This window comes from Ochrobactrum sp. SSR, from assembly GCF_030067775.1.
Classification (GTDB): Bacteria; Pseudomonadota; Alphaproteobacteria; order Rhizobiales; family Rhizobiaceae; genus Brucella; species Brucella teleogrylli.
In genome coordinates this window covers 5,001-235,686 of sequence record NZ_CP125970.1, presented here as the reverse complement: position 1 = coordinate 235,686, position 230,686 = coordinate 5,001, and the positions used below count along the sequence as shown (strand labels likewise).

Genomic DNA, 230,686 nt, shown 5'->3' with positions numbered 1-230,686 from the left:
AGCGGAAATATCGAAGCCGCCTCGCCGCTTGCCGTCACCTTGCCGCCGGAAAGAAGCACGATCTCATCGGCCAGCCGCGCCACCTCGTCAATGTCGTGGCTGACATAGACAACCGGCACATGGCTTTCGTCACGCAACCGCTCGACAAAGGGCAATATCTCCTGTCGGCGCGCATGATCCAGCGAGGAAAGCGGCTCGTCCAGCAGCAGTAGTGCCGGATCTGACAACAGCGCCCGGCCAATAGCGACACGCTGGCGCTCGCCGCCCGATAACGTCGTTGGGCGACGGTCGAGAAGCTGTTCGATGCCGAGAAGCGCTACCACCTCATCGAAATTGCGCGTGGCCTGCCGGTGTCCCGCCCAGCGCGCATAGGTCAGGTTGCGCTCGACGCTCATATGCGGAAACAGGCGGGCTTCCTGAAAGACATAACCGATGCGCCGCTTCTCCGGTGGCAGATCAATGCCCTTATCGGCGTCGAACAGCGCAAAATCGCCAACCGCAATGCGACCGCTTTCCGGGCGCAACGTTCCGGCAATCATCTTCAAAAGCGTGGTTTTGCCCGCCCCCGAATGGCCGAACAAAGCAGTGACGCCACCACCCGCTGCAAAATCGGCTTCAACGGCGAATTTGCCATTGCGGCCCTTGATGGAAACAAAGAGCCCACTCATTTGGCATCTCCGGCAAGCCTGCGCTGCAACCATTCGGACAGCACGACGGCTATGATGGAAATCGCAGCCGATATGGCAATCAGTCGGAAGGCTTCAGCATCGCCCGATGGCGTTTGCATCAAAGCATAAATCGCAAGCGAGAGGGTTCGCGTCTCGCCGGGAATATTGGAAACAAAGGTGATGGTCGCGCCGAATTCACCCAGCGCCTTGGCAAAACCAAGCACGGCACCTGCCAGAACGCCCGGCAAAAGCGGCGGCAGGATCACGGTGAAAAAGGCCACAAGCCTGCTGGCACCCAATGTCCGCGCCGCTTCTTCAAGCCCGCGATCCAGCCCTTCAATCGACAGGCGGATCGGACGGACGAGCAGCGGAAACGCCATGACACCGGCGGCAAGAGCAGCACCGGTCCACCGAAAGGAAAAGGACAGGCCGAACCATTCCTGCATGGGTGCGCCGAACGCCCCTCTTGCACCGAACAGGATCAACAGCAGATAGCCTGTGACCACCGGCGGCAGAACCAGCGGCATGGTCACAAGCGCCTGCGCCAGAGACTTGCCCGGAAAATCGAACCGGGCAAGAATCCACGCGACAAGGAACGCGACTGGCAAAGCGACAAGGATGGCAATTCCGGCAACCCGGAGTGACAGCAGCACAATCGGCCAGACGCCCACTTCCATCATCACTTGCCCGCCTCCGCAGCGCCGACAAAGCCCTTGTCCTTGATGATCGCCTGACCGGCATCGCTTTCAAGGAAAGCAAGGAAGGCCTTGGCGGCATCGTTTTCATTCTTTTCAATGAGAGCCGCCGGATAGAGGATCGGCGCGTGACTGGTTACCGGGAAACGGTAGGCTTCCACCAGATCGGGCGCGGCAGCACGGTCGGAAGCATAGACAATGGCCGCCTTAACTTCGCCACGGCTGACATACTGCAGTGCCACGCGCACATTCTCCGCGAAGACGCCATTCTTCTCGACATCTTTCCAGATATCGAGCTTTTCCAGCGCGGCCTTGCCGTATTTACCGGCAGGCACGTTGGACGGATCGCCCATGGAGAAACGGCCAGCGCTCAACAGTTCCTTGACATCGGCCTTCGCCGTATCCTTCTGTGTGGCGATAACCAGCGCATTGCCTGCGATCACCTTGCGCGACGCCGTGTCGATGGCATTGGCCTTCTCGACATAGTCCATCCAGTCGAGATCGGCGGAAATGAAAATCTGCGCCGGTGCGCCCTGCTCGATCTGCTTGGCCAGGACCGACGAAGACGCGAAGGAAGCGACCACTTCCGTGCCGTCCTTGGCCTTGATCTGCTTGGCGGCTTCTTCGATCACATCCTTCATGCTCGCGGCGGCAAAGACCGTTACCTTTTCGGCGGCATGCGCGACCGAAGCGGTGCCAGCGGCAATTGTGATAAGAAATGCGGCGATAAGTTTTTTCATGACTACCCTCCATATTGCCCGTTTGAACGGACAAACACCATCATCCGCCGGAATGAACCGGCGCGCTTTTTTGCGATGATGGGTGTGATGGAGGCAAACGCGACCCGGATGCCGTCAGACCCTTGATGCACGGGCGTCCATGCAAAAGCCGCCCAAAATTCCGTAACGAATTCAGTTCGTTCCGAAATCGGCGTCACCATAATGCGGTGCAACTTGTTTGGCTAGTGGCTAAAGAAGGCTCAACTGCCGATATGCTTGTGTTGTCCACGCGCTTTGGCGAGACCGATCTGCTTTTGACGCTCGGCATAACGGGCGCGATCTTCCGGCGTGCGCTCATCATAGCAACCGGCGCAGGAAATACCTTCCTCGAAGAACTTCGACAGCTTGTCCTCTGGCGTGATCGGACGACGGCAGGCGCGGCAAAGCTCCACGTCGCTTTCGGTCAGGCCATGGCCAACGGCTACGCGCTCGTCGAACACGAAGCACTCGCCGTTCCACATGCTCTCTTCCTGCGGGACTTCTTCCAGATATTTGAGAATGCCGCCCTTCAGATGGAAGACATCGTCAAAGCCGAGGCCTTTCACAAAGGCCGTCGCCTTTTCGCAGCGAATACCGCCGGTGCAGAACATGGCAATCTTCTTGCCTTCCAGCTTGTCGCGGTTCTGTTCTACCCAGCTCGGAAATTCACGAAAAGTCTTGGTCTGCGGATCGAGAGCGCCCTCGAACGTACCGATCGCATATTCATAATCGTTGCGCGTATCGACAACGACCGTATTTTCGTCGGCAATCAGGGCGTTCCAGTCTTGCGGGGCAATATAGGTGCCGACGCTTTTCAGCGGATCGATACCATCGACGCCCATCGTGACGATTTCCCGCTTCAGCCGCACCTTCATGCGATTGAACGGCATTTCGCTTGCATGGGAATATTTCAGTTCCGGCTGGCTGAGTCCCGGAATGGCGGTGATGTGCTGGACAAGCTTTTCAATCGCCTCGGCTGTGCCAGCCACAGTTCCGTTGATCCCTTCGGCAGCCAGAAGCAGCGTTCCCTTGATGCCGTTTCCACAGCAAAGCTGCGCCAGCGGCTCGCGCAGGCTTTCATATTGCGGCAGCGGCGCAAAGCAATAAAGGGCGGCGACGGTGAAAGGCAAATTGCTCATCGTTTGTGTCTTCTTTGAAAATCTACCCCGCAACTAATCCCCGGACACCGATAATTCAAGACAACTTTATCCTCACGGCCCCGGATGCGGCGAAAATTGCCACGAACACCACCGTCCAAGAGGAGAAATGCATGTTCGACAAACAGACCATCGATGCGATGACCGTCATGGCAAAACAGGCCGAGATCAATCCGGCGGCCTTGCTGGCGGTTGCGGAAGTGGAAAGCGGCGGTCGCGCGCTTTACGATGTGGATGGACAAAAGGAACCGGCAATCCGTTTCGAAGGGCATTATTTCGACCGCAGGCTTTCCGGGCGTATCCGCGACTATGCCCGCAAGAACGGCCTGTCCGCGCCGGAAGCTGGCAAGATCGCCAATCCGAAATCGCAAGGCGGCCGTTGGCTTTTGCTGGAACGAGCCATGGGTCTCGACAAGAAAGCCGCGTTGGAATCCACCTCCTGGGGTTTGGGTCAGGTCATGGGCGCGCATTGGGAATGGCTCGATTTTGCTTCGGTCGATGCGCTGGTGGCGGAAGCGCGCGGGTCGGTCGCCGGTCAGGTGCGGCTGATGCTGCGCTTCATCGAAAAGGCGGGGCTGGTGGAAGTCATGCGCGCCTGCGACTGGCGCAACTTCGCCAGACGCTATAATGGCCCCGCTTTCGCCCGCAACAATTACGACACGCGCATGGCCGCCGCCTATCAGCGCTGGCAGAAACAGCTTGATACTTTGAAGACTGCGGCCTGAAAACAACCTTGTCCCGGCTGTGGACAAGTGGGCCTCTTATATTTAAATCGATTTATCACATTGCGTGCATGTCCATTTTTGCGGAATCGTTGCACGTTCCGCAGAATATGCCGAAATACTCCAACAGCCGAGCGAGCCGATGCCCCAGAAAACCGATCTTCTCGTCCCCGTCATGAAAGGCCAGCCGGTTATTCCGGTGCTGCTGATCGACAAGGTAGAACACGCCGTGCCGCTGGCGCGCGCACTGGCCAAAGGCGGGCTTCCTGCCATCGAGATCACCTTGCGCACGGCAGCGGCGCTGGAAGCCATTCGCACTGTGGCTGATGAAGTGCCTGAAGCCATCGTCGGCGCCGGTACGATCCTCAACGCAAAGCAATATGAACAGGCGGCAAAGGCCGGTTCGCGCTTCATCGTCAGCCCCGGCGCGACGAGACAGATTGTCGACGCGGCCAATGACAGCGACGTGCCGCTGCTGCCTGCCGCCATCACGCCCAGCGAAATGCTGACGCTGCGCGAAGAAGGCTACACGCATCTGAAATTCTTCCCGGCGGAACAGGCCGGTGGCGCATCTTTCCTGAAGGCGCTTTCGTCTCCTCTGGCCGGAACCTTCTTCTGCCCAACCGGCGGCATCAGCCTCGCCAATGCAAAAACCTATCTCTCGCTGCCAAACGTCATTTGCGTCGGCGGATCGTGGGTTGCCCCGAAGGAACTCGTGGAAGCGGGCGATTGGGACGCCATCACCACGCTTGCACGTGATGCAGCCAGCCTGAAAGGCTGAGGTTCCTAGAGCATTTCCAGCAAAAGTGCGTAGCGCCTACGCAGGGAAATCAGTCCACTGGACTGATTTCTGATCCTGCTTCGATGCGTCGGATAATGCGTCAAAACAAATAGATAGAGCGGTTCCACGATTCCGTTTTAACCGAAACCGCTCTAAAACCGACCATAAAAAAGGGGCCTCCGTGGCCCCTTTTTCTTTGATGCCTTTGCGGCAATCAGTTCGTTGCGGTGAATTTTGCGACCGTCAGGAAGGTCACAGCATTGCCGCTGAACTTGTTTGCGCGTTCGCTGGGCAGATCACCCTGCTGGAAGCCAGCCGTATAGACCATTGCTGGGGCACTGCGCAGCGCATCGTTACGCAGAACCGGATTGGTGACCGGAGCCTTCTGCGCCATGGATTCCGACGACATTGCCATTTCTGCATTATGCACGGCTGCCGGCTGAACCACGGCCCGCGGCTTTGCCGAAGACGCTTTGGCAACACGACGAGCGCCCTTGGCGGTGGTGCGAACACCCGTATCAACCGCCTTGCCAACTGAGGCAGGCTGCTTGGCGCGGGCTGCCGGTTGAACCGGTGCCGCGACAGGCGCCAGAGAAGCCGTCTGAACCGGAGCTGGTTTCATCTCCACTTTGGCAACCGGTTCGGAGTCGTAATCGTCGCTCGGCGGGGCGATCAGCTCACCGATTTCGTCCTTTTTGGACAGCATTGCGAGCTGGGTGTTGGGCTCGGCGCGCGGTGCCTGCTGCGGCAGGGGCAAAGCACCCGCTTCACCCGGATTCGTTGGCGAAGAACCCGCACCGGCCACAGCCACGGCATCATTGTCGTGATTATTGACCAGCGCTGCAATTGCATCCTGACCGGTGGCGACAGGGTGCTCACCCGGACGTTCCGGACGCTGCGACGGGACAACCGCTGCAATAAGCTGCGCCTGCGCATCGTCGCCTTCAAGCTGCGGACGGGCCGACGGGATCGGCACGAAGCCGGTCATGAGCGGCGAAGCATCCGCCACCTGGGCCGCCGCATCAGGATCGGCGGCGGCAAGCGCCACGGCATCCTGCGGCGCCATTTCAGGCTTGCGCGCCGGGATCGGCACATTCATGGCGACGACAGCGGCACCTTGCTCGGCAACAGTGCCGGTCTGCGCCTGCGATTCGAGTGTTTGAGCGTTCAAACCAGTCTCAGGACGCGGAGCCTGCATCGGAACCGGCGCTTCACGCGCTGGCAATGCGGCAATCATCGTTTCGCGCGGCTGAGCCGGAGCTTCTTCCACCGGCGCTGCGGCTGGAGCCTGCTTGGCCGGAGCCGTGGCGCGCGCCGGACGCGCAGTCGCTGGCGCCGCGACATCGCCATTATCTTCTTCTTCATCCGCACCACCGCCGAAGAGCGCGCCAAACAGCGTCTTGCTCTTGCGCGTGGATGACGAATTGCTGGCCACCATGACCTCGCCGCCGCCACCGGCCTTGCGCTTCTCGATCATGGCCAGCGCCTGCTCATAGCCCGGCAATGGCTTGCCATCAGCCGGAAGGTGGGCCGTCTTGCCATCCGGGAACAGTGCCAGAAGCTCGCGACGGCTCATGCGCGGCCAGGAGCGGACATTGCCGACATCCATGTGCACGAAAGGCGAGCCCGAGCGCGGATAATAACCGACGCCGCCGATCTGGTAGCGCATGCCGATGCCGCGCAACTTGGCCAGATTGACGCCCGGAATGTAATAATCCATCGCGCGACCCAGCATATGCTGGCTCTTCTTGGCGACGCCGCGCGTGCTGGAACGCAGCATCGCGTTGGTCGCAGGCGAGCGATAGGCCGACACCACATTGATATATTCGCGCGAGCCGGTGGACTGATAGACCTGCCAGACCAGATCGAACAGGCGCGGGTCCATCTTGGTCGGCTCATTGCGGCGCCAGTCGCGCAGGAAAACGTTGAGGCGCTTCAGCCCTTCGGGCACATAGCGGCCATTCTTCTTGAAGACGATTTCCGCCTTCTCGCCGGTATGGACGTAATAAAGTTTGAGGGCGCGGGTTTCAGCCGAAGCCTGCGTGGGAGAAGCCACAAAGGCGATTGCCGCCGCAACAAGGGAAAACGAGAGAGACAGACGCGTCGTCGCACCGATCCGGGTTTTATTCCAGACATTCGCGAAACGCGCTTTCATGGTCGATATGCTGTTCATCGAATCGTATCGCCTTACCGTTTTGTCCGCCCCCAGAGGCTACAAGTCTGAAACTCGCGGCAACTGTCAGTCACGACAGTTGCAATTGGTCTCGCCCGCAGCTCTCTTTCCAAGTGACCTTTTCTGAGCGCCGCACGAAATCCGCTTCGTTCCGCCATAGATCCAATTGTCGGATTTAATGGTTAATGGACGCTTAGTGAACAACAAATGCGGAAACACCATGGCAAAAAAGACACAGGAGCGCATCTATTTTCGCTATGGTAAAAAAATTATTAACAGTCTTTAATTGGCAACAGGCACTCTTTCCGCCCCAAGGCGAAGATTAGAAGCTATTGAAATTCAAATATTTAGACTGATTTCATTATCCTGCGGAGCGCCGGAAAGTGGTGCTGTCACCCTCCTGACCGTCATCGAATCCCCTGCCGGATATGGAGGTCACATCAATGCCATATTCCTTGAGCTTCCGGTAAAGCGTGGTCCTTCCGATGCCCAAACGACGCGCGACTTCACTGATTTGCCCGTCGTAATGTGCCAGCGCGAAGCGGATCATTTCTTCTTCGGCGGCGGCAAGGGTCCGCACTTCGCCATCGGCATTGGTGCCGCTGATGACACCGGGCGCGACCCTGCCGGATGCGATACTGGCATGCGTCGCCACCCTCGCGCCTGTCTGGGGCGCACCCGTCCAGCCGTCAACATTGCTCATCAGTTCGGCAAAATCCGCCATGGTCAGCTCGGAGGTCTCGCACAGCAAAACGGCGCGGAAAACCGCATTCTTCAACTCGCGCACATTGCCCGGCCAATCATAGACCCGCAACCGTTCCAGCACATGCGGCGCAATGCCGGTGATATGGCCGCGCCGCTCCTCGCTGGCAAAACGCATCGTGAAATGGTGCAGCAGGACCGGAATATCTTCCGAACGGTTGCGCAAGGCGGGAACCGGCAACATGAAAGACCCCAGCAACTGGCCAAGGCCCGGATGGAACCGCCCCGTATGCACCAGATCGCTCAACGGCTGCGTCGTGGAAGCCATAACGCGCGCATTGAACGGGTATTGAACGCCCGCCGCCTCGAACTGCCCCGTTTGCATGGCCGAATAGAGCCGCATCTGGGCATGACGCGGTAGGAACCCGACTTCATCCAGATAGAGCGTGCCGCCATCGGCACTCGCCAGCTTGCCGAAAACCCCCTCCGGCCCCGTGATCGCGGAACCGCCCATGCGTGGCTTTTCCGGCGCGCCGAACAGGATCTGGTCCACATTGTCCGTTGTCAGTGTGCGGCAATCGACGGTGATGAAAGTTTCGCGCCATCTCGCGCCAGCGCTGCAAATGGCGCGGGCCAGCGTTTCCTTGCCGCTGCCTGGTTCCCCATCGAGAAGAAGCGGCGCATCCAATGCGGCAGCGCGTCGTGCGGCGACCATCGCCCGCTCCATATCGGGGCTTCTGGCAATGATGTCGGAAAGCGGAAAATGTGTTCTGAGCGAACGGTTGCGCCGCACCTCGTGGGCGAGCGCATCAAGTTTCAGCGCATTTGAAATCGAAAGCTGGACGCGCTCAGGAACCACCGGCGTGGTCACGAAATCCACTGCACCAAGCTTCACCGCCTGCAAGGCCCTATTCAGGTCTTCGCCCTGAACCAGCACGATCACCGGTATGGTCACGCCCACATCGCGCATTTTGGCGAGAACGCTGAGACCATCCATGTCCGGCATGGCCATGTCGAGCAGGATCAGCGCAATATCCTTGCGCTGCGTCGCGAAACCAAGCGCGCCATTGCCCCCGTCAGCCAGGATCGTGCGATACCCCATGCGCTGGACCATCGCTTCAATATTGCGTCGGTGAATCGGATCATCATCCGCTATGAGAATGCGCGTGCCCATTAAAGCTTTAATCAACCTGTGGAGTTCCCGCGCCCGGACACATTAAACTGTTAAAAAATCAACAAAAGTTTACTGCTCCAGGCGCGCTATTTGGAGCCAAACCGCCAACAATTGCAAGACCTTAAAACAGTATCTGACGCTAGTTTCACAAAATTTTCGTCTAAAAAACACTCAATGCTTGAAGCGCCCAAAAAGTAATCGCGGAAGTTACTGACAATTTATTGGCTGCTTACATAACACCGGTTGTACCGCTGTGTTGCCCCTCTTGGCGATCCCGGCAAGACATGCGAGAAGAAGGCCAATAGGAGAATGCTTATGACCCGTTTTTCAGACTCTGCTTCGTTCAACGCACTTCTTCCCGTACCGGTTCTGGCCCCATCCGGCGATAGCGCCGCTACCGCAAAGGCCGATCTCGGCACACTGCCGGAATGGAACCTTGCCGATCTTTATCCCGCAGCCGACAGCCCGCAGCTGAAGGCCGACATCGAGAAAGCGATGAAGGATTCAGCCTCCTTCGAAGAACGCTGGAAGGGCAAGCTGGGTGCTGAAGCAGCCAAGGCCGATGGCGGCAATTTTGCCGATGCGATCAAGGAATTCGAAGCGCTGGACGAACTGATGGGGCGCATCGCCTCCTATGCCGGGCTCTATTATTACGGCGACACGACCGATCGGAAGCGCATGAAGCTTTTTGGCGATGTGCAGCAGAAGCTGACCGACGCCAGCACGCATCTCATTTTCTTCAGTCTCGAACTGAACCGCATCGATGATGCAATTCTCGACAAGGCCATGGATGCCAATGCGGCAATCGGCCATTATCGCCCGTGGCTGACCGATCTGCGTAAGGACAAGCCCTATCAGCTCGACGACAAGCTGGAACAGCTTTTCCACGAAAAGTCGATCACCGGTTTCGGCGCATGGAACCGCCTGTTTGATGAAACCATGTCGGGCCTGCGCTTCGAGATCGACAGCCAGGAACTCGCCATCGAACCGACGCTGAACATGTTGCAGGACGCTGATGGCGCGGTGCGCAAAAAGGCGTCCGAAGCGCTCGCCAAGACATTCGGCGCCAATCTGCGCACCTTCACGCTGATCACCAACACGCTGGCCAAGGACAAGGAAATTTCCGACCGCTGGCGCGGTTTTCAGGACATTGCCGACAGTCGCCACCTTGCAAACCGCGTGGAACGCGAGGTTGTGGATGCGCTCGCCAAGGCAGTCGAAGACGCCTATCCACGCCTTTCGCACCGCTATTATGCGCTGAAGGCCAAGTGGCTCGGCCTAGACAAGCTGGAAAACTGGGACCGCAACGCACCACTGCCGGAAACCCCGCAGGCCCTGATTTCGTGGGATGAAGCGCGCGATACCGTGCTTTCGGCCTATGGCAATTTTGCGCCGGAAATGGCCGCGATTGCCAAGGATTTCTTCGACAAGAACTGGATCGACGCGCCAGTGCGTCCCGGCAAGGCTCCGGGCGCTTTCGCCCATCCGACCGTGCCATCTGCGCATCCTTATGTTCTGCTCAACTATATGGGCAAGCCGCGCGATGTGATGACGCTTGCCCATGAACTGGGCCATGGCGTGCATCAGGTTTTGGCTGGTGGCCAGGGCGCGCTGATGGCCTCCACCCCGCTGACACTGGCCGAAACCGCTTCGGTCTTCGGCGAAATGCTGACCTTCCGTTCACTGCTGGAGCGGACGAAGGACAAGCGCGAACGCAAGGCCATGCTGGCCCAGAAGGCCGAAGACATGATCAATACGGTCGTGCGCCAGATCGCCTTCTACCAGTTCGAGCGCCGCATCCACACCGAGCGCCGCGAAGGCGAATTGACGTCGGAGCGCATCGGTGAAATCTGGATGGATGTGCAGCGCGAAAGCCTCGGCGAAGCGGTGCGGCTCAATCCGGGCTACGAGACGTTCTGGTCCTATATCCCGCATTTCATCCACTCGCCATTCTATGTCTATGCCTATGCTTTCGGCGATTGTCTGGTGAACTCGCTCTATGCCGTCTACCAGAATTCCGAAAAGGGCTTTCAGCAGAAATATTTCGACATGCTGAAAGCGGGCGGCACCAAGCATCACACGGAACTTCTGGCTCCGTTTGGTCTCGATGCCACCGACCCGAACTTCTGGAGCAAGGGCTTGTCGGTGATCGAAGGCATCATCGACGAACTCGAAGCCATGGAAGACTGAGGCGACAGTGACCCGAACGGGTAACAAACCGCTGATCCTGTTTCGGGACGATAAGGCGGGCCGCGACGTGCTTTTCGCGGCCCCATCGACCATCATCCGCGCCGACGAGCCGGATGAATTCGATGCCGCATGGGATGCCATGCAACACGCCCATGCGGATGGGAAATGGCTTGCGGGCTATCTTTCCTATGAGGCCGGCTATCTTCTTGAACCGAAGCTGAAGCCCCTCCTGCCGACCGGGCGCAAGGCCCCTATGCTGTGCTTCGGCGTCTTCGACGGGCCATCTGACGAAGTTTTGCATCATCGTGGCAATGATAATGCGACCTATCTGCGCGATCCTGTCGCCGAATGGACGCCAGCAGAATATAAAACGCGGTTCGACCGCCTGCACCGACACTTGCACGAAGGTGACTGCTATCAGGGCAACCTGACCTTTCCGGTTCATGCGGAATGGGGCGGTGATCCGCTGGTGCTGTTCAACGCGCTCGCCGCACGTCAGCCGGTTCGCTACGCGACCTATTGCGATCTCGGCGGTCCGACAGTCTTGTCGCGTTCGCCAGAGCTTTTCTTCGAGGTGGATGCCGATGGGTGGATCGAAACCCATCCCATGAAAGGCACCATGCCGCGCGGAGCGACGCCTGAGGAAGACGAGGCTAATCGCACCTTTCTGATGAACGATCCAAAAAACCAGGCGGAAAATCGCATGATCGTTGATCTGCTGCGCAACGACATATCGCTCATCAGCGAAGTCGGCACGCTGGAGGTGCCAGAACTTTTCCGGGTTGAAACTTACCCTACGGTTTACCAAATGATCAGTCGGGTACGAGCAAGGCTGAAAAGCGATATTCCCCTGCGGTCGCTATTTGCAGCCCTTTTCCCCTGCGGTTCGATTACCGGCGCGCCGAAAATCAGCGCCATGGAAATCCTGCGCAAGCTGGAACCCAACCCACGTGACATTTATTGCGGTTCGCTCGGCTGGATTGAGCCAAGCGGACGCATGCGTTTCAATGTCGCCATCCGCACGATCTCGCTTCTCGACGAAAATCGTGCAATCTTCAATGTCGGGGGCGGCGTGGTTTTCGATTCCACGGCGCAAGCGGAGTATGAGGAATGCCTTCTGAAAGCACGGTTCGCGACGGGGCAAAAACCGTCAGTGCGGAACCAGAATATCAGCTGATTGAAACCATGCGATGGGAGCCTCTGTCCGGGGTTCTGCGGCTGCAATTGCATCTGGCGCGACTGGAACAGTCCGCGCGCGAACTTGGTTTCTCCTGCAATATGGACGCCATCCGCCAGCAGATTGAAAATGCAGGCTCCGGTGACCACGCCCTGAAACTGCGCCTCACGCTGGCCCCGGATGGCGTCGCCAATGTTGCTGCCTTTAATTATGAGTCGCTGCCGCAGCAGACGACATGGCGCATAGCGATTGCACGCACCCGCCTCAAACATGACGACCCGCTGCTTCGGTACAAGACCACGTGCCGTCAGGCCTATATCGCCGCGCGTGAGGAATATTCTTCCGCAGAAGTGGACGAGGTCATCCTGCTGAATGACCGCGATGAGGTCTGCGAAGGCACCATCACGTCGATTTTCCTCGATATTGGCGGTACGACCTGTGTGACGCCTGCTCTATCCTGCGGGCTGCTGGATGGCGTTCTGCGCCGCGAGCTTTTGAACAACAGCGTGGTCTCTGAGGGGATAGTTTCCGTAGACGATCTCAAAAACGCGCGTAATATTCTCGTCGGCAATTCACTGCGCGGCATGATCCGCGCCAAGCTGATTGAAGGCTAAAATCCTAAAAAGCGTTAAACACGTCTGCATGTCATAGGGGTGTGACGTTTCTTTCTTTGTATGAAGTTGTGCTATCGTTCCGGTTTCAATCCTGCCGTCGAACGGTTACAGAGCAAAACGCCGCAATTTCTGCGGCTCACACAGAGGAAGAAAATGGCGAAAGCGAAATGGCAAGTCTATAGCGAGATCACCGGCCCCGTAATCATGATCGGCTTTGGGTCGATCGGGCGCGGTACCCTGCCGCTGATAGAACGCCATTTCAAATTCGACAAATCGCGGATGGTCGTGATCGACCCGAGCGAGAAAAACCGCAAGATCCTTGACGACAAGGGCATTCGTTTCGTCAAACAGGCGATCACCAAGGATAATTACGCAGAAGTGCTGGACCCGTTCCTGAAAGGTGCGGAAGGACAGGCTTTCGTCGTCAATCTGTCGGTCGATACCGGATCGGTCGATCTGATGCACTATAGCCGCAAGAACGGCGCGCTTTATATCGACACCGTGGTCGAGCCTTGGCTCGGCTTCTATTTCGATGACAAGATGGACAATGCCGCGCGCACCAATTATGCGCTGCGCGAAACCCTCCTGGCAGAAAAGCGCAAGAACCCCGGCGGCCCGACCGCCGTGTCGTGCTGCGGTGCCAATCCGGGCATGGTGTCGTGGTTCGTCAAGAAGGCGCTGGTCGATCTGGCGACGGAACTCAAGCTCGACTTCACCGAACCGGCGGCCGATGACCGCAATGGCTGGGCCAAGCTGATGAAAAAGGCTGGCGTGAAGGGCGTTCACATCGCGGAACGCGACACGCAGCGCGCAAAGGAACCGAAACCGTTCAACACGTTCTGGAATACGTGGTCCGTCGAAGGCTTCATTTCCGAAGGCTTACAGCCTGCCGAACTCGGCTGGGGCAGCCACGAAAAGTGGAAGCCGAAAAATGCACGCAAGCAGAAGAAGGGCACGAAGGCGGCAATTTTCCTTGAACAGCCCGGCGGCAATACGCGCATTCGCACCTGGTGCCCGACCCTCGGCGCGCAATTCGGCCTGCTGGTCACCCACAACGAGGCGATCTCCATCTCCGATTACTTCACCGTGCGGGATAAGAAGGGCAAACTCGATTACCGTCCGACCTGTCATTATGCCTATCATCCGAGCAATGACGCCATTCTCTCGCTCGACGAAATGTTCGGCGCGGGCGGCAAGGCCCAGCCCGTCCAGCATGTGCTGGAAGAGGCAGAAATTCTCGACGGTTCGGACGAACTGGGGGTCCTGCTTTATGGTCATGACAGGAACGCCTACTGGTATGGCTCGCAACTAACTGTCGAGGAAGCACGGAAGCTTGCGCCCTATCAAAATGCGACGGGCCTGCAGGTTTCGTCCGCCGTGCTGGCTGGAATGGTCTGGGCGCTGGAAAACCCGACAAGCGGTATCGTTGAAACTGACGAAATCGACTATCGCCGCTGCCTCGAAGTCCAGATGCAGTATCTTGGCCCCGTGAAAGGCTATTATACCGACTGGACGCCACTGGAAGGTCGCGGGCATCTGTTCGAGGAAGACCTCGACACCAAGGACCCATGGCAGTTCCGCAACGTGCTGGTGCGTTGATTCAATGAAGCCAAGGCCCGGCACCGACCGGGCCTTTGCGCCTCAGCGCATCCGAACGAAACTGATGTGATTTTCCAGACATGTCCGGTCAATTAAGGCGCATTGTGGCAGACCGCTTTCCCGATCTCGTAGCCCTGCTCAGCGGGCTGCTGATCCTGCCGTGGATTCTGGGCGTGCCGGGGCATCCGAGCCAGCTTGTGCAGACGGGATGGACAATCGGACTGGTCTCGATGGTTGTTTATCTGGCCCTCTACCAAACTGCCAAGTCCCTCGCAGCACGTCGCTCCGTCAAGAACAATTCCTCCCGCATCGCCCTTATCAGTCGCATGATGAAGTGGTCGGCGGGTCTGCTTGTCTTGCTGATGCTTGTATCTTTCGGGCTGATATTCACGGCATAAAGCCGGCATCTGCGCGGCGATTTTGCATCATTACCAATAAATTAACACATCTGGCGGCCAATCCTCACATTGGGGACTTGTTTTCGTGTAAATTTCGATTCATCACACGTCATTATCCCCATTTTGGAGAAAGCATGGACATGAAAAGCTTCCGCATCGTTGCCCCACTTGCCGTCATGTCGCTTGTGCTGGCGGCTTGCGAAACGACCGGACCGGTCGGCGGCAATGTTCCAACTGTCTCCCGCGCACCGAGTGGCATCGAAGGCAGCTGGGTCGATCCAAACGGCATTGTATCGTCGTTCAATGGCGGTATCTTCGAAACCCGCACCACCGACACCAACGAACGGCTCGCCGAAGGCAATTATCGCTATCAGTCGCCGCAGCTCGTTGAAATCGACATGCGCTCGATCGTGCGCGGCACCTCGTCCAAGGTCAATTGTGCTCTGGTTTCGCAAAACCAGCTCAACTGCACCTCGTCGGCAGGCTCGCGCTTCTCACTGTCCCGTCGCGCAACCAGCTAAAGCATTTCCAGCAAAAGTGCGTAGCGGTTTTGCGCAGGATAATGCGTAAAAACAAACAGATATAGCGGTTCCGAGATTCTGTTTTAACCGGAACCGCTTTAAAGCGAAACATAACATCTCTTCCCCTTCAAGCGGCGCGGGCTATGCTCGCGCCGCTTGAATTTTTTGTTGTCTGCAATTGTCAGGATTGTAATTTGTCGCTTTTTCTGGCCTTTGCTTACTGCGCGTTTCCCGCGTAAAACCGTTTCAAACTTTTGCTGGAAATGCTCTATTTTCCAGCGGGATAGGAGTCGGCTCATGAGTAAGATGGACACCGTGCAACAGAACCCAAACCAGCCCGCGCAGGCCAAACTGCCCAAAGTTGGGGTTCTGCTGGTCAATCTGGGGACGCCGGACGGCACGAGTTACGCCCCGATGCGGCGCTATCTTGCAGAGTTTCTGTCCGACCGCCGCGTGATCGAATGGTCGCGCCTGTTCTGGTATCCGATCCTTTACGGCATCGTGCTCAATACGCGTCCCAAGCGTTCCGGCAAGCTCTATGACCGCATCTGGAACCACGAGAAGAACGAGTCGCCGTTGCGCACTTATACGCGCGCGCAAGGTGAAAAGCTGGCAACCGCGCTCACCGACATTCCCAACGTCGTCGTAGACTGGGCGATGCGTTATGGCCAGCCATCCATTGAAAGCGTGACCGATCGCCTGCTGCAACAGGGCTGCGAGCGTATCGTCGTGTTCCCTCTCTATCCGCAATATTCGGCAACCACGACCGCGACGGTGAACGACAAGTTTTTCGAAGCGCTGATGAAAAAGCGCTTCATGCCCGCAATCCGCACCATTCCGTCTTATGAAACGGAACCGGTCTATATCGAAGCGCTGGCGCGCTCCATCGAAAGCCACCTCGCGACACTGTCCTTCAAGCCGGAAGTGATCCTCGCGTCCTATCACGGCATTCCGAAAAGCTATTCCGACAAGGGCGATCCTTATCGCGAACAATGTCTGGAAACCTCGCGCCTGTTGCGCATCCGGCTCGGCATGGATGAAAACCAGTTTCGTTCCACCTTCCAGTCCCGTTTTGGACCGGAGGAATGGCTCCAGCCATACACAGATGAAACCGTGGAAAATCTGGCGAAACAGGGCGTGAAATCCGTGGCTGTTCTCAATCCGGGCTTCGTTGTGGACTGCCTTGAGACGGTTGACGAGATCGGCAATGAAGCCGCACACCTTTTCCATGAAAACGGCGGCGAAAATTTCAGCCACATCCCTTGCCTCAATGACAGCGCAGAGGGCATGAAGGTCATCGAAACGATGGTACGGCGCGAGTTGCAGGGATGGATTTAGGGCAATAGGGCAGTAAGTGAGTAAGGCAGTATGTCTGAACTGTGGTAATTTCTATCCTACTGCCCTACTGCCTTATTGCCCTACTGCCATATAACGAGGGTTAGACAATGACAGGTTTCGACATCACGCTGCTCATTCTGGCTGCGCTGGTTCTGGCGACACTCTTCGCGGGCATCAAGACGGTGCCGCAGGGTTTCAACTATACGGTGGAACGGTTCGGCCGCTATACACGTACGCTCAATCCGGGCCTGAATCTGATTGTCCCGTTCTTCGACCGTATCGGCGCGCGCCTCAATATGATGGAGCAGGTGCTGGACGTGCCCACGCAGGAAGTCATCACTCGTGACAACGCCATTGTCGGCGTCGACGGCGTTGCCTTCTATCAGGTGCTGAACGCCGCGCAGGCCGCCTATCAGGTGGCCAACCTGCAATATGCGATCCTCAATCTCACCATGACCAACATTCGTACCGTTATGGGCTCAATGGATCTAGACGAATTGCTTTCCAACCGCGATGCGATCAATGATCGCCTGCTGCGTGTCGTTGACGAAGCAGCCCATCCATGGGGCATCAAGATGACCCGCGTGGAAATCAAGGATATCAATCCACCCGCAGATATCGTCACCTCGATGGCCCGCCAGATGAAGGCGGAGCGTGACAAGCGCGCACAGGTTCTGGAAGCCGAAGGCGACCGCAATGCCCAGATCCTGCGCGCTGAGGGACAGAAGCAGTCGCAAATTCTCGAAGCCGAGGGCAAGCTGGAAGCAGCCAAGCGCGAAGCGGAAGCCCGCGAGCGTCTCGCCGAAGCCGAAGCCAAGGCCACGACGCTGGTGTCGGACGCTGTCGCCAACGGCAATGTGCAGGCGCTCAATTACTTCGTGGCGCAGAAATACACCGAAGCGCTCAGCAATATCGCCAGCGCCAAGAACCAGAAGGTCGTGCTGATGCCGCTGGAAGCAAGCTCGCTGATTGGTTCGCTCGGCGGGATCGGGGCCATTGCGCGGGAAGTGTTCGGCGACGGCAACAAGCCCGTTGACCCGACACCGCCATCGCCGGGCATTTCGCGCGCGCGCAGCGTTCCGCCGACCGGTCGCGGCTAAATCAGGGGTGGAGCGCCATGATTATCGAATTTCTGTCCGAACTTGGCATCTGGAGCTGGCTGGTCCTCGGGCTGGTCCTGCTCATTCTCGAAATTCTGGCGCCCGGCATTTTCTTCATCTGGTTCGGCCTCGCCGCACTGGTGACAGGGGGGATGGCTTTTCTCCTGTCATCGACCAGCGCTTTTGGCTGGCAGGTCCAACTGGTCGTCTTTCTTGTTTTGGCCGTGGTGTTCGCGCTGGCAGGACGCCGTTTCTTTGGCTCGAAGAGCGAAAATCTGGACGAGCCTCTGCTCAACCGGCGCGGCGAACAGCTGGTTGGTCAGCGCACCACACTGACCGAGCCCATCATCAATGGGCGCGGACGCATTCGCATCAACGATACGACATGGCGTGTGAAAGGGCCGGACCTGCCCGCAGGTACTGAAGTTCGCGTCGTGGCCTTCGATGCAGTGACGCTGGAGATAGAGGTAGCTGTTTAGGGGAATAGGGGAATAGGGGAATAGGGGAATGGGTCAGTATGTTATGCGCTGGTCGTCAACCTACTCCCTTACTCCCCTACTCCCTTAATCAGACAGCCCCAATCCGCAGCAGATCGTGGAAATGCACGAGACCGACCGGGCGGTTGTTCTCGACCACGATCAGTGCGCCGATGTGGTTTTCGTTGATCGTGTTGAGTGCAGCAGTGGCCAGCATGTTCTGATCGACCGTCTTCGGCTTGCGGGTCATGATGTCATCGACCGCCAGTTCCGACAGATTGCGGTGCAGATTGCGCGAAATATCGCCGTCCGTGACGATACCGGCCAGTTCGCCGCTCTCATCGACCACAACCACGCAACCGAAACTCTTTTGCGCCAGCACTTTCATCGCGGCTGGCATGGCCGTTCCAGCGGCTACCAGCGGAATGCGCTCTCCGCGATGCATGATATCGCGGATATGGATGAGGCTCGCACCCAGCGAACCACCCGGATGGAAGGTCTTGAAATCGCTCGGTGTAAACCCGCGTGCTTCCAGAAGCGCAATCGCCAGCGCATCGCCGATGGCGAGCTGCATAATGGTTGAAGTGGTTGGCGCCAGCCCGTGCGGGCAGGCTTCTGCCGTCTTGGGCAACTGGAGCACGACAGTTGCAGCGCGACCGAGTGCGGAATCCTCACGCGAGGTGATTGCAATCAGCGGAATGCGGAAACGCTGCGAATAATTGACGATGCCCTTCAGTTCGGCCGTTTCGCCGGACCACGAGATCGCCAGAATCACATCGTCACGACCTATCATGCCGAGATCGCCGTGATTGGCCTCCGCCGAATGCACGAAGAAAGCAGCCGTGCCCGTCGAGGCAAATGAGGCGGCAAGCTTGACGCCGATATGGCCGCTCTTGCCGACGCCGGTAACGACCAGACGCCCCTTGGCGGTGGCGATCTGTTTTACCGCTTGTGCGAAGGGACCGGACAAACCATTGCGCAGCGCTTCTTCAAGCGCGGCAAGTCCTTCGTTTTCGGTTCGAATGGTCCGGAGCGCCGAAGCGATGGCCGCTTCCGCACCCGTCGAAATCTGGGTTTGATCGAGCTTTTCCATGGCGCAAAGCGTTAGCCTCTTCGCTGCCCGTTGTCCAAGCTTTTATTACCCACAAATGATTGCTTTCGTTGCGCAACATCGCCGATGGCAACCAAGAATTAACCATGTGCCTTTACCGTTCATCCACCACGTTGCAACGGTTTGAAATCACATATGCCATTTGCCATGCCTCTATCCGGCGGTTCGACGCCCATTGCCCGCAGGCTGAGAAGCCTGTTTCTGGCGGGCGCGGCGATGGCTATCATCCCTTCCCTCTCGCATGCTCAGGATGCCTATCTGCGCGGCAGTGTGCCGGAAGACGTGCTTTCCGCCTCGTCGCCGGATACGCTCGCCGCGCGCGGGCTCGCAGCCCCCGGCCGTTCCGATAGCGCCAGCGGTGGTGGGAGCGATGACGGTTCCGACACATTTTTCGCGCCGATGCAGGATAATGCGGTTGCAGCGGACGCCCAGCCACAGCCTGCCCCGGCGGCGCCGCTCGAGGATCAACCGCTTGACGCCATGCGGGTTGGCGCGATCACAAACGAAGCGGATAGCGATAGCGGGCGTGTGCAGCGCGAAAATATGCGCCAGTCACCCGAACAGGGGCGCGGGCCGGCACAGGAGGCAGACCCCTTCGCGCCGGTTGGCCTCCGCGCCGGATCGTTCGTTCTGCGCCCTTCGCTTGAGCAAGGCATTCGCGCGACATCGAACGGCGACAATAGTGCGTCCGGTTCGAGTGCAGTGCTATCGGAAACCACGCTGCGCCTCAATGCGCAATCCGACTGGGCGCGGCATCAGGCGACGCTCGATGCATCGGGCACGCTGAGCAAATCCATTTCCGGTCAGGATGTGAGCGAACCGCAGCTCGACATTCAGGGCAATCTGCGCCTCGATCTGACCGACCAAACCACGGTCAATACGGGCGCGGGTTATAGGCTGCGGCGTGAAAGCGCCTCCAATCCGAATGGCGTGGTTGGCGCCTTGCAGCGCCCGCTGGTTCACACCTTCAATGGCAGCCTCGGCGTCGAGCACGATACGGGGCTGATTTTCGGTCGCGCCACGGGCCGCGTCGAACACGATATGTATGGCGATGCGGAACTGCCTTCCGGCGGCACTGTCAGCCAGAAGGATCGCGACAACACCTATGCCAGCATCACGCTGCGCGGCGGTTTCTCCATGTCGCAGGCCATCAAGCCATTCGCCGAAGTGGAACTCGGCAAGCGCATTTTCGACGAGCGCGTGGATAGCAACGGCTTTGAACGCAGTGGTTCGCAATTCGCCCTGCGCGGCGGCCTGATGGTCGATATGGGCGAAAAGCTGAACGGCGAGTTCGCCGCAGGCTATATGCGCGCCAACAGCGATGATGACCGGCTTGGAGCAGTCAGCGGACCGTCGATCAATGCCGCGCTCAACTGGTCGCCATTGCGTGGCACCGATGTGCGGCTTTATTCACAAACCACCGTGGATATGTCCACCACGCCGGGCATTGCCGGTTCGCTGCTGCAATTTGCGAGCCTCGACGTCACGCATCGCATCCGGTCGGACCTCAGCCTCAATGGCAGGGTCGACACGCTCATCCGCGCGAACAAGGATGGCACCGGCACGGACTATACGCTGGGTGCACAGATCGGCGCGACTTACTGGATCAACCGCTTCGTCGGGCTTGATGCGCGCTTGCGTCATGAATTCCTGACGAGCCAGGTTTCGACACGAGAATATAACTCCAACAGCATTTATCTCGGCGTGAAAGTGCAGCGCTAGTGGTCTGATTCCAACATTTGCATCCCTCGGTTCACGCGCTGAGCAAATGTTGGAATCAAAAAGACCACTAGCAAGTATATGTATCTAAAGCTTGTCGCATTTATTCGGCCTCATACCCAGCAGCCTTAAAGAAGTTCTGGCATTCATTGATGGAGAAGAGACTGATGATATCGCCAAGTGCTTTTGAGATGGCGTCGAAGCTGCGTGCTGCTCGCTTTCTCAGAAGTGCCTTGAGTTTTGAGAAAGCCATTTCGATTGGGTTCAGGTCCGGCGAATAGGGCGGCAGGAAGAGAAACCAAGCGCCCTTTGCCTTGACCAGTTGCTCAGCCTTCCGGCTTTTGTGGAAGCCGACATTGTCGAGGATGACTATATCACCGGCTGACAGTGTCGGCACAAGCTGTGTCTCGATCCAGGTTTCGAAGATGCGGCTGTTCATCGGTGCATCGACGATCCATGGCGCGGTCAGGCCATGGCAGCGCAGTCCGGCAATGAAGGTCTGTGTCTTCCATTTTCCGAAGGGCGCATAGGCGGCAAAGCGCCTGCCTTTGGCAGACCATCCGGTGCGTTTTGTCAGGCGCGTATTCGTGGAAGTCTCATCGATAAAGATGAGACGCGACAAGGCCTTGTTGAAGAACCGCTTTCGGCGATTGATCCAAAGATCACGCGCCTTGGCGATCTCTGGTCTACGCTGCTCGCTTGCCTTGAGGCTTTTTTTTATTACTCAGCCCAAGTCGGTGTAGAAATCGCCCGACCGTGGCGCGGTGGACTTCAATACCGCGCTCCGCGAGCGCAACGCACAGTTCGTCCAAAGTCGTTTCGCCACGGGCGGACATCTGCTCGCGGACCCAATCACCATGAGCCAAAAGCTTCACACTTCCAGGCGGGTGGCCCTGCCTGGCGGCGGCCAGACAGCCGGATGACCGATGCAGGATCATCATGTTGTTGACGAACCGAGGCGAAACACGGAAATGCCGAGCGGCTTCCCGGTGACTATTGCCCTCATTCACAAACGCAACGACACGCTCACGCAACTCAATCGGATGCGGCTTGCCCATGGTGCATCTCCTTCCATGAGACAAGTGAATCACAGATCAAGCCAAACGGGAATCCCGAATCCGGTTAACAGCGACATGCTTTAGTGGATTTTTCGAATTTGACGTTTGAAACAGCATCTATGTCAGCCCGGATTCAAACGTCAAATTCAATCCACTAGAAGCGGGCAACAAAAAAAAACCGCCTTCAAGACTTAAGGCGGTTTTCGATTTTCAGCACCCAACTCAGGCTGGCTTGATCGTTTCCAGCAATTCGCTGATCGACACTTCCACCGAGGGGCGGATGTCCTTGCGCCACAGCGCAAACGCGACATTGGCTTCGATGAAGCCTGCCTTGGAACCGCAATCGAAAGTGCGGCCCTGATAGTCGAAGCCATAGAATTTCTGCGCATCGGCCAGCTTCAGCATGGCATCGGTAAGCTGGATTTCGTTGCCAGCGCCCTTTTCCTGCTTGCTCAGAAGTTCGAAGATTTCCGGCTGCAAAATGTAACGGCCATTGATGTAGAGATTGGACGGCGCGGTGCCCTTGGCGGGCTTTTCGACCATCTGGGTAATCTCGAAACCGGAGCCGATTGCATTGCCCTTGCCGACGATACCGTATTTATGCGCCTCTTCCGGGTCGCATTCCTGCACCGCGATGACATTGCCGCCGGTCTTTTCGTAAAGCTCGACCATTTCGGCGAGGCAGCCCTTCTTCGACTGCATCACCATATCCGGCAGCAGAAGCGCAAACGGCTCATCGCCGACCAGCTCACGCGCACACCAGACCGCGTGACCAAGGCCAAGCGGAACCTGCTGACGGGTAAAGCTCGTCGTGCCCGGCTGCGGCTGCAAATCCTGAAGATGATCGAGTTCGGCCTTTTTGCCGCGTTCGGCAAGCGTAGCATACAACTCGACCTGCGCATCGAAATAATCTTCGATGACCGCCTTGTTGCGCCCGGTGACGAAAATCAGATGTTCGATGCCGGCCTCACGCGCTTCATCGACCACATACTGAATGACGGGCTTGTCCACGACCGTCAGCATTTCCTTGGGGATCGATTTGGTGGCGGGAAGGAACCGGGTGCCGAGACCGGCAACGGGGAAAACGGCTTTGCGGATTTTGCGGATCGAACTCATTCGTCTCCTCGATTTTCACTAATGCAATCTTGCTATCAAAGCATTGAAGCAACTGAATTTCAAATAAGGCTATTTCATTAAAGAACGACGAAATTACATGGATCATACCATCACATTAAATGAACCATTCTTAATGTTGCTTGATTCAAAAATTTTTCCAATTTTCCGGCAAATTTTGCCGCAGCGCCGCCCATGGTAAACCAAATGCTAACCGACAGACTATAATTTGAACATTCAACTGGTCGATGCCAATTTTACACTGCCAAATTGAAACAGTGGATGGTATTAGTTAGCGCATGCAATCTGAACCGAGCGGCATCGACATTCTTAAGAAACACGCCGGAAAACAAGACGTTCCGGCATGAAGATTGCAGAAGGGAAACACAGAATGCTGCGATTTCCATTCACACTGGGACAGACGCTGAAGCTCAAGGCGACCGCTACGGTTGCCGTTGTGGTGCTGGCATCCACCCTTTCGACCGGTTCGGCTTTTGCCGATGCGAAATTTCGCCAGTGGGTGGCGAATTTCCGTCCGGTTGCCATCAACGCCGGCGTTTCGCCTTCCACCTTCGACCGCGCCTTCCGCGGTGTCGATGCTGCCGATCCCGTCGTGCTGGAGAAGGCGCGTTATCAGCCGGAATTCACCGAGCCTGTCTGGAATTACATCGACAATCGCGTGAACGAGGACTCTACAGGCGTCGGCCAGAGCATGGCGCGCAAATGGGGCCCGTGGCTGCAGCGCATCGAACAACGCTTTTCGGTTGATCGGAATATTCTGCTCGCCATCTGGTCAATGGAAAGCAATTACGGCGAGATTCTCAAGCGCGACGACGTGATGCGCGATGCGGTTCGTTCGCTCGCGACGCTGGCCTATGCCGATCCGAAGCGCGCCAAATATGGCCGCACACAGCTGATCGCCGCGATGAAGATCCTCCAGACCGGTGATATTGATCGCGGCCATCTTTCCGGTTCGTGGGCGGGCGCCCTCGGTCATACGCAGTTCATCCCGACCAGCTATCAGGCCTATGCGGTCGATATGGATGGCAATGGCAAGCGCGACATCTGGAATTCCATTCCCGATGCGCTGGGCACTGCCGCCAATCTGCTGCACCGCAATGGCTGGCAGCCGGGCCGGACATGGGGTTACGAAGTGGTGCTACCGGCGGGCGGCAAGTTCCCATCCGGTTCGCTGACTGTCGCCGAATGGCAAAAGCGCGGCGTCGTGCGCGCCAATGGGCGTGCATTCCCCGACCCGAGCGAAAAGGTGACGCTGAAGGTGCCGGATGGCCGCAAGGGCCCGGCATTCCTGATGACCAAGAACTTCTTTGTCATCAAGCGCTATAACAATGCTGACAAATATGCGCTGGCTGTCGGCCTTCTGGCAGACCGCATCAGTGGCTATCAGGGGCTGCGTCAGGACTGGAACCGTCCGTTCACCCCGATCACCATGAACGAGCGTCAGGAATTGCAGACGCATCTCAAGGCGCTCGGCTATTACGACGGTAATATCGACGGCAAGATCGGCTCCACCTCGCGTAAAGCCATCGAGGCCTTCCAGCAGCGCAACGGCTTGCAGCCGGATGGACATCCGAGCAAGGAAGTGTTGTCAGTCCTGCGTCGCCGTTAAGACGAACCGCAGATTTATCGGAGCGCGTTTCCCACGAAGCGCGCTCCGTTTCATTTTTGCGCCATGCCGTATTATGATGGCTTTGCAACGAAAGCGGAACTGATGCGCAAATCTCGGATTGCAGTCGAAATGTTGAAGGCGGCCAGTGTCATGCTGGCAGCGCTGGCGCTGCTGCTTTCCGGTCTTGCCAGTGCATCAGCGCAGGAACGGCCACGGACGCTTTTCGACTTGCTGTTTGGTTCGCGACAACCGCAACGCCAATATGAGCAGCCCCGGCCCCAGCAGAGCCGCCCAAAGCCGAAACGCGCACCCAAGGCGACGTCTCCCGTCACCCGCAAAGCCGCGCCACAGGTGGCAGTGCCCACCGTGCCTGTCATCGAGAAAAACCCGGATGCAAAAAAGGTGCTGGTGGTCGGTGATTTCATCAGCAGCGGCCTTGCCGAAGGGCTCGATGTGGCCTTTGCGTCTGATCCGGATGTGACGGTCACAACCCGCATCAACGGTTCGTCGGGCTTTGTGCGTGAGGACTATTTCAACTGGCCGGAAAATATCGGCAAGATACTGGATGAGGAAAAGCCTGCCGCCGTCGTCGTGATGATCGGCTCCAACGATCGTCAGGCGATCACGGCCAATGGCGCCAGCCTCGCCGCACGTTCGCCGGAATGGACTGCGGAATATCAAAAGCGCGTGGACCAGTTCGTCAAGGCGATCAATGACCGCCATTATCCGCTGGTCTGGGTCGGGCAGCCCGCCTTCCGTCCGAAAGGCATGTCACAGGACATGCTGGCGCTGAATGAAATCTACCGCACCACCACGGAAAAGGCGGGCGGCAAGTTTGCCGATGTCTGGGACGGCTTTATCGATGAAGACGGCAATTTCACCCAGACCGGTTTCGACATCAACGGTCAGACGGCGCGCCTGCGCGGCAATGACGGCATCAACATCACTTCGGCTGGCAAGCGCAAGCTTGCCTTCTATGCGGAAAAGCCGCTGCGCGCCTATCTTGGCGGCGGCAAGGAAGAGGGCCAGCCTCTCCCGGCTGCCGGTGCGCAAGACCCGTCCAAACCCGTGGACCGGGTCGCACCCGTCAGCCTGCGCGACATCAATAAGGACGAGAGCGGCGTTTTGCTCGGCGGCAATCTTGGCGTACGCCCCCAAAATACCCACCCGGCACCTGTCGAGAAAAAACCCGCACCCGGTCGCGCCGATGATTTTTCATGGCCGCGCCCAAGCGCAAATCCCTAATAGATAGCCTACTACTCGTTATATCAATAGTATATTAGCGCTTTGAATAGAGCTTTCCGCGTCAAATCTTAGCCTAATTATTATATTCCGCGCTGTTTCCATCATCGTTCTCATCGTCTATCAGAAAGCACCGTTCGTCCAATTGGGCGCACAATTGCGGATGCGGTCTATCTGGCATCTGCTCGATAAAAAGAGGCGTTTGAATGAACATCGCATCCAAACCTTCTGTCGATTCCGATCGGGAGGAGGATACCCACCTTGCGCGCAATCTATCCAACAGACACCTGCAACTGATCGCCATTGGCGGCGCGATTGGCACCGGCCTTTTCATGGGCTCGGGCAAGACCATTTCGCTGGCTGGCCCTTCGATCCTGCTCGTCTATGCGGTGATCGGCTTCATGCTGTTCTTCGTGATGCGCGCATTGGGTGAAATCCTGCTGTCCAATCTCGAATATCGCTCATTCGCAGATTTCGCGGGCGATTATCTCGGCCCATGGGCGCAGTTCTTCACCGGCTGGACCTACTGGCTTTGCTGGATCGTGACGGGCGTGGCAGACGTGGTGGCCGTATCGGGTTATGTCTCGTTCTGGTTTCCCGAACTGGCGCTCTGGATACCGGCACTTGGGCTGATCTTCACGCTTCTGGCGCTCAATCTGCCCACCGTTCGCAATTTCGGTGAAATCGAATTCTGGTTCGCGCTGATCAAGATCGTCGCCATCGTCGCACTGATCATCGCCGGCGTGTACATGCTCTCGACCGGCTTTACCCTGCCGAACGGCAGCCGGGCCTCGGTCGCGCATTTGTGGAACCATGGCGGCTTCTTCCCCAACGGTTTCCTCGGCTTTGTCGCCGGTTTCCAGATCGCGGTCTTCGCCTTTGTCGGCATCGAACTCGTCGGCACCGCCGCCGCCGAAACCAAGGACCCGGTGCGCAATTTGCCAAAAGCCATCAACTCGATCCCGATCCGCGTGGTGCTGTTCTATCTCGGTGCGCTGTTTGTGATCATCACCGTGATCCCTTGGGATCAGGTCGATCCAAGCTCCAGCCCGTTCGTCGCCATGTTCTCGCTGGCCGGTCTCGGCATCGCCGCCCATGTGGTGAATTTCGTGGTGCTCACCTCGGCAACGTCGAGCGCGAATTCGGGCATCTACTCAACCTCGCGCATGATCTACGGCCTCGCCACCTCGAAGCTGGCGCCGGAGGCGCTCGGCAAGTTGAACAACCGCAAGGTGCCGGTCAACGCGCTGTTCTTCTCGTGCATCTTCCTGCTGGCAGGCGTGGTTCTGCTCTATGCAGGCCAGAGCATCATCGAAGCTTTCACCATCGTTACCACGATCTCGGCGCTGCTCTTCATCTTCATCTGGTCGATCATTCTTGCGTCCTATCTGCAATATCGCCGCAAGAGCCCTGATCTGCATGAGAAGTCCACGTTCAAAATGCCGGGTGGACGCGCCGCCGTGGTCATGGTCTTCGCCTTCTTCGCCTTCATTTTGTGGGCGCTCGCGCAGGAACCAGATACCGCAGCAGCCCTGAAGGTCACGCCGTTCTGGTTCGTGTTTCTCGCCATCGCCTATCTGGTGATGAAGGCACGGCGCAGCCAAAGCTAGTCTCAATCAAAATGTATAAAGGGCCGGAGAATTCCGGCCCCAATATGCTGTCGTTCAGAACCGATAGGTCACACCCAAAACCGGGCCCTTCAGGCGAGAATCGAACACATAGCCATCGCGGTCATAATCGACATGCAGCGCCTTGTAGCCCGCCGAGACCGACAGGTGATCGGTGAGCAGATAATTGACCGTGCCAAGCACCGACCAGGTCAGCTCAGATCCGGCACCGAAGCCGCCAATATCCGCCTGTGCCTGCAAGGAGAGCTTGTCCGTGAGTCGCAGAAGCGCTCGCGTGCCGACCACCGGATCGACCCAGTTGAAGCTTTCGCCATAACTCCGCGTCAGGCCAAGCGCGCTCACCGTCACATCATTGGAAATGTGCCAGAAGCGGATGCCGCCCAGCGCATCAAGCGTGAATTTGGGCGTATCGACCACGCGATAACCGGCTTGCAGCGTGGCCATGAACTGCTTGCTGTCCACATCGCCCTTGACGACCGTGCCCGATGGAATGGCAATCGGCAGCGGCGGCAGGTTGCCGTAGGCGTGGCTTTCAGTCGTATCGACATACATCATGTCGCCCGAGACGACAAAACGGTCGTAGCGGCCCCAGACATTGACGAAGCCGCTGAAATTGAGATCGCTCAACACATCGGAAAAGGACTTTTCGATGCCGATGGTCGGTGCGCGCTGGAAAGGCGAAATATCGCCCTTGAGACCCGCAGCCCAGACATAGGGTGTGATTTGCAGGGCCCAGCGCCGGCTTTCCACGACGGGCGGCGCCTCCGGCGGAACGGTAACCGCATCGGCGGCACTGGCAGCCTGTGCGCCGCAAAGGGACAGGACAATGGCAACGGCGTAGTGACCTGGTCTATTCAAAATGCGCCCCTTCAAGCCGAAAGCGTGTTTTTGTGAATGCGCCCATCCTTCATGATGAGCTTCATCGTGCGGTCTGGATCGGCAATCAATGAAATATCATCGAGCGGATTGCCATCCAGCACGAGAATATCCGCATAGGCTCCCGCTTCGATGCGGCCCAGTTTTGCCGGATAAGGATTGCGCGGCCCCGAAAGCGCGACCAGATCGGCATTGCCGCTGGTCAGCATGCGCAGCACGTCTGCATTGTCATACCAGCGCGCAAATTTCGCCAACTGCCTGCCTTGGGTCGCAGTGCCCTTCGGGTTGAACAAAATGTCGGTCCCGAGCGCCATCTTGACCTTGTACTTCCGCCCAAGCTCGATTGCCCTCACCGTGCCGTCGGAAATCTGCTGCTGTTGCTGGCGCTGCACCGGGTCGGATTTCGGATTGGCATCCTCGTCGGAAAGAAACGGCTGAATGCTCCACCACGCATCGGCATCGGCCATGCGCTTGACGGTTTCCTCATCGGCAAGCTGGCCATGCTCGATGGATTTCACGCCGCAATCGAGAGCCCGCTGAATGCCGGCGGATGTATAGGTGTGGATGCAGACATAGGTGCCCCAGTCGGAGGCGGCAGCAACAGCCGCCTTGGTCTCGGCTTCGGTGAACTGTATACCGTCGATCGGGTCGTAAGATGAGGAAACACCGCCGCCGCCCATGATCTTGATCTGGCTTGCGCCGAGCATCAACTGCTCGCGCACGCGGCGCAGCACTTCGGCCTCGCCGTCGGCAATGGCCGATATGCCCGCCCGTTCCGCCACGCTCAGATCGCTCTGCGCGCTTCGCGGCAGATCGGTGCGCATACGAAAATCGCCGTGACCGGAGGTCTGCGAAATCATGGCGCCGGATGGGTAAATGCGCGGGCCCACCACGCCGCCCTCGTCAATGACGCGCTTGAGCGCGAAAGACGGCCCACCAACATCGCGCACCGTCGTGAAGCCGCGCAGCACCGTGCGCTCGGCTTCCTGCGCGGCCACCAGATGCACATAGGGAATATCGGCTGTCATGGCCGCCATTTGCGATATTCCGGCCAGAATGGAGTGCCAGTGGGCTTCGATCATGCCCGGCATCAGTGTGCGACCACCGCAATCTATAACGTCCGCGTCTGCGACCGTTTCCTGCGCGCCGACCAGCGCCTTGATGAGATTTCCTTCCACCAGAACGTTCTGGCCTTCGATGAGCTTGGCGCTGGTGCCGTCGAAAATCTTCACATTGGTCAGGAGAAACGGCTTTGCCGGGGCTTTGGTCTGCGCCATCGCCGTGCCGGTCAGGCCCAGTGCCGATACGGTAAGCGTTGCGGCGGCAGCCTTGAGCAGATTGCGGCGCGACAGCTTCTTTTCCATTCGTGCCATCAGTTGCAGGGCTTGCGGGCTATGGCAGGCGCAGCTCCATCCGTGAATGAGGTGCCCGTATTTTTGGCCAATCCGTATCGACAAGACGCACCCCTTCTTTTCGTTTGCGAACGACAGCACGCAGGAAAGCTTCAGGAAGCCGAAGCGATGACTTTCATGTTAGAGGATTCTTCAATAAAAACATCTCGAATTTGCCGGTTTCCTTCCTTCGATGTATATATTTTCCATCGCACGCAACGCGAATAAAGCGGCGAATGACCTTTCAAGCCATATTGCCGATTTGATTTTTAAATTTGGAGTAAAAATTGCGCGGTGAACAAACGGTTCTTCAACTCTCGATAGGCGTTACTCTGCTGGTCGCCGGTTTCGGCGTCGTATTCGGTCTTTTGTCCGGTTCATTCTCCATTGTCTTCGACGGTGTCTATATGCTGGCCGACGCAGCCATGAGCGGGCTCGCGCTGATCGTATCGCGCCTCATCGCGCTCTCCGCATCCCCGGAGCAGCCCAACCGCAAATTGCGCGAGCGTTTCACCATGGGGTTCTGGCATCTGGAACCGATGGTGCTTGGCCTGAACGGCATCATGCTGACCGGCGTTGCGATCTACGCACTCATCAATGCGATTGCCATTATCATGCAGGGCGGTCGCCATCTCGAATTCACCTATGCCATCTTCTATGCGGTGGTTGCGCTGGTTGCATGCCTCGGCATGGCGTGGTTCGAAATGCGCGCCAACCGCGTCATAAAATCGGAGTTCGTGGCGCTGGATGCCAAGGCGTGGATCATGTCGGGCGGCATTACCGCCGCGCTGTTGATCGCCTTCCTGATCGGCTATCTCGTGGAGGGCACCGAGCTTGGTTGGATAGCGCCCTATATCGACCCGACCGCGCTGGCCGTGGTCTGTCTCGCCATCATCCCTATGCCTATCGGCACGATAAAACAGGCGCTGGCCGACATATTTCTGGTTACGCCCGCCGATCTCAAGCAACATGTCGACAGCGTGGCGCAAGACATTGTGAAGCGTCATGGCTTCATGTCCTATCGCGCTTATGTCGCCAAAGTCGGTCGCGGCAAACAGATCGAACTTTACTTTATCGTTCCGCCCAACCTACCACCCCGGCGGCTGGAAGAATGGGACGCTTTGCGCGATGAAATCGGCAATGCGCTGGGTGAAGAAAGCCCCGACCGCTGGCTCACCATCGCCTTCACCACCGATGTCGAATGGGCGGTGTAACAAATGCCTTATCCCGACAGCTTCTTCGCCTGAATTTTCTGCGAGAATGCCTCGACCGTCACATCGTAGTGGTCGCCCTGCACAACATCGAGAATACGGCTCGGACGAAAAGCGGCGATGTTGACGCCGCCCTCATGGCGGAGGCTATCGAACAGGATGCCGTTTTCTCCGGCAGCGCGCATTTCCTCGCCGAAAAGCTGCGACGCGCGATAGTCGTCGGATGCATAGATTTCAGGTCTTGCCACCTGTTCGCCGCTGATATCGATGAAATCGCCTTCAAGGCGCGCGCTATAAACGCGGAATGTCCGGGAAAGCGTTTCCTGCCCCGTGGCCACCGCCTCACGGCGCATATGATGCGCGACTTCCACTACGGAGGTGGTGATGCTGGCGGCGGCATACCATGCGCCGAGCTCCGGCCCGTTGAACCGCATGCCGCCCGGCGCGACATGCAGAAATGTCGCCATGACGATGCTGGAATTCGGCCTGCCGAACACCCATTCCTCATGCGGTAGCCTTTGCAGACGTTCGACCAGTAGCCGGTCATTGGTCCAGCCGGCCAGTTCCATCACCGCTTCCAGATCGGCAGCGGTCGCCACCGTGTCGAAAAGTCCGACCGGAGGAAAACGCGACGGAATAAGCCGGTAACTCGGATGCGGCGCGGGATTGCGCCTCACGAGAACACCACGTCGGCATCGCTATAAGGCGTGAAGGCGCTGTCGATCTCGTTTGGTTCCATGAAGTGGCCGCCACGGGCCGCATCGAGAAACCGCCGCACAGTCAGCAATCCGTCCTGCGTGCCACCGGTCACCAGCCTCAGCGGCGGATGCCCGCCAAACACCGTTGCGCGATTGGGCGTCGTCAGCCAGCGCACGCCCGCCGTCTCATCCGGATAAAGAACACCCAGCGCCTGATGAATGCCGAGCACGGCAGACAGGCGCGTCAGCACATCGACATCCAGCGTGATATCGCGATGTTCGCGCACGGCTTTCACCCAGTTGTAATAGGTCGAGCGCGACGGAAGACCCAGAACCAGCAGACGCTGCTGCTCGTCCAGCCCCCAGAGATCGGCAATGGCCAGAAAGGTACGCAGCCCGGGCGCACTCAATCGCTTGCGCGATAATGGGCCGAAACGGCGCGGATCGAGAATGTCCGGTCCTTTTTCAATCCCTGTCTTTAACACCGCCGCGTTCCGAGCCATGATCGTCTCCATTCGTCCAGAATGGAATATAGTCCAAATTTGGACTTTTACAACCCTGCGTTATAGACAGCGATTATTCAGCCGCGATGAGCGGGACGTTGGCAGCACCCGGAAGATCGAAGTGGACTGGACGCAACGATACATAGCCATTGCGGATATCCAGCACATGGGAATAGACCTGCGCGCCGTTTTCCAGCACCGGAAGCTTTTCCTCATGCATGATGCTGATGACGATGGCATCAGGGCAGCGGCTCTTCAGGGCGGCATGGAAGCGCGCCTTTGAAGTCGGGTCGAGCGCGCCTGTGGCTTCATCAAGGAAGATGATCGAAGGCTTGTGCAGGAGAATGCGCGCCAGCACGATCTTCTGCTTTTGCCCGCCAGATAGAACCATATCCCACGGTGCACCACCGGCATCGCTATCGTTCATCTTTTCGATGAATTCGCCGAGACCCGCTTCATGCAGGACCGCAGCGACGGCAAGATCGCTGAAGCTTCCGGCATCGCCCGGCAGGCTGACAAGCTGCTTCAGCGAGACGGACGGGAACTTCGCATCCTGCGTGGCATAGAGCGTGGTCGCGTTCTGCGGATAGATGATATCGCCGGTGCCATAGGGCCAAAGGCCGTTTAGCGCCTTGACGAAAGAGGTTTTGCCCGAGCCGGATTCACCGCGCATATAGACCCAGTCGCCTGCGCGGATATTGATGACGCCGGAACGCAGGAACGGCGCTTCGCTGCCCGGCCCCTGCATCAGCGTGAGGTTGCGGACGGACAGGCCGAAGCGCGGGTGCTGACGGCCAAAGGCAAAGCGGTTGACGCCCGAGCGCGCATAGAAATCCGTCGGGTCCTGCACATTTTCCATGGCGCGCGCCAGCCCGGTCACGCGACCGGCATTGGCGCGCAGATTGGCGATGGCAGGCATGACCTGAATGAACCACGAGCAATCATTGATCATGGCGGTGACGAGTTCCGCGCCCGTGACATAATTCCGGAAGCTCACCGATCCGCCCATATAGGGCAGAAGGCCCGGAATATAGGCGACGATGCGGTTGGACAGGAAGCCATAGGCTTGCTGGAAGGCGAGATAGGCCGCGTCAAAACGATTGAGCTTATTCCACGTTCCGTCCACATCCTTGTAGAGACGTTCGTTCACCGAACGCTGCACGGCCTCGCCATTAGAGGCGGAAATCTGGAAACTGCGGCGCAGAAGGGTCGTCCACTCGCCACGATAGGAACCTTCCGCCTGCTGAATGCCGAGATTGAGGCGTTCCAGACGACGACCGATTTTGACGGCGACGAATGTGCCAAGCGGCACGTAAATCAAGATGGCGGCAAAGGCGAGAACCGCGCTGCCATAGGAGCCGAAGACTTCAAGCCCTTCCACATCCGTGGACATTTCAATCAGCTTCTGCCCGATGAAGAAGGCCGACAGCACGACGCCGACAATACCCATTACGAGGCCAATGGCCCCGCCTGTCATGCCCTTGATCGACTCCTGCAAGCGCTGATCGACATTGTCGATCTGGTCCTTCCCGCGGCCCTGCTGCAAATGGAAATGCGTGTGCCTGCTATTAAGAAGCGCTGCGGAAAACTGGTCGTTCAGCCATTTGCGCCACTTGCGGTGCAAGGTGGTTGAAAGGAAATGCCGTGACCCTACCAGCATTACATCCTTCGCCAGCATCAGCAGAATGAGAATGCCTGCATTGATGGAGATCGTCGCCAGCGGGTTTTGAACCGGTGCGGTATTGGCGTTGACAATGGAGTTCATCAGATGACCGGAGGCTTCCGCCACCCACACCGTCGTCTTGCTGACGAAAGCCGTCAGAAGAAAGATCGCGGCGGTGAGCGCCCAGGCTTCTCTCCAGCGGTCCGACACCCAATAGGCGCGCATCAGGCCCCAGAATGAGGTCATGCTGGCCACGGCAGACTTATCCCCTTGTGGCAGGCTTGCCTGCCGGGATTGTCGTTTTATCTGCCGTACACCTTTCAATCCGCACCTCGCTTCCAGTTCACCAATTGTAACACTGCGTAACACATTGCAACAAACTGTGGTTAACGCGATGTTAACAGTCAATACAAAACGAGAGCACGGATTCTTGAAAAGCCGAACACGCCGTCTCAAGGACCTGAAATTATTGAGCTATTAGGTGTGCTAAATTTTATCGGAAAGCGCCGTTTTGTGCGGAAAACCGGCATTTAGAAGCAAATATGCAACATGATTCGGCATGATTCCACTTCACTTGGCGAGAAACGCCTGCAAACGCGGCACCACGAAATCGAGGAAAACCTTCACACGCTGGGGCAGGCGCGCGCCACCCAGATAGACAGCGTTCACCTCTTCCTCGTCGCTCTCGATCACATCGGCCAGCACCTCGACGAGCCGACCGGCAGCTATATCGTCGCGGGCGTGATAGTCACCAAGGCGGGCAAGCCCCAGACCGGCGACGGCCATGCGACGGACCGTTTCACCATTATTGGCGAGCAACGAGCCATAGACGGCGCGGTCGACAATGCGACCACTTTCCTTGAGCGGCCAGACGGGCGCCATACGGCGGAAATTGAACCCGATGCAATTATGGTCCGCAAGGTCGTCTACCGTCAGCGGCGTGCCGCACCGCTCCAGATAGGCCGGAGCCGCCACAATCTTGCGCCGGGCCAGTCCGATCCGGCGCGCCATCATGCTGGAGTTCGGCAACCGACCGGTGCGAAGCGCCACATCGGTTCGATCACGATAGAGATCGATAATCTCGTCGCCGAGTGACAGGTCCACCACAATATTGGGATAGGCGGCAAGAAATTCCGGCAATATCGGTTCCAGTCCCAGCGTGCCCAGCGCGACCGATGTGTTGACGCGCACCGTGCCGCCCGTGCTGGCCGAGCCTTGCGACAGTTCGCGCTCGATCTCATCGAAGTCGTGCAGCAGCCCCTGGCTGCGCTCATAATAGATGCGCCCCTCGGCGGTCAGCGACAAGCGGCGCGACGACCGTTCCAGAAGCCGCACGCCCAGCCGCGTCTCGATGCGGGAAATCAGCTTGCTGATCGTGGACGGGTTCATGCGCAGCAATCGTGCCGCCTCAGAGAAGCTGCCCGCCTCCACGACCCGCAGAAAAACCTGCATCTCACCGGCGCGATTATCCATTCATGACCTCATCTGTGAAATCGTTTCATAGATAATGTGGAACGCCAGCGCATTTTCAAGTGAGAATGTTGGGCCTATTTCTTGGGACATCACAGGTTTCTAATAGATTCCTGACTGGAAGCGTCTGCCTCCCAAGCTTCGTGCGCCTCCGCGCGAAACGCGTCCAGCCAGTCAACAGGAGTTACCATGAAGTTCATCAACGCACATGGCGCGGCCATTCCCGCGCTTGGTTTCGGCGTTTTCCGCATGTCGGATGCCGAAGTGGAAGCCATCACTCCAGCCGCACTGGAAGCAGGTTTCCGCCATTTCGACACCGCCCAGATTTATCAGAACGAAGCAGCCCTTGGCCAAGCCTTGCAAAAGGCAGGCGCGCGTCGTGACGATCTGTTCCTGACCACCAAGGTCTGGGTCGATAATTATAGCGAAGAGAAATTCGCCTCTTCCGTAACCGAAAGCCTGGACAAGCTGCAAGTCGATCAGGTCGATCTGCTGCTTCTGCACTGGCCAGCCCATAAAGTATCGATTGCCGAACAGGTTGACCTGCTGAGCGCAGTTCAGGCTTCCGGCAAGACGCGCTTTATCGGCGTCAGCAACCAGAATATCGCGCAGATGAAAGAATCGATTGAACGCAGCCCCGCGCCGATCGTGACCAACCAGATCGAGGTTCATCCTTATCTCGACCAGAACGCGATTGCCGCAGCCGCTAAGGAAGCAGGCGTTGCCATCACCGCCTATTTCGGCATGGCCGATGGGGCGGTTCCGCGTGATCCGGCGTTGCAGGCCATTGGCGCGAAATACGGCAAGACCGCCGCACAGGTTGCGCTGCGCTGGCTCATCGAACGCGGCTTCATCACGCTTTCGAAGACCGCCAAGCCGGAACGTGTCGCGGAAAACTTCGACCTGTTCGACTTTGAACTCAATTCTGAAGACATGGCAGCGATTGCAAAGCTCGCCCGCCCCGATGGACGTCTGGTCAGCCCTCCCGAGCTGGCGCCTGTCTGGGACAAGTAATACGGAGATTTCGCTATGAGTGCTTCAACCGCTCAGACAAGCGCAACCAGCGCGGCCGGTTTCAACTGGCCGCTGCTTGCGCTTGCAATCGGTGCCTTCGGCATCGGTACCACCGAATTCGCGCCGATGGGCCTGCTGCCTGTCATCGCCGATGGTGTGAACGTATCGATCCCGACCGCTGGTCTTCTGGTCAGCGCCTATGCCATTGGCGTGATGATCGGTGCGCCGATCATGACTTTGGCCTTTGGTCGCTTCGGCAAGCGCACCGCGCTGATGCTGCTGATGGCGATCTTCACCATCGGCAACATTCTCTCGGCAATGGCGCCCGATTACTGGACGCTTCTTGCCGCACGTCTGGTGACAAGCCTCAACCACGGCGCGTTCTTCGGTCTCGGCGCAGTTGTTGCGGCCAGCGTCGTGCCGCCGGAAAAACGGGCCAGCGCGGTTGCGACCATGTTCATGGGTCTCACCATTGCCAATATCGGCGGCGTCCCGGCAGCCACCTGGATCGGACAGCAGATCGGCTGGCGCATGTCGTTTGCGGGAACTGCGGTTCTCGGCCTCGTCGCCATTGTCGCGCTCTGGCTTTCGCTGCCGCGCGGTGAAGCGGGCAAGATGCCCAATATCCGTCAGGAACTGGGCGTTCTGATGCGGCCAACCGTGTTGAAGTCGCTGGCGACAACCGTGATGGGCGCAGGCGCGATGTTCACGCTCTACACCTATGTTGCCGCCGTTCTGGCTGATCGCACCGGCGCTTCGGACGGTTTCGTGACGCTGGCGCTCGTCATCATCGGCGTGGGCTTTACCATCGGCAATGCGCTGGGTGGCCGTCTGGCCGACTGGTCGCTCAATGGCGCAACGCGGATCTTCCTCGCCATGCTCGCAGCCGTCAGCTTCGTGCTGCCGTTCGCGCTCAACAGCCATGTCGGCGCGCTCATCAGTCTGCTGGCCTGGGGTGCTGCGGCATTCGCCATCGTGCCGCCGGTTCAGATGCGCGTTATGCAGGCCGCAGCCGAAGCACCGGGGCTCGCTTCGTCGATCAATATCGGCGCATTCAACCTTGGCAATGCAGTGGGCGCTGCTCTGGGTGGCGCGGTGCTGAGCGCTGGCTACGGCTATGCCGCTATCCCGGTGGCCGGAGGCCTTCTGGCTGCAGCGGGTCTGCTCTTCACGTTGTCACGCCGCCCGAAAGTGGAGCTTGCCGCTTCGGCTTGCTGATAAAACCTGGCTCCGGCGCGCGTTTCGTTAATCGAGCGTGCGCCGGAAGCGCAACAGCGCCATCGTGGCAAAGAGAACAACGAACAGGATCAGCGCATTCACCTCGCCGGCGATGTCGGCAAGGGTTGCGCCTTTCAGCATGACGGCGCGCACGATGCGCAGGAAATGCGTGAGCGGGAAAATCTCGCCCAGAGTCTGCGCCCAGTCCGGCATACCTCGGAACGGGAACATGAAGCCCGACAGCATCAGCGATGGCAGGAAAAAGAAGAAGGTCAGCTGCATGGCCTGCATTTGCGTGCGCGAAGCGGTCGAAATCGTATAGCCGAGCAATACCAGCGACAAAACGAAGATCAGCACGCAAGCCAGAAGCAGCGCCAGCGATCCGACGAACGGCACGCCGAACAGAAGCTTTGCCGCAACCAGCACGACCACCACCTGCACCGCGCCGACAGCCAGAAACGGCAGCACCTTGCCCAGCATGATCTCGGCAGGCGTGGCGGGCATGGCAAGCAGGTTTTCCATGGTGCCGCGCTCGGTTTCACGGGTCAGCGCCATGGCCGTCATCATCACCATCGTCATTTGCAGGATGACCCCGAGCAGACCGGGCACGATATTATATTGCGACACGCCTTCCGGGTTGTAACGGCGATGCACGATCACCTGCAGCTGACTGCTGGCGGCATCCGTCGCTTCGGCCTGTTTGCCCTGCTCGCGCAGCAGCGCCTGACTGGCCACGGTGCCGAGCGTCGAAATCGCCCCGCTTGCCACCGATGGATCGGTAGCATCGGCTTCGATCAGGATTTGCGGCGCATCGCCAGCATCCACCCGCCGCGCGAAGTCGGAAGGAATGGTGACCACGAAAGAGACTGTGCCGTTGGCGAGCAGCGCTTCGGCTTCGGCAGCGTTTTGAACCACATGATCAAAGCGGTAATAACCGGTCGTTTCCAGCGCCGAAATCATCGCCCGGGTGTAATGATCCTGACTTGTCACGACGACCGCGCTTGGCAAGCTTTTCGGGTCGTTGTTGATGGCAAAGCCGAACAGCAGAAGCTGCATCAGCGGCACCACCAGCATCATGGCGAAGGTGATGCGGTCGCGCCGCATCTGGATGAATTCCTTCATCAACATCGCGCCAAGACGCTCGAATGAAAACCAGCTGCCGGTCATCCTTTGCTGCTCCCGGCCTTGCTACTCCCGTCGCTTCCCGCTTTCGACATATTGTCCTGCGCATTGGCCATGAACTGGATGAAAACATCCTCAAGGCTGGTTTCGCCCGCCTCGACCGCGATGTCCTTCCGGTGTCTGATCTTGTCGAGCGCCGTTTCAAGTTTGGCCCGGTCGGAGCCTACAACATGCAGCGTCGCGCCGAATGGCGCCACCTGCTCGACACCCGGCTCGTTCTCCAGTTCGCGCGCGACATCGCTGAGCCGTTGGCCGCTGACGATGAAAGTCGTCAGCCCCGCCTCGGCGATCACATCCTTGACCGTTCCCGTCGCCAGAAGCTTGCCATAGGAAATATAGCTGATGCGGTGGCAGCGTTCGGCCTCATCCATATAGTGGGTCGAAACCAGCACCGTCAGGCCGCCATCGGCAAGGCGGTGGATCTCGTCCCAGAAATCGCGCCGCGCCTTGGGATCGACACCGGCGGTCGGCTCGTCCAGCAGCAAGAGCTTCGGCTTGTGCATGATACAGGCGGCAAGCGCCAGCCGCTGTTTCCAGCCGCCGGAAAGCGTTCCGGCCAGCTGGCTGCCACGCGATGTCAGGCCAAGTTCTTCCAGCGTGCGCGCGACGTGCTCCCGCACCGGCTTCAGCCGATAAAGCCGCGCCACGAATTCCAGATTTTCGGCGATGGTCAGGTCTTCATAGAAGGAAAAGCGCTGCGTCATGTAACCGACCTCGCGCTTGATCTTCAGCCCTTCCGTGCGCAGGTCAAAACCGAGCACCTGCCCCTCACCTTCGTCGGGGGTCAGCAGGCCGCACATCATGCGGATGGTCGTGGTCTTGCCGGAACCGTTCGGCCCCAGAAAGCCGACAATCTCGCCCTCCGCCACCGACATGCTCACATGATCGACGACGGTTGCATCGCCGAACCGCTTCACCAGGCCTTTGACATCGATGGCGTTCGGCATGATCGCCTCCGTTTACCGGTTCGCCAGATCGACATCGACGATCTGGCCCGGCTGGAGCGGCGAAGCCTGATCGACCGGATGCGCCTCGACGAGATAGACAAGTTTCTGGCGCGTTTCGAGCGAATAGATCACCGGCGGCGTAAATTCAGGGTCCGGCGACACATAGCTCACCTTCGCCTTGAGGTCTGCCGCGCAGCCATCGCAACGGACCGACAGCAAGTCGCCCACCCGAACGGAGGAGAATTTTGCTTCCGGGATATAGACTTTCAGCTTCACAGCGCCGTCCGGCAACATGGTCAGCACCGGCGCGGTTGGCCCGGCAATATCGCCCGGATTGCGGATGACATCGGTGATCCGCCCGGCAGCAGGTGCAACGATGGTGCGCTTGGTCAGGTGCCAGCGCGCGGAATCGAGTTGCGCGGCAGCGCTCTTGACCGCGTTTTCAGCCGCCTTGATTTCTTCCGGACGGGCGGGCAAGCGCCCTACGGCCAGATTGGCCATGCTCTGATTGATGGCCGCTTCGGCGACCTCCACACTGGTTTTGGCATCGTCCAGCTGGGCCTGCGTCATCACCCCGCGCTTGGCGAGGTCCTGCGTGCGCAACAATGTGCGCCGCGCATCATCGGCCTGCGCATTGGCAGTGCGCACCGACGCTTCCAGAACCGCAATTTCATCCGGGCGTTTGCCAACCTGCAAATCCGCAAGCTTCGCCTCGGCCTGCGCCAGTGCGGCTGCGGCCTGCGCAACCGCAATCTTCGCATCCGTATTTTCGGTGAGCGCAATCGGCTTGTCTGGTTCCACACGGTCGCCGCGCTTCACCATGACGGATTGCACCTGCGCAACTTCGAGCGGTGCGAGCTGCACGAACTCGCCTTCCACATAGCCCACGGCCAACGGCTGGCTGCTGCATGCCGCGAACAGATAGGACGCGAAAGGAACGATACAGAGAAGGCTCATTGCACTTCGTCCTTATTGTGCTGCGCATCGCGGGCGGCAAGAATGGCGAACAGATTTTGCCGCGCAACGGCTGCAACCGCCCTGGCCTCATCGGGGCCGAAAGCCGCCCAGCCCATGCGCCGCTTCACCGCCTCTTGCCCGATCCGGAAATAGACGACCTGCCCTAACAGCGTAAAAATAGTGAGGCGCGTCTGCTCGCTTTCCGCCGCTTCGCCGGTCGCCGCCTCCCAGACGGCGCAAAGCCGTTTGTGGGTCGGCTCGAAAACGCCGGAATAGATGCGGTCGAGCGCTGCGGTCGGATGCGCCAGTTCCCGCAACAGAAACTGAACGATTTCGCCGGACGCCGGTTGCGCCACGATGAACTGCACCATCCGTTCCAGCGCGACGCCCAGCTGCTGACGCGCGGCCTCCTTCGTCACCGCGGGCTCGCCGATTGCCCCGTAATGACCGAGCGCCTGACCGGCAACGCCCTGTATCGTCTCGACGATATAGTCAGCGGCGGCAAGCCGCAGACCTTCCTTGCCGCCGAAATGATAGGCGATGGACCCGATATTCGCCTTGGCAAAACCCGCAATTTCGCGCGTCGACGTGGCGTCGTAGCCTTTCGACCCGAACAGCCGCAATGCCGCATGGATCAACGCCATGCGCGTCTGATCACTGGGGAGCGATGTTTCGCCTTGGCCAGTGGAGCTGGCCGGACTAGTCCGACGGGGCGGTTTCATAGGATGATTTAATCAATCGATTGATTAAATGTCAAGTTGCCGAAAACTGCGTGCATGCATCGCGCAGTTTTCGGTCGGATTGAGTGCGGTTTTACGAAGGCCCTTGCCCGTCACTGCGCGCTGGCGATGACTTTCTCCAGACGCGTCTGCACGATCTTCGGTTTTTTGGCGGCGACGATCTGATCGAGATTGGCCGGATTGTCGCCAACAGCGATCAGGGCCACCATGCCCATCGCAAAATGCGGCGTGCATTTGACGAGATAGGCGCCGGTCTCCGTGACGGTCAGCACATAGGTCTCGTTCATCTTGCTCTTGAATGGCGCGGCACCGGCGGGAAGCATGTCCTTGACCGACTCGACATAGTGCCCCTTGTCCACCGAAATGAAGGTCACCGTGTCGCCCGGCTTTGCCTTGATATAGGCCGGTTCGAACACCATGACGCCTTCAGCGCCCTTGTTCAGCATGTGAACTTCAATATTTTCAGCAAAAGCGGGCGCAGAAAGAAGGCCCAAGACACCGGCGGCAAGTCCCAACGCGGTCATACGCATTTTCATGTCGATCTCCATCACGAGCACCGCCGCTGCCCGGGCAGACAGGCCGAAAGCGCCCAAACATGCGGGCAAAGCAGCCCGCAAACGGAAATCTAGTCCCGCTGTATCAGGTTTTCCTTGATTGCAATCAAGGAAACTTAAAACTACGCGCCGACGGGCATGACCATTTCATTGAGTATCTGGACAGGATGCCGGATGGCGCGGCTGTCAATCGCCTTCACCTGCGAGCGGCAGGAATAGCCGGTCGCCATGATGATATCCCCCTCGCCGGACGATGCGAGGATGCCGTTCCAGCTTGCAGCGTACAGCTTTTCCGAAATCGGGCGATTGCGGACCTCATGGCCGAACGTGCCCGCCATGCCGCAACAGCCTGTTTCCGGCACATCCAGCTCCACGCCGATCTGCTGGAACACGGATTTCCACTGCTTCATCGAGGATGGAACATTGCTGCGCTCGGTGCAGTGCCCGAGGAGACGCAGCCGCTTTTCACGCGCCATAGTGTCAGCGCTACGCAGACGGTCGCGATGGGCGTCCAGCCATTCCTGCATCAGATTGACCTCCGCCTTGATCCGCGCCGCCTCGACCCCCTTATATTCGCTGCGATAGGTCAGCGTCATGGAAGGGTCGAGACCGACCAGCGCAATGCCCATCTCGGCCAGTTCGTTGAGATAGCGGATGGATTTCGACGCGGTTTTCTCGAAAGCGCCGAGATAGCCGTGAACGTGCAGGGCCTTGCCGTTCTGGTTGGGTGCGGCGAGATAGGGCGTGAAGCCCATCTTGCGCGCCAATTGCAGCGCGGCCAGCCCGACAGCCGGGTCGAAATGGGCCGTGAAGGCATCCAGCACGAACACCACCGCCTGTTGCCGCTGCGCCTCCGTTAGTTTGCGCATCCGCTCCGGTGTTGCCACCGCCACGCCCATGCGTCGCGCTTCACGCGCCAGTGACAAAGCAGGCATTTCCGGCAGCGCCGTCAGCCCGGCCCGACGCATCAGCGCCTGCCCCAGAGATGACCCAACCCATACATTATAGGCGGGCTTGAGCCGCGCAAACAAAGGCAAGGTGTTCTCGATACTCGCCACCATCATATCCTTGATCGGGCGGGCATAGCGTCCATAGTAGATTTCGAGAAATTTAGCCCGGAAGGCCGGAACGCTGACCTTGACCGGACATTGCCCCGCACAGGCCTTGCAGGCTAGGCAGCTATCCATCGCCTCGCGCACTTCATGCGAGAAATCGTTGCGATTGGCGGGGTTGATCGAGTTCCACAGCCTTGCGGGCAGCGTGCGGATTGCACTGGCACTGCGAGCTTTTCCTGCTTCCTTGCGCGGGTCTTTCCCGCTCTCCGCCATCAGGCGCAGCCATTCGCGCATCAAAGAGGCGCGACCCTTCGGCGAATAGCGGCGGTCGCGCGTCGCCTTGTAGGAGGGGCACATCAGGCTCGCATCGTCGAAATCGAAACAGGCGCCATTGCCGTTGCAATAAGCGGCGTTGTCGAAAGCTTCACGGATTTCCAGACCGATGATCCGGTCGAACTGGCCGCGCAGCGGCACCTCATCGATCTTCAGCAGTGCCTGCGAGGCGGGCGCTGCGATCTTGCCGGGATTGAGCCGGTTGCGCGGGTCGAACAGGCCCTTGATTTCCTGCAGGCTCGGATAAAGCGCGCCGAAGAATTCCGGTACATATTCCGACCGCACGCCCTTGCCGTGTTCGCCCCACAGCACGCCGCCATATTTGCGCGTCAGCGCAACCACGCCATCGCTGATCTTGCGCACCAGCGGTTCATGATCGGTCCGCGTCAGATCGAGCGCCGGGCGCACATGCAGCACGCCCGCATCGACATGGCCGAACATGCCATAGCTTAAGCCCTCGCCGTCGAGCAGCGCCCGAAACTCGCGAATATAGGCGGCAAGGTTCTCCGGCGGCACTGCCGTATCCTCAACAAACGGCACCGGACGCAACGGCCCATCGACATTGCCGAGCAGACCGACCGAGCGCTTGCGCATGGTCCAGATCGCCTCGATATCCTTTGGATCACGCGCAATGGTGTAAGGCTTGCCGCCATCGGACTGATCGGCATCAAGCGCAGCAATCACTTCGCGGAACTTGCTCTCCAGCTCTACCGCGCTGTCGGCCACCAGTTCCACAATGTTGATGCCATTGGTTGGGCTGCCGCCATCATCCGGGAAAAAGCGCGCAATGCCCGGCCAGACAATGTCCTTCTTGGCAAGACCCAGCACCTTTTCGTCGATGGTTTCGACGGAAGCGACCTTCAGCGCCACTAGCGCGCGGGCATGTTCCAGCGCGGTGTTGAAACTGTCATAGCGAATATTGATCAGCAGCGCATGGGCCGGGATCGGCAGAAGATTGACCTCGACCTCCGCGATCATCGCCAGCGTGCCTTCCGATCCGCACAGAATGGCGTTGAGATCGAAACGCCCATCCTCGCGCCACAGATGCTTCAGATCATAACCCGTCATATAACGGTTGAGGTTCGGGAAAATCTCGTCGATCAGCGCCCGTTTTTCGGTCGCGATGCGCGCAACAGCGCGATAAATTTCACCGATACGACCGGGCTTCTGCTGCGCTTGCGCCAGCGCCGGGCCGTCGAGCGGGCGTGACCACAGTTCCTCGCCATTGGTCAGGACGACATTGAGCCCCAGAATGTGATTGCTGGTCTTGCCATAAAGACACGACCCCTGCCCGCAGGCATCCGTGCTGACCATGCCGCCGATGGTGGCACGGTTGGAGGTGGAAAGCTCCGGCGCGAAGAACAGGCCATGCGGTTTCAGCGCCTTGTTGAGCTGGTCTTTCACCACGCCCGACTGGACGCGGGCCACGCGCCGTTCCGTGTCGATGTCCAGAATGCGGTTCATGTGGCGCGAGCAATCGACCACAATACCGGAGGTGAGCGACTGGCCATTGGTGCCGGTGCCGCCGCCGCGTGGCGAAATCACCACGTCGCGAAATGCCGGTTGTTCCAGAACCGATGTAAGGATTTTCAGATCGTCCGTGCCCTTGGGAAACACGATGCCGGTCGGCTCTACCTGATAGATCGAATTATCGGTGGAATAGACGGTACGCGAGCTGTCGCCGACTTCCACGTCACCTTGAAAGCCCGCCCGGGCCAAGTGCTGCGAGAGTTCGAGTGTGAGGCCGTTGAGGGGCTGTTTCCTGATCAGAGACGGTATCATGCGGGACTCAAAAAATCTGCATCGCCATGGGCGGCACGCCGCATGCCGGAGTGGTCCCACTACGCTATATGAAAAGCAATGTCGAGGCTCTCCGATGCCGCGATTGCCGCAGGCTTCGTCTAACACTATAGTTGCAAATTCGTCAGGCCGTGGCGAAAGGAGTGATTTTCGAGTACCGGAGCGGAGCGTACTTTTGGGTACGTGAGCACCGGCGCACAGGAAATTGCTCGTTGCAGACCGGCATGGCGAAGAATGCAGCTGTAGTGTTAAACGCGCTCAAGCTTTACGTGAGGCAGCGGCGGCAACTCGACTTCAATCGGATCGTCAGCGCGCACATGCCCACCAGCGAGAACGATGGTCATGACACCAGTTTTGCGGATCACTTCGCCATCCGGCATCTTGTCGAGCACTGCCGAGAGAAGGCCTTTCTGGAAGTTTTCAATCTGCGGGCATGGATTGCGCAAGCCTGTCACCTGCAACACCACATCCTTGCCGATTTTAAGCAAAGCGTCTCTCGGCAAACCCAGCAAATCGACACCCCGCGTGGTGACGTTCTCGCCAAGATCAGCAGGCGCGATCTGAAAACCTTTTTCCGACAGTTCGTCGAAAAGTTCGGCCTGAATGAGATGCACCTGTCGCAGATTGGGCTGGGTCGGATCCACCTTCACGCGTGAACGGTGTTTCACCGTTGTGCCCTGATGCGCATCGCCCTCGACACCAAGCCCGGTCAGGATATTGATTTCCGGTACGGGCTGCTTGGAAAAACGATGTTCCCCATCGCGTGCAACGGCCACGACAAATCCACCACGCATGATCCTCATCCCATCTGTTGCTCTGGCCATTTGTGTAGCGACCAAATTACTGTTGCAGAGCAGGTTTCTCGCAAAGGAAAAAACACTCCCGGCCTGCTATCATAGGTTATAAGACATTTATGTGAATGCAGGCAGGACGAGGCGCAGATTGCAACAGAAAAACGCGCATAGCGAGTTTCGCTGGGGGATATGGGGAACTGGCGCCATTGCCAGCGCCTTCGCAGCCGATATCGCTGCCGTTGAAGGCATGCGCGTTTCCGCCGTCTGTTCGCGTACGCTGGAAGCGGCGGAAGCTTTCGGCAACCGTATCGGCGCCGCCAAGACCTTCAACACGGTCGGCACATTCCTTGCAGACCCGGATATCGATGCGGTCTATATCGCAACGCCCAGCGCCATGCATGTCGCGCAGACCTTGCAGGTCATTGCCGCAGGCAAGCCCTGCCTGACCGAGAAACCGCTGGCGCTTGATGCCGCTGGCGCGGGGCGTCTTTCGGCAGCCAGCGAAATCAGCGGGACTTTCGTGATGGAGGCGATGTGGTCAAGGTTTCTTCCCGCCATACAGGCAGCGAAACGCCACATCGAGACGGGCACCATCGGCAAGGTCACGCGCATCGACGCGGACCTCTCCTATCTGCGCGCCTATGACCGGCAGAGCCGCTTCTTCGATCCGGAACTGGGCGGCGGGGCAGCCTTCGACCTCGGCGTCTATCCGGTCTCGCTGGCGCTGTTCTTCATAGGACCGCCGGAGCGCTCGCAGGGCCGCTGCAAACGCGCCGATAACGGCGTCGATCTGCGCACGGAGATCGAACTGTTCTGGCCCGGCGCGGAAGCCCGGCTCTCCTGCGGCTTCGACCGGGATGGCGACAATCGTATGCTGATCACGGGAACCAAGGGCGCGCTGTTGTTGCACGGACCTTTCCTGAAGGCCCAGCGCCTGACTGTCTATTCCGCTGGTGCATCGAAATCACCCTTTGGACCAGGCAAAGGCTCCGGCCTGTTTGGCAAGATCATCAACCGCCTGCCCCTGCCGGGTCGCAAAATCGAAAACCACACCTTTTCCGGCAACGGGCTTCAGTTTCAGGCGCTGGCCGTGCGCGATGCCGTGCGCAATGGCGCGATTTCAAGTCCGGTCATGCCTCTGACGGACAGCACAGCCGTGGCGGACATCCTGCATCGGATCGTATCGAGCGATTAGAAACTGCTCTTCATCTGATACGGCACCGCGCTGTCGCCAGCATTGTTGAGCGCCAGCGCGATTTCGGTAATGTGCAGCGCCACATCACCGGAAAAGAACGCCGTCGCGCCCGTTTCGATGGCGCGCGCCTGATCGGCGATACCGCGTGCAAAATCGATCTGCGACGGGTAAGCAGGCAAAGCGGATTTACCGTCCTTTGGATAGGATAGCTTCTTTCCGGCAACCGGCTTCCACGACAGGAACTTGCCGATCCGCACTTCAAGGATGATGAAAAGCCGCGCCCAGAACCGCGTCTTTTCATCCGCCTTTTCAAGCCGCACGGCAGAGCGGTTGTCCCACAGATCGTCCACGCTGATCGAGCCCTTGTCACCCACCACCGTCAGGCTGCGGTCGCGCGGCATGGCGAGACCCGATGTCAGCCGCGCCACAAGGCCCGACTTGAAACGCAGGCAACCGACCGAAAAATCGGGAGCCATGTGGAGATGTTCCGTGCCCGGCCCCTTGTCGGGAAAGGTGATCGCAGAAAACGCCGTGACGCTTTCCACCGGGCCGAACAGCGAAACCAGCCATGACAGCGCATAGCCTGCATGTTCGAGCGTGCAGCCGATTTCAAATTCGTGCAGGCCGGGCCAGGCCGCGCCGGAGGCCGAGCGCCATGTGGACCATCTGTCGCGAAAAACCGGGCCGTCTTCCATCTGCGCATAGACGAGACGCGGCGTGCCGATAGTGCCGATAGCCGAGGAAACCAGCCGCTGCGCATCGCTGAGACCATTGGCGGGTGCAGCGGCCAGCGTCAGGCCGCGGCTCGCGGCAAAATCGACCAGCGCGCGCGCCTCATCGAAACTCATGGCGAGCGGCTTTTCGGAATAGACATGCTTGCCTGCGGCGAGTGCCGCCCGCGAAATCTCATAATGGCTTTCCGGCGTCGTCAGATTGACCACGATCTGCACGTCCGGGTCTGCCAGCACGGCATCGAAACTGTCATAGACCTGCACGCCATAATGCGCCGCAAATGCCTTGAGCCGCTCCGGCGACCGATCATAGACGCCGCGCAGCACCAGTTCGGGATAATTGCGTAGGGTGGTCATGTAGTAATCGGCGACGAAACCCGTGCCGACAATTGCAATATTCATGAATGATCTCCGGTAGAAGCGGCCAGCCTTTTCGGTATGCTGATTCTGGATGTCAGTCGCAGCCCGAAAATCCCCAACAAAGTGGTGAGCCAGACCGGGTCCACGCGTCGGAAGAAGAAGCTTTCCATCATCGCGTTCAACGTGCAGAAGAACACGATCATCAGGAAGTAATCGGCCAGAAGCAGGTTTTCGCGCTGCGGCCTGCACCGCATATAATTGACCAGCGGCATCACGATGATCACCGCCACGCCGCAGATCAACCCCGGAATGCCCATGGCGATGACCAGATCGAGATAGCCATTATGGGCATGGACCATGTTGCGCACATCCCAGCCGAGATAATAAGGATTGGCCGCCTCCAGCGCGATGGGCGATTTCCAGAAGCTTTCATAGCCATAGCCGGTCCACAATCGGCCCGGCAGATTTTCGATTGCAAATTGCCAGATCGACACGCGCCCGGTGAAAGTCGCGTCAATGCCGAGGCTCTCGACAAATTGGCGGACCGGATCGAACAGCACCGTCCCGAAAGTAAGGAACGCGAACAGGAACTGAATGGAAAAAATCGCCGCAACGGTCAGAAATCGCAGGCCGAATGCACCCGGCACCATTACCAGCAACATGGCCATCGGCACCAGCGCCATGGTGGTTTTCGAGCCGGTCTGCGCGACGAAGAACAAGGCCGACAGGCCAATCAGCACGCCGCTGACGCGCCAGCCCCGCCGCCAGAGATAAAGCCCTGAAAAGGCGAAAGCCGCCATGACGGGACCGGCCACATTCTTGTGGCTGAAGACACCGCGCCAGAGATAGGAGTTCTGCGGTTCGATCGGGTCTGCACCATGGGTTGCCCCCGCAGGCAACAGCACCACGCCAGCATAGGAAATAACCAGCACGACAGATGCTACCGTCATCAAAAGTCGTGCATAGCCATCGCCGTCCTGCGGCAACGCGAGAACCGCGACGACACAGCAAACGCCGATCATCGTGAAAATAGCGCCGCGCATGACTACAGCCGGATAGATGCTCTGCATGAGCGACGCGAATAGCAGGAGAAACATCAGCGACCAGCCGAAGCCGACAATCCGCGCCACCTTTCGCGGGTCGGCCAGCGTGGCAAGCGCCAGCATGGCCATGACACCCAGAAGGCTGAAACCGAGCTGGTTGATGATATCGCCGCCGCCACCGCCATCGGTTTCCGGCTCGGGCATGAATGGGCGAAACGAAATCATCAAAATGCACATGATGATCATGGCGGCAGCGAGCGCCACCTTCCGCATTTGCGCACGGTGCGCCCCCGCAACCCCGGCTGCGACAGCACTGGGTGCGCCGCTGTCAGTTTTTGTCCGGGTTGCGATACTGCTCATGCTCATATCCAAAATGCGCCATGACCCGGCCCAATCCGACATGGATATAATAGGCGCCGACGGAAACCCAACGCGCCTGAACCGCCTTGTAGACCGCCTTGAACGGCGAAAAGCCCAGCAGAAACGCGCTCTTGAGAAAGACCCGCGCCGCGCTGAACGGTTCGTCCTTGCGCTTGCGCCGCTCCATCATGGTGGAAATCATGCCATTGCGCAAACCGCGCGCCCGAATCCAGTCGGCTTCCAGCCGCCGCGCCGGGACGGTTTCACGCACCGGGGCTTCCGCGCACCAGCCTGTCTTGAAACCCTTGGCGACGGAACGGCTGATGAAATCCGGAATCGCCGCCGCCGGTGAAGTTGAACATCGGATCGAGAAACGGAAAACCCGCCGCTTCCAGCACAGGCCGCGCCACAGCCAGATTGCCGGATGAATAGAGCGTCGGCACCGGTCCGCTCTGCTGATAGGTCGGCAGGAAAACCGGATGCCGCGCCCACGCCTCCGAGCCCGGGCGGTCGAAAACCGGCACCTGCGGGCCACCGACCAGATCGACGCAATAGCGTTCCGCCGCAGCGATCATATTTTCCAGCCATGACGGGTCGGCCAGTTCGTCGTCATCGATCACCAGCACATGCTTCATGGCGGGGAAATAGCCAAGCGCTGTCAGCCAGGCCGCATTATAGGCGTTGCAATTGCCGCGCTGCATTTCCACGATCACCAGACCGCGATAAGTGCCCGCCGCAAAAAGCGGTGCCGCGACCGCCGCGCCCGCGCGTTCCTCCGCCTCGTTTTCCACCACGATGATCGCGAATTGCCGTCCGGTCACCTGCCCCTTCACGCTTTCCAGCGTGCGCAGGAGATGTTCGGGGCGGCGAAATGTCGGCAGCGTCACGACCACCTCGACATTTGCAAAATCCAAATGGGGTGTTTCAGCAATGACTTGAATATGATCGGGAAGCTTCGGCGTTCTGTTGTCCATTATATTTTCAACCGCCGCCCTATTTCCCAATGCAAAACCAATTGGCACTCTTGCCGGAAATGCCCTATTTTTGACACGTAAACTTCTCTATGCCACATCAATTCTTCAATCGGTGCGGTTGTACTGAAAAACAGCGCTCCATCCGATTCAACAAATTGTTTTCAAGCCCTTATTACCAGCCGAGCGTTTAAGGATCATTTACACCGCGCGGCTATGAATCGGGGAATAAGAAATACGGCATATCCGCAGGAGTCGAATTGCAACCGTTGCGTCTTGTCTTCGTGACATCCCTCGTACCCCACGAAGATGCTTCGACTGGATATGAAGTCGCCAATGCCGCTGTCATCAACGGGCTGCGCCGGGCGGGTGCACAGGTCACGGTCATCGGCTTCACATGGCCCGGGCGCAAGGCTGCAACCGACCGTGATGTCGTCGTGCTGGGCGAAGTGGAAGTGCGCACCGAAGGCGCAAGTGCGGCGCAGAAAATCGGCTGGGTGGTCAAATCCTTCCTGACCGGGCTGACGGTTTCCTCCGCCAAGCTGCGCGTCATTTCCCCGATGAAATTTCATGACGCCATCGTAGCTTGCGGCGATTTCGACGCCTATGTGCTGAATGGTGTTGCCCTGCCGGGCGCGTTCGAAACGGTATTTCGCGACAAGCCATCGCTTTTTGTCGCCCATAATGTGGAACACCGCTCAGCGCGCGAAAACGCCGAAGACGCCAAGGGCATCATCCAGAAACTTCTGTTCGCCCGCGAAGCCCGCATTCTCAAGCGGCTGGAAAAGCGGCTCTGCGACAATGCAGATTTCGTCTTCACCTTTGCCGAGGATGATGCGCCAGCGTTGGGCCTGTCGCAGACAAAAGCCGCGACCTTCCCGCTGGTCATGCCAGCCGGGCGCGTATCGGCCAAACGCGATATCGCCTATGACCTCGCCTTGATCGGCACCTGGACATGGCACCCGAACCGGATTGGCCTTGAATGGTTCCTCAAAGAAGTGAGGCCTTTGCTGCCCGCAAATATATCCATCGCGATCGCCGGCAGCACGCCAGCTGATCTGATTGCCGCATGGCCGGGCGTGAATTTCGTCGGCAAAGTACCGGACGCTACCGCCTTCGTTGAAAGCTGCGCCGTCGTGCCACTGATCAGCCGCGCAGGCACGGGCGTTCAGCTCAAGACCATCGAAACCTTCGAGCTTGGCATGCCAAGCGTCGCCACCGCGCATTCTGTGCGCGGCATCGCCCGCATTCCTGAAAACTGCACCCTTGCCGACACGCCAGCGGCATTTGCAGCGGCGATCCAGACGCGCATTGCCAAAGCCCGCGCAGGTGACCGTCAGATGCTCGACGGCAAGGCGTTTACCCGCTCGCAGATCGACGGCATGGATCAGGCGCTTTCACGCGGGCTGGATGCGCTCCGTCTCGCGTCAAAGCGTGCGGACGGAGCGCAATGATGCCGGAACCAAGCCCCGTTCACGCCCGCAATATTCTCGGCATCAAGGTCACCGGTTTCAACTGGGACCAAGCGCTCGACTTTTTCGACAAGGCGCTCGAAGACGGACAATTCCTGCGCGTGGCATGGCTCAATGCCCATTGCGCCAATGTTGCCCATGCGGATGCGACCTATAGGCAGGCCTTGCAGAGTTTTCTCGTGCTGCCGGATGGGGTCGGCGTCGATATTGCAAGCAAGATCGCCTATGGGCAGAAATTTCCCGCCAATCTCAACGGAACGGATTTCGTGCCGCGCCTTCTCGGCCATATCAAGCGGCCCCTGCGCATCGGGCTGATCGGCGGGCGGCCCGGCATCCCCGAACAGGCTGCCGAAGCTTTTCGCGCCCGCGCGCCGCAGCACGACTATCGGGTCTTTGCGGACGGGTTTTTCGGAAGCCACCAGATGACCGCCATCCTCGACCGGCTGGCGGAATATCGCCCGGACATCGTGCTGGTCGCTATGGGGGTGCCCTTGCAGGAATTGTTCATCCGAACCCATATCACGGCAGCGCATTGCACCATGGCCTGCGCGGTTGGCGCCTTGTTCGATTTTCAGGCAGGCGCCACCGAACGCGCGCCGCAATGGGTGCGCGACATGCGCCTCGAATGGGCCTACCGGCTGATGCGTGAGCCGGGCCGGCTGGCCGGGCGCTATCTCGTCGGCAATCCGCTTTTCCTGTGGCGGGTCGTGCAGCATGCAGTTTCGGGATATTTCAGACAGGACAAGCGATGAAAACGGCACTGGTAACGGCAAGCTACCACAAGGATTTCGAGCGTTGCAAATTGCTGTGCGAGACCGTGGACCGTCATGTCAGCGGCTTCACCAATCACTATATCCTTGTCGAACCGCGCGATGTCCCGCTTTTCCGGCAGCTGGCCGGGCCGCGCCGCATCATTATCGACGAGCGCGAGTTACTGCCGTCCTGGCTGCGCGTGTTTCCCGATCCGACATCGTTCGGCAAGCGCCGTATCTGGCTGTCGCCCAAAACAAAACCGCTGCGCGGCTGGCATGTGCAGCAATTGCGCCGCATCGCGGTGGCGCAATTGCTGGAGGAAGACAGCTTTCTCTACATGGATTCCGATACGGTTTTCCTGCATCCATTCGATTGCAACAGCCTGTGGCATGGCGAGCGGCTGCGCCTCTTCGTGCGCCCCAATGCGCTGGCCGATCCGAAATGGACGGAGCATCCGTTCTGGTCGGCCAATGCGGCAAAAATTCTCGGCATTCCCGAGACGAAAACCTCGCTCAATGATTATGTCGGCCAGCTGATCGCATGGCGGCGCGACACGATGCTTTCCATGTGCGAGCGCATCGAACAGCAGACCGGACGCCACTGGGTGGCGGGCATCGGGATGAACCGCCGTTTCTCGGAATGTTTCATCTATGGCCGCTATGTGGAAGATGTGCTGAACGGTTCCGGTCACTTTACCGACACGCATGATCTGTGCCGGGTGATGTGGTTCGAGCCGCCGCCGACCGAAGCGGAATTCCGCGCCTTCATCACCGAAATGGAACCCTATCAGGTTGCCATTTGCATGCAGTCGTTTCTGGGGCTTTCAGCCGACGATATTCGCCGCATCACCAGCGGCTGACCTTAAATTCGTTTGGCTGGGAGCTTCAGGCTCGTATAGGTGAAGACCAGCGACAGGATATAAAGCGCGCCGAAGACAAGATTGAGGCCCGCAATCCAGTCATTGCCGCCAGCGGCATGCCTGAGCAGAAGCCAGACAAACAAAGCCTTGGCAGCCGTCATGATAACGAGGCTGAGCGTCCGCAGGCCCGACTGGCCGCGCGCATAGAGAAGCTCGGTCTGGTATTCGATCAGATTGCGGAACCCCGGCACCAGCAGAACCAGCGGCAGCAGGCTGACAATGGCCGCGACATTGGCGCCGAGCGCATTGGGAAACACCCAGAGGAAGATCGCAAGTACCGCAAGCCCGCCCGTTGAGACGGCAAACACCGACGCTTCCAGCCCGGCGCGCAGACGCAGGCTCGACAGCATGTCGGGCTTGCGCATCAGCTTTTGCACCAGCATCATGTTGAAGGAGCGTACCGGCAGCGCCGTCAGATCGACCAGCCGCATGACAATGGCATAAAGCCCGGCTATTTGCGGCCCGCCAACACTCAGCACCAGCAACTTGTCCAGCTCGCTTTGCACATAGAAAAGCAGTTCCGCCCCGGCGACCGCAACCGAATCCGCGATGCGGCGCATATAGAGTTTTGGCCGGAAACGAATTTTCCGTCGCGGATAGAAGCAGATCGACACGGCAAGCGCCGCGGCATTGGCCGCAAGATACCACCATGCCCAGTGGGCGACGTCATGCACCGTCGCCATCCAGGTGAACAGCACCGCCGCAACCGCGCGCGTGACCGTGCCGAAAATGACGAGGCTTGCCGAAATGCCGAAACGGTTGAGGCCGTTATTGACGATGATGATGACTTCCGCCGACCGCCAGAACAGGGCTTCCGCCGCGATGATAATGGCGAAAGGCAAAAACGTGATATCCCGGCTGAAGAAGACCAGATAGACGAGCCAGGAGCAGAGCGCGAAAAGCGGCAGCGATCCCACCACCGCCATGAGATAACCCGCGCTATAGGTACCGAGAAGATGCGGCTTGACGGTGGCGATGCGATAAAGCGGCGAGGTAAAGCCTAACGACACAATGCGGGACAGCATGACGCCCGTGCCCGATGCGGTTGCGAAAATGCCGAAATCGCCGGTTGGCAGGGTATTGGCAAGCGCGATGAAATAGACCAGCGAAACCACGAGCCGCCCGACCGAACCAGAGACGAGCGACAGATAATCCCTGAACAGGCCGGACTTGAGACCAGATTTCAGGCGATCCATTTTTTGAAATGCTTTCGCTATCACCAACGAACCTTTGTCTTCGTCGCATCGCTCATGATCTCGCATGTTTCACGGGCCGAAGCGAAAAGCCAGCGCAAAACCCGGCATACGATATTGAATGGTTAACCGGTTGCATTTTCCATCGGGAGAATTGCAATAACATTAACCAATTTTTTCCCGTAGGCACTTACAGTCTCAACCCAAACGGGTTTTCAGAGTTCGGATATTTCAGGCAATGAGCAGCGATGATAAGCGTCATAAAGAGGGGAGCGGGAAACCCCTTCTCTCATTCTCCGACGCGCCAGCTGCCGTAAGCCGGACATCGAACGCTCCGACGCCACCCCAGGCACCTCCCCAAACACCCCCGTGGACTCCCCCGCTTCGAAAGAGGAGCGCGAGGATTTCACTCGTACGCACGATCTCAACCCGGAGCGGCTGACCGAGGAAGAACTCGAAGCCTTGCAGGAACGGCTTGCGGCCATCGAGACCGAGCTTGACCGCAAGCTGGTCGAGCGCCAGCGGCGCAAGCGGGTCGCGCGCGAAAGCGAGCCGCCGCTTGCTGATGAAACAAACCATCACGAACCGGGGGCCGCGACCCCACCCGCCACCACGCAACCCGCCCCACAGGCCGGAAACGGTGATTCCGGCGATGGCTGGCGTCCGCTGATCGACCCTTATGCGGCAATCGACGTCATCAAGGGATCGCGCAAGCTACTGCTTGTCACCACCGTTCTCGGCGGCATTGCCGGTGTGCTGATCGCACTTTCCATGCCGACCATGTATGTGGCGACGACCGATGTTCTGGTCGATCCACGCAACATCAAAACGGTGGGCACCGAACTGACCCCCGGCCAGCTGCCCACCGACGCCTCGCTGGCGGTGGCGGAAAGCCAGGCGCGTATCATCGGTTCCAGCAGCGTGCTTTTGAAGGTGATCGACCAGACCAAGCTTACTGAAGACCCGGAATTTAACGGGACGCTGGTGCCAACCGGTGTGGCCGGTTTCTTCGCGCAGATCCGCGACATGCTGTCCACTAAGAAGACAAGCGACGGTCAGGCGCTGGAAACGCGGGTTCTCTACAATCTCTACAAGGCGATGACCATCGCTCGCGATGCCAAGACCTTCATCTATTCGATTTCGGTCAAAACCCGCGATGCGCAAAAATCGGCCTCACTGGCCAATACGATCAGCACGGTGTTTCAGAACGAGCTTGCCTCGATGCAATCCGACGCAACGCGCCGCACATCGGAAGAATTATCCACCCGGCTGGCCAGCCTGCGCGCAAGCGTCGAGCAGGCGGAAACGGCAGCAGCCGATTTCCGCGCCGCGCATGATCTCGTGGATGTTGACGGCAAACTGATCAGCGATAGCGATTTGAGCTACCTCAACCAGCAGCTTTCCAACCAGCGCGCCGAAACGATGCGGTTGCAGGCCCGCACGCAGGTGATGAACAGCGCCACATCGGACAATGTGGTGGCCGGTACATTGCCGGAAGAGTTGCGTTCCAACACACTGACCACTTTGCGCGCGCAATATGCGCAGGCAAGACAGGCGGCCAACGGCATGTCCTCGCAATTGGGGCCCCGCCATCCGCAATTGATACAGGCGCAATCGCAGGCAGGCGCAATCCTCGGCGATATCGACGCCGAACTGCGCCGCGTGCGTTCCTCGCTTCAGGTCGAGGTGCAACGTTCGGTTCAGCAGGAGAAGGAATTGTCGGCTCGTCTGGCGCAATTGAAAGCCCAACAGGCCAACAATAATGGCGATCTGGTCAAGCTGCGCGAACTGGAGCGGGAAGCGGCAGCGCGCCGCTCCGTCTATGAAGCCTTCCTCCTGCGCTCGCGCGAAACCGGCGAACAGGAAGGCCTCAACACGGTCAATATCCGTGTGCTTTCGGAAGCGCGTCCGCCGCTCGATCCTTCGGGAAAATCGCGCAAGCTGGTGGTGATTGCAGGATTGATCGCCGGTCTTCTGGCGGGGTTTGCCATCACAGCCGTCCGCAATTTCGGACGGCTGCTGCGGCTTTCAAGATAGTCTCAGGCGGCGCGCGGCACCTTGCGGCCACTTGCCCGCAGAACGCCGTGGGCACCGTCGAGGTGGCCGGGCTTCAGTTCAAGCGCCAGAAAACGACGCTTTTCATAAGGGCCGGGCATGGCCAGTTCGCCGGTCTTTTCTGCCGTGAAGCCGAAACGCTCGTAATATTCCGGATCCCCCACCAGCAGGATCGCGCCATGGCCAAGCGTGCTTGCTTCGGCAATCGCATGACGCATCAGGGCCGAACCCAGGCCGCAACCGGCAGCCAACGGATCCACAGCCAGCGGCCCAAGCAGCAGCGCGGCAACCGGAAAGCCGAAGGCGTCGATGCCAGCCTGCACATTCCACAGGCGAACGGTGCCAGCGAGAGCGCCATCGGCGCTCTCGGCAGCAAAGGCCAGCCCTGCGGCGGGAAGACGACCGCGACGCAGCTTTTCCGAAGACTTTCTGCGGCGACCTTCGCCCATGGCACGGTCGAGCAGCGCCTCGCGCGCCAGCACATGCTCTACCGTCTCGCCCGCTATCGCAAAAGCAGGCGCAGCAACGGGGGCAAAGCCCGGCACGAAGCCAGCGGCATCATTGTCCTGAAAATCGTGAATTGCATTCATCACATCTATCCCCGCAAAGCGGCAGCAGCACACCCTGTCTAGTGCCTTGCGGCACCAGACAGATTGAGAGGATCCTCAGGGTTAAACCTGAAAGATCAGATGACGTAGGATCGGAGCGGTTCGAAGCCGTTGAACGCCACCGCCGAATAGGTGGTGGTGTAAGCACCCGTGCCTTCGATGAGGATTTCGTCACCGATGGTCAGCGAGACCGGCAGCGGATACGGCGTCTTTTCGTAAAGAACATCCGCACTGTCGCAGGTCGGGCCAGCCAGTACGCAAGGCTCGGTTTCGCTACCGTCATGCGGGGTCACGATCTGATAGCGGATCGCCTCGTCCATGGTTTCGGCGAGACCGCCAAACTTGCCAATGTCGAGATAGACCCAGCGCACATTGTCGTTGTCCGCCTTGCGGGAGACCAGAACCACTTCGGTCTTGATCACGCCTGCATTGCCGACCATGCCGCGGCCCGGTTCGATGATGGTTTCCGGGATGCGGTTGCCGAAATGCTTGGACAGCGCGTCGAAGATCGCCATGCCGTAAGCCTGAGCGGTCGGCACGTCCTTGAGGTAACGGGTCGGGAAACCGCCGCCCATATTGACCATGCGCAACACGATGCCTTCATCGGCAAGGGTGCGGAACACCGATGCCGCATCGCCAAGCGCGCGGTCCCAGGCGGAAAGGTCCGTCTGCTGCGAGCCGACATGGAACGACACGCCATAAGCGTCGAGACCGAACACCTTGGCATGACGCAGCACGTCCACGGCCATTGCAGGCACGCAGCCGAACTTCCGCGACAGCGGCCATTCGGCGCCTTCACCGTCGGTCAGAACGCGGCAGAACACGCGGCTGCCGGGAGCGGCGCGCGCAACCTTCTCGACTTCCTCCACGCAATCGACCGCGTAGAGACGGATGCCCAGCTCGAAAGCGCGCGCAATATCGCGCTCCTTCTTGATGGTGTTGCCGTAGGAAATACGGTTCGGTGTTGCGCCGGCTTCCAGCGCCATTTCAATCTCGGCAACCGAAGCGGTATCGAAGCAGGAACCGAGCGAAGCGAGCAGGCGCAGGATTTCCGGCGCAGGATTGGCCTTCACCGCATAGAAAATGCGGGAATAGGGCAATGCCTTCTCAAAGCTCTGATAGTTCTCGCGGACAACATCGGTGTCGACGACGAGGCAGGGACCGTCCGGGCGACGGGTGTTGAGGAAATCAATAATGCGCTGTGTAGCCATGGTCGTTCTCCTGCGGCGACCCTAACCGGGCCGTTTTTGGTGCGCAATCGCGAAAAGTTGCTGCCTTTTCTGACAAATGCGCATAAAAACAAATACTTAGAGCATCGCCCCACCCCCAAGGGGCAGGAAATTCTCTAAGAGACAAAGGTGCATGAGACCCTCGCCGCGAAGTCAGCCTTTGGAGGCGCTGATATCACACGAAAGAGCATGCGGCGTTGGAACAACGCTAGATCCGCGTTATTCCGCTTTGTCTGCCTTGGATTGGAATTGGAGAACCGCATCCGCACTACCGGCAATGAAGGTGTGCCTCTTCAGTAATTTCGGCTTTTGGACAGCCGAAAGACACCAGAAAGGCCCGCACCGTCGTTGCTTCAAGATGTCCTCGATCTGGCGGTTGGCCAACAGATCGACTGGAGCGGTTAGGTCCAGGTACCGTACCGAATTCCTCACCATTCGAGGATCGGCGGACACCCACAGGCACGTGCGACTTTGGGCAAGGGCGATATAAGCGCAAAGCCGTGACCATTCAATGACAAATCTTTGTCGAAATGAATTTATTTTTCGACCGTTTTGGAGGCAAAGCGCGCTTGCCATTGTTCAGCAAGAGTGAAACATTCCATCGGAAATCTTCACTTTCTATTCAAAATACAGGCAGATTCCTGCCCCTAATGGTGAACAATGACCACCTTCGATCCTTTCAATGCGATCATCGCGAAGCCCGAAAATCCCCTTCCCCACGCGGAAAATGGACCGCTTTTCGGCGAGCGGCTGGCGGTCAAGGACATATATGATCTGGCTGGAATGGTCACCGGATGCGGCAATCCGCAGATTCTGGTCGAATCACCCCCCGCTCAAAAATCCGCTCCCGTGGTCGAAAAGCTGCTTGGCGCTGGTGCCGAAGTCATCGGCAAGGCCCAGACGGACGAGCTTGCCTTTTCGCTGATGGGGCAGAATTCGCATTATCCCCATCCCATCAATCCTGCCGCGCCGGACCGCGTGACGGGCGGGTCGTCGTCGGGCTCCGCGGCGGCAGTCGCAGGCGGGATCGCCGATATTGCGCTCGGCTCCGATACGGGCGGGTCGATCCGCGCGCCTGCCAGTTTCTGTGGCCTTGTTGGCCTGCGCACCACCCACGGCCGCATCCCGCTTGAAGGCATCATGCCGCTCGCACCGTCACTCGATACGATCGGCTGGTTTGCACGCGACGTCTCGCTTTATGAAAAGGTGGGCGCGGTCCTGCTGGGTGGAGACGAACAGTCGTTTCAGCTGACCCAGCTTCTCTATATGCCGGTTCTGGAGCAGCTTCTGCTCGGACAGGCGGAAACCGACGCCTATCGCGCCATGTTCGGGGCAATTCGCCCGCATTTTTCGGGCCTGAAGGCGGCGAGTCAGCCAACCCTGTCCATCGACGAACTTTATCTCGCCTTCCGGCAGATACAGGGCGCCGAAGCTTGGGCAAGCCACGGCGCATGGATATCCTCCGGCGAACGCCAGCTCGGCCCGGGTGTCGTTGATCGCTTTACCTATGGATCGCAGATGACGCCCGAGATCGTGGCCCAACAGCGGACGAGGCGCGCGCGTTTCACGCAGGAGCTTGAGGCGATCATCGGCGATCATGCCGTGCTTGCTTTGCCCACGGTCCCCGGAGCGGCACCGCTCGCAAACGAACCTTTCGAGGCCTTGCAGGCCTATCGTGAACAGGCATTGCGCTTGCTTTGTCTTTCGGTGCTTTCGGGTCTGCCGCAAATCACATTACCACTTGGGCCGCTGGGCGAAGTGCACGGCGCGCCCTTCGGCATATCTCTCATCGGGCCACGTGGCAGCGACCGGGCGCTGATCGCGCTTGGCAAAACCATTCTTGAAACGCGGGGCTAAAACAGATGGACACGCTGACACGTATGCGCGCCTTTATCGACGTGGTGGAGGCGGAAGGGTTTTCTGCCGCAGCGCGAAAAATCGGGCGCTCCAAAGCCCTTTTGTCCAAATATGTGCGCGAGCTGGAAGACGAGCTGGGTGCGCGCCTTCTCAACCGCACCACGCGCCAGTTTTCGCTGACCGAGGCGGGGCACACCTATTACCACCGGGCCGTGGAAATCATCCGCGAAATCGACGCGCTTCAGGATGCCGTCAGTGAAACCAGTTCCGATGCGCGCGGGCGCATAAAACTGTCCGCGCCACGCACCTTTGCCGATGCGGTGATCGGCCAGTCGCTGATCGATTTCTGCCTTGCGCATCCTGAAATCGTGCTCGACGTGCGGCTGGACGACCGCTTTGTCGATCTGGTCGAGGAAGGTTTCGACCTCGCGATCCGCATCACGCGCTTGCAGGATTCTTCCCTCATCGCGAAGAGGCTTTCGCCCTTCCATTCCATCCTGTGCGGTGCACCGGCGCTGATCGCCCGCGTCGGCAAGCCCGAACGACCGGAAGACCTGACCGACAGGCCCTGCATCATCGACACCAATGCCCGCTCACGCAACAACTGGCACTTTCGCAACACGGATGGCTCGATGATGACCGTGCCGGTCAATGGCCCCATCGAGGTCAACAGCCCGGTCGCCACCAAAAACGCCGCTCTGGCGGGTCTCGGCTTCTGTTCGCTGCCCGCCTTCATCGCCGAAGAAGAAATCGAGCGCGGCAGGCTGGTCGCCTGTCTCGACGAATTTATCGTGCGGGACGGCGGCATCTATGCGGTCTATCCGCATCGGCGCTATCTGCCGGCGAAAATCCGCGCGCTTGTGGATTTTCTCACACAATGGTTCAAGGAACGGGAGCAAGGCGGAGCCGCGAAAAGCCCGACTTCATAAAACTATCGGCGTTTTGGGCTATGTGTCCCACTTTCGCCGTCTTCGGCTTCGAGCATTAGGTAGTACTTACGGAAAGACTATATGCAGGTTTCGTCATCGCGGTTCAAAGCCCGGTTCGCCCGGACCACCACAGCGGCCCTTCTGGCTGCTGGCCTCGTGCCGACGGCGGCGCTTGCCCACCCGCATGTCTTTGCCGAAGCGCGTCTGGAACTCACCATTGCGCCGGACGGCACGGTTCAGCAGCTCGCCCATGTCTGGCGCTTCGACGATGTGTTTTCGTCAACCGTGCTGATGGAATTCGACAAGAATGGCGATCTCAAGCTCGACCATAAAGAGCTGATCGATCTCGGCCATGTCATCAATGAATCCATTGCAGAGTTCAAATATTTCCAGACCGTTCAGGAGGATGCCAAGGATGTCGCGATGGTGAGACCCAACGATCTTGCCGCGACCTTTACCGACAACCGCCTGCTGATCGTCTTCACCAGCAAGCCCGCCAAGCCGCTCAAGCTGCAGCCCGGCCACAAGGTGAGTTTCGGCGTCTATGACCCGACATTCTATACCGCGATTGACTATGTGGACGACAAGGAACTTGTGGTGAAGGGTTTGCCGCAGGGCTGCAAATCGACCGTCGTGCGCCCCGATCCCGATCAGGCCATCGCGCAAAATCAGGCAACGCTGACCGAGGCCTTCTTCAACGATCCGGCGGGCACCGACATGTCGAAGATTTTCGCCACCCGCCTTGAAATCGACTGCGCCGCGAAAGGATAGACGAGCCGATGAAGAAAACGGCAACGCTCATACTCACCTTTGGTCTGACGATCCTCGCCGCGCAGGCGCTTGCGCAGTCGTCGCTTGGCATCGGTGCGAATGAAGTGGCCATGACGCCGACCGGACCGTTCGCGCATATCATTCTCTGGATGAACGAGCAGCAGCGCGCATTCTATCTGGCCATGACCACCGCGCTGAAAGCCATGCGCGAAGACCCGTGGCAGGCGTCCATCCTCATCGCTCTTTCCTTCATCTATGGCATATTTCATGCCGCCGGTCCCGGCCACGGCAAGGCGGTGATCTCCTCCTATATGATCGCCAATGAAACAGCGCTGCGGCGCGGCATTTTCCTGTCTTTCATCTCGTCGCTGTTGCAGGCCATTATGGCGATTGTCGTTGTTGGCCTCGCATGGCTCGTGCTGCGCGGCACCGGCATTTCTATGAACCAGACGGCGCGCTATATGGAGATTGCCAGCTTCGCGCTGGTCCTGTTCTTCGGCCTGTGGCTTCTGGCCCGCAAGCTGCCGCTTCTGTTCCGCAAACCCAAAAACGCAGCACCGCTTTTTGCGAGTGCACCGCAACCGGCCATGGCAAGCGGCCCGGCATGGCAGGGCAGCATTTCGCAGGCCACGCGCGCGGCAGCAGGCGGCAGCACGGTCAAGCTCAACTACAAGCCAGCCGCAGCGGCGGCGACTGCGACGGACCACGCCTTCATCGGGGATAGCGATGTCTGCGCCGCCTGTGGCAATGCCCATATCGCCGATCCCTCGACACTTGGCGACAACTTCAACTGGACAACGGCCTGGTCGGCGATTTTTTCGGTCGGTCTTCGCCCCTGTTCCGGGGCCCTGATCGTGCTGACCTTCGCGCTGCTCAACGGCCTGATGCTGGGCGGATTACTCTCCGTTTTCGCCATGGCCTTCGGCACGTTTCTCACCGTGGCTTTTCTCGCCACACTGGCGGTCACAGCCAAGAATGTCGCCCTGCGTTTTGCGGGCAGCAACGCCATGTCCGGGCGATTGAAGGCAGCAATCGAGGTCTGCGCCGCCCTTTTCATCGCGCTTACCGGCGCGTTGCTGCTGAGCGCCGCATTGGCCGGCTAAATGCGGTTCGCTTGCTGCGGCTGAATCGACCTGTCGCGTCGGCGAAATTAAATCCGATAAGGGTGGTTTTGCACGTATTCCCCCAGAAAAGGCGGCTATAAATATCGGAAAATTATACCGTATTGCCGATTTTTATAAAATAATATTCTAATATTAATATCGGATCGGCTCTCCCGGAAACCATTCAAATGAACCGTTTCGATGGCTAGTCATTTCAAGAGGATGTTCCTCAACATTAATTCATTTCAACGTGTATGCCCTCATTTTTCATAATCCCCCTGTCAATCAAAACAGAAGGGATTCTTGGTTATGAAAACGAACGGGCAGCGCATTTTCTCTGCAGTCATCGCTCTGGGAATGCTCGGCGCAACAACGGGCGTTTCCTTCGCCCAATCGGCGGCAAGCGAGGCAACGGCACCGGCTGGGACCTACAAGCTTGATCCGACACATGCAGCCTTGCTGTGGTCCCTGAAGCATAACCAGATTTCCAACTATACCGCCCGCTTCAACAAGTTTGAGGCTACGCTGAAGCTCGACCCGGCCAAAATCGAAAATTCCTCGATCGAAGTGACCATCGATCCCACTTCCGTCGCCACTGCCTATCCGGCGGACTACAAGGCCACGCATGCCTCTTCCGGTTATGCAACCTGGGACGAAGATGTCAGCCGCTCGCCCAACTTCCTGAACAGTGACGCCCACCCGACAATCACCTTCAAGTCCACCAAGGTCACGTCGACCGGCGCAACAACGGCTGATGTCACAGGCGACCTGACGTTTCTGGGTGTGACCAAACCCGTCACACTGAAGGCGACGCTCCAAGGCGCAATCGACAGCCATCCCTATGAAGGCGTGCCTGCGGTCGGATTTGCCGCTGAAGGCACTTTCAACCGCACCGAATTCGGTCAGCCGCTTGGCCCGGTCGGCCCGGAAATCACCATTCGTTTCGATGGGGAGTTCATTCAGGAAGCGAGCTGACGCGCGCTTGACTGAAACCCACCGGCTGCGCCTCCTCCCAAGCCGGGCCGGTGGGCTTGCGACATTTCAATCACGAAGTTTTTTTGCCCGGTGTCGCAATGGCGACATCTGGGCACCGACCCGTCAGGATGACCATGAACACTCATCCCCGCTCAACGTCCTCCCGCTACAGCGCGATTGCCATTCTGTTGCATTGGGCGATTGCCATTCTCGTCATATCCATGATCCCGATGGGCTGGTGGATGGTGAGGGCCATCAACAAACCGGACACGCAGCAGCTCGCCTATCAGCTGTTCCAGCTGCATAAATCCATCGGCTTCGCCATTCTGGCCCTGACCCTGCTTCGCGTGATCTGGCGCCTGACCCACCCGGTTCCGGCACTGCCATCGGACATGAAGGACTGGGAACGCGTGCTGGCGCGCGCAACCCACATTGCCTTTTATGCCCTGCTGCTGGCCATTCCACTGACCGGCTGGGCCTATGTCTCGACCGGCTGGGCGATCAGCACGGATCGCCCGCTGATGGTATCGACCTCGTGGTTCGGTCTGTTCGACGTTCCACCAATTCCAGCCATGGACGGCATGCGCAATGTTGCCTTCGGTGCCATGGGCGCCCATGCTTATATGGCCTATGGGGGTGCCGCTCTCATTGTCCTGCATGTTGCCGCCGCGCTGAAACACCAGCTGATTGACCGCGACGGCGTGCTGGCCCAGATGCTGCCTTTCCTGCGCGCGAAAGATCATGGGGACACGGCGCTTCCCGGAAGGGCGATGTTGCCACGCGGCCTCGGGATCGCCTTCATCGTCATGATCGGGCTTGCGGGTTTTACCATGCATCTGCCCACCACCCCTCCGCCAGCACAGCTGACCGTCGCAGAAGCGACGCCGGTGGCGGCCTCCCCAGCCGCAGAAGCCACAACGGCAGACGCCAATGCCACCAGCTGGGCTATTGATCCGGCTGTATCGGCCATCCGCTTCACCGGCACCCATGCAGGCAAGGACTTCGCCGGGCATTTCAGCGAGTGGACCGGCAATATTCGCTTCGATCCCGACAATCTTGCCGGATCGAAAGCCGTGATCACAGTCAATACCGGCTCGGCCACAACCGGCGATGCCACGCAGGAAAGTTCGCTCAAGAATGGGGAATGGTTCAATCCCCGGCGCTTTCCAGAAGCGCATTTCGAAACCAAGAGCTTCCGCTCGCTCGGCGGCGAGCGCTATGAAGCCGACGCTATCCTGACGATCAAGAACAAGGCCGTGCCGGTCGTTCTGCCCTTTACCTACAAACCGGAAGGTAACATCGCCACCGTGGACGGCAATATCGAGCTTGATCGCGCAGCGCTTAATCTCGGGATGTTTTCCGATCCGGCTGCGGAATGGGTGTCCAAGACGATTGCCGTCACGATCAATGTCACGGCAGCAAAAAGCTGATGCCGAAAACAAAAAATCCCGGCACTTGTGCCGGGATTTTCTGTCTGTCTATGCAAATTGCCTATTCTGGCCGAAACTGGTCCGGAGCCGCATCCTCAAACGCCGGTAGCGCCGCGCAAGCCTTTGCCACTGCCGCAATTCGCGGAAGGTTCTCCCATTCGACGCCCCAACGGCTTGCATTGTAAAGCTGGGGAACCAGCACACAATCGGCCATGCCCGGCGTGTCGCCATAGCAGAAGCGACCTTCAAAACCCCGATGGTCGAGCAGCTTTTCGAAAGCAGCCAGACCACGAGCAATATTATCCTTGTTCCACGCTGCGCGGGCTTCCTTGCCCGCGAGCGCTTCGACCTGCGCCAAGACCCGAAGGTTGGAAACCGGATGGATTTCGCAGGCGATTGCGTCAGCCAATGCGCGGACATGCGCCCTGCCCGCTGCATCGCGCGGCAGCAGGGCCGGGTCTGGCCGCGTCTCGTCCAGATATTCGATGATCGCCAGCGACTGCACCAGCACCAACCCGTCAATTTTCAAAACGGGCACAAGACCCTGCGGATGCAGCGCCAGATGCTCGGGCGAAAACTGCGCACCCGCAGTGAGGTCTACCGGCACCCGATCATAGGCAATCCCCTTCAAGGCCAGCGCGAGACGAACGCGATAGGCCGAAGACGAGCGCCAGTAATCATATAAAGTCACCGTCATGGCTGTGCCGGAAGAATCTGGCCGACGCAGGGTCCAAAACCGATGCGATAACCATCGCCTCTCGCTTCCGCAAACAAGGCAATCTCGTCGCCGTCCTCGATGAAGGTGCGGCTTTCGCCATTCACCGTAACCGGTTTCTTGCCGTTCTGCGTCATTTCCAGAAGCGCGCCGGTCTGTTCAAGGCTCGGCCCGGAAATCGTGCCGGAACCAAGCAGATCGCCAACCCGCATCGGGCAGCCGGTTTCGGTATGGTGCGCCAGTTGCTGCGCGCTCGAATAATACATGACATTGTAATTTGTCTCTGCCATGCGTTGGCCGTTCATGGTCCAGCCGATGGCGAGATCGTACAATCCCGGCCGGTCTTCCTGCAGATAAGGCAGAAGCGGATTGACGCGCTCCGGGCCTGCGCTGCGGAACGGCTCAAGTGCGGCCTGCGTCACAACCCATGCACCAATGGTCGTCCCCAGAGCCTTTGACTGGAAAGGCCCCAGCGGCTGATATTCCCAAGCCTGGATATCGCGGGCGGACCAGTCATTGAGCAGCACATAGCCGAAGATCATGTCCTCCGCCTGCTCGACGCTAACGCGTTCGCCCATCGTGCTGTCGATGCCGACGATAGCGCCCAACTCCAGTTCCAGATCGAGCTTTTTACAGCGGTCCCATACCGGCCCCTGTTCGCCTTTGGTCTGTCCCATGGGGCGGCGGATCGGCGTGCCCGTCACCACCACAGAGGAGGCGCGGCCATTATACCCGATCGGCATATGGGTCCATTGCGGCGGCAAAGCGTTTTCCGGCCCGCGAAACAGCACGCCCACGTTGAAGGCATGATTTTTCGATGCGTAGAAATCGGTAAATTCCGTCACGCGGATCGGCAGATGTAACCGCGCATCGGCCATTGGCATCAAGGGCAGGCTGGTGTCGCCGCCTTCACGCAAAAGCTCCGTCAGCGCTACCCGCACCTCGTCCCATCTGGCGCGGCCCAACGCCATGAAGCCATTGAGCTGCGGCTGGGCGAAAGTGCCATCGGCATCGATGAGGCCCGCCGCTTCGCATTTATCGAGATCGAGTATCATATCGCCAATGGCAACGCCGCAACGCGGTGCATCACCGTCGACCGAAAACACACCATAGGGCAGATTGTTCAGGGGAAAGGGGCAATCTGCATGATTGGCGCTCTCCACCCAGGACCGGATCAAAGCCAATGTCCATCTCCTCATTTCAAAATCATCGTCTTCGAGTGCCCGGAATTGGAAACCGAAGCACCCGATGCATCGCGCATCACTTCACGCCGGGCGTGCCGTCGAACTTCTTTTCGAGATGGTCCCAGACCTCGATATATTCTTCCTGCATGGGGGCCTCGTGCGCGGCGAATTCCGTCAGATGCTGCGGGAAGCGGGTCTCGAACATGAAGCTCATCGTATTGTCGAGCTTTTCCGGGCGCAGTTCCGCATTCGACGCGCCTTCAAATGCGTCGCGGTCCGGCCCGTGCGGCAACATGCAATTGTGCAGGCTGATGCCGCCCGGCGCGAAGCCCTGCGGCTTGGCATCGTAGACGCCATAAATATTGCCCATAAGCTCGGACATGATGTTCTTGTGATACCATGGCGGGCGGAATGAATGTTCCGCCACCAGCCAGCGTTCGCGAAACAGCACGAAGTCGATATTGGCCGTGCCTTCCTGACCCGACGGTGCTGTCAGTACTGTGAAGATCGACGGATCGGGATGGTCGAACAGAATCGCCCCGACCGGAGAATAGGTGCGCAGGTCATATTTATAGGCGCAGTAATTGCCATGCCACGCCACGATATCGAGCGGCGAATGGTCGATCCATGTCTCGTGGAACTGGCCGCACCATTTGATGACAACACGCGAGCGCGCCTGTTTGTCCTCATAGGCTGCAACCGGCGATTTGAAATCGCGCGGGTTGGCAAGGCAGTTGGCGCCGATAGGACCACGACCCGGCATATCGAATTTCTGACCGTAATTCTCGCAGACGAAACCGCGGCATGGTCCCTCAAGCACCTCGACGCGATAGACAAGACCGCGCGGGATAATGGCGATTTCCTTGGGCTCAAGATCGATGATGCCAAGCTCCGTGCAGAAACGCAGACGTCCTTCCTGCGGTACGATCAGCAATTCACTGTCGGCGGAGTAAAAATATTCGTCCTCCATCGAGCGGGTGATCAGATAGACATGGCTTGCCATGCCGATCTGGATGTTCACATCGCCCGCCGTGGTCATGGTGCGCATACCGGTGATCCACGTCAGGTCTTCGTCCGGCCCCGGCAACGGGATGGGGTCCCAGCGATACTGGCCAAGACTGGTGATATTGCGCCGCTGCGGATCGCCGACCGGCAGATTGGGCGCAGTTTTCCAGTACGGCACGTCGATCAGCTTGAAACGGCCCGTATGATGAACGGACGGGCGAATGCGATAGCACCAGGTCCGCTCGTTCTGACCGCGGGGCGCGGTGAAAGCGGTGCCGGACAGCTGCTCGGCATAAAGCCCGTAATTGCATTTCTGCGGTGAATTCTGGCCTTGCGGCAATGCGCCCGGCAGCGCTTCGGTTTCAAAGTCGTTGCCGAAACCGGGCATATAGCCCTCTACGGTTCCGGTCGTTACCGATGCGCGGACCATGCCCTGCGGGATCGCTTGAATGGTCATGATTATTCCTCCCGGCAAATTCGTTGCACTAACAACGATAATAACGTTGCGAATGCAACGAAGTCAACGCTTCTTGTGCAGAGCTTGTTTTTCCGTTGTATTTGCAATGAAACTCTGCTCCTTTCCTGCAAAAAGGAGACGTGCATGGCGTTCGAACTCGACAGTTTCCTGCCCTATCAGCTGAGTGTCGTGGCCCAGCGGATCAGCGAGCGGTTTTCAAGACGCTACGCCGCCGAGGCAGGGCTGACCATTCCCGAATGGCGCGTGCTGGCGCATCTCTATCGTAGCGGCGAAGTCAGCATTCGCGACATCAACACCCGCGTCAATCTCGACAAGTCGATTGTCAGCCGGGCTGCAACGCGTTTGGAAAGTGCTGGCCTGCTGCACAAGTCGGATAACAATATCGACCGCAGATTGATTGTACTCGCCCTCACCCCCAAGGGGGAAGCGCTGATGCATCGCCTTGGCAAGATCGCCGACGAATTTCAGGCGGAGATCCTGAAAGAGCTGGGCCCGGACGCCGGGCATTTTCTCGACGGGCTTGCGCGCCTCTCCGGCGCGCACCCCGCGCGATAGGGTTCGTCTTATTCTGCCGCAGTCACCTGCCTTACGGCGTTGTGCAGCGCGGCAATGCCGGTTTCCAGCGCCTGCCTGTCCGGCTCGGACATGGCGCCCAATATGGCATTGGCCCTGGCATCGACCTCGCCAAAGACTTGTTGAAACAGGGCCTGTCCCGCATTCGTGATGGCATAGTGCCGCAAACGCCGGTCTTCTTCGGATACGGCGCGGACAATCAGACCTTTTGCCTCAAGCCGACTGGCGGCGCGGCTGACCTGCACCTTGTCGAGCGATGTGCGCTGGGCTAGCTGCACCGAATCGATGGACCCTGCCTCCGCAAGCAGAAACAAGAAACGCCATTCTTCTCGCATCAGCCCATATTTATGGCCATAGACTGCAACGAGTTGCCGGGAAAATGCTTCCGCGACAATCGCAAGCCGATAGGGAAAGAACGTTTCCATACGCATTACATACCCCCTCACAAAGTCTTTGCATTTCAAACAGTTTCACGGAATGGACGAACAATTTCAAAGGCTTTTTCACAAACACGGCCCATCCGAAGATCGTAAAGATTGCGGTTCACGGAAGACCTCAAACATCGTCTGCTCCCCGGGCGGTTCACACCACTATTAAGCGTTGCCCGTCGCTCCTGCGGTCTGCATACCTCCTAAAAATGCCACTCCAGTTCATTGCATATGTAACGTTGCTATTGCAATGAACTTGACATCGTTGCAAATGATACGATTATAGGGAGCCGGTATCGAGGAACCGGCTTTTAAAATTCTGTGCAGCGGAGGAGCACCCATGAGCACATCAGCACCGGCGGGGACAGTGGACGCCGCGCAGACGCAAAAATCGTCGATACGACTTCTTTTCGCGGCCAGCACCGGCACGATCATCGAGTGGTATGATTTCGCGGTTTTCGCCTTTTGCGCCGCGCTTGTTTTCAACACCGCATTTTTTCCGGCTGTCGATCCGATCACCGGATTGATCGCAGCCCTGTCCACCCAGGCCGTGGGCTTCATTGCCCGCCCGGCGGGTGGCTGGTTCTTCGGCGTTCTGGGTGACAGGATCGGCCGCAAACAGGCGCTCGTCATCAGCCTATTCCTGATGGGCGGCGCGACGGTCGCAATGGGCCTGCTCCCAACCTACCAGCAGATCGGTGTGTTCGCACCGCTCCTGCTTCTTCTCATGCGCCTGCTGCAAGGCTTTGCCATTGGTGGTGAATCCACTGGCGCACTGGTGCTGATTGCGGAAAGTCTTCCAGCCAAACAACGTGGGCTTTGGACCGGCTTTCCGATGATCGGCGGACCGGCGGGCAATGTGATCGCCACAGCCGTTATCGGTGCCGTCATCGGCCATTTCGGATCGGAGGCCTTTGTCGAATGGGCATGGCGTATCCCGTTCATTGCTTCCATCCTGCTGATCGGTCTTGGCCTTTGGGTCCGTCGCAAGGTCGAAGAATCGCCCGCCTTCGTCCAACTTCGAGAACAGAAGACCGAACCGGTCAAAGCCCCGCTGCGCGAAGCAATTTCGACCCAGGGCGGAAACATGCTGCGCGTCCTGTTCGTCAAGGCTGGCGAAAGCGCGCTGTTCTACCTCTTCTCCACATTCTTCATCGTATTGGCCACCGTGTTTCTCAAGGTGCCACGTGAGGCAGCACTTGGCGCACTATTCATCGGCTCGATTGCCGAAGTCGCGGTCATCCTCGCCGCTGGCGCGACCGCTGACCGGATCGGACGCCGGGCAGTCACGCTGGTGGGGCTCGTCGGCGGTATCGGCGCTGGCTTCTGGCTTTTCAGCCTGCCTCCCGGCGCAGACACTGCGACGCTTACATGGGCAACGGTACTGACGCTCTCTTTCCACGGAATTATCGTGGGCGGCATGTCGGCCTATTTTACCGAACTCTTCCCTGCACGTGTTCGCTATACAGCTATGTCGACATCCTATTCGGTCGCCACAGTCCTCGGCGGAGCGCTCGCCCCCATCATCGGCACATGGCTGCTCGAAATATTCGGGACGCCCTTCGCGGTTGCGGTCTATGCAACACTGATGGCCATTCCCGCGATCTATGTGATGATCACCACACCTGAAACCAAGGGCCGGGATCTTGTGAACTGAAACTGTTCCCGTTTCTAACGAAAAGCCGCATCTTGATGCGGCTTTTTGTTTTCGGTGCACTTTATAGGTCGAAATATCGTAGCTTTAGCGAGGTAAAACCGAGCTCCCCATCAGATCAGCATCGATGGCGTGTGCGGCCTGACGGCCTTCGCGGATTGCCCAGACGACCAGCGACTGACCCCGGCGCACATCGCCTGCGGCATAGAGCTTGTCGACATTGGTGCGATAGTCCTGCTCATTGGCCTTGACCGACTTCGAGCCACGGCGATCGGTAACGATGTCGAGCTTGTCGCCCAATTCCTTGACCACGCTGTCTTCGCCCGGACCGGCAAAGCCGATGGCAATGAATGCAAGATCGGCCTTGATGAAGAATTCCGAACCGGCAATCGGTTTGCGCTTTTCGTCCACCTGGCAGCACTTCACATGGGTCAGGCGGCCTTCTTCGCCGATGAATTCCAGCGTTGCGACCTGAAATTCGCGTGAAGCACCTTCAGCCTGGCTTGAAGAGGTGCGCATCTTGGTCGCCCAATAAGGCCAGACACTGAGCTTGTCTTCCTTTTCCGGCGGCTGCGGACGAATATCGAGCTGCGTAACGTTCACTGCACCCTGACGGAAGGCCGTGCCCACGCAGTCCGATGCGGTATCGCCACCGCCGACCACGACGACATGCTTGCCACCAGCGAGGATCGGAGCCGAAGCCCATGCAACGGATTCGATGTTCTCGCGACCGACGCGGCGGTTCTGCTGCACCAGATAAGGCATGGCGTCGAAAACGCCTTCCAGATCGGCACCGGGAATGCCTGCGGGGCGCGGGGTTTCGGAGCCGCCGCTGTAAAGCACGGCATCATAGGTATCAAGAAGACCGCGCAGCGGCTTGTCGACGCCGATATTCACGCCGCACAGGAAGCGGACGCCCTCACCTTCCATCTGCGCCACGCGGCGATCGATGTGGTGCTTTTCCATCTTGAAATCCGGAATGCCGTAACGCAGCAGACCGCCGGGGCGGCTTTCGCGCTCATAGACATCCACCATGTGACCGGCACGGGCAAGCTGCTGTGCGGCAGCAAGCCCAGCCGGGCCGGAACCGATGATGGCAACCGACTTGCCGGTCTTGTTGGCGGCAGGCTGCGGCACGATATAGCCAAGCTCATAGGCCTTGTCGCCCAGCGCCTGCTCGACCGTCTTGATCGCAACCGGCGTGTCTTCGAGGTTCAGCGTGCAGGCTTCCTCGCAAGGTGCGGGGCAGACGCGACCGGTGAATTCCGGGAAATTATTGGTCAGATGCAGGTTGCGGATCGCCTGATCCCAATTGTTGTTATAGACCAGATCATTCCAGTCCGGGATCTGGTTGTGCACCGGGCAGCCCGTTGGCCCATGGCAGAACGGAATGCCGCAATCCATGCAGCGCGCAGCTTGCTTCTGCACTTCACCATCCGTCATCGGAATGGTGAACTCGCGGAAGTGGCGGATACGATCCGACGCTGGCTGGTACTTTGCCACCTGACGGTCGATCTCTAGAAAACCAGTTACCTTACCCATTCTTCTACTCCCCTCGGCCTGAGACCAGCGCATGGTCTGCTTTGCCGGAAGTTGCCCTGTCCGCCGCGTTATCTTTAACGCGCAGGCATGTCAGGACGTTGTTATCTCTTCATATGGCGAAGGGCGCCCGACCCAAAGGTCGGGCTCCGCTTGTCAGGATCACTCAGCCGCGACACCGATCTGCGCACGCTCCATCTCTTCCAGAGCGCGACGGTATTCGACCGGCATGACCTTCACGAATTTGGGACGATAGCTCTCCCAATTGTCGAGAATGTCCTTCGCCCGCGTCGAGCCTGTGTAATGCAGATGGTTGGCGATCAGCTGCACCAGACGTTCCTCATCATGATGGGTCATATTGGCCGAAACGTCCACACGGCCCTTATGCATGAGGTCACCGCCATGGTGATGCAGCTTTTCGAGGATGTCGTCTTCTTCCGGCACCGGTTCCAGCTCGACCATCGCCATATTGCAGCGCTGGGCGAAATCACCTTCCTCGTCGAGCACATAGGCGACACCGCCCGACATGCCCGCCGCGAAATTGCGACCCGTCTGACCGATAACCACGACGACGCCGCCGGTCATGTATTCGCAGCCGTGGTCGCCCACGCCTTCGACAACCGTGACCGCGCCGGAGTTGCGGACGGCGAAACGCTCGCCTGCAACGCCGCGGAAATAGCACTCGCCTTCAAGCGCACCGTAAAGCACCGTATTGCCGACGATGATGGAATCTTCGGCGACGATACGCGTATCTTCCGGCGGACGGATGACGATGCGGCCACCCGAAAGGCCCTTGCCGACATAATCGTTGCCATCGCCGATCAGCTCGAACGAGATGCCGCGCGCCAGGAACGCACCAAAGGACTGGCCAGCCGTACCGCGAAGCGTGACGGCGATGGTGTCGTCCGGCAGACCCTTGTGGCGGAACCGCTTGGCAACTTCGCCCGACAGCATGGCACCGGCAGAACGGTCAACGTTCTTGATGCCAATGTCGATCTTGACGGGCTTGCGTTCTTCGAGCGCAGGCAGGGCCTGCTCGATCAGCTTACGGTCGAGAACGTCTTCAATCGGATGATGCTGACGCTCGGTCCAGTAGATCTCGTGCTTTTCAGCCTCAGGCTTGTAGAAGATACGGCTGAAATCGAGACCCTTGGCCTTCCAATGGTCGATCATCACCTGCTTTTCCAGAAGCTCGGTCTCGCCGATGATCTGTTCCAGCTTGGTGAAGCCCATCGAGGCCAGCAGCGCACGCACTTCTTCCGCCAGATAGAAGAAGAAGTTGATGACATGTTCCGGCGTGCCCTTGAAGCGCTTGCGCAGAACCGGGTCCTGCGTCGCCACGCCGACGGGACAAGTGTTCAGATGGCACTTACGCATCATGATGCAGCCAGCAGCAATCAGCGGAGCTGTCGAGAAACCGAACTCGTCGGCACCGAGCAGCGCGCCAATGACCACGTCGCGACCGGTCCGCAAACCACCATCGACCTGCAAGGCCACGCGGGAGCGAAGCCCGTTCAGCACCAGCGTCTGGTGGGTTTCGGCAAGGCCGATTTCCCACGGGCTACCGGCATGCTTCAGCGAGGTGAGAGGCGAAGCGCCCGTGCCACCATCATAACCCGATACGGTGATGTGGTCGGCGCGCGCCTTGGCAACACCGGCGGCAACCGTGCCGACGCCCACTTCCGACACCAGCTTGACCGAAATATCGGCAGCCGGATTGACGTTCTTCAGGTCGTAGATCAGCTGCGCCAGATCTTCGATCGAGTAGATGTCATGGTGGGGCGGCGGCGAAATGAGGCCAACGCCAGGCGTCGAGTGACGGGTCTTGGCGATGGTCGCATCGACCTTGTGACCCGGCAGCTGACCGCCTTCGCCCGGCTTTGCACCCTGCGCAACCTTGATCTGGATCAGATCGGAGTTGACCAGATATTCCGTCGTCACACCGAAACGGCCCGACGCCACCTGCTTGATCGCAGAGCGTTCCGGGTTCGGCTTGCCGTCCGGCAGCGGATAGAAACGATCTGGCTCTTCGCCACCTTCACCCGTGTTCGACTTGCCGCCAATGGCGTTCATCGCGCGCGCCAGCGTGGTATGCGCCTCTCTGGAGATCGAGCCGAAGGACATGGCGCCCGTCGAGAAGCGCTTGACGATATCGACCGCCGGTTCAACTTCATCAATGGAAACCGGCTTGAGGCCGCGTTCCTCGGCGAAGCGAATATCGAACAGGCCGCGAATGGTCTTGGCCTGCGCCGACTTGGAGTCGAGCATGCTGGTATATTCGGTGAAGGTGTCCGGGTTCGAAGTGCGCACTGCATGTTGCAGCTTGGCAACCGCATCCGGCGACCACAAATGCGCCTCGCCGCGCATACGGTAGGCATATTCGCCGCCGACTTCGAGCGAGGTCAACAGAACCGGGTCGTTACCGAAGGCATCGGTGTGACGGCGCACGGTCTCTTCCGCGATTTCGTCCAGACCAACACCTTCGATGCTGGTGGCCGTGCCGAAAAAGAACTTGTCGACGAAGCTCGACTGCAAGCCGACCGCATCGAAAATCTGCGCGCCACAATAGGACTGGTAAGTCGAGATGCCCATCTTGGACATGACCTTGAGAATGCCCTTGCCGATCGACTTGATGTAGCGCTTGACCACTTCATATTCATCGACTTCCGGCGGGAATTCGCGACGGCGATGCATGTCGAGCAGCGTGTCGAAAGCGAGATACGGGTTGATCGCTTCCGCACCATAACCGGCAAGGCAGGCGAAGTGATGCACTTCGCGCGGTTCGCCCGATTCAACCACGAGGCCGACCGAGGTACGCAGACCCTTGCGGATCAGATGATGATGCACGGCAGCCGTCGCCAGCAGAGCCGGGATCGGAATGCGGTCCGGACCGACCTGACGGTCGGACAGGATGACGATGTTGTAGCCGCCATGAACAGCCGCTTCGGCGCGGTCGCACAGACGCTCGATGGCGCCATGCATACCGGCTGCACCCTCACCCGTATTATAGGTGATGTCGAGCGTCTTGGTGTCGAAACGATCTTCCGTATGACCGATGGAGCGGATCTTTTCCAGATCGCCATTGGTCAGGATCGGCTGGCGCACTTCCAGACGCTTGCGACGCGAATTGCCGATCAGGTCGAAAATGTTCGGGCGCGGACCGATGAAGGAGACGAGGCTCATCACCAGTTCTTCACGGATAGGATCAATCGGCGGGTTGGTGACCTGCGCGAAGTTCTGCTTGAAATAGGTGAACAGCAACTTCGACTTGTCGGACATGGCCGAAATCGGCGTATCCGTGCCCATCGAGCCGATAGCTTCCTGACCGGTGGTCGCCATCGGCGACATCAGGATTTTGGTGTCTTCCTGGCTGTAGCCGAAGGCCTGCTGGCGGTCGAGCAGGCTCACATCCTTGCGCAACGCACGCGGTTCGACCGGGTTGAGGTCTTCCAGAATGAGCTGGGTGTTGCCAAGCCACTGCTTGTAGGGATGCTTCTGCGCGATCTGCGACTTGATTTCATCGTCGGAAACGATGCGGCCCTCTTCCATATCGATGAGCAGCATACGACCCGGCTGAAGACGCCACTTCTTGACGACCTTCTTTTCGTCCACCGGCAGAACGCCAGCTTCCGAAGCCAGAATGACGAAATCGTCGTCGGTCACGATGTAACGGGCCGGACGCAGGCCGTTACGGTCCAGCGTCGCGCCGATCTGGCGACCGTCGGTGAAGGCCACGGCGGCAGGACCGTCCCATGGCTCCATCAGGGCAGCGTGATATTCGTAGAAGGCGCGGCGGTCATCCGACATCAGCTTGTTGCCGGACCATGCTTCCGGGATCAGCATCATCATCGCATGGGCGAGGCTGTAGCCGCCCTGATGCAGAAATTCGAGCGCATTGTCGAAGCAGGCCGTATCCGACTGGCCTTCGTAGGAAATCGGCCAGAGCTTGGAAATGTCGTTGCCGAACAGTTCGCTATCGACCGAAGCCTGACGCGCCGCCATCCAGTTCACATTGCCGCGCAGCGTGTTGATTTCACCGTTATGCGCAACCATGCGGTAAGGGTGAGCCAGACGCCAGGAGGGGAAGGTGTTGGTCGAGAAACGCTGATGAACCAGCGCCACCGCGCTTTCGAAGCGGGGATCGCGCAGATCGTTATAATAGGCGCCGACCTGATAAGCCAGGAACATGCCCTTATAGACGACCGTGCGCGCCGACATGGACACGACATAAAAGCCGTTATCGTCGCCGTCATTTTCCTGATAGATGCGGTTGGAAATGACCTTGCGCAGCACGAACAGGCGACGTTCGAACTCGTCGTCGGTTTCGAGCATCGGGTTGCGCCCGATGAAAACCTGAACATGGAATGGTTCGGTCGCGGCAATATCCGGCGCCTTCGACAGCGACGAATTATCGACCGGCACTTCACGGAATCCGATGAACTGCTGGCCTTCGGCAGCGATCACTTCCTTGACGATTTCTTCCGCATGGGCGCGCAGCTGGGCGTCGCGCGGCATGAATAGGTAACCCACGCCATAATGGCCCGGCTGCGGCAGGTCGATGCCCTGCCGCGCCATTTCCTCGCGGAAAAAGCGATCTGGAATCTGTACGAGAATGCCAGCGCCGTCGCCCATCAGCGGATCAGCGCCCACGGCGCCGCGATGAGTGAGGTTTTCCAGCATCTTGAGGCCGTTTTCCACGACCTCATGCGACTTCTTGCCCTTCATATGGGCAATGAAGCCAACGCCGCACGCATCATGTTCGTTGCGCGGATCGTAGAGACCTTGAGCTGGCGGGACACCCGCCGCCTTAGTTTTTCGCGTCGTTCGGGTGGAAGCCGTCGTCGCAGCTTTGACGTTTTCGTTCTGCACGTTGTGAGAAACCACATTCGTTACAGATGGCGTCAAATGCGTCATCGTCATTCCCTCCGTTTGGCCCTCTTCATGAGGCGCGCGATCAGTATATACCGAGATGGTGACAACCATCTCGCTGGTGTATTCATTCTATGGAAAGCCTTATCGACAAGGCGTTGGACGAGGTTCCGGGCAAATGGCAGAGCCAAGCGGGCAAAGCCGATGCGAGGAACGATGTTTAGCGCCTTATTCTCATCAGGCTCGGACAGACGACACCCAGCCCGCCAGATAAAGGCGCACTCGAATCTCCCCTGTCACAGTCGGAGCGCCGGTGACCGTCAGGCCATTGGCCTGCCAGCACAGCGCTTTTATTTCTGAAACCGGCGGCGCGGGGTTCAACCCATGTTTTCCGTCTGCCTCAGCTTCTAATTGGACAGCATTGCTGTCCTAATTACGTATGACAGAATTCAAATTGCCTCACAAGATGGAAACGCAATTTTTCTCAGCAACTTCCGTAATAAAATGTCGCATGCCCATATCTTTGAGACTTTTAATTGCGCATACGGCTTATTGCGTCAGTTTGGCGCGGCTTAAGGTGAACGCACAAAGCATGGAAAAGTGACAGGCCGCGTCCGTTTTTTCATCATTTTCAGTATTATCGCCTTTCTCAAGTCCCGTTATAGACAGTCGGCAGCAGCTGTCGCTGACACACTGGAATCGTTGCGAGTGGAGACAACCGTGCATTTTGCTTCAGACAACTGGGCGGGCGCCCATCCGAAAATCGCCGAAAGCCTTTCGCTGCATGCAGCCGGTTTTGCCGCCGCCTATGGCGCGAGCGAACTCGACAAGCGCGTTGAACAACGTTTCAACGAGGTGTTCGAGCGCGAAGTGGCCGTCTTTTTCGTCGGAACCGGAACGGCCGCCAACTCGCTGGCGCTGGCCAGCGTCAACCGTCCGGGCGGCGTTTCGCTGGTGCACCGCGAAGCGCATGTCATCGAGGATGAATGCGGCGCGCCTGAATATTTCACCGGCGGCGCGCGGCTGCATCCGATCGATGGCGCATTGGGCCGTATCGACCCCGAGCTTCTCAAGCGCGAACTGAAGCGCTTCAACCCGGCTTTCGTCCATGCCGGACAGCCGATGGCCGTCAGCATCACGCAGGCTACGGAAGTCGGCACGCTCTATCAACCGCAACAAATCGCCACCATTTCCAAAATCTGCCGCGATGCCGGTCTGCCGCTGCATATGGATGGCGCCCGCTTCGCCAATGCGCTGGTTACACTGGGCCTGACCCCGGCTGAAATGACCTGGAAACAGGGCGTCGATATCGTCTCCTTCGGCGGCACCAAGAATGGCTGCTGGTGCGCGGAAGCGCTGGTCTTTATGGACCCGGCACGCGCCAAGGACCTACCGTTCATTCGCAAGCGCGCGGCGCAGCTCTTCTCCAAAACGCGTTTCGTCGCGGCCCAGTTCGACGCCTATCTGCAGGACGACCTCTGGCTGGAACTGGCGCGTCATTCGAACGCGCTGGCGGCCCGACTCGCCGGACACATCAACGCCTCAAGCCAGATGCGCCTTGCCTGGAAGCCCGAAGCCAATGAAGTCTTCGCCATCATGAAACAGTCGGTTTACGACCGCCTGCGTAATGCCGGAGCGATCTTCTACGACTGGAACCCGCCGCATTCGGAAGAAAACCGCATCAGCGAGGGCGAGATTTTCGCCCGCTTCGTGACCAGCTTCGCCAATACGGAAGAAGATGTGGATCGGTTCGGCGACATGATCGCTTAAACAAAAAAGGCGGCGCTTTGCAGCGCCGCCTTTCTCATATCTATAGGCTTATCCGCGATTAGTGCGCGGTTTTCGCTTCGATCTGCTGAGCGCTGTCGGAACCAGCCTTGGCGACTTCGATCTTGCGCGGTTTCATCTGTTCAGGAATCTCGCGCTTGAGGTCGATGTGCAGAAGGCCATTCTTGAGGCTTGCACCAGCGACTTCGACAAAATCGGCAAGCTGGAAGCGGCGCTCGAAAGCACGCGAAGCAATACCGCGATAAAGCACTTCACCGATATCGGACGCCTTTTCGTCAGCCTTCTGGCCCTTCACGGTCAGCTGGTTGCGATGGGCTTCGATTTCGAGTTCGCTTTCGGAAAAGCCCGCGACGGCCATGGTGATACGATAGGTGTTCTCACCGGTGCGCTCGATATTATACGGCGGATAGGACTGGCTACCTTCCGGCGAAGCGAGCGAATCAAGCATGGTGAAAAGCCGGTCGAAACCAACCGTGGAACGATAAAGCGGGGAAAAATCTACGTGACGCATGTGTTAGCCCTCCTTTAGAGCGACATGATGCATGGTTCGGTATGATCCTTGTCTAAAAACCGCTTTGCGGTGTCCGGGATCATACATGGCGGCGAAACTCCCTTATTGGCGAATTCCTTGATGCCGGCGGCCCTTTGTGGCGACCGCAAAACTCATTTGGGAATGGCTGTTTTGCTTTTCAAGGCCGTTTTCAAACAAGAACCGTTCCGGCATTGCCTACACGGCATGTCACTTCGCGTAACAACTCCTGATCCGTAGCGGGCTACTTTTTTGGGGGCAACGCACGACGTGAACCCAAAATGAACATCATCTTCCACGAGCGTTCATTTGCTTGGGGCTAATGTCCCGTCATGCCTGTCACTCGACAGGTTCTATTAAGGATCACGGTTATGAAAAAAGCTGTTCTCGCTTTTGCCGCACTTGCCACCGTCGCTACTGGCTTTGCGACCCCTTCCCTTGCAGACAGCTCGGGCTTGCGCGTCCAGGTTCAGTATTACGACAATGATGGTTATCGCCCCCGCCCGCCGCGCCCGGATGCACCGCCTCCCGGCTACGGACGCCCGGACCGCCGCCCCGACTGGGGTGATCGCGACACGATGCGCCCGCGTGAAGTGACCCGTATGCTGGAACGCCGCGGCTATGCGGTCGGTGACATGCGCAGGGATCGCGACACCTATTTTGTCCGCGCCACACGCCCGAACGGTCGTCGTGTGATCGTCATGGTCGACGCCTTCTCTGGACGTATCGTCGGCGAACGCCGTCCCGACCGTTACTAACCATCTCAAAATACGGAACGTCTGGCGGCAACGTCCCTTGCCGCTGACGATCCTTTGGCCGGAAGTTCGCAAGCGAACTTCCGGTTACTTTTTGTCATCATTTCGCGCATAATAACGGAAACGATCAGGGCATTATCATTCGGGAAAGGCTGCGCAACGGATGTCGGAACTGCTGTTCGAAACCGATGCGAATCCAATTCCGCATGGAATACGGTCGGGCTTTTTCACAAGCCATTCCGACTATCCCGACAGGACATTGCGTTATAGCATCCTGAAGCCGGAAACTGGCCCTGTGCGCGGCACGGTGATTGTGCTCCAAGGCCGAAACGAATTCATCGAAAAATATTTCGAGACTATGACCGAGCTTGCGGCGCGCGGCTTTGTCGCCGCCACCTTCGACTGGCGCGGACAGGGCGGCTCGCATCGGCTGCTGCCGGACAGGCTTCGCGGTTATGTTCGCAGTTTCGACGATTATCAGGAAGATCTCGATCATTTTCTGATCGACATCGTTTTGCCCGACTGCCCGCCGCCCTTCTATATTCTCGGCCATTCTTCCGGCGCCATGGTGGCCCTGGCCTCGATGGGCAGCCTGTCGTCCCGCATTACGCGCATGGTGCTGTGCGCGCCCTTCATGGGCCTTGCTGCGCAGAAACTGAGCGATGATGTTGTGCGCCGCATGGCCGCCACGCTGCGGCGCATCGGGCTCGGCACGCTCTATGCGTCCGGCAAAAAAAGGCTGACAGCACGGCCATTTGCGGGAAACCCGCTGACCAGCGACCCCGCGCGCTTTATGCGCAACACGGAAATCACGCGCCTCTTTCCCGATCTGGCGCTGGGCGGCCCGACAGTGCGCTGGGTTTGGGGGGCGCTCGAAACGGCACGCCGCATCAATCAGCCGGACTTCTATGAGGAAAGCCCCAGCGTGCCGGTGCTGATCATTGCCGCAGGCGATGACCGCGTCGTCTCGACGCCGGTGCTGGAGCGCTTTGCTGCGCGCACGCGCAATGTCTCACTGATCACCATCGATGGCGGGCGTCACGAACTGTTGCAGGAAGCCGATTTCTATCGCGAACAGCTCTGGGCCGCGTTCGACGCCTTCATTCCCGGTTCGTCGGATGTAGAAACCATGCCGGAAACCATCGAGCCTGAATTTTCCGGCATCTGACAAGACGGTTTGGGGAATTAGCCCAACGCGCCGATTCCCCGCACCAGAATTTAGCCGTTCAGCAGTTCAAGCGCGGCCCTGTGCAGTTCCGGCGTGGCGGCTGCGACGATATCGCCAGCCTCTTCCGCCGGGCCGCCATCGCGGCGCGTAACCACGCCGCCCGCCTGTTCGATTATCGGGATCAGCGCCACGATATCGTAAGGCTGCAAGCCGGACTCGACAACGATATCGACATAGCCGCCCGCAAGCATGGCAAAGGCGTAGCAATCGACACCATAGCGCGACAGGCGCACAGCGCTTTCAAGGCGGTCGAACCCCTTGCGGTTTTCGCCTTTGAACAGGGCAGGCGTTGTGGTGAACAGCGTCGCATCCGCCAGTGTCGCGCCCTTGCGCACGGAAAGACGGCGCGGCGCGTCGCCATCGCCTTCACGCAGCAGATAGGCGCCCTCGCCGTCGCTATAAAAAAGCTCGCCCGTGAAAGGCTGCGACATCATCCCGGCGCGCGCATCGCCATCCACCGTCAGCCCGACCAGCGTACCCCAGACCGGCAAACCCGATATGAAGGCGCGCGTGCCATCGATAGGGTCGATGACCCAGACGTGGCTGCGGTCAGTATTTTCGGGGCCATATTCCTCGCCCAGAATGCCGTGCTCCGGATAACGGTGGCCGATGACGGCACGAATCGCCCTCTCCGCAGCACGGTCCGCTTCGGTAACAGGGTCGAAACCGACGCTGTATTTGTTGTCCACCGCGTTCAACTGACGAAAGCGCGGTAAAGTTTCAGCCGCCGCTGCCGCTGCCACTTCGGAAAAAAATGCCTTGTCGATGAGCAACCCCATCCTCCTGTTTCCATGACATGGCTGCAACTTGTGCATCCATGCTAATTTTGCTCAATTATTGAGCAAGAAAAAATTCGCCCAAAAAAGATGCGCATTTTCTTGACGCAACCAGCTTTAGCGCGTAGCTTAAAGACTAGACAGGTCTTCCTGTCGATGCCTTTCGGGGCATTTCCTCCCTAGTCTTTGGCCGCGTTCGTATTGCTCGAGCGCGGCTCTTTTTTATCGGCATGAGACCCGGACTGGTTGCGGCCTTACCTATTCGGCAGCCAGCGGCGGCGCGATGAACAAATCATCCGGAAGCGATGTAAGATAGCTCAGAAACTGATGCAGATCGCCACATAACGTTTCGAAGCCCGCAAGTTTGTGCAGCGACTGCTCGTTCACATAGAGACTGCGATTGATCTCAATCTGCAAGGCATGGCACGCAACGGCTGGCCGACCATAATGCTCGGTGATGAAACCGCCCGCATAGGGTTTGTTATGCGCAACCGAATAGCCCAGTTCACGCAGCAGCTCGATGGCCGCCTGCGTGAGGCGCTCGCTGCAGGAGCGTCCGAATCGGTCGCCAATGATGAAATCCGGGCGGGAGCCCACCTCCCCCGGACGCACACCCCCCGGCATGGAATGACAATCGATCAGAACCGCATAGCCGAACCGCTCGCGGGTCGACTGCAACAGACCTTCCAACGTGCGGTGATAGGGCTTGTAGAGGCTTTCGATGCGGTAAAAGGCTTCGGCAAGGGGGATTCTCCCCGGATAGATCAATTGCCCCTCGCCCACCAGACGCGGCACCGTGCCCAGACCACCGGCGACACGCGCCGACTGGCTGTTGATGAAGGGCGGCAAGGTTTCGGTGAACATGCGCGGATCAAGCTCATAGGCTTCGCGATTCACATCGAGAAATGCGCGCGGGAAATGGGCTTTCAGCAGCGGTGCGCCGAGCCGCACGGCAGACGCGAACAGCTCATCCACATAACAATCTTCCGAATGGCGGATGCTGAGACTGTCGAGGCGGGATAATTCCAGAAAGGATTGCGGATAATAACGACCGCTATGCGGCGAGTTGAATACGAACGGAATTCGCTGCTCTGCCGGAGCATTCACCTCGAAAGGCGGTATCAGGCTGAAATCACGCTCCAAACTCATATTTTGATCCGTCTATGCATGTCTTGTTTGCGGCGGCTGGACACAGCGCACCGGCAGGCTCGACAAATTACGTCAACCGCTTCGCCGGTGCAAATACCAACAGGGAACGCCGAATTCGATCACGAACTGAAAACTGCGGCAATCCCGTCACAAATGACAGGTTGTTGCCAAATGCATGCCATAACAATTAACATTCGCGCGAGCATTCATTTCATATTTACCAAAGAAGCGTTTTCTAGAGTGGAAAATTGAATCGTTCACGCTGTCCAAGCACTGGAGCGAACGATGGGAAATTCGGACGGACCAATGAAAAGAATTCTTCTTGCTGAAGACGACAACGATATGCGGCGCTTTCTCGTGAAGGCACTGGAAAAGGCCGGCTATCACGTGACTCACTTCGATAATGGCGCCAGCGCCTATGAACGACTGCAGGAAGAGCCGTTCTCACTGCTGCTGACCGACATCGTGATGCCGGAAATGGATGGGATTGAACTGGCGCGCCGTGCGACGGAAATCGATCCAGACCTGAAAATAATGTTCATTACGGGATTCGCAGCCGTCGCCCTGAATCCTGATTCTGACGCCCCGCGCGACGCGAAAGTGCTTTCCAAGCCGTTCCATCTGCGTGACCTGGTGAACGAAATCGAAAAAATGTTGATCGCCGCCTGAGGCGATCACTGGCCAAGGCGCGGTTTTCCGGGCTTTTGAAAAGTCTTCAACAAAAAGACGAAAAAACTTCATAAAAAGGGCATTGACGGGCGCAACGCGATATGGTGTATGCGCCACATCGAATGGGCGTATAGCTCAGCGGGAGAGCACTACATTGACATTGTAGGGGTCACAGGTTCAATCCCTGTTACGCCCACCATTCGATCCAGAAAGCCTTGTGTTTTCAATCACTTTCTTCCCCATTACAAATAGTATGTCTGCCGCGCTTGTGTGAATCTTGAATGCAAGTGACCGGCTTCGAATATGTGTTTATCCTGCCCGCACCCTTCGAGCGCGAGCAGGACTTGCCGTTAAAGATTATATTGTTGGCGCGCGATATCCCCGAGACCGGCTTGATCAAGGTTCGTCAAAGGCGCTAAAAAAGTCACCTGAATTACGCCCGGATCGCGTCCGATTTCGATAGCGCCGTTGATCGTAGCCCGGTTGCGCACTTCCGAAACGGTCATATCCAGCAGCTTTGCCGCTCTTTCCAGGCCATTGACAATAGCCGCGTTCATATTGGCCGCCGTGCCAATGACGGAAATCGGCGCCACTTCCTCAACGACTTTGACGCCCCACTGTTGAGCCAATTTTGCACCGCGTTTCTTTTCTTCCTCCGTGAAGGGCCTTGCCAATGGCGGCAGATCCTCAAGCAGCGGAAACAGCACGGGACCGTCATTATTGTAGCTCTTCAGCACCTCGACCTGCAGGGTGACGCTTCCGGCCACATCCATTGTGTGCCCTGCGATTTCGCCATCCCCCTGGGCAGCGTGCATGTCACCCATATAGACGCCAGCGCCTGGAACCTTGACGGGGCAAACCAGAACGGCACCGGCGCGCACCGCATCGATGTCCATGTGCCCATCGGTCTTGTGCTTCTGCAATTCCTCCTGGCTCAAGGCATAAGGGTGCGGCGCACCGACAAGGAACGCGCCGAAGTCGCCAGCGTTATGGGAATCCGGCATAGCCTTCGAAGGGGTTGTGCCCAGCTGCCCAAGAAATGGGCGCATGCGCACAATGGCGCCGACGAGATCAGCCGGAGCGTAGTTCAACACGGAGTGCTGCACCGATTGATCAGGTAGCGACGCATAGTGATTGGCATTCTTGGCGATGCGTTCCGCAGCGTCCTTGTTGACCGTCAGGCCAACATCCTGCGCTTCGTCGAACACCACCGTGTAACCATGCACAATCTCGAATGGCTTGATCGCCGTTCCGCATTTGTTGCAGCGCACGGAATCCTGTCCCACGCCTTCAATATGCGTTTCGGGCCAAACTTCTTCACAGACAGGGCAGCGCGCCGCAACAAACGGATCGCCGAGACAATATTTGTTCGAAACGGCGTCGTGACCGGACGCTGTTGCCAATGAGGTTACGGAAATATCGCGAATGCGGATGACAACACCGTCGCCAACCTCTGCGCCCTCAATATAGACTGGCTTGGTCACTTCGTGTCCACCGCGGAGACGCGGCGTAATCATCGGCCCCCAGCAACCTGGCGCGGTATTGGCGATGATCGTGCCGCCATTCTGCAATGGACCCAACATCGGTTCGGACGGGTCCAGAACACTATTGGTAAAACCGTCTACGACGACGCTCCGCTTCGCAATATTGGATGGTGAATCTGCCATGGTCGCTCTCCCGCTGGTTTGTATCGAAGCCAGATCATAGCTCCGATAGCCTTGACCACAAGGAAAGAACGCCGAGACCTTGCCGGACCGTGCATGAAATGCCCCCTCTCCGGCTGCTCGCGACCGTAACGGGCGTGGCGCAATTAGCGCTCACCTCCCGTTTCAGCCATCAGCGTCTTCTCTGGACAAGCGGCCTGCTGAAGCCGCTATTTGGGCGAGGTAATGACCTTTGCGAATCCTCCAAGGGCACGATCATTCAACTCCAAAATTTCGATCGCTAACCACCGATAAATTATCCGCAGCATGGCCGTTCATGAAGTAGGTTGTAGCAGCTTTGATTCTGCTATTAACATTCAACTTTACAAGAATAGATTCTATATGTGACTTTACCGTTCCGGGACTAATATTCAAAATCTTGGCAATTTGCTTATTCGTGCAACCGTCCAATACGAGCCTAAGTATCTCTTCTTTCCGATTGCTCAACAAGCCGGAGTTCCTACGCCGGTTCCCCATGGAATTTATCTCATTCGAGTAACACGTGAACCCGGAATTAATAACGGATATTACATCATGCAAACCGTCGATTGAGGTACTCCTCTTGATAACTGATTTTATATTGTAACTATCAAATCCACCGCGGCGAAAGCTACTGTCATCGCCAACCATCAATATTATTGGAACGAGTGGCAGTTTTTCTTTAATCTTTTCAAGTGACCCCGTCAGGATTGATGGGGAACAGTCACCGGCAATTAACACCGCTGACAATATCAAGTTTTCGATGTCTTCAGACCAATCTGAAATCGAATTACACCCGTAAATACAATAATTTTTGTCGATGTTCTTTAAGCCATGCATTGTCCCTCGTAAATATATATCATGGCTGTCTATAATTAGTAAATTCATTTTATTATCCACTTAAAATAGACGAATCAATTAATAAAGTATATATATGCAGTAATTTATATTAAATATCATTAAGTCCAAATTATTTCTAAAAATTACGCCCCGTAGATTAAACATTGTTTATTCCCCATAGTTTAAATTATATAAAAATATCTCGATTAATTTCTTCCCTATTTTTAAGAGCCTGAATCAAGAAGCGGCATGTGTGTGCGAAAATGGTGATTTTCGAGTACCGGAGCGGAGCGTATTCAAGGTACGTGAGCACCGGAACGCAGAAAATTGCCATTTGCAGCCACACAGGGCGACTTTTGGAACAGGCTCTAAGGTGCTCTCAAGAACAGATCGCGCTCAGCGGCCCGTCTGCGCGTTAAACCGGGCAACGCCATTCCACCCGCCTTGTTCCATCGCAAAAATTGTTCTGCAGCTTCTGTATATTGACCGTGGTTCAGGAGGCGAAGCAGCGTCGAGCCTTTCAGATTGGCCAGCCCTAGATTGAATGCGAATGATACGAGAGCATCGAATTGATTCTGGTTCATACTGACGGCGACATACTGGATGACGCCCCCTTCGAATTTCCTCAAATCACTTTGAAGTAAATCCTCTGCCTCCAATTCCGTTAAAGGCCGGTCAAATCGCTCTGAAGGCAGTATTAAATGGCCATAGCCGATAGTCCATTTTCCTACAGCATCTTTGTATTTCTCGAGCCTCAAACCTTCAAACTCTTTAATCAAATTTAGACCAGATTGACCTATTCTTCGTTGTTGCTCCATAACAATAACCTCACGATTGACGAACGGGCTGTATGTGACGTGTGTACTCGTCGATCAAACGCATCACGCTTTCCGGCGGCTCAAACGATGCAAACTCCATCTCGATATCTACATGGCTGGGGCAGCGCCCATTTTTGTCATGCGCAGTTGGAGAGAGGCTTACAATAAAGCGGTTCGTCGTTTCTTCCCCGGAAAGAGCAGAGGCGTCCATTGGCTCGATGGCTTCTGTACAGACGGTCAAGAATACTTTCATCTTTTCCAGAAGAAGCCCGCGAGGCGTAGACATCGCCACTAGAGGGATTTTGATTTGATGGTCGTCATCCAGCTCGATATCAACGACTTTAGGCTTAAGGCGCCCATCGCCAATGTCGTCAAAGAAAGGCTCCATAGCCTGTAAGTATTGACGCGCGACCAATCGGTTTGCTGCCATGGCTGCGTGCTGCATACCGAGTGCAATTTCATCTATTGATAATACCGGTCGATTACTTTGAAAAAAAATTAGATCCATGATCTTTTGAAGAAGTATCAGATTCTTCAATTCCGGTCTTTTTTATATAACCAATCTTTTATAGACATAATACTACCTTTTGGGTGAGAAGATCGCCCAGCGATCTTCTCACCTCGATTCAATTTTATTAATTAATAATATTTAATATTAATATTTGTAATTAATTAATTTATTATTGGCTTAATTTGTGTCGCCTCCATTATTATTTTCGCTAGGAGTGAGCATCAGGTTCTTTGGATCCGTCTTAGGGAAATCCACGGCTTTGACATCCTTGTGCATCACAGGCTTGGTGGCAGCGTCTGTCAGGAAGTCAATGACTCGCAGCAGCGCTTCCGGCGCAGGCTGACGCTTTACCTGGGTATGAATGCTATACTTCGCCCGGGTGTCCGTTGATCGCGTTTGTTCGGACTTATGCGATACGCGACCTGCTAGTTTAACGCTGAAAGGCCCCCAGCCGATGCTGCCTTCGGCCGTTGCATCAGCCTTAGTCGTGCTCTGGGATTTTTCTGCCTGCGTAACTTCCAGCTCAAAATCAATAGTACCCTCTTCAATGCAAATATTGGGGTGAGCAATAGTTGCAAGCAAAGGAATACGCATAGTCTTCTTGAGCGTAGATGGAGTTCCATCTTGCTCGTTGATTACGGTCTCGTCGTAATCGAACTGAACGGCAATAGCGACGCCGTCCTTAATACATACCTTTAACAGAAATTCTGCATAGCTGTGGCTCGCCTGTAGCTGAGCCTTAATCATGGCCTGCAGCGGCCCGCCGATCATATCTTCGACGGGCAGAGCGTGAATGACAGAACCAATAAAATTCGTATCCATTTTTCAAATCCTTAATTAAATATATTGATGTGGACCACATGAGACACAGTAATGGAATTGATGAAGCGCCGAAATCCGCTGCATAGCCGTGAGCGGCGTGGCCTAGTTTCACTGCCATCAGACATATGTGGAACAGCATAGTATGTAGTTGTGGGGGTCGCGTCAGATCGGTGACTGCGCCCCATGTCTGAACCAGACCGTGTGTCGAGACCGCACTATTCCTTTGGCGCGCGTTGCTTGTCGCTTGATGTATCCGACAAGCGAAGCTTCGGCGGTTCTCCATCCGCGAGACAGTTGATCACAACGTCAACGATCCCGGAGGCAACAAAATCCGCCCGAATTCTATTTTGGAGTTCTGCGCCTTCCTTGCGGTCTCTCGTCTGCCCAAGGGACCATATGGCAACACCGATCAACGCATCTGGATTAAGACGCTTCAGACGGCGGATAGAGAACCTTCCGCGTGTCGCGTACTCCACATTGAGATAGCAGACCACGATAGCGGACGCCTCGGCGACAGCCTCTTTTTTCAACTGGCTTGGCAACAAGCCCGCATGGCCGATAACAGTGGCGCGCGCACCCTGTACGGACAGCACCTGAGCCACCATTTCGGCGGTAATGTCATCCAGCGCATCATGGCCGCCGATACAGACGACAGTTCTCCCCTCACCGGGCGGAAGTTCGACCTTGGCCTTTTCCTTGGTGGCCGCATCGACCGTCACATCTTCATCGTTGTCCAGTTCTTCATTTGCAATCATGCGAAGATTGGCAACAAGCATATCTGCGCTGCTGGTGACGTCCTTCAGCTGCTTTTCATTCAGCGCCCCGCGCGCCCTGTCCTGTTCCGCAAGGAGGAGCGCCGGGATGGCAACAGCGCCATAATATTCAACCAGAAACTTCTCTTCGAGGATTTCTTCCGCATTATCCGTTGCTTCGATCGGGTCTCCCGCAAGCAGGCGTTGATAGAGCCTCTCTTCCGGGTCTAGGACCGGCTCGTCGCCGAACAATATCTCGAAGAACTCAAACTGCGGCACATGCCGCCCCAGCACTACGAGACAAACCGTCAGCGGGGTTGAGAGTACCAGCCCAACAGGTCCCCAGAGCCATGCCCAGAAGATCGCGGATACAATGATTGCAAGGGGGGACAGTCCTGTTCGCGAGCCGTATAGCCACGGCTCGATGACGTTATTGCTGATGAGTTCCACAATGATGAAGAGCGCGATGGTGCAGATGAGCAATGTCCAGCCGGGCGAAACCGCAAATGCCAGAAATATCGGCATGACCGCAGCAATCACCGGCCCGATATAGGGCACAAATCTCAGCACTATAGCGAGCATGCCCCACAACAGCGCATTGGGTATGCCAAGCAGCCACAGGCCGATGCCCAATGGCACGCCATAGGCAATATTGACCATGAGTTGGGTCAGCAGATATTGACCGACGCGACTACCAGCTTCCTGAAGGGCTTCGGTGGTTCGATGCAAATCGCCATAACCGACAAGCCGGATAAACCTGTCGCGCAGTTCTTCCCTTTCAAGCAGCATGAAAACCACGACCACGATGACAAGGCCGGTTGTCGCCAGCGGGCTGATCAGCGGCCCCAGAACGTTTTCCAGCGTTTCGATGGGGCTGCGGCGCGAGAAGACTTCAACCAGCACCGGTTTTCTCTCCGGCTCCGGATTGATCCCGGGAACATCCGGCTTTTCTTCCGGACTGTTGATCTCGGCCCCTACCCGTTCGGCGAAGCGGTTCAAGCGGTCGATGATCCCGCCTTCCGTGCCTGCCTTCTTCAAATTCCGTATTTTCTCAATGATGTTGTACTGGTAGGTCGCGATGTTCTGCCCAACCTCCGTCACCTGAAAGGCCAGGATCGCGCTGAAAATCGCGATGATCAGGAAACCCCCGACAACACTGGTGATGATCGCCACCAGCCTCGGCAGCCGCAGCCGGCGGAGGAAGGCCACAATCGGCGCCAGCATGAAGGTGAGCAAAATCGCTATGGCCAGCGGCAGGAAAACATCTTTGGCGAAATAGAATATGGCAATGACCCCGGCCATCGCGGCCAAAGTCGGCAACCTGGTGTTGGCTGAGTTCAACGGCAGATTTCGATTAGGAACCCCACCATAACGGTCCATAGTGCATCCGGCTAATAATTGGTCACCTTATTAATGGAGATGACCAGTTTTTGTTCCGTGAATTGAACCCACAAGACGCGAGATAAGATAAAAGCGGCCCTGCAGCCGCCTTTTGTCAGAACTTCGCACCGACCCGCAGTGCGAATGCGTGGTCTCGCGCGCCAGAGCCGCCGAAGCCGGTCTGATATTCTACGCCGGTGGTCCATGCATTTTCGAAACTGAAATCAAGCGACAGACCGACATTTCCGCTATCGCTGCTCTCGCCTTCGATGTCGAGCGCATAAGGAAGCCCACCGAGTGCGCTGTAGCCCATTGCGGTCCGGCTCGCCCCTTGAAAATCATGCGCGTATTCTGCCCGCACACCCGGCGTCAAACGGCCCCATGTGTAGTCGATGGCGTAATTGGCGCGCAGACCAACCACACCCGTGACGGTGTCCACGGTTTGATCGCCATAGGTCAGCCGATAGATGCTGTCTCCGCTTTCGGCATAGCCATCGAGCCAGGAACGCGACATTTCCAACCGGCCATAGGGTGAAACCAGCCACGTTTCCTGACGAAATTCGTAGGCCGCCGTCAGAGACCCGAACATCTGGCTGCCGTCGCGTTTGCCGTCGGTCAAACTTCCGTCTGTCGTGATGAAACGGATGGAATCAAAATCCAGAATGCTGCCGCCCACCAGCGCATCGATAAAGAAATTGTCGAGCGGCTTGAAACTGCCATAGAAGGCAGCGCTGTAAGCATTGGCACGGCTTTCCGTGCCGTTGTCACCAATGTCGGTCCGATCCCGCCCATAGCCTACGCCAAAACCGGCCACGAACCGTTCCGAAAACCGATAGTCGATACCGCCACTCACGCCCACAAGCGTATAGTCCAGATCGAGCTTGCCACTATCGCGCTCACCAAAATTGACGAAGCCGCTGCTCCAGAATGCGAATGGTCCAAGGTCAGGGTCCAAAGCTGGTGCGGGCTGTTCCGGGTCCTTCAGGCCGATCACCTTGCCCGGAAAAGCATTGCGCTTTTCCGGCGCATAGCCAAGGGCCGCATTGGGCGTTGCAGACGCTGAAGAAGACCGGTCGGACGGGTCCACCGATGCCGCGTTGGACGCCTGCCCGCCGAGCCGTACACCGAGACTGGACTTTCTGCGGTCGCCTTCATCATGCAATTGCTCAAGCCGGTTTTGAAAATTCCGGGTTTGAACTTGCGCAAAACGTCGTGCCGCACTTGTCTGCGCGTTCAACAGGCCGATCACTTCGGGATCAAGCGTCGGGTCCGGGAAGACCGGCACCGCACGGCTGACAACCACCGTGTAGCTGCGATTGGCGCCGCTTGGCGCAGTTACAACAATCGAAACCGTATTCGCACCAACCCCCAACCCCACCGGAGCGCTTGAACTTCCCGACGCAACATTGCTTCCTGCAACACTTACCCGGGCGGAAGGCTCGGAAACGGTTGGCACGAATGAAATGCTCTCGACACCATTCTCGACATTGACAGAATAGCTGAGCGTCTCCTTGTCAAATGCCGGGTCCAGCGATCCGACGCTCGGAACAAGGCTCGCAAGCGTTGCATCCGCCGACACGGCGCGCGTGACATTCACCATATAGCTGCGTGTCGTTCCATTTTGCGCAATGACGACAACCGTTAGGGTCGTATTGCCGATGCCCAACGGGAACGCACTGCTCGCGCTACCGGACGCAACGGCTGCTCCGTTGACCGTGATGGTTGCCGTCGGATCAGCGGCAGTGGGCGTCAGTTGTAACGACGATGTTTCGGTTGGAACCGCCAGCGCGTAAGTCGTCGCGCTCGGCGAAAATGCCGGGTCAAGAGATCCAGCGCTCGGAACAAGGCCCACCAGTTCGGCATTGCCGGACTGCGCGCGAATGACATTGACCGTATAGCTCTTCGTGGTGGTTCCATCCTGCGCGGTAACAGTCGTGGTAACCGTGTTGCTCCCCACCACCAATGGGATTGAAGCGCTGGACGTTCCATTGGGCGTTGATGCCCCATTGACGACAGCCGTTGCGTTGATATCTGCAAGCGATGGTGTGAACGAAATGCTCTCCACATCGTTTGCGACATTCAACGTGTACGAGCTCGTGTTGGGAGCAAAGGTCGGCGTTAAAGTACCTGTGCTGGGAATAAGATTCTGCAAATTCGCATCGGATGATTTAACAACTGAAATATCCAATATGTTGGACGCAAGATTTTTATTTCCAAAAAAACTCACGGCAGCGTTTTCTGGTAATTGTATCTGAACCGATTCACTACTTTGAACCCGCATTCGAAGCGTATAAACTATATTGTTAACGGATGAATCCAAACGATAAGTAATATCATGGAGTCCTGTAGTGGATATCTCGAAATCGTTCTGGTCCAGCCCCGATACCGCTTCCGAGAAAGTGATGGTAATGATCTTCTCCTCGCTGGAGGCGGGCGACGACGTTGAAAGCACCACTGTTGGATTGGCTGTATTAACAAGAACCCCGTTCGTAGCACCAACATTGTTGAGTGTAAGATCGGCTGGCTGACCCGCGTTGGTCTCAATTGTCCCGCCGTTCAAAACTATCGCAGGCCCAATGCTAATCCCGTTTGCATCAATGTCGCCAGGCTGGATAGTATAGGAGAAAGTTAAGCTGTTGCTGCTTACATTCCCTGGTGTTGGTGTATAAATCGCATTTCTTAGGGTTGTACCTATAACGATTGGTATAACCGGATTCCCAATTACGGAAAACAAATCATCAAAATTCACGACGAAGTTCAACTTATCACCGGCTTTGTAGTAGCCGGATCTTGGAACGGTCACTGACATGACGGTCGGATTTTGTCCCAATACAGTAATTGTTACTGTATTTGAAGCACTGCCAGTGTCGTCCGTTACTTGATATGTGAATGTATCGACGCCGCTGAAATTCGGTGCAGGTGTATACGTGAAGATTCCTGTTTCAGGAAAGAAATTGGTAATGATGCCATGCATCGGGTTTGATGCCAGTGAATAAGTTAGCGTTCCGCCAACAGTCGCCCCAATCCAACCAACGATAGACCCATTGCTAAATATAACATGTTCTATCGGGGCCGCCGTCGGCGCGGATTGAGCCGCCAACGAACCGGATATCAAGGCAAAAAAGCCCGACTATCATCGCACAAAGATAGCGCCATCCCGGCGCGCCACGCATCCCCGCTAGTGTCCCCGACCGCACGATGTCCCCCTTGCCCCGAACAGCTTATTTTCTGTCACTAAAATGCATTGGCGACAAGAGAACATTGAATAGACATACAGAAACATTTAAAATACGGCATATGTCGTATTTTACATTGTCTTTAGAAAACAACTTTCAACACTGCATGGAATGCCTGAATATCACTGCGCGCATGAGTAGAAGATGGTTTGTGGTCGCGTCCTGTCACAAACGCTGATCAATCAATCATTATTTTTGACATGACATTGCCTTGCGGCAGCGGTAACTGCTCGTTTTAAAATAACGGTTTGGCGGGTTATTATGTCGACGGGCATGCAGGAAACAAAGCCGCTGGTCGGAATTGCGCTGGCATCGGCTGGCTATGCATGCTTCGCCTTGCAGGATGCACTGGTGAAATGGCTCGTCGCCAGTTATGCCGTGCCCCAAATCCTCTTCATGCGCAGTCTGGTCATTGTCGTGATTACCGGCGCTTTGGTGCGCTATTACCGCCACCCGTCGATCATGCACAGCCCCTATCGCGGCACGCTTGTCCTGCGTGCCGGGCTGATGCTGTTTGCATGGCTTTTGTTCTATAATGCCGCCAAGTTTCTTGGCCTTGCCGAATTGACCACGCTTTATTTCTCCGCACCGATCATGGTCATGTTTCTGTCCATTCTCGTTTTGAAGGAGCGGATTGGAACCGGACGCTGGATTGCCTGTTTCGGCGGCTTTGTGGGCGTTGTCATCGCGGCCAATCCGGGCCATTCGCCAAACCTGATACCCGCCATCATGTGCGTAGTGGCTGGCTTTTGCTGGGCATGGAGCACGATCCTGATCCGGCTCGTCAGCCGCAGTGAAACAACGCTGACGCAGATGTTCGCAACCAGCCTGATCTTCGGCATTGCCTGCGCAGTTTCCTTTCCATGGCTCTGGCAATGGCCGGATGGTATGGGCTGGGCGCTCATGTTCGGCCTCGGCTTGATCGCAACGCTTGGCCAGTATCTTCTCTACGAAGGGTTTCGTCACGCGCCCGCATCGGCACTTGCTCCGGTCGAATATACTGGCCTCATCTGGGCCTTTGTCTATGGCTATGCGATCTGGGCGGAAATTCCGGCAACAAACGTCTTCGTTGGCGCCTTGCTGATCGTCGCTTCCAGCTTTGTTCTGGTCGGGTGGGAACGCTACGAAATCTCCGCGAAGCGCAGGCGCGCCGTCTGAGACGGGCGTGTTCGCTAGACGGCGAGAATATATAGCCAGAACGACATGGTGACCGCTGAAAGCAGCGTGCCGATGAGAATGGCATTGGCCGCCACACCAGAGGCGCGGTTATAATAAGTTGCGAATATATAGACATTCACACCGGCGGGCATGGCTGCAAGCAGCACGCCATAACGCGCAGTTTCCATGGGAACTTTCAGCACGCCGATCATCAGCGCATAGGCAAGTGCTGGATGCACCATCAGCTTGATGATCGATGCGATCAGAGCCTGTTTCCAGTTTTCCGACAGCTTGAATTGAGTCAGCGCGCCGCCGATACCAAACAGCGAAACCGGCACGACCGCCTGCGCCATCATCGAGAAAAACGCATCCGCAGGCTCGATGAGTTTGATCCCGAGGCTGGAGCCGATGATGCCGGTGGCAATACCCCAGATCAGCGGATTGGAACCGATGCGGCGCAAGGCGACGATAATCGTCTTGCTCAAGACCTGACCATCACGGCGCACAAGCTCCATCGTCATCATGCCGACCGTCAGCAGGATCGCACCATGCAAACCGATGATCGACAAGGTAACCGGCAGCGCCTGATCGCCATAGGCGCGGGTCATGATCGGCAGGCCGATCAGCACCGTGTTGGTGAATGTGCCGGAGAACCCGACGGACACGCTCTCGCCTGGGCGGTTTCCATAGACTTTGCGGGCGATGGTAATGCCAAGCACAAAGCAGATGATCGCCGCGACATAAAACGGGCCGATGATCTTGAGATCGAAGGCGGAACGAAAGTCGCTCGTCGTAATTGAGTAAAACAGCAGGCAGGGCGTCGCAAAATTGTTCACGAAGGAAATGAGACTGCCGACACCAGAAGCGGGAAAGAACCCCGTTTTCACAGCAATAAAACCAAATGCCATGAGCGCGAATATCGGCGTTATAACGTAAATGATATCGATCATTTCAAGACTTCATGGAGATTCAACTTTCGCAATTCTCTTTTTATTATCAAATAATATTATTCGATCAATAAGAGAATACGAATATCCACGTCATAAATATCGATAAATTTAAATCCAGCTTCCACATAAGCTCAATTAATGCTTCGAAGCCACCTTTATGTTCCGACATTAACCGCGAAGATCATTAATATTTAACTATATGCGACGCTTTGCATATTTGACCGGGAACCACCCTGTCCTGTCAACATAATATAAAGGCTTGCTGGTGCTAATATCGCCTCAAGCAGGGGTTGCAGACCCTCAAGAGCTTTTAGGCAAAGGTGCGCCGGATAAAAACGCTTGCGTCGACGCGCACCAAGAGCGGGGAAATGAATCATGAATGAATCCATTCGGGAAATTCTGGCAAAGGTCGGCGGATTGCCCATAGCCGTGACCGACATTGCAGACGATGCCGATCTTTATACGGCGGGCCTGTCGTCCTTCGCCTCGGTGCAGCTGATGCTGGGCCTTGAAGACAAATTCGACATCGAATTTCCGGATCAGTTTCTGAACCGCAAATCCTTTGCGAGCATCAGCGCGATTGAACAGACCATCACCAGCATCCTCAAGGATAACGAGGCCGCATAATGAATGCAGGCGGGGGGAACAGCCTTTCCGAGCGTGCCGGTCGCGTAGCAGCCATCGCCGGAAAATTCGCTGATCAAGTCGATAAGGAAGGGCGCTTTCCGCGCGAAGCCATCGATGCGATGAAGGCCGAACGATTGCTGGGCATTCAGGTGCCGCGCGATCTGGGCGGCGAAAGCGCCGAAATCGACCAGATTGCAGAACTCTGCTGCATTTTGGGGCAATCCTGTGCCGCAAGCGCGATGATCTTCGCCATGCACCACATCAAGCTTTCGAGCCTTGTGGAACATGGGCAATCGGTTGAATGGCATCGCGGCTTCATGCGCGACGTTGCGGACCAGCAGTTGCTGCTTGCGTCCGCCACCACGGAAGGCGGCATTGGCGGCGACCTGCGCAATTCCATCTGCGCAATCGAAATCGACGGCGACACCTGCCGTCTGGAAAAGAACGCCACGGTTATTTCCTATGGCGTCTATGCCGATGCAATCCTGATCACGTCGCGCTCGCACGAAGGTGCAGCTTCGTCCGATCAGGTCATGACAGTTTTCCGCAAAGACCAGTACACGCTGGAAAAGACCAATGAATGGGACACGCTGGGCATGCGCGGCACCTGTTCGGAAGGCTTTGTATTTCGCGGCGAAGCGGACAAGGTGCAGATCCTGCCGCATCCATTTGCCGAGATTGCCGCGCAATCGATGCTGGCCCAGTCACATACATTGTGGAGTTCGCTCTGGTACGGCATCGCCGTGGACGCAGTGAACCGCGCGCAGGCTTTTGTGCGCGCCGCAGCGCGCCGCAATCCGGGCGCACCGCAGCCGGGCGCTTTGCGTGTCGCGGAAGCCTCCAACATGCTGCAAATGCTGAAATCGGAAATCGTCGCCTGCCTCAAGACTTATAAGGACGCGAAGCACGACGCCGACAAGCTCGCTTCCATGGGCTTTGCCATAGCGATGAACAATCTGAAGATTGCCGCATCGCAGACCATTCTGCAGGTCATCAACCACGCCATGCTGGTGTGCGGCATCATGGGCTACAAGAACGGCACGCCCTACAGCCTTGGCCGCCATTTGCGCGATGCGCATTCGGCGCAATTGATGATTTCCAACGAGCGCATCCTCGGCAATACGGCGACCATGCTGCTCATTCACAAACAGAACACAAGCCTCTTGGGATAACGCCATGGACGCGCAAAGATCTTTTCTCAACCGGCTTTTCGATGCCGGACTGCTGATTGAAACCGGCGTGGACGGCCTCTATGGACGCTCCGGCCAGTTTGAAGATGTCATCGTGGCCTTCGAGCGCCTTATTGACCGCACCGGCGGCGGCGATGGTGCCGAAGCGATCCGCTTTCCGCCCGGCCTCAATCGCGCTTACTTCGAAAAAAGCGGCTATATGAAGAGCTTCCCGCAGCTGGCCGGCACGGTGCACAGCTTCTGCGGTTGCGAGCTGGATCATATCAACCTCATCAAATGCATGGATGAGGGGCAAGACTGGACGCTGGAGCAGAAGGCAACGGACATCGTCCTGACGCCCGCCGCCTGCTACCCGCTTTACCCGACCATTGCCAAGCGCGGTCCGCTGCCGCAGGGCGGCGGCCTCTATGACCTGCAATCCTATTGCTTCCGCCATGAACCTTCGGTGGACCCTGCCCGCCAGCAGTTGTTCCGCATGCGCGAATATGTGCGCATGGGCACGGAAGCGGATGTGATGGAGTTCCGCCAGCTCTGGATAGAGCGCGGCACGGACATGATGAAGAAAGTCGGCCTGCCGGTGGAAATCGACGTGGCGAACGATCCTTTCTTTGGACGCGCGGGTCGTTTGCTGGTCAACAACCAGCGCGACCAGAACCTGAAATTCGAATTGCTGATCCCGATCACCAGCGTCGAAAAGCCAACCGCCTGCATGAGCTTCAACTATCATCAGGACCAGTTCGGCGTGAAATGGGGCCTGTCGCAACATGACGGTGAAGTCGCGCACACGGCTTGCGTCGGTTTCGGACTGGAGCGCATCGCATTGGCGCTGTTCCATCATCACGGCCTCGACGTCAAAGCCTGGCCAGAAAGCGTACGCAACGAATTGTGGGGTTAAAGCATAATCCGACCGGAGTGAAACGAGGATCGATCAAGGTTATGCAGGCAGTCTTTCCGCATATCTCGCCAGAAACCTACGCGCCGCATGCGCTGCATGCGCAGACACGCATCTGGCCCGAAACCAATTGCTATGTCGATCTCTGGATCGAAGTGCTGGCATCGCTTCGGGTCGTGCCCGAAGCGATGCTGGGCTTTACCCTGACGCAGGATTTCGAGGGCGACCAGTTCACCTTCTTCAAGGTGCCGCTGGAAGACCTCGAAGCGCTCTATGGTGTGCGGGCAACGGAACTTGCGATCTTCGACAGTGTGGAAGGCCATATCGCGGAACAGATCGGGCGCGGACGGCTGTGCATGGTGGAGATGGACAGCTATTTCATGCCTGACACGCAGGGCGTGAGCTATCGCACCGAACATGGCAAGACCACCATCGCGATCAATCGCATGGATGTTGCGAACCGCTCGCTCGATTATTTCCACAATGGCGGCTTCTACCATCTGGAGGGCGAGGATTTTAACGGTGTCTTTCAGCGCCATCTGACAGAAGCAGACCTGCCCTTCCTGCCCTATACGGAATTTGCGAAGTTCCCGAAGGAAATGCCCGGTGAAGCGCATCAGCGGCGCGTGGCAGAAATTCTGCTGCCACGCCATTTTGCGCGCAGGCCCAAGGCCAATCCGATCCGCGCTTTCGCCGCTGTGTTTCCGGCGCAGGTAGAAGCCATCGCCGAACGCCCCTTCGGCTTCTTTCACAAATATGCGTTCAACACGCTGCGCCAACTTGGTGCAAATTTCGAACTGGCTGCAAGCCATCTGCAATGGCTGGGCGAAGGCAAGCGTTTCACCGCTGCTGCCGCCGATGCGATCCAGATCGCCGAAACGGCCAAGGCCGTGCAATTCCAGCTTGCGCGTGCCGTGATGCGCAAGAAATTCGACGCACTGGCAAGCGCGCTGACACCTGCCGCCGAAGCATGGGATCGCATGACGGGGGCGCTTGCAACAGAACTTGGCCGCGATGCTGCCTGAACAAGCTGCATCAAGCCGCCCGCTTGCCGAAGGCTGGCGGCTTTTCCTGACCGCAGACAATGAGGCCGCGTCGCCCGCTGATGTGCCGCGCAACGGCGCGTATCTCGATGCGCCGGTTCCGGGCACGGTGGCGGAAGCGCTGGAAAAAGCAGGGCGTTTCAGCCGCACTGCTCCGACACCGCTGCACAATCAGGATGCGTGGTATTTTCTCGACCTTACCGAAACAGCCGGTGAGGCGGTGTTGCATTTTGCGGGCCTTGCCACGATCTGCGAAGTCTATCTGAACGGCGCTTTGGTTCACAACAGCGACAGCATGTTCCTCTACCACGACCTGCCCGTCACGCTGACCGGCGCGGATGAGCTTGCGCTTTGTTTCCGCGCTCTTGGCCCCCGCCTGGAGCAGAAAGGCCCGCGCGCACGCTGGCGCACGCAATTGATGAATATGCAAGGCTTGCGCCTGATCCGCACTACCGCGCTCGGCCATATGCCGGGCTGGTGCCCGGACGTTCATGCCGTCGGCCCTTGGCGGCCAGTGACGATCAGCCGACCCGACGCGGAAACGGTCAGCAGTATTTCCATCCAATCCACGCTTCATGAAAATGGCGACGGAGGGCTTGCAGTCAGCTTCACCTATCACGGCAAGGCTGAAAATCTGACCCTGCATTGCGCGGGTTCGCAGATCGCCTGTGACAGACAAGCGGATAGCCGCTGGCAGGCACAGCTGACCGTCCCGGGCGTAGAACCGTGGTGGCCGCATACTCATGGCGCGCCGACGCTCCATGAACTGGAATTGTCGCTCGGCAACGAAAAGCAGAAGCTTGGCCGAACCGGCTTTCGCCGCATCGGCGTTGATCGCGGCGCAGACGGAAAATCATTCGCGCTGGTGATCAATGGCGAGACAATCTTTTGTCGCGGTGCTGTCTGGAGTTCCGCCGATATAGTCCGGCTGCCGGGCGCACGCGCCGACTATCAACCATGGCTGCAGCTTGCGCAGGACGCTGGCATGAACATGCTGCGCGTCAGCGGCATTACGGCTTATGAAACGCCTGACTTTTATGCCGTTTGCGACGAGCTCGGCATCATGGTCTGGCAGGACTTCATGTTCGCCAATTTCGACTATCCGGTGAAAGACGAAGGCTTCGTCGCCAAGGTACAGGCGGAGACGCAACAACTTCTTTCCGCCATTCGCCATGCTCCTTCGCTCACCGTGTTGTGCGGCGGCAGTGAGATTTATCAGCAAGGCGCCATGATGGGCCTGCCCGAGACAATCTGGAAAGGCGCGCTGACCGAAGAGATTTTGCCCGCCGTTGCGCGCAAACTCTGTCCCGGCATTCCCTATGTGCCGAACTCGCCCTGTGATGGCGCTCTGCCCTTCATCAGCAACGAAGGCGTCAGCCATTATTATGGCGTCAGCGCCTATTGCAGGCCGCTGGACGATGCGCGCCGCGCCGAAGTGCGCTTTGCGACCGAAAGCCTTGCTTTTTCCAATGTCCCGGAGGCACGCACGCTCAAGGCGCATCTCGACGTGCCCGCCGTCCATGATCCGCGCTGGAAAGCGCGTGTTCCGCGTGATCGCGGCGTGTCATGGGATTTCGAGGACGTGCGCGACACCTATCTGGAAATGCTCTATGGCTACGATCCGGCCCGCTTGCGGCGGGAGGATATGGAGCAATATCTACACCTTTCCCGCGCCGTCACGGCGGAAGTGATGGAGGCGACTTTCGCCGAATGGCGACGACCGGCAAGCACCTGCTTCGGTGCCTTGGTCTGGACGTTTCAGGATGTGTTGCCCAGTGCCGGCTGGGGCGTGGTCGATGCGACCTGTGAACCCAAACCCTCGTGGTATGGGCTGAAACGCGCTTTTCGCCCGGTGCAGGTTGGCCTGACCGACGAAGGCGTCAACGGGCTTGCCATTCACGTGCTGAACGAACAGCCCCATGACGCCGATTTGACACTGGAACTCACCTGCCTGCGCGCCGGTGCCCAGTCGGTTGTAAGCGGTCGCCGCGATCTTTCGCTGACAGCGCGTTCCGGTGTCACAATACCGGCAACCGAATTGTTCGGCGCATTTTTCGATACGACTTATGCCTATCGCTTCGGGCCTCCGGCCCATGACGTGACGGTCGCCCGGTTGAAACGCAGCGAAGCCACTATCGCCGAGGCCTTTCATTTTCCGCAGGGGCGCACCAAAGCCTTTCACGATGCGACAATTGAATGCAGTGTCGTGGAAGAGAGCGGCAACTGGTTTCTTGATCTCAGCACAGCCGTGCTGGCGCAATCGGTCAGCATTGACGCCGAAGGCTGGCGGGCAATGGAAAACTGGTTCCATCTCGCTCCCGGGGAGACGAAGCGCGTCGCGCTTCTTCCCCGCCATGATGGCGAAGGCAAACCGTCCGGCGAAATTCGCATTGCCGGATCGTCGCGAAGCGTCTGGTTTTAACGCGTTTTGAAAGCCAGCGCGCGGATGGCGTCGATATAGACGTTGCGCGCATGTTCGGGCGTCAGATTGTGATCGGCGTCCGGAATGACCGCGACCTTTACATTGTCGAAGCCCTGCACCTTGTCGCCTGCCTGATCGAAATAGTAATTGAAATGCTCGCGGCCGCTGTCCTTCTCGGCATAGACCAGCGTCAGCGGCACCTGCCGCAGCTTCAGTTCATCGAAAGCCGAATAGATCGCCCGGCCTTCAACGGTGCGGCTGCGCAAAAGCTTGCGCGCCAATCCGCGAATACGTCCGCTGACGCCGCGTGCAAGGTTGCGCAGGATAGCGCGAATATCGAGTTCTCCGCGAAACAGGCGCTTGAACGTATCGAGTCGCATGGCGCGGCTGCCATAATCTTCCAGCGTCCGATTGCCTTCCCGTACCACATCTTCGACCGAAAGCTCCGGCGCCCAATAGAATGTCACCGGATTGACCAGCACGGCACCCGAAATCCGCTCGTCCAGCACCGCGCAATGCAGCCCGAGGAAAGCGCCGCTGCACCGCCCCGCCACAACCGGACGCCCCAGCCCGATGACATCCAGATAATCCAGCGCGTCAGCGACATCCATTTCCGGCGCATGGGTATAAAGCACCTGTTCCGGCATGCCCGGAATGGGCGGGCTGTCACCGGCATTAGCGATATCAAAGCGCAGCGACGAAACACCGTCCCGCGCCAATCTGCGCGCCATATCGACCGTGGTGCGGCCCCATCCAACGCGCCGATCATAAGAGGACGAGAGGAAGAGGACCGTATGCCCCTTGCTGTCGCCCAAGGGTTTGCACAGCACACCCGACAGACGATTGTTCGGGCCGAAGGCCACCGGCGTTTCGACGAAGCCGTCGCCCCTGATCTGTCCGCCGAGGTTGGTTTCATCGGCACTTTTTTGGGCCGGTCTACCATCCGCAAGCGCCACTGACCAATCGACCAGTCTGTCGGCAACATTCAACGGCAGATGCGAAATAACCGGGTTGGAAATCAGCTTGTCGTAATCGGTGAAGGCTTCCACCGTGACTGCCACGCCGAGCTTTTCCAGATGCCCGGCCAGTTCCGCATCGTTCGGGCGGTCGGCCCTTGCTAGCAGAAGGCACGTGTCCGCAGGCTTTTCAGAGAGCGACAGGAGATTGATCTTCTTCACATCTGCGGCAATTTCGGGCGTCATTGTCAGGGATGCAATGGAAACCGCCCCCTTGATCCGCTGCGCATCAGGAAGGCCAAGATCGGCATCGACCATGCTCGACCACACCGCCAGCTCGCGGGTGTAAAACCGACCGGAAATCACCGGTGCCAGCAGCGCCAGCGCCGCCAGACCTTCAATATGTGGAGCCGTTTCAGCAGCAACCGCCGCGCCAAGGCTCTGCCCGATGATGACAACACGGCTCGCGCCCGACAAAAGCCGCGCCTTGTCCGCCGCTTCGATCAGCGCCTTTCGCCAGCGTTCCAGACCGGAAGAAAAATCAATGTCATCGCGCCCGTCGCCGGTGCCCGGCCAGTCGAAGCGCAAGGATGCAATCCCATGCTGAGACAGCCTGTCGGCAATGATACGCCAGAATTTCCGGGTCGTGCAAAGTTCTTCCAGCCCCCATGGGCTGGCGAAGACGACGACCGTATCGAGCCCCGTACCATAAGCACGCTGAAACAGGCCCAGAGTGTCGGAAAAGACAATCGGACTGGCCGCCGCCGTGCCCTCCAGAGGCTTGGAAGATGGTAAAGTTTCCACGCCGTCGCCCATGCCCGGTATCCCCACCATATTAACAACGCCTGCAATAACGGAATTTAACCACAGAACCAAGAGGCCCTATTCAACATCTGAAGATGCGATCATTTAAAGATGTAGACCATATACTCTTATTACCGGGCAGTATGACACTTCATCCACCAGGCAATGCCGGTTCATTTTCGAAAACGCTGTAACAGCAGATGCTTTCTTATAACATTCTTGTGAAAATGATCTCCCAATCACAATCTTGATATTCGCGTTAACCGCTAATCAGGAATTACTATGCAACCAAGGCCCATCGAAATTGAGCCGGATTTGGCTGGGGGGCCAGGATGGGTAACGCGATCATGACATGCCGCCGTGCGGTGACAAGGCCTGCGCCTGTCGGCTGCGCGATCCCGGTCCAGTTTCTGCATTTGTAAAGACCGACCTTGCACAGCCAGGTTTATCTGTCGGATCACCACTGACCGCCATTGAGACCAAGCCAATCACTTTGGGCATTCCAGTGCCCTGACCTCGCTTCTAAAGGCTATCGGGGCTATTTCATTCCATGATGACCGTTCTCAATTGCATTGCCACGCAGCATGACGCGTGGCTGACAACGTTGGCAGCGCTGATCTGCCTCGTGGGTTCCGCGATCACGCTCAATCTCGTCCGCAAGGCCGCCAGATGTCATGGCTTCGTGCGCTATGGCTGGCATTTTCTGGTGGCGATCGCATCTGGCTCAGCCGCCTGGTGCACGCATTTCGTCGCCATGCTGGCCTATGAGCCGAGCGCGCCCGTGGTGCTTCTGCCAGACCTTACCATCCTGTCGCTGGCGATTGCCGTTGTCGGCACGGGAATCGGCTTCGTGGTCATGACCGGCGGCTTTCCCCGCTTTGCCCCCGTCATCGGCGGCGCCATGGTGGGCGCATCGATTGCCACCATGCACTATATCGGCATGCTCGCCTATCGCGTGGACGGGCTGATCGAATGGAACATGGATTATTTCTATGCATCCATCGTGTTTGCCGTGTTGTTTGGCTCGCTCTCCGGCCAGTTTTTGATGCGGCGTCGCTACCCGACCTCCTACCGTCTGGCGGTTCTGGCCTTTACCGCAGCCGTCGTCAGCCTGCATTTCACCGGCATGGCGGCGCTGACCGTGACGCCGATGAACTATCTGCAAGAAGCGGAGCTTGCCGACAAGTTCACCCTTGCCACTTCTGTCGGCGGAGTCGGCCTGATTGTGCTTGGCACTGCCCTTGCCAGTTACCTGATCGACAGCCACGTCCAGTCTTCCAACCTGCGGCAGTTGCAACACATTGCCCGTCACGACTCGCTGACCGGATTGCCCAACCGCACCCAGTTCGTTGAACGCCTCAGCCGCGAAAAGGTCAGTGCCGATAATGGCGACCACCGCATTGCGCTGATCGGCATCGATCTGGATCGCTTCAAGGAGGTCAATGACCTCTATGGCCACGCCGCGGGTGACAGGCTGCTTTGCGAGATTTCGGCCCGCATGACCGAACATCTGGAAAGCGGCGAGCTGATCGGTCGCTTCGGCGGCGATGAATTTGCAGCCCTGAAGACATTTCAGGATGAGGACGATCTGCGCAGCTTCGTCTCCCGACTTAACATAGCGCTTAGCGATCTTGTGGACCTTGGCAATGCCGTTGTGCGCCCCGGCGCAAGCCTCGGCATCGCAATCTATCCAACCGACGCCGAGGATGTGGAAAAGCTTCTGTCCAATGCGGATATGGCCATGTATCGCGCCAAACAGAACATTGAGAACAAGATTTGCTACTATGAAAGCAGCATGGATGAAGCGGCGCGCAAGCGTGCGGCGCTGGCACGCGACATCTGGACGGCGATTGACGAAAACCAGTTCTTCCTGAATTTTCAGGTCCAGCGCAGCATCAAGGATGGCGGCATATCGGGCTATGAAGTTCTGCTGCGCTGGCGTCACCCCGTGCAGGGTCTGGTGCCGCCAACCCTGTTCATTCCGATAGCCGAAGAATCGGGCGTCATCACGCAGCTCGGCGAATGGGTATTGCGTGCAGCCTGCAAAGAAGCGGCAAGCTGGCCCGTTTCCCGCAGGATAGCGGTCAATATTTCCCCGCTACAGCTCAGCCATACCGGCCTCGTGGACACGGTTCAAAATATATTGAACGAAACCGGCCTACCGGCAAAACTGCTGGAGCTTGAAGTGACCGAAGGCGCGATCATCCGCGACAAGGCGCGCGCGCTGCATATCCTGCGTGAACTCAAGGCGCTTGGCGTCAGCATCGCCATTGATGATTTCGGCACCGGCTATTCGTCGCTGGCGACATTGCGTTCCTTCCCCTTCGACAAGATCAAGCTCGACCGCAGCTTCGTCACCGATCTGGACCAGAACGTGCAGTCGAAGGCTTTCGTGCGGGCGATTCTGGCGCTGGGCCATAGCCTCGATATTCCGGTGCTGGCCGAAGGTGTGGAAACGCAGACGCAGATGGATATTTTGCAGGAAGAAGGCTGCAATCAGGTGCAGGGCTTCCTGCTTGGGCGGCCCGCGCCCGCCATTCACCTCGGCCTCGACAAGAAGGGCGAGGCGCAAGCCGCCTGAAGCCAGTCCACAGTGGGCCGGGACGCGGCGCGCGGCGCTATTACCGCCGCGTGCAGATCTGCCTATAATCGCTTCATGCCCATTCGACATTTAAGCGAAACCATCATCAATCAGATCGCAGCAGGCGAGGTCATCGAGCGCCCCGCCAGCGTGATCAAGGAATTGGTCGAGAATGCCATCGACGCTGGCGCGACCCGCATCGAGGTTGTGACCGGCGGCGGCGGCAAGACGCTGCTGCGCGTCACCGACAACGGCTCCGGCATTCCCGTCGACGAGTTGCCGCTCGCGGTTTCGCGCCATTGCACGTCCAAGCTCTCGGATGACGTGCACGATATTCGTGCACTGGGTTTTCGTGGCGAAGCCCTGCCCTCCATCGGCTCGGTCGCCAAACTGACTTTGAAATCACGTCCGCAGGATGCGGATGCCGGATTTGAGGTTTCCGTTTCCGGCGGTCATCTCGAAGGCCCGCGCCCCACGGCGCTCAATCGCGGCACGATAGCCGAAGTGCGCGATCTCTTTTACGCCACGCCCGCCCGTCTCAAATTCATGAAGACGGACCGTGCCGAAGCCTCCGCCATCACCGATGTGCTGAAGCGCATTGCCATTGCCTTCCCGCATGTGCGCTTTTCGCTGTCCGGCACCGACCGCACGCCGTTGGAAATGCCCGCGACTGGCACGGGCGCCGATGCCACGCTGGAGCGGATCGGGCAGGTTCTCGGTCAGGATTTCTGCGAAAACGCGCTTTCCATCGATGCCGAGCGTGACGGTGTGCGGCTTGCCGGTTTTGTCGGCATACCATCCCATAATCGCGGCAATGCACAGCACCAGTTTGCTTATGTGAATGGCCGTCCGGTGCGCGACAAGCAGATTTTCGGCGCGCTGCGCGGCGCTTATGCCGATGTCATTGCGCGTGACCGCCATCCGGTCGCCGTGCTGTTTCTGACGCTCGATCCGGCACTGGTCGATGTGAATGTGCACCCGGCCAAGGCCGATGTCCGTTTTCGCGATCCCGGCCTTGTGCGCGGCCTGATCGTGGGCGCGATCAAGCAGGCGCTGTCCCAATCCGGCATCCGTCCGGCAACCGGCGGCGCAGAAGCCATGTTGCAGGCTTTCCGCGCCGAAGGGTTTCAACCAAAGCAGTCTTCGAACAATTATGCCTCGACAAGCTGGCGGCCTGAGCGCCCAAGCCCGCGCAGCGAGTGGTCGCCGCAGACTGCACATCCGGCGCATAGACCGCTTGATTTCGGCAACGCGCCTGCCTTCCACGAAAGCGAGCAGGCGACAATCGATGTCGTGAATATTCCGACAGCCGATGCGCGCGCGACCATGAGCGAAGCCCCGGTCGAATTGCAGCAAAAGCCGCTCGGTGCGGCCCGCGCGCAGATTCACGCCAATTATATCGTCTCGCAAACCGAAGACAGCCTCGTCATTGTGGACCAGCATGCGGCCCATGAACGGCTGGTCTATGAAGCGCTCAAAAACGCGCTGCACTCGCGCCCGATACCGGGGCAGATGCTGCTGATCCCGGAAGTGGTCGATCTGGCGGAGGAAGACGCCGAGCGGCTGGCAAGTCATGCGGAAACGCTGGCCCGGTTCGGGCTGGGCGTGGAGCAGTTTGGTCCCGGCGCTATCGCTGTGCGCGAGACACCCGCCATGCTTGGCGAAATGAACGTGCAACAGTTGATCCGCGATCTGGCCGACGAGATTGCCGAGCATGAAACCGCCGACGGATTGCAGGCCATGCTCAACCATGTTGCGGCCACCATGGCCTGCCATGGATCGGTACGTTCAGGACGCCGTCTGAAGCCCGAGGAAATGAACGCATTGTTGCGCGAAATGGAGGCAACGCCCGGTTCCGGCACGTGCAATCACGGACGCCCGACCTATATCGAGCTGAAGCTGAGTGATATCGAGCGGCTTTTCGGCAGACGTTGACAGGATTTGGTATAAGGACCTTCAGCGCCGCTGGACGCCAAGGTTCGCACTTGCTAGAGTTCAGTGCAAAGGTTTTACACACATGAACAGATTTGAATCGCCCCGCTCATCCTCCGAAGCTGTCCTGCGTTATCTCGACGGCGACTATGAAATCGTCAAGCACGGTTCCTATGTGCTCTGTGCCGTTACCGGCGCGCAGATTCCGCTGGACGAATTGAAATATTGGAGCGTTGCGCGGCAGGAAGCCTATGCGACCGGCCTCATTTCCTTCGAGCGTGAGCTTGAGTTCAACCCGGAAATGCGCAGCCGCACGAAGGCTTAGTTTCCTTATAAAGACCGGCTTTTAAAGCGCTCGATCGCCGTATCAAGGATATGATGGAGCGCATCCGTGCGCTCGAATTTCAGATCGATATCGAGAACCGCCAGTTTCGACAAAAATTCAGCCGGCACACCGACCATTGTGGCGAGACGCACATGGTCCTTTGCCGTGGTGATCAGCCCCAGCCCCTGCCTGCGGGCCGTATCGATCAGGTCGCGGATTTCATCGGGTTCAAAGCTGTGATGATCGGGAAACGAGCGCGTTTCCGCGATGACGCCGCCAGCCTGTGCAAGACTTGCATAAAACTTGTCGGGATTGCCGATACCGGCAAAGGCCAGCCAGCGCTGCCCCGCAACAGTAGCCGACGATGAAGGCAAAAGCGCGGCCTCATAGATCGGCCGTCCGGCGCGGGCCGCCTGACGGATCACGAAATCCGCAGCATCGCCTTTGCCGATCCGCAACAGCGCGTCGGTCTTGCGCATCTGGTCGGTCAGCGGCGCACGCAATGGACCCGCCGGGATAACACGGCCATTGCCGATGCCCCGCCCCGCATCCACCACCAAAAGCGCAAAATCGGCATGGAGCCGCGCGCTCTGGAACCCGTCATCCATGATGATGAAATCGCAGCCAAGCGATTGCAGATGCTGCGCGGCCTTCACCCGGTCGGGCGAAAGTGCCACCGGCGCATGGCGCGCCAGCAAAAGCGGTTCATCACCGACATAGCGGGCGCTGTCATGGCCGGGGTCAACGACATGCAACCCTTTATAGCTCCCGCCATAGCCGCGCGAGACGATGCCGGGCTTCAGCCCGCGCGCCTTCGCGCCCTTGGCAAAGGCAATCGCCGTGGGCGTCTTGCCTGCCCCACCGACGGTGAAATTGCCGATACAGAGAACGGGCAAAGCGATTTTGGGTGGTTCGGACCGGATCAGGCGTCGCCCGGCGATAGACCCGTAAATCCAGGCGGCAGGGGCCAGTGATCTTGCGCGCCAGTCGAGCTTTTCCCACCAGAATGGCGGCGCTTCGCTCGCCATATCAGATGCCGCCGTGGACGTAGGCAACCTCGTTGCGATTGCCGGGGAACTGCGCCTGCAGCACAAGCGGCTGGATGAACGGCTCCAGCGCGACAAGCGTGCGATCAAGCGCGCCGCGCATATCCTTCACGGTGTTGACGCCCGCATTGATCATGCCGCGCAGATGCTGCGGATTGTTGAACAGGAAATTGATAGCCCCGGCGAGCATGTTCCTGTCCTTCACGATGCGCGCGCCGCCATTCTTGATAAGGCGCTGGAAGGACTCGCGGAAGTTCTGCACATTCTTGCCAGTCAGCACAGCTGTACCCATCATCGCCGGTTCCAGCGGATTGTGCCCGCCTTCTTTGGTCAGCGAATTGCCGATGAAGGCAATCTCGGTCAATTGCAGATAAAGCCCCATTTCGCCAATTGTATCGCCGAGCAGAATATCGGTATCCGCTTCAACGGCCAAGCCACTGCTGCGTCTGGTGACTTTCAGCCCCTTTTCCGCCAGCATCGCTTCGATGGCAGGCGTGCGATCCGGATGACGCGGCACGATGATCGTCACGAGATGCGGATAGCGCACCTTCAGCATCTGATGCACTTCTGCGGCGATTGCCTCTTCTCCATCATGGGTAGAGATCGCAGCCCAGCTGCGCCGTCCGGCGATCTGCCGCTGCAACATGGAGAGCGCTTGTGGATCAGCAGGCGGTGGCGTGGTATCGACTTTCAGATTGCCCGACACGCTGACCGGGCGGGCGCCAAGCGTGCGGAAACGGTCGCCGTCGAGTTCCGACTGGGCCACGACATGAGCGAAATTTTCGAACAGGGCTTCTGCCAGCGCGGGCCGCTTTTGCCATCTGGCAAAGGAACGATCCGACATGCGGGCATTGACCAGCACTTGCGGAATATGACGACCGCCGAGCGACAGCACCGTCGCGGGCCAGATTTCGGATCCGCAGCCGATGGCGAGGTCCGGCTTCCAGTGATTGAGGAATTTGTTGACCGCCGGTTGCAGGTCGAGCGGCGCATATTGATGAATGACCTTGGAGCCCAGCTGATCGGCCACAAGCTTTGCAGATGTCACCGTGCCAGTGGTCATCACGACATGAATGCCGGTGGAGGCAATGCTTTCGATCAGCGGCGTGATGGCAACACTTTCGCCGACACTTGCCGCATGGGCCCAGATGACCGGACCTTGTGGGCGGGCGACGGCTGACTTGCCATAACGCTCACCACGGCGCTGCCGCTCTTCCTTGCCGCGCGACGCGCGATAGGCAATGTAAGGCCCCATGAAGGGATAGGCGGCGGAGCCGAACATGCGATAGGCTGACAATATATTGCGCGCCCAGCGTTCGCTCATTTCGCTTTCTCCAATGCCGCATAGGCGCGCACCGTGGCGTCATTCAGCAGGCGCGTCAGTTCCATGCGTTTTTCTTCCAGTTGCGTTTCATCGGCGTCGGCATCTACCCAGACATTGTCGGCGCGCACAACAACGGACCGTCCAAAAGGCAGTGGAATCGTCGTCTTGTCCCATGACTTCTCCAAAACATGATTTCTCGAGAAGGCATAAGCAACCGGAATGATCGGTCGCCCGGACAATTTCGCCAACAAAATGATCCCCTCGCCGGCCTCACGCGGCGTGCCGTGGGGAATGTCGGCGATGATCGATGCCGACTGTCCTTTTTTTAGCGCATTCTTCAAGGTGAGAAGCGCACGCGCACCGCCTTTTTCTGGCTGTGCCCGCGAGCTGCGCCCGCCGGACCCGCGCACGGTCATGAGACCGAGCTTTTCCGCGACGCGGGCGTTCAGCTCCGCATCGGCGCTGCGCGAAAACATGGCGACCAGTTCGATCCCCTTGGGGCAGATGAACGGCCCCATCAGATGCTGGCCATGCCAGAAGGTCACGATGAAAGGATCGTCCTTGCCGACCAGCGCTTGCGGATCAGCCGAGCCCTTCAGCCGCGTGTTGGTATAATAGACAAGCTTGAAATAGCTCGTGATGAGCCAGACCAATATCGACTTGACGACAGCTGACTGCGCCAGCGGCCCGCGCACGCGCTTCCAAAGACGCTTGGCAAGGCCGTCTTTTTTCTTGCGCCTGTCGGGCTGGGCCGCGGGCTGAACGGACCGCTCTTCGCCTTCCGTCATATGTTGGTCTGGACCGGGCAAACTGCTCAGTCCGCCTGCAGGGTCACACCTTCGGGATCGAGCAACCGATGCAGGTGCACGATGAAATAACGCATATGAGCGTTGTCGACAGTCGCTTGAGCCTTGGCCTTCCAGGCGGCTTTTGCGGATTCGTAGTTGGGATAGATGCCGACGATATCGAGGTTTTCGAGATCGCGGAATTGTACGGTTCCAAGCTTGGACAGCTCGCCGCCGAATACCAGATGAAGAAGCTGCTTTTTGTCGCCTTCGACACTCATGACAATAATCCCTGAACAATTTTGGTTCGCGGCATGATTAACCCAACGGTCACTCCGCGACAACACTCAACATTTCACGCAGCAAATTCCCGCTGGCCGCGACAAGAGCGCCGTGGCTCCGCGTCGGACCGCCATAAATGAGCGGAAGAGCATCGTTTGTCAGAATAGCCCCGCCCGACTCACTCAAGATGAGATCGGCTGCAGCCAGATCCCAATCATGCGAATTTGGCCGAATGAAGGTGCCCGCAATATCGCCCCGTGCCACCATCGCAATACGATAGGCAAGCGACGGCACATAGGCATGCAGCTTGACCCTGTCGCGCCATGTTTCCGGAAATATGGTCGTTGCGCTACGCGCCGAAGCGATGGTGAGCGTCCCGCCCTCCGGCGGCAGTTTGACATGGATCGGCGCATCGTTTTGCACCGCGCCAAGTCCCTGCCCGGCCTCGATCAGTTCTTTGCGAACCGGACATTCCAAAACCCCGGCAATCGGCCTGCCGTCCTCCACAATCGCGATGCTCACGCACCACTGGTCCTGACCGGCAATATAGGCACGGGTGCCGTCGATGGGATCGACGACGAAAGCGCGCCGCCGCTTTGCCTTGGCGCGGTCATCGGTGGTTTCTTCGGAAATCCAGCCATAATCGGGGCGCGCCGTCAAAAGCACGTCTTTCAGATAGCGGTCCACCGCAAGGTCGGCCTCGCTCACCGGCGAGTGACCGTCCTTCAACCAGACTTCCGGCGAGCGCCCGAAATAACGCATGGCGATGCGTCCGGCCTCGCGGGCGGCATCGCGCAACAGCGCCAGTTCTGCACGGGCTTCGCTCTGTTTGTCAGTTTCCGGCAAGGGTCATGCCTTCGATCACGAGGGTAGGCGCGGTCATCCCGAAATTGCGGTCGATATCCGATGCAGGTGTCAGATTGAGGAACATGTCCTTGAGGTTCGACGCGATGGTGACTTCGCTGACCGGATAGGCCAGCTCGCCATTTTCGATCCAGAAACCGGAAGCGCCACGACTATATTGGCCGGTGATCATATCGACGCCCTGCCCGAACACTTCCGTCACATAAAAGCCCGTGCCGACAGCGCGGATAAGGTCTTCCGGCGACTGCGCGCCCGGCTCGATGGCAAAATTGGTCGAGGCAGGTGAAACACCGGACCCCGAGCGCACGCCGCGTCCGTTGCCCGTCTGGCCCAGTTCGCGGGCGCTGGAACCGGACAGCAGCCAGTGTTGCAGCACGCCATCCTCAATCATGGTCAGCGGCTGGCCCTCAATGCCTTCACCGTCGAACGGACGGGACGACGAGCCGCGCATGCGCAGCGGATTATCGGTGACGTTGATGCCCTGCTTCAATATCTGCTTACCCAGGCTGTCGCGCAGAAAGCTCGTCTTGCGCGCAACCGACGCGCCATTAATGGCGCTGGCCAAATGCCCGGCAATACCGCGTGCGAGGCGCGGATCAAAGACCACCGTGACCGGGCCGGTCTTCGCCTGTCGCGCGCCAAGCCTGCGCACAGCGCGTTCACCGGCGCTGCGCCCGATGGCGTCCGGCGTATCGAGATCGGCGAAATGCAGCCGCGAACTGAAATCATAATCGCGCTCCATCCTGGTGCCTTCGCCCGCAATGGCCGAAACCGAGCGACCGAAGCGCGTGGCGGCATAGTGGCCAGCAAAGCCGGTGGAGGTGACAAGCACCAGCCCGCCGAGGCTGCGCGATGCGCCCGCGCCGCCGGAATTGGTCACGCCTTTGACTTCAAGCGCTGCTGCTTCCGTCGCCAGCGCATCCTGCGTCAGACGGTCGGTGTCGATTTCGGTCGTGTCGTAAAGATCGAGATCGCGCGGCGACTTTACCAGCAGCGCCGGATCGACAAGCGCTTCATAGGGATCTTCCGGCGCAACGCGCGCCATGGCGACGGCGCGCTCCGCCAGACGGTCCGGATCAGCGCCCGCATTGGCCGAAACGCTGGCGATCCGCCGACCGACAAAGACGCGCAGCGCAAAATCGTCGCTCTCCGACGATTCGGTTCCCTCAACCTTGCCAAGCCTCACCGAGACGCTGACGGAGCGGGCACGCATCACCACGGCATCGGCATGATCGGCGCCAGCACGTTGGGCAGCCTTCACCAACTGGGCCGCGCGCTCGACCAGCTTTTCCGCTGAATTATCTGAAATCATTGCATAATCCCGCTTTGGCAAGCTCGCCTCCGCCTGACCGGACATTGCATTGTGCAACGGGTCGTGACCGGGACTTGCTAAAAAAATATCGTCAATTTGGTCGACATTGGGCTGATTGCAGCCATATCTTGTTTCTATATTGCCGAAATCGGGGGGCATCAAGGCAAGCCCGTCCACATTTCTCCAAATCCTCACGTCGCGAGACCCGTCCGTCTCCGAACCACAAGAGCGCACAGCATGATTCCGACCGGTGGAAATCTCTACCTACAGGCCCTGATGATCCTTGGCGGCGCCATCATCGCCGCACCGCTGTTCAAGCGTCTGGGGCTTGGCACAGTGCTGGGCTATCTGGCCGCTGGCATCACGATTGGCCCCGTCGCGCGCCTCATCGCCGATGGCGAGGAATTCCTGCACTTTTCCGAGCTTGGCGTGGTTTTCCTGCTGTTCATCATCGGCCTCGAACTGAAGCCGTCGCGGCTCTGGGCGCTGCGCCACGCCATCTTCGGGCTTGGCGCGGCACAGGTTCTGCTATGTGGCGCGGTTCTCACCGCGCTCGGGATTTATCTGGCTGGCCTCAACCCGGAGGCCGCGATCATCATCGGCTTCGGTCTTGCACTTTCCTCGACGGCCTTCGCCATGCAGGTGCTGGAGGATCGCGCCGAGACCAACCAGAAGCATGGGCAGCGCGCTTTCGCGATCCTGTTGTTTCAGGACCTCGCCATCGTTCCAATTCTGGCGATCATTCCGGCCCTCTCGCCGAATGAACCCTCGCAGGCAAGCGCGGGCTTTCATCTGGCAACGGCGGTTGCGGCCATCGCCGCGCTCGTCATTGCCGGGCGCTATCTGATCAACCCGATGTTCCGGATCATCGCCAATACCGGCGCGCGCGAGGTTATGATTGCCGCCGCCCTCTTCGTCGTGCTGGGATCGGCAGGATTGTTGCAGGCCGCCGGTCTGTCGATGGCGATGGGCGCATTCATCGCTGGCGTATTGCTGGCGGAATCCTCCTATCGTCACGAACTGGAAGCCGACATCGAACCGTTCCGCGGTATTTTCCTCGGCCTGTTCTTCGTTGCGGTGGGCCTGTCGCTCAATCTCAGCGTAATTCTGGAATATTGGAAGACGATCCTTCTGGCCGTGCCGGTGTTCATGGTCGCGAAGATCGCCGTCATCTATGTTCTGTGCCGCATCTTCCGCTCCAGCCATAACGACGCCGTGCGCATCGCTTTCCTGCTGCCGCAGGGCGGCGAGTTTGCCTTCGTTTTGTTCTCCGCTGCTTCGGCTGCGGCGATCATCTCCAGCGCGCTTGGCTCTGAACTGGTGGCGGCTGTCACCGTATCCATGGCGCTGACCCCGCTTTCGGTGGCCATCGGTTCGAAGCTTCTCATCAAGGACAAGCCCGTCGATGAAATCGAAGAGGATTTCGAAGGCGCCGGTTCCGACGTGTTGATGATCGGCTTCTCGCGTTATGGCCAGATCGCATCGCAGATCCTGCTGGCTGGCGGTATCGACGTGACGGTGATCGACAAATCGCCCAACCGCGTACGCGCAGCAGGCAAGTTCGGTTTCCGCATCTATTTCGGCGATGGCACCCGCAAGGATGTGCTGGAAGCTTCCGGTATCCGCAAGGCCAAGATCGTCGCGGTGTGCACACACAATAAGGAAACGACCAACCATATCGTCAGCCTGATCCAGTCGGATTATCCGGATGTGCGCCTGTTCGTACGCTCCTATGACCGCGAGCATACGTTGCAGTTGCGGGCGCAGGGCGTGGAATACGAGTTGCGCGAAACTTTCGAATCCGGTCTGCTTTTCGGGCAGCGCACGCTGGAAGGTCTCGGCATGGCCGAGAACAACGCCTATGCCATCCGCGAGGATGTACGCCAGCGCGACGAGGACCGGCTGCATGTTCAGGCGTCGGAAGGCATCATGGCCGGGCGGCATTTGCTGTTCAACAAGCCCGTTACGCCTGAACCTCTGGTCAAGCCGACGCGTGAAGGCCAGCGCATCGACAAGACGGTGGATGCGCCTTCGCCTGCCGCCAATGACGATACGATGGAAGATGCAATTCCCGCCGAATAAAGCGGGAGCTAGGACAGCGTCGGAAGATTATCGCCCTCGATAATGCGGTCGAGGGCCTGTTTCAGTTCTTCGCGAACCCCGGCGCTCTGGTCGAGAATCTGATCGAATTTCAGGAAATCGAGCAGCCCGATGCGGCCGACATCCGGTCGCAGAAAAATATGCGGGGGGCGAATGCGGAATTTGTTCTCGATGATCGAACACATGGTCAGCTGATTACCGCCGATGACCGCTTCGAATGTCGTGGGCATATAGTCGTCATCACCGGGCGGTGCCCCAACGACATCGATGCCGATGACGATATCGGCCTTGTCGAACAGAAGATCGAACGGCACCGGATTGAAGAGACCGCCATCGACAAGAATGCGGCCATTGCGGCGCACCGGCGCGAAAACCGGAGGAATGGCGCAGGAAGCCGCAATAGCGGAACGCAAATCCCCATCGACAATCTGAACTTCCTTGGCGGCGTGGAAGTCCGCCGCCGTGATGCTCATGGGAATCTTGAGATCTTCCACATTGGCGGGCAGCGATGCCGGAAGAAAGGCATCGATAATTTTCTCGATGTTGAACTGGCTGACGCGAAAGCCGCCTTTCAGCAGTTCAACCCAGCGGGATGGACGCGTCTGCCACATGCGGCGCGCAACTTCCGAACGGCGATTGAAGATCGCCGCCATATAGTCGTGTATTTCTGTGCCGCGCATGCCGTTCGCCATGCCCGCGCCGACAATCGATCCGATGGATGAGCCAGCGATGGCCACGGGCCTGATGCCCAGTTCGTCCAGCGTTTCGATGATATGCAGATGCGCAATGCCGCGCGCGCCGCCGCCGCCGAAAGCGACGGCAATGCGGGGCGATGACGGCATGGCGTTATCCAACACTCTATCCCCTTGAGAGGAATCTTCGGTTTTTAGGCGCCCAAGGCTCTGATGAGATTCGGGCTATGGGGAGCCGAAAATGGTGGGGTTTGAGAACCGGAGCGAAGTGTACTTAAAGTACATGAGCACCGGAAGTCGTATGATCCCGAAAAGTTGCAGACTTTTCGGATGAGATCATGCGCATAAACTCAAACCACGCCATTTGCAGGCCGCCATTGCCCGAATATCGCAGAGCCTCAACTCTTAGCGGGTCCGTAAATCAATATCGCCGGTTCGGCATCGAGCAGCTTCTTGGCAATAGCCTTGATCTGATCGAGCGTCACCGCCTCGATAAGCGCCGAGCGCTTGTCGATATAATCGCGCGGCAGTCCCGCATCCTGCAAGCTGACCAGTGTTTCGGCAATCGCGCCCGAAGAATCAAGATTGTTCACCGCGTAAGACCCCTTGAGGAAGCTTTTCGCGGCGGCAAGTTCGGCTTCCGTCGGACCGTCGCTCGCCATGGCTGCCACCTGCTCGCGAATGATCTTGAGCGAGATCCTGTGCCTTTTCCGGGCGTGTCGCGGTGGAGATCACCAAGGCCGTGACATGGTCATGCAACACCAGCTGCGACGAAACCGAATAGGCGAGACCGCGCTTTTCTCGCACTTCGGCATAAAGCCGCGAGGTGAAGCCGCCGCCCAGAATGTGGTTCATCAGATAGGCCGCGAAGAAGTCCGGGTCTTTGCGCGGGATTGCCGGATAGACAAACCGGATCGACGTCTGCGGCACATCGAAGGAGAGGCTGGTAGTGGTGCCGAGCGCCAGCTTGACGTCAGGCACCGGCACAAGCTCAGCCGCTGCGGGCAGATCGCCGAACACCTTGTCGAGCATCACGCCAAGGTCCTTGGCATTGATCGCGCCGACCACACCGATGGTCAGCCGGTCGCGGGCGAAATTCTTGCGATGGAACGTCACCAGATCGTCGCGGGTGATCGTCTGGAGCGATTTCGCCGTACCTTCGTCGGGACGCGCATAGGGATGGTTGCCATAAAGCACTTCCGCGAAACGGCGAGCGGCAATGGTGCCGGGGCTGCGCTGTGAAGCCTCGATGCTGGCCACGACCTGACTGCGAATGCGATCAATGGCGGGCTGGTCGAAGCGCGGCTTGTTGACCGCCAGCGCCACGAGGTCCATCACCGCATCGCGATTTTCCGCCAGCATGCGAACGCCGCCGGAAACGGCGTCCTGCGTGGCGGTGAAGCTCATTTCGGCGCCCAGATTATCGATCCGTTCCTGAAACGCATCGGAATCGAGATCGCCAGCGCCTTCATCGAACAGGCCAGTCATCAGATTGGCGAGGCCTTCCTTGCCTGCGGGGTCCTGCGACGTGCCGCCCTTGAACGAGAAGCGCATGGATACCAGTGGCACCGAACTGTCCTCCACCAGCCAGGCATGAATGCCCTTCGGCGAGACAACTTCCTGAATTTCGATGGCGCGCGCAGGCAATGCGCAAATCACGAGAAGCGTCATGGATGCGACCAGAACGCTTGCGAACGAGCGAGCGCGAGAAGCAAAGACGCGTTTGAAGTTCAGCATGATTATGGTCTTCACTGGATCGCTCCCTCTGCACCATTGCCGCTGGCACCGCTTGCGGGCGCGTTGGGGTTCTCACGGGCATTTTCCGGTTCGGCATCGGGTGGCAGGAGGTAGCTGGTCACCGACTGGTCCTTGACGAGATACCGCTCGGCCACATCACGAATCTGATCCACCGTCACGGATTTGATAAGGTCTGGCCATTTCTGGATATCTTCCACGGACTGGCCAACAGAAAGCGTCGAACCATAAATCCGCGCCATACCGGCCTGACTGTCACGCGCGAAAATAACCGCCTTCAGGAAGCGATTGCGTGCCTGATCCAGTTCGGTCTGGGTCACGCCGTCCTTGACGATGCGCGCAAGCTCGGCTTCCACCGCCTTCTCGACATCGCCCAGCGTTGCGCCGTCGCGCGGTGAGCCATAGACCGAGAACGTGCCGTCATCCAGCGCATCACCGCCATAGGCTGCGCCCGTGTTGGCCGCGATGCCGTTTTTGACGATCAGCGTCTGATAAAGGCGCGAACGGGTCGAGCCGCCGAGAATTTCGCTCAAGAGATCGAGCGCCGGCGCATCACCTGGCTTCACACCGGGAAAGCGCTTTTCGTTGGCATAGGACGGAACCAGCCATGACATGCGGAAGGAAGGCGTGCTAATGCGCGCATCATGCAGCGTCACCACGCGTGCGGCATGTTTTTCAGGCTCCTGCGGGCGGTCGCGCGGCAGAACTTCAGCGCGCTTCGGTACGCGGGCCCAGGTCTTGAGCGTCAATTCACGCACGCGTTCCGGCGTCACGTCACCGGCGATGACCAGCGTGGCATTGTTCGGCGTGTAATATTGCTGATAGAAATCGATGGCGTTCTTGAGGCTCAGCTTTTCCATTTCCTGCCGCCAGCCGATCACCGGCTTGCGGTAGGGGTGGTTATAGAACAGCACCGCATCGGTGTTTTCATTGAGCATGGCCGCCGGGGTGGAATCGACGCGCATGCGGCGTTCTTCCAGAATGACTTCGCGCTCGGTCGTCACGGCTTCATCGTTCAGCACCAGATTTTCCATCCGGTCCGACTCGAAATCCATGATCATTTCCAGCGCTTCCGGCGAAACCCGCTGATAATAGGCTGTGTAATCATAGGAGGTGAACGCGTTTTCTTCGCCGCCGATCGACGCGACCTTGGCCGAAAATTCCCCTGCCGGATGGGTTTTCGTACCCTTGAACATCAGATGTTCGAGAAAATGCGCAATGCCGGAAACGCCCGGCACTTCGTCTGCCGAGCCCACATGATACCAGATCATCTGCGTCACCACCGGCGCGCGATGATCGGGAATGACCACGACTTTCAGGCCATTGGGCAAGGTGAAATTGCTGACGCCATCCGACTGGGTGATTTCCGGCAGAGCCGCCTGATCAGCCTGATCGCCTTGCGCCTGTGGCGCGGGCGCTGGCTCGGCGGCATCGGTTTGGGCAGGGGTTGATTTTGAGCTTCAACGGAGCCGGTTGCGAGCGGCAAAGCCAGCGCGAAACCAAGAGCGGTCGATAAAAACAGGCGTCGGAGGGAGGTGTTATTCACCAAGCGACATCTCCAATCGGTTTCATTTCCGCCCGGCCTTTCCGGGCGGCATGCTTCAAATCAATATCGGCGACACCGTCGCCGCACAAAAAGAACGCGACGGCAAACACCGCTGCAAATCATCTCAATCGGCTTTGATTTGGATGAGCCGAATGATTGTGCCGCCATAGTTCCGCTCGTCAAGCACAACAAATTGTTCGTCAAGCTCGAGCGAAGCTTCGGCAGCCTCTTCAAGCACCAAAAGTGCGTCAGGATTAAGCCAGCCGCCCTGAAGTGCCGATAAAAATGCTTTTTCGCCCATGCGCCGCCCATAGGGTGGATCTGCGAAGATCAGATCGAACGGTTCCATCGTGCCGACAATGCCAAGCTGGCAGGCGTCACGGCGGAGAATCTTCGTGTGGCCCTGCAAGCCGAGCGCCTCGACATTTTGGCGCAACAGCCCCCGGCCCTCCGCGGATTCCTCCACGAAGGTCGCGTATCGCGCGCCGCGCGAAAGGGCTTCAAGACCAAGCGCGCCGGTGCCTGCGAAGAGATCAAGCACACGCGCGCCTTCCACCTTGTCGGGAAAGCTGTGCGCGAGAACATTGAACAGGCTCTCGCGCGTGCGGTCCGTAGTGGGGCGAATGGCGTTGGTGGACGGTGTTACCAGCGGGCGACCGCGAAACTTACCGCCGACGATCCGCACCGCCGCCTCCCGATCTGCCACCGCCGCCTGGTTTTCCGCCGGTGGGCTTGCCACCGGTCGGCTTTCCACCCGGGCGTCCACCAGGCTTGCCGCCCGATTTGCCAGCTGGCTTTCCACCTTCAGGACCGCGACGCGGGCCGTCGCTGAAACCGCGTGGAGCGCCACCGCTGCGCGCGCCTGAACGCGTGTCGCGATCGGAACCGCCGAAACGGCCCTCGCCGCGCGCACCGCCCGGCTTGTCGGACTTATATGGCTTGTCAGACTTGAACGTCTTGCGACCCTCAAAACCGCCCTGCGAGCGCTCGCCGGAAGCTGCATCGCGCAGTTCGGCGCGCTCACGCTTGCCGGGGCGACGCTCCTTGTGCCCATCCTCGCGCTTTTCGCGCGTTTCCGAACGACCACCTTCAAAACGAGAGCCTTCGGCGCGAGGGCCGTAAGAGCGACCTTCCGCTCCCGGCTTGCCGCCAGCGCGCGGACCGCTTGAACGCTGGCCTTCCGGACGCTTGTTGTAACGGCGTTCGCCGCCCTCTTCGCGACCTTGCTCCGCATCGTCCGAACGGCGCGGACGCACCTGCATGTCGCCGCTGAACTTCGCGCCGCGATGCGGCATCTGATGTTCGACGCGAGCAGGCTTGGTAGCGGCCTTCTCGCCCTTTGGACGTGCGCCGGGCGCCATCCACACATTGGCATTGCCGCGACGGCGCGGCTCGACCTTTTCTGTCTTGTCTTCGCGTCCACGACGGCGTTCCGGGCGGCTGGAAATCCATTCGCGCTCACGCGGCGCGCGACGGGTTTCGCCTTCCTGTTCCGGTTGAGCTTCTTCCATCTCGCGACGGGTGCGGCCCTGCACAGCGGCATTGGAGAACTCGTTGAAGATGGGCGCGTCGAAATCGGCACCGGAATCTTCAACCAGCTTGTCGCCCAGCTGGTCGCGCAGCGTGCGGCCCTTGATTTCGCGCACAGCGCCTTCTTCAAGATCGCCAAGCTGGAACGGGCCGAAGGACACGCGGATCAGGCGACCGACCGTCAGACCAAGCGCGCCCAGAATGTTCTTCACTTCCCGGTTCTTGCCTTCGCGCAGACCAATATTGATCCAGACATTCGCGCCCTGAACACGCTCAAGCTCGGCTTCGATGCTGCCATAGAACACGCCATCGACAGCGATACCGTTCTTCAATTCATCGAGCTGCGGCTGCGTGACCTTGCCATGGGCGCGCACGCGATAGCGGCGCAGCCAGCCGGTAGACGGCAATTCCAGAACCCGCGACAACCCGCCATCATTGGTGAGCAGCAGAAGCCCTTCAGTGTTGATGTCGAGACGGCCAACCGACAGCACGCGCGGCATTTCAGCTGGCAGTGCGTCGAACACGGTCGGGCGACCTTCCGGATCGCGATTGGTGGTCACGAGACCCGCAGGCTTGTGGTAGAGCCACAGGCGGGTGCGCTCGGCCTGTTTCAGCGGCTTGCCGTCAACCGTGATCACGTCGGTGCGCTTCACATTGACCGCAGGACTGTCCAGCACCTTGCCGTTGACCGCGATCCGCCCGGCGGCGATCATCGTTTCGGCTTCGCGGCGCGAAGCGATGCCAACACGCGCCAGACGCTTGGCGATGCGTTCGCTGGTATCTTCTTCGGTTTCCACATCGCGCGGGGCACCCCGGCGCGGACCGGCGCGGCGCGCGTCATCCCGGTCGCCTTCATCGCGGCGCGGTCGGCTGTCACGACCGGGGCGGTCGCCGCCGCGTCCAGCCGGGCGTCCGCCCGAACGACCCTCGGGGCGTCCACTACGGCCATGAGGCGGCTTGCCGCCCTTGTTATCGTCGTCTTTAGTCATCTGGTATTGGCCTCTCAGCAGCGTTTCCGTATCACCTTGCACCGTCGAAAGCAGGCAAAGGAATGTCTGGAACGAAAACGCCGTATAAATCTGTTCGCAAATCGGTTTCGATTTCGAGAATTATGCAGTAACAAATCGCTCCAGTGCTTGCGAGCGAAATTTCCCGATCAATGCACGAAATGGAGTGCGCATGAAAGAGCGGGCACCCGCAACCGTTACCGACATGGCAACACCGATGGGCGCCGCGCTGGATGAAGCACGTGCTGCAGGCGCGCGCGGCGAAGTGCCGATTGGCGCTGTTGTTGTTCATGAAGGGCAGATCATCGCCCGCGCGGGAAACCGCACGCGGGAGCTGAACGACGTGACCGCCCATGCCGAAGTGCTGGTCATTCGTCAGGCCGGTAGGGCCCTGCAATCGGAGCGGCTTGTCGATTGCGACCTCTACGTGACGCTGGAACCCTGCGCCATGTGCGCGGCTGCGATTTCCTTTGCGCGCATCCGCCGCCTCTATTACGGCGCATCCGACCCCAAAGGCGGCGGCGTCGAACACGGCCCACGCTTCTACACCCAGCCCACCTGTCATCATGTACCGGAAATCTATGCAGGGTTTTCGGAAGGCGAAGCGCAGAAAATCCTCAAGGATTTTTTTCGCGAGAAACGCTGACCGGCATGTCCGACCCCACTATCAGCCGCCGACAGAATATTCTGGTATTTGCGCTTCTCATGCCGCTGATCGCTGTCCTGCTTCTCAGCTGGCTGGGCGCGGTCATTGTTATCAATCGATATTTTCCCGCACTGGCAATCTCGGCGGAAGATGTGCTGAATTATATTCTGGTCGGCGTCATTGCGATTTTTTACATGCCCTGGATTCAGGCGCGAAGCTTTCGCCGCCAGTTGGCAGAGTTTGAAAGCCAGCCACCAGCGCCCGTCAGCATTAGGTGCAAACGCTTTGGTCTCTATTGTATCGCCGCTTTCTCCCTGCTGCTGGCGTTCGGGCCATTATCTTTTCAGAGGCAAATATACAGCTGGGCCTATGGAACAGGGCTGGTGACCCGGTCCATATATCTTATTGAACTGCTATTTCTGGCGGGGGCTTTGCTGGTCATTGGCGTCGCAGCAGGTCTTGCAAAGATCATCACACGCATTCGCGCAAAAACGGCGGCGTCCGAACCGGACCATAAGGATCAAGCCGAAGTGGCCAGAATCTGGCGCGATTGCTTTGGCTATACCTATTGCCTCTGCGCCGCCTTATGTCTTCTTCCGGGGTTCTTTATCCTCAAATTCCCGTAAGGCACGGGGGCTTATCAGCCGCGAGCCTTATGCCCCGTCATATGGCGCAGTGTGTCGTCACGCAGCGCGAAATGGTGGAAAAGCGCCATGAAGACATGGCAGCCGATGACCGCCAGCAGAACCCAGCCGAGCAAGCCGTGCAAAGCATTGCCCGGAGATGTCAACGCGTCATTTTTTACGCCTGTCTCCGCGAAAATTTGCAGACCGAGAAACGAAAAGCCATGCCCATTGCCATAAGAACGCAACAAGCCGAGCGCCGGGACGGCAAACATCAGCCCATAAATCGCCAGATGCCCAAGCGATGCCATCTTGCCCACAAGACCGTCTGTCTGCGGACGGCGACCGAGATTCAAAATACCCCAGACGCCACGCAACAAAACCAGCACCAGCAATGCGAAACCAAGCTGGTGATGCATCGACCAGAAGAAACTATATATCGCGCTGTCCTTGGCGAAGACGCGCAGAATGGCCGACATGAACTGCCAGAGAAACAAGAGGGCCATCAACCAGTGAAAGCTTCGGGAGACAACGCCATAACCATTGCGGCTGTCCCAGATCGTGTTTGCGTTGGCCATTGAACTGTATCCTATAACTGAAAGTGGCACGGTGCCTTATGCCAGCGATGATGTCTTTGATTGAAATCAAATAGATGTCATCTCGAACAATATTAAAAAAATAAATTTATTACGAAACAATACCTTTATTCATCTTGAAAGAGTATGTCTCTATTATGTCCTAAACAAAACAGCCACGGCGGATATTCGCGCCATGGCTGCTCAAACTGTTACAGAATAATTCCGGAATTAGTTCCAGGGAAGATAATCGCGCCAGCCCTTGGATTTGCCAGCGGCCTTCTTGCGCTCGCGTTCCTTTTGCGCCTCATCCTGACCCAGTTCGCCGGTAGCGGCGGTGGACGCCGGTTGGCGATAGGCAAGCGGCGGCTCGCTCAGATATTTGCGGTTGGTAGCCGACCCCTGCGTCTGCGCCGCACGCTCTGCCTTCAGCGCGGCGATCTTCTTGGGATCGGCGTTCGGTAAACGGGAATCATATTCTTCGCGGCGGCTGTTGCCGCCCGGCAGCGCCGTCTGCAAATTGCTTGCAACCGGGCCGTCAGCTTCGATCGGAGAGACGAAGTTCGGATTGTCACGGTTGGCCGTGATTTCATCGCGCAGGCGCTTACGGCGCTGTTCCGGCGATTCTGGCCAGTTTGCACCACCCGCACTTGCAACATTGTCCTGCGGCGCAGGAAGCTGACCCTTGTCGCCCGGAGCCGGACGTACAAGATCGGGACGCGGCTTGTAGTCGATGCGTTCTTTCTTGTTCTTGCCCTGACCGAAGCTCGCCATATTGGAAACGTCGTCAAGGAGCTGTGCGCCCGACGTCTTGTCCGTTCCGTAGGTTGGCGATGACATGCAGCCTGACAGCGAAAGACCCGCTACAGCCGTCATAAGTATCAGAACTCGTCCGTCAATCTTCATTAGCGCCACTTCTTTTACGCCTGTCGATTCTTTGTTCGCGAGGCTTGCTCCAGCGTGCCTTGCCTCAAAAAACCGGCAACTCCAAGGCAGATCGTAAATTTTCCGAGGACTGCCTTGTACATGAGAGCAACCCATGCGGCAATCCGGCATTAACCGCTATTTCACCATGTTCACGCGCAAGGCTGCAACCCCTGTCACGCAAACAAACAATCCGCCCCGGATGAAACCGGAGCGGATTGCGATCTCTGCAATCAGGCGTCGAGCTTGCCGAGCGCCTTCAATTCGCGCAGTGCCTCGGCATCGCGCGCCGACACTTCCGGGAATTCCGGGTCGGAACCCACATCGGTGGTGTAGCGCCACGACCGCGCGCATTTTTCGCCTTCGGCACGCGCTGGCACAACGGCCACGCCCTTCACATCGCCAAGCATGAAAGCGCCTTCCGGTGCCGCTGCATCGCTGAACGAGATGCCGCTGGTGATGCAGATCTCCGCAAAATCGAGACCATCGAGCGAATCGCTCAGGCTCTTGTCGGAGATATGGACCACCGGCGAAGCTTCCAGCGACGAACCGATGCGCTTGTCGGCGCGTTCCAGTTCGAGAGCGCCGGTCACGACGCGGCGAACCGCGCGCACCTTGCGCCACTTTTCAGCCAGCACGTCGTCGCGCCATTCGGCCAGCGTCGGGCGGAACTGCTCGGCATGAACCGAAACCGACTGCGGATAACGGTCGAGCCATGCTTCTTCCATGGTGAAAGGCAGCATGGGCGCCAGCCAGGTCGTCAGGCGGTCGAAGATTTCGCGCACGGTCTGCAATGCGGCCTTGCGGCGCACGCTAGACGGCGCATCGCAGTAAAGCGCGTCCTTGCGGATATCGAAATAGAAGGCCGAAAGCTCGACATTCATGAAATCGATCAGCGAGCGCGCAATGCGTTTGAAATCGAACGCATCATAGCCGGAGCGGACGACTTCATCCAGTTCGGTCAGACGATGCAGCATCAGGCGTTCAAGTTCCGGCAGATCGGCATAAGCGACGTTTTCGCCTTTATCATGCGCCAGCGTGCCCAGCATCCACCGGATGGTGTTGCGCAGCTTGCGATAGGCGTCGATATTGGTCTGGATGATGCTCTTGCCGAGACGCTGATCTTCCCAATAATCGGTCGTCATGACCCAGAGACGCAGGATATCCGCACCGGATTCCTTGATGACGTCCTGCGGCGTAACCGTATTGCCGAGCGACTTCGACATCTTCTTGCCGTGCTCGTCCATGGTGAAGCCATGGGTCACGACGGCATTATATGGCGCGCGACCGCGCGTGCCGCAGCTTTCGAGAAGCGACGAATGGAACCAGCCGCGATGCTGGTCCGAGCCTTCGAGATAGACGTCTGCGGGCCACTTCATGTCCGGGCGGTCTTCCAGCGTGAAGGTGTGGGTCGAACCGGAATCGAACCAAACGTCCAGAATGTCGCGCACCTGCACCCAAGGCTCATCGGCGCGGTTGCCGAGGAAACGCTCGCGTGCGCCTTCGGCAAACCATGCATCGGCACCTTCCGCTTCAAATGCATCGAGAACACGCTTGTTGACCGCATCATCCTGAAGGATGTTGCCTTCCTCATCCACGAAAACGCAGATCGGCACGCCCCAAGCGCGCTGACGCGAAAGCACCCAGTCCGGGCGACCTTCGATCATCGAACGCAGGCGCGTCTGACCGGCAGCCGGGACGAAACGCGTATCGTCGATGGCCTTCAGCGCGCGCGAACGCAGTGTGGTGCCGTCGCCAAGGTTCTTGTCCATATAGACGAACCATTGCGGCGTGTTGCGGAAGATGACCTGCTTCTTAGAACGCCAGGAATGCGGATAGGAGTGCTTCAGGCGACCACGGGCGAAGAGCTTGTCACGAGCAATGAGCTGATCCATCACCGACTTGTTGGCGTCGCCCTTCTTGCCGTTGTCGTCGATGACGCGCGCGGGGCCGCCTTCACGGTCCGGGCCAAAGCCCGGTGCGTCCTTGGTATAGTAGCCGCCATCATCGACCGGGAACGGGATGCTCGGATCGATACCGCGCGCTTCCAGCTCGCGAACATTGTTCATCCAGGCTTCAAAGTCTTCGCGGCCATGGCTTGGCGCGGTGTGGACGAAGCCCGTGCCCGCATCGTCGGTCACATGGTCACCGTCGAGCATCGGAACTGCGAACTCATAGCCGCCGCCAAAGCCCTTCAGCGGATGATCGAGCACGACCTTGCCAAGCTCATCGGACGAAACACTGCGCAGGCGCTTGAACTGAAGCTTTGCCTTGGCGAAGCTTTCTTCGGCCAGCTTGTCGGCGAAGATGAGCTTTTCGCCAGGACGCGGGCCAAAATCATTCTCGGCTTCCGTGACTTCATAAAGCCCGTATGCGATACGCGACGAATAGGACACGGCGCGGTTGCCGGGGATGGTCCATGGGGTGGTCGTCCAGATCACCACATCGCTGCCAGAAAGTTCGTTCTGACCAGCGACCGGGAACTTGACCCAGATCATATCCGACTCGACATCATGATATTCGACTTCGGCCTCGGCGAGCGCGGTGCGTTCGACAACCGACCACATCACCGGCTTGGAACCGCGATAAAGCTGACCGGAAGCCGCGAACTTGAGAAGCTCGCCAGCGATACGCGATTCAGCATGGAAGTTCATCGTGGTATAGGGGTTTTCGAAATCTCCGAGGATAGCAAGGCGCTTGAACTCATCCGTCTGGACCTTGATCCAGTTGGCGGCGAATTCCCGGCATTCCCTGCGGAATTCGTTGATCGGTACTTCGTCCTTGTTCTTGCCTTCGGCGCGATATTTTTCCTCGATCTTCCACTCGATCGGCAAGCCGTGGCAATCCCAGCCCGGAACATAGTTCGAGTTGAAGCCGCGCATCTGGAACGAGCGGGTGATGACGTCCTTAAGGATCTTGTTCAGCGCATGGCCGATATGGATATTGCCGTTGGCATAGGGCGGGCCATCGTGCAGCACATAGAGCGGGCGGTCTTTCGCCTGCTCGCGCAGCTTCTTGTAAAGGTTCATCCCCTCCCAGCGCTCGACGAACAGCGGTTCGCGCTGCGGCAGGCCCGCGCGCATCGGAAATTCTGTCTGCGGCAGATTGAGGGTTTTTGAGTAATCGATCTTGGTCGTCTCGGTCATGATGGGTATTCGCCTGTGGAGCCTCGGCCAGAAATGGCGGGCATGTGGATCAACGATAACAGGGGGACTGTAAGAGCACAGCCGGTCGTTCCCGGACCTCCGCACCAGTTATTGCCTGGCAAAACAGCCATTCAGGCAAAGCGGGAGGCCGGGCCAATAATTCGTATGGCCGTCATGATAAGCCGAAAATCCGTCATCATGGGCACGCTTTTAGCAATGAGCTTTGCAGGAATAAAGAGGCCAGGGGAACAAAGACGCAATAAAACTGCATCTCTGCCCCTGAATATCTTCACAGTAGCATCGGCATTGGCTGCCGAATGGTCTTAGTCAAGCGAGAAGTCGAAGCGATAGGTCGCCGACACGCCAACCATGAACTGGTCGCGCGAGCCGCGCTCCTTGACGATGCTCGAATCCTTCGCCGGGCCCTGCAGGCGGGTATACTCACCGAACAGGCTGGTATCGATCTTGTCGGTCGCCTTCCAGTTGATGGCGCCGCCGAAACCGGCCGATTTGAAACCCCCGCCGGGATTATATTCCGACAGGCCGGAAGCAGCAGATTCCTCGGCATCGACGCCGTAATAGGTCTTGAAATAGTCCTTCGACGCGAAGGTCGCGCGCGGACCCGCAGAAACGCGGATGACTGGCGTGACATCATAAAAGGCGTCAGCGGAAATGTCGGCAACCACGCCCTTATGGGCGCGAATGCCCTGGCGCACCTCGCCGCGCACGCGCATCCAGTCGGTCGGATAGACTTCGGCAAAGCCGCCCACTTCACCGCCGAACTTGGTGTCTTTCAGTCCGTGAATGTCGTCGTCGCGTTCGAACAGCAGCTTGCCTGCCAGACCGGCGCGGATGCGGTTGTTGTCGATCAGTGCGAAAGAGACATTGTCGTTGCGCGAGGAAAACCGCGTCGACTCGCCCTGACGGCCGAACGAAATCAGCGGCTGCGCGGAAAAGCGATATTTGTTCGAGCCTTCAAACTTGGGCGCAACCAGCCCGGCGGCGCCGACCTTGAGATACCAGTCACCAGACCAGAAATGCTTGCGGGTCGGCTGAACCGTCTCCGCGGCATAGATATCGGTCTGCTGCACATCGGCGGCATAAGCGATGGAACCGAAGGGAATGAGAGTGCCTGCAACGAGGGCCAGTGAGAGAATACGCAAAACAAATCTCCGACAAACAGCACCTCGAAAGTGCGCAAGGTGTTTAACACTCTCTGACCGAAATACGTAAAATTTAACTTAAATCTTAGGTGGAAAAATAGCTCTTTACAATTCACCTGAAAGAAAGAGCGCGATCCAGCTCTGAAAGCGGGCGCGCGCCGGCCAGCAAGGCGCGGGCCTCTTCTTCATCGCGCTTCATCTGCACGATCAGCGCGTCCAGCCCGTCGAACTTCACTTCACCCCGCAAAAAGCCGAAGAACGAAACGCAGGCGTCTTCGCCGTAGAGATCGCCGGAGAAGTCGAACAGGAATGTTTCAAGAAGCGGTTTACCGTCGCTATCCACCGTCGGGCGGCGACCAAAACTGGCGACGCCGTCATGCAGACTGCCATCCTGCCTGCGGAAGCGGACGGCATAGATGCCATGTTTCAAGCTGGTCTGGGCGCTGACCTGCATATTGGCCGTGGGGAAGCCCAGCGTGCGTCCAAGCTTCTTGCCGTGGATGACTTCGCCACAAACGGCATAGCGATAGCCGAGCAAACCTGCCGCTCCGGCAACATCGCCGTCGCAAAGCAGATTGCGAACCCGCGTGGACGAAACGAGATTGTCGCCCTCATCGGTAAATGCATCGACCAGCGTGACGTGGAAACCAGCGCCCTCGCCTGCCTGCAGGAGAAATTCCGGCGTGCCGCGCCGACCTTTTCCGAAATGGAAATCATAGCCAGTCACGACACGGCTGGCATGAAGCTTTTCGACCAGTATATGCTGCACGAAATCCTCCGCCGACTGGCTGGAGAATTCAGCGGTAAAAGGCTGTTCCACCACCGCATGGAAGCCCATATGCCGCAGGATTGATGCCTTTTCACGCGCATCGGTGAGGCGGTCGATCGGCTCGTCCGGCTTGAAGAAGCTGCGCGGATGCGGCTCGAATGTCAGCACGACCGCAGGCAGATTTTCCTTGGCCGCGATTTCCAGCGCCCGCTCGAGCACGGCCTGATGTCCGCGATGAACGCCATCGAAATTGCCGATGGCCACCACGCAATTGCGCAGGCGCTCCGGCAGGGTGTCGGTTCCCGAAAGGCGTTGGAAATCAGAGTTCGTCATGGTGTGCCTGAGTCTTGACTGGCTTATATCGGGGCTTGCTGATCAGACGAGTGCATAAAGCGAGGCGACCGGGCGATGGCCGTGTTTCTCCAGAAACGCTTCCATCTTCTCAAGATCGACAGCCCCGTTATCCGCATAATCGGCGGCGTGTACGCCGCCCGAAATATAGAGCACATCGAGACCGAAACCGGCAGCGCCCTTCACATCGGTCAGCACACCGTCGCCAATGCCGAGAATACGGCTTTTGTCGACGACGCCGCCGCGAATTTCTTCCGCCGCATGGAGCGCCGCCTCGTAGATCGGGCGATGCGGCTTGCCGGCGATCAACGTGCGCCCGCCCAGCTGGCCGTAATCGCGCGCAAGAGCGCCCGCACACCAGACAAGACGCGGACCGCGCTCAACCATGATGTCGGGATTGGCGCAGATGAAAGGCAGATTGCGCGAACGCAGACGCTGCAGCAGATCGGCGTAATCGGCAGGCGTTTCCACATCGTCATCGGCAAGACCGGTGCAAACGACACCATCGGCCTCGAATTCTTCCACCAGCTCCACATCCAGCCCGTCATAGATCGACAATTCGTTCTCACGACCGATATGCAGAACTTTGCGCGGACCTTCGGCGATCAGATCGCGGGTCACGTCGCCGGAGGTGACGACACGGTCATAGGTATCCGCAGGCACGCCCAGCATTTCCAGCTGCGCTTCGACACCCGGATGCGGGCGCGGAGAATTGGTGACGAGAATGACCGTGACGCCTCTGGCGCGGGCGCGCTTCAGCGCATCGACAGCAGCCGGATGTGCAGCAACGCCATTATGCACCACGCCCCAGACGTCGCAGAAGAACACGTCATACTGGCCGGCCAGGTCATCGAGGCTTTCAAGCTGCTTCATAGTCTTCCTCTTGATATTCCATTTCTGAGGCGAGCAATGCCCGCTTATCTGCGCTGCATGGGCTCCATCTAACGCAGCCGATCAAAACTGTCACGAGCTTTACCGCCAATAAGCCGAGAAAGCGCCGCGTCTAAACACCCCATCAGGAAAGACTTAATAAGCTTACTGGCAGATTCACCGATCATTTACCGCGCTTCGTGACCGACTGTTAGAAAGATGCTGCTAGGAACAGCGCACAACCTTTCGGTTCAACCAAAAGCAACACAACCTTTCGGGCGGGCGTGGATTTGAATAACTGGAGCGGACCAGCAAGGCGGCTATGCGCTGCCTGTGTGACCGGCTTTGCACGCAAGGCCAATTTCGGACGCCTTGCCGAAAGAGCAAACCGGTTTCGCGGGGATGAACGTGGCAATTTCGCGATGATCACCGCCATATTGCTGGTGCCGCTGCTCCTTGTCGGTATGGTCGCGATCGATGCGACCAATCTCATGCGCACCCGCAACAACGTGCAGGCCGCGCTTGACGCTGCGGCGCTGGCGGTCGGCAAGCGCTTTTCGACCGGCGCGAGCGAGGCCGACATGCAGGCCTATGGCGGCAAGGTCTTCAATGTGAACCTGACCGCCCTTGCCGCAGACCGCGTCGCCTTTGCCATCAACTTTCCTCGAACATCGAACGATGACCAGCAGATCGAGGCCACCGCAAGCTTCCGATATCCATCGCTGTTTGGTTCCATCGCAGCCCAGCTGACCAATTCGGCTGACGATTGGGACAACAAGCAATATGCGATGAGTTCCTTCGTCCGGTTGAAGAACACCGTCGAAGTGGCGCTTGTGCTCGATAATTCAGGCTCGATGAATGACACCGGCGCAGGTTCGAACAAGCAACGTCTGCAGTTGCTTAAAGATGCCGCAACGCAGCTTGTCGACACCATGGCTGCACAATCGGCGCTGATTACGCGTGTTGAAAAGCCGATACAGTTTTCGCTCGTACCTTTTGCCGGATCGGTCAATGTCGGGCCGAACTATCTTAAAGAAACATGGATGGACCCAAGCGGGACCTCCCCGGTCAACCTCGAAAACTTCACCCTGCCTGTTGAGATCGATAATACGCGCAGCATCATCGAAAACCCGAAAGGCAGCGGCCTTTACTTCAAATCGGGCAGCGGCTGGGGCACGGACAACAACAAGGCATTTTCCCGCGCCGCGCTCTATGCCGATCTTGCAAAGCGTTCGTCCGCCTCCTGGATTCCATGGGCGGGATGTGTCGAGGCGCGTCCCGGAGCATTGGCGCTGGACGTGACGCCCCCAACCGAGAGCAAACCGGAAACTCTGTTTGTGCCGATGTTTGGTCCGGCGGAGTATTACGATGTCGATTCGAAAAACAACCCGACGAGATCTTACGCTGAACAGCTGGTGGACGGACGATTTGAAATTGAGCGGCGCGGCCCGCCAGAAGGACCTCAAGAAATATTATCTGAACAACGTGCTGTCGAAGCGTTCTGATGGCGGTGGCCCGAATTACAGCTGTACTACTACAGCCATCACGCGCCTGACTGATATCACCAACGATGCGGGTAAGGCCACGATCAAGACGGCCATCAAGGCCATGCAACCGAATGGCGGTACGAATGTGCCCGAAGGCATGGCTTGGGGCTGGCGCACGCTCGTCCAGGGTGCACCCTTTACGGAGGGTCGCCCGTCGACCGACCGCGGCAACGACAAGGTCGTCATCGTGCTCACCGACGGCGCTAATACCTACTACACCTATAATTCGCTAGCAGGATCGAACAGGGATAAGGCCAGCAATCTGTCCTACTATTCGGCGCATGGCTATACGAGCCGCACCACGAAGGGCTACAGCCAGACCCGGCTGTTTCAGGAAAGCGGCGTCTCCGTTTCGCAAGATAACGGCGTCTACACCAAAGCGATGAATGCCCGCTTTGCTACGCTTTGCAACAACGCGAAAAATGCCAACATCATCATTATGACCGTCGCGGTGGACCTGAACAGCAGCAAAACGGACGAAAAAGCCCAGATGGAGCTTCTAAAAACCTGCTCGTCCGATTCCCGTGTTCGCCTCGACGGCGGCAAGCCAGCGAAACTGTTCTGGAACACCACGGGCGGCGAACTGGCCGAAACCTTCCGTCAGATCGGCGATGAGCTGTCAAACCTGCGCATCGCGGGTTGATCCTGCAAACCGAACCACCATATGCGGAGCGGGCCACCCGGCCCTCCGCATGTTGGGCCGCCCGATCCCTTCGCGAACGGTGCAAATTAACCATCATTCGCCTGTCAAATTTTTCAGGCAATCTTGACAAGAAAAGATACGGCCTCTATCTCAAAGGCACGTTAGCACTCTGGAAGAGAGAGTGCTAACAGCGCGGATCGGCTTGATCCGCATAACAGGGTTCAACGTCTATAACACCAAGGGTTATACCATGGCTGATATCAAGTTCCGCCCGCTTCATGACCGCGTCGTCGTTCGTCGCGTTGAATCGGAAGCAAAGACCGCTGGCGGGATCATTATCCCTGATTCCGCTAAGGAAAAGCCGCAGGAAGGCGAAGTCGTCGCTGCTGGCGCCGGCGCTCGTGACGAAGCTGGCAAGCTCGTTCCGCTGGACGTCAAGGCTGGCGACCGCGTTCTGTTCGGCAAGTGGTCGGGCACGGAAGTCAAGATTGGGGGCGAAGACCTGCTGATCATGAAGGAATCCGACATTTTGGGTATCGTCGGCTAATTCATTTAGCCCGGAGCATTTCCAGCAAAAGTGCTAAGCGGTTTTGCGTAGGATAATGCTTAAAAACAAAGAGACAGAGCGGTTTCGCTCCTGCCTCAAAACCAATTCACCATACCTGACCGGGATATTCCCAGGAGAGTAAAATGGCTGCAAAAGACGTAAAATTCGGTCGCACTGCGCGCGAAAAGATGCTGCGCGGCGTCGATATCCTCGCTGACGCTGTTAAGGTCACGCTCGGCCCGAAAGGCCGCAACGTCGTGATCGACAAGTCCTTCGGCGCTCCGCGCATCACCAAGGACGGCGTTTCGGTCGCCAAGGAAGTCGAACTGGAAGACAAGTTCGAAAACATGGGCGCACAGATGCTGCGCGAAGTGGCTTCCAAGACCAACGACACTGCCGGTGACGGCACCACCACCGCGACCGTTCTCGGTCAGGCCATCGTTCAGGAAGGCGCCAAGGCTGTTGCCGCTGGCATGAACCCGATGGACCTGAAGCGCGGTATCGACCTCGCAGTTTCGGAAGTTGTTGCAAACCTTCTCGGCAAGGCCAAGAAGATCAACACCTCGGAAGAAGTTGCACAGGTTGGCACGATCTCCGCTAACGGCGAAGCCGAAATCGGCAAGATGATCGCTGAAGCGATGCAGAAAGTCGGCAACGAAGGCGTCATCACGGTTGAAGAAGCCAAGACTGCCGAAACCGAACTCGAAGTCGTTGAAGGCATGCAGTTCGACCGCGGCTACCTGTCGCCGTACTTCGTCACCAACCCTGAAAAGATGGTTGCTGACCTCGAAGACGCCTACATCCTTCTGCACGAAAAGAAGCTCTCGAACCTCCAGGCTCTTCTGCCGGTTCTCGAAGCTGTCGTTCAGACCTCCAAGCCGCTCCTCATCATCGCTGAAGACGTTGAAGGCGAAGCTCTTGCTACCCTCGTCGTCAACAAGCTGCGTGGCGGCCTGAAGATTGCTGCCGTCAAGGCTCCTGGCTTCGGCGATCGCCGCAAGGCCATGCTCGAAGACATCGCGATCCTCACCGGTGGTCAGGTTATCTCCGAAGATCTCGGCATCAAGCTCGAAAGCGTTACGCTCGACATGCTCGGCCGCGCCAAGAAGGTGTCGATCTCCAAGGAAAACACCACGATCGTTGACGGTGCAGGCCAGAAGGCCGAAATCGACGCGCGCGTTGGCCAGATCAAGCAGCAGATCGACGAAACCTCTTCGGACTACGACCGTGAAAAGCTTCAGGAACGCCTTGCCAAGCTCGCTGGCGGCGTTGCCGTGATCCGCGTCGGCGGTGCAACGGAAGTTGAAGTGAAGGAAAAGAAGGACCGCGTTGACGACGCCCTGAACGCAACCCGCGCTGCGGTTGAAGAAGGTATCGTTGCTGGCGGCGGCACCGCTCTGCTCCGCGCTTCGGTTCAGATCAAGGCCAAGGGCATCAATGCTGACCAGGAAGCTGGCATCAACATCGTTCGTCGTGCGATCCAGGCTCCGGCCCGTCAGATCACGACCAACGCTGGTGAAGAAGCTTCGGTCATCGTCGGCAAGATCCTCGAAAACGGCTCCGACACCTTTGGCTACAACACGGCCAACGGCGAATATGGCGATCTGATCGCTCTCGGCATCGTTGACCCGGTCAAGGTTGTCCGTACGGCCCTGCAGAATGCAGCTTCGGTTGCTGGCCTGCTGATCACCACGGAAGCCATGATCGCTGAACTGCCGAAGAAGGATGCAGCTCCGGCTGGCATGCCTGGCGGCATGGGCGGCATGGGCGGCATGGATTTCTAAGAAATCCATAAAGCACGCCCATGAGTGGATAAGCCTGCGCCGCAAAGCGGCGCGGGTGGCGGCATGGACTTCAAGCAAGTCCATAAAGCACTACTTTAAAGAGAACCTCCGGTTTCGACCGGAGGTTTTTTTTATGCCTAAAGGACTGATGCAACGCCCAATTATGCACCCGCTCCGATGCGGGATCGCGACCACTGGGCGCCTTTCTGTTACGCAGCGTAACCATCTGTGATTTATAAAAAATTTACCCTTCGCCCCCTTTGCCCAAGATAAAATTCTATTTTAGCAAGTTCTCATTGACTTGAGGCAACCATTCGTGGTCAATCCGGTTGAAATGAGATGGACTTCCAGTTTGCCCCCGCACCCCGGAAGTCCTGTCTCAGGCGACAGGAAAGGCAGGCTTCGGCCTGCCTTTCCACTTTCAGACGCTTCTTTCACAGATTTCCGGCGACCACATTTTTGTGCGTATTTGCGAATGCAGGCCCGTTCGTGCTTTTGCCCGACGCGCTTCAACTTGCCTCCCGCCGATTTTGCCCTATCGTTATCGCAACGGAAAGAGGACGGAAAATCTCATGCGCAAAGAATTGCCTATCGACACTGCCCCCAAGGATGGTCGCAAGATTACGGTCGTCTGGACCGACGAAGACGACCAGCGGAATGAATCCATCGCGCAATATCGTTCGCTGGCGCAATTGAACGCTGGCGGGGGGCAGTGGGACGAGACCGACACCGGCTGGTGGACCTTCACCGACAGCAAGACCCAGCGCAAGATCGAACCGACCGCGTGGATCTCCGAAACCGAGGGCGGCGACGACGATAATGAAGACAACTGAAGAACGCGGAAATTTTCCGCTCAAATAAAGTTGAATTTTATAATCATATTTTGTCAAATAGCGACGTAAGGAAAATACGGAGCTACCAATCCCTCGGTAGTGCTATATTCATTGCCATGACGCCCGGTTGCGGGCTGAAAGCTAGCCGGAGACATGAAATGACCGCCACGCGTACCGAAACAGATACTTTCGGACCGATCGATGTTCCCGCCGACCGCTATTGGGGCGCGCAGACGCAGCGCTCCTTGCAGAATTTCAAGATCGGCGGCGAGCGCATGCCCCTGCCGCTCGTCCATGCTCTGGGCGTTGTGAAACGCGCCGCAGCGGAAACCAATATTGCGCTCGGCAAGCTTGATCCGGTTCTCGGTCAGGTCATCGCGGTTGCAGCTTCCGAAGTGATTGAAGGCAAGCTTGACGATCATTTTCCGCTCGTCGTCTGGCAGACCGGTTCCGGCACGCAGTCGAACATGAACGCCAATGAAGTGATCTCCAATCGCGCCATCGAACTGCTTGGCGGCGAAAAAGGTTCCAAGAAGCCGGTTCATCCGAACGACCACGTCAATATGAGCCAGTCGTCCAATGACAGCTTCCCGACAGCGATCCACATCGCCACGGCGGTTGAAGCCGTCAATCGCCTTTACCCGGCGCTGGAGCATCTGACCAAGGCGCTCAAGGTCAAGGAAGACGCCTTCCGGGACATCATCAAAATCGGACGCACCCATACGCAGGATGCAACGCCCGTCACGCTTGGGCAGGAATTTTCCGGCTATCGCGCAGCGCCTGAATATGCGCGTCATCGTATCGAGCAATCGCTGGCCGATGTTTTCCTGCTTGCGCAGGGCGGTACGGCGGTGGGCACCGGTCTCAATGCGCCGATTGGCTTCGACACCGGTTTTGCCGATGCGGTCAGCGAAATCACCGGCCTCTCCTTCAAGACCGCGCCGAACAAGTTTGAAGCGCTGGCGAGCCATGGCGCGGTTCTCAACTTCCATGGCAGCCTGAACGCGCTGGCGGCTGATCTGTTCAAGATCGCCAATGATATCCGCTTCCTGGGTTCCGGCCCGCGCTCCGGCCTTGGCGAATTGTCCTTGCCGGAAAACGAGCCGGGCTCGTCCATCATGCCCGGCAAGGTGAACCCGACACAGGCGGAGGCCATGACCATGGTGGCAACGCAGGTCTTTGGCAACCAGACCGCCGTGACTGTCGCCGCGAGCCAGGGCCATTTCGAACTGAACGTCTTCAAGCCGGTCATCGCCTATAACGTCCTGCAATCGATCCGCCTGCTCAGCGATGCGATGGTCTCTTTCGCCGATCATTGCGTGGACGGCATCGAAGCCAATGAAACCCGCATCAAGGAATTGCTGGACCGGTCGCTGATGCTGGTGACCGCGCTGGCGCCCGCCATCGGCTATGACGGTGCAGCGAAGATCGCCAAAACCGCACACAAGAACGGCACGACCCTGCGCGAGGAAGCGCTGGCGAGTGGGCTTGTGAGCGCCGAAGACTACGACCGGCTCGTCCGGGCGGAGCGCATGATTGCGCCTGAATAATCAGGGGCAAATGATCGTCTACATGCAGTGAACGAACTGTCGAGAATTATACGTCTTTTCTTGACAGTAGTTAGTCGATAATTGGTGGCTTAGTTCAACAGGAGATAGCTCCCCCATGTCCTCGATTACCCCACAGTCCAACGGCGCTGTAACACTCATCGCCCGCGTGTTTCTTTCGATCCTCTTCATCATTGCCGGTTTCGGCAAGCTGACGGCTATTTCCGGCACGGCTGGTTATTTCTCCAGCATCGGCCTCCCGCTTCCAACGGTTACGGCTGTGGTCGTCGGCCTCGTTGAGTTCGTGGGCGGCATCGCCATTCTCGTTGGCTTCCAGACCCGTATCGCAGCCGCCATCGTCGGCCTGTTCACCATTGGTGCAACGCTCGTTGCGCACATGGACTTTTCTCAAGGCATGAACGCCCTGATGGCGCAGAAGAACCTTGCCATCGCTGGCGGTCTCTTCCTGCTCGCTCTGCATGGCGCAGGCTCGCTGTCGATCGACGCCAAGCGCGGCTGATCAAAGCCTGAATCACAACGCACCGCCTTCGATACTATTGGGCGGTGCGCATGAAATGAATAAAGCCGCGTCCGCATGAAACATCGGGCGCGGCTTTTTTGTTCTGCTCTCGACCGCTTTCGCACCGCCAGCGCGAACACGCAATTTTTATCGAAACAACCTTTTCAGAATCTTCTTCCGATATAGTTTGTGCGGGCAGAGCACCCCGATAATTAAGCCTCCCATTTCAGCATTTAATGACCACCGCTCCGCAAACGATCCATTGCATGCCCAAATTCCTCCCCAAGCATAGATTGTAGAGAAAAATGTCTGTTTCCACCGCAACCCGCAGTCAGTCTCCCACTGGCTCAACCCCTGTTGGAAATTTCGGTTTCGCGCTGACCAGCCTGACCGTTCTGTTCTTCATGTGGGGCTTCATCACCAGCCTCAACGACATTCTGATCCCGCATCTGAAGAACGTCTTCCAGCTCAACTATACCCAGTCGATGCTGATCCAGTTCTGCTTCTTCGGCGCATACTTCATCGTATCCCTGCCCGCCGGAGCATTGGTCAAACGCATCTCCTATAAACGCGCCATCGTCGTCGGCCTTGTGGTCGCTGCGATTGGCTGCGCGCTGTTCATCCCGGCGGCGTCATACCGGGTCTATGGGCTGTTTCTCGGTGCGCTTTTCGTGCTGGCTTCCGGCGTGACGATCCTGCAAGTATCGGCAAACCCCTATGTGACGATCCTCGGCAAGCCGGAAACAGCCGCCAGCCGCCTGACGCTGACACAGGCGTTCAACTCGCTCGGCACTACGATTGCACCGCTTTTCGGCGCATTGCTGATCCTGTCTGCTGCAACCACCGACGCTACCGTCGCGTCCGAAGCGGATGCAGTCAAATTTCCCTATCTCCTGCTGGCACTGGCCTTCGTCGTCCTCGCCATCGTCTTCGCCATCCTGAAACTGCCGGATGTGGAAGCGGAAGAAAGCGCGGTCGCGGACGAAGGTTCTGCCTGGCAGTACCGGCATCTGGTGCTGGGCGCCATCGGCATTTTCGTCTATGTGGGCGCGGAAGTCAGCGTCGGCAGCTTCCTCGTCAATTTCCTGAGTGACCCGAGCGTGGTCGGACTGTCCGAAACCGAAGCTGCGCATCACGTCGCCTATTTCTGGGGTGGCGCCATGGTTGGCCGCTTCATCGGTTCGGCAGCCATGCGCTATATCGATGACGGCAAGGCGCTGGCCTTTAATGCCGTCGTGGCCATTCTGTTGCTGCTCCTCACGGTCGCGACAATCGGCAATGTCTCCATGTGGGCGGTTCTGGCCATTGGCCTGTTCAACTCGATCATGTTCCCGACCATCTTCAGCCTGGCGCTGCATGGACTTGGCAAACATACCAGCCAGGGTTCAGCAATTCTCAATCTCGCCATTGTCGGCGGCGCGATCATTCCGCTGATCCAGGGCGCGCTGGCGGATACGGTCGGCCTTCATTACGCCTTCCTGATGCCGATCATCTGCTATGTCTATATCGCCTTTTATGGCCTCGTTGGCAGCAGACCGAAACGCTAATCCAAAACACAAAAGCCGGTCTGAACTCAGACCGGCTTTTCATTGAACGTCATAGCATAACGAAAGCGTCAGGCCACGAGACCCTTGCGGATACGCTCGGCAATTTCCGCGACACGGGCATTGCCATGGCTGCGGCGCGCCGAGACGAGGCAGGCCTGCGAGCGCAGGATGATGCCATCTTCCAACACCTTGAGACGATTGGCGCGCAAGGTGGAGCCGGTGGACGTAATATCGACAATCATGTCGGCGGACCCTGCCGCCGGAGCGCCTTCGGTCGCGCCGAGGCTTTCCACGATGCGATAGACCTGAATGCCATGCTTTTGCGAGAAGAACTGCTGCGTCAGACGCCAATATTTAGTGGCGATGCGCAAACGGCGACCATGACGCTGGCGAAAATCGGCAGCCACGTCATCAAGGTCGGCCATGCTGGTCACATCGCGCCAGACTTCGGGCACGGCGACAACAACATCGGCGTGACCGAAACCCAGTTCCGCCTCGATGGCCACGCGCTCATCGGCATGGGCCAGTGTTTCGCGCACGAGGTCTTCGCCTGTCACGCCCATATCAACGCTGCCATAACCCAGCTCGCGGGCAATCTCGGAAGCCGACAGGAACAGGATATCGAGATCGTCTTCGCCTTCGACGCGCGCACGATAATTACGGTCGTCATCCGGCAGGATCACCTTGTAACCGGCCTTTTCGAGAACGGCGAGCGTCTGTTCCTTCAGCCGCCCCTTGGACGGCAATGCCAATGTGACGCTCATTTCGTTGCTCCCGCCAGCACTTGCAGCCGGTCCAGCCAGATCGAGAAGCCGACGCCGGGAATGTTTTCGGAAGCGCCGAGCATGGTCAAAAGCCGGTCGTAACGACCGCCGCCCGCCAGAACCGCATCCTTTTCTACGGCCGCGGCGCGGATTTCGTAAACGAGGCCGGTATAATAATCGAGCGGACGCCCGAACGACGCGTCATAGACGATATCGCTGGTCTTGATGCCAGCCGCGGCAATCGCTTCGGCACGGGCTTCGAATTTCTGAAGCACAGCGCCAAGATCGAGCGCATTTTCGGATGCGAAGGCCCGCAATGTCACCGCCGCGGAATCGAGCGTGACATGGGTTTCCAGAAACTGCTTGAGCAGATCGAGCGCCGAAGCGGGGAACCGCGTGGCGGCCAGATCTTCCTTTTCGATCAGGCGGCGGGCGATTTCCGCAGGCGAACGGCCAGCGCCCGGCGAAATGCCAGCTTCCAGCATTTCTGCTTCCAGCGTGCGCGCAAGGCCGGTTTCGTCACCTTCTGCAACGAGAACGGCCAGCGTTTCCGGCAGCGAATCGCGCAGCTTGTCGCCCGTCAGTTCGGCCAGAGCCAGTTGCATGGAATGCGCATCACCGAAGGAACGCAGCAGCTTCTTGCGCCAGCCCTGCGGCAAACCAAGCGCTTTCAGCATGCCTGCGAAAACCGACTGGTCACCCAGCACGATTTCGAGCTTGGCTTGAGGGACAACGGAACGCACACAGGACAGCGCATCGGCAATCGAGCGCGCATCCGAAGCCGCTTCATCGGCAGCACCCAGATCCTCGATGCCTGCCTGAAGAAACTCAGCCGCGCCGTCACGGCGCTGGCGAAACACTTCGCCGAGATAAGCGTAACGCTTCGGCGTTGCGGCATTGAGCGCAATATGGTTGCGGCAGACCGGAATGGTGAATTCCGGCCGCAGGCACAGGCTGTCGCCATTCTCGTTTTCGGTGAGGAAAATGCGACGGCGCAGATCCTCGCCCGCCATATCCAGAAATGGATCGGCAGGCTGGATCAGCGGTATTTCCACCAGATCGGCATCGCGCGCATCAAGCTCAGTGCGAAGCGCGTTGAAAACCGGCGATGTGCGCGTTGCAACCATGATTCCGATCACTTTGCGGCTTGAGCGCGGTCCTGCGCCTGACTGCTGAGAATTTCCCGAACCGCTTCGACCAGTCCGTCTTCCTTGACGGTGATCTGCGCCGGACGGCTCTCGCGCCAGGTCACATTGTCCTCAATCTCGGCGGAAAGGCGCTTGCCCTCGACCAGATCCTTGATCTGCACTTCACCGGCTTCGCGCTCCTGCGAGCCCTGAATGATCACGCATGGCGCATCGCGACGGTCGGCATATTTCATCTGCGCCTTCATGCCGGAACCGCCGACATACATTTCAGCGCGGATGCCCTGCTGCCGCAGATCGGAGACCATCTTCTGATAACGACCGAGGCTTTCCGTGTCCTTGTCCATCACCAGCACGACGACCGGGCCGACGACATCCGACACATCCAGCTTGCCGAGGTTTTTCAGCGCCGTCATCAGGCGCGAAACGCCGATGGAGAAGCCCGTCGCCGGAACCGGCTCGCCACGGAAACGCGACACGAGGCCGTCATAACGACCACCGCCGCCAACCGAACCGAACACGACCTTCTGGCCGTCTTCATTGGTCACGTCGAACAGAAGTTCGGCTTCGAAAACCGGGCCGGTGTAATATTCAAGACCGCGCACCACGGACGGGTCGATCTTCACGCGGCCATCATAGCCGCCTGCCGAGAACAGCGCCTGCATGTCGGAGAGTTCGGTGACACCTTCTTCGCCCTTGGCATTGCCTGCAACGACGGCGCGCAGATTGGCAATCGTATCGGCTCCGGTCGTACCACCGGCGGCGGTAAAGGCCAGCACCTTTTCAATTGCAGCAGGGCTAAGTTCAGCACCCTTGGTAAAATCGCCGCTTTCGTCGAGGCGACCCTTGCCGAGCAGAAGGCGCACGCCCTCCGGGCCGAACTTGTCGAGCTTGTCTATGGCGCGCAGCACGTTCAGGCGCTTGGCAGCATTGCCCTCGCCTTCAAGGCCGATGGCATCCAGCACACCGTCCAGAACCTTGCGGTTGTTGACGCGGATCGCATAGTCGCCACGACGAATGCCAAGGCGCTCCAGTGTGTCGGCCATCATCATGCACATTTCGGCATCGGCAGAGACGTTCGGCGCGCCAACCGTGTCGGCGTCGAACTGCATGAACTGACGGAAGCGGCCCGGGCCCGGCTTCTCATTGCGGAACACCCAGCCATTGCGATAGCTGCGATAAGGCTTCGGCAGCTGCTCGAAATTTTCGGCGACATAGCGCGCCAGCGGCGCGGTCAGATCGTAGCGCAGCGACAGCCACTGCTCATCGTCATCCTGAAAGGAAAACACACCTTCATTCGGACGGTCCTGATCCGGTAGGAACTTTCCGAGCGCGTCGGTATATTCCACCAGCGGCGTTTCCACCGGCTCAAAGCCATAGAGGTCATAGACTTCGCGGATCGTCGCCATCATCTTTTCGGCGGCGCGCAAGTCGTCCGGAACCCGATCGACAAACCCGCGCGGCAGCCGCGCCTTCATCTTGTCCGCTTTATCGGCCATTTTTCCTGCCTGATCGCTAAATATATACAATACATGCCGGAAAAACCGGCAGCAAACCCGTTGCCGGTTTCCTAACCGATCAAGTCCGTTGCGGCAAGTGCGGGAAGCGTGTTCAGCGTGCGGCAATGGCGACGGCAGCGCCCGCCATCACGCCAGCGCTGGTTCTATTGGCAATGCGCATCATGCGCGGGCTGCGCAAAACGCGCCGGGCCTGCGCGGCCAGCACCACCCATGCGGTGTCTACTGCCGCCAGCACGACAAACATGACAGCCAGCAGTTCTGCCCAGCCGACAAGCGAAACGTGGTTGATATTCACGACCGTCGGCAGAATGGCGATGTAAAAGACCATGATCTTCGGATTGCCGAGCGTGACGGCAAGTGCACTGAGAAAAAGCTTGCGCCCTTCACCCTCGCGCGGAATGGCGTTTTCATCCGCTTCTTCATTGACCGGGGCGGTCCACATTTTCCACGACAGATAGATCAGATAGGCCACGCCCGCATATTTCAGCACCAGAAACGCGGTGTGGAAGCTGTTGGCGAGAGCGGACAGGCCCCAGACGGCAAGCGACAGCCACACGGCATCGCCGAGCCAGAGGCCAAACATGAATGGAAAGACGCCCTTATGCCCACGGCTGATGACACGCGCAACCAATGCGCCGACATTCGGCCCCGGCGTGCCCGCAGCAACGACCAGAATACCCGCGAAAGCAATGAGCGATGTCAAATCCATAGCCAATCTCCGAACAAGCGCGTTTTTCTGGCAGAAAGACTGCTCCTTAGCAATCCCTGTTTCTTGGCGCGTAGCTTATTGGGGCCGCTTGAATGCCTGCCGCAGTTTTTCTATTTGGGCACGGCAGTGGCAGCCTTCGATGTGGTCGTTGACCAGACCCATGGCCTGCATGAAGGCATAAACCGTTGTCGGCCCGACGAAGGACCAGCCGCGCTTTTTCAAATCCTTGGAGATGCGGATGGATGTATCGGTTTTCGGATTGGCCACCAGCGTCGGATAATCGACCACGGCGGGGCGGTCCGCCGCACCCGGCTCGAACGACCAGAAATAGGCCGCTAGCGAGCCCTTTTCCGCGACCAGTTCAATGGCGCGGTTTGCATTGTTGATGGTCGATTCGATCTTGCCGCGATGGCGCACGATACCCTTGTCGGCGAGCAGGCGTTCCACGTCTTTTTCGTCATATTGTGCAACGCGGTGGAAATCGAAGCCGTCGAATGCCGTGCGGAAATTTTCGCGCTTGCGCAAAATCGTCAGCCACGACAGCCCCGACTGGAAACCTTCAAGGCATATCTTCTCGAACAACCGGAAATCGTCGGAGACCGGCACGCCCCATTCATTATCATGATAGGCGAGATAATCCGGCAAGACGCCCGGCCAGAAGCAGCGGGTCTTGCCATCCTCGCTGACGATCAAACCTGTCTTGACCTCGGCAACATCACTCATTTTCCCGCCTCCATTTTCTTAGCTCACGACACTATCCGAAAACTGTTTCCCACTTTTCGGGGACATGCGCAAAGCTTCATCGATCATTAAACATGTGACGCAACCCGACGCTAACCACAACTCTACTTAGAGCTTCAGGCAGGCAGAACACGCGACCGAAATTTACCTTTACGATTCCATTGGGGCGCACAATCCCGTCATGAAATTGAACGTTGTTCTCCTGACAGGGCATGTCAGGAGGTGCAGCCAGGCAACCGCGCCAATGAACCCAGACAGGTGAAGAAACCCGGATGATGGCGCAAAGAGGGACGGATCTGGACCATGAAACCACGTCATCTTCTTTTGATCGGATCGCTCGCGGCGATTGCCGTTTCCGTCGTCAGCACCGGCATGGCCTTCGCCAGTGAACGTTATGCAACCCTGCCGCCGGTCGCAGTCAGTCCCGATCTGTCCGCGCCTTGGGTAGCGCAGCTGCACGGCCAGCCTGCTCGCGTGCGCCAGATGCCAGACGGCACCGTCCAGCAGCCCGTGCGCCGCACAACGGTCAAGCAACGCCAGAAGCAGAAATCGAGCTATCGTCAGGTTTCGTACCAGCGCCCGGCGCAAAACCCGGCCACGGCACCGGCCAAGCGCCAGATCGACCCGGCCTATCTGCCGCAGAGCGTTTCCTATTCCGGCAAGGAAAAGCCCGGCACCATCGTCATCGATACAGGCAAGCGCTTTCTCTATCTGGTCGAATCCGGCGGCACGGCGATGCGTTATGGCGTCGGCGTCGGCAAGCAGGGCTTTAGCTGGAAAGGTTCGCAGCGCATCAGCCGCAAGGCCGAATGGCCAAGCTGGACGCCGCCGAAGGAAATGATCGCCCGCGAGCGCAAGAAGGGCCGCATCCTGCCTGCGCGCATGGATGGCGGTGTCAACAATCCGCTTGGCGCACGCGCCCTTTATCTCGGTTCCACGCTTTACCGTATTCACGGCACCAACCAGCCATGGACCATCGGCAAGGCCATGTCTTCCGGCTGCATCCGCATGCGCAACGAGGATGTGACCGATCTCTACGAACGGGTTCCCATCGGCGCCCGCGTCGTGGTTCGCTGACCCGTTGCGGAACAGTTTTACAGTTGAACAAAGCCGCCCTGTCCGCAGGGCGGCTTTTTCCATTCATAATTCTGAAACGTTGGATTATTTGAGGAAAAGAGCCTGCAACAAGTCGCAAAACGACCTGAAAAGGCTTTTGCTTTTCCCGCGAACACCCATATGCTGCCAGTGATGATTTGAGAAAATATGGACGGAGCCGCCAGAGGGCGGCCAGAAATGCGGTTGTACCGGATATGAGCCGGTGCCGTATTTTGATGGAGGGAAAGGATAGTTCATGACCGTACCGACCGTAAAACTGAATGACGGCAACCATATTCCGCAGCTCGGTTACGGTGTCTGGCAGGTGGGCAATGATGAAGCGGTTACAGCGGTCAGCGAAGCACTGAAAGCGGGCTACCGGCACATCGACACTGCCGCGATCTATGGCAATGAAGAAGGCGTTGGCAAAGCCATCAACACTTCGGGCATTGCACGCGGCGACATCTTCCTGACGACCAAACTCTGGAACAGCGAGCAGGGCTATGAGTCGACGCTGAAAGCGTTTGCGACCAGCCTGAAAAAGCTCGGCACCGATTATGTGGATCTCTATCTGATCCATTGGCCGATGCCTTCCAAAGACCTGTTCATGGAAACATGGCGCGCCTTCATCAAGCTGAAGGAAGAGGGCCTCGTGAAGTCCATTGGCGTGTCGAACTTCCGCACCGCCGATCTTGAACGCATTCTCAAGGAAAGCGGCGTCACGCCGGTTCTCAACCAGATCGAGCTGCATCCGCAGTTCCAGCAGGACGAGCTGCGCCTGTTCCATGGCAAGCACAACATCGCCACGGAAGCCTGGAGCCCGCTTGGGCAGGGCAAGATTCTGGAGGACGAAAAGCTGAAGGCGATTGCCGCGAAACACGGCAAGTCTGTCGCGCAGGTTATCCTGCGCTGGCATATCGAGACCGGCAATATCGTCATTCCGAAGTCGGTCACGCCCGCGCGCATCAAGGAAAATTTCGAGGTCTTCGATTTCAGCCTCAATGGCACCGATCACGATGCCATCACCAAGCTGGACAAGACCGATGGCCGTATCGGCCCGAACCCGGCCACGTTCTCTGCGGGCTGATCCAAAGCATTCGAACAAAAAGCCGGGCACCTGCCCGGCTTTTTCTATCGCAATAATTTCAGACTACCGGTCAGTGAGCGGACCCATTTGGCGGGACCGGCGATCCCCACCCCATCAATGACCTCGGCGGCAAGATCGCGGTTCGGAAACGTGGTTTCATATTCCGCATAGACATGCATTGCCCGCGCGAAGGCTGGAAAGGCCACAACCGCTTCCCTGTCTTCATGTGCAGCCGCTTTCAACAGGATCGACCGGATCGTTTCCGCGTCCGCTTGCAGGATCGGCACAGGACGGTCGGAGCTGATGTCGATGGCGACGCCTGAGCGATCAACCAGTTGCCGCGCCGCAACTTGCGGCAGCTGCGCACCAAGTCCGATTGAGATGGCCGCGACCGTATTTGCTAAAAGGCCCTGCGCCAGATCAGGGTTGACGATAACGGCGAGACGCAGATCTTCCTGCATGATGGCTCCAGAATTTTGGTGTTTCTGTCTGAGAAATACACCGCATCTCCGGGGCGATCCTGCCTTTCTTACCTGATTATGATCATGATAAGGTAGCTTCTACCCAAACTTACTATAATTCAGGTAGATTTTATGAGCATGCTGGAACCGTCCGATATTCGCATTCTCGAAGCTTTGCAGGAAGACGGTCGCCTGACCAATCAGGCGCTGGCCGATCAGGTCGGCATGTCCACCTCCCCCAGTTGGCGCAAGATGCGCAAGCTGGAAGACGATGGCGTGATCGACGGCTATCGCGCCAATCTCAATCGCAAGGCAATCGGTCTTGGCGTCATGGCCTTCGTGCGGATCAAGATCGACAGTCACAGCGAGTTGGAGGCGGAACAGTTCGCCGCCGAGCTGATGGACCTCGACGACGTGATCACCTGCTACAGCATCGCTGGCGATGCCGACTTTCTGCTGCAGGTGGTCTCACGCGATCTCGACACCTATGCCGATTTCGCCATGTCCACACTCCGCCGCCTGCCGCGTATCAAGGAAATGCAGACGACCTTCGTTCTGAAAGAAACGAAAAGCTTCAAGGGCTTTCCGTTGCACTATGCCGCGTCAGTGAAGACGGGAGCCTGAGAGAGCGACCGGCTTCGGCCCGCCATAGGCCCAGTCGATCAGCTCCACCGTGTGGACAATCGGCAACTTGCTGCCGGTGGCGATCTGGGTCATGCAGCCGATATTGCCGGTTGCGATCAGAGCCGCACCCGTTGCCTCGATATTCTTCACCTTGCGGTCGCGCAGCTTGGCGGCAATCTCCGGCTGCATGATGTTGTAGGTGCCAGCCGATCCGCAGCACAGATGCCCTTCCAGCGGTTCCTTCACCGTAAAGCCCGCTTTTGAGAGCAGGTCTTTAGGCTGCCGCACAATTTTCTGCCCATGCTGCATCGAGCAGGCCGAGTGATAGGCGACCGTCAGTGGCTGCGGCGCATCGGGTTCCGGCAGGTCGATGACGGTCAGATATTCGGTGATATCCTTTGCCAGCGCCGAAACCCGCGCAGCCTTGTCCTGATAGGCCGGATCGAGCCGCAACATGTACCCATAATCCTTGATCGTCGTGCCGCAGCCGGACGCCGTGACGATGATCGCGTCGAGACCGCCCGCCTCGATCTCGCGCATCCAGACATCGACATTGTGCCGCGCCTGTTCCAGCGCCTGCTCCTCGCGGCCCATATGGTGAACCAGCGAACCGCAGCACCCTTCGCCCTTCGGTGTCACCACTTCGATGCCGAAGCGGTTGAGAAGTCGCAAGGTGGCGGCATTGATACCCGGATTGAGCACAGGCTGCGCACAGCCGTTGAGAATTGCCACCCGACCGCGCTTTTCGCCCTTGGCGGCGCTGATGGTTTCGACGGGAACCGCCGCTGGCAGGCTTTGCGGCGCGAGATCAAGCATCGCCGCCATGGGTTTCAGGGCGTCGCTCTTGCGCAAAAGCGGCGCAAACGGCTTGCCGAGCTTTGCCAGTTTCAGCGCTGCGCGGAACCGGCCCGGATAAGGCAGAACCTGCGCCAGAACACCACGCAGAAAGCGGTTCATGAACGGGCGCTTGAAGGTTTTCTCGATATGCGCGCGGGCATGATCGACCAGATGCATATAATTGACGCCTGAAGGACAGGTCGTCATGCAGGAAAGGCACGACAGGCAGCGGTCGACATGGCGCACGACTTCCTCATCCGCAGGACGCCCGTTTTCCAGCATGTCCTTGATCAGATAAATGCGCCCTCGTGGGCTGTCGAGTTCATTGCCCAGCGTCACATAGGTCGGGCATGTGGCCGTGCAGAAGCCGCAATGCACGCATTTGCGCAGGATTTTTTCCGATTCCTGAACGCTCGCGTCGAGCAGCTGGTCGGGGCTGAAATGGGTTTGCATCGTGTCACGCTCCAACCTGATGAGAATGCATGCGGCCCGGATTGAGAATATTTTCCGGATCGAATTGCTGCTTCAACCGCTGCGACAAGGCCGCAAGTGCTGTTGGCTGCGGTTCGAAAACGTCAACACCGGCGCGGATCGCCTCCGGCGCGCGCACCAGCGTCGCATGCCCGCCGCCATGTCTGGCGATCAGCTTGCGCAAGATCTGCGCTTCCGGGTCGGCCTCCATCCGCATCCAGATCAAGCCGCCTTGCCAGTCATAATAGGCATCGACGCCTGCATGACGACGGAACTCGTCCACCATCTGCCAGCCCTGCATCGGCGTCATCGAAACACGCCATACAGCACGATTGTCGCCCGCATTGGCATAAGGCAGGACATCGCGCACTTCGCGCCAGAGCTGCTGCGATTGCGCCCCGTCGAGCGCTTCCACCATGCCGGACTGGCGGAGCAATGCCTGCAATTGGCGGCTGCGATGCTCGACCGAAGGCGCAAAGCCCTCAAGCCGCAACACGGTCGCCGCTTCCCAGCCGAGCTTTCCATCAAGGAAGCGATTGGCAACCGTCGGCGGCAAATGTGCTGCCGAAGCGACCTCCTCGCGCGATCCCATAGCCATGGCCATGACACGCGCCGCCTGTTCGTCGGTCAGCCCGCGCACGACAAGCGTGGCCGCCGTTTCCGGCTTCGGCAGAACCTTGAACGTCACCTCGGTGGCGACGCCCAGCGTGCCCCAGGAATTGGCCATGCCCTTGGACAGATCATAACCCGTCACATTCTTGACCACGCGACCGCCGGACTTGAACAATTCGCCCCGTCCCGACACAACGCGCACGCCAAGCACATGATCGCGCGCAGCACCCGCCTTGAGACGGCGCGGACCAGACAGATTGGCAGCCAGCGCGCCGCCGATCGTGCCGCGACCGCGCTCGCCCGACAGCAAAGGACCGTAATCCATCGGTTCAAAATGGAAGCACTGATTGTTGTCGGCCAGAAGCTTTTCAATCTCGACCATCGGCGTTCCGGCCTTTGCCGAGAGCACCAGTTCGTCCGGCTCGTACAGGGTCACGCCCGTAAGCTGCGACACGTCGAGCACGCGGCCCGCATCGACCCTGTGTCCAATGCCGCGCTTGGAGCCATGGCCGATAATTTCCAGCGGGGTGGAGCTGGCCAGCGCGTCCTGCACCGCATCCAGAACGCCCGCCTCATCCTGCGGCTTTAGAATATTTGCATCGCTCATGATCAAAACCACAACTCAGAATCGGGGAACATCCGGGAAGGCCAGCTCGCCGCGATGCACATGCATGCGACCAAGCTCGGCGCAGCGGCGCAATTGCGGAAACACCTTGCCCGGATTGAGCAGATGCTTGGCGTCGAAAGCACATTTGACGCGCATCTGCTGGTCGAGATCGATGTCATTGAACATTTCCGGCATCAGATCGCGTTTTTCAATGCCGACGCCATGTTCGCCGGTGAGAACACCGCCAACTTTCACGCAGAGCCGCAAAATATCTGCGCCGAAATTTTCGGCTGCTTCCAGTTCACCGGGGATATTCGCATCATAGAGGATCAGCGGATGCAGATTGCCGTCGCCTGCGTGGAACACATTGGCCACCCGCAATCCGTATTTCTCGGACAAGTCGCGCATGCCCGACAGGACACGCGGCAGTTCCTTGCGCGGAATGGTTCCATCCATGCATAGATAGTCGGGCGAAATGCGCCCCACCGCCGGGAAAGCTGCCTTGCGCCCGGCCCAGAAAGCCAGACGCTGCTCTTCCGACTGCGACAGAATGCAGGTCGTGGAACCATTGCGCAGTGCGAGCGCCTCAACCCGTCCGATCAGGTGATCGACCTCGACCGGCGGGCCGTCGAGTTCGACGATCAACAGCGCTTCCACGTCGAGCGGATAGCCAACGCGCACAAAATCCTCCGCCGCCTTGATGGCGGGTCGGTCCATCATTTCCATGCCGCCGGGAATTATGCCTGCGCCGATAATATCGGCCACACACTGGCCGGCCTGCTCGCTGGATGGAAAGCCGACCATGACGGCGCGCGCCGTTTCCGGCTTTTGCAGGATACGCACGGTGATTTCCGTCACCACGCCCAGCAGTCCTTCCGAGCCGGTCATCAGACCCAAAAGATCATAGCCCTCGCTGTCGAGATGCTTGCCGCCGAGGCGCAACACCTCGCCGGTGATCAGCACCATCTCGATGCCCAGAACATTATTCGCTGTCAGGCCATATTTCAGGCAATGCACGCCACCGGCGTTTTCCGCCACGTTGCCGCCAATCGAGCAGGCAATCTGCGACGACGGATCGGGCGCATAATAAAAGCCCTCATGCTCAACGGCTTTGGTAATGCCGAGATTGGTCACGCCCGGCTGCACCACGGCGACACGGTTGGGATAATCGATTTCGAGAATGCGGTTGAAGCGCGACATGCCGAGCAGCACCGCATCCTGCAAGGGCATGGAACCGCCCGACAGCGATGTGCCCGCACCGCGCGGCACGACGCGAATGCCATTCTCGTGGCAATAACGCAGAACTTGTGAGACCTGATCGACCGTTTCCGGCAGCACAACCACCAGCGGCAGCGAACGATGCGCCGTCAGGCCGTCGCTCTCGAACACACGCATCGCATTGACCGTATCGACCACGCCCTCGCCCGGTACGATATCGCGCAGATCATCCACGATCTGCCCGCGCCGCTGCATGACGGACGCATCCGGCTCCGGCATAATCAATCCGCTCATTTGCTCCTCCGCCGCTGGGCAGACCCTCTTCGTCAAGGTGCCGCCAGCCTTCAAATGCCGCCCCGGTTTTCATCCTCGCTTGAGAACCGGAACGGTCGTAACGCGCTGTTTTAACGCCACGCCAACCGAGATGGACAGACCCGATCTTTTCTGGAATAGCTCTAACATGCAAAGTGCACCCTGCGCCGCATTCGTCAAGTGGTAAATCATTTTTACCACTTGCACCTTTCGCATAACAGTTTTCACGCTGTGGCATAATTGCTTGCGGAGCCTTGCAACGCTGGGCTAGATGCAATTGAAGCGCAGGGCAATTCGGGGGATCAGACGATCATGATGAGCAGCAGTCTGGCCGATATGGAAATCTTTGCCCGCGTGGTCGCAACCGGCAGCATGTCGGCGGCGGCTCGCGATCTCGGCCTGTCGCCTGCCGTGGTTTCCAAGCGTCTCGGTCGTCTGGAAGAGCGCCTCGGCACCCGGCTCCTGCAACGCACCACGCGGCAAATCGCGCTGACCGAGGCTGGTCTGGGCTATCATGAGCGCGTGCTGGCCATTCTTTCCAATATCGAGGAAGCGGAAGCTTTCGTCGCGCGCCGCTCGGCGGATGCGCGCGGCACGCTGAAAATCTCGGCTCCCACGACCTTCGGGCGCATGCATATCGCCCCCTATCTGGTGCCTTTCATGCGCGCCAATGCCGACCTGACCGTCAATATGCAATTGACCGACGAAATGGTCGATATTGTCGGCGACGGTTATGATCTCGCCATCCGCATCGGTGAATTGTCGGATTCGACCCTTGTGGCCCGCAGGCTGGCGCCGGTCCGCCGATTGCTTGTCGCATCGCCCGGTTATATCGCGGAACGCGGCACGCCTGAGACCATCGAAGATTTGCAGGCCCATATCTGCCTTGCGCCGCACAACAATGATCCTTGGCGGCTGGAAGGGCCGAAAGGCCCGATTGTCATTCGCCCGGTCGGACCACTCCAGACCAATTCCAGCGAAATGGTGCGCGAGGCCGTGCTGGCCGGTCTCGGCATTGCCCAGCGCTCCACCTGGGATATCGGCCCTGAACTGGCCGCGGGCAAGCTTGTGCAGGTGCTGCCCGACTATACCGCATCGCGCAACGTGGCCATTCACGCGGTCTATCCGTCGAAACAGTTCCTGCCTGCCAAGGTGCGCCTGTTCATCGACTATCTTGCCGACCTTTACGGGCCCGTTCCCTATTGGGAGAGCGGCAGTTCTCCACAGGGCGCATCTCAAAAATAGACATCAAGTCTTTTGCCGACTATGAAACGCTGCGCATTAGAAAGCGTGCATATAAATACGGTGCGGCATGAACTCCCATCATGCTGGCCGTATCGTTCCGACTTTTGAGGAAAGATAATGAACACTCCGATCCGCTTCATTCTCGCTATCATCGTTGCCGTTGTCGTCGGCTGCGGCTTCATGTTCTACGACAAGTCCCGCGGTGCGGAATGGGTCGTGTCCCCGCAACAGATCGAACAGGCCAAGGCCGAAGGTAAATCCGGCGTCGAAAGCCGCCCCGGCACTGTGACCGTGCTGCCGATCCGCAGCGAAACGGCTGATGCGTTGCCGTTCAAATGGGCGATGTATGGCGTTGTCGCCGGTCTGTTTGTGCTGGTTGCGACGCGCAAGCGCAAAAAGGCTTAAAACCCCTTTTTTCCAGCATCATAAAGCCCGGCTGGATCACCAGTCGGGCTTTATTTTCAATAGAGCGGTTCCTGTTTTGACGGAATCGTCGGAACCGCTCTAAGTATTTATTTTTACGCATTTCCAGACGCAAACCGCTTCGCACTTTTGCTGGAAAAGCTCTATATTCCGTTGCCGGGTCCGTCCCTTGCGGCTACCTTGCCGCCGATACGCAGAGGGCTTGAACGGCATGGCCGAAACGATTTTTTCCCGCATACAGGCGAGCCGCACAGCGGACGACGTCGTATACCAGATCGAGACGCTCATTCTGGAGGGCGTTCTGCGCGGCGGCGACCGTCTGCCAGGCGAACGCGAACTGGCACGCCAGTTCGACATTTCCCGGCCCATCCTGCGCGATGCCTTGAAGCGCCTTGAAACGGCTGGCCTTTTGACCTCCCGCCATGGTGGCGGAACATTTGTCGCCGATGTGATCGGGCAGGTCTTCAGCGCGCCCGTAGTCAAGCTTTTTGCCGACCACCGCAAGGCGACCGCAGACTATCTCGAATATCGCCGCGAGATCGAAAGCATCGCCGCCGAATATGCGGCGTTGCGTGCCACACCCGCCGACAAGGCGCTTTTGACGGAAATCATGCATGCGATGGAGACGGCCCATGGCGCGAGCGATTTCGACACCGAAGCGCGGCTTGATGTCGAGCTGCACAATGCGGTCGGCGAAGCCGCGCACAACATCGTGCTGTTGCACACTTTGCGCTCCTGCTACCAGCTGTTGAAGGATGGCGTGTTTTACAACCGCAGCCTCATCTACAGCTATCCGGGCGTCGCCGACATGTTCCTTTCGCAGCATCGCGCTATCTATGACGCGGTGATGGCTGGCAACCCGCAGGCCGCCCGTGAAGCGGTGCAGAAGCATATCCGCTTCGTCGAGCAGGCCACCCATGACCGCGAACTGAACGAAGAACGCGAGCGCGTGTCGCAGCTGCGCTTCCGCCAGCGGGCGGGCACCAATGCGGTGAAGGAAGTGAAGGACGACGGCGAATGACTGGTGTGGTTTTCAAGGATGCATGCGGCCCGCAGAACATTCGCCTTTATGCCATTGGCGACGTGCATGGGCGCTTCGATCTGTTGCAGGATATGCACGGATTAATCCGCGCCGATCTCGACCATCGCCCCGTCCATGACTGGCGCATCATCCATCTCGGCGATTACATCGACCGGGGACCGCAATCCAAGGAAGTGCTCGATTTTCTCATCGAGGCGGCTGCGCACGATCCGCGCATCCTGTCTCTTCTCGGCAATCACGACGAAGGCTTTCTCAATTATCTCGCCACCGGCGACACGGCAGGCATCTTCGCTCTGCATGGCGGCGTGGAGACCGGGCGCTCCTATGGCGTGGAACTCGATTTTTCCGATCCGGACAAAGCCCGGCGCGGACACGAGGCTCTGGTGAAAGCCGTACCGCAAGCGCATGTCGATTTCATACGCTCGATGCCGCGCTGGCTGTCGTTCGGGGACTTCTTTTTCTGCCACGCAGGCGTCAACCCCGTTGTCCCGCTTGAAGAGCAGGACCCGGACGACCTCATCTGGATACGCACTTTGTTTTTGAAATGGACCGGTCCCCTCGCAAAGGTGATCATCCATGGGCATACGCCGCAAGGCGCGGTCGATGTTCAGCCCAACCGCGTCAATCTCGACACCTATGCCTGGAAGAGCGGCCTGCTCTCGGCAATCGCAATCGATGGCGCGGAAAAGCGCTTCATCGAAGCGAATTAATGAGCGCTGGAAATTCCGTAACCATCGCTCGAAACCATGGTGTTACCGGCATCGACGGTGAAGATGCCGACAGCCATGAACACGATCGCGGAGACCATCAGGACGGTAAGAAGGGCGGCATGCTTGGCGGTCATATTCGGGAACTCTTTCGACGGTTGCCGGATGAAATTCGATAAAACGAGCCGCCGTTGCGAGCATGGCGTGAAGCCCTGCCCGACCGATCATTGCCCGGGAGACGGCGTTCAGTTACACCCGATAAAAGTTACCTGCAACTGAACGGCGGCGTCGTTCACCGCGCTTTTTTCACAAAACAACGCATTGCTCACAGCATGTGGCAAAGCAGCAACGCGAAGTCTATCCGCAAGGTTAATGTTGGGTTTAAATCTGGTCGATCCAGGCTTTGGCGAGTGCCGCGCCCGCTCTGTCTGAGGAGCGGCCAACGCTCTCGGCAAGTTGCGCAAACGCCTTGTCCCAGCCCGGCGCAAAATCTTCGATTTCGTGGGCGAGTTGGGCATTCCACTGTTTGACGAGCGCGGTATCGGCTTCGAAATGGAACTGGGTTCCATAGACCGCCCGTCCGATCCGGTAGGCCTGATTCTGCGTCATGTCGCTTTGCGCCATATGCACGGCACCTTTTGGCAGCGTGAACGTATCGCGGTGCCAATGGAAGATCGGAAACGCTCTGCCTGCCGTCGATAAGACCGGATCGTTCAGGCCCTCTTCGGTCAGGCGCACTTCCAGCCAGCCGAACTCCATCGGACGGTCGAGGATATTGTCGCCGCCATAGGCGCGCGCCACAAGCTGGCTGCCGAGGCAGATGCCAAGCACCGCCTTGTCCCTGTCACCAAAGCCACGAATGAGATCGAGCAGATGCGGGAAATAGGCAAATTCGGCATCGGCCAGCGCATTCTGCTCGCCGCCCAGCACAATAAGCGCCTTGTGGTCGGTATCATCAGCGGGCAGCGCATCGCCATTGTAGGGAAGGCGCAAATCAATCGCATAACCGGCTTCTTTCAGGACGGGCTCAATCTGTCCGAGCCCCGCACCATCATAATTCTGGACGACCAATACCCGCATAACCAAGCCTCGAAAATTCTTTGCCATTGGCTAACACGAAAAAGGCCCGGACAACAGCCGGGCCTTTGATCGATTGGACGTCGATTATTCGACGACCGACACGCTGACGGTCCGGCCCGCCACGAGGTGCACGCCATCCGGCACGTCCTCAAGCTTGACGCGCACCGGCACACGCTGCGCAAGACGCACCCAGTTGAAAGTCGGCGTGACATTGGCAAGCAGGCTTGTCGTTGCGGTGCGCTCGCGATCCTCGATGCCACCGGCAATGCCTTCGACCTTGCCCTTGAGCTGCACGTGGCTGCCCATGATATCGACCACCACCGGATCGCCGAGCTTGATACGCTCAAGCTTGTTTTCTTCGAAATAGCCCGAGACATAATAGGAATCCGTATCCACCAGCGCCGTTACGGCAGAACCTGCGGTGACATAGTCGCCCGGCTGCAGCGAAAAGTTGGTGATGACGCCATTGACCGTCGCCTTGACCGAAGACCGATCCAGATTGAGCGCGGCCAGATCACGGTCCAGACCGGCCTGACGGTAAGCCGCCTCGGCCTGCATGGCTGTCGTTTCAACCTGTTCCAGCTTCTGGCGGGTCACAGTCGTGTCGTTGAGCTGGCGATAACGGACGAGATCGCGATTGGCCATGTCGAGCGCAGCCTTGCTGCTGTCGACCTTGGCCTCCGCCGTTTGCAGCGCCAGCTTGTAACGCGCCTGATCGATGCGGAAAATCACATCGCCTTTTTTGACGGTCTGGTTGTCGCGAACGAGAACTTCGCTCACCAGACCCGACACGTCCGGTGCAACGCGCACCACATCGGCAAGGATCTTGCCATCGCGTGTCCACGGCGCATTCATGTAATAATCCCAGAGATGCCAGCCCAGCAGCCCCGCCATTGTGACCATGACGAGGGTGAGAAAAACCCGGCCAGTATGTGCGAAGAGCTTTTTCATCAGTCTATTCCGTTCAAGATAATGGCGGCAGCGCCAAGAATGCAGAAATACATGGCGGCATCGAACAAGGGCCGGTGCCACACAAAACGGTAGAAACGCACGCGCGCCAAAAGGCGTTGCATGATCGTATTGAGGACATAGGCGCCAAGCGCCAGCACGCCCAGGGTCGGGATATAAATCCCGTATATATCGAGTTCAGGTCTCATGATCGTTCACATTCAGTCTTCAAGCTGCTGTTGGTCAGGCGGCTTGCGGCAGCTCCAATTGCGGGCGCGGTGGCAAAGCAAAAGGCGGCGCCTTGGGAAACAGGTTGAAACGCAGCGCCACCAGTGCGAGCCGCGGACGGCGGGCAACGGCTGGCGAGCCGCTTTCGATGATCACCGCTATCGCCTTGTCGATGGCGGTGAGCAATTGTTCGTCGATGCCCTGACGCGACAGGCCGTTCGGCCCGCCTTTGGACAAAGCCCGATAATGCGCGCCGACACCGTCCAGCACCGCATCCACCGCCTCGCGGCAGGGCTCGGGCAACTTGGCGCGATATTGTTGCAGGTCGATGGTATTCATCCCGTTGCGCAGGTCGCGCAGCAGATCGACCTTGGCGACATCCGCCGATGGGATCAGCGCCAGACGCGGCGTCATCATGCCGATGCGGTCAATCATGCGCAGCAACAGGCGGTTCATATGCTGGCGGCGATGACGGCTTGGTCCGCGTTCGGTTGCCGCCACAATATCGCGCCAGCCAGCCTCGACCAGACGCCGCACGCTCCATTCGGCACCGACCGAGCGCACGATAGACGTGATCACCGCAGCAATGACGATACCGACAACCGTTGCCAGATTGGCATTGGCAAAAGTGACGAAATCCGACGTGGCGTGGCTTTGCAGCATGAGCATGTTGGGCAGGTTCACACAGAGCACCATGCCCAGCAGAAACTGCGACGGAATTGCCAGAAGCACACCGGCAGGCACCAGAAACAGACCCAGCACCAAAGCCAGCGGGAAGAAACCGTCCACCAGCGGCAGCAGCGCGAATTCGAAGATGAAAGCGGCTGCGATCACGATCATCAACAGCCAGTTGAACTTTCGCATCACCGGCACGGGGTCGTCCATCGTCGCAAAGATACAGCAGAAGATGCCTGCCATCATTGCGGCTGCACTGCCCTGTGACCAGCCGGTGGCGATCCAGAAGGCCGTTGCAACACTGGTTGCGAGAAAGGCCGAGAAGCCCGACAGAAACGCCATGCCATAATCGCGGTGCGCGGGACGCCCTTTTAGATGGGCGTCGTAACGGCGCCAGCGCAGCGCATGGCCGCGCTTCGCACCGGATACGATATCCTGACGCAGCGTTATGCAATCGCTCCAGATCTGGACCAGATCGCGGACACGCGCAGCCACGTTGAACGGCAGAAGCTCACCCCAGCTGGAGGCGTCCTTGCCGTGACGCTCGATCTCGTCGATCAGCTTCAACAGAACGGCGCGGCGCTCTTCGCTGAGATTTTCGCCGCTTTCGAGCCAGTTGCAAGCTTCATCAAGAAGCTGCTGGACAGCCGGATGCCAAGGCTTTTCGCCTTCACCCGGCTTCAGCACGATGACATCGTGCAGGCTGGATATGATCGGCAGCACGGCCACCATGCGCTGTTGCAGCACATGCAGCATGGTTCCAACGCCACGAATGGACGAGGTGTCATAGGCCACATGGGTGGTCAGGTTGCGCAGTTCCAGCGCGTCGGATGCCAGACGCTGACGGTCGCGCAGAAATTGCGGGCTGGCGCCCTCGCCGCGCATGGTGGCGACGGCAAGCCGTGACCCCTCACGCAGCCAGTTGTCGATGCGACCGACCAGAACCGGCCCGCTGTGGCGCGGAAAGACGAGGCGATTGACCAGCGCCGCGCAGACAATGCCAATGGCAATTTCCTCGACGCGGCCAAGCGCATAATCAAAGGTGGTTTCAGGAACGGTAACCACGGCAAAACTTGCAATCGCCACCGTATAACCGGCGAGCATGAAGAGATAGCTGCGCGGCGTGCCGTCAAGCAGGCTGATCGCCAGACAGACGCCCATCCACACGCCGATGGCGACGGTCAGGATTTCCGGCGAATTGATCAGATGTGGCACGAAAAGAATCGTCACCGCACCGCCGATGATCGTGCCGATCAGACGATAGATGCCCTTGGATGTGGTGGCCCCCGAAAGCGGATGCGCGACGATATAAACGGCGGCAATCGACCAGTATGGATTTGGCAGATTGGCCATCAGCGCAATCCACAAGGCAAGCATACCGGCGGCGAACGTCTTTAGGGAAAAGACGACGTCCCAGAATTTCGGGGTTGTTTCGGCAAGCTTGGTCATTGTTTTTCGAAGGCAGTGTGGTTGGTTCAGATGTTCAGGAATTTCTCGTTCAGCCTGCGCAACACTTCCATGGCGACATCGACCTGTTCGGCGTCGAAATCGCTTAAGAACTGCGTCCGAAGACGGGCCGCAGACTTTTCCACTTTGGTGGCAAGGGCGCGGCCGTCTTCGGTCAACTGGATGAGTTTGACGCGACGGTCGGCATCGTCGGCGACGCGCAGGATCAGGCCATCCTTCTCCAGCTCATCGACGACACGAACGATCGTCGCCCCCTCGATGCCGACCCGTTCGGCCAGCACCCCCTGGGGGATCAGATCGCCATGCCGCAAGAGGGTCATCAGAGGAACAGCTTTCGCATCGGAAAGTCCATGCTCCGCCATGGCCGCATCAAAGGCTTTCCGCCATCCTCTGGCGGTGCTTGCAAGAAGCGGCGCGAATTCGACCCAAGCTTGTTTCATCACTTCAATTCCATTCAAATAGATAGCTTCATACCTATATGGATACAATCTAATTAGATTCAACCGCCAGCCATTTCCCATCAATTGTTTGTGTAAGCCATTTGTTATGTGAGAGCGGTTTTCAATCGGCAGGCTGGCAGAACTGCCACACAAAGCGCTTGACCGGCAGGCTTGCCCTCTGCCATCGATGCGATCATGCGCGCAAATTACAGAATGCAACGACTTTACATCGAGGACGACCTCGCCCCGGAAACGCCGGTGGAGGCTGCGCCGCAGGCTGCCCATTATCTCATTCACGTGCTGCGCCTGAAAGAAGGCGATGAAGTTCTCGTCTTCAACGGGCGCGACGGTGAATGGAAGGCCTGGCTAAAGCCGGAAGGCAAGAAGCGTGTTCTGCTCGTACCTGTTGAGGAGACCCGCCCGCAGCCAGCGCCAAGCGATCTCGTCTATTGTTTCGCGCCGCTGAAACAGGGCCGCCTTGATTATATGGTGCAGAAGGCCGTTGAAATGGGCGCTGGCGTCTTGCAGCCGGTCGTCACCCAGCACACGCAAGTGCCGAAACTCAGCACCGACAAGATAAAGGCCAATGCCATTGAGGCTGCCGAGCAATGCGGTGTGCTTGCCATACCCGAATGCCGCGACGCGGTGCGCTTCGACCGCTTTATCGACCAGTGGGCCCCGTCGCGCCGTCTGATCTTTTGTGATGAGGGTCACGAATCGGACGATCCGTTGAGCATTCTGCAAGGTTTGAAGACCGGACCAACGGGGCTTCTGATCGGCCCGGAAGGCGGATTTTCGGAAGAAGAGCGGCAAGTGCTGCACCGTCTGCCCTTCGTGACGGCCATTCCGCTCGGCCCTCGCATTTTGCGGGCGGATACCGCAGCCGTTGCCGCCATGGCTCTGGTACAGGCCGTTCTCGGCGACTGGAGAAATGCGGCATGATGTTCTCTAAATCGATCGTTCAATGAAATTGACTTGCGTGATTTGACAAATTTGTCCAATCACGCTGACAAGCTGAAATACGACCAGGGATAGACTGTATGGCGCGCGATACGACTGACGAAACGGCACTGACGGGCGTTGAAGAACTCGCGATCTATCTTGCCGGGGGCAACAAACCCAAGGATGCCTGGCGCATCGGCACCGAGCACGAAAAATTCCCTTTCTATACCGCTGACAACAGCCCTGTTCCCTATGCGGGACCGCGCGGCATCAAGGCCATTCTGGAAGGCATGCAGGCCATGCTCGGCTGGGAGCCGATCATGGACGAAGGCAACATTATCGGCCTTGTCGAGCCGACCGGACAGGGCGCAATTTCGCTGGAGCCGGGCGGCCAGTTCGAGCTTTCCGGCGCACCGCTTACGACCATTCACCAGACCTGCCGCGAAATGAACGCGCATCTGAGCCAGGTGCGTGAAATCGCCGAGCCTCTGGGCATTCGTTTTCTCGGCGTCGGCGGCAGCCCGAAATGGACGCTGGCCGAAACGCCGGTCATGCCGAAGTCGCGCTACAAGATCATGACCAACTACATGCCGAAGGTTGGCAAGGAAGGTCTGGACATGATGTACCGGACCTCAACCATTCAGGTTAATCTCGATTTCAGCTCCGAACGCGACATGCGCCGCAAGATGCAGGTTTCGATGAAACTGCAATCGGTCGCCACGGCGCTGTTTTCCAGTTCGCCCTTCACCGAGGGCAAACCGAACGGTCTCCTGTCATGGCGCTCGAACATCTGGCGTGATACCGACAACCAGCGCGCCGGTGTGCTACCCTTTGTCTTCTCGGAAAATTTCGGCTTTGCCGATTATGTCGACTGGGCGCTCGATATTCCGATGTATTTCATCCTGCGCGATGGCCGTTATCACGATTGCACCCATGTCACGTTCCGCCAGTTCATGAACGGCGCGTTGAAGGGTGAAGTCAGCGATCCGGTGCCGAATATGGGCGACTGGACCAACCATCTCTCGACGCTGTTCCCGGAAGTTCGCCTCAAGCGCTTCCTCGAAATGCGCGGTGCGGACGGCGGCCCATGGCGACGTATCTGCGCCCTGCCCGCCTATTGGGTCGGCCTGCTCTATGACGAAGAAGCGCTGACGGCAGCGGAAATGCTGACCAAGGACTGGACCTATGAAGAGGTTCTGGCGCTGCGCAACGAAGTGCCCACCAAGGCGCTCACCGCAACATTCCGTGGCAAGCCGCTGGAAGGCATCGCCCGCGAAACGCTGAAGATTTCGCGTCTTGGCCTGAAGAACCGCAACAAGCTCAACTCGGACGGTTTTGACGAAACCCACTTCCTGGCGCCACTGGAAGAAATCGTCGCCGCTGGCATTACCGATGCCGAGCGTATGCTGAAAGCCTATAACAGCATCTGGGCCGGTTCCGTCGAGCCGATCTTCCTGGAATATGCTTATTGAGCTTCAGTCCGGCAGAAAACCACACATGAAAAAGAGCGCGTTTTTCGCGCCCTTTTCATTTTCGGGATGTGCTCCGAGGTTAGCTCGTGACCTGCTGACCCTTTGTCGGATCGGGGATCACGACAATCGTGCTGCCATCGCGCACATTGTTATAAAGGTCGATTACATCCTGATTGAGCATACGGATACAGCCGGAAGAGACGGCCTTGCCGATGCTCCATGCTTCGGGCGACCCGTGGATACGATATAGTGTATCGCGGCCATCCTTATGGATATACATGGCGCGCGCGCCCAGCGGGTTCTTGAGGCCGGGGGGCATACCGCCATTGGCAATGCTGTAGGGCTGGAGTGCTGGCTGGCGGGCAACCATCTCATCCGGCGGCGTCCAGCGCGGCCACTGGCGCTTGTAAGCGATGACGGCACGGCCCGCCCAGGCAAAGCCGTCACGACCGACGCCGATGCCATAGCGCATCGCCCGCCCATTGCCGAGCACGTGATAGAGATATTTGTTCGGCGTATCGACGATGACGGTGCCCTTAGTCTCGCTCGTCGGATAATCAACTTCCTGCCGCCAGAATTTCTGATCGACCTTACTGATATCGACGGCAGGCAGTGGAAACTGCTCTTCCGGCATGGCCTGATACATGAGCGGCACGGGCTGCGACGGCGCAACGGGCTTATTGACCGGCTTTGCCGGCAGCGGCGGCTGGGCAGTCGAAACACAGCCTGACAGCGCAACAGCGCTTGCACCAATCAGAAAGCTTCGGCGGTTGAACACCGCCGCCTTCAAGCCGGAAAATGCGGCGTCCTGGGAGTTTTTACGCGACATCCTTGAACTCTTCGTTTGACACGCATCACGGCAGAAACGCGGTTCGCCCTGCCCGAATTGTGCTCATCATTTCGGATGTGCGAGAAAGAAAAGGCCAAGCTTAAGCCAGCCTTAAGAGAACAGCGGAGCTTGCACTCGGCTTCCCAATTCGGCGTTCAAGACATTGCGAGTGTTGCTAAAATAGCGATCCCTGCCCGCCGGAGCGAGCCGATGCAGGCTTTTTCGGTGCGCCCGGTTTGGCTGCCGATTCGTCCTCTGCACCGCCATCAGCAACCACCGCCACTTCACCGTCACGGAAACGAACCGACAGCGCATCGCCCGCCGCCACGCCTGCCGCCTGCTTGACCGGATGACCGTCCGCATCGAACACGATGGCAAAGCCACGGTCCAGCACACTTTCGTAAGACAGGGTGCGCATCAGGCGTTCCAGTTCCTGTCCGCGCCGTTTGGCGCGCTCGATCAAAAGGCGCACCGCCTGATCGCGCCTGCGATCCAGTTGCTCGACGGTCGATGTGGCAAGGCGGGTGCGCCGCAAGATCGGTTCCGGGACCAGCCGGTCGCCACGATGCGAGAGCGCCGTGCGGCGTTCCCGCAAAAAGGCTTCCAGCGCACGCGGCAGTCGCTGACCGAGCAGCGACATGGTGCGTTGCTGTTCCACGAAACGGCGCTGCAACAGGCGCGGCGACAATTGACGGGCGCGCCCTTCGAAATGCACCCTCTTCTTCTGCGTGTTGACGAACAGCGCCCGCGTCAGGCGCGAGGCGGATTCGTCAAAACGCCGGCGGGGCAAGGCCAGCAACTGATCGGCGGAAGGCAGAGCGCGCGCAGCCGCGCGATGCGCCTGCCGCTTGAGGTCGATGAAGCGCGACATGGCCGAGGCCAACCGCGCCGATTGTCCGGCAAGCGTTGCCTGCAAATCGGCCCTGACCGGCACGGCCATTTCGGCAGCGCCTGTCGGGGTCGGTGCGCGCACATCAGCGGCAAGATCGATCAGCGTCCAGTCGGTTTCGTGGCCGACCGCAGAAATCACCGGAATATGCGACGCCGCCACGGCGCGCACGACAACTTCGTCATTGAAGCCCCAGAGATCTTCCAGACTACCGCCGCCACGCGCCACGATCAGCACATCGGGACGCGGAATCGCGCCATCTTCCGGCAAGGCATTGAAGCCGTCCACGGCAGTGGCCACTTCCAGACCGCTCGTCTCGCCCTGCACGCGCACCGGCCAGACGATGACATGCAGCGGGTAGCGATCTGAAATGCGGTGAATAATATCGCGGATGACGGCGCCTGTCGGCGATGTCACCACGCCGATCACACGCGGCATGAAGGGCAGGAGCTGCTTGACCGCCGGATCGAACAGGCCTTCCGCCGCAAGGCGGCGCTTGCGTTCTTCCAGAAGCGCCATCAGCGCACCGGCGCCCGCCGGTTCCATCTGCTCGATGACGATCTGATATTTTGACGATCCCGGATAGGTGGTCAGCTTGCCGGTGGCGATAACCTCCATGCCTTCTTCGGGACGAAAACGCAGGCGGCCCATGGAACCGCGCCAGATCACGGCTTCCAGCCGCGAGCGGTCGTCCTTCAAGGCGAAATAGGCATGACCGGACGAATGCGGTCCGCGATAACCGGAGATTTCTCCCCGCACGCGCACATGGCCGAACACATCCTCGACCGTGCGCTTCAAAGCGCCGGAAATCTCGGAAACGCTATACTCGGCGACATTCGACGATGCGCCGGTAAAACTCGAGATCGGAACCCATGCTCATCCCATCATAGGCCATCAGCCGATACGGCTGGTCAAGAAGTCGCGTAGAAAATCATCTCATGCTTATCAACGGGCCTCACCAGCCCGGCAACAACTCATTGGCCCGCACCCTGCGCGTGCGGACCGCCGGAAAAGGCGAGATTTCCGGCGAACTCATCGCGCCAACAATGCCTCCCGGCTGGGGCGATGAAATATTGTCAAGACTTTCGATGATGTGCTGCGCCAGCGCATCCACCACCGCATTCTGCTTGTTGTGGCCGCGCATGATGCCAATGCCAAATTCCGGCAACCGCCCGAAACCATCGGCCTCACCCAGCACCCGCATGCCAGGGCGCAACGCACATTCCGGCAGCACCGAAACGGCAAGCCCGGAGAGAACCGCAGCGGCAGAAACCGTCGCCGACCAGCTCGTGATGATGATGCGATAATCGCGTTTCGCCGCTTCCAGCACTTCGATTGCCGCATGACGCCAGATGCAAGTCGGTCGCCCCACCGCAAGCGGCAGCACGGCTTCCTCATGCACAGCATGATTGGCCGACGTGACCCAGAGAAGCGGCTCGGTGCGCACCACTTCCGAGCGGCGCTTGTCGTCGCACTGGGTGACCAGCGCAATATCCAGCGTGCCGCGACGAGATCATTTCGTCCAGATTGACGGTCGGCTCGCAGACGACGGAAAGCTCAACACGCGGATTGGAGCGCGCAAAACGCGCCATGATTTCCGGCAGGAAGCGGTCGGCATAATCATCAGGCGTCCCGATACGCACATGGCCCTCCAGTTGCGTATCGTCAAAGGCCGCAATGGTCTCCCCATTCAGCTGCATCATCCGCCGCGCATAGAGAAGCAGCCGGTCGCCATCCTCGGTCAGGCGATTGGAGCGCCCGTCCCGCTCGAAGAGCGGCTTTCCGATCCGTTCCTCAAGCCGCCGCATCTGCATGGAAACCGCCGATTGCGTCTTGAAAATCGCATCGGCAGCGCGTGTGAAACTGCCCGTATCGGCTATCGCGATGAAGGTTTGTAACTGATCGAGATCCAGAGGCGTGCTCATGGGCGCTATCCATCACTATTTTTGAAGAATGACATTAGAAACATTCGTTGGAACAATCAATTTGATTGTTGGATAAAGCAGCCGTCGTAAAGGAAAGGAGCTGCGAAAGCGCATGACCCTGACGATGAGAACCCCTTAGCACCGCTGATTTAAAGGAGAGCGGACATGACAGCGATAAGCAAGACAACGACGACCTATTTACCGGCAACGCGCGCAGAGACCTCCACGTTCGCGCAAACGGTGAAAGCTGTGTTTATGTCGGCTCTGCGTCGCTGGATGATGTCCCGCAATCGACGGCAGCTGATGCGAATTTCCGAGCTTGACGATTATCTCCTGCGTGACATCGGCCTGCATCGTGGTGACGTCTATACGGCGACCCACTATCGCGGCCGCGAAAATCCGACACGTGTTCTGCGCTCGCTGGCTGATGCGCAGCGCCGTATCGAGGCGACACGCCACATCTGCTGAGGCCACGGCCTCAGCAGCCTTTTGAATCTCAAGCAGTTCGCACGAAACCCCTTCGCCGAACTGCCCACGGAACATCTGGCAGGCGCCACCTTCACAAGCCGGGTCCCCTCTCGGCCAGCCTGCCCTTTGCCCGGCCCGCTCCTCCGCTGGCCGGGCCTTTTTTATTCCGGCGTCGCGCAAACAACCCGCCTTCTGGCAAAAGACCATGCTTGGCGGTTGTTTGCGGCGATTGCGGCGCGACAAATTGGGGATGGCGAAATTTGCTATTCTTTTTTCAAAGAAAGGGGTTGCGTTCGGGGTTTGAGTTCGCTAGATGGAAGCCGTCGCGAACGAGCTTCACGCTTCTGTCGCAATTGCAAACGCTCGATAAGAGCATGATTTGCAATCCTTGCTGGGGAATAGTTTAAGGGTAGAACAACGGACTCTGACTCCGTTAGTCTTGGTTCGAATCCAGGTTCCCCAGCCATTTGATTTTCCTACATAATTTACGAAACAAAGCTGGAACAGCGTGGACCATTTTGCAATTCATTTTGCAGATTTTGTTCTGGCTTCGAGCTTTCGAATAGCTGATTCCCCGAGCTTTGGATCGCGGTGCAGATAATGCGCATCCAAGATCGAACGCACATCACGGAGGCTGTGCCCCGTAATTGTTGCAATTTCCGCCTCCGTACATTCGGCCAATGCGAGTCGTGTCACGGCAGTGCCGCGAAGGTCGTTAAACGTAACGCCTGTTACTTTTGCGGCAGCGCACGCTTTGCGCCATGAAGAGCGGAAACCATCTGCCGTCCAAGCTTTGTCTTCGCTGTTTTTCAGAATTGCGCCTTCCTTGACATTTATTGCATCGAGCGCGGATTTCAGCGGTGCACCGACCGGAATAATAACGCGAGCACCCGTCTTTGATTGTCGCAGCCGAATTCGCTGGCCGTCGTATGCGTGCCACGTAAGCTTCAATAGGTCACCCTGCCGCTGTCCAGTCCAAAGTGCCAAGATCAGCGGAAGATGAAGATGTTTTGGGGCGATCTCCAAAAACTGCTTTTCGTCCTGATCGGACCAAACGTTTTCAGCGCGATTCCCCCTATAAACTCGTCCGCCTTTTTCGCACGGGTTTGCCATCACTAAGCCTTGGCCGTGTGCCCATGACAATATTCGCGCCAGCACCTGCCAGGAATAGTCTGCCTGCCGCCGGGATTGTTTCGCTCGTTGATCGCGCCACTGCATGAACACGGATTTCGTTCTCGCGTCGGCAAGTGCAGACAGGGGAAAGTTGCTGAATTTCGCCTCAATAACCTTGATCTGTTTGACGTAGTCGCTCTTTGTCCGTTTCGACAGATCATCCCAGATCGTGGTCTCTTGAAAGCCGTTCAGGATAGATTGTAGCGTACCTGCTTTCGGCTTCGCCTTTTTTGCTATGGCCTCGTTGTAGGAGACGATGAACTCATCATCGCCCGGCTGTCCTTTTAGTCGGGGTCCACCGCGCCATGCGTACCAATAGGTTACTGTGTCGCCGTTGGCGAGCTTCACCTTCGCCTTATTAATACCCTTGAGATTAACGCGCATTTTCAGCCAACCATTTATCCAAATCGTTTGCCGGTTTCGCCGTGTTTTCCGATGGAGAGACAACAACTATTCTCCCCGACAGGTCTATTTCTGCTCGCGCAACTTTCATCCCTGCCGCAATAGCGCCTTTGATAGCTCTGGTCACATCGGCTTGCTTAAAGGCGACCTGTCTTTTCATCCGATTACTCCCTTAGCTCGTAAACGGGCAATGGATTCGGCGCGACTCTCTGACGTGAGAGTGTGATCAGCAGCCCAGAAGGTATCTGTTTTCCCGCTCCTGCGCATGTAAACAACCTTCGTTCCCGCTGCGTTTGGTCTTGCAGACAGATAATCATTGTCCAGCTCAAAGAGCGCAACTTCGATAAGCACGTCCGTATTGTTGCTCGGTGCTCTTAGCTTCGATATGCGGTCAATGAGCTTCATCGAATGATCTCCCGTATTGGGACAAGAATCTCAAATGACACGATGAAGGCGACAAGCACTGCCAGCGATGCGCCCATAATCTTTGCTGGCTGACCGATGCTCACCATTTCGTCACCTCGTAATGGAGGTAGAGTTCACGTGCGTTGACTAGCACGGGTTTGGCGCCTGTCGGGCGAACCATAACCCAACCCTCTGATATCGTCATAACGCGAGCATTTTCGCCGGTTTCCCGATGGGATAGTCGACTACCCGGTCGGATTCTTTGCCTTTTCTCAGACATTACTCCGCCCCCTAAACCCGCATGGGCATAATTACGAACAAGGGCGGCTCACCCCCGTCGACAGTGTCGGTGGGATAGACCTTTGCTGGGGAGCCTGGATCGGACAGTTCAAAACGAATTTGCTTGCTCGCCATGGCCGCAAAAACGTCCAGGCAATAGCGATGATTGAAGCCGATGGAGATGTCTTCCCCGCTGCCCTCGTCGACAACAACGCTATCTTCCGATTGACCGCTATCAGGATTAGTTACCTCCAGCGTGAGTTCGCTTGCTGTGAATGTGCATTTCACGGCCCGCCCGCGTTCGGTCGAAATGGTGGCCACGCGATCAATGGCGTTCGAAACTGCCGTTCGATCGAGAACGAAAGATTTGTCGCCATCGCTTGGGATTACGCGCTGATAATCAGGAAACGTGCCATCTATCAGGCGTGACGTGATGGTCGTGCCCTCGGCAAGCGTTAGCCGGATTTTACCGGTAGAAAGCTGGATTTTGATATCATCGTCGCATTTAGCGAAATGCTGGAGCAAACCAACCGTGCGGCGGGGCACGATGATGCCCGGCATATCCTTGGAGCCCTCGGGCGCGTCCAGCTTCACAAGCGCGAGCCGGTGTCCGTCCGTTGCGACGGCGGCCAAATTTGTGCCGTCGTGGTGCAGGTGAATTCCGTTCAGGTAATAACGTGTTTCTTCCGTTGAAATCGCAAACCCAACTGTCGCCACGACATGCGCCAGCGTCTTGCCGGGCAACTTGAATTCATGCGTGAAGCCATCGGCGGGCATTTCGGGAAAGTCAGATGCTGGCAATACCTGAAGGCGAAAGCGCGAGCGTCCGGCCTTCACATTAACATGCGCACCATCGCCTTCGAACTCAACCGTGCTGCCATCGGGCAGTTTGTGCACGGCATCATGCAATAGTCCGGATGGAACGGTAAATGGCGCGAACTCGGGTAGAAAAAGAGTGGCGCGTCGGTGATGACGCGCCACTCTCTCAAGCCGATCTCGGCCCTCTGTTCAATACGGAGATAGTCGGGTGATATTTAATCTATCAAGCAGCCTCCAGCCCAATAACCAGTCTTTGTCCCATGACGGCCAGCGCGGCAGTCATGAGCGGCAGCTTGGTTGCCGTGTCGGGATCAAGCAGGCGGCGAGCCTCCTTTTCATCCTTTCCAAGCCGTCTGGCGAGTTCGGTTCTCGATATGCCCGAAGCGCGGAAAGTCTCGATCACGGCGATCTTGGTTGCCACTTCGGCATCCGGCCAGATCAAATCTCCCCCGGTTCTCGCTTCGGGCAATTCTCGTCCCATCTCCAGGTAGGTCAGCAGGGCAACGCCGAGCGCGTCCGAAGCCTGCTCGCGTGCGTCTGCCATGTCGTCACCCTCGGTGATGGCCTCCGGTACATCCGGAAATGTAACAACGAAACCGCCTTCTCGCTCGGTAGGTTCGAAGACGGCTGCGTAAGCGTATGTCCTCATTCAATTAATCTCCATTCATTCGGCCCCGTTGGCTGGTGGCGGATTGGGGCTCATACAAGCCCCAATCCTTTCTTGATCTTCGCGGCGGTCTTGGGATCGATTTCCCGGCTCGGTAGTGTGGTGAAGCGATCCCCCACCCATACTGTTGCGTGCCCGCCTTTGCCTTTGCTTTTGCTGACCCTGAAGGCCAGCCCCAGCGCTTTTGCTTCATTCCTTAACTCGGCGATGAAGCGGTCTCGCTTGTCCATCGGGTTCTCCGTATTCACAAAAACAATATCGGATATTTTTGTCCGAACGTCAAGGCGTTTCGGATATTTTTGTCCGATTTTTTTAATGCGGCGGGTGCAATCATGACCGGCGCCAGTTCTACCGATTTCACGATTTTGGGCATGTATGTGGACCGCAAGCGCATCCTTGCGCGGCTGTCCGTGGGCGAAGTTGCCCGCATATGCAGCATCCCGCCCGACGATGTGAACCGCGCCATTCGTGGCAGGTCCATCGGTACGGATTCCTTGCATGCGCTCTGCGATTGGCTGGAGCGCGCTCCCTCATTTTTCGACACGCATTCGCTCGCAACCCGACGTGAGGTTTTCCCATGAAGACATTCGGCCAGCCCGGCAGCATAACGCCTGCAAGCTTCCCTCCTGAACTGCCGACCGTCATGGTCATCGAAGGGCTTTCGCTCCTGCGCGAGATGGGGATGACACGCCGACAGATGGCAAAAGCCTCCGGCATGTCGGAACAACAAATCCAGTGTTACCTCAAGACGACTTGCATTCGCTGGTGTCTCGATGACTGCTGGGGCGTGATGGGCCGTGAACAGGTGGGGGCAGCAGCACAATGAGCTTCCCCCTGATCATTGATTCCTTCGCAGGCGGTGGCGGTGCTTCAACCGGTATCGAAATGGCGCTTGGTCGTTCGCCCGATATCGCCATCTATCACAATGCAGCGGCATTGGCCTTGCATGAGGCCAATCATCCGCAGACGCTTCATTTGTCCGAGAATGTCTACAAGATTGAGCCGCTTGATTATTTGCGTGACGCGCATGTGGGGCTGGACTGGTTCTCGCCCGTTATCAATGGCGAGGTTTTCTCGAAATCGGTACAGGTATCCTGCTGCAACAGCGTTTCGCCGCCCGTCGCTGCCGCGCTCGTCGGGGCGAACTGCGGGCATCTGGCTTTGCAGAGGGAGGCAGCAGAATGATTTATGGGTATCTGATCGTGTTAAGCTTCAGGTGGCCTACTTCGCAAGCCGTCTTTCAGCTGGGGCAGTATCCGCTCTATCGGCGGTCTGTCATCGAAATAGTAACAATCCGTCATCATTCTTGGTGTGACGCGAGTTGCCACCTTGCAATCGCTGAAATCACAATCGTGGAACTCAGCGTCATCATCGACAATAACCGCGATTATATTGCATTCATAGAACCTGTTCGTGCCGTGAAAAACGGAATGCAGGTTAACCGTGCAGCCTCGGATAAGGCAATTTTCATAGTACGCGAAGGTTTTGAGGGCAACATTAGTAATGTCGCATTCTTTATAAGTTACGCCCGCAATAGCATTAGGAAGCGTATCCAGTTGAAGATTCGAGAGTGTCACGTTGCATCTCGTAACCATTCCTATGGATTGAGCTATCTCATCAGCATATTTGAGAGCAATTGCGGCAGTTACATCCGATTCTCTTTCCCCCGCCTCTTCGGACAGATAATCTGTAAGAAGGTCTACTACTTCTCGGCCAAGCCCGGCGGTGCGGGACAAACCCACATTTCTCAACAGCGCAATGGCCGCCCGCTGTTTGGACTTGCTCGCATCCGACAAGAGAGAAGCTGCCTTCTCGAAAAGAACCGCCACGTTGTTAATTTCGGTCGCCTGCAGCTGTCGTTCAAACCTTTTTCCCTGTTCGATGGCTTCTTGCATTTGCTGGTTGGCCGTATCGGCTTGTCGTGTCGTTATCAGACCACGCCAAGCGACCGTACAGAAAGTCGTTATCGCGCCCCCAAAAGCTACAATCGTGCCTGCGACGGACGCGCGATCTCTGAACTCGTCAGGGAAATCCCCATAGAAAACCCACCACAGCAAGAAACCCGCGGTTACCGTGGTGATCACACCGAAGGACATCGCGAGCGCATACCATTCTTTCTCGCTGTAGACTGGATAATCAGAAACATGTGGCGCTTGCGGCAATTCTTCGCTGTTCATGGCTCCCCCTATTCATCAGCCCACAACGCACATTTAGCAAAAACCACAGTACTAACCAGCAGGAGCACCTCATTTTTTGGAGGTGACTCATGAAAATTGATACCGCAGAGTTTATCGAAGCCGCCCGCGCCTTATCGATCACCGAGGGCGCGAAGCGCCTGAACCTGAAATTCCGCGCCACTGGCAATGAGCACCCGCAACCCTGCCCCGCCTGCGGCGGCACCGACACATTCGCCTTCAACACGGTCAAGAACAAATGGAACTGCCGGCAGGGTGGGCATGGTGGCAATGACGCCATAGGCATGGCAGCCCATGTTCACGGGCTCAATGTGCGCACGCGTGACGGGCTGCTCGAAGCCTGTTCAATTCTGCTTGGCGAGCCTATTCCGGAAGGGGGCGAGCGCGGATCCGAGGAAGAACGCGAAGCGCGCCTTACGCGCCTTGATGAGCAGCGCCGCAAGAATGAGCAAGCGCAGGCGCAACAGCAGGCCCAGCAAAACGATTTTCGTGAGAAGGAACGCAACAAGGCGCGCGGTATTTATGGGCGCGCCGCCGTGTTGTGCGACGCAAGCCAGCCGCATGGCAGATTCTATCTTGAGGGGCGCGGGGCTGGCGTGCCGGATGCGAGGTGGCTTCGCGTTTCGCCTTCCGTGCCCTATTGGCACGGCGATGCCATTATTCATGATGGACCGGCCATGGTCGCGCCGTTTGTCGGACCTGATATGGCGATCGTTGGTTGCCATATTACGTGGATTGATCTCGATCGCCACCCCAAATTCCGTCCTGAACTGATCGATCCCGCCACAGGTGAACTGCTCAAATCCAAAAAGATGCGCGGTTCCAAAAAAGGCGGGCTTATCCCGATCAGCGGCACGCCGGACGCATTGCGATGGGTGGGCGGCGAAGGCATTGAGAATGTGGCCGCTGTCGGTCGGGCGGAAGGCTTTCGGCCCGACACCTTCTATTTCGCCGCAGGCGATCTCGGCAATCTGGCCGGGCCTGCCGATCCGTCTTCCCGCTTTGCGCATCCGACCGCCACACAGACGGACAAGCGCGGGCGGAACCGCGCGGTCATGGTGAACGGGCCTATACCCCGCGCCGACCAAGCACCGGACGATGCTTTCTGGATGCCCGACCATGTGAACGACGTTGTTCTGCTGGGTGACGGGGATTCGGAGCGCATCTCCACCGCTGCTGCAATGGCGCGCGCCAAGGCGCGTATTCTGCGGCCCGGACGCCGCATAGCAATTGCCTGGCCCCCGGCAGGCACAGACTTTTCCGAAATGATGGCAGGTGCCGCGTGACCAAGAATACCAAAGACATTCCATCCGCGGTTCGTGCGATTCTCAATGAGGCGTCCAGACAGGCGGAAGCGGCGACACTCGATCCCCGCAACCCCGCTACCGATGGTCCGCATGATGCTGACTCCACATCCGACGGGGAACCGCACGCCACGCTCCGGGACAAGAGCAAGGTTGACCGGGCCGTCGTCAAGATTTGCGCGAAACTCGACCATTCCGACACGGATAATGCGGAGCGCCTGCAACGCCATTTCGGCGAGGATACCGTCCAGCGGGAGAGTGAGCTTGGCCCAGCCTATAACGCAAATGACGTTGGGCGATCTAATCGACGCTCAAAAGAACTGGTCGAGCAAGGCTTGGGTAAAGGCCAATTGGGGATTTGCGACGGCCTCTTCTGCCGCCGGGGCAGCGCAGTTCATGCGCGCCACTCTTCAAGATCTGGCAAAGGAGCTTGGCCTAAAAGGAACGCAGATTTTCGATCCGAATTTTCAGGATCGGCTCGCCTTCCATCTCCTGAAGCGTCGGGGTTATGAAGACTTCATGGCTGGGAAGATCAGCCGCACCGAATTCGGCAAACGGCTTGCTCAAGAATGGGCATCTTTCCCGGTCCTTATCGCCGCACAGGGTGCGCATCGTAAGGTGCAGCGGGGCGAAACTTATTATGCTGGTGATGAACTGAATAAGGCATTGATCAAGCCAGAGGCTGTCGAAGCGCTGCTCGACAAGGTGAAAGCACTAGGCGTAGCCATGTCGCCACCTCCTACGGCTCCGGAACAAGAGGAGCAGCCTCCCATCTCTCCAGATACATCCACGAGCCCATCAGCTTCCATCGGATTCTGGGCGGATTTGTTGAAAGCCATTCTCTCGTTCTTTGGGAAGGACAAGTAATGGATATCGCTCTTCTTATACCAATTATTCGACAAATCCTTCAGGTGGTCGGCGGTATGCTTATTGCTCGCGGTTGGCTGGATAGCGGTTCTGCCGATGCGCTTACCGGCGTCATTGTAAATGGCATCGTGTTTGTCTGGTGGCTGTATGACCGCCACCGGATCAATAAGAAGGCCCGCGCGCTTCGCTATAAAGTAGGCGAGGCCGATCATGCTTGAAGCAATCATCACGCTAATTTCCTCATCCAATGGATGGGTGGCTTATATCGGCCTTGCCATCGCCGGGGACTCGGCTTGTACCTGAAGGGCCGGGCAGACGGCAAGGACGCTGAAAAGACGCGGCAGAACGATGAAAGCTCTGCCGCACGATCCGTTGCCGACGAAATTGACGCAGCGGTTGCAGGCCGAGACGCAGAGACAAACCGGGAAAGGCTGTCAAAATGGTCAAGGTGATTGCACTGGCCGCTCTCTGCACGCTCTCGGCATGCGCCAGCCCGCAAGGCTCATTTTGTTTGGTCGCAAGTCCTTTGCGGCCATCCTATGCCGCTCTGGCTGCTATGACTGATCGGGAGGTATCAGCAATGCTCGCTCATAATGAACGGGGCGCGAGAATGTGTGGGTGGAAGCCATGACAGAAGCTGGGCAGGAGCGAGCGATAGGACGGATCGAGGGGAAACTTGACCTGATCATCTCGGATCAGGAAAAGGCGCGGCAAGATCGAAAGCAGCAGTATGAAAAGCAGGAGAAAACTGACAGGGCGCTTGATGACGTTAAGCGGATGATCGAAAGCATCGACACACGGCTGGAAAAGGTCGAGGAGCCGGTTGCAGATTTCAACCGCTGGAGAGAAAGGGGCGTGGGCGCCATTATGCTTGTCAGTTTTTTTGCGGCAACATTTGGCGCGGTATTGGCCTCATTCTGGAAGAAGCTCGTAGCCCTGATACTTGGTTAGCCCAGCCCGTTCCTTTGCATTTAAAGGCTGATCATTCGTCGATCTCGGCACCGGTCGCTCCGCGGTGCAAGCCTTCTGATACAACGCGGATGGCTGTTGCCGCTTCTTCTTCTGACCAGCCGCACTCTGCAACCCTGACGAGTTACTACCCCCCATCTAGTTCATAGGAAACAATCCGAATTTCCGTAATCGAAAAATTCGGTGGGCCGGACGACGTAGCAGGCCGTTTTAAGTGGGGCAAGCCAAACGGCCATTCTGATTACCCCCCGATAGCTTGTCAATTCACGGGCAGGATGACGTTCTAAAGCCGAAGGGCCTTCGCATTGCTGCGAAGGCCCTTCTTGTATTTTCAATTATTTAGCACATTTCCATCTACTTTGTTCGAGTTCCACTTTCTCGAATTACCTAACCGCAATTAGGTTCGTAGGTGCGTGAAGTCGGTCACGCGATTTCGCCGCCATAAACCTATCTTTATCGCAAGTCAAGGCGACTGTGTTAACAACTACAGAAAAGCCCAAAAAGTTCACTCTGGCAAGAGATTTATTTAGCGCATACGGCATCGAGTACAAAATTCAGCACTACCTTTCGTTCCGTTGGACGAACCTCGACCACTTCGACCTTAACGGTATCTCCAACTTTAAAATCTGAGATAGAAATTCCCCTAGGCAATTGATTAATGTGCACCATGCCGGATACGCTTTTATTGAAATCCACAAAAAAAACCAAATGGTTTGATACGAGCAATCTTACACTCTATGACAGTACCTGTTGGATAATCAGTTTTTGCGGTTGACCATTCGTGCATGCCTATCTGCTCGGCCGTTACGGCTATACCTGTTCTTGCTGCCGAAAGATTTACTAGATCTGCGAAGTCATTTGTATGAACAAAAGCTGCAGACTGCACCGCTTGAAGAAGTTTTGCCTCTAAGTACTCGTGAGCCTCCGCGGCGTTCTGCCATCCCGTGACAGCATTGTAATGCGTCGCCGCATTGGCCATCCGGCCCGCGATCCTTTCTGCAAGAGCATAGTCATCGAAATATATATCCTCCGCAACTGCTGCCCAATAGTCTACACCCGACAACAACTCCAAATGAACAATCCCAGCAGGAGATATTTTAACCAAGGTTGCTTCTTTAAGATGGTCAACCTTAAAATCTTCGGTCAAAACACAATGCCATCGAGCTAATGACGTTATAGCATCAGTAACGACGTCTCGTCTAAAACCGTAAACAGCAAGAAAGTCAACTATTTCTCGTATAGGAAAGTACCCTACGATCCGACTTATAGAGCGTTGGTTGCTCCTCTGCCGTAGCCATTCCAATATTGATAGATACAGAAAGTAATCTCTAGGGGACGCAGCTTCCTTCGTGCTGAATAGATTACGAAGATAGGTTTTAGATCCATCGTAGTAACGTCGATTCTGCCTCAGCAATACTCGCAACATAATATATAATGGTATTTGATATGTGCCCGTAGCTCGTTGAATCTTTAAAATCTCACTTTCAGGAATGTGGCCGCTATTGCAAAATTCCAGAAAAATCTCAAAAGCCCGGCGTAGATTTCCTCCCGCCAGCCCCAAGACCAACCGGCTGACGGTGCGATCTTCAGCGAAAATCGAAGCCACAATTGCCGACAAGTATTTAGCTTGATCGCCAGCATCGTAGTTAACATGCATACCGTTCTTTAGTTCGTATCGATATGTCTTTTCTGAGGAATGCAATTGATTTAGCGCCATCTCCACGCGTTTGGAAAGAACGTTATGAAACGGTGGCGCCTCGATTCTAAATACCATGTCTTTAAGAGCCGTGTCGAGCGGAGGTGCGTCGCTATGATTGTCGTAGGTTTCCTCACGTAGAGGCAAGATTATTAAAGCTCTAAACTCCCGTTGCAGCCATTGCGCTGCCTCGAACATTAAAAGCTGTTCTTCAAGGAGCCGCTTATCACAATTGTCCAGTACTATGATCACTAATTTGCCACGTTCACCACCGCAGTGACGGCAATAAGCTTGAGCGCTCCGGTGTCGATCAGCCTTCAATCCCTTTAGCTCGTTGTATAATTCTGTATTGTATTGACTCGAACCTTCACCCAATAGTCTAGATGCCTGCTTATTCCATGCATTAATCTCAACACTGTAGAGCGCTTTCGCTGTTTCCAGTTCATCAAAGTCAATATCATCGAAAGAGGAGCGAATAGAATCAATAATCTCTTCGCGTAACCAGTTGTAAATTTCTTCGCGATTCACCAATGCATAATTCATATTTAGATGAACCCAGAGAGTACTCTCTCGAAGGTCAGCGGGCAAAGCAACTTCTTGGAGATAGTCGACAAAGGTAGTTTTACCAGCTCCAGCACCGCCAACTAGCAGCATCACCTTATGCTCTAACGAGGTGCGTGATCCCCTTATCTTCTCCACTACCGGGCTAGGTCTTCCCGTGTCCTCAATCAGTTGTGCAACGCCATGATTAAATGGCGACGCTGCTCTAATGATTGCATCGATGGGTTGAACGTATCGTGTCCTCCGCGACGAGGTAATATAGGCCTCACGAACGATTTTCGCCCTTTCCTCGCGTGTTGAGGGAGTGAACATCTGCTTCAGATCAGATGAGATTGTGGCGCCAAAAGTATTCAATCCCATCGGCTCGTCTTGAACGGACTGCCCGCCAACCAAAGAGCGAGGTTTCCAGCTTTTTTGTGGAGCGAGAGCACTCTGAACTTTAGAGGCTGAGGCAGCTAGCGCTTTTGCTCCCACATGGTCAGATAGCCATTCGAGGTTTGGACTATAAGGCTTGAGTGACTCTACAGTGGTTACGAGCTCAGGATCCTGATAGTCAGCCGGACCTGCCCATAGCTCGACACCGTTCGATGCTATTACGAAACTCACCGGCGCTACTCCCGGCGCATACATCGCATTCAATTCAGCAGCATAAAGCCGCGCTTCCCTGAATGCTTCGGAAAGATCTCGATCGCTAGCAGGCTTGGCCTCGACGATTGCCAAAGGTATGCCCTCAGCCAAAAGGATATAATCTGGATAATAAATCTTCTTTTGCGCTCGCTTCTCAATCGCGAATTTTCTAATATTTACTTTAGTTTGAATATCAACTGACGGAATTCCCAAACCATCAGGCGCAGGGTTAGTCAAAAGCTGAAACACGAATTTCTGCTCAACATCACTTTCTGATTCGAAAATCTTCTGAGAGCTTTTCTTCTTCAAACCCAATCCCCCGTAATGGTTCCATGATGGATCATAAGCACCCATCTTTCAAATTCAAGCATCGTTATTCTTCGACTTACCTCTGTCAATTAGGGGAAGAACAGTGGACTAGGTCAGCCGGTCGCAGAAGCACCGATACAACTAGCGCAAGGTCCGCACACGCTTTGCAGGGACGTAGGCTTCATAGGCCTCGAACAGCTTCGGACATTCCTTGCGATCCCGGTGGCCAACTATGTGATTCTGCAATGGCTGATCGACAATGTTTCACCACAAAATCCAGAGCCGTTTGCGCTAGTCTATAGACATTCTTGCCCATGATTTTCGAGTAAACCGATCAGCGATAACCAAACGAGAATCGAATTTTTCAAAGCAAATGGCGTCTCTTCCTGAGATTGTGAATTTAGTGATGCCTTTGGATTGAGAAACCCTCTGCTTGATTCTATGTCTAAAATAAATTGGTAACGGCGGAAGACAATATGACCGAGACACATACACCTAAGCTTTTCGTTTCCTATTGCTGGTCTAACCCAGAGCACGAGAATTGGGTTGTAAAGCTGGCGACGAGCTTAAGAGAATCCGGGGTCGACGTAATTCTAGATAAGTGGGATCTTAAAGAGGGCCATGATGCAAATGCGTTCATGGAGAAAATGGTAACGGATCCAACCATAACAAAAGTTGCAATAATTTCAGATGAAACATACGCAAAACGAGCCGATGAGCGCACAGGCGGCGTTGGGACTGAAACTCAAATTATATCGCAGAGAATATATTCAAGTGTAAATCAAGATAAATTCGTAGTGGTTATTCCGCACAAAGACCACGAAGGAAAGCCGTTTCTTCCTGCATATTATAGTGGCAGAATTTTCATCGACCTCAGTCAATTATCCGATTACCAGGAAAACTTCGAAAAGCTTTTACGCTGGATTTTTAATAAGCCGCTTCATGTAAAACCCCCTTTGGGCTCGACCCCCACGTTTCTGAATGAAAAGGATGCTATTTCGACTGGAACAGGGACGCTTCAAAGAAGAACGGTTGATGCGATTCAAACAGGAAAAGTTTACGTGAATGGCGCGATATCAGAGTATTTTGACGCCCTCGCTAGGAGCTTTGAAAGTTTTAGAATATCTCTGGCAAACCCGGAAACTGTCCCCTATGCAGTTGTAATCGAAAGCATTGAGAGCTTCGATCAGACGAAAAAGGAATATCTACAGGTCATAAAGAGCATCGCATTATATCATCCAACAAGCTCTGCGGTTAGCAACATTCACCGTTTCTTTGAAAATATCTTTTCCTATATGTATGCACCTTCTAATGCATCTGTTGTGAGAGAGTGGGAACAAGATAATTTTAGATTTATTATACATGAGATTTTCGTTACTACGATTGCTTATTTAATAAAATATGAGCATTTTGATCTTGCCGACTACCTAATCAGTACACCATATTACATACAGTATTATGGAAGAACAAGACGCTCACAAACGGTACCTTTTACTGCTTTCCGCTGTCCTACCGGCTCTCTAACCGAATATTCTAGGCAAAAACAACGCTTATCTTATCGCTCTGACTTCCTTATTAAGCGTACCGATGGACAGGAAATCAACGAGATCCGATTTTATGCAGGCGGAGTTCCTGCTCTACATTCGCAGCCTCGTGTTAGACGGTCAAATTACCTGGTGGCCAGAGTCTTTGTTATTCGCCACTAACAAATTCGACGCGTTTGAGATATTTGCCCGCTCTCAGTCCTTGGCCTATTTCAATCGTGTCAAAAAACTGCTTGGGGTGAACGACGTCGATGATCTTCGTCAGTTGTTAAGTAATCGTAGAAATATCCCTGAATGGCAACATGAAGCCCTCGATCCCGAAACACTTATTGGCAGTTCAGATCTCGTGACCAAGTCATAAGATTACGGTCGACGATGGGCTAGGGGCGAAAATGATTTTGCATTTTCCCCCTAACCTATTGATTCATAGTGGGCCAATTTTGAGGATTTTTGAAGAAAATGCCAGAAACAGCAATAGGCTAGCTCGGACTCTGACTCCGTTAGTCTTGGTTCGAATCCAGGTTCCCCAGCCATTTGATTTCATTGAGTTTTTTCTGATTTTAGAGTGCTTTGTAGAATTTTTCATTTTGCAAAAATTTCAAAATGTAGGTTTTCTTCTCTTGCAACCCATTGTTACTATTGGCTTTTCTATTAAGAACAGCGGTACGAATATTTATGGGAAATTAGCCATTTTTTGCTACGACACCCCAAGTCAGCCATCGTGAAATTGGTCACCATTGTGTGAAATGGGGTGGAAAACAGAATGTCCGCTTCTGAGCAGCAAGTTCGGCAAAGGGGCCAGGAGAACTTTTAGCGTGGTTCCGCCGGGATGTGCAGCAACCGGTGTACTTTGATATTTGCACCTCCAAAGTCGGCATAGTCTGTGTACCAGTGAATGAAGCTCGGGTCGGCGATCGATACCTATTGCAGCCTAATGTATGTCGTCTTACATTCTTGATATTGTGGGGGGGATTGCCATGGACGAAAAGGAAATCGAGCGCGAAGTATTCGTTGATGCTGCTGTTGCGACCACGCCGACCGTAACGGTAGAGCTACCAATATTGGATGCTACCGCAAACGAGGTGCACGAGCCCAAACAGGCGAGCGACATGACCAGCCCGGTAGCATTCGTAAGCGATATACCCGAACTAGAATATGAGGCGGCGCTAGCTGAGAGCCAGCCGTCGCTTACAGTGGTGGATACCCGATCTCGCCGCGCGCGCGCCTGGACGCTTCTGGAGTCGATCACCGTCCGCAACTTCAAGGCCACGCTGGAGGCTGTCATTCCTCTTGGGCAGGTGACTATTCTCGTCGGGCCCAACGGATCGGGAAAGTCATCGGTTCTCCAAGCAGTACATTGGGCAGCCCGAGCTGCCAGCTACGTAGCACCTAAGAACACGAAAGAGATGATTTCTTTCGAGCGACTTGACTACGTACCGTCTAGCGAGCCACTCCGTACTGCGCACAAGAGCGAGTTAAAGACAGATACGGCCTCGACTCCTGTTGAGGTCGTTTTCACTCATGTGTCGGTAGGAGAAGAAAAGGCGCAGGCCAGCATCAAAATCAGGGCTGCACGAAACCGTGGTGGCATCACGGCTTACATCGAAGGCGGCAACACCGTCACTCCGTACAAGCAGCGTTTCCAATTCATCACCACTTACATTCCCGGACTAGCGGGGCTCTCCGAGCGTGAGAGCATCCTTGCGCAGCCATCGCTTCGTCGGCAGGCGGCGAGCGGTGACGCAGGGGGAGTGATGAGGAACATTCTCCTCAATCTGCGTAGCCACCGGTTGAACGATCCCAATGAATCGGCTGGCATCGATCGCCTTAAACGGCTGAACCAATATATCACGACGGTGCATCCAGGGATCAGTGTCAACGTCTCCTTCGACGAACGTGAGGACTATCATATATCGGCGACCTATTCGTCACCGGGCCTCGACAGCCAAGACCGACCACTTGAGACTGCGGCTACCGGGCTGCTTCAAGTCATCCAAATCTTTGCTTACCTAATTTTGTTCGAGCCGAAGATTATGCTCATTGATGAGCCCGATGCCCACCTTCATCCGGATAAGCAGGAACGCTTAATAGAGACATTGGAGTTGGCCGCTGCGGAAACCGAAACCCAGATCATTTTGACGACGCATAGCCCACACATAGCGCGCGCGGCGAGTCCGGCAGCGAAGCTCGTATGGATGAATGAGGGCAAGGTCGAGACCGATGATGGTGAAGCCATCCGTCGCCTACTTGGCTGGGGTGGGCTAGACAAGGCGGCGCTGTTCTTCGTCGAGGATGAGGACGACACGCCGCTGAGGGCGATCCTGCGGCAGTGGCCCGCGCTGGCTAGGCAACTCGCCGTTTGTCGATGCTTTGGCATCGACAATCTTCCCAAGGACAAGCTGTTGAGCGGACTGCTCGTAGATGGTCAGCTTAAGACCAAGGCTATCATTCACCGCGACGGCGACTTTATGTCGGACGACGAGGCCGGAATGTGGGCTGACCGGTTCAAGACCGACGGTACGTTCCCATGGGTGACCGCTGGGAGCGACGTCGAGGCTTATTTTTGTGCAGCCGACTATCTCGCTGCCTTATATGACGTTCCAATCGAGACTGCAGAGGAATGGCGAAGCGCGGCCGCAGCGAAAGTCTCGAAGGCGAAGGAAACGTTTTTTGACAAGCGTAAGCTAGTCAACCGAGAGCTTTATCCAGACGGCGGTTCGCCTAACTCAGACACTCTTTGGAATGCTGCCGGCGGTGCGACGCCTACGACGGTTAAGGGCAAGAAGTTGCTGGGTCAACTGAAGGTTGCAGTGAAAGAGTCTGGCCAAGACGACAAGTTGCTAAATAACTATCGAATCCCCAACGGGTTCGAGGTCGCAACCGATCTAAAGATTCTTTTAGAGGCAAGCGTCGGGTCATCGGCGGCGCAGGGAAGCTGAGCGCAGCTCCGATTATGAACCGTCCGGTAGGCCAATCCATCCGAAAATTGTCGGTGGGCTAATGGCTTTGATTCTTTCCTCCGCGGAAACTAGCGAATGGCAAGTTTCGGGTAACGGCAGGGGCTTCCTGAACGACCAAACTGGAGTCGAAAGCTGACGTTTAGAGACGCTAAATGAGGCGGCAATCATATGAGATCAAATGGTGCGAAATTGCTGCACATTGTTTTGCATTTCGCAGCTAACTCATTGATTCATAAAGGGCGCCAAATGCATCATTTTGCAAAATAATGACTATATATCAATAGATTGGCTGGGACTCTGACTCCGTTAGTCTTGGTTCGAATCCAGGTTCCCCAGCCATTATTTTCTTCAAAGAAATCAAACTGATAAATATCAAGACGGTACTTCCACAGGCTGGTCTTTTTGCATTCTTCCTAAGCGGATTCCCGATAGATTCAGTCGTTTAACCAGACTAGCGGAAAATCCACACCGCATGAAACGCAACATGCTTGACTCTTAAATAAGCAGCGAACAAAATAGGAACATCGACGGCGAAAAGCCGATGGAATCCGAAATGGCTGGAAATGTGATGTCTGCTTATGAGGAGCACGGCAAATGAATGCGCTTGTGCAAAAAGAAGGTTATGAGGACGAGATTGATCTGGTTCTCGCTTACCACGATGGCGATGTGCGAGCTGCTATCGAAGCCTTGCTGAAAGATCGCGATTTTCTGGTGAAGGAAATCGAATATGCGAGCCTCGCAATGTCCATGGGCTTTGCCCGCGGATGGAAGCCAACCGTCTTTACAAAATGATCCATCACCGGTGCACAGCGCACACGTGACCGATCACACCATGGGGAACCATCCAACATCCCGTATTGTTAAGCAGGTGCTTGGATTTGATCGCGATCAATGCTGGGTCCGGCGGGCTCTGCGAAGCTCAGCCAAAGCAAAGGAAGGAAACGTCATGTCGAACACACCGCACACGCTTGGAGAAGAATTCCCCGGCCAGATCGAAGCTATTCACGCCCTCAAGGCGAAAGATGCCCGCTTTGCGCGTATTCTGGAAGAATATGACGCAATCAATGATCGCATTCATCTGGCGGAAACAAAGATCACGCCCTTAAGTCAGGAAGAAGAGACGCTTTTGCGCAAGCAGCGTCTGGCGATAAAAGATACAATCGCTGAGGCGCTTGCCTCGGCATAATAGCGCGCAACCAAGGCGCCGCAATAAAACCGGCGAGTGAAAGAGACAGCACGTTCCCTCACCCGCCGGACGCCCCCGCGTCAACTGGCAAACCGCGCAAAGGTGGGTCTGCTTATCCACCGAAAGTGTTGCGCCCGCCCAACAAGACGCGCCCATTGGTGCGCTTGCCTCCGACTGCGATGATAGTCGAGTTTGTATGGGGCTTTGAGGCCGACGTCTCGACAGGTTCCTTGATCGTCACCGGCACCGATGCTGCGGCACCGGTTACGAAAGCAGCCGATGCTGCCGCTGCAATGAGAATGAGCTTCATTTTATCCTCCAATTGGCTGGCATCCCAGCATACCAACCCAATATTATGTCATCAGGATAGTTATCCTTTGCGTCCGACCGGAAACAATACGGCAGATGTCGTATATCGTAACGTAAGAACACCTGCCTGAAACCGTCGGATATCTCCTGTCGAAGCACAGCTGAACCAGCCAAGGGTCCGGATTATTGCCGTCTTCTAAGCGGGTTCGACACCTCGCAACGGGCCAAGCGTATCGATACTATAAGCTTCCATATTGTTGGCCAGCCAAGACTGCACACCGTGTGCGGCCTCGACAATCATAAGTTGTTTTATTCTGCGATCTACCCAACGATCCGCAGTTCGCATTATTCATTACTTAACAATGCCGTTTTTCCGCCGCACAGGTGGTATAAGAAAGCTGAAAAACTGGAAATAATGAAAATATTATACGCGACATGGTGCTCGGCACTTGACGAATTCCATGGGCAAGCGTCTACTATGCTATTGTTTTCATTTGTTATAAGCGCAGACGAAAGATCACAGGCGTGAATCCGATTAAATCCGCATATGTTCCTTGTATTCACGCCGATTTAGGTAATTTGCTTTATTGACCGGCTATATCAGGGAGAAATGCAATGAACCTCGGTCGTCTTTTTGTCTGTCTGGCCGTTTGTGTGACAGCGATTTCCGGCGCATTTGCCGCTTCGCTGCCCAAACCGCAGGACAAGCCCATTCTCACAATATCGGGCAATATCCAGAATAAGAACAACGGGGACACCGCGCAGTTCGACCGCGCGGGTCTGGAAGCCCTTGGCCTCAAAACCGTGGAAACCGCCAATCCATGGTATGACGGCAAGGTCCGCTTCGAAGGCGTGTCCATCGACCAGCTGATGAAACTGGTCGGCGCCGAAGGCAAAACCGTCACGGCGGTGGCGCTGAACGACTATGTAACCACCATTCCGCTTGAGGATTTCAAGAAGTTCAACGTAATTCTTGCTTTAAAGCGGGACGGAAAGTACATGGCGGTGCGGGACAAAGGACCGTTGTTTATTATCTACCCGTATGACAGCGACCCTCAACTCCAGAATCAAACATATTACACGCGCTCCGCCTGGCAGGTTGCCAAGCTGATCGTTGAATAGAGGCGCGCTTGAGACGCATACTGGGTGTCATTATCTGCTGCTTTGTGGTGGCAACGGGCTATATCGCCTATGTCATCGCAGAGCGTCAGACGGCTTTGCAAAAATTTTCCCGGTATAATGACTCCTGGTCCATCGGGCAGACTGTTTCTGAATATTTGCGGCTTGAACATCGGCTGAGCGCGCTGGCGCTTGGCCTGCCTGATGTTGATCGCGATGAAGTGCGGCTGCGGCTGGACTTCATGGTCGGACGCCTTGAAATGTTCCAGCAGGGCAATCTGCGCGCCTTCATTCAGGACGATCCGGGACGCCGCCAGCTCTATATGAAGTTGAGCAACATCATCCACGAGATGGATATGAAGCTCGACACGATGAGCACGGACGACATGAAAGCCATGCTCGTCGCGATGAGCGAGCTGGATGCACCGCTGACCTCACTCGCATCCACATCAGTCGAACACGATGTCGATCTGATTGACGCCGCCCAGAGTGACGTCAAGCAGCTCCATTTCATCTATACGGCGCTTGCCGCAGGCCTTATTCTCTGCGGCGTCGTTCTGGTTATCCTGCTTATTCGCCATAACAATCTTCTGGATCGCGCCCATGGTCGCATGCAGCGCCTTACCGCGGATCTGCGCGAGGCCACGGCAGAACTGCAATCGCAAAACTTTCGTCTCGAACATGACGCGCATCACGATGCGCTGACCGGCCTCCCGAACCGGGTCCTGTTCCGGCAGGATCTGGAAACGCGGCTAACGGCGGCGCTGTCCGGCGGGCCGTCTGCCGTCATTCTTCTGCTCGACCTCGACGGCTTCAAGGATGTGAACGATACGCTCGGACACGATGTCGGCGATATATTGCTGCAGGGCGTTTCGCGGCGGCTGACGCGGCTGAGTCGGAAGGGTGATATTGTCTGCCGCCTTGGCGGCGACGAATTTGCCGTGCTGTCAACCGGCATGACCGAGGAAGAGTCGCTCGAATTCGCCGCGCGTTTGATGGATGAGATCAGCCGCCCCTACCGGGTGGGCGAATTGGAAATCAAGATCGGAACCTGCGTCGGCGTTGCCATTTCGGAAGGCGAGCCCGACACGGAAGAAATGTTCAAACATGCCGATCTGGCGCTTTATGAAGCCAAGGCTGTTGGCCATGGCCATGTCAGCGTCTTCAAATCGGACATGCTGACGCGGCTGCGCGAGAAGAAATCCTTCGAAGCGGATTTGCAAACCGCGCTTCAGAACAACGAAATGGAAGTCTATTACCAGCCGCAGGCAACGACTGAAACGCGGGAAATCTGCGGTTACGAAGCGCTGCTGCGCTGGACCCATCCGGTGCGTGGACCAGTCTCGCCGATGGAATTCATTCCGGTGGCCGAGAAGATCGGCACGATCATGCCGCTTGGCGAATGGGTGCTGAAGACGGCCTGTCAGGAAGCCGTGCGCTGGAACAAGCCGCTGCGAATTGCAGTCAATCTTTCACCGGTGCAGTTCCGCGACAAAGACCTCGTCCAGTCAGTGATGGCGGCGCTGGAAGAATCCGGACTTGACCCTCGCAGGCTGGAGCTTGAAATCACCGAATCCGTGCTGCTCGACAAGAACGAGCAGACGCTGGAAACACTGCGCGGCCTGAAAGCGCTCGGCATCCAGATCGCCATGGATGATTTCGGCACGGGCTATTCGTCGCTCGGCAGCCTGAGCGGCTTTCCGTTCGACAAGATCAAGATCGACCGTTCCTTTGTCAGTGATGTCACGACGCGCAGCGATGCGCTTGCCATTGTCGAGCTGGTCACCGGCGTTGGCCGCAGCCTGCGCATGACCACCATCGCCGAAGGCATCGAGACGGAAGAGCAATATGAATGCCTTAAGGGGCTGGGCTGCGATCAGGTGCAGGGCTATCTGATCGGCAGGCCGATGCCTGCAACAGAGCTCGCTTATCTGCATACCAAAAAAGGGCGGGGAAGGACTGTTTCCGGTCGGAGCTAACTGATACGAATACACCCGTGGTAGCAATCAATTGGGTGTGGAAGTGTTGAATGTGCATGGGGTCGTCGTACCCATCGAGCCGGGAGAGGTTTCGCCCGTCATCTGGCAGGCGCTGAGCAGCGGCAGCTATGAAGCCAAGGAAGCGCGTACGATCAAAAAGGCCGTAAAGGCCAGCGACCGGGTTCTGGAACTGGGGTCCGGCATCGGCATTATTACCTCGCTGATCGCTCGAATCAGCGACGTGGCCGTCTGGGCCTTCGAAGCCAATCCGGCAACCGCCTCGCTGGCGCGGCGTGTGCTTGACGCCAACGGCCATGACAATGTGGTTCTGTCACAGGGCATTTTGAGCGCCGGTGAAACCGGCACCTTCCGTTTTTATGTGCGCAAGGATCTCTGGATGTCGTCCATGGACGAAAATCAGGGGCCTTATGAAAGCACCATTTCGATCACCTCGACCAATATCGACCAGTTCATCGCCGACCACGGCATCAATGTGCTGGTGATGGATATCGAAGGCGCGGAGCGCGATCTGCTCAAGCAGGCCGAGCTGCCGGGTGTGGAACGTATTTTCCTCGAGCTGCACGACCATCTTTATGGTCTGGCCGGCATTCGTGACATTACCCATGCGCTGGCCGAAAAGGGCTTTGCCTACGACCCGCGCGGCTCGCACGGTCCGTGTGTGCTGTTCGCCAAGGACGACGGCGCCCGCGAATATGAACCGGAACCCGATGCGCCGGTGATGTAAGACCATCGCTAGAGCGGTCCCTGTTTTGACGGAATCGTCGGAACCGCTCTATCTATTTGTTTTTACGCATTATCCCACGCAAAACCGCTTCGCACTTTTGCTGGAAATGCTCTATCGATAAAAAACAGCCCCGGTTCGGTGACGAGTCGGGGCTGTTTTTTATTTTCATCGCTGCTGATCGCGATCAGAAATCGCGCAGCTTGCGCGCCGTGTCCTGCAACAGCGTGAATGCCTCAAAACGGCGATCATGCCATTTTGCCCGGTCGGGATCAGGCTGATTGACCTCGCCAAGCTCCGACATGGCAGCCATCGCCATTGCGAGGTCCGGATAAGCTCCGCCCGCAACCGCGCCGAGCATAGCCGAGCCGAGCAGAACCGGTTCCGGCGATGTGGAGGCCGCAATAACGAGACCCGTCGTATCGGCCAGCACCTGACGCACGAGATGCGAACGGGCCGCACCGCCGCTGACGACGATGGTATCCGTCGTTATACCCTTTGCTTTCTGCGCTTCGACGATCTGGCGCGCGCCATAGCCAAGCCCGCAAAGACCGGCCAGATAAAGCGCTGTCAGGCTGTCGATACCTGCATCGAGATCAAGCCCGGCAATGATCGCCCGGGCGTCGGGGTCTGCGAAAGGTGCGCGATTGCCGAGAAACTCCGGCACGACGTGAATGTCGCCGATGATCTCAGCTGTCTTTGCAGCGCCGCCGCGTGCGTCCACTTCCAATGCAAGACGGTCCGCGAGGCCCTTGCCCTCAGCCGCCGCCTGCTTTTCCGCCTCGGCGGCAAAGGGGTGCATGTGGATGAGATGATCGATGGCGGCACCTGCCGCCGACTGACCGCCCTCATTCAACCACAGCCCCGGCACCATGGCCGAATAATACGGGCCCCAGACGCCATCCACGAAAACCGGCTGTTCCGTGGTGGTCATTGTGCAGGCGGATGTGCCGAACACATAGGCCATGCGCGACAAAACCTTGCCCGCCTCGCCACGCGCGCCCACCGTGCCAATACCGCCTGCGTGCGCGTCGATCAGACCGGCGGCAATCGCGATGCCCGGCTTGAGGCCAAGTTCCGCTGCGGCTTCCTCGCTCAGAACACCGAGCTTCTCGCCACCCGCACGAACCTCCGTGCCGATGCGCACAAAACCCTCATCGGCTAGTTCGCCGAGGCCAACTTCGCGGAAATAGGCATCGTCCCAGCGATTTTCATGGCTGAGATAGGTCCATTTGCAGGTGACCGTGCAGGCCGAGCGCGCAAGGCTACCGCAAGATTTCCAGGTGAGAAAATCGGTAAGGTCGAAAAACTGCCACGCAGACGCAAAACTTTCCGGCTTGTTTTCTTTCAGCCAGAGGAGCTTCGGCGTTTCCATTTCCGGCGAAATGGTGCCACCGACATAATCCAGCACCTTGGCCTTGGTGGCATTGATACGCTCAGCCTGTTCGACCGCGCGATGATCCATCCAGACGATGATGTCACGCGCCGGATCATTCGACGGGCCAACGGCGAGCGGCTTGCCCCCCTCGCCCAGCACCACCAGCGAACAGGTGGCGTCATATCCGATACCGGCAACGCTGGCTGGATCGATCCCGGCGATCTTCACCGCCTCGCGCACGCTTTCGCAGACGGCCTGCCAGATATTGGCGCTCGACTGTTCAACAATGCTGCCAGCCTCGCGCCAAATGGTAATGTCGCGCTTGGCGGAAGCAAGCATTGAACCTCTGGTGTCGAACACACCGGCGCGTGCGCTTCCGGTGCCGACATCGACGCCCAAATAATAGTGAATCATGGTCTCCGACCCGTTCTTGAAGGGATTACAGATCGAGGCTCTGCGGCACGATCACCAGATCCCGAATGGTGATGTTGCGCGGACGTGTCAGCATGAACATCACCGATTCCGCCACTTCCTTCGGCTCCATCAAGCTGCCATTGGCCAGCGCTTCCTCTAGCTTGGCCTTTGGCCAGTCGCTGATGAGCGCAGTCACGACCGGGCCGGGCAGAACACCGCCGACGCGAATGCCATGCGGCGCAACCTGACGGCGAACCGTATGCACGAAAGCCTGCACGGCATGTTTGGACGCCGTATAGATCGGCTCCCAGATCACCGGCACAACGCCCGCCACCGAGCTGGTCATGATGATGTCGCCTGTCTTGCGTTCCATCATATGCGGCAGCACGGCATGAACCGTGCGGAACGCTGCATTGATGTTGAGGTTCAACATGCGATCCCAGGCATCCGGATTACCTTCCCAGAGCGGACCGCCGATATAAGCGCCCGCATTGGCATGAAACACGTCGAGCTGACCGGCCTGTTCGAGAATCTGCGGCACCATGGTGGCAACCGATTCCGGGCTGAGCAGGTCGATGACCAGCGGCTTTGCCTTGTCGCCAAGTTCGGCGCATTTTTCGGCCAGCGCGTTCTCGTCGCGATCAACGAGAAACACCGTCATACCTGCTTCGACCATGTGCTTTGCACATTCGAAGCCGATGCCGGAGGCAGCACCAGTGACCGCTGCAACTTGTCCTTTGAGATCCTGAGCCATTTGGAGAATCCTTTTATGTTAAGCGCGACCGTGCGACTGGCGCGAGCGGCGTGCAAGAGAATCGACAATCACGGCAATTGCCAGCACGGCACCGGTGATCATGTAGCGAAGCGACGACGACAGATCGAGCAAGGTCAGACCGCTGGCAATCGACTGGATGACGATAATGCCAAGCAAGGCGGACCAGGCGCTGCCGCGACCGCCGAACAGACTTGTGCCACCGATGACCGCTGCCGCAATGGCGTTGAGGTTGACGTCGCCCGTACCGGCTTGCTGGCTGGACGATGCCAGACGCGAAGCGGCCAGAATACCGCCCGCCGCAGCCAATACCGAACAGGTGACGAAGGCGGAAATATAGATGAAGGTGACGTTGATACCGGCACGGCGCGCAGCTTCACGATTGCCGCCGACAGCCTGCATGGCGCGGCCCCAGCGGGTGCGGGTCAGCGCATAGTTCATGGCAACCACCAGCGCCACAAACAAGCCGAACATCCACGGCACGCCACGCGACTGGTTGAGATAGAACACGGCACCGCCGACGATCAGCGTGATGACAATGGCCTTCAGCGCGATACCAGCGACGGAAGGTGCCGAAAGCCCAGCCTCGCGACGACGCTGCGCCGAGCGGAAACCCGTGAAGAAGATCGCAAGACCGGCAATCAGCGCCAGCGCATAAGAAAGCGGACGCGGCATCACCAGAAGCTGGCCGAAGCTGACAAGCCACGAGCCATAGGGCAGGTTGATCGAGCCGGTATTGCCGAGGAGATAAAGCTGGAGACCAAGTGCCGCGAGCAGGCCCGCCAGCGTCGAAACGAAGCTTGGCATGCTGAAGCGGTTATAAAGGAAGGCGTAGAGCAGGCCGATCAGCGCTCCCGCGCAAAGGGCTGCGACAATCGCCAACGCCACCGGCCAGCCATTGTTGACCCACAGCACGCCGACGATGGCGGAGGCCAGACCGCTGACGGAGCCGACTGAAAGATCGATTTCGCCAAGCATCAAAATGCAGACGATGCCAAGCGAAATGACGCCGATGGTCGAGCAATCGAACAACAGGTTCACGAGGTTGTTGCTCGACAGGAAAACCGGGTTCAGCGTCTGGAACACGGTCCAGATGATGACGAGGCCGACAATAACCGGCAGCGAGCCAAGATCGCCCGAGCGAACGCGGTCGAAGAAACCACGCAGCGCGCCCGAAACGCCTTCATCATGGCGCACGCGGGCATCCTGCCGGTCGAGCGGGGTATTTCCGGTTGTCTGGTTCATCGTGCTTCTCCCCGGTCATGAGCGTCATCGTGCTGTGCCTGACGTCGTTCGGCACGGCGGGAAACGGAATTGCTGGTTGCGCCAGTGATGGCGGCGACCAGTTCCTCATTCGATGAATCCGGATAGAAAACACCGTTATTGCGACCAAGACGCAGCACAACGATGCGGTCTGCGACAGCGCGCACATCTTCCATATTATGGCTGATCATCAGCACGCCCAGACCGCGATCACGCACGCGCTCGATCAGATCGAGCACTTCCGCCGTTTGCGCGACACCAAGCGCTGCGGTCGGTTCATCGAGCATGATGAGCTTTGGATCGAGCAGCAGCGAGCGCGAAATCGCAACAGTCTGCCGCTGGCCGCCGGACAGCGAGGCGACCGGCTCGCGGACGCTGGGGATACGGGCGGAAAGCTCGTTCAAAAGCTTCCATGCCTTGATTTCCATCGACACTTCATCGAGGCGATAGGGGCTAAGCTCCCGACCAAGGAAAATATTGGCGACGACATCGAGATTTTCGCACAGCGCCAGATCCTGAAAGACCGTCGCTATGCCAAGGTCGAGCGCATCGCCCGGCGAGGACAGCACAACCTTCTCGCCATTGAATTCCATCGTACCCGAACTCGGCTGATGCACACCGGCGAGTGTCTTGATGAGCGTCGATTTTCCGGCGCCATTGTCGCCAACCAGCGCCACGACTTCACCCGGATAGACTTCCAGATCGATATCGGTCAGCGCGGACACCGCGCCGAAATTCTTGGAAATGCCGCTGAGACGCAGCACGGGCTGCGACGATGACGTCGCCGCTTTGTTTTCCTGGGACATTTTTCACTTTCCCCGGCACATCTCACGATATGCCTTTGCGCACGAAACACAGCACATCCCGAAAAATGTGAAATGGCTTTCGGATTGGATGTGCGTAAACAGGACGCCCGACCGGAAAAACCGGCCGGGCGCATCGTTGATTTACTGCGTGATGCCAAGCTTCTTGCAGCCATCGGCATAGCGATCGACGCACAGCGTTGCTGCGGGCACGATGTTCTTGTCGATGATTTCAGCCTTGAGGTTTTCGGCCGTCACAACCGCCGGGACGAAGAGCTTCGATGGCGTGTTGTAAAGCGTGGTTTCAGCCTTCGGCGTTTCGCCGTTCAGCAGCTGGGCGGCAACGCGCGCAGCTTCCGAAGCAACGATTTCCGATGGCTTGTTGATGGTGTTGTACTGATCGCCGGAAATGATGAGCTGAAGCGCCGCAATGGTCGCGTCATTGCCGGTAATCGGCGGCAGCGGATCGATACCGGCAGCCTTCATGGCAGCAATCGCACCGCCTGCGGTGCCGTCATTGGCAGCCACGATGCCGACGATCTGGTCGTTGAAGCGGGTAATCTGACCGCTCGCCCATTGCTGCGCCTTGCTTGGCGCCCATTCCGGCGTGTCATATTCGGCCAGCGTCTTGTAGCCGCTGTCCTTCAGACCGGCATGAATACCGTTCTTGATGAGACCAGCAGCCGCATCGGTCGGCGAACCGTTGATCTGGAGAACGCCGCCCTTGTCGGCCGGAACGTTCTTGGCCTTCAGCTGCTTGACGAGCGATTCGGCAATCGACTTGCCGATGGCTTCATTGTCGAACGAGACATAGAAATCCGACGTCGCATCCGGGATCGGGCGGTCATAGGCGATGACTTTGATGTCCTGCGACTGGGCGAGCTTCACCAGCGAGGCTGCGGCTGCAGTATCCACGGCATCGAGAACGATCACCTTGGCGCCCTGCGAAATGACCGAATTGAACTGCTGCTGCTGCTTGGTCGCATCGCCATCGGCGTTGAGATAGAGCACCTTGCAGCTTTCGCAGAGCTTCTTCATTTCTGCTGCAAAACCTGGGAAATCGCGCTCTTCATAGCGCGTGGATGCCTGATCCGGCATCAAAAATCCGACCACCGCGTCCTTGACTTCCGCATGCGCCGTCGTAGCGGCCATCATCAGCACGCCAGCCAGCGCGCCTGTCATCTTCGATACCTTCATGACACTCTCCTCCTGATTGTCTGTTCTTCTGGCATTCGACCGGGAATTTGCCCGCAAGAGACGGCTTTACATGCGCTGAAGCCAAGGGCTCACCTCCAAGGTTACATGCCGAAAGCGTGAAACGCCTTTCGGACGAAGTATCCTCGCATGACCAACTAGAGCGCCGATCCGATTCAAACAGATCGGAACACACGCCAACCAGCCATTTTCAGAAACGCGCTTCGTATTGCCTCCACCTGCCAGCCCCGCCATCTCCCATCAGGCGGCGGCATCTCGTCCCGGGCCTCTTCCCGGTTGGAGATGCTGTAACTCTGCACAACAATTTGCACAATCGATTGTGCAAAGTGATAATGCGCCAGCCCCTGAAATCTGTCAACACGATTCAGCGAGGGATGGGTTGCTGGCGTCTGTAAGACTTCGACAAATCGGGAACAAAGTCCCCGGACATCGCTCCGGTTAGTGCAGAGCCGAGATCGCTCAATTATTTGATATCTTTAAGACTATCCACCGGCAGCGGGATCGCTGAACGCGGCGCGATTAATCTGGGCATAACGAGGTGTAGTTCCGGCGCCGTGACGTGCTTTTCCATCAGTTCGAAGGCTTTGGCGATCATGCCTTCCACATCCTGCTGGATTGAAATCACCGGAAACGACAGGAAAGAGGCAAAGGGGTCATAGTCGTAACAGCCGACCACAAGATCATCGAGCTGCTCGTGCGGGTGCTCGACCATATAGCGCAGCAGGCCCTCAAGATTGATCGACGAATTGACGAACAGACCGCGCGGCAACCGACCGTGACGCTCGCGATATTCATCCAGCGCCCGCACAGTATTTGACGGCGAATAGCCGGTGCGGAAGACGCAATCTTCCGGATCAGACCCGAGAACCGCCTGCTTGGCGTCATGAAAGCCGCGAATACGCTGGCGCGTGGATTCGTCATTGCGACCACCAAACAGACAAAGCTCCATCGGCTGCAACGGTTCACGATCGGCAAAATGCGCGATGATTGCTTCCGTCAACATGCGGCCACCGGCGAAATTATCGGTAGTCACCGATGGAGCCTTCGCTCCCGGCAGATCGATATTCACATGCGGGAGTGCTGCCTGTTCGCAGAGTTCATGCAGGCTGTCCGGGTCTGTCGCACCGCAGATGAACAACTCATCGATGGAATAGGAAATCAGCGTTTCCGCCGTTTCGCGTTCCTCAGCCGGATCGCGCCCCGCACTGACCACGACCGGGCAAAGACCACGTGCGCGCACATGCGCTTCGAATGTCTGCGCCATGGACGAGAAAAAGCGGTTGTCATGCAAAGGCAAAAGCAACCCGACAAGGCCGGAGCGGGAATGGCGCAGCCCCTGCGCCTGACGGTTGGCAGTATATTGGTGCTGTTCTGCCAGACCCAGAATGGATTCCGCAGTCGCCTGACTGATCCTGCGCTTGCGCCACGTGCCATTCAGCACTGCGCTGACCGTGGAAGGCGAGCTGCCCGACAGAACGGAAAGGTCGTATATCGTCGCCTTCTTCTTGTCGCGGCGCATTCTGGCTCCTTCTTTTGACTGTATAGAAATAGCGCTCAGAAGCAGAAACTGGAACACGTTTCTCCGATTGCTGGCGCAACACCCACAGAGTTGACGCTTTGCTGTTTATCCCAGCCCACCGGAGACAACAGCAATCAAGTTTCGCAATAAAGCGGTCAAGCGCACCGATAAACTTCACGCAGGGCGCAGTTTTTAGCATCGCATTCCTTAAGCGGGCGATCTGCTCAGGTACAATATTCCCCGAACACGCTCCGCTGCTGCAAGCGCCCGATGGCATCAATCGGGCAATGCGCGGGCATACGGAACACAGGAAGAAAGGTCTCTCATGTCCGCCAATGGAAAGCCGCTCGATTTTCTCTGGTTCATCCCGTCTTCGGGTGACGGCACCTATCTGGGAACCGAAGCGCTGAGCCGCCCTTCCGATCCCGCCTATTTCCGGGAAATCGCGCAGGCGGCAGACCGCCTCGGCTATTCCGGCGTTCTGATCCCGACAGGGGTCGCTTGCGAGGAATCCTTCGTTCTGGCCGCCAATCTTGCCGCTTACACGGAAAAGCTGAAATTCCTTGTCGCAATCCGGCCCGGCGTGGCTTCGCCCGCCTATTATGCCCGCCTTGCCTCGACGCTCGACCGCGTGTCTCAGGGCAGGCTGCTTCTCAATATCGTCGTTGGCGGCAGTCAGCAGGAACTGGCTGGCGATGGCATTTTCCTGCCGCATGACGAACGCTACGACCATGCCGACGAATTCTTCCAGGTGTTCAACGATCTGATCGAAACGGGCCATGGCAATCTCGACGGCAAATACATCAAAGCCCATGACGCTGCCCTTGGCCTGCCGCCCGTGCAGGCCCGCCCGCCGATCTATTTCGGCGGTTCGTCGCAGGCAGGCATCGATTTTTCTGTCGGTCTCGTCGATAAATACCTGACCTGGGGCGAACCCCCGGCACAAGTCGGCGAAAAGATCGCCGCCGTTCGCAAGGCCGCAAGAGCCAAGGGCCGCGACGACCAGATTTCGTTCGGCATCCGCCTGCACTTCATCGTGCGCGAAACCGACGAGGAAGCGTGGGAAGCCGCCGACCGCCTCATTGCGCATCTCGACGACGAAACCATCGCCGCCGCCCAGCAGGTTTTCCTGAAGAATTCCGATTCTGTCGGTCAGGCTCGTATGGTCGCCTTGCACAATGGTCGCCGCGACAAGCTGGAAGTCTCGCCCAATCTCTGGGCGGGCATCGGCCTTGTGCGCTCCGGCGCCGGGACCGCGCTGGTCGGTTCGCCCAAGACCGTTGCCGCCCGCCTGCGCGAATATCAGGAACTGGGCATCGATACGGTGATCGCCTCCGGCTATCCGCACCTGGAAGAAGCCTATCGCGTTTCCGAGCTGCTGTTCCCCGAATTGGGGCTGGAAGGACCGCGCAACCAGATCCGCTCGTCCTTCGGCAAAAAACAGGTCTTTGGCGGCGGCGGACATGGGGGTAATGTAAAGGTCGCTTCCGGCTCGTGAGATTTGAAATGCCGATGAACGCCCACAGCAGCACCGTCGCCATTATCGGCGGCGGTTTTACAGGCGCGGCTGTTGCGCTGCATCTGATGCGCCAGCTGTCCCAACAAGGGCATGACGCCAACTGGCGGATCGTGGTGATTGAACCGCGCGAAAAGCTTGGGCGCGGTCTGGCCTATGATACGCTCGAACCCGTGCACCGCATCAACGTGCCTGCCGACCGGATGTCCATCCTGCCCGACGAACCACAAGATTTCAGCAACTGGCTTGCGGAAACCGGAATATTGGAAGGCGACCCGGATGCGTTCAGCATAGACGGTGCGCCCTTCCCCGCCCGCACGGTTTTCGGGCTTTATGCCTCATCGAGACTGGCGCCGCTGATTGAAGCCGGACGTGTGGAACACCGCCGCACCCGCGCCGTGAAGGCAACGAAAAACAGTGGCCTCTGGACCATCGACACCGAAGATGGTGAGCCGGTCATTGCCGATATCGCCGTCCTGGCGGTCAGCCATCCCGCCCCTTCGCTGCCCGGCGTACTCGCGCCGATCAGGGACCATGCCGGTCTGATTGCCGACGCAACCAGCCCCGGCGCGTTGGATAATGTCCAGCCGGACGACCGCGTGCTGGTGGTCGGCAACGGACTGACCGCCGCCGACGTCATCGCCACGCTGAAAGCGCATGGCCACAGGGGGCAGATTGTTTCGATTTCGCGCCGTGGTCTCCGCTCGCGCGGGCATCCCCATGTCACCCACGAGCCTTATGGCGATTTTCTCAACCCGCCCTCGCTCAGCGCTTCACAATTGCTGCAACGGGTCCGTGAAACCGTCAAAGCCGCAGTCGCAGAGGGGTTGAGCTGGCATCCGGTTCTTGATGCGGTCCGCCTTCAGGGGCAGAACATCTGGCGGGCTTTGCCTGTTTCGGAGCGCAGACGCATGGCGCGGCATGTGCGTCCATTCTGGGACGTGCATCGTTTCCGCATCGCGCCTCAGGTGGAAAATGCGCTGGACCGCGCCATCGCCGAGGGCACCCTTTCGGTGCGCGCTGCCTCCGTCCGTAGCGCGGAATCCTCCGGCGACACTTTGCGCATCAGCCTCAAGGATCGCCGGACAGGCCAACTCGATATCCTCGACGTGGACAAGGTGGTTGTCACCACCGGTCCCGGCCATGGCGGCATTCTCGGATCGCAACCCTTGCTGGCGGCGCTTGCCGAAGCAGGCCATCTGGCGCTTTGCCCGACGGGGCTTGGCCTTCTCTGCGACTGGCAAAGTCATGCAATCTCCACGTCGGGCTTCGCCGACGAGACATTGCTGATTGCCGGACCGCTGGCGCGTGGGACGTTCGGCGAACTGATGGGATTGCCGCAGGTCAGCGACCACGCCGTTCTCGTGGCTGGCATCATTACCGTGCTGATCGCGGAACAAGATCGTGCCCACCAAAAGGCTGTGGTCTGATCCTTCACGGTTTGGCGGGCTGTATGCGCGTCAGGTGATCCTCAATATGCTGGTGCAGATTGGAAGCCGACATCGGATCGTGCCCCGGCAATCGCTTCAATTCGCGTAAATCCTGCGGTGAAACATCGTACCGTTCCTTGAACAACCGGGTAAACTGCGCGCGATCTGAAAAGCCGCATTTATAGGCGACCTCTTTCAGCGTTTCCGCCTTACCTTTGCTATGGATCAGATAGCGATAGGCCAAATCCAGACGCTTTTGCCGAATCAATTTGGTGATGCCGTCATCCTGCTCGAACTGCCGGTACAGATGCGAGTGGGAGAGTTTGAAATGCGCCATGATCGTCTTGGGGCTCAAACGCCGGTCGCGAATATTCAGATCGATATAGTCGATCACCCTTTGCCGCATCGTCTGGTCAATGGCGCTCGATTGTGCCGGCGAGAGCGCAACGCCATTCACCGCCGCCACCAGCAACAGCACAAGCGCCTCCTTGATCGCCGGTATTTCACTCTCCTGAATGAAATCCAGCGCGCCATCCAGACTCAAGATGAAATCGAACAACACCTGATTGATGTTCACATTCCGCGGCAGAACCAACCCATGCAGGTCATTCGCAGGAAACCACTTATTGATCTCGAACCGCGGGATCGCCAGGGTCACTCGCGCACCGGCTTCCTTGTGGCTGTCCAGAACTTTCGTCAGGTCCACGAAAAACATATCACCCGGCTGCACCTGAACATAGGTGCCATCGAAGTCACCGGTATATTCCCCCGACAGGACAAGCTGCAGCAGGCAGATATCCAAATTCGAGCGCGCAATGATCTCCGGCGTTCGCCGGCAAATCTGCTCGTTGAATGTTGTGTCGCCCAGCACCATGCTGTCAAAAATCCGTGAGCGAATGGTGCCGATCAGTTCAGCATGACCATCCTCGTCCACCGGAGAGACTTCGTATATAAGCTTCGATACTTCCTGCCAGAAGGCAGTGCGATATTTTTCATCCACCATGTCGGTTGAGAGAAAAAATTCCGACACTATTTACCAGCCTTTCGTCTAGCCACGCAGAATATTGTGGGCAAAAATTATTTCCTGAGACTATCTGGAGATCGACCCGTATTCTTCCTGAACCTCGCCAACCCAGCAGGCTTTAAGGTTTTTATGCAAAACAACTGCCACAATTTAAGTAGTGACCCGCTCACAAGCAGACCATCTTTTTATATTTCTTTTTAAATATAGACAGACATTTTTATATTTCCAAATAAAATCTAATATCTATCGATATTTATTAGCTTGAGATAATATTGCACTGAATATGGGATAAAAGCGTATTGCTCGACTTTGATTTTTACATATAGCTCATTCCGAGGAGAATAAAACACTCTGTTTCATTATGAAACAGGTCCGCCCCCATAGTTATGCATAAGATCAAGTTCTTCTAAGGCCAGTTATCGCAACAACGGGAAAGTTCGTTCTTTCCGAGACGGCAGATATTTGCCTCTTGAGAACTGGTCACTCAATCCTTTCAAACACAGGATCTCGCGAATGGACCACGAACTGACAAGCCGGCTTAGCTTCTCACGACGTTCGTTTCTTAAGGTGGCGGCAGCTTCGGCGGCAACTGCCCTTGCGCCAGAAATTGCCTTCGCTGAAGACAAGACTTTTCCAGCCGGTTTCAAGTGGGGCGTCGCTTCCGCCGCCGCGCAGGCAGAGAGCCGCGCCGGGCGCGGGCGCAGCAACTGGGACGTTTTTGCCGATATTTCAGGTCGAATTCGCGACGGCTCAACCAATGTGAAAAACACGCAATTCGAGACGCGTTACGGCGAAGAGTTTGCCCTGTTGTCTCAAGCCGGTTTGAACACTTTTCGCTTTTCTTTCTACTGGTCACGCATCCAGCCCGAAGGACCGGGTGCGCCAAGCGCCGCTGCGTTGGACTTATATGACCGTATGATCGACGAGATGCTTCGGCTCGGTCTTGATCCCATGGCCACCATCCTGCATTTCGAAAACCCCATTTGGGCCGGTGATTTCCGCAATCGTGAAATCATCCAATATGCAACCGACTATACCGAAATTATAACGCGCAGGTTTGGCGACCGTATCAAGCTTTGGATTGCCATGAACGAGCCTGGCACCGTTTCCACCTTCGGCTATGGTTCGGGACGCTTCGCGCCAGGTTACATATCCTTGAGGGCAATGGGGGATGCGATCCATCATCAAAATGTCGCGCAGGGCCTTATCATCGCGGCCGCCCGGGCGAATCTGCCGAAAGACGCGAAGGTCGGCACCACGCTCAATCTCCAGACTGTCCGATCCAAATCCAACTACCCGGAAGATGAAAAAATCGTCCGAACCATGGATGCTTACTGGAACACGGCCTATCTCGATCCGCTGTTCGGGCAGGAATATCCAGCAGAGGTGCACGCACTGGTCGCTCCAGTCGTCCAGCCCGGCGACATGGAAATCATCGCCGCGAAACCTGATTTTCTCGGCGTGAATTATTACTCACGCTTTTACGTCAAGGCCGAGCCGCACACGCCACTCGGCTTCGTGCAGGACACGCCTCCAGATAATCTCGAGCTCACCAAATATCTGCCCTACGAACCGGATGGGTTTTCTGAAACCCTGCTGCGGGTCCACAATGGTTATGGCGCACCCGACATTTACGTTACTGAATTTGGCTTCCCGGTTGACGAACCCAATACAGTCGTCAATGGCGTCGTCGAGGACACAACGCGAATTCATTTTATCAAGGGCTATGTTGAGGAAGCCTATAAGGCGATGCAGAAGGGCGTCAACCTGAAGGGGCTGGTCTACTGGTCTTCCACGGACAATTGGGAATGGAACGAAGGATTTGCAAAGAACTTCGGCCTGATAAAGGTTGACCCCACAACAGAGAAGAGATGGCCGAAGCGTAGCCTCGAATATTTCGGAAAATGCTGCAAAACCAATAGCATTGTTTAAGCGCCCTCCCTTTGAGAGCGGTCCCGACACTCGCCCACAACAATGTTGTTGAACAGCGAATGCCGGGATCAAACTACCGGCTTTCTTCGAAAGAATAGTGTTGCGTTTTCATCCAGCATAACGCTGTCGGCCAGCCTAAAATCAAACAACGAATTCAATCTGCGGGCACAAGCGTTAGCGTTCCGACCTTTATACATTGGAGGGCAAATGGCTCGCGTGGGGTATTTTCTGGTTGCCGTAGCAATCCTTGCTTCGTCTTTGACTTTCGAAGCGTGCGCCGAAGCTACCAGCGGCAAAATCGAGCTGCAGCATGGATGGCGTCTCATCCGGGACGACGACGCGAAAGCAGCACAGATCGACGTGCCGAATGCGCCGCTTGGCGACGCAGGCTATGCTATCCAGACGATGCCCTCCACCGTTTTGAACGCGCTCAGCAAGGCAGGGGTCTATAAAGACATCTACTATGGGGACAATCTTACCAAGGTAGACAACACCCTGTGGAAACACCAATGGTGGTATCAGACCAAGCTCGATGTTCCAGAAGGGCACGACCGTTACACGCTCATCTTCAACGGGCTAAACTATCGTGGTGAAATCTGGCTGAACGGCCAAAAGATCGCAGGACCCGACACCGTTGTCGGCATGAGCCGCAAGTACGAGTTTGACGTCACGAAGCTGGTCCATCCCGGCGCAAATAATTTGCTGGCGGTTAAAATCACCCCGGAGCAGCGCACCCCAAGCCTGACATTGGGTGACAGCCTTAATCCGGGGAAAGGCGAAGGTGTCGATCTGACCGACACATGGATGGACTGGATCAACTTGAAATATCTGGGCGACTACGCGACAAAAACCTCCTTTATCCCCGATAAGGGCGCAGGTATCTGGCGCAAGGTCTATCTCACCTATGGCGGCGATGTTGCCTTGCGCAATCCTTATGTCAAAGCCGACCTGTCGGTGCCAGATCTGAAGACGGCGAAGCTCGATGTCTATGCCGATCTGATCAACCGCTCTTCAGAGCCCGTTACGGGGGTGCCGCGCGGCGAGATCACCCGGGAGGATAAGCCCAGCATTCACCTTGAAAAGCCCGTTACGCTCAAAGCCAACGAAACTCGCGAAGAAAGCTTTACCCCGGAACAGGTCAAGACGCTGACGGTGAATAAGCCTGATGTCTGGTGGCCCTATATCTGGGGCAAGCCAAACCTCTACAATCTGAAACTCACCTTTAGCATCGGCGACAAGGTTTCCGATACAGCAACGACGGATTTCGGGATACGCAAGATCACGCAGCACATCGACAACTCCAAGCTGTTTCCGAAGTTCAAGAACCCCGGCAGCTTCTATATCAAGGTCAATGGCCGTGATTATCTGATCCGTGGCGCGGCCTATACGCCCGACCTGTTGTTCGACAACAATCCGCAGCGCGATCGCGACATCATTCGTTATGCGAAAGACCTTGGCGTCAACATGCTGCGCTGGGAGGGCAAGTTCGCCGATGATGACATGCTGGAGCTGGCCGACAAGGAAGGCATCCCGGTCATGCGCGGCCTCATGTGTTGCGGATCGTGGGAACTGTGGAGCCATTGGGACAAGGAAGACTACGCCGTCGCTTATGCCACAGTTCAGGACATGATCGCGGATTTTCGCTCGCATGCCTCGGCCTTCATCTGGGCGAATGGCAGCGATGGACTGCCCCCGGCTCCCGTCCTTCAGGAATACCACGCCATTCTGAAAAAGATGCATTGGCAAAATGCGGTGGTCGATACGGTGTCCGCCCGCAACAGCGACTGGAGCGGTATCCATATGGCGGCGCCCTATTCATGGCGCGCGCCCGCCTTCTGGTTCAAGGGCGACATCATCGGCGCGATGGGCTCCATCGCTGAATCGGGCAATGACGAGACTATTCTGCCGCTGGAGAGCTTGAAAAAATTCCTGCCAGCGGACAAGCTCTGGCCCATCAATGATTTCTGGTATATGCGCGCCGGTTCCGCACCCGGCAACAGCACGCTTGAAAGCGCCAAGGCGGCCATTGCCAATCGATATGGGCCTGCAGACAGCGTTGAAGATCTTGCGCGCAAGGCTCAGCTCACGACCTATGAAAATGTCCGCGCGCAGAACGAAGCCTATGGCGCGCTGGGTGGGGACGCCCACAAGATGACGATTTTCTGGATGCTTAACAGCCATTGGCCATCCTTCTTCGGTCATCTCTTCGATTACTATATGAAACAGGGCGGCGGCTATTTCGGAGCCAAGAAAGCCCTGCAGCCTTTAAGCGTTGTTTTTGACGGCTATGCGACCGGCAACCATTCCAAAGCCAAAATTTATCTCGTCAACCAGACTCTGGGGGGCTTGAAAAACCTAACAGTCAACGCCCGGCTCTACGACATAAACGGCAAGCTCAAGCACGAGAAGAATGTGACCGTCAAAACCACCAGTCCTACCACCTCGACAGTCGCCATGACGCTTCCGCGTTATGGCGACATGGGCAAGGTTTATTTCGTCCGCCTGCAACTCCGCGATGCCAAGAACGAAGTGCTTGCGGAGAACACATATTGGCAATCGGCAAAGGACGACATTCCTGAAAACATGAGTCCAGACTCCATGATGGACGCCATGATACTCAAACAAAAGCAATGGGCTGACTTCACCCCGCTCAACACGATGCCGAAGGTGGAACTCAAAACCACACTTGAAGAAATCGCCTCCCAAGACGACTTCCGCCGCTTCAAGATTTCGCTGAACAACCCGACCGACCACATCGCTTTCTTTGTCCGGGCGGAGCTTCGGCAAGACGATAGTTCCGGTGAAATTCTGCCCATCACCTATGACGACAATTACGTCACGGTCTATCCCCGCGAGACGCGCGAAATCACCGCGGCAGTCTCAAAGGCACAGATCAACGGGCAGAAGCCGGTTGTCGCTATCGAAGGTTACAACACCCACTGATTGCCACTGTAAAACCAACATCACTGAACCTCTGGATCAGAGCAGGCTCATGAAACCACTAGTCCAAACCCTAAAGCCTATCCTCTGGTCCGTTCCGGCGACGCTCCTCTGCTTTGGCGCACAGGCCGCAGAAAACGGTCTCGGCTTCTACCTGCTGGGGTCCAAGGGGCCGATGGCTGCGATCCTACCCGCGCCCGGGCTCTATCTGCAGAACGACACCTATTTCTATCGCGCAAGTGCCGGTGCGTCCGCGCCGCTGCCGCTGGGCGGCGTGGTTGGTTTCGGTGTCGATGCCAAGGCCGTTGTCGACCTCCCAACCTTCATATGGTCCACGCCCTATGAACTTCTGGGAGGGCGGCTGGCCTTTGGCTTGACCACACCCTTCGGCCATCAGAGTGTCGATGCTGATCTGGTCTATGGACCCTATTCGGGCGATATCGACAACAGCGTTACCAGGATCGGTGATCCGGTTGTCACCACCACAATCGGCTGGAACAGCGGCGACTTCCATTGGAGCCTCAATGGTATGGTCAATGTTCCCATTGGGGACTACCAGAAGGACTCGCTCGCCAATATTGCCTTCCACCGTTGGGGTGGCGATCTTTCCGCTGCGGGAACCTGGTTCGACCCGGCGCGCGGCCTCGACATATCCGGCGTGATCGGTTTCACCTTCAACGGAAAAAACCACGAAACCGATTACCGCACCGGAACCGAATTCCATGTGGAAGGCGCGGTTTCGCAATATTTCTCGAAACAGTTCTCGCTCGGTGCCATCGGCTATTATTACCAGCAGATCAGCGACGACAGCGGCAGCGGAGCCGTGCTCGGTGGCTATCGCGGGCGCGTGGCGGCACTCGGTGTAACCGCGAGCTACAATTTCGAATTCGATAAAACACCGGTTCAGGCGCGGGTGAAATTGCTGCGCGAGTTTCACACCGAAAACCGGGTCGAGGGCACCGCAGCGTTTCTTACGCTTTCGGTTCCGCTTTACGTGAGCAAATGACCCGGCAATTTGGTCACGTCGAAAGCCCAGCGTGAATGGATCAGGATGTTAAAATGTTGTTAATATTTACTATCCGATTATATTAGAAATATATAATTTGATTACGACTTAATTAAAGAAAACACTCTCGGAAACTTCTTTTACTGTTTCAAATATAATTTATATAATTTATCCTAATAAGCGATTCTATACCTACCGAAAGAACCGCTATGCCTTTATCCGCCTCAGCGCAACTTACGATTGCGCGGCCATGACACACTTAAACATGCAGTCTTGCGCAAGGCACTTCACCCCATAGCACCCTGCGTCGCAGGATCAGCGTTGAAGCCCCAGCACGACGCAAGCTCCCAAACAATCTGAACAGACACAGCCGACCGTGCCCCCACGAAAGTCGGCGGGCCAAGACAACCGACGTTGGTTGTCCCTTGAACTATGCAGGATAATTTGATGCGGACCTACCCATTGCACAAACTGGCAGCCGTCCTTTCTGCGAGCACGGCGCTGCTTGCATTTCCTCTTACCGCAAATGCAGCGGACGTCGAATACATAGGCCCATCAGCTGGCGGCCTTTGGAGCACAGCAGGCAACTGGAGCAACAATGCTGTGCCAACAGCGGCTGACACTGTGATCATCAACCCGGGCACCCAAAGCATATCAATCAGCCCTGGACAAACCTACTCAGTCGGCAGGATCGACGTTCTTGACGGCTCCACTCTAAATGGCAACGGTATTGGAGGCTCGAACTCTGGCGGTACGTTAGTTATTTACGGCGTCGACGGGATTGGCTTCCATTCCTCCGCCAGCGGGTCGGGTGGTCAAGGCCCCAGAAGATTTCAACTTGCCAATGATGTAGCGTTCGTTGTCGACAATCCGAATGGCAGCACTGTCACACTTGCATATTTCGGCGCTATTGGCTTGACCGACAAGACACTCACTATCAACGCGACCCATGCAAATAATACGGTCGTCATCAGCGGGACCGTATCCGGAACGGGCGGCATAGTCAAAACGGGCGACGGTCTGCTATGGACGGGCGCAGGAACCCACAGCTATACCGGCATAACGGATATTCAATCGGGCACGATTGAGCTCCGTGCCGCGGGAAGCCTGAAAACATCCAGCCTCATCAACGTAGATGGATTGTTTGACGTTACGGCCATCAACGCCGCTTCTACATCGATCCAGACCTTGACTGGCACGGGCGAGGTTCGGCTTGGAACCAAGACGCTAGAGATCACAAACGCAAGCACAACATATGCGGGCGATATCAGCGGCACGGGCGGCTTCACGATCAGCAGCGGTATTCTCACTCTGGCTGGCGCGACCAGCTATAGCGGCGCAACATCGATTGCAGCTGGTGCGCGCCTTCAGCTCGGTGCGGGCGGCGCGACGGGCAGTCTGGCCAGCCAGCAAATCTCCAATGAGGGCGAACTGGCGTTCAACCGCGACAATGCGTTTGATTTCAGCGCCAACATTTCTGGAAACGGCACCGTATTCCAGAGCGGAACAGGCACGACCACCCTGTCGGGCAACAACACCTATAGCGGCGACACCAATATCGAAGCCGGAACCCTGAAAGCGGGTGCGACCAACGCCTTCAGCACGTCATCGGCTTTTACAGTTTCGTCCGGCGCGACGCTCGATCTCAACGACATGGATCAGACACTGGTGACGCTCGCCAATGCGGGTAATGTCAATTTCGGCACATCGACCAGCAACAATCTTCATATTACCGGCGATTATGTCGGCAAGAACGGCATGCTGACGATCAATGCCGTTCTTGGCGACGACACGTCGAACACGAACAAGATCGTGATCGATGGCAATACGTCGGGCACCAGCTTCCTCCATGTCAATAATCGCGGTGGAACGGGCGACAGCACGACGCTGGGCATCGAAGTCATCAAGGTCAACGGCAGTTCTGACGGTGATTTCATACTGGACGCGCAATATCGTGCAGGCGGCAGCCCCGCTGTGGTGATCGGCGCGTATGAGTACGGCCTTTATAAAGGCAATGCTGAAGGTCAGAACACCAATGACTGGTATCTGATTTCCAAGAAGACGCCAGTGATCCCCACGCCAGATCCAGACCCAAATCCGGAAAACCCCAACACCGAAAACCCAGTTCCAGAGAAGCCGGAACCACAACCGGAAGGCAAGCTGCAAGCCGGTGCGCCGGTCTATGAGGCCTATTCGCAGCATCTGCTTGGGATGAACGGCGTCTCTTCGCTGCGCCAGCGCACGGGCAACCGCGTATGGGTGGGGCAAACCACGTCTTCCGACAAGGAAACCGCAACCTCCATGGGCAATGGCGTCTGGGGCCGCATTGAAGGCGCGCATAATCGTCTTGAAGCCGACTACAGCACCACCGGAACCCAAATCCGTCAGAACATCTTGAAGATGCAGGCGGGTATTGACGGCGCGTTTCTGGAAAATGAGCAGGGTCGCCTCGTTGGCGGCATCTTCGGCCAATATATGCATGGCAAAACCAGAACATCGTCCAGCGACTTCGTGTCCGGCGATATTTCCACGGATGGTTATGGCCTCGGTGGAACCCTGACCTGGTATGGGGAGAACGGCTTTTATGCAGACGGGCTGGCGCAGGCGACATGGTATGACAGCGACCTGACCACATCGGCAGAAGGTGCATCGGCGCTCGCCACCGGAAGCCATGCATTCGGCTATGCGCTGTCGCTGGAAAGCGGACAGAAACTCGCCATCGACGACCATTGGTCAATCACGCCACAAGGCCAGCTCGTCTATTCGTCGGTGGACGCCGACAACTTCATCGACGGTTTCGGCAGCGCCGTCCGGTTTGATCGTGGCGAGAGCCTGCAAGGCCGTCTCGGCCTCAATCTCGATTACGCATCTTCCTGGCAGAACGCCAAGGGCACAACCGACCGCGCCAGCCTCTACGGCATCGCCAACCTTTATTACGAATTCCGCGACGGCACCCGTGCCGATCTCGCAGGCGTCAGCCTGGCAAGCCGTCAGGATCGTCTGTGGGGCGGTCTCGGCGTCGGCGGCAGCTATGATTTCGACAATCAGCGCTATTCCGTGTTCGGCGAAGGACTGGTCAACACAAGCCTGAATAATTTCGGCGACAGCTACACGCTGAAGGGCAATGTCGGCCTGCGCGTCAACTGGTAAAGGCACGGCAGAGCGGCTTCGCATCACGAAGCCGCTCTCAATTATGTTACAGGGCCGATTGAACCAAATCGCCAGAGCCGCGTTTATTAAGCATTCGTTAACCATAACGGAGGCTGTCATGCTCTGGTACTACCGACTGGAAAGCAGTTTTGCCGCCGCATTCGTGATCGCTGCGGCAGTCACACTCTGGTTGATGTGAGGCGGAGGCCAACACCGCCCACTTTCTCCAACACCACAACAACGGAGGACCACACTATGCAGTGGCTCCATTGGATCGCGTTTGGAATGATTGCCGCCATGCCACTTGTCGTGTTCGGCATTACTTATCTTGAACTGGGTCGCAAATGATCTGAAATGATCGGGCTCGGCATCATCCGTCAGGGGACGATGATGCCTTGCCTGCATAATGTCGTTCTCTTTCATGAGAGGCAAAACCACAATTTCGGATGACTTCTGTGTATGCAGCCCTTATGCACAGCAGAACGATTTTCCCGGTTTTGCTGCATGAAAGGACATCACGATGAGCGACGCCATCCTGATTACGGTCGATGAACTGTTCGAACTCGTGAAGGACACACTCCGCAACGCCACATTCAGCGATGACCATGCAGCCGCAATCGCGCGCACCATTGTCGCCGCAGAACGCGACGGCTGCAAATCGCATGGCATTTACCGCATCGAAGGCTGCCTGCGCACCGTGAAGAGCGGCAAGGTGGCGACCGATGCCGTGCCCGTGCTGACCGTGGATGACAGCGCCGTGGTGCGCGTCGAAGCCCATGGCGGCTTTGCCAATCTCGCATTCGAAACCGGCAAACCGGCGCTGATCGAACGGGCGCGCAAGCTCGGTCTGGCTGCCCTCGTCATCAATGATTGCACCCATTTCGCAGCCCTCTGGCCGGAAGTGGAAGCGCTGGCCGACGAAGGCCTCGCAGCCATGGCCATGTGCCCGAGCTATGCGACCGTTGCGCCTGCGGGCGGCAGCAAGCCGCTTCTTGGCACCAATCCATTTGCGTTTGGTTGGCCGCGCACTGGCGAAAACCCCTATGTGTTCGATTTTGCAACCAGTGTCGCGGCACGCGGCGAACTGGAACTTTACCGCCGCGCCGGCAAGCAATTGCCGGAAGGCTGGGCGGTTGACGCCGAAGGCAATCCGACCACCGATCCGGAAGCAGCCCTCGCAGGCGCCATGCTGCCCTTCGGCCAGCACAAGGGTTCGGCCATTTCGACCATGATCGAGCTTCTGGCCGGTTCCATGATCGGCGATTTCAGCAGCCCGGAAGCGCTTGCGTATCTTGGCACCACGACGATTGCCCCGCGCCACGGCGAACTGATCCTCGCTTTCGACCCGACACGCATGGCCGGTGGGCGTCTCAATCCGATCCAGCACGGCGAAATCCTGCTGGAAGCCATTGCCGGTCAGGGTGCGCGCCTGCCTTCGCAACGCCGTTTCGCGGCCCGCCGTGAATCGCTCTCCAAGGGCATTTCGCTGACGCAGGCGGAAATGGAACAGCTCGAAATGCTGCGCCAGAAGGGCCTCGACGCCGTCGCGTAGTTCGGACCGCAACCTAACAAAAACCCCGCCAATTGGCGGGGTTTTTTATTTGCGAATTTTATAACGTTCAGGCTGCGTATTTCGCGACCGCGCCGCCCTGCTTGTTCCACTCTGCATACCAGGTCTGGAACAGCTTCAGCTGTGCTTCGCAATAACCGCGCTGGGCATCGGACAGCTTGTCAGTCTCGTTGAAATGCAGTTCATATTCCGGGTTTCCGGTCACGACCATCATGTGCTTGTAGAACAGGACGAGGTCCGGGCCTTCATCGAAGGAGGACAGCACGCCAAGTGCGGCTTCCAATTCAAGCGCGGCAACGCGGGCCTCAACATCGCCCGCGGCAGCAGCCTTGGAAAGCGATACCAGATGCTGCACTTCCTTCGGCAACACATTGCCGATGCCGGTGATGGCACCCTTTGCGCCGCAATTGACGAAGCCGTGGAACACGCCCGTATCGACACCGACCATCAGGGTCACATCGTCATCGGCGCTGGTGATGTTTTCTGCCGCATAACGCATGGCTTCCGCCCCGCCGAATTCCTTGAAGCCGATCAGGTTCGGATGCTCAGCGCGCAGCGCGAAGAAAAGATCGGCGCGGGTGGCAAAGCCATAATATGGGCTGTTGTAGATAACCGCCGGAAGATCGGGCGCAGCCGCCAAAATGGCCTTGAAGTGCGCCTTCTGGGCGGAAATCGACGAACCACGCGACAGAACGCGCGGGATGACCATCAGGCCCTTTGCGCCAACTTTCTGGGCATGAGCAGCGTGAGCGACAGCGGAAGCCGTGTTGACCGCGCCGGTGCCGACGACGACAGGCACGCCAGCCTTGGCCAGCGCTTCAACGCCCGCCATGCGCTGTTCGTCGGTGAGAAGCGGCCAGTCGCCCATCGAACCGCAATAGACGACGGCAGACATGCCAGCGGCGATCAGTTCCTTGCCCTTACGCACCAGCGCATCGAAGTCCGGCGTACGGTCTGGCTTGCATGGCGTCATGAGTGCGGGAATGCAGCCGGAAAAAATATCAGAAGTCATGGTCCTGTCCTTGAATCTCTTCAACGCGTTTTTCAATCAACCAGAGTCTACAACCGGCTTCAGCAAGCCTTGTATGAAATCAAATATACACAATGTATTTTTCTTGTCGACTAAAATTTCAATTGCAACTACGATCTAATCACCATCACAAAGGTTATCGCGGATAACGGCGTGAAAGCATGCCTCCCGGCTCTTCCCGCCCGCCCCTTTCAATAAAGGACACGCCATGAGCAAAGCACCATCCAGCCAATCGGCAAACCGGTCTGAGGGCCAATCTGCCGACCGCAAGAAGGGCTCGGGCGTCAAGATGGTCTATGATGTGCTGCGCGACGAGATCATCGATCTTTCGCTCGCGCCCGGTAGCCCCATTGATGAAAACCAGCTTGCGGAGCGCTTTGCCATGTCGCGCACGCCGATCCGCGAGGCGCTTGTGAGGCTTGCCAGCGACGGGCTGGTGACGACGCTCCCCAACCGCTCGACAGTGGTTTCGAATATCGACTTTCTGAGCCTGCCTGCCTTTTTCGACGCGATCACCCTGATGTACCGCGTCACGACGCGGCTTGCCGCACGCCACCGCACCAAAGCGGACCTCAAGATCATCCGCGCCCATCAGGAAGATTTTGCCAGGGCCGTGCGCGCACAAAACGCGCTGGACATGATTTCGACCAATCGCGATTTTCATGCGGCGATTGCCGAGGCCGGGCGCAACCCGTTCTATACGAGTTTTTTCGCACGCCTTCTTGACGAAGGCCGTCGTTTGCTGCGCCTTTATTATTCGTCCTTCTCGGACCAGCTGCCGGAACAATATGTGACGGAGCATGAAGACATGATCCGCGCCATTGAAGAGCAGGGTGTCGAAACAGCAGACCGGCTTGGCAAGGCGCATGGCGACCAGATCGTACAGCAGATCCGGAAGCTGATTGCCGACGACCGGCGTGACGTGATGGAACTCTGATCAGCCGCCGTTGACCAGCGCGAGCACAAGCTGCTGCACATTGCCGCCATTGCCCATTTCGACCCGGTCGAAATCGCGGCCTTGCGCGCGTTGCACGGCAACCAGATCGGTGATTTCCTTGATCAGCACCTTGCGCATTTTCTGGCATTTCGGATCGTTGGGCACGGAAAGTCCAACCGTACGGCGCATGATTTCCCGCGTCATGTCCTTGGCGCTGTCGCCATGCACCAGCTCGTGCTTGCGGATGCCTTCGATGAAGACGTCCCAGTTTTCGCGCACCGGCGACGGCAGCTTTTGTGACGGCTTCGGCAGCGTATAGGTGATCTTCAGCTTCGGTTTTGCCGACAGAATCGTGCAGCCATTGTTGCTGTTATCGAATTTGCGGTCCCAGGTCAGCACATAGCTCGTATGGGCGATCACCCGTCCAATCCCGATCTTCGGCCCACGCTGGCCAATGGATCGATAGAGATCAATGCCGGTCTGCCCGGTAATGGCGTAAGGCTTGACCTCTTCGACGGCCTTCCAGTCGTCTTCAGCATAAGCGGGCACCGCCGCGAGCAGTGCAAGAATTGCCAGTCCAACGATTTTCTTCACGACCACCCCATCAACAACAAGATGCCGGGCAACTTACAGGAGCGGATTGCATTGCAGAAGCCATGCTTTTCGTTTGCCGAAAACTATTGTCCACAGTGACGGGAATCGAAGGAGATTGACTCCCGCCACCCATCATCGTTTGATCGCATCATGCATGGGGGTTCTGCGGGGTGGCATTTTTGCCGGAGCAAGGAAAAACCATCTCATTCAAACAAGAAAATGGAGTTGCGTTGTGCTCAAATCCACCAGACGGGGAATAATTCATCTTGCCTTAGCTCTTGCCGCCACCACGGCGATCGGCACTTTCGCTACCGCAGCGGAAGCCAAGGACAAGATCCTCCTGATCATCAACGGCGCCCTCGGCGACAAATCATTCTTTGATTCCGCCGCCAAGGGCATGAAGATGATCAAGGACAAATATGGCGACGAGGTAGAGACCAAGATTCTCGAAATCGGCGACGATCCGACCAAGTGGGAGCCGGTCTTCCTCGACGCGTCCGAACAGGACTGGGACCTGATCATCGGCGGCACCTATCAAATGTCGGAAACCGTCGGTTCGGTCGCCAAGCAGTATCCGGACAAGAAATACGTTCTTTACGATGCGAGCGTGCCTTATGAGGAAGGCGGCTATGACAACGTCTATTCCATCCAGTACAAGCAGAACGAGGGTTCCTATCTCGGCGGCATGCTGGCGGCTTCGCTGCTGAAAGACGGCAAGCTTGGCGATACGGGCAAGAATCTCGGCTTCCTCGGCGGCATGGATATTCCGGTCATCAACGATTTCCTCGCTGGCTATATTGCAGGCGCACAGTCGGTCACGCCGGATGTGAAGATCGCCATTTCCTATGCCGGTTCATTCATGGATGCCGCCAAGGGCAAGGAACTCGGCCTCGCGCAATATCGCTCCGATGTGGCGCTTGGCTTTGTGGTCGCGTCGCAGACCGGCCTCGGCCAGCTTTCGGCTGCCAAGGAAACCGGCAAATATGTACTCGGCGTCGATTCCGATCAGGAAGCGATCTTCAAGGACAGCGACCCGGCCATTGCCAAGCAGGTTGTCAGCTCCGTGCTGAAAAACGTCGATGTCAGCCTCTTGCAGGCCTATGATCGCTTCAAGGCAGGCGACCTGCCTTTCGGCAAGGCGGAAGCGCTTGGCCTGAAGGAAGGCGCAGTTGGCATCGTGATGGATGGCAACATGGCGACCATGGCCAGCCAGGAAACCAAGGATGCCATCAAGAAGGCCTCCGACGAGATTTCCGAAGGAAAGATCACGGTTCCGACCGGCTTTGGGCTCAGCACTGAAGACCTCAATGCCATGCGCAACAAGGTTCGTCCCTGATCGTGGCAAATCAAGCTGAAACACATGAAGGCGGCGATGCTATCGTCGCCTTCCGCGATGTGAGCAAGGTCTATCCGAACGGCACGGTTGCGCTGCGCGACGTGTCGTTTTCGATCCGCGCCGGATCGATCCACGCCATTTGCGGCGAGAACGGCGCTGGCAAATCCACGCTCATGAAAATCCTGTTCGGCATTGAAAATGCCACGGCGGGAGAAATCGTCGTGGATGGCCAGCATATCGCATCATGGTCGCCGGAAGATGCCGCCGCGAAGGGCATCGGCATGGTGCATCAGCATTTCTCACTGGTGCCGACATTGACCGTTACGGAAAACATCATTCTCGGCCATGAACCGGTAAAGGCCGGACTGATCGACCGCGTTGCCGCGCGCAAAATGGTCGATGAACTGATGCAGCAATATGACCTGCATGCCGACCCGGATGCGATCACGGGCACACTATCCGTCGCAGCCCAGCAGAAGGTCGAAATCCTGAAGGCGCTGGCGCGCCGCACACGCCTGCTGATCCTCGACGAACCGACTGCCGTTCTCTCTCCGCCGGAGATCGAGGAACTGATGCGACGGCTGAAAAGCCTGCGCGACGACGGCATCACCATTCTTTTCATTTCGCACAAGCTGAACGAAGTGCGCGAACTGGCGGAAAGCGTCACCGTGCTGCGCGCCGGTGCTGTAACCGGCACGGAAAAGCTTGCCGATGTGCCCGACGATGCCATCATGCAGATGGTGATGGGCCATGCCGTCGACATTCCAAAACGCGCCCACAAGACCGGCCCGACCAGAACCGTTCTCGCCATGAATGGCGTGACGACCAAGGCGCCCGATCCTGCCGACCGCATCAACGATATCAACCTCACAATTGGTGCAGGCGAAATCGTCGGCGTTGCGGGTGTGGATGGCAGCGGCCAGCGCGGCCTCGTCTCCGTCCTGTCCGGTCTGGCGGAAGCATCCAGCGGCACGATCAGTCTCAACGACGCAAACATGCTTCGCGCCGACACGGCCAGCTGGCGCAAAAAGGGCCTTGCCTATCTTCCTGCCGACCGTTTTTCGCAAGGCGGCGCGCCCGGCCTGTCGCTGGCGGAAAATGCCATCGCCGGAACCGACCGCAACTCCGATACGGATCGCGGACCCTTCCTGCGCTGGAATGCGATCAAGACGCGCGTACAGGATATGATCAAGCGCTATTCGGTGCGCGCGGGCGCGATTACGGAGCGGCTCGATTCCCTTTCCGGCGGCAATGCGCAAAAGCTGATTGCAGCGCGCGAGCTGGCAACCAATCCGAAATTTCTCATCGCCGATCAGCCGACGCGCGGCATCGACGTTTCGGCGGCAGCCTTCCTGCATCGCCGCATCGATGAAGTGGCGCAGGGCGGCTGCGCGGTGCTGCTGGTCAGCGCCGATCTCGATGAATTGCTGCGTCTCAGCGACCGTGTCGTTGTGCTTTTCAACGGGCGCATCGTTGCCCATCTTGAAAACGGGCCCGACATCACGCCCGCGACGCTCGGCCCCTATATGCTCGGAACCAAGGTGGCTGCCTGATGCGCAAAATTCTGGCTTCCCTCGTTCCGTTCTTCCTGACCGTGCTGGTCATTGCCGTCATTATGGCCGTGCTGCTGGTGCCGCTGGCGCTGATGCAGGATGACCCGGCGGCGATTCTGAAGACGTTTTTCCTCGGGCCCTTCGGCAGCATTCGCCATATGGGCAATATGGTGGAAGCGGCAACGCCGATCATGCTGACCGGCCTTGCCATCACGATCATGTTTCGCTCCGGCCTGTTCAATCTCGGTGCCGAAAGCGGCTTCTTTCTGGGCGCGCTCGGCGCGGTGACCGGTGCCGTGCTGATCCCGTCGCTCGGCTGGTTCTCGCTGCCTGTCGCCATTCTGTGCGGCGCGGTTGCGGGCAGCTTTGCCTGCACCATTCCGGCGGCTTTGCGCCTGCGCTACGGCGCATCGGAAATGGTGACCTCGCTGGTGTTGAACTATGCCTTCCTGTTCCTCGGCCTCTATGTGCTCAATTATGTCATCCGCGATCCGGCTGCGGGCGGTATGATGTCCTACAGAATTCCGCCCGAGGCCAAGCTCGACCGGCTGCTGGCGGGCACGCGCCTCAACAGCGGCTCGATCATCGCCATTCTGGCCTGTATCGCGGGCGGCATCTGGCTTTACTGGACGCGCTCCGGCCTTAATATCCGCATTGCGGGCTCCAGCCCCGGCTTCGCCAATCATCTCGGCCTACCGCTGAAACGTATCATCATGCGGGCGCAGATTGTCGGCGGTCTGGTGGCGGGCATGGCAGGGGCGCTCGAAGTGCTGGGCCTCCATGCGCGCTTTTCCTGGCTGGACCTGCCCGGCTATGGCTGGACCGGCCTTGTCGTCGCCATTCTGGCGCGGGAAAACCCGTTCATGCTCATCCCGGCTGCCCTGTTCCTCGGTTTCGTTCAGGTGGGCGGCGATCTTCTCGCCCGCAACATGAATATTCCGACCGAGGTGGTGGGACTGGTAACAGCGGCCATCATGGTGGGTGCCACGGCCAGCGTCATCCATAACCATCCGACCGTGCTGCGGCTGATCCGAAGCCTGCGCAATCGTGAAGGCGAACAAGCCGGAGTGCAGCCATGAGCACCGTTCTCGCACAAATTCTCGATCCGTCCTTCATCGGCACGATCCTGCGTGTGGCGACGCCGCTTCTGCTGGCAGCGCTTGGCGTGATGATTTCCGACCGCGCCGGTGTTCTGAACATCGGCATGGAAGGCATGATGCTTGCGGCGGCGCTCATCGCCGTTCTGGCCAGTGCCGCAACGGGAAGCCCGGCCATCGGCCTTTTGGCCGCGCTGATTGCAGGCGCGCTTCTCGGCTGGATCATGTCGGTTTCGGTCAACCGTCTCGGCACCGACCTCATCATGACCGGCATTGCGCTCAACATTGCGGCGGCGGCGGCAACCACGCTCGGCCTTTATCTGGCGACCGGCGACAAGGGCATGTCGGGCGCGCTGAAAAGCGGCGCATTGCCAAGCCTGCCGGTGCCTTTCATCGGCAATATTCATGTGCTGACCTTCGCCGCCCTTCTGGCCGTCCCCGCGGTCAGCCTGCTGATGATGCGCACCCGTTTCGGCCTGCATCTGCGCGCCACCGGCGTCGATCCCAAATCGGCGCGCGCCGCAGGCATTCAGGTCCGGCGCGTGCAGATGCAGGCGCTTGTCCTGTCCGGCCTCTTCGGCGGTGCGGCGGGCGCCTATCTTTCACTGGGCTATGTGACCTGGTTTGCCCAGAACATGACTGCCGGTCGCGGCTTTATCGCGATTGCAGCCGAAGTGATGGGACAGGGAACGGCATGGGGCACGCTTGTCGCGAGCCTTGTACTGGCGGCTGCGGAATCGCTTGCCATCACGCTGCAAAGTCTCGGACTGCCGTTCGAACTGATGCAGATGATCCCCTATCTCGTTCCGGTGGTCGTGCTGACGATCCATGCCGCCCGCAAGCAGCGGCGCGCACGGCAATTGAAGAACTCCTGACATGCATGAAAATGAGAAGAACATGAAGGCTTGGGAACTGACCCGCGATCTGCTGCGCGACACCAAACCCGTGGTGCGGACGGCGGAAGAACAGACATGGGATGCGAGCGCCGTCATGAAGGCGCAGGACGATCTCATGGCCATGTTCTGGAAAAGCAATGTGCCCGGATCGGCAGCACCCGAATGCCTGATGGCAGGCGCGCTGCAATCGCTCGAAAACAAGGGCTATGTGCTGGAACCCTATGCAGAGCTTCTCAGCGATGGGCTGGCAGCGCTTGAGCGCGGCGATTTCGAAACGCTCTACCGGATCGACATGCGCCTGCGCGTGCTGATGCGGGCAGCAACGCCCGACCCGAACCACATTTCGCAGAAGACAGTGCGATATGGGTCGTGGGAGGAGTTCGACGCCGCCGTCCAATGGCCGGATGATGTGCTCTACGCTGTGCATTCAGACGATTTCCGCGACCGCACCGCAGCCGCATGGATGGCGCAACTGGTGGGCGCAGCAGCTGGAACCGCACTGGAAGGCTATACGGCTGAAAACATCATGGAGGTTTTCGGCCCGATCCGCGATTATGTGCGTGAGCCCAACACCTATAATGACGATATCACCTTCGAAATCGCCTTTCTGGAAGCCTTTGGCGACAAGGGTTCCGCTGTCACCAGCCGCGACATTGCCGAGCGCTGGACTGCGCTGATCCCGCTTGGCTGGTCGGCGGAAGCCATCGCGCTTTCCAATATGCGCCGTGGCCTGACGCCGCCGGAAACCGGCACATCAGACAATCCATTCGATGAATGGATCGGCGCGCAGATGCGTGGCACCATTTGCGGCATGGTTGTGCCCGGTCGCGCCCGCGAAGCGGCACGGCTTGCATGGATGGACGCCGAAATCTCCCATGCCGGTAACGGCATTCTGGGCGAGGTGTTCAACGCCGTCATGGCCGCCCGCGCTTTTGCGGAGAGAGACACGCGCGAACTGCTTGTCTCAACGATTGGGCTGTTTTCAACCGAAACGGAATATGGCGCTGTTCTGGCCTTCGCGCTTGATGCCTGCCATTCCGCACGCAACTGGCAGGATGCATGGGCGAAATGCGATGCGGAATATGCCGAATATAACTGGATCCACGTCTATCCGAATGCGGCGGCTCAGGTTATCGCCTTGTGGTTCGGCGAAGGCGATTTCGACCGCACGCTCGAAATCGTGTGCGGCATTGGTCATGACGTCGACTGCAACGCCGCGCAGATCCTGAGCATGATCGCCATCCAGCACGGCTCCGGTATCATCGCGGAACGTTGGTCGAAGCCGCTTTTGGCCGACGACATCGTCACCTATATGCGCCGCCCGGCGAAAATCTCTTTCGAAGCACTTGTCGACCAGACGGTCGATGCAGCGCGCAACGCTCTTTAATTCCCCTATTAGGAACCCTAACATGGCCCGTAAAATCATTATCGATACCGATCCCGGTCAGGACGACGCCGTTGCCATTCTGCTGGCGCTCGCAAGCCCGGAGCTGGACATTCTCGGCATTACCGCTGTTGCGGGCAACGGCCCGCTGGCACGCACGGAAATCAATGCGCGCACCATCTGCGAAGTGGCGAAGAAGCCGGACACCAAGGTGTTTGCAGGTTCCATCCGCCCGCTGGTACGCCCGCTTGTGACGGCTGAAAACGTCCATGGCAAGACCGGTCTCGACGGCTATGATCTGCCCAAGCCGACCATGCCACTTCAGGCGCAGCACGGCGTCGATTTCATCATCGAAACGCTGATGAAAGAGGAACCGGGCACTGTCACGCTTTGCCCGCTTGGACCGCTGACCAACATCGCCTCCGCGCTGATCCGCGAACCGAAGATCGCCGAACGCGTCAAGGAAATCGTGCTGATGGGCGGCGGCTATTTCGAAGGCGGCAACATCACCCCTTCGGCGGAATTTAACATCTATGTCGATCCGCATGCCGCTGCAGTCGTGTTCAAATCCGGCATCCAGATCACCATGCTGCCGCTCGATGTGACGCACAAAGTGCTGACCACCGAAAAGCGTATCGCCGCCATTCGCGGCATCGGCACAAAAGTCGGCGAGGTGGTCGCAGCATGGCTCGAATTCTTCGAGCGCTATGACGAAGCCAAATACGGCACCGACGGCGGCCCGCTGCATGATCCGAACGTGATCGCCTATCTGTTGAAGCCTGAGCTTTATTCCGGTCGCCATTGCAATGTGGAAATCGAGATCAATTCGGAGCTGACCATCGGCGAAACCGTCGTCGACTGGTGGGAAGTGACCGACCGCCCGAAGAACGCGCTCTTCATCAAGGATGTCGACGCGGACGGTTTCTTCACGCTGCTGACGGAACGTCTGGCGACGCTCTGATCCTCGTCAAAACGAAAAAAGCCGCGCTGGTCCAGCCAGCGCGGCTTTCTGTATGACGACTGAAACTCAGGCGCTGGCGATCAGCGCTTCCACTTCGCGCGCGGTCGGTGCTGCCGCACCAGCACCTGCCCGCGTGACCGCAATCGCACCCGAGGCGGACGCGAAACGCACGCAATCATGCAGCGATTTTCCGTCCGCATAGGCGACCGCAAAGCCACCATTGAAACTGTCCCCGGCAGCGACCGTATCCACGACCTTGACCTTGAACGGCTCGAAATGCCGGACCTCATCCGCCGTGACCAGCAGCGCCCCACGGCTGCCGAGCTTGAGAATAACGGTCCTGGGGCCGCGTTCCAGAAGGTTGCGGCCCGCCGCTTCTGCCGAGGCCAGATCGGTTGGCTCAATGCCAGTGATTTCGGCGGCTTCCGTCTCGTTTGGTGAGATGATATCGCAAAGTGCGATCAGGTCCGCCATGCGGCTGGCATCGCCAACCGGCGCCGGATCGAACAGCACCTGACCGCCGGAAGCCCTTACCGCCCGTGCAACAGCCAGATTAACCTCATGCGGCACTTCGCGCTGCAAAAGGGTGATCTTCGCCTTGGCAATATCGGCAGCATAAGCGTCGATATCGGCTGCCGACCAATGCGCATTGGCACCCGCACAAACCGCAATCGTGTTCTGCCCGGCCTCGTCAACCTGAATGATCGCCATGCCCGTATCGACACCATCGGTCACACGCACGCCATCCGTATTGAGCCCGAATTCCTGCATCTGCTTGACGGCCAGATCACCGAAGGCATCATTGCCCACCGCGCCGACAAAACGCACATCGCCGCCAAGCTTGGCGACAGCCACAGCCTGATTGGCGCCCTTGCCGCCGAGACCGATGCCATAGCCCGATGCATTCACCGTCTGCCCCGGACGAGGCAGCGCCGCCATGCGGGCGCTGACATCCACATTCACACTGCCGAAAATAAAAATCTTCAACGGCTTCCTCCATAGAACTTTAGGGCACCATAGAGCATTTCCAGCAAAAGTGCGAAGCGGTTTTGCGTAGGATAATGCGCAAAAACAAATAGATAGAGCGAAGAAAACTTCCATGTCGGCAGTTCTGTCGTGCACAGACAGAAAAGCCGCGAGACGATCCCGCGGCTTTTCTTCAATCATGGCACAAGCGGCTTATTCGGCTTTCAGGAAATCGCCGACTTCCAGCAGCACGAATTCATTGTCGTCCACCTTGTCGAGCGAACGGCCAGCCGAGAACGGCAGATTGTTGTCGTTGCCGACGATGATATGGGTATCGTCTACGCGATCGACATTTTCGATGGTCAGGAAGGGCATGTCGTAAATGGCGTCATGACCGCCCTGACGGCGCTTGTTGTCCGGGTCGGCAATGGCCAGCAGGTCGATATAGCCGATCTTGCGCACTTCCTTGCCGACATTGCTGTCGTCGAAGGAAATCTTGTAAATGCGCTTCACCTTGGACGGCGCGTCGAAGCAATCGGCTTGCGGGTTCTTCGGATCAGCACAGGCCTTTTCCGCAACACCAACGCCGTTGTCACGTTCGATCACCAGACCCGTGCTGGCGTCCAGCATGTTGAAATCGCCAATTGCTTCGCCGCCATCGGCCAGAGGATAGAGCCACGAACGACCCGTCCATTTCTTGTCGGCCACGCTGAACTCGATGATACGCAGGCCGGTCTTGCCGCTTTCGGTCTTTTCCGGCGCGCCATCGACGAAAAGCGGGCCTTCGAGAAGACCATAAAGCTTCGAACCATCCTTCGACATGGCAAGGCCTTCGAAGCCACCCGAACGCTTCAGATTGTAGGTCGGAAGTTTGAGGCTCGGATTGGCAGGCAAAGCGAGCTTCGGATTGTCCGGCGAAACGACCGGCGTTTCACCCACCTGCGTCGCGAATACGTCGGTCAGTTTGCCTTCAGTATCGAATTTCAAAAGGAAGGGACCAAATTCCTCGCCCACCCAGAAACCATCCGCCACCGGCTGGATCGATTCCACGTCGAAATCGGCCCCGGTCAGATAGCGCTTTTCCGCGCCTTCCATGACAATCGGAAACGGCGCCTTCTTGTTCGGATCGGAGAGGAACAGGGTTTTTACCCGCTCGACCTTGCCATTGTCCCAGTCGAATTTCACATTGTGCAGCATCAGCATGGCATCGGGCGAGTTGAGCTTCGACCCAAAACCATTGTCCGACAGCGTCCAGAAGCTGCCGTCTTCCATGGTCTTGATGCCGGAAAAGCCCTGCACCGGCTGGCCGTCGAAAGGAAGCGAAAGGCCGGTTTTGCGCACGCCATCCTTGCCCTCGATCGTGCCGATGCCCTCGGCGCGTTTGCGGTCGGCGGTGGTGAATTTGCCGGAGGTCTTCAAATGGTCTGCCGCATCATCCGGTGCCGCGATAACCGTGTTGGCTGGCAGGATCGCGTGAGCCTTGAGCGTTGCCGGAAAGGCTTTTTCATCAGCCGAGGCCGGTGCGATGGTGAAAGCCAGCAGGCTAGCGAGAAGGGTCGAAGTGCCTAAAGAGCGATGCATGGAATGTCCCCGTTCCGATTGAGCAATGCGCATGGGTAAGCAAGCTTCGTGACACGTGCTTGACTGTCCAATGAAGCTTTGAAGACTTCCGTGCCGACGAGAGGAAAAACCAACTTCGTCAGTATGGAATATTTTTCCTCTATTCGGCGGGCAACTATGACGTTAATTTCCTGCGTCGCTGCATGAGGGAAAATATGACCGAAAATTCGTCCGTTCGCCGCAATATTCTTATCCTGACGATGGCACAGGCGCTCGGCGCGTCGAGCCCGCCCATCGTCATCTCGCTTGGCGGTCTTGTCGGGCAGAAATTGTCGTCTGATCCAGCCCTTGTCACCCTGCCCGTCAGCCTGTTCAATCTGGGGCTCGCGCTTGGCACATTGCCTGCCGCATTTTTCATGCGCCAACTCGGACGGCGCAATGCCTATATGCTCGGCGCACTTGTCGGCGTGGCGGCGGGGTTGATCGCAGCCGCAGGCATTTTCTCGGCATCGTTCCTGATCTTCTGCCTTGGCACGCTGACGGCGGGTCTCTACGCCGCCTATGTGCAAAGCTATCGCTTTGCCGCCGCAGACGCCGCCAGCGGCGACATGAAGGCCAAAGCAATTTCCTATGTGATGGTCGGCGGTCTTATCGCCGCAATCGTCGGCCCGCAATTGGTGATCTGGACGCGCGATACCATCCCCGACGCCATGTTCGCGGGCAGTTTTCTGAGCCAGGCGGTGCTTGGCCTCCTGGCATTGCCGGTGCTGTTCATGCTGCGCGCGCCCAAGGCCGTCAAAGCAGCCAATGCCAACAACGATACCGGCAGACCCCTGATTGAGATTCTGAAAATGCCACGCTTCATCCTGTCGGTGGCGGCTGGCGTCTGCTCCTATGCCCTGATGACCTTCGTGATGACGGCAGCACCTATCGCCATGGTCGGCCATGGCCATTCGGTGGACCACGCGGCGCTTGGCATTCAGTGGCACGTGCTGGCTATGTTTGGACCGAGCTTCTTCACCGGCAAACTGATCGCCCGCTATGGCAAGGAGAAGATCACCGCGCTCGGGCTTATCCTGATCGCCGGGGCCGCAGCCGTCGCGCTCGGCGGCTTCGATGTCGGCCATTTCTGGTTTGCACTGATCTTGCTTGGCATCGGCTGGAATTTCGGCTTCATCGGTGCCACCGCGATGGTCACCGACTGCCACACGCCCGCCGAACGCGGCAAGGCACAAGGCGCCAACGATTTCATCATGTTCGGAACGGTTGCCTGCGCGTCGTTCTTCGCGGGATCGCTGCTGCACGCTTCCGGTTGGGAAACCATCAACTGGCTGGTTTTCCCCGCTGTCGCGCTGGTGCTTGTGCCGCTGATCCTGCGCCTGAAACCCAAGGTCGTGACACAATAATCAGCTTGGCAAACAAGCACACTATCGTGACTTGGACTTAGTTTCGCCAGAAGCTATCTCTACTGAAATGCACCGATCCGATTCCGTCGGAACGGTGTTCTATTTTAATTTCCTAATCATTGATGGACGCCGCATACTCAAGTTTTTGAACGCCAGGCGAACCGCTGGAATGAGACTATGATCAACGATCTTACCGACGAAATGTTCTGGCTGTTCACCATCGGTGTCTGCATCCTGTTCTTCATCCGCCTGCTGTCGCCGCCCCCGGCAATGCGCAGCAAGACATCCGCGCAGACGCTTCCGCGCCCGCGTTGGCGTTCACGGCGCAGGGCTTTCCGCGAGCGCTGGATGGCGCGCAGCAAGGACGCGCAGCGTCCTAACGCATAAAGATCAGCGCCATGCCGACCACGGCAAAGGCGGCCCCGAGCCATGCGCCCGCTGCCGGGCGCTCGCCTGTTCGAAGCCAAAGCAGCGGCAATATGATGACGGGTGTTGTAGCCGAAATGGTCGAGACAATGCCCGCTTTCCCGCCCGACAAGGCAAAAAGCAGCAAGGTCATGCCGACGCCAAGCGACAGGAAGCCGGTCAGGGCCGTCATCGCTCCAACCCGCCAGTTGAGCGGATTGCGGGGCTTGACGGCTGCGAAGGGCAGCTGCATCAAAACCGACAGACAGGTGGCGGCAATACCGACGCGCAACATGGAGCCGACAAACGGGTCGATGCCCGTTTCCATCACCGGACGTGCGATGATCGAGCCGATGGCCTGACCAAGCGCCGACAAAAGCCCGAGGCCGACACCGGCCCACAGCGACCCTTTGATCGTTTCCCATGGATGCTGCTGATTGGCGCGCTTGCCAAAGAAGATCGCCAGCGAAACACCGAAAACCGTGATGACAATACCGAGCACGGCGGTCAGGGAAAGCGTTTCACCCAGCACCAGCCAGCCCAGCAATGCGGTCATTGGCGCATTCATGGCGAACAAAATGCCGGAGCGGCGGGGCCCAAGCCTGTTGAGCGTGATGAAAAGCAGGGTATCGCCCAGAAAAATGCCGATGAAACCTGAAAGCAGCAACGGCAGAACGACATCGCCGGTCAATTGCTGCCATTTTCCGGTGGCAATCACGTAGATGGCGAGCAGGCTCGTCACGAACACCTGGCGCACGCGATTGAAGGCAAGCGCGCCCAAATGACCGGCTGGCCAGGCGGAAATGAGACCCGTCAGTGCCCAGCACGTTGCTGCCCCCGCCGCAGCCAGCTCATAGATCGGCATGTTATTCCTGCAATTTTTAAGAACCCGGCGTTCGGTGCGTCAATCGCCTTCCGCTTTCTATCGGGGCAGGAAAATGCCGTCTATTTCATTCTCGTGAACTGGCTATCACCGAAATCGAACAATAAACGAAACAGCTCTATCGGTAACCCATGTTGCTCATAAGAGGCGCCTTGCTTTTAGATCGTTTCAGACCAGAAGTCGCAAATTGGCTGCTTTGGAACCAAGCGCCGGGTCATATACCCATGAAATAGTTTTCGGTTTGAGTGGTTTGTGATTCACTGTCTCCATTCATTTGAAGGCAATGATGGCTCGTTTTGATTTAACTGATTTCGAATGGTCCGCAATTGAACCGCTTCATCCGACCAAAGTGCATGGTAAGGCCCACGTTGACGCTCGACGTGTTTTGAACCGTATATTCTGGCGGCTGAGAACAGGTGCGCCATGGGCAGATATTCCAGCCCGCTCCGGTCTGTACGACTGTAAATCGCTTCAACAGATGGCGCCATTCAGGGCACCGGGCACGCATTCTCAACGCGATATTAGATGCTTACGACGGCGATATACAGTTGATCGACTGCTCGTCAATCCGCATCCTGAAGAGGTGAGACCTCAAAAAATAGATCCCGTGAATCGATTGCAGGTCGAACGGGTTGCTCCATGAAGCGTGCACAAGCCCTACCGCACGACCGGGATGGTGCATGGATCGAAGCTTTTGGTATTTTCATGGGAGTTTGGTTGCGGGGGCAGGATTTGAACCTGCGGCCTTCAGGTTATGAGCCTGACGAGCTACCGGGCTGCTCCACCCCGCGTTATTAAGTGCAGACCTCAATGGCCCGGGAGCGCAGTCAGGCGTAGCCTGATGAGGTGAGGCCGTTAAAAAATCGATTGAGTATCGATTTTAGGCCGAACGGGCTGCTCCGAGCCTGTCTCACTTATTTGTTGTAGTCGGTATTTTTGGCGATTATCGCATGTTTGGAGTGTTTTGTATGATTTGAGAAGATGTTTTGATTTGTGTGCTTGGCAGACCTGGCAGCGACCTACTCTCCCGCATCTTAAGATGAAGTACCATTGGCGCTGGAGCGTTTCACGGCCGAGTTCGGAATGGGATCGGGTGCAGCCGCTCCGCCATAACCACCAGGTCGGCGAAGAACACAAATTGAGAAGCTGGATTAGGGGAGTAGGGGAATAGGGCAGTAAGGGAGTATGTTAGCTCACTGTTTCATCTGCTCTTATTTTCTTTCTGCACTGATAAACAATAAGCACGCGACTGCGTGCCGCCGGTTTTCCGGCGCCCTGTCCGGAGCGAAGCGGCTTTAGCCGCGACAGCGTGAGGACAGAAGTTAAAGCTGGTATTCGTCAAGCGAAGCTTGATGGATACAGATAATGGGAGTGATCAAGTCGATCGAGCTATTAGTACCGGTAAGCTGCATGCGTTGCCGCACTTCCACACCCGGCCTATCAACGTGGTGGTCTTCCACGGCTCTGATAGGGAATACTCGTTTTTAGGTGGGTTTCCCGCTTAGATGCCTTCAGCGGTTATCCCGTCCGTATATAGCTACCCTGCTATGCCGTTGGCACGACAACAGGTCCACCAGAGATACGTCCATCCCGGTCCTCTCGTACTAGGGACAGATCCTATCAATATTCCTACACCCACGGCAGATAGGGACCGAACTGTCTCACGACGTTCTGAACCCAACTCACGTACCGCTTTAAATGGCGAACAGCCATACCCTTGGGACCTGCTCCAGCCCCAGGATGCGATGAGTCGACATCGAGGTGCCAAACAACCCCGTCGATATGGACTCTTGGGGGTCATCAGCCTGTTATCCCCGGCGTACCTTTTATCCGTTGAGCGATGGCCCTTCCACGCGGGACCACCGGATCACTATGACCGACTTTCGTCTCTGCTCGACTTGTCAGTCTTGCAGTCAGGCAGGCTTATGCCATTGCACTCGACGAACGATTTCCGACCGTTCTGAGCCTACCATCGCGCGCCTCCGTTACTCTTTAGGAGGCGACCGCCC

General features: G+C 57.6%; 193 protein-coding genes, 3 tRNA genes, 2 rRNA genes and 7 pseudogenes (2 of these 205 only partly in view). 97 read left to right on the top strand and 108 right to left on the bottom strand.

The annotated features are described in order from the left end of the window. The 4 genes from modC to QLQ11_RS12605 form a co-directional block, all read right to left on the bottom strand. Nucleotides 1-668, bottom strand: the 5' portion of a protein-coding gene (gene modC, locus QLQ11_RS12620; protein WP_109367707.1) for a molybdenum ABC transporter ATP-binding protein. The gene continues 403 nt to the left of window position 1, outside the view; 668 of the gene's 1,071 nt are visible here — the first part of the coding sequence; the start codon lies at nucleotides 666-668; its stop codon lies off the left edge, out of view. Then, nucleotides 665-1,348, bottom strand: a complete 684-nt coding sequence (modB, locus tag QLQ11_RS12615; protein WP_109367708.1) for a molybdate ABC transporter permease subunit — start codon at nucleotides 1,346-1,348, stop codon at nucleotides 665-667. Before modB ends, modC begins: the two co-directional genes overlap by 4 nt. After that, a complete protein-coding gene (gene modA, locus QLQ11_RS12610) occupies nucleotides 1,348-2,103 on the bottom strand; it encodes a molybdate ABC transporter substrate-binding protein (RefSeq protein WP_109367709.1) in 756 nt (251 codons plus the stop codon). Before modA ends, modB begins: the two co-directional genes overlap by 1 nt. A 239-nt stretch (nucleotides 2,104-2,342) precedes the next feature. Then, a complete protein-coding gene (locus tag QLQ11_RS12605; protein WP_283736272.1) occupies nucleotides 2,343-3,260 on the bottom strand; it encodes a rhodanese-related sulfurtransferase in 918 nt (305 codons plus the stop codon). A gap of 131 nt (nucleotides 3,261-3,391) precedes the next feature. Here QLQ11_RS12605 and QLQ11_RS12600 point away from each other — a divergent pair, with 131 nt between their 5' ends. Both QLQ11_RS12600 and QLQ11_RS12595 read left to right on the top strand, forming a co-directional pair. Continuing rightward, a complete protein-coding gene (locus QLQ11_RS12600) occupies nucleotides 3,392-4,003 on the top strand; it encodes an N-acetylmuramidase family protein (RefSeq protein ID WP_109367711.1) in 612 nt (203 codons plus the stop codon). Between the two features lie 139 nt (nucleotides 4,004-4,142). Next, nucleotides 4,143-4,781 (top strand): 2-dehydro-3-deoxy-phosphogluconate aldolase, encoded by a 639-nt coding sequence (locus QLQ11_RS12595; RefSeq protein ID WP_109367712.1) that lies wholly within the window; start codon nucleotides 4,143-4,145, stop codon nucleotides 4,779-4,781. A 214-nt stretch (nucleotides 4,782-4,995) separates the two neighbouring features. Here the strand turns inward: QLQ11_RS12595 and QLQ11_RS12590 are convergent, their stop codons facing one another. Then, nucleotides 4,996-6,936: a DUF882 domain-containing protein gene (locus QLQ11_RS12590; protein ID WP_371830833.1), complete on the bottom strand. Its 1,941-nt coding sequence runs from the start codon at nucleotides 6,934-6,936 to the stop codon at nucleotides 4,996-4,998. A 379-nt stretch (nucleotides 6,937-7,315) separates the two neighbouring features. Next, nucleotides 7,316-8,830 (bottom strand): sigma-54 dependent transcriptional regulator, encoded by a 1,515-nt coding sequence (locus QLQ11_RS12585; RefSeq protein WP_109367714.1) that lies wholly within the window; start codon nucleotides 8,828-8,830, stop codon nucleotides 7,316-7,318. 315 nt (nucleotides 8,831-9,145) lie between these two features. Here QLQ11_RS12585 and QLQ11_RS12580 point away from each other — a divergent pair, with 315 nt between their 5' ends. The 9 genes from QLQ11_RS12580 (at nucleotide 9,146) to QLQ11_RS12540 (ending at nucleotide 18,246) form a co-directional block, all read left to right on the top strand. Further along, nucleotides 9,146-11,020, top strand: a complete 1,875-nt coding sequence (locus QLQ11_RS12580; RefSeq protein ID WP_181376052.1) for a M3 family oligoendopeptidase — start codon at nucleotides 9,146-9,148, stop codon at nucleotides 11,018-11,020. A gap of 7 nt (nucleotides 11,021-11,027) precedes the next feature. Next, complete coding sequence (locus tag QLQ11_RS12575) at nucleotides 11,028-12,197, top strand: aminodeoxychorismate synthase component I (protein ID WP_109367715.1); 1,170 nt, start codon at nucleotides 11,028-11,030, stop codon at nucleotides 12,195-12,197. After that, the gene (locus QLQ11_RS12570) at nucleotides 12,131-12,811 is read left to right on the top strand and encodes an aminotransferase class IV family protein (RefSeq protein ID WP_124916262.1); all 681 of its coding nucleotides are present in this window, start codon (nucleotides 12,131-12,133) and stop codon (nucleotides 12,809-12,811) included. The genes QLQ11_RS12575 and QLQ11_RS12570 overlap by 67 nt, the downstream gene beginning before the upstream one ends. Before the next feature lie 153 nt (nucleotides 12,812-12,964). Further along, nucleotides 12,965-14,410: a homospermidine synthase gene (locus QLQ11_RS12565; RefSeq protein ID WP_109367716.1), complete on the top strand. Its 1,446-nt coding sequence runs from the start codon at nucleotides 12,965-12,967 to the stop codon at nucleotides 14,408-14,410. A gap of 80 nt (nucleotides 14,411-14,490) precedes the next feature. Continuing rightward, nucleotides 14,491-14,808, top strand: a complete 318-nt coding sequence (locus tag QLQ11_RS12560; RefSeq protein ID WP_109367717.1) for a hypothetical protein — start codon at nucleotides 14,491-14,493, stop codon at nucleotides 14,806-14,808. A gap of 140 nt (nucleotides 14,809-14,948) precedes the next feature. After that, entirely contained in the window at nucleotides 14,949-15,329 is a 381-nt protein-coding gene (gene omp10 / locus QLQ11_RS12555) for an outer membrane lipoprotein Omp10 (protein ID WP_109368022.1), read from the top strand. A gap of 297 nt (nucleotides 15,330-15,626) precedes the next feature. Beyond that, nucleotides 15,627-16,667: a ferrochelatase gene (gene hemH, locus QLQ11_RS12550; protein ID WP_124916260.1), complete on the top strand. Its 1,041-nt coding sequence runs from the start codon at nucleotides 15,627-15,629 to the stop codon at nucleotides 16,665-16,667. Nucleotides 16,668-16,774: 107 nt separating this feature from the next. Next, nucleotides 16,775-17,767: an SPFH domain-containing protein gene (locus QLQ11_RS12545; protein WP_109367719.1), complete on the top strand. Its 993-nt coding sequence runs from the start codon at nucleotides 16,775-16,777 to the stop codon at nucleotides 17,765-17,767. Between the two features lie 17 nt (nucleotides 17,768-17,784). After that, nucleotides 17,785-18,246, top strand: coding sequence for an NfeD family protein (locus QLQ11_RS12540; RefSeq protein WP_109367720.1), 462 nt, complete (start codon nucleotides 17,785-17,787; stop codon nucleotides 18,244-18,246). A gap of 88 nt (nucleotides 18,247-18,334) precedes the next feature. Here the strand turns inward: QLQ11_RS12540 and QLQ11_RS12535 are convergent, their stop codons facing one another. Next, on the bottom strand, nucleotides 18,335-19,336 hold the full coding sequence (locus QLQ11_RS12535) for an SIS domain-containing protein (protein ID WP_109367721.1): 1,002 nt from the start codon (nucleotides 19,334-19,336) through the stop codon (nucleotides 18,335-18,337). Between the two features lie 153 nt (nucleotides 19,337-19,489). On the opposite strand from QLQ11_RS12535, the gene QLQ11_RS12530 reads away from it, so the two are divergent. Further along, nucleotides 19,490-21,076 carry an outer membrane beta-barrel protein gene (locus tag QLQ11_RS12530; RefSeq protein ID WP_121538726.1) on the top strand — a complete coding sequence of 529 codons (1,587 nt, stop codon included), beginning with the start codon at nucleotides 19,490-19,492 and terminating at the stop codon, nucleotides 21,074-21,076. Between the two features lie 100 nt (nucleotides 21,077-21,176). Here QLQ11_RS12530 and QLQ11_RS12525 read toward each other — a convergent pair whose 3' ends face one another. The 3 genes from QLQ11_RS12525 to galU form a co-directional block, all read right to left on the bottom strand. Next, entirely contained in the window at nucleotides 21,177-21,728 is a 552-nt protein-coding gene (locus tag QLQ11_RS12525) for an IS630 family transposase (RefSeq protein ID WP_342210480.1), read from the bottom strand. Nucleotides 21,729-21,759: 31 nt separating this feature from the next. Continuing rightward, nucleotides 21,760-22,131: a winged helix-turn-helix domain-containing protein gene (locus tag QLQ11_RS12520; protein WP_011982874.1), complete on the bottom strand. Its 372-nt coding sequence runs from the start codon at nucleotides 22,129-22,131 to the stop codon at nucleotides 21,760-21,762. Nucleotides 22,132-22,353: 222 nt separating this feature from the next. After that, on the bottom strand, nucleotides 22,354-23,247 hold the full coding sequence (galU, locus tag QLQ11_RS12515; protein ID WP_078339237.1) for a UTP--glucose-1-phosphate uridylyltransferase GalU: 894 nt from the start codon (nucleotides 23,245-23,247) through the stop codon (nucleotides 22,354-22,356). Between the two features lie 388 nt (nucleotides 23,248-23,635). Here galU and QLQ11_RS12510 point away from each other — a divergent pair, with 388 nt between their 5' ends. From QLQ11_RS12510 to QLQ11_RS12500, 3 genes are all read left to right on the top strand, one after another. Next, complete coding sequence (locus QLQ11_RS12510) at nucleotides 23,636-24,874, top strand: lytic murein transglycosylase (RefSeq protein ID WP_109367724.1); 1,239 nt, start codon at nucleotides 23,636-23,638, stop codon at nucleotides 24,872-24,874. A gap of 102 nt (nucleotides 24,875-24,976) precedes the next feature. After that, nucleotides 24,977-26,119, top strand: coding sequence for a DUF459 domain-containing protein (locus QLQ11_RS12505; RefSeq protein WP_121539254.1), 1,143 nt, complete (start codon nucleotides 24,977-24,979; stop codon nucleotides 26,117-26,119). A gap of 203 nt (nucleotides 26,120-26,322) precedes the next feature. Further along, the gene (locus QLQ11_RS12500) at nucleotides 26,323-27,726 is read left to right on the top strand and encodes an amino acid permease (protein WP_109367725.1); all 1,404 of its coding nucleotides are present in this window, start codon (nucleotides 26,323-26,325) and stop codon (nucleotides 27,724-27,726) included. Between the two features lie 54 nt (nucleotides 27,727-27,780). On the opposite strand, the gene QLQ11_RS12495 is transcribed toward QLQ11_RS12500, so the two are convergent. Continuing rightward, complete coding sequence (locus tag QLQ11_RS12495; protein ID WP_371830843.1) at nucleotides 27,781-28,566, bottom strand: hypothetical protein; 786 nt, start codon at nucleotides 28,564-28,566, stop codon at nucleotides 27,781-27,783. 47 nt (nucleotides 28,567-28,613) lie between these two features. Continuing rightward, a complete protein-coding gene (locus QLQ11_RS12490) occupies nucleotides 28,614-29,984 on the bottom strand; it encodes an amidohydrolase family protein (RefSeq protein ID WP_109367726.1) in 1,371 nt (456 codons plus the stop codon). Between the two features lie 314 nt (nucleotides 29,985-30,298). Between QLQ11_RS12490 and QLQ11_RS12485 the strand changes: the two genes are divergently transcribed. After that, on the top strand, nucleotides 30,299-31,225 hold the full coding sequence (locus QLQ11_RS12485) for a cation diffusion facilitator family transporter (RefSeq protein ID WP_109367727.1): 927 nt from the start codon (nucleotides 30,299-30,301) through the stop codon (nucleotides 31,223-31,225). An 8-nt stretch (nucleotides 31,226-31,233) separates the two neighbouring features. On the opposite strand, the gene QLQ11_RS12480 is transcribed toward QLQ11_RS12485, so the two are convergent. From QLQ11_RS12480 to QLQ11_RS12465, 4 genes are all read right to left on the bottom strand, one after another. Beyond that, nucleotides 31,234-31,899 carry an RES family NAD+ phosphorylase gene (locus QLQ11_RS12480; protein WP_109367728.1) on the bottom strand — a complete coding sequence of 222 codons (666 nt, stop codon included), beginning with the start codon at nucleotides 31,897-31,899 and terminating at the stop codon, nucleotides 31,234-31,236. Then, nucleotides 31,896-32,423, bottom strand: coding sequence for an MbcA/ParS/Xre antitoxin family protein (locus tag QLQ11_RS12475; RefSeq protein ID WP_109367729.1), 528 nt, complete (start codon nucleotides 32,421-32,423; stop codon nucleotides 31,896-31,898). Before QLQ11_RS12475 ends, QLQ11_RS12480 begins: the two co-directional genes overlap by 4 nt. A gap of 73 nt (nucleotides 32,424-32,496) precedes the next feature. Then, nucleotides 32,497-34,341, bottom strand: coding sequence for an ABC transporter ATP-binding protein/permease (locus tag QLQ11_RS12470; protein WP_109367730.1), 1,845 nt, complete (start codon nucleotides 34,339-34,341; stop codon nucleotides 32,497-32,499). 315 nt (nucleotides 34,342-34,656) lie between these two features. Beyond that, nucleotides 34,657-35,559 (bottom strand): LysR family transcriptional regulator, encoded by a 903-nt coding sequence (locus tag QLQ11_RS12465; protein ID WP_109367731.1) that lies wholly within the window; start codon nucleotides 35,557-35,559, stop codon nucleotides 34,657-34,659. Between the two features lie 186 nt (nucleotides 35,560-35,745). On the opposite strand from QLQ11_RS12465, the gene QLQ11_RS12460 reads away from it, so the two are divergent. Next, nucleotides 35,746-36,570, top strand: coding sequence for an aldo/keto reductase (locus QLQ11_RS12460; protein WP_109367732.1), 825 nt, complete (start codon nucleotides 35,746-35,748; stop codon nucleotides 36,568-36,570). A 15-nt stretch (nucleotides 36,571-36,585) separates the two neighbouring features. After that, nucleotides 36,586-37,788, top strand: a complete 1,203-nt coding sequence (locus QLQ11_RS12455; protein WP_124916258.1) for an MFS transporter — start codon at nucleotides 36,586-36,588, stop codon at nucleotides 37,786-37,788. A 27-nt stretch (nucleotides 37,789-37,815) separates the two neighbouring features. Here the strand turns inward: QLQ11_RS12455 and QLQ11_RS12450 are convergent, their stop codons facing one another. From QLQ11_RS12450 to QLQ11_RS12420, 7 genes are all read right to left on the bottom strand, one after another. Next, nucleotides 37,816-38,955: an ABC transporter permease gene (locus QLQ11_RS12450; protein WP_109367734.1), complete on the bottom strand. Its 1,140-nt coding sequence runs from the start codon at nucleotides 38,953-38,955 to the stop codon at nucleotides 37,816-37,818. Then, nucleotides 38,952-39,917, bottom strand: coding sequence for an ABC transporter ATP-binding protein (locus QLQ11_RS12445; protein WP_121539243.1), 966 nt, complete (start codon nucleotides 39,915-39,917; stop codon nucleotides 38,952-38,954). Before QLQ11_RS12445 ends, QLQ11_RS12450 begins: the two co-directional genes overlap by 4 nt. Nucleotides 39,918-39,929: 12 nt before the next feature. Continuing rightward, the gene (locus QLQ11_RS12440; RefSeq protein WP_109367736.1) at nucleotides 39,930-40,874 is read right to left on the bottom strand and encodes an HlyD family secretion protein; all 945 of its coding nucleotides are present in this window, start codon (nucleotides 40,872-40,874) and stop codon (nucleotides 39,930-39,932) included. After that, nucleotides 40,871-41,596 (bottom strand): DUF1956 domain-containing protein, encoded by a 726-nt coding sequence (locus QLQ11_RS12435; RefSeq protein ID WP_109367737.1) that lies wholly within the window; start codon nucleotides 41,594-41,596, stop codon nucleotides 40,871-40,873. Before QLQ11_RS12435 ends, QLQ11_RS12440 begins: the two co-directional genes overlap by 4 nt. A 110-nt stretch (nucleotides 41,597-41,706) precedes the next feature. After that, entirely contained in the window at nucleotides 41,707-42,144 is a 438-nt protein-coding gene (locus QLQ11_RS12430; protein WP_109368025.1) for a pseudoazurin, read from the bottom strand. A 146-nt stretch (nucleotides 42,145-42,290) separates the two neighbouring features. Continuing rightward, nucleotides 42,291-45,338 carry an FAD-binding and (Fe-S)-binding domain-containing protein gene (locus tag QLQ11_RS12425; protein ID WP_109367738.1) on the bottom strand — a complete coding sequence of 1,016 codons (3,048 nt, stop codon included), beginning with the start codon at nucleotides 45,336-45,338 and terminating at the stop codon, nucleotides 42,291-42,293. Nucleotides 45,339-45,604: 266 nt separating this feature from the next. Beyond that, on the bottom strand, nucleotides 45,605-46,150 hold the full coding sequence (locus QLQ11_RS12420) for an MOSC domain-containing protein (RefSeq protein WP_109367739.1): 546 nt from the start codon (nucleotides 46,148-46,150) through the stop codon (nucleotides 45,605-45,607). Nucleotides 46,151-46,298: 148 nt separating this feature from the next. On the opposite strand from QLQ11_RS12420, the gene QLQ11_RS12415 reads away from it, so the two are divergent. Further along, nucleotides 46,299-47,345, top strand: a complete 1,047-nt coding sequence (locus QLQ11_RS12415; protein ID WP_121539239.1) for a Gfo/Idh/MocA family protein — start codon at nucleotides 46,299-46,301, stop codon at nucleotides 47,343-47,345. Here the strand turns inward: QLQ11_RS12415 and QLQ11_RS12410 are convergent. The 3 genes and pseudogenes from QLQ11_RS12410 to QLQ11_RS12400 form a co-directional block, all read right to left on the bottom strand. Then, on the bottom strand, nucleotides 47,342-48,478 hold the full coding sequence (locus tag QLQ11_RS12410) for a Gfo/Idh/MocA family protein (RefSeq protein WP_109367741.1): 1,137 nt from the start codon (nucleotides 48,476-48,478) through the stop codon (nucleotides 47,342-47,344). The genes QLQ11_RS12415 and QLQ11_RS12410 overlap by 4 nt on opposite strands. Beyond that, nucleotides 48,475-49,839, bottom strand: coding sequence for an O-antigen ligase (locus tag QLQ11_RS12405; protein ID WP_109367742.1), 1,365 nt, complete (start codon nucleotides 49,837-49,839; stop codon nucleotides 48,475-48,477). The genes QLQ11_RS12410 and QLQ11_RS12405 overlap by 4 nt, the downstream gene beginning before the upstream one ends. Further along, nucleotides 49,808-50,813, bottom strand: a pseudogene (locus QLQ11_RS12400) (glycosyltransferase family 2 protein). Before QLQ11_RS12400 ends, QLQ11_RS12405 begins: the two are co-directional and overlap by 32 nt. 257 nt (nucleotides 50,814-51,070) lie before the next feature. Here QLQ11_RS12400 and QLQ11_RS12395 point away from each other — a divergent pair. The 3 genes from QLQ11_RS12395 to QLQ11_RS12385 are packed head-to-tail and all read left to right on the top strand — an operon-like array spanning nucleotide 51,071 to nucleotide 53,894. Beyond that, nucleotides 51,071-52,264 carry a glycosyltransferase family 4 protein gene (locus QLQ11_RS12395; protein WP_109367744.1) on the top strand — a complete coding sequence of 398 codons (1,194 nt, stop codon included), beginning with the start codon at nucleotides 51,071-51,073 and terminating at the stop codon, nucleotides 52,262-52,264. Beyond that, nucleotides 52,264-53,034 (top strand): WecB/TagA/CpsF family glycosyltransferase, encoded by a 771-nt coding sequence (locus QLQ11_RS12390; protein ID WP_109367745.1) that lies wholly within the window; start codon nucleotides 52,264-52,266, stop codon nucleotides 53,032-53,034. The genes QLQ11_RS12395 and QLQ11_RS12390 overlap by 1 nt, the downstream gene beginning before the upstream one ends. Continuing rightward, entirely contained in the window at nucleotides 53,031-53,894 is an 864-nt protein-coding gene (locus QLQ11_RS12385) for a DUF6492 family protein (RefSeq protein WP_109367746.1), read from the top strand. The genes QLQ11_RS12390 and QLQ11_RS12385 overlap by 4 nt, the downstream gene beginning before the upstream one ends. A gap of 2 nt (nucleotides 53,895-53,896) precedes the next feature. Here the strand turns inward: QLQ11_RS12385 and QLQ11_RS12380 are convergent, their stop codons facing one another. Next, complete coding sequence (locus tag QLQ11_RS12380) at nucleotides 53,897-55,174, bottom strand: lipopolysaccharide biosynthesis protein (protein ID WP_109368026.1); 1,278 nt, start codon at nucleotides 55,172-55,174, stop codon at nucleotides 53,897-53,899. 342 nt (nucleotides 55,175-55,516) lie between these two features. Here QLQ11_RS12380 and QLQ11_RS12375 point away from each other — a divergent pair, with 342 nt between their 5' ends. Next, nucleotides 55,517-57,184: a GumC family protein gene (locus tag QLQ11_RS12375; protein ID WP_371835985.1), complete on the top strand. Its 1,668-nt coding sequence runs from the start codon at nucleotides 55,517-55,519 to the stop codon at nucleotides 57,182-57,184. 2 nt (nucleotides 57,185-57,186) lie between these two features. Here the strand turns inward: QLQ11_RS12375 and QLQ11_RS12370 are convergent, their stop codons facing one another. Both QLQ11_RS12370 and odc2 read right to left on the bottom strand, forming a co-directional pair. Next, complete coding sequence (locus QLQ11_RS12370) at nucleotides 57,187-57,792, bottom strand: GNAT family N-acetyltransferase (RefSeq protein WP_109367748.1); 606 nt, start codon at nucleotides 57,790-57,792, stop codon at nucleotides 57,187-57,189. A gap of 95 nt (nucleotides 57,793-57,887) precedes the next feature. Further along, nucleotides 57,888-59,021 carry an ornithine/lysine decarboxylase gene (gene odc2, locus QLQ11_RS12365; protein ID WP_109367749.1) on the bottom strand — a complete coding sequence of 378 codons (1,134 nt, stop codon included), beginning with the start codon at nucleotides 59,019-59,021 and terminating at the stop codon, nucleotides 57,888-57,890. Between the two features lie 678 nt (nucleotides 59,022-59,699). Here odc2 and QLQ11_RS12360 point away from each other — a divergent pair. From QLQ11_RS12360 to QLQ11_RS12335, 6 genes are all read left to right on the top strand, one after another. Continuing rightward, nucleotides 59,700-60,896, top strand: coding sequence for an amidase (locus QLQ11_RS12360; RefSeq protein WP_121539236.1), 1,197 nt, complete (start codon nucleotides 59,700-59,702; stop codon nucleotides 60,894-60,896). 5 nt (nucleotides 60,897-60,901) lie between these two features. Then, entirely contained in the window at nucleotides 60,902-61,825 is a 924-nt protein-coding gene (locus tag QLQ11_RS12355) for a LysR family transcriptional regulator (protein ID WP_109367752.1), read from the top strand. An 81-nt stretch (nucleotides 61,826-61,906) separates the two neighbouring features. After that, nucleotides 61,907-62,596, top strand: a complete 690-nt coding sequence (locus tag QLQ11_RS12350; protein ID WP_121539235.1) for a DUF1007 family protein — start codon at nucleotides 61,907-61,909, stop codon at nucleotides 62,594-62,596. 8 nt (nucleotides 62,597-62,604) lie between these two features. After that, entirely contained in the window at nucleotides 62,605-63,699 is a 1,095-nt protein-coding gene (locus tag QLQ11_RS12345) for a nickel/cobalt transporter (protein WP_109367754.1), read from the top strand. Nucleotides 63,700-64,008: 309 nt separating this feature from the next. Beyond that, complete coding sequence (locus QLQ11_RS12340) at nucleotides 64,009-64,674, top strand: YceI family protein (protein ID WP_109367755.1); 666 nt, start codon at nucleotides 64,009-64,011, stop codon at nucleotides 64,672-64,674. Between the two features lie 134 nt (nucleotides 64,675-64,808). Continuing rightward, nucleotides 64,809-66,104 carry a cytochrome b/b6 domain-containing protein gene (locus QLQ11_RS12335; protein ID WP_235859031.1) on the top strand — a complete coding sequence of 432 codons (1,296 nt, stop codon included), beginning with the start codon at nucleotides 64,809-64,811 and terminating at the stop codon, nucleotides 66,102-66,104. A gap of 61 nt (nucleotides 66,105-66,165) precedes the next feature. Here QLQ11_RS12335 and maiA read toward each other — a convergent pair whose 3' ends face one another. The 3 genes from maiA to hmgA form a co-directional block, all read right to left on the bottom strand. Next, the gene (gene maiA / locus QLQ11_RS12330; protein WP_109367757.1) at nucleotides 66,166-66,801 is read right to left on the bottom strand and encodes a maleylacetoacetate isomerase; all 636 of its coding nucleotides are present in this window, start codon (nucleotides 66,799-66,801) and stop codon (nucleotides 66,166-66,168) included. Further along, nucleotides 66,798-68,018 (bottom strand): fumarylacetoacetase, encoded by a 1,221-nt coding sequence (gene fahA, locus QLQ11_RS12325; protein WP_109367758.1) that lies wholly within the window; start codon nucleotides 68,016-68,018, stop codon nucleotides 66,798-66,800. The genes maiA and fahA overlap by 4 nt, the downstream gene beginning before the upstream one ends. 61 nt (nucleotides 68,019-68,079) lie before the next feature. Next, entirely contained in the window at nucleotides 68,080-69,465 is a 1,386-nt protein-coding gene (hmgA, locus tag QLQ11_RS12320; RefSeq protein WP_109367759.1) for a homogentisate 1,2-dioxygenase, read from the bottom strand. A 144-nt stretch (nucleotides 69,466-69,609) separates the two neighbouring features. Here hmgA and QLQ11_RS12315 point away from each other — a divergent pair, with 144 nt between their 5' ends. Further along, nucleotides 69,610-70,041 (top strand): MarR family winged helix-turn-helix transcriptional regulator, encoded by a 432-nt coding sequence (locus tag QLQ11_RS12315; protein ID WP_109367760.1) that lies wholly within the window; start codon nucleotides 69,610-69,612, stop codon nucleotides 70,039-70,041. A gap of 8 nt (nucleotides 70,042-70,049) precedes the next feature. Here QLQ11_RS12315 and QLQ11_RS12310 read toward each other — a convergent pair whose 3' ends face one another. Further along, on the bottom strand, nucleotides 70,050-70,490 hold the full coding sequence (locus QLQ11_RS12310) for a MarR family winged helix-turn-helix transcriptional regulator (protein WP_109367761.1): 441 nt from the start codon (nucleotides 70,488-70,490) through the stop codon (nucleotides 70,050-70,052). Between the two features lie 337 nt (nucleotides 70,491-70,827). Between QLQ11_RS12310 and QLQ11_RS12305 the strand changes: the two genes are divergently transcribed. Beyond that, a complete protein-coding gene (locus QLQ11_RS12305) occupies nucleotides 70,828-72,144 on the top strand; it encodes an MFS transporter (RefSeq protein ID WP_109367762.1) in 1,317 nt (438 codons plus the stop codon). An 84-nt stretch (nucleotides 72,145-72,228) separates the two neighbouring features. Here QLQ11_RS12305 and QLQ11_RS12300 read toward each other — a convergent pair whose 3' ends face one another. After that, on the bottom strand, nucleotides 72,229-73,683 hold the full coding sequence (locus tag QLQ11_RS12300) for a glutamate synthase subunit beta (RefSeq protein ID WP_109367763.1): 1,455 nt from the start codon (nucleotides 73,681-73,683) through the stop codon (nucleotides 72,229-72,231). 159 nt (nucleotides 73,684-73,842) lie between these two features. Then, nucleotides 73,843-78,594 (bottom strand): glutamate synthase large subunit, encoded by a 4,752-nt coding sequence (gltB, locus tag QLQ11_RS12295; RefSeq protein WP_109368027.1) that lies wholly within the window; start codon nucleotides 78,592-78,594, stop codon nucleotides 73,843-73,845. A 675-nt stretch (nucleotides 78,595-79,269) separates the two neighbouring features. Between gltB and QLQ11_RS12290 the strand changes: the two genes are divergently transcribed. Further along, the gene (locus QLQ11_RS12290; protein WP_109368028.1) at nucleotides 79,270-80,319 is read left to right on the top strand and encodes a low specificity L-threonine aldolase; all 1,050 of its coding nucleotides are present in this window, start codon (nucleotides 79,270-79,272) and stop codon (nucleotides 80,317-80,319) included. 58 nt (nucleotides 80,320-80,377) lie between these two features. Here QLQ11_RS12290 and QLQ11_RS12285 read toward each other — a convergent pair whose 3' ends face one another. Then, nucleotides 80,378-80,848, bottom strand: a complete 471-nt coding sequence (locus QLQ11_RS12285; protein WP_109367764.1) for an Hsp20 family protein — start codon at nucleotides 80,846-80,848, stop codon at nucleotides 80,378-80,380. Nucleotides 80,849-81,237: 389 nt separating this feature from the next. Between QLQ11_RS12285 and QLQ11_RS12280 the strand changes: the two genes are divergently transcribed. Beyond that, nucleotides 81,238-81,624, top strand: coding sequence for a PepSY domain-containing protein (locus QLQ11_RS12280; RefSeq protein WP_109367765.1), 387 nt, complete (start codon nucleotides 81,238-81,240; stop codon nucleotides 81,622-81,624). Nucleotides 81,625-81,784: 160 nt separating this feature from the next. Beyond that, entirely contained in the window at nucleotides 81,785-82,789 is a 1,005-nt protein-coding gene (locus QLQ11_RS12275; RefSeq protein ID WP_109367766.1) for an alpha/beta fold hydrolase, read from the top strand. Between the two features lie 50 nt (nucleotides 82,790-82,839). On the opposite strand, the gene hisN is transcribed toward QLQ11_RS12275, so the two are convergent. Continuing rightward, the gene (gene hisN, locus QLQ11_RS12270) at nucleotides 82,840-83,622 is read right to left on the bottom strand and encodes a histidinol-phosphatase (RefSeq protein WP_109368029.1); all 783 of its coding nucleotides are present in this window, start codon (nucleotides 83,620-83,622) and stop codon (nucleotides 82,840-82,842) included. 261 nt (nucleotides 83,623-83,883) lie between these two features. Then, a complete protein-coding gene (locus tag QLQ11_RS12265; RefSeq protein ID WP_109367767.1) occupies nucleotides 83,884-84,774 on the bottom strand; it encodes an N-formylglutamate amidohydrolase in 891 nt (296 codons plus the stop codon). 306 nt (nucleotides 84,775-85,080) lie between these two features. Here QLQ11_RS12265 and cpdR point away from each other — a divergent pair, with 306 nt between their 5' ends. Together cpdR and QLQ11_RS12255 are read left to right on the top strand one after the other, a co-directional pair. Then, nucleotides 85,081-85,443 (top strand): cell cycle two-component system response regulator CpdR, encoded by a 363-nt coding sequence (cpdR, locus tag QLQ11_RS12260; RefSeq protein ID WP_002966536.1) that lies wholly within the window; start codon nucleotides 85,081-85,083, stop codon nucleotides 85,441-85,443. Between the two features lie 124 nt (nucleotides 85,444-85,567). Next, a tRNA-Val gene (locus QLQ11_RS12255) sits at nucleotides 85,568-85,642 on the top strand. A gap of 151 nt (nucleotides 85,643-85,793) precedes the next feature. Here QLQ11_RS12255 and QLQ11_RS12250 read toward each other — a convergent pair. The 8 genes and pseudogenes from QLQ11_RS12250 to QLQ11_RS12215 form a co-directional block, all read right to left on the bottom strand. Then, entirely contained in the window at nucleotides 85,794-87,110 is a 1,317-nt protein-coding gene (locus QLQ11_RS12250) for an acetamidase/formamidase family protein (RefSeq protein ID WP_109367768.1), read from the bottom strand. Nucleotides 87,111-87,362: 252 nt separating this feature from the next. Continuing rightward, nucleotides 87,363-87,623 (bottom strand): response regulator transcription factor, encoded by a 261-nt coding sequence (locus QLQ11_RS12245; RefSeq protein WP_371835997.1) that lies wholly within the window; start codon nucleotides 87,621-87,623, stop codon nucleotides 87,363-87,365. 565 nt (nucleotides 87,624-88,188) lie between these two features. After that, a pseudogene (locus QLQ11_RS12240) lies at nucleotides 88,189-88,299 on the bottom strand (flagellar basal body P-ring protein FlgI); the annotation flags it as partial. Between the two features lie 34 nt (nucleotides 88,300-88,333). Further along, the gene (locus QLQ11_RS12235) at nucleotides 88,334-88,783 is read right to left on the bottom strand and encodes a lysozyme (RefSeq protein ID WP_109367770.1); all 450 of its coding nucleotides are present in this window, start codon (nucleotides 88,781-88,783) and stop codon (nucleotides 88,334-88,336) included. Between the two features lie 10 nt (nucleotides 88,784-88,793). Further along, complete coding sequence (locus QLQ11_RS12230; protein ID WP_283736270.1) at nucleotides 88,794-89,321, bottom strand: DUF2589 domain-containing protein; 528 nt, start codon at nucleotides 89,319-89,321, stop codon at nucleotides 88,794-88,796. Nucleotides 89,322-89,471: 150 nt separating this feature from the next. Then, nucleotides 89,472-90,116, bottom strand: a complete 645-nt coding sequence (locus QLQ11_RS12225; protein ID WP_109367772.1) for a DUF2589 domain-containing protein — start codon at nucleotides 90,114-90,116, stop codon at nucleotides 89,472-89,474. Nucleotides 90,117-90,331: 215 nt separating this feature from the next. Then, nucleotides 90,332-92,248, bottom strand: a complete 1,917-nt coding sequence (locus QLQ11_RS12220) for an AI-2E family transporter (RefSeq protein ID WP_109367773.1) — start codon at nucleotides 92,246-92,248, stop codon at nucleotides 90,332-90,334. 115 nt (nucleotides 92,249-92,363) lie between these two features. Further along, the gene (locus QLQ11_RS12215) at nucleotides 92,364-95,348 is read right to left on the bottom strand and encodes a cadherin-like beta sandwich domain-containing protein (RefSeq protein WP_371835984.1); all 2,985 of its coding nucleotides are present in this window, start codon (nucleotides 95,346-95,348) and stop codon (nucleotides 92,364-92,366) included. Nucleotides 95,349-95,745: 397 nt separating this feature from the next. On the opposite strand from QLQ11_RS12215, the gene QLQ11_RS12210 reads away from it, so the two are divergent. Beyond that, nucleotides 95,746-96,642, top strand: a complete 897-nt coding sequence (locus QLQ11_RS12210; protein ID WP_109367775.1) for a DMT family transporter — start codon at nucleotides 95,746-95,748, stop codon at nucleotides 96,640-96,642. A 14-nt stretch (nucleotides 96,643-96,656) separates the two neighbouring features. Here the strand turns inward: QLQ11_RS12210 and QLQ11_RS12205 are convergent, their stop codons facing one another. Beyond that, the gene (locus QLQ11_RS12205) at nucleotides 96,657-97,592 is read right to left on the bottom strand and encodes an AEC family transporter (protein ID WP_109367776.1); all 936 of its coding nucleotides are present in this window, start codon (nucleotides 97,590-97,592) and stop codon (nucleotides 96,657-96,659) included. A 375-nt stretch (nucleotides 97,593-97,967) separates the two neighbouring features. Between QLQ11_RS12205 and QLQ11_RS12200 the strand changes: the two genes are divergently transcribed. From QLQ11_RS12200 to QLQ11_RS12180, 5 genes are read left to right on the top strand one after another with little or no spacing between them, the layout of a single operon-like run. After that, the gene (locus tag QLQ11_RS12200; protein WP_109367777.1) at nucleotides 97,968-98,219 is read left to right on the top strand and encodes an acyl carrier protein; all 252 of its coding nucleotides are present in this window, start codon (nucleotides 97,968-97,970) and stop codon (nucleotides 98,217-98,219) included. Then, nucleotides 98,219-99,391, top strand: a complete 1,173-nt coding sequence (locus QLQ11_RS12195; RefSeq protein WP_109367778.1) for an acyl-CoA dehydrogenase family protein — start codon at nucleotides 98,219-98,221, stop codon at nucleotides 99,389-99,391. The genes QLQ11_RS12200 and QLQ11_RS12195 overlap by 1 nt, the downstream gene beginning before the upstream one ends. A 4-nt stretch (nucleotides 99,392-99,395) precedes the next feature. Continuing rightward, a complete protein-coding gene (locus QLQ11_RS12190; RefSeq protein ID WP_109367779.1) occupies nucleotides 99,396-100,304 on the top strand; it encodes an amino acid--[acyl-carrier-protein] ligase in 909 nt (302 codons plus the stop codon). Between the two features lie 41 nt (nucleotides 100,305-100,345). Continuing rightward, on the top strand, nucleotides 100,346-101,326 hold the full coding sequence (locus QLQ11_RS12185) for a DUF1839 family protein (protein WP_109367780.1): 981 nt from the start codon (nucleotides 100,346-100,348) through the stop codon (nucleotides 101,324-101,326). Then, entirely contained in the window at nucleotides 101,316-103,766 is a 2,451-nt protein-coding gene (locus tag QLQ11_RS12180; RefSeq protein ID WP_109368030.1) for a glycoside hydrolase family 2 protein, read from the top strand. Before QLQ11_RS12185 ends, QLQ11_RS12180 begins: the two co-directional genes overlap by 11 nt. Here the strand turns inward: QLQ11_RS12180 and QLQ11_RS12175 are convergent. Further along, the gene (locus QLQ11_RS12175) at nucleotides 103,763-105,556 is read right to left on the bottom strand and encodes an alpha/beta fold hydrolase (protein WP_235859003.1); all 1,794 of its coding nucleotides are present in this window, start codon (nucleotides 105,554-105,556) and stop codon (nucleotides 103,763-103,765) included. The two genes, QLQ11_RS12180 and QLQ11_RS12175, sit on opposite strands and share 4 nt — an antisense overlap. Nucleotides 105,557-106,076: 520 nt before the next feature. Between QLQ11_RS12175 and QLQ11_RS12170 the strand changes: the two genes are divergently transcribed. The 3 genes from QLQ11_RS12170 (at nucleotide 106,077) to QLQ11_RS12160 (ending at nucleotide 110,364) form a co-directional block, all read left to right on the top strand. Next, nucleotides 106,077-108,107 carry a bifunctional diguanylate cyclase/phosphodiesterase gene (locus QLQ11_RS12170; protein ID WP_109367782.1) on the top strand — a complete coding sequence of 677 codons (2,031 nt, stop codon included), beginning with the start codon at nucleotides 106,077-106,079 and terminating at the stop codon, nucleotides 108,105-108,107. A 75-nt stretch (nucleotides 108,108-108,182) separates the two neighbouring features. Further along, nucleotides 108,183-110,042: a DNA mismatch repair endonuclease MutL gene (gene mutL, locus QLQ11_RS12165; protein WP_109368031.1), complete on the top strand. Its 1,860-nt coding sequence runs from the start codon at nucleotides 108,183-108,185 to the stop codon at nucleotides 110,040-110,042. An 82-nt stretch (nucleotides 110,043-110,124) separates the two neighbouring features. Beyond that, the gene (locus QLQ11_RS12160; RefSeq protein ID WP_109367783.1) at nucleotides 110,125-110,364 is read left to right on the top strand and encodes a DUF2093 domain-containing protein; all 240 of its coding nucleotides are present in this window, start codon (nucleotides 110,125-110,127) and stop codon (nucleotides 110,362-110,364) included. 5 nt (nucleotides 110,365-110,369) lie between these two features. On the opposite strand, the gene lpxK is transcribed toward QLQ11_RS12160, so the two are convergent. The 6 genes from lpxK to QLQ11_RS12130 are packed head-to-tail and all read right to left on the bottom strand — an operon-like array spanning nucleotide 110,370 to nucleotide 115,977. Further along, on the bottom strand, nucleotides 110,370-111,392 hold the full coding sequence (gene lpxK, locus QLQ11_RS12155) for a tetraacyldisaccharide 4'-kinase (RefSeq protein ID WP_109367784.1): 1,023 nt from the start codon (nucleotides 111,390-111,392) through the stop codon (nucleotides 110,370-110,372). Nucleotide 111,393: 1 nt separating this feature from the next. Continuing rightward, nucleotides 111,394-112,734 (bottom strand): lipid IV(A) 3-deoxy-D-manno-octulosonic acid transferase, encoded by a 1,341-nt coding sequence (gene waaA / locus QLQ11_RS12150; protein WP_371835983.1) that lies wholly within the window; start codon nucleotides 112,732-112,734, stop codon nucleotides 111,394-111,396. After that, complete coding sequence (locus tag QLQ11_RS12145; protein WP_109367786.1) at nucleotides 112,731-113,522, bottom strand: lysophospholipid acyltransferase family protein; 792 nt, start codon at nucleotides 113,520-113,522, stop codon at nucleotides 112,731-112,733. Before QLQ11_RS12145 ends, waaA begins: the two co-directional genes overlap by 4 nt. Before the next feature lie 26 nt (nucleotides 113,523-113,548). Further along, nucleotides 113,549-113,800 (bottom strand): DUF4170 domain-containing protein, encoded by a 252-nt coding sequence (locus tag QLQ11_RS12140; protein ID WP_109367787.1) that lies wholly within the window; start codon nucleotides 113,798-113,800, stop codon nucleotides 113,549-113,551. 49 nt (nucleotides 113,801-113,849) lie between these two features. Beyond that, a complete protein-coding gene (locus QLQ11_RS12135) occupies nucleotides 113,850-114,647 on the bottom strand; it encodes a 3'(2'),5'-bisphosphate nucleotidase CysQ (protein WP_109367788.1) in 798 nt (265 codons plus the stop codon). Beyond that, nucleotides 114,634-115,977, bottom strand: a complete 1,344-nt coding sequence (locus QLQ11_RS12130; RefSeq protein WP_109368032.1) for a TldD/PmbA family protein — start codon at nucleotides 115,975-115,977, stop codon at nucleotides 114,634-114,636. The genes QLQ11_RS12135 and QLQ11_RS12130 overlap by 14 nt, the downstream gene beginning before the upstream one ends. 237 nt (nucleotides 115,978-116,214) lie before the next feature. Between QLQ11_RS12130 and QLQ11_RS12125 the strand changes: the two genes are divergently transcribed. Beyond that, nucleotides 116,215-118,059, top strand: coding sequence for a monovalent cation:proton antiporter-2 (CPA2) family protein (locus tag QLQ11_RS12125; RefSeq protein ID WP_109367789.1), 1,845 nt, complete (start codon nucleotides 116,215-116,217; stop codon nucleotides 118,057-118,059). A gap of 8 nt (nucleotides 118,060-118,067) precedes the next feature. Here the strand turns inward: QLQ11_RS12125 and QLQ11_RS12120 are convergent, their stop codons facing one another. From QLQ11_RS12120 to QLQ11_RS12100, 5 genes and pseudogenes are all read right to left on the bottom strand, one after another. Continuing rightward, nucleotides 118,068-118,931 carry a patatin-like phospholipase family protein gene (locus QLQ11_RS12120; protein WP_109367790.1) on the bottom strand — a complete coding sequence of 288 codons (864 nt, stop codon included), beginning with the start codon at nucleotides 118,929-118,931 and terminating at the stop codon, nucleotides 118,068-118,070. 236 nt (nucleotides 118,932-119,167) lie between these two features. Beyond that, nucleotides 119,168-120,506, bottom strand: a pseudogene (locus tag QLQ11_RS12115) (M16 family metallopeptidase). Between the two features lie 11 nt (nucleotides 120,507-120,517). Then, nucleotides 120,518-122,070: pseudogene (locus QLQ11_RS12110) on the bottom strand (M16 family metallopeptidase). 124 nt (nucleotides 122,071-122,194) lie between these two features. Next, entirely contained in the window at nucleotides 122,195-122,755 is a 561-nt protein-coding gene (gene rsmD, locus QLQ11_RS12105; RefSeq protein ID WP_109368034.1) for a 16S rRNA (guanine(966)-N(2))-methyltransferase RsmD, read from the bottom strand. Then, nucleotides 122,736-124,589 (bottom strand): pseudouridine synthase, encoded by a 1,854-nt coding sequence (locus QLQ11_RS12100; protein ID WP_109367792.1) that lies wholly within the window; start codon nucleotides 124,587-124,589, stop codon nucleotides 122,736-122,738. The genes rsmD and QLQ11_RS12100 overlap by 20 nt, the downstream gene beginning before the upstream one ends. A gap of 190 nt (nucleotides 124,590-124,779) precedes the next feature. On the opposite strand from QLQ11_RS12100, the gene QLQ11_RS12095 reads away from it, so the two are divergent. Together QLQ11_RS12095 and QLQ11_RS12090 are read left to right on the top strand one after the other, a co-directional pair. Further along, nucleotides 124,780-125,253 (top strand): nucleoside deaminase, encoded by a 474-nt coding sequence (locus tag QLQ11_RS12095; RefSeq protein WP_109367793.1) that lies wholly within the window; start codon nucleotides 124,780-124,782, stop codon nucleotides 125,251-125,253. 59 nt (nucleotides 125,254-125,312) lie between these two features. Further along, nucleotides 125,313-125,879, top strand: coding sequence for a hypothetical protein (locus QLQ11_RS12090; protein ID WP_124915960.1), 567 nt, complete (start codon nucleotides 125,313-125,315; stop codon nucleotides 125,877-125,879). A gap of 14 nt (nucleotides 125,880-125,893) precedes the next feature. Here QLQ11_RS12090 and QLQ11_RS12085 read toward each other — a convergent pair whose 3' ends face one another. The 6 genes from QLQ11_RS12085 to QLQ11_RS12060 all read right to left on the bottom strand — a co-directional run bounded on the left by QLQ11_RS12085 (nucleotide 125,894) and on the right by QLQ11_RS12060 (nucleotide 133,677). Continuing rightward, complete coding sequence (locus QLQ11_RS12085) at nucleotides 125,894-126,454, bottom strand: cytochrome b (protein WP_109367795.1); 561 nt, start codon at nucleotides 126,452-126,454, stop codon at nucleotides 125,894-125,896. Nucleotides 126,455-126,682: 228 nt separating this feature from the next. Next, nucleotides 126,683-127,357, bottom strand: coding sequence for a hypothetical protein (locus QLQ11_RS12080; protein ID WP_109367796.1), 675 nt, complete (start codon nucleotides 127,355-127,357; stop codon nucleotides 126,683-126,685). A 251-nt stretch (nucleotides 127,358-127,608) separates the two neighbouring features. Next, the gene (gene ileS, locus QLQ11_RS12075; RefSeq protein ID WP_109367797.1) at nucleotides 127,609-130,521 is read right to left on the bottom strand and encodes an isoleucine--tRNA ligase; all 2,913 of its coding nucleotides are present in this window, start codon (nucleotides 130,519-130,521) and stop codon (nucleotides 127,609-127,611) included. A gap of 323 nt (nucleotides 130,522-130,844) precedes the next feature. Beyond that, complete coding sequence (locus QLQ11_RS12070) at nucleotides 130,845-131,684, bottom strand: MipA/OmpV family protein (protein WP_283736269.1); 840 nt, start codon at nucleotides 131,682-131,684, stop codon at nucleotides 130,845-130,847. A 112-nt stretch (nucleotides 131,685-131,796) separates the two neighbouring features. After that, nucleotides 131,797-132,786 (bottom strand): bifunctional riboflavin kinase/FAD synthetase, encoded by a 990-nt coding sequence (locus tag QLQ11_RS12065; RefSeq protein ID WP_109367800.1) that lies wholly within the window; start codon nucleotides 132,784-132,786, stop codon nucleotides 131,797-131,799. A 42-nt stretch (nucleotides 132,787-132,828) separates the two neighbouring features. Further along, complete coding sequence (locus tag QLQ11_RS12060) at nucleotides 132,829-133,677, bottom strand: TIGR01459 family HAD-type hydrolase (protein ID WP_109367801.1); 849 nt, start codon at nucleotides 133,675-133,677, stop codon at nucleotides 132,829-132,831. A 281-nt stretch (nucleotides 133,678-133,958) separates the two neighbouring features. Here QLQ11_RS12060 and QLQ11_RS12055 point away from each other — a divergent pair, with 281 nt between their 5' ends. The 8 genes from QLQ11_RS12055 (at nucleotide 133,959) to QLQ11_RS12020 (ending at nucleotide 142,642) form a co-directional block, all read left to right on the top strand. After that, nucleotides 133,959-135,179, top strand: a complete 1,221-nt coding sequence (locus QLQ11_RS12055) for a pilus assembly protein TadG-related protein (RefSeq protein WP_371835982.1) — start codon at nucleotides 133,959-133,961, stop codon at nucleotides 135,177-135,179. Further along, entirely contained in the window at nucleotides 135,109-135,864 is a 756-nt protein-coding gene (locus QLQ11_RS12050; RefSeq protein ID WP_371835981.1) for a hypothetical protein, read from the top strand. The genes QLQ11_RS12055 and QLQ11_RS12050 overlap by 71 nt, the downstream gene beginning before the upstream one ends. Nucleotides 135,865-136,114: 250 nt before the next feature. Continuing rightward, nucleotides 136,115-136,411 (top strand): co-chaperone GroES, encoded by a 297-nt coding sequence (groES, locus tag QLQ11_RS12045; protein WP_109368036.1) that lies wholly within the window; start codon nucleotides 136,115-136,117, stop codon nucleotides 136,409-136,411. A 143-nt stretch (nucleotides 136,412-136,554) separates the two neighbouring features. After that, the gene (gene groL, locus QLQ11_RS12040; protein WP_109367802.1) at nucleotides 136,555-138,195 is read left to right on the top strand and encodes a chaperonin GroEL; all 1,641 of its coding nucleotides are present in this window, start codon (nucleotides 136,555-136,557) and stop codon (nucleotides 138,193-138,195) included. A 572-nt stretch (nucleotides 138,196-138,767) separates the two neighbouring features. Then, on the top strand, nucleotides 138,768-139,028 hold the full coding sequence (locus QLQ11_RS12035) for a hypothetical protein (RefSeq protein ID WP_109367803.1): 261 nt from the start codon (nucleotides 138,768-138,770) through the stop codon (nucleotides 139,026-139,028). A gap of 158 nt (nucleotides 139,029-139,186) precedes the next feature. Then, the gene (fumC, locus tag QLQ11_RS12030; protein WP_371835980.1) at nucleotides 139,187-140,578 is read left to right on the top strand and encodes a class II fumarate hydratase; all 1,392 of its coding nucleotides are present in this window, start codon (nucleotides 139,187-139,189) and stop codon (nucleotides 140,576-140,578) included. Between the two features lie 115 nt (nucleotides 140,579-140,693). Then, complete coding sequence (locus tag QLQ11_RS12025; RefSeq protein ID WP_109367805.1) at nucleotides 140,694-141,095, top strand: DoxX family protein; 402 nt, start codon at nucleotides 140,694-140,696, stop codon at nucleotides 141,093-141,095. 305 nt (nucleotides 141,096-141,400) lie between these two features. Further along, nucleotides 141,401-142,642: a sugar MFS transporter gene (locus tag QLQ11_RS12020; protein WP_109367806.1), complete on the top strand. Its 1,242-nt coding sequence runs from the start codon at nucleotides 141,401-141,403 to the stop codon at nucleotides 142,640-142,642. Between the two features lie 68 nt (nucleotides 142,643-142,710). Here QLQ11_RS12020 and hisG read toward each other — a convergent pair whose 3' ends face one another. The 5 genes from hisG to QLQ11_RS11995 form a co-directional block, all read right to left on the bottom strand. Continuing rightward, nucleotides 142,711-143,406, bottom strand: a complete 696-nt coding sequence (gene hisG / locus QLQ11_RS12015; RefSeq protein ID WP_109367807.1) for an ATP phosphoribosyltransferase — start codon at nucleotides 143,404-143,406, stop codon at nucleotides 142,711-142,713. Next, nucleotides 143,403-144,533 carry an ATP phosphoribosyltransferase regulatory subunit gene (locus tag QLQ11_RS12010; protein WP_109368037.1) on the bottom strand — a complete coding sequence of 377 codons (1,131 nt, stop codon included), beginning with the start codon at nucleotides 144,531-144,533 and terminating at the stop codon, nucleotides 143,403-143,405. Before QLQ11_RS12010 ends, hisG begins: the two co-directional genes overlap by 4 nt. 8 nt (nucleotides 144,534-144,541) lie before the next feature. After that, entirely contained in the window at nucleotides 144,542-146,050 is a 1,509-nt protein-coding gene (gene hisS, locus QLQ11_RS12005) for a histidine--tRNA ligase (RefSeq protein ID WP_109367808.1), read from the bottom strand. 112 nt (nucleotides 146,051-146,162) lie between these two features. Next, nucleotides 146,163-146,780, bottom strand: a complete 618-nt coding sequence (locus QLQ11_RS12000; protein WP_109367809.1) for a LysE family translocator — start codon at nucleotides 146,778-146,780, stop codon at nucleotides 146,163-146,165. A gap of 75 nt (nucleotides 146,781-146,855) precedes the next feature. Further along, complete coding sequence (locus QLQ11_RS11995) at nucleotides 146,856-147,503, bottom strand: DNA-3-methyladenine glycosylase I (RefSeq protein WP_109367810.1); 648 nt, start codon at nucleotides 147,501-147,503, stop codon at nucleotides 146,856-146,858. Nucleotides 147,504-147,824: 321 nt separating this feature from the next. Between QLQ11_RS11995 and QLQ11_RS11990 the strand changes: the two genes are divergently transcribed. Both QLQ11_RS11990 and QLQ11_RS11985 read left to right on the top strand, forming a co-directional pair. Continuing rightward, nucleotides 147,825-148,598, top strand: coding sequence for a L,D-transpeptidase (locus tag QLQ11_RS11990; protein WP_121538905.1), 774 nt, complete (start codon nucleotides 147,825-147,827; stop codon nucleotides 148,596-148,598). Nucleotides 148,599-148,872: 274 nt separating this feature from the next. Further along, nucleotides 148,873-149,703 carry an aldo/keto reductase gene (locus tag QLQ11_RS11985; RefSeq protein ID WP_109367812.1) on the top strand — a complete coding sequence of 277 codons (831 nt, stop codon included), beginning with the start codon at nucleotides 148,873-148,875 and terminating at the stop codon, nucleotides 149,701-149,703. A 44-nt stretch (nucleotides 149,704-149,747) separates the two neighbouring features. On the opposite strand, the gene QLQ11_RS11980 is transcribed toward QLQ11_RS11985, so the two are convergent. Then, entirely contained in the window at nucleotides 149,748-150,164 is a 417-nt protein-coding gene (locus QLQ11_RS11980) for a DUF2000 domain-containing protein (RefSeq protein WP_109367813.1), read from the bottom strand. Nucleotides 150,165-150,296: 132 nt separating this feature from the next. Here QLQ11_RS11980 and QLQ11_RS11975 point away from each other — a divergent pair, with 132 nt between their 5' ends. After that, entirely contained in the window at nucleotides 150,297-150,788 is a 492-nt protein-coding gene (locus QLQ11_RS11975; protein WP_109367814.1) for an Lrp/AsnC family transcriptional regulator, read from the top strand. Here QLQ11_RS11975 and glcF read toward each other — a convergent pair. From glcF to QLQ11_RS11960, 3 genes are read right to left on the bottom strand one after another with little or no spacing between them, the layout of a single operon-like run. After that, a complete protein-coding gene (glcF, locus tag QLQ11_RS11970; protein ID WP_109367815.1) occupies nucleotides 150,768-152,078 on the bottom strand; it encodes a glycolate oxidase subunit GlcF in 1,311 nt (436 codons plus the stop codon). The genes QLQ11_RS11975 and glcF overlap by 21 nt on opposite strands. Nucleotides 152,079-152,082: 4 nt before the next feature. Next, the gene (gene glcE, locus QLQ11_RS11965) at nucleotides 152,083-153,315 is read right to left on the bottom strand and encodes a glycolate oxidase subunit GlcE (RefSeq protein WP_109367816.1); all 1,233 of its coding nucleotides are present in this window, start codon (nucleotides 153,313-153,315) and stop codon (nucleotides 152,083-152,085) included. 15 nt (nucleotides 153,316-153,330) lie between these two features. After that, the gene (locus tag QLQ11_RS11960; RefSeq protein ID WP_109367817.1) at nucleotides 153,331-154,827 is read right to left on the bottom strand and encodes an FAD-linked oxidase C-terminal domain-containing protein; all 1,497 of its coding nucleotides are present in this window, start codon (nucleotides 154,825-154,827) and stop codon (nucleotides 153,331-153,333) included. Between the two features lie 333 nt (nucleotides 154,828-155,160). Between QLQ11_RS11960 and QLQ11_RS11955 the strand changes: the two genes are divergently transcribed. The 4 genes from QLQ11_RS11955 (at nucleotide 155,161) to QLQ11_RS11940 (ending at nucleotide 158,265) form a co-directional block, all read left to right on the top strand. Further along, nucleotides 155,161-156,090, top strand: coding sequence for a LysR family transcriptional regulator (locus QLQ11_RS11955; protein ID WP_283736286.1), 930 nt, complete (start codon nucleotides 155,161-155,163; stop codon nucleotides 156,088-156,090). Nucleotides 156,091-156,207: 117 nt separating this feature from the next. Then, the gene (locus tag QLQ11_RS11950) at nucleotides 156,208-156,495 is read left to right on the top strand and encodes a hypothetical protein (RefSeq protein ID WP_109367818.1); all 288 of its coding nucleotides are present in this window, start codon (nucleotides 156,208-156,210) and stop codon (nucleotides 156,493-156,495) included. 229 nt (nucleotides 156,496-156,724) lie between these two features. After that, nucleotides 156,725-157,534, top strand: a complete 810-nt coding sequence (locus QLQ11_RS11945; RefSeq protein WP_109367819.1) for an FCD domain-containing protein — start codon at nucleotides 156,725-156,727, stop codon at nucleotides 157,532-157,534. After that, complete coding sequence (locus QLQ11_RS11940) at nucleotides 157,531-158,265, top strand: metallophosphoesterase (protein ID WP_109367820.1); 735 nt, start codon at nucleotides 157,531-157,533, stop codon at nucleotides 158,263-158,265. The genes QLQ11_RS11945 and QLQ11_RS11940 overlap by 4 nt, the downstream gene beginning before the upstream one ends. Here QLQ11_RS11940 and QLQ11_RS11935 read toward each other — a convergent pair. The 6 genes from QLQ11_RS11935 to QLQ11_RS11910 all read right to left on the bottom strand — a co-directional run bounded on the left by QLQ11_RS11935 (nucleotide 158,262) and on the right by QLQ11_RS11910 (nucleotide 163,100). After that, the gene (locus QLQ11_RS11935; RefSeq protein WP_167836115.1) at nucleotides 158,262-158,399 is read right to left on the bottom strand and encodes a hypothetical protein; all 138 of its coding nucleotides are present in this window, start codon (nucleotides 158,397-158,399) and stop codon (nucleotides 158,262-158,264) included. The genes QLQ11_RS11940 and QLQ11_RS11935 overlap by 4 nt on opposite strands. Nucleotides 158,400-158,643: 244 nt before the next feature. Beyond that, nucleotides 158,644-159,342: a type 1 glutamine amidotransferase gene (locus tag QLQ11_RS11930; RefSeq protein ID WP_283736266.1), complete on the bottom strand. Its 699-nt coding sequence runs from the start codon at nucleotides 159,340-159,342 to the stop codon at nucleotides 158,644-158,646. A gap of 84 nt (nucleotides 159,343-159,426) precedes the next feature. Continuing rightward, a complete protein-coding gene (locus tag QLQ11_RS11925; RefSeq protein WP_109367822.1) occupies nucleotides 159,427-160,293 on the bottom strand; it encodes an HlyD family secretion protein in 867 nt (288 codons plus the stop codon). Then, nucleotides 160,293-160,499, bottom strand: a complete 207-nt coding sequence (locus QLQ11_RS11920; RefSeq protein WP_078338977.1) for a DUF1656 domain-containing protein — start codon at nucleotides 160,497-160,499, stop codon at nucleotides 160,293-160,295. The genes QLQ11_RS11925 and QLQ11_RS11920 overlap by 1 nt, the downstream gene beginning before the upstream one ends. A gap of 34 nt (nucleotides 160,500-160,533) precedes the next feature. After that, nucleotides 160,534-162,642, bottom strand: a complete 2,109-nt coding sequence (locus tag QLQ11_RS11915; protein WP_109367823.1) for an FUSC family protein — start codon at nucleotides 162,640-162,642, stop codon at nucleotides 160,534-160,536. Between the two features lie 26 nt (nucleotides 162,643-162,668). Then, nucleotides 162,669-163,100, bottom strand: coding sequence for a MarR family winged helix-turn-helix transcriptional regulator (locus tag QLQ11_RS11910; protein ID WP_109367824.1), 432 nt, complete (start codon nucleotides 163,098-163,100; stop codon nucleotides 162,669-162,671). A 195-nt stretch (nucleotides 163,101-163,295) separates the two neighbouring features. Between QLQ11_RS11910 and QLQ11_RS11905 the strand changes: the two genes are divergently transcribed. Together QLQ11_RS11905 and QLQ11_RS11900 are read left to right on the top strand one after the other, a co-directional pair. Then, complete coding sequence (locus QLQ11_RS11905; RefSeq protein WP_124915957.1) at nucleotides 163,296-164,042, top strand: 16S rRNA (uracil(1498)-N(3))-methyltransferase; 747 nt, start codon at nucleotides 163,296-163,298, stop codon at nucleotides 164,040-164,042. A gap of 98 nt (nucleotides 164,043-164,140) precedes the next feature. Then, the gene (locus QLQ11_RS11900) at nucleotides 164,141-165,514 is read left to right on the top strand and encodes a glutamate--cysteine ligase (RefSeq protein ID WP_109367825.1); all 1,374 of its coding nucleotides are present in this window, start codon (nucleotides 164,141-164,143) and stop codon (nucleotides 165,512-165,514) included. Between the two features lie 79 nt (nucleotides 165,515-165,593). Here the strand turns inward: QLQ11_RS11900 and QLQ11_RS11895 are convergent, their stop codons facing one another. The 3 genes and pseudogenes from QLQ11_RS11895 to QLQ11_RS11885 all read right to left on the bottom strand — a co-directional run bounded on the left by QLQ11_RS11895 (nucleotide 165,594) and on the right by QLQ11_RS11885 (nucleotide 169,157). Next, nucleotides 165,594-166,343, bottom strand: a complete 750-nt coding sequence (locus QLQ11_RS11895) for a L,D-transpeptidase (RefSeq protein ID WP_109367826.1) — start codon at nucleotides 166,341-166,343, stop codon at nucleotides 165,594-165,596. 175 nt (nucleotides 166,344-166,518) lie between these two features. Then, on the bottom strand, nucleotides 166,519-168,096 hold the full coding sequence (gene xseA / locus QLQ11_RS11890; protein WP_371835996.1) for an exodeoxyribonuclease VII large subunit: 1,578 nt from the start codon (nucleotides 168,094-168,096) through the stop codon (nucleotides 166,519-166,521). 91 nt (nucleotides 168,097-168,187) lie between these two features. Then, nucleotides 168,188-169,157: pseudogene (locus QLQ11_RS11885) on the bottom strand (LysR substrate-binding domain-containing protein). 165 nt (nucleotides 169,158-169,322) lie between these two features. Here QLQ11_RS11885 and QLQ11_RS11880 point away from each other — a divergent pair. Together QLQ11_RS11880 and QLQ11_RS11875 are read left to right on the top strand one after the other, a co-directional pair. Next, nucleotides 169,323-169,625 carry a DUF1127 domain-containing protein gene (locus tag QLQ11_RS11880; RefSeq protein ID WP_121538902.1) on the top strand — a complete coding sequence of 101 codons (303 nt, stop codon included), beginning with the start codon at nucleotides 169,323-169,325 and terminating at the stop codon, nucleotides 169,623-169,625. A 392-nt stretch (nucleotides 169,626-170,017) separates the two neighbouring features. Next, nucleotides 170,018-170,091: transfer RNA gene (locus QLQ11_RS11875), tRNA-Gln, on the top strand. Between the two features lie 59 nt (nucleotides 170,092-170,150). Here QLQ11_RS11875 and QLQ11_RS11870 read toward each other — a convergent pair. The 6 genes from QLQ11_RS11870 to QLQ11_RS11845 form a co-directional block, all read right to left on the bottom strand. Beyond that, nucleotides 170,151-171,182, bottom strand: a complete 1,032-nt coding sequence (locus QLQ11_RS11870; protein ID WP_283736264.1) for a site-specific integrase — start codon at nucleotides 171,180-171,182, stop codon at nucleotides 170,151-170,153. Then, on the bottom strand, nucleotides 171,172-171,360 hold the full coding sequence (locus QLQ11_RS11865) for a hypothetical protein (RefSeq protein WP_283736263.1): 189 nt from the start codon (nucleotides 171,358-171,360) through the stop codon (nucleotides 171,172-171,174). Before QLQ11_RS11865 ends, QLQ11_RS11870 begins: the two co-directional genes overlap by 11 nt. Continuing rightward, nucleotides 171,357-171,605 carry a hypothetical protein gene (locus QLQ11_RS11860; RefSeq protein WP_283736262.1) on the bottom strand — a complete coding sequence of 83 codons (249 nt, stop codon included), beginning with the start codon at nucleotides 171,603-171,605 and terminating at the stop codon, nucleotides 171,357-171,359. The genes QLQ11_RS11865 and QLQ11_RS11860 overlap by 4 nt, the downstream gene beginning before the upstream one ends. Nucleotides 171,606-171,896: 291 nt before the next feature. Next, nucleotides 171,897-172,865 (bottom strand): DNA polymerase III subunit beta, encoded by a 969-nt coding sequence (gene dnaN / locus QLQ11_RS11855; RefSeq protein WP_283736261.1) that lies wholly within the window; start codon nucleotides 172,863-172,865, stop codon nucleotides 171,897-171,899. A gap of 61 nt (nucleotides 172,866-172,926) precedes the next feature. Then, nucleotides 172,927-173,352, bottom strand: coding sequence for a type II toxin-antitoxin system HicB family antitoxin (locus QLQ11_RS11850; protein ID WP_283736260.1), 426 nt, complete (start codon nucleotides 173,350-173,352; stop codon nucleotides 172,927-172,929). 50 nt (nucleotides 173,353-173,402) lie between these two features. Beyond that, entirely contained in the window at nucleotides 173,403-173,870 is a 468-nt protein-coding gene (locus tag QLQ11_RS11845) for a hypothetical protein (protein WP_283736259.1), read from the bottom strand. Nucleotides 173,871-173,947: 77 nt separating this feature from the next. On the opposite strand from QLQ11_RS11845, the gene QLQ11_RS11840 reads away from it, so the two are divergent. Next, complete coding sequence (locus QLQ11_RS11840; RefSeq protein WP_283736258.1) at nucleotides 173,948-174,196, top strand: helix-turn-helix transcriptional regulator; 249 nt, start codon at nucleotides 173,948-173,950, stop codon at nucleotides 174,194-174,196. Continuing rightward, nucleotides 174,193-174,423 (top strand): annotated as a pseudogene (locus QLQ11_RS11835) (C-5 cytosine-specific DNA methylase); the annotation flags it as partial. The gene QLQ11_RS11840 and the pseudogene QLQ11_RS11835, both read left to right, overlap by 4 nt. A gap of 152 nt (nucleotides 174,424-174,575) precedes the next feature. On the opposite strand, the gene QLQ11_RS11830 reads toward QLQ11_RS11835, so the two are convergent. After that, nucleotides 174,576-175,547 (bottom strand): hypothetical protein, encoded by a 972-nt coding sequence (locus tag QLQ11_RS11830; RefSeq protein WP_371835979.1) that lies wholly within the window; start codon nucleotides 175,545-175,547, stop codon nucleotides 174,576-174,578. Nucleotides 175,548-175,636: 89 nt separating this feature from the next. Here QLQ11_RS11830 and QLQ11_RS11825 point away from each other — a divergent pair, with 89 nt between their 5' ends. The 4 genes from QLQ11_RS11825 to QLQ11_RS11810 all read left to right on the top strand — a co-directional run bounded on the left by QLQ11_RS11825 (nucleotide 175,637) and on the right by QLQ11_RS11810 (nucleotide 178,687). Next, nucleotides 175,637-176,851 carry a P4 alpha zinc-binding domain-containing protein gene (locus QLQ11_RS11825; protein WP_371835978.1) on the top strand — a complete coding sequence of 405 codons (1,215 nt, stop codon included), beginning with the start codon at nucleotides 175,637-175,639 and terminating at the stop codon, nucleotides 176,849-176,851. A 282-nt stretch (nucleotides 176,852-177,133) separates the two neighbouring features. Beyond that, nucleotides 177,134-177,736, top strand: a complete 603-nt coding sequence (locus tag QLQ11_RS11820; RefSeq protein ID WP_283736255.1) for a hypothetical protein — start codon at nucleotides 177,134-177,136, stop codon at nucleotides 177,734-177,736. Then, the gene (locus tag QLQ11_RS11815; RefSeq protein ID WP_283736254.1) at nucleotides 177,736-177,954 is read left to right on the top strand and encodes a hypothetical protein; all 219 of its coding nucleotides are present in this window, start codon (nucleotides 177,736-177,738) and stop codon (nucleotides 177,952-177,954) included. Before QLQ11_RS11820 ends, QLQ11_RS11815 begins: the two co-directional genes overlap by 1 nt. Nucleotides 177,955-178,363: 409 nt before the next feature. Then, nucleotides 178,364-178,687 (top strand): hypothetical protein, encoded by a 324-nt coding sequence (locus QLQ11_RS11810; protein ID WP_283736252.1) that lies wholly within the window; start codon nucleotides 178,364-178,366, stop codon nucleotides 178,685-178,687. A gap of 540 nt (nucleotides 178,688-179,227) precedes the next feature. Here QLQ11_RS11810 and QLQ11_RS11805 read toward each other — a convergent pair. Beyond that, nucleotides 179,228-179,374 carry a S1 RNA-binding domain-containing protein gene (locus QLQ11_RS11805; protein WP_371835995.1) on the bottom strand — a complete coding sequence of 49 codons (147 nt, stop codon included), beginning with the start codon at nucleotides 179,372-179,374 and terminating at the stop codon, nucleotides 179,228-179,230. A 13-nt stretch (nucleotides 179,375-179,387) separates the two neighbouring features. Next, on the bottom strand, nucleotides 179,388-181,943 hold the full coding sequence (locus tag QLQ11_RS11800; protein WP_283736251.1) for a type I restriction endonuclease: 2,556 nt from the start codon (nucleotides 181,941-181,943) through the stop codon (nucleotides 179,388-179,390). A gap of 431 nt (nucleotides 181,944-182,374) precedes the next feature. Between QLQ11_RS11800 and QLQ11_RS11795 the strand changes: the two genes are divergently transcribed. The 4 genes from QLQ11_RS11795 (at nucleotide 182,375) to QLQ11_RS11780 (ending at nucleotide 187,588) form a co-directional block, all read left to right on the top strand. After that, nucleotides 182,375-183,604, top strand: coding sequence for an SEFIR domain-containing protein (locus tag QLQ11_RS11795; protein WP_371835977.1), 1,230 nt, complete (start codon nucleotides 182,375-182,377; stop codon nucleotides 183,602-183,604). An 815-nt stretch (nucleotides 183,605-184,419) separates the two neighbouring features. Next, the gene (locus QLQ11_RS11790; RefSeq protein ID WP_283736249.1) at nucleotides 184,420-186,381 is read left to right on the top strand and encodes an ATP-dependent endonuclease; all 1,962 of its coding nucleotides are present in this window, start codon (nucleotides 184,420-184,422) and stop codon (nucleotides 186,379-186,381) included. 615 nt (nucleotides 186,382-186,996) lie between these two features. Continuing rightward, nucleotides 186,997-187,194, top strand: coding sequence for a CUE domain-containing protein (locus QLQ11_RS11785; protein WP_109367830.1), 198 nt, complete (start codon nucleotides 186,997-186,999; stop codon nucleotides 187,192-187,194). A gap of 154 nt (nucleotides 187,195-187,348) precedes the next feature. Continuing rightward, nucleotides 187,349-187,588: a YdcH family protein gene (locus QLQ11_RS11780; protein ID WP_109367831.1), complete on the top strand. Its 240-nt coding sequence runs from the start codon at nucleotides 187,349-187,351 to the stop codon at nucleotides 187,586-187,588. Between the two features lie 112 nt (nucleotides 187,589-187,700). Here QLQ11_RS11780 and QLQ11_RS11775 read toward each other — a convergent pair whose 3' ends face one another. Next, nucleotides 187,701-187,898, bottom strand: coding sequence for a hypothetical protein (locus QLQ11_RS11775; protein WP_109367832.1), 198 nt, complete (start codon nucleotides 187,896-187,898; stop codon nucleotides 187,701-187,703). 614 nt (nucleotides 187,899-188,512) lie between these two features. Between QLQ11_RS11775 and QLQ11_RS11770 the strand changes: the two genes are divergently transcribed. Genes QLQ11_RS11770 through QLQ11_RS11760 form a run of 3 tightly spaced genes read left to right on the top strand, consistent with a single transcriptional unit; the run spans nucleotide 188,513 to nucleotide 191,740 of the window. After that, nucleotides 188,513-189,019 carry an oxidoreductase gene (locus QLQ11_RS11770; RefSeq protein ID WP_109367833.1) on the top strand — a complete coding sequence of 169 codons (507 nt, stop codon included), beginning with the start codon at nucleotides 188,513-188,515 and terminating at the stop codon, nucleotides 189,017-189,019. 8 nt (nucleotides 189,020-189,027) lie between these two features. Continuing rightward, complete coding sequence (locus tag QLQ11_RS11765) at nucleotides 189,028-190,995, top strand: bifunctional diguanylate cyclase/phosphodiesterase (protein WP_121538901.1); 1,968 nt, start codon at nucleotides 189,028-189,030, stop codon at nucleotides 190,993-190,995. 37 nt (nucleotides 190,996-191,032) lie between these two features. Beyond that, a complete protein-coding gene (locus QLQ11_RS11760) occupies nucleotides 191,033-191,740 on the top strand; it encodes an FkbM family methyltransferase (RefSeq protein ID WP_109368040.1) in 708 nt (235 codons plus the stop codon). Between the two features lie 184 nt (nucleotides 191,741-191,924). Here QLQ11_RS11760 and QLQ11_RS11755 read toward each other — a convergent pair whose 3' ends face one another. From QLQ11_RS11755 to QLQ11_RS11730, 6 genes are all read right to left on the bottom strand, one after another. Continuing rightward, nucleotides 191,925-193,529, bottom strand: coding sequence for an FGGY-family carbohydrate kinase (locus QLQ11_RS11755; RefSeq protein WP_109367834.1), 1,605 nt, complete (start codon nucleotides 193,527-193,529; stop codon nucleotides 191,925-191,927). A 25-nt stretch (nucleotides 193,530-193,554) separates the two neighbouring features. Further along, nucleotides 193,555-194,283 (bottom strand): SDR family oxidoreductase, encoded by a 729-nt coding sequence (locus tag QLQ11_RS11750; RefSeq protein WP_109367835.1) that lies wholly within the window; start codon nucleotides 194,281-194,283, stop codon nucleotides 193,555-193,557. 18 nt (nucleotides 194,284-194,301) lie between these two features. After that, nucleotides 194,302-195,546: a sugar ABC transporter permease gene (locus QLQ11_RS11745; protein ID WP_121538900.1), complete on the bottom strand. Its 1,245-nt coding sequence runs from the start codon at nucleotides 195,544-195,546 to the stop codon at nucleotides 194,302-194,304. Then, nucleotides 195,543-196,370 (bottom strand): ATP-binding cassette domain-containing protein, encoded by an 828-nt coding sequence (locus tag QLQ11_RS11740; protein WP_109367837.1) that lies wholly within the window; start codon nucleotides 196,368-196,370, stop codon nucleotides 195,543-195,545. The genes QLQ11_RS11745 and QLQ11_RS11740 overlap by 4 nt, the downstream gene beginning before the upstream one ends. 141 nt (nucleotides 196,371-196,511) lie before the next feature. Next, nucleotides 196,512-197,564, bottom strand: a complete 1,053-nt coding sequence (locus QLQ11_RS11735; RefSeq protein ID WP_109367838.1) for a sugar ABC transporter substrate-binding protein — start codon at nucleotides 197,562-197,564, stop codon at nucleotides 196,512-196,514. 481 nt (nucleotides 197,565-198,045) lie between these two features. Beyond that, entirely contained in the window at nucleotides 198,046-199,101 is a 1,056-nt protein-coding gene (locus QLQ11_RS11730) for a LacI family DNA-binding transcriptional regulator (RefSeq protein ID WP_109367839.1), read from the bottom strand. A 325-nt stretch (nucleotides 199,102-199,426) separates the two neighbouring features. On the opposite strand from QLQ11_RS11730, the gene ssuD reads away from it, so the two are divergent. Both ssuD and QLQ11_RS11720 read left to right on the top strand, forming a co-directional pair. Next, nucleotides 199,427-200,599 carry an FMNH2-dependent alkanesulfonate monooxygenase gene (gene ssuD / locus QLQ11_RS11725; RefSeq protein WP_109367840.1) on the top strand — a complete coding sequence of 391 codons (1,173 nt, stop codon included), beginning with the start codon at nucleotides 199,427-199,429 and terminating at the stop codon, nucleotides 200,597-200,599. An 8-nt stretch (nucleotides 200,600-200,607) separates the two neighbouring features. Continuing rightward, entirely contained in the window at nucleotides 200,608-202,047 is a 1,440-nt protein-coding gene (locus QLQ11_RS11720; RefSeq protein WP_283736248.1) for an FAD/NAD(P)-binding protein, read from the top strand. A gap of 4 nt (nucleotides 202,048-202,051) precedes the next feature. Here QLQ11_RS11720 and QLQ11_RS11715 read toward each other — a convergent pair whose 3' ends face one another. Further along, the gene (locus QLQ11_RS11715) at nucleotides 202,052-203,077 is read right to left on the bottom strand and encodes a helix-turn-helix domain-containing protein (RefSeq protein ID WP_124915913.1); all 1,026 of its coding nucleotides are present in this window, start codon (nucleotides 203,075-203,077) and stop codon (nucleotides 202,052-202,054) included. Between the two features lie 507 nt (nucleotides 203,078-203,584). Between QLQ11_RS11715 and QLQ11_RS11710 the strand changes: the two genes are divergently transcribed. The 5 genes from QLQ11_RS11710 to QLQ11_RS11690 all read left to right on the top strand — a co-directional run bounded on the left by QLQ11_RS11710 (nucleotide 203,585) and on the right by QLQ11_RS11690 (nucleotide 213,651). Next, complete coding sequence (locus QLQ11_RS11710; protein ID WP_109367842.1) at nucleotides 203,585-205,003, top strand: glycoside hydrolase family 1 protein; 1,419 nt, start codon at nucleotides 203,585-203,587, stop codon at nucleotides 205,001-205,003. 207 nt (nucleotides 205,004-205,210) lie between these two features. Beyond that, nucleotides 205,211-207,946 (top strand): sugar-binding domain-containing protein, encoded by a 2,736-nt coding sequence (locus QLQ11_RS11705; protein ID WP_283736247.1) that lies wholly within the window; start codon nucleotides 205,211-205,213, stop codon nucleotides 207,944-207,946. Between the two features lie 49 nt (nucleotides 207,947-207,995). After that, the gene (locus QLQ11_RS11700) at nucleotides 207,996-208,949 is read left to right on the top strand and encodes a transporter (protein WP_109367844.1); all 954 of its coding nucleotides are present in this window, start codon (nucleotides 207,996-207,998) and stop codon (nucleotides 208,947-208,949) included. A 915-nt stretch (nucleotides 208,950-209,864) separates the two neighbouring features. After that, on the top strand, nucleotides 209,865-212,099 hold the full coding sequence (locus QLQ11_RS11695; RefSeq protein WP_283736246.1) for an autotransporter outer membrane beta-barrel domain-containing protein: 2,235 nt from the start codon (nucleotides 209,865-209,867) through the stop codon (nucleotides 212,097-212,099). A 520-nt stretch (nucleotides 212,100-212,619) separates the two neighbouring features. Beyond that, nucleotides 212,620-213,651 (top strand): Ldh family oxidoreductase, encoded by a 1,032-nt coding sequence (locus tag QLQ11_RS11690; RefSeq protein WP_109367847.1) that lies wholly within the window; start codon nucleotides 212,620-212,622, stop codon nucleotides 213,649-213,651. A 67-nt stretch (nucleotides 213,652-213,718) separates the two neighbouring features. Here the strand turns inward: QLQ11_RS11690 and QLQ11_RS11685 are convergent, their stop codons facing one another. Then, complete coding sequence (locus QLQ11_RS11685; protein ID WP_109367848.1) at nucleotides 213,719-214,681, bottom strand: dihydrodipicolinate synthase family protein; 963 nt, start codon at nucleotides 214,679-214,681, stop codon at nucleotides 213,719-213,721. A 226-nt stretch (nucleotides 214,682-214,907) separates the two neighbouring features. On the opposite strand from QLQ11_RS11685, the gene QLQ11_RS11680 reads away from it, so the two are divergent. After that, on the top strand, nucleotides 214,908-215,636 hold the full coding sequence (locus QLQ11_RS11680) for a GntR family transcriptional regulator (protein ID WP_283736245.1): 729 nt from the start codon (nucleotides 214,908-214,910) through the stop codon (nucleotides 215,634-215,636). Here QLQ11_RS11680 and QLQ11_RS11675 read toward each other — a convergent pair whose 3' ends face one another. Further along, nucleotides 215,637-216,212, bottom strand: a complete 576-nt coding sequence (locus QLQ11_RS11675; RefSeq protein ID WP_371831107.1) for a DUF922 domain-containing Zn-dependent protease — start codon at nucleotides 216,210-216,212, stop codon at nucleotides 215,637-215,639. A gap of 250 nt (nucleotides 216,213-216,462) precedes the next feature. On the opposite strand from QLQ11_RS11675, the gene QLQ11_RS11670 reads away from it, so the two are divergent. From QLQ11_RS11670 to QLQ11_RS11645, 6 genes are read left to right on the top strand one after another with little or no spacing between them, the layout of a single operon-like run. Then, nucleotides 216,463-217,566, top strand: a complete 1,104-nt coding sequence (locus QLQ11_RS11670) for a BMP family ABC transporter substrate-binding protein (protein WP_109367850.1) — start codon at nucleotides 216,463-216,465, stop codon at nucleotides 217,564-217,566. A gap of 2 nt (nucleotides 217,567-217,568) precedes the next feature. Beyond that, nucleotides 217,569-219,119, top strand: a complete 1,551-nt coding sequence (locus QLQ11_RS11665) for an ABC transporter ATP-binding protein (protein ID WP_124915910.1) — start codon at nucleotides 217,569-217,571, stop codon at nucleotides 219,117-219,119. After that, nucleotides 219,119-220,198 (top strand): ABC transporter permease, encoded by a 1,080-nt coding sequence (locus tag QLQ11_RS11660; protein WP_109367852.1) that lies wholly within the window; start codon nucleotides 219,119-219,121, stop codon nucleotides 220,196-220,198. Before QLQ11_RS11665 ends, QLQ11_RS11660 begins: the two co-directional genes overlap by 1 nt. Then, nucleotides 220,195-221,091, top strand: a complete 897-nt coding sequence (locus tag QLQ11_RS11655; RefSeq protein ID WP_109367853.1) for an ABC transporter permease — start codon at nucleotides 220,195-220,197, stop codon at nucleotides 221,089-221,091. The genes QLQ11_RS11660 and QLQ11_RS11655 overlap by 4 nt, the downstream gene beginning before the upstream one ends. 22 nt (nucleotides 221,092-221,113) lie before the next feature. After that, nucleotides 221,114-222,499: an ADP-ribosylglycohydrolase family protein gene (locus tag QLQ11_RS11650; protein ID WP_235859001.1), complete on the top strand. Its 1,386-nt coding sequence runs from the start codon at nucleotides 221,114-221,116 to the stop codon at nucleotides 222,497-222,499. A gap of 22 nt (nucleotides 222,500-222,521) precedes the next feature. Continuing rightward, nucleotides 222,522-223,457 carry a nucleoside hydrolase gene (locus tag QLQ11_RS11645; RefSeq protein ID WP_109367855.1) on the top strand — a complete coding sequence of 312 codons (936 nt, stop codon included), beginning with the start codon at nucleotides 222,522-222,524 and terminating at the stop codon, nucleotides 223,455-223,457. A 66-nt stretch (nucleotides 223,458-223,523) separates the two neighbouring features. On the opposite strand, the gene rbsK is transcribed toward QLQ11_RS11645, so the two are convergent. Next, nucleotides 223,524-224,396 carry a ribokinase gene (rbsK, locus tag QLQ11_RS11640; protein WP_235942933.1) on the bottom strand — a complete coding sequence of 291 codons (873 nt, stop codon included), beginning with the start codon at nucleotides 224,394-224,396 and terminating at the stop codon, nucleotides 223,524-223,526. Nucleotides 224,397-224,636: 240 nt separating this feature from the next. Next, nucleotides 224,637-226,004 (bottom strand): esterase-like activity of phytase family protein, encoded by a 1,368-nt coding sequence (locus QLQ11_RS11635; protein WP_283736243.1) that lies wholly within the window; start codon nucleotides 226,002-226,004, stop codon nucleotides 224,637-224,639. Between the two features lie 194 nt (nucleotides 226,005-226,198). Between QLQ11_RS11635 and QLQ11_RS11630 the strand changes: the two genes are divergently transcribed. Both QLQ11_RS11630 and QLQ11_RS11625 read left to right on the top strand, forming a co-directional pair. Beyond that, a complete protein-coding gene (locus QLQ11_RS11630) occupies nucleotides 226,199-227,389 on the top strand; it encodes an MFS transporter (protein WP_109367857.1) in 1,191 nt (396 codons plus the stop codon). Nucleotides 227,390-227,566: 177 nt separating this feature from the next. Next, nucleotides 227,567-227,776, top strand: coding sequence for a hypothetical protein (locus QLQ11_RS11625; RefSeq protein WP_109367858.1), 210 nt, complete (start codon nucleotides 227,567-227,569; stop codon nucleotides 227,774-227,776). Here QLQ11_RS11625 and QLQ11_RS11620 read toward each other — a convergent pair. Then, entirely contained in the window at nucleotides 227,766-228,659 is an 894-nt protein-coding gene (locus QLQ11_RS11620) for a DMT family transporter (protein WP_121538888.1), read from the bottom strand. The two genes, QLQ11_RS11625 and QLQ11_RS11620, sit on opposite strands and share 11 nt — an antisense overlap. A gap of 304 nt (nucleotides 228,660-228,963) precedes the next feature. On the opposite strand from QLQ11_RS11620, the pseudogene QLQ11_RS11615 reads away from it, so the two are divergent. Continuing rightward, nucleotides 228,964-229,252, top strand: a pseudogene (locus QLQ11_RS11615) (transposase); the annotation flags it as partial. Between the two features lie 139 nt (nucleotides 229,253-229,391). Here the strand turns inward: QLQ11_RS11615 and QLQ11_RS11610 are convergent. From QLQ11_RS11610 to QLQ11_RS11600, 3 genes are all read right to left on the bottom strand, one after another. After that, nucleotides 229,392-229,468: transfer RNA gene (locus tag QLQ11_RS11610), tRNA-Met, on the bottom strand. 215 nt (nucleotides 229,469-229,683) lie between these two features. After that, nucleotides 229,684-229,798, bottom strand: a 5S ribosomal RNA gene (gene rrf, locus QLQ11_RS11605). A gap of 250 nt (nucleotides 229,799-230,048) precedes the next feature. Next, nucleotides 230,049-230,686 (bottom strand): 23S ribosomal RNA (locus QLQ11_RS11600); it runs 2,175 nt beyond the window's last position.

Excerpts from the sequence above, each read along its gene's own strand:
- QLQ11_RS11910 (WP_109367824.1), bottom strand. The coding sequence starts at position 163,100 with ATGAAACAAGCTTGGGTCGAATTCGCGCCGCTTCTTGCAAGCACCGCC.
- QLQ11_RS12205 (WP_109367776.1), bottom strand. The coding sequence starts at position 97,592 with ATGATCGATATCATTTACGTTATAACGCCGATATTCGCGCTCATGGCA.
- QLQ11_RS12425 (WP_109367738.1), bottom strand. The coding sequence starts at position 45,338 with ATGATACCGTCTCTGATCAGGAAACAGCCCCTCAACGGCCTCACACTC.
- QLQ11_RS12265 (WP_109367767.1), bottom strand. The coding sequence starts at position 84,774 with ATGAGTTTGGAGCGTGATTTCAGCCTGATACCGCCTTTCGAGGTGAAT.
- QLQ11_RS12520 (WP_011982874.1), bottom strand. The coding sequence starts at position 22,131 with ATGGGCAAGCCGCATCCGATTGAGTTGCGTGAGCGTGTCGTTGCGTTT.
- QLQ11_RS11730 (WP_109367839.1), bottom strand. The coding sequence starts at position 199,101 with ATGCGCCGCGACAAGAAGAAGGCGACGATATACGACCTTTCCGTTCTG.
- ssuD (WP_109367840.1), top strand. The coding sequence starts at position 199,427 with ATGTCCGCCAATGGAAAGCCGCTCGATTTTCTCTGGTTCATCCCGTCT.
- QLQ11_RS11770 (WP_109367833.1), top strand. The coding sequence starts at position 188,513 with ATGAACCTCGGTCGTCTTTTTGTCTGTCTGGCCGTTTGTGTGACAGCG.
- QLQ11_RS12035 (WP_109367803.1), top strand. The coding sequence starts at position 138,768 with ATGCGCAAAGAATTGCCTATCGACACTGCCCCCAAGGATGGTCGCAAG.
- QLQ11_RS11775 (WP_109367832.1), bottom strand. The coding sequence starts at position 187,898 with ATGAAGCTCATTCTCATTGCAGCGGCAGCATCGGCTGCTTTCGTAACC.
- QLQ11_RS12560 (WP_109367717.1), top strand. The coding sequence starts at position 14,491 with ATGTCCGGTCAATTAAGGCGCATTGTGGCAGACCGCTTTCCCGATCTC.
- QLQ11_RS12000 (WP_109367809.1), bottom strand. The coding sequence starts at position 146,780 with ATGGATTTGACATCGCTCATTGCTTTCGCGGGTATTCTGGTCGTTGCT.
- QLQ11_RS11785 (WP_109367830.1), top strand. The coding sequence starts at position 186,997 with ATGAATGCGCTTGTGCAAAAAGAAGGTTATGAGGACGAGATTGATCTG.
- QLQ11_RS11685 (WP_109367848.1), bottom strand. The coding sequence starts at position 214,681 with ATGACTTCTGATATTTTTTCCGGCTGCATTCCCGCACTCATGACGCCA.
- lpxK (WP_109367784.1), bottom strand. The coding sequence starts at position 111,392 with ATGGCGAGCGAAGCGCCGCCATTCTGGTGGGAAAAGCTCGACTGGCGC.
- QLQ11_RS12535 (WP_109367721.1), bottom strand. The coding sequence starts at position 19,336 with ATGGAAAAGCTCGATCAAACCCAGATTTCGACGGGTGCGGAAGCGGCC.
- QLQ11_RS12420 (WP_109367739.1), bottom strand. The coding sequence starts at position 46,150 with ATGCGTGGTGGATTTGTCGTGGCCGTTGCACGCGATGGGGAACATCGT.
- hisG (WP_109367807.1), bottom strand. The coding sequence starts at position 143,406 with ATGAGCGTCACATTGGCATTGCCGTCCAAGGGGCGGCTGAAGGAACAG.
- QLQ11_RS11925 (WP_109367822.1), bottom strand. The coding sequence starts at position 160,293 with ATGAAAAAGCTCTTCGCACATACTGGCCGGGTTTTTCTCACCCTCGTC.
- QLQ11_RS12510 (WP_109367724.1), top strand. The coding sequence starts at position 23,636 with ATGCTGCGATTTCCATTCACACTGGGACAGACGCTGAAGCTCAAGGCG.
- QLQ11_RS12430 (WP_109368025.1), bottom strand. The coding sequence starts at position 42,144 with ATGCGTATGACCGCGTTGGGACTTGCCGCCGGTGTCTTGGGCCTTCTT.
- glcF (WP_109367815.1), bottom strand. The coding sequence starts at position 152,078 with ATGCAAACCCATTTCAGCCCCGACCAGCTGCTCGACGCGAGCGTTCAG.
- QLQ11_RS11985 (WP_109367812.1), top strand. The coding sequence starts at position 148,873 with ATGACCGTACCGACCGTAAAACTGAATGACGGCAACCATATTCCGCAG.
- QLQ11_RS11900 (WP_109367825.1), top strand. The coding sequence starts at position 164,141 with ATGGCGCGCGATACGACTGACGAAACGGCACTGACGGGCGTTGAAGAA.
- waaA (WP_371835983.1), bottom strand. The coding sequence starts at position 112,734 with ATGAGCGAACGCTGGGCGCGCAATATATTGTCAGCCTATCGCATGTTC.
- QLQ11_RS11700 (WP_109367844.1), top strand. The coding sequence starts at position 207,996 with ATGAAACCACTAGTCCAAACCCTAAAGCCTATCCTCTGGTCCGTTCCG.
- QLQ11_RS12095 (WP_109367793.1), top strand. The coding sequence starts at position 124,780 with ATGAAAGAGCGGGCACCCGCAACCGTTACCGACATGGCAACACCGATG.
- QLQ11_RS11710 (WP_109367842.1), top strand. The coding sequence starts at position 203,585 with ATGGACCACGAACTGACAAGCCGGCTTAGCTTCTCACGACGTTCGTTT.
- QLQ11_RS12570 (WP_124916262.1), top strand. The coding sequence starts at position 12,131 with ATGCCTTCTGAAAGCACGGTTCGCGACGGGGCAAAAACCGTCAGTGCG.
- QLQ11_RS12175 (WP_235859003.1), bottom strand. The coding sequence starts at position 105,556 with ATGGTGGGGATACCGGGCATGGGCGACGGCGTGGAAACTTTACCATCT.
- QLQ11_RS11870 (WP_283736264.1), bottom strand. The coding sequence starts at position 171,182 with ATGCGCGTTAATCTCAAGGGTATTAATAAGGCGAAGGTGAAGCTCGCC.
- QLQ11_RS12010 (WP_109368037.1), bottom strand. The coding sequence starts at position 144,533 with ATGGTTGCAACGCGCACATCGCCGGTTTTCAACGCGCTTCGCACTGAG.
- QLQ11_RS12350 (WP_121539235.1), top strand. The coding sequence starts at position 61,907 with ATGCAGGTTTCGTCATCGCGGTTCAAAGCCCGGTTCGCCCGGACCACC.
- odc2 (WP_109367749.1), bottom strand. The coding sequence starts at position 59,021 with ATGGCTACACAGCGCATTATTGATTTCCTCAACACCCGTCGCCCGGAC.
- QLQ11_RS12195 (WP_109367778.1), top strand. The coding sequence starts at position 98,219 with ATGAATGCAGGCGGGGGGAACAGCCTTTCCGAGCGTGCCGGTCGCGTA.
- QLQ11_RS11620 (WP_121538888.1), bottom strand. The coding sequence starts at position 228,659 with ATGCCGATCTATGAGCTGGCTGCGGCGGGGGCAGCAACGTGCTGGGCA.
- QLQ11_RS12310 (WP_109367761.1), bottom strand. The coding sequence starts at position 70,490 with ATGCGTATGGAAACGTTCTTTCCCTATCGGCTTGCGATTGTCGCGGAA.
- QLQ11_RS12585 (WP_109367714.1), bottom strand. The coding sequence starts at position 8,830 with ATGGGCACGCGCATTCTCATAGCGGATGATGATCCGATTCACCGACGC.
- QLQ11_RS12460 (WP_109367732.1), top strand. The coding sequence starts at position 35,746 with ATGAAGTTCATCAACGCACATGGCGCGGCCATTCCCGCGCTTGGTTTC.
- QLQ11_RS12595 (WP_109367712.1), top strand. The coding sequence starts at position 4,143 with ATGCCCCAGAAAACCGATCTTCTCGTCCCCGTCATGAAAGGCCAGCCG.
- groES (WP_109368036.1), top strand. The coding sequence starts at position 136,115 with ATGGCTGATATCAAGTTCCGCCCGCTTCATGACCGCGTCGTCGTTCGT.
- QLQ11_RS11645 (WP_109367855.1), top strand. The coding sequence starts at position 222,522 with ATGGCCCGTAAAATCATTATCGATACCGATCCCGGTCAGGACGACGCC.
- QLQ11_RS11815 (WP_283736254.1), top strand. The coding sequence starts at position 177,736 with ATGGATATCGCTCTTCTTATACCAATTATTCGACAAATCCTTCAGGTG.
- QLQ11_RS11960 (WP_109367817.1), bottom strand. The coding sequence starts at position 154,827 with ATGAGCGGATTGATTATGCCGGAGCCGGATGCGTCCGTCATGCAGCGG.
- QLQ11_RS12315 (WP_109367760.1), top strand. The coding sequence starts at position 69,610 with ATGGCGTTCGAACTCGACAGTTTCCTGCCCTATCAGCTGAGTGTCGTG.
- QLQ11_RS12335 (WP_235859031.1), top strand. The coding sequence starts at position 64,809 with ATGAACACTCATCCCCGCTCAACGTCCTCCCGCTACAGCGCGATTGCC.
- QLQ11_RS11830 (WP_371835979.1), bottom strand. The coding sequence starts at position 175,547 with ATGAACAGCGAAGAATTGCCGCAAGCGCCACATGTTTCTGATTATCCA.
- maiA (WP_109367757.1), bottom strand. The coding sequence starts at position 66,801 with ATGACGGTGACTTTATATGATTACTGGCGCTCGTCTTCGGCCTATCGC.
- QLQ11_RS12455 (WP_124916258.1), top strand. The coding sequence starts at position 36,586 with ATGAGTGCTTCAACCGCTCAGACAAGCGCAACCAGCGCGGCCGGTTTC.
- QLQ11_RS11705 (WP_283736247.1), top strand. The coding sequence starts at position 205,211 with ATGGCTCGCGTGGGGTATTTTCTGGTTGCCGTAGCAATCCTTGCTTCG.
- QLQ11_RS11825 (WP_371835978.1), top strand. The coding sequence starts at position 175,637 with ATGAAAATTGATACCGCAGAGTTTATCGAAGCCGCCCGCGCCTTATCG.
- groL (WP_109367802.1), top strand. The coding sequence starts at position 136,555 with ATGGCTGCAAAAGACGTAAAATTCGGTCGCACTGCGCGCGAAAAGATG.
- QLQ11_RS12490 (WP_109367726.1), bottom strand. The coding sequence starts at position 29,984 with ATGGAAAAGAAGCTGTCGCGCCGCAATCTGCTCAAGGCTGCCGCCGCA.
- QLQ11_RS12580 (WP_181376052.1), top strand. The coding sequence starts at position 9,146 with ATGACCCGTTTTTCAGACTCTGCTTCGTTCAACGCACTTCTTCCCGTA.
- hmgA (WP_109367759.1), bottom strand. The coding sequence starts at position 69,465 with ATGACCATTCAAGCGATCCCGCAGGGCATGGTCCGCGCATCGGTAACG.
- rbsK (WP_235942933.1), bottom strand. The coding sequence starts at position 224,396 with ATGGCGGCGCTGCCTCGTCCGGGGCAGACGGTGAATGCATCGGGCTAT.
- QLQ11_RS11755 (WP_109367834.1), bottom strand. The coding sequence starts at position 193,529 with ATGATTCACTATTATTTGGGCGTCGATGTCGGCACCGGAAGCGCACGC.
- QLQ11_RS12340 (WP_109367755.1), top strand. The coding sequence starts at position 64,009 with ATGAAAACGAACGGGCAGCGCATTTTCTCTGCAGTCATCGCTCTGGGA.
- QLQ11_RS12020 (WP_109367806.1), top strand. The coding sequence starts at position 141,401 with ATGTCTGTTTCCACCGCAACCCGCAGTCAGTCTCCCACTGGCTCAACC.
- cpdR (WP_002966536.1), top strand. The coding sequence starts at position 85,081 with ATGAAAAGAATTCTTCTTGCTGAAGACGACAACGATATGCGGCGCTTT.
- QLQ11_RS11955 (WP_283736286.1), top strand. The coding sequence starts at position 155,161 with ATGAGCAGCAGTCTGGCCGATATGGAAATCTTTGCCCGCGTGGTCGCA.
- omp10 (WP_109368022.1), top strand. The coding sequence starts at position 14,949 with ATGAAAAGCTTCCGCATCGTTGCCCCACTTGCCGTCATGTCGCTTGTG.
- QLQ11_RS12300 (WP_109367763.1), bottom strand. The coding sequence starts at position 73,683 with ATGGGTAAGGTAACTGGTTTTCTAGAGATCGACCGTCAGGTGGCAAAG.
- QLQ11_RS12080 (WP_109367796.1), bottom strand. The coding sequence starts at position 127,357 with ATGAAGATTGACGGACGAGTTCTGATACTTATGACGGCTGTAGCGGGT.
- QLQ11_RS12410 (WP_109367741.1), bottom strand. The coding sequence starts at position 48,478 with ATGAATATTGCAATTGTCGGCACGGGTTTCGTCGCCGATTACTACATG.
- QLQ11_RS12025 (WP_109367805.1), top strand. The coding sequence starts at position 140,694 with ATGTCCTCGATTACCCCACAGTCCAACGGCGCTGTAACACTCATCGCC.
- QLQ11_RS11895 (WP_109367826.1), bottom strand. The coding sequence starts at position 166,343 with ATGTCGCGTAAAAACTCCCAGGACGCCGCATTTTCCGGCTTGAAGGCG.
- QLQ11_RS12505 (WP_121539254.1), top strand. The coding sequence starts at position 24,977 with ATGCGCAAATCTCGGATTGCAGTCGAAATGTTGAAGGCGGCCAGTGTC.
- QLQ11_RS12435 (WP_109367737.1), bottom strand. The coding sequence starts at position 41,596 with ATGAAACCGCCCCGTCGGACTAGTCCGGCCAGCTCCACTGGCCAAGGC.
- QLQ11_RS11865 (WP_283736263.1), bottom strand. The coding sequence starts at position 171,360 with ATGAAAAGACAGGTCGCCTTTAAGCAAGCCGATGTGACCAGAGCTATC.
- QLQ11_RS11905 (WP_124915957.1), top strand. The coding sequence starts at position 163,296 with ATGCGCGCAAATTACAGAATGCAACGACTTTACATCGAGGACGACCTC.
- QLQ11_RS12405 (WP_109367742.1), bottom strand. The coding sequence starts at position 49,839 with ATGAGCAGTATCGCAACCCGGACAAAAACTGACAGCGGCGCACCCAGT.
- QLQ11_RS12345 (WP_109367754.1), top strand. The coding sequence starts at position 62,605 with ATGAAGAAAACGGCAACGCTCATACTCACCTTTGGTCTGACGATCCTC.
- QLQ11_RS11800 (WP_283736251.1), bottom strand. The coding sequence starts at position 181,943 with ATGGGTGCTTATGATCCATCATGGAACCATTACGGGGGATTGGGTTTG.
- QLQ11_RS11635 (WP_283736243.1), bottom strand. The coding sequence starts at position 226,004 with ATGCATCGCTCTTTAGGCACTTCGACCCTTCTCGCTAGCCTGCTGGCT.
- QLQ11_RS12060 (WP_109367801.1), bottom strand. The coding sequence starts at position 133,677 with ATGAAGCAGCTTGAAAGCCTCGATGACCTGGCCGGCCAGTATGACGTG.
- QLQ11_RS12370 (WP_109367748.1), bottom strand. The coding sequence starts at position 57,792 with ATGAATGCAATTCACGATTTTCAGGACAATGATGCCGCTGGCTTCGTG.
- QLQ11_RS12305 (WP_109367762.1), top strand. The coding sequence starts at position 70,828 with ATGAGCACATCAGCACCGGCGGGGACAGTGGACGCCGCGCAGACGCAA.
- QLQ11_RS12275 (WP_109367766.1), top strand. The coding sequence starts at position 81,785 with ATGTCGGAACTGCTGTTCGAAACCGATGCGAATCCAATTCCGCATGGA.
- QLQ11_RS12390 (WP_109367745.1), top strand. The coding sequence starts at position 52,264 with ATGCCGGAACCAAGCCCCGTTCACGCCCGCAATATTCTCGGCATCAAG.
- QLQ11_RS11920 (WP_078338977.1), bottom strand. The coding sequence starts at position 160,499 with ATGAGACCTGAACTCGATATATACGGGATTTATATCCCGACCCTGGGC.
- QLQ11_RS11880 (WP_121538902.1), top strand. The coding sequence starts at position 169,323 with ATGACAGCGATAAGCAAGACAACGACGACCTATTTACCGGCAACGCGC.
- QLQ11_RS11805 (WP_371835995.1), bottom strand. The coding sequence starts at position 179,374 with ATGGTGCACATTAATCAATTGCCTAGGGGAATTTCTATCTCAGATTTT.
- QLQ11_RS12600 (WP_109367711.1), top strand. The coding sequence starts at position 3,392 with ATGTTCGACAAACAGACCATCGATGCGATGACCGTCATGGCAAAACAG.
- QLQ11_RS11975 (WP_109367814.1), top strand. The coding sequence starts at position 150,297 with ATGAGCATGCTGGAACCGTCCGATATTCGCATTCTCGAAGCTTTGCAG.
- QLQ11_RS11680 (WP_283736245.1), top strand. The coding sequence starts at position 214,908 with ATGAGCAAAGCACCATCCAGCCAATCGGCAAACCGGTCTGAGGGCCAA.
- QLQ11_RS11795 (WP_371835977.1), top strand. The coding sequence starts at position 182,375 with ATGACCGAGACACATACACCTAAGCTTTTCGTTTCCTATTGCTGGTCT.
- glcE (WP_109367816.1), bottom strand. The coding sequence starts at position 153,315 with ATGAGCGATGCAAATATTCTAAAGCCGCAGGATGAGGCGGGCGTTCTG.
- QLQ11_RS12170 (WP_109367782.1), top strand. The coding sequence starts at position 106,077 with ATGATGACCGTTCTCAATTGCATTGCCACGCAGCATGACGCGTGGCTG.
- modB (WP_109367708.1), bottom strand. The coding sequence starts at position 1,348 with ATGATGGAAGTGGGCGTCTGGCCGATTGTGCTGCTGTCACTCCGGGTT.
- QLQ11_RS12605 (WP_283736272.1), bottom strand. The coding sequence starts at position 3,260 with ATGAGCAATTTGCCTTTCACCGTCGCCGCCCTTTATTGCTTTGCGCCG.
- QLQ11_RS11845 (WP_283736259.1), bottom strand. The coding sequence starts at position 173,870 with ATGCAAGGAATCCGTACCGATGGACCTGCCACGAATGGCGCGGTTCAC.
- QLQ11_RS12440 (WP_109367736.1), bottom strand. The coding sequence starts at position 40,874 with ATGAGCCTTCTCTGTATCGTTCCTTTCGCGTCCTATCTGTTCGCGGCA.
- QLQ11_RS11660 (WP_109367852.1), top strand. The coding sequence starts at position 219,119 with ATGCGCAAAATTCTGGCTTCCCTCGTTCCGTTCTTCCTGACCGTGCTG.
- hemH (WP_124916260.1), top strand. The coding sequence starts at position 15,627 with ATGAGTAAGATGGACACCGTGCAACAGAACCCAAACCAGCCCGCGCAG.
- QLQ11_RS11930 (WP_283736266.1), bottom strand. The coding sequence starts at position 159,342 with ATGCGGGTATTGGTCGTCCAGAATTATGATGGTGCGGGGCTCGGACAG.
- QLQ11_RS12225 (WP_109367772.1), bottom strand. The coding sequence starts at position 90,116 with ATGGATACGAATTTTATTGGTTCTGTCATTCACGCTCTGCCCGTCGAA.
- QLQ11_RS12445 (WP_121539243.1), bottom strand. The coding sequence starts at position 39,917 with ATGCCGAACGCCATCGATGTCAAAGGCCTGGTGAAGCGGTTCGGCGAT.
- ileS (WP_109367797.1), bottom strand. The coding sequence starts at position 130,521 with ATGACCGAGACGACCAAGATCGATTACTCAAAAACCCTCAATCTGCCG.
- QLQ11_RS12090 (WP_124915960.1), top strand. The coding sequence starts at position 125,313 with ATGCCGCTGATCGCTGTCCTGCTTCTCAGCTGGCTGGGCGCGGTCATT.
- QLQ11_RS11720 (WP_283736248.1), top strand. The coding sequence starts at position 200,608 with ATGCCGATGAACGCCCACAGCAGCACCGTCGCCATTATCGGCGGCGGT.
- QLQ11_RS12565 (WP_109367716.1), top strand. The coding sequence starts at position 12,965 with ATGGCGAAAGCGAAATGGCAAGTCTATAGCGAGATCACCGGCCCCGTA.
- QLQ11_RS12500 (WP_109367725.1), top strand. The coding sequence starts at position 26,323 with ATGAACATCGCATCCAAACCTTCTGTCGATTCCGATCGGGAGGAGGAT.
- modA (WP_109367709.1), bottom strand. The coding sequence starts at position 2,103 with ATGAAAAAACTTATCGCCGCATTTCTTATCACAATTGCCGCTGGCACC.
- QLQ11_RS12545 (WP_109367719.1), top strand. The coding sequence starts at position 16,775 with ATGACAGGTTTCGACATCACGCTGCTCATTCTGGCTGCGCTGGTTCTG.
- QLQ11_RS12360 (WP_121539236.1), top strand. The coding sequence starts at position 59,700 with ATGACCACCTTCGATCCTTTCAATGCGATCATCGCGAAGCCCGAAAAT.
- gltB (WP_109368027.1), bottom strand. The coding sequence starts at position 78,594 with ATGACGCATTTGACGCCATCTGTAACGAATGTGGTTTCTCACAACGTG.
- QLQ11_RS12285 (WP_109367764.1), bottom strand. The coding sequence starts at position 80,848 with ATGCGTCACGTAGATTTTTCCCCGCTTTATCGTTCCACGGTTGGTTTC.
- QLQ11_RS11935 (WP_167836115.1), bottom strand. The coding sequence starts at position 158,399 with ATGACCGCCAAGCATGCCGCCCTTCTTACCGTCCTGATGGTCTCCGCG.
- mutL (WP_109368031.1), top strand. The coding sequence starts at position 108,183 with ATGCCCATTCGACATTTAAGCGAAACCATCATCAATCAGATCGCAGCA.
- QLQ11_RS11630 (WP_109367857.1), top strand. The coding sequence starts at position 226,199 with ATGACCGAAAATTCGTCCGTTCGCCGCAATATTCTTATCCTGACGATG.
- QLQ11_RS11655 (WP_109367853.1), top strand. The coding sequence starts at position 220,195 with ATGAGCACCGTTCTCGCACAAATTCTCGATCCGTCCTTCATCGGCACG.
- QLQ11_RS12530 (WP_121538726.1), top strand. The coding sequence starts at position 19,490 with ATGCCATTTGCCATGCCTCTATCCGGCGGTTCGACGCCCATTGCCCGC.
- QLQ11_RS12280 (WP_109367765.1), top strand. The coding sequence starts at position 81,238 with ATGAAAAAAGCTGTTCTCGCTTTTGCCGCACTTGCCACCGTCGCTACT.
- QLQ11_RS11950 (WP_109367818.1), top strand. The coding sequence starts at position 156,208 with ATGAACACTCCGATCCGCTTCATTCTCGCTATCATCGTTGCCGTTGTC.
- QLQ11_RS11790 (WP_283736249.1), top strand. The coding sequence starts at position 184,420 with ATGGACGAAAAGGAAATCGAGCGCGAAGTATTCGTTGATGCTGCTGTT.
- fumC (WP_371835980.1), top strand. The coding sequence starts at position 139,187 with ATGACCGCCACGCGTACCGAAACAGATACTTTCGGACCGATCGATGTT.
- QLQ11_RS12245 (WP_371835997.1), bottom strand. The coding sequence starts at position 87,623 with ATGGGGAACCGGCGTAGGAACTCCGGCTTGTTGAGCAATCGGAAAGAA.
- QLQ11_RS11840 (WP_283736258.1), top strand. The coding sequence starts at position 173,948 with ATGAAGACATTCGGCCAGCCCGGCAGCATAACGCCTGCAAGCTTCCCT.
- QLQ11_RS12065 (WP_109367800.1), bottom strand. The coding sequence starts at position 132,786 with ATGACGAACTCTGATTTCCAACGCCTTTCGGGAACCGACACCCTGCCG.
- QLQ11_RS12475 (WP_109367729.1), bottom strand. The coding sequence starts at position 32,423 with ATGGCTCGGAACGCGGCGGTGTTAAAGACAGGGATTGAAAAAGGACCG.
- QLQ11_RS11650 (WP_235859001.1), top strand. The coding sequence starts at position 221,114 with ATGAAGGCTTGGGAACTGACCCGCGATCTGCTGCGCGACACCAAACCC.
- QLQ11_RS12185 (WP_109367780.1), top strand. The coding sequence starts at position 100,346 with ATGCAGGCAGTCTTTCCGCATATCTCGCCAGAAACCTACGCGCCGCAT.
- QLQ11_RS12140 (WP_109367787.1), bottom strand. The coding sequence starts at position 113,800 with ATGAGTGTCGAAGGCGACAAAAAGCAGCTTCTTCATCTGGTATTCGGC.
- QLQ11_RS12250 (WP_109367768.1), bottom strand. The coding sequence starts at position 87,110 with ATGGCAGATTCACCATCCAATATTGCGAAGCGGAGCGTCGTCGTAGAC.
- QLQ11_RS12540 (WP_109367720.1), top strand. The coding sequence starts at position 17,785 with ATGATTATCGAATTTCTGTCCGAACTTGGCATCTGGAGCTGGCTGGTC.
- QLQ11_RS11780 (WP_109367831.1), top strand. The coding sequence starts at position 187,349 with ATGTCGAACACACCGCACACGCTTGGAGAAGAATTCCCCGGCCAGATC.
- QLQ11_RS11940 (WP_109367820.1), top strand. The coding sequence starts at position 157,531 with ATGACTGGTGTGGTTTTCAAGGATGCATGCGGCCCGCAGAACATTCGC.
- QLQ11_RS12145 (WP_109367786.1), bottom strand. The coding sequence starts at position 113,522 with ATGACGGAAGGCGAAGAGCGGTCCGTTCAGCCCGCGGCCCAGCCCGAC.
- QLQ11_RS11915 (WP_109367823.1), bottom strand. The coding sequence starts at position 162,642 with ATGACCAAGCTTGCCGAAACAACCCCGAAATTCTGGGACGTCGTCTTT.
- QLQ11_RS11810 (WP_283736252.1), top strand. The coding sequence starts at position 178,364 with ATGACAGAAGCTGGGCAGGAGCGAGCGATAGGACGGATCGAGGGGAAA.
- QLQ11_RS12465 (WP_109367731.1), bottom strand. The coding sequence starts at position 35,559 with ATGGATAATCGCGCCGGTGAGATGCAGGTTTTTCTGCGGGTCGTGGAG.
- QLQ11_RS12200 (WP_109367777.1), top strand. The coding sequence starts at position 97,968 with ATGAATGAATCCATTCGGGAAATTCTGGCAAAGGTCGGCGGATTGCCC.
- QLQ11_RS12220 (WP_109367773.1), bottom strand. The coding sequence starts at position 92,248 with ATGGACCGTTATGGTGGGGTTCCTAATCGAAATCTGCCGTTGAACTCA.
- QLQ11_RS12085 (WP_109367795.1), bottom strand. The coding sequence starts at position 126,454 with ATGGCCAACGCAAACACGATCTGGGACAGCCGCAATGGTTATGGCGTT.
- QLQ11_RS12180 (WP_109368030.1), top strand. The coding sequence starts at position 101,316 with ATGCTGCCTGAACAAGCTGCATCAAGCCGCCCGCTTGCCGAAGGCTGG.
- QLQ11_RS11690 (WP_109367847.1), top strand. The coding sequence starts at position 212,620 with ATGAGCGACGCCATCCTGATTACGGTCGATGAACTGTTCGAACTCGTG.
- QLQ11_RS11995 (WP_109367810.1), bottom strand. The coding sequence starts at position 147,503 with ATGAGTGATGTTGCCGAGGTCAAGACAGGTTTGATCGTCAGCGAGGAT.
- QLQ11_RS11860 (WP_283736262.1), bottom strand. The coding sequence starts at position 171,605 with ATGAAGCTCATTGACCGCATATCGAAGCTAAGAGCACCGAGCAACAAT.
- galU (WP_078339237.1), bottom strand. The coding sequence starts at position 23,247 with ATGAGTTCGATCCGCAAAATCCGCAAAGCCGTTTTCCCCGTTGCCGGT.
- QLQ11_RS12235 (WP_109367770.1), bottom strand. The coding sequence starts at position 88,783 with ATGGAGCAACAACGAAGAATAGGTCAATCTGGTCTAAATTTGATTAAA.
- QLQ11_RS11990 (WP_121538905.1), top strand. The coding sequence starts at position 147,825 with ATGAAACCACGTCATCTTCTTTTGATCGGATCGCTCGCGGCGATTGCC.
- QLQ11_RS12125 (WP_109367789.1), top strand. The coding sequence starts at position 116,215 with ATGATTCCGACCGGTGGAAATCTCTACCTACAGGCCCTGATGATCCTT.
- QLQ11_RS11740 (WP_109367837.1), bottom strand. The coding sequence starts at position 196,370 with ATGTCCCAGGAAAACAAAGCGGCGACGTCATCGTCGCAGCCCGTGCTG.
- hisS (WP_109367808.1), bottom strand. The coding sequence starts at position 146,050 with ATGGCCGATAAAGCGGACAAGATGAAGGCGCGGCTGCCGCGCGGGTTT.
- QLQ11_RS12210 (WP_109367775.1), top strand. The coding sequence starts at position 95,746 with ATGTCGACGGGCATGCAGGAAACAAAGCCGCTGGTCGGAATTGCGCTG.
- QLQ11_RS11850 (WP_283736260.1), bottom strand. The coding sequence starts at position 173,352 with ATGAGGACATACGCTTACGCAGCCGTCTTCGAACCTACCGAGCGAGAA.
- QLQ11_RS11745 (WP_121538900.1), bottom strand. The coding sequence starts at position 195,546 with ATGAACCAGACAACCGGAAATACCCCGCTCGACCGGCAGGATGCCCGC.
- QLQ11_RS12130 (WP_109368032.1), bottom strand. The coding sequence starts at position 115,977 with ATGATTTCAGATAATTCAGCGGAAAAGCTGGTCGAGCGCGCGGCCCAG.
- QLQ11_RS11980 (WP_109367813.1), bottom strand. The coding sequence starts at position 150,164 with ATGCAGGAAGATCTGCGTCTCGCCGTTATCGTCAACCCTGATCTGGCG.
- QLQ11_RS12355 (WP_109367752.1), top strand. The coding sequence starts at position 60,902 with ATGGACACGCTGACACGTATGCGCGCCTTTATCGACGTGGTGGAGGCG.
- QLQ11_RS12160 (WP_109367783.1), top strand. The coding sequence starts at position 110,125 with ATGAACAGATTTGAATCGCCCCGCTCATCCTCCGAAGCTGTCCTGCGT.
- QLQ11_RS12590 (WP_371830833.1), bottom strand. The coding sequence starts at position 6,936 with ATGAAAGCGCGTTTCGCGAATGTCTGGAATAAAACCCGGATCGGTGCG.
- QLQ11_RS11945 (WP_109367819.1), top strand. The coding sequence starts at position 156,725 with ATGGCCGAAACGATTTTTTCCCGCATACAGGCGAGCCGCACAGCGGAC.
- QLQ11_RS12450 (WP_109367734.1), bottom strand. The coding sequence starts at position 38,955 with ATGACCGGCAGCTGGTTTTCATTCGAGCGTCTTGGCGCGATGTTGATG.
- fahA (WP_109367758.1), bottom strand. The coding sequence starts at position 68,018 with ATGAGGAGATGGACATTGGCTTTGATCCGGTCCTGGGTGGAGAGCGCC.
- QLQ11_RS11750 (WP_109367835.1), bottom strand. The coding sequence starts at position 194,283 with ATGGCTCAGGATCTCAAAGGACAAGTTGCAGCGGTCACTGGTGCTGCC.
- QLQ11_RS11625 (WP_109367858.1), top strand. The coding sequence starts at position 227,567 with ATGATCAACGATCTTACCGACGAAATGTTCTGGCTGTTCACCATCGGT.
- QLQ11_RS12385 (WP_109367746.1), top strand. The coding sequence starts at position 53,031 with ATGAAAACGGCACTGGTAACGGCAAGCTACCACAAGGATTTCGAGCGT.
- QLQ11_RS12100 (WP_109367792.1), bottom strand. The coding sequence starts at position 124,589 with ATGACTAAAGACGACGATAACAAGGGCGGCAAGCCGCCTCATGGCCGT.
- QLQ11_RS12190 (WP_109367779.1), top strand. The coding sequence starts at position 99,396 with ATGGACGCGCAAAGATCTTTTCTCAACCGGCTTTTCGATGCCGGACTG.
- QLQ11_RS11735 (WP_109367838.1), bottom strand. The coding sequence starts at position 197,564 with ATGAAGGTATCGAAGATGACAGGCGCGCTGGCTGGCGTGCTGATGATG.